Origin of the sequence: Brevibacterium sp. BDJS002, from assembly GCF_028201555.1 — a bacterium.
Lineage (GTDB): Bacteria > Actinomycetota > Actinomycetes > Actinomycetales > Brevibacteriaceae > Brevibacterium > Brevibacterium aurantiacum.
Window position 1 is genome coordinate 3,560,912 of record NZ_CP116392.1, and the last position, 230,686, is coordinate 3,791,597.

At 63.8% G+C, this 230,686-nt stretch carries 194 protein-coding genes, 4 tRNA genes, 1 pseudogene and 1 riboswitch (2 of these 200 cut by a window edge); of the genes and pseudogenes, 66 read left to right on the top strand and 133 right to left on the bottom strand.

The annotated features are described in order from the left end of the window. Positions 1-6, top strand: partial view of an NAD(P)/FAD-dependent oxidoreductase gene (locus tag PGC08_RS16555; protein WP_271708915.1) — the end only. Its footprint begins 969 nt before the window's first position; only the last 6 of its 975 coding nucleotides appear in the window; its start codon lies off the left edge, out of view; the stop codon is at positions 4-6. Positions 7-25: 19 nt separating this feature from the next. Here PGC08_RS16555 and PGC08_RS16560 read toward each other — a convergent pair whose 3' ends face one another. The 21 genes from PGC08_RS16560 to PGC08_RS16660 form a co-directional block, all read right to left on the bottom strand. Then, positions 26-421 carry a universal stress protein gene (locus PGC08_RS16560; protein WP_009883663.1) on the bottom strand — a complete coding sequence of 132 codons (396 nt, stop codon included), beginning with the start codon at positions 419-421 and terminating at the stop codon, positions 26-28. A 49-nt stretch (positions 422-470) separates the two neighbouring features. Continuing rightward, positions 471-1,901: an APC family permease gene (locus PGC08_RS16565; RefSeq protein ID WP_271708916.1), complete on the bottom strand. Its 1,431-nt coding sequence runs from the start codon at positions 1,899-1,901 to the stop codon at positions 471-473. 40 nt (positions 1,902-1,941) lie between these two features. Continuing rightward, on the bottom strand, positions 1,942-2,652 hold the full coding sequence (locus PGC08_RS16570; protein WP_271708917.1) for a type 1 glutamine amidotransferase: 711 nt from the start codon (positions 2,650-2,652) through the stop codon (positions 1,942-1,944). Continuing rightward, the gene (locus tag PGC08_RS16575) at positions 2,649-3,737 is read right to left on the bottom strand and encodes a dipeptidase (protein WP_271708918.1); all 1,089 of its coding nucleotides are present in this window, start codon (positions 3,735-3,737) and stop codon (positions 2,649-2,651) included. Before PGC08_RS16575 ends, PGC08_RS16570 begins: the two co-directional genes overlap by 4 nt. A 79-nt stretch (positions 3,738-3,816) precedes the next feature. After that, entirely contained in the window at positions 3,817-4,968 is a 1,152-nt protein-coding gene (locus tag PGC08_RS16580; protein WP_271708919.1) for a DUF819 family protein, read from the bottom strand. Positions 4,969-5,121: 153 nt separating this feature from the next. Next, on the bottom strand, positions 5,122-5,436 hold the full coding sequence (locus tag PGC08_RS16585; RefSeq protein WP_271708920.1) for a DUF3870 domain-containing protein: 315 nt from the start codon (positions 5,434-5,436) through the stop codon (positions 5,122-5,124). 81 nt (positions 5,437-5,517) lie between these two features. Next, entirely contained in the window at positions 5,518-6,336 is an 819-nt protein-coding gene (locus tag PGC08_RS16590) for a serine hydrolase (protein WP_271708921.1), read from the bottom strand. Between the two features lie 58 nt (positions 6,337-6,394). Next, positions 6,395-7,549: a S66 peptidase family protein gene (locus PGC08_RS16595; protein WP_271708922.1), complete on the bottom strand. Its 1,155-nt coding sequence runs from the start codon at positions 7,547-7,549 to the stop codon at positions 6,395-6,397. Further along, positions 7,542-9,197 carry an ATP-binding cassette domain-containing protein gene (locus PGC08_RS16600; RefSeq protein WP_271708923.1) on the bottom strand — a complete coding sequence of 552 codons (1,656 nt, stop codon included), beginning with the start codon at positions 9,195-9,197 and terminating at the stop codon, positions 7,542-7,544. The genes PGC08_RS16595 and PGC08_RS16600 overlap by 8 nt, the downstream gene beginning before the upstream one ends. After that, the gene (locus PGC08_RS16605; RefSeq protein WP_271708924.1) at positions 9,197-10,165 is read right to left on the bottom strand and encodes an ABC transporter permease; all 969 of its coding nucleotides are present in this window, start codon (positions 10,163-10,165) and stop codon (positions 9,197-9,199) included. Before PGC08_RS16605 ends, PGC08_RS16600 begins: the two co-directional genes overlap by 1 nt. Next, complete coding sequence (locus PGC08_RS16610; protein WP_271708925.1) at positions 10,165-11,244, bottom strand: ABC transporter permease; 1,080 nt, start codon at positions 11,242-11,244, stop codon at positions 10,165-10,167. The genes PGC08_RS16605 and PGC08_RS16610 overlap by 1 nt, the downstream gene beginning before the upstream one ends. Positions 11,245-11,402: 158 nt before the next feature. Continuing rightward, positions 11,403-13,229, bottom strand: coding sequence for an ABC transporter substrate-binding protein (locus PGC08_RS16615; protein ID WP_271708926.1), 1,827 nt, complete (start codon positions 13,227-13,229; stop codon positions 11,403-11,405). Between the two features lie 84 nt (positions 13,230-13,313). After that, positions 13,314-14,825, bottom strand: a complete 1,512-nt coding sequence (locus tag PGC08_RS16620; protein ID WP_271708927.1) for a diaminopimelate decarboxylase — start codon at positions 14,823-14,825, stop codon at positions 13,314-13,316. Between the two features lie 130 nt (positions 14,826-14,955). Next, a complete protein-coding gene (locus PGC08_RS16625; RefSeq protein WP_271708928.1) occupies positions 14,956-16,614 on the bottom strand; it encodes a PucR family transcriptional regulator in 1,659 nt (552 codons plus the stop codon). A gap of 69 nt (positions 16,615-16,683) precedes the next feature. Further along, positions 16,684-17,061, bottom strand: a complete 378-nt coding sequence (locus PGC08_RS16630; RefSeq protein WP_069600898.1) for a hypothetical protein — start codon at positions 17,059-17,061, stop codon at positions 16,684-16,686. Further along, positions 17,058-17,753 carry a response regulator gene (locus PGC08_RS16635; protein WP_125178388.1) on the bottom strand — a complete coding sequence of 232 codons (696 nt, stop codon included), beginning with the start codon at positions 17,751-17,753 and terminating at the stop codon, positions 17,058-17,060. Before PGC08_RS16635 ends, PGC08_RS16630 begins: the two co-directional genes overlap by 4 nt. Next, positions 17,750-19,051: a sensor histidine kinase gene (locus PGC08_RS16640; protein ID WP_133067153.1), complete on the bottom strand. Its 1,302-nt coding sequence runs from the start codon at positions 19,049-19,051 to the stop codon at positions 17,750-17,752. The genes PGC08_RS16635 and PGC08_RS16640 overlap by 4 nt, the downstream gene beginning before the upstream one ends. An 805-nt stretch (positions 19,052-19,856) precedes the next feature. Further along, positions 19,857-21,221 (bottom strand): 4-aminobutyrate--2-oxoglutarate transaminase, encoded by a 1,365-nt coding sequence (gabT, locus tag PGC08_RS16645; RefSeq protein WP_271708929.1) that lies wholly within the window; start codon positions 21,219-21,221, stop codon positions 19,857-19,859. Between the two features lie 208 nt (positions 21,222-21,429). After that, positions 21,430-22,632: a CAF17-like 4Fe-4S cluster assembly/insertion protein YgfZ gene (ygfZ, locus tag PGC08_RS16650; protein WP_009883681.1), complete on the bottom strand. Its 1,203-nt coding sequence runs from the start codon at positions 22,630-22,632 to the stop codon at positions 21,430-21,432. Position 22,633: 1 nt separating this feature from the next. After that, positions 22,634-23,233: an FABP family protein gene (locus PGC08_RS16655; protein ID WP_009883682.1), complete on the bottom strand. Its 600-nt coding sequence runs from the start codon at positions 23,231-23,233 to the stop codon at positions 22,634-22,636. 170 nt (positions 23,234-23,403) lie between these two features. Continuing rightward, positions 23,404-24,207 carry an ammonia permease gene (locus tag PGC08_RS16660; protein WP_240517952.1) on the bottom strand — a complete coding sequence of 268 codons (804 nt, stop codon included), beginning with the start codon at positions 24,205-24,207 and terminating at the stop codon, positions 23,404-23,406. Positions 24,208-24,510: 303 nt separating this feature from the next. Here PGC08_RS16660 and PGC08_RS16665 point away from each other — a divergent pair, with 303 nt between their 5' ends. The 9 genes from PGC08_RS16665 (at position 24,511) to pstB (ending at position 35,047) form a co-directional block, all read left to right on the top strand. Further along, positions 24,511-25,326, top strand: coding sequence for a class I SAM-dependent methyltransferase (locus PGC08_RS16665; protein WP_271708930.1), 816 nt, complete (start codon positions 24,511-24,513; stop codon positions 25,324-25,326). 139 nt (positions 25,327-25,465) lie between these two features. Beyond that, positions 25,466-26,461, top strand: coding sequence for a winged helix-turn-helix domain-containing protein (locus tag PGC08_RS16670; RefSeq protein ID WP_096161807.1), 996 nt, complete (start codon positions 25,466-25,468; stop codon positions 26,459-26,461). Further along, positions 26,458-27,426: a mycothiol synthase gene (gene mshD, locus PGC08_RS16675; RefSeq protein WP_096157577.1), complete on the top strand. Its 969-nt coding sequence runs from the start codon at positions 26,458-26,460 to the stop codon at positions 27,424-27,426. Before PGC08_RS16670 ends, mshD begins: the two co-directional genes overlap by 4 nt. A 4-nt stretch (positions 27,427-27,430) precedes the next feature. Continuing rightward, positions 27,431-29,575, top strand: a complete 2,145-nt coding sequence (locus PGC08_RS16680; protein ID WP_271708931.1) for an RNA degradosome polyphosphate kinase — start codon at positions 27,431-27,433, stop codon at positions 29,573-29,575. Beyond that, complete coding sequence (locus PGC08_RS16685; protein WP_009883689.1) at positions 29,572-30,546, top strand: NUDIX hydrolase; 975 nt, start codon at positions 29,572-29,574, stop codon at positions 30,544-30,546. The genes PGC08_RS16680 and PGC08_RS16685 overlap by 4 nt, the downstream gene beginning before the upstream one ends. Positions 30,547-30,823: 277 nt before the next feature. After that, the gene (pstS, locus tag PGC08_RS16690) at positions 30,824-31,927 is read left to right on the top strand and encodes a phosphate ABC transporter substrate-binding protein PstS (RefSeq protein ID WP_271708932.1); all 1,104 of its coding nucleotides are present in this window, start codon (positions 30,824-30,826) and stop codon (positions 31,925-31,927) included. Positions 31,928-32,163: 236 nt separating this feature from the next. Continuing rightward, the gene (gene pstC, locus PGC08_RS16695) at positions 32,164-33,054 is read left to right on the top strand and encodes a phosphate ABC transporter permease subunit PstC (protein WP_193078668.1); all 891 of its coding nucleotides are present in this window, start codon (positions 32,164-32,166) and stop codon (positions 33,052-33,054) included. 2 nt (positions 33,055-33,056) lie between these two features. Continuing rightward, complete coding sequence (pstA, locus tag PGC08_RS16700; RefSeq protein ID WP_271708933.1) at positions 33,057-34,196, top strand: phosphate ABC transporter permease PstA; 1,140 nt, start codon at positions 33,057-33,059, stop codon at positions 34,194-34,196. A 71-nt stretch (positions 34,197-34,267) separates the two neighbouring features. Further along, a complete protein-coding gene (pstB, locus tag PGC08_RS16705) occupies positions 34,268-35,047 on the top strand; it encodes a phosphate ABC transporter ATP-binding protein PstB (RefSeq protein ID WP_009883693.1) in 780 nt (259 codons plus the stop codon). A gap of 152 nt (positions 35,048-35,199) precedes the next feature. Here pstB and PGC08_RS16710 read toward each other — a convergent pair whose 3' ends face one another. Continuing rightward, a complete protein-coding gene (locus PGC08_RS16710; RefSeq protein ID WP_271708934.1) occupies positions 35,200-35,877 on the bottom strand; it encodes a winged helix-turn-helix transcriptional regulator in 678 nt (225 codons plus the stop codon). 101 nt (positions 35,878-35,978) lie between these two features. Between PGC08_RS16710 and PGC08_RS16715 the strand changes: the two genes are divergently transcribed. The 3 genes from PGC08_RS16715 (at position 35,979) to PGC08_RS16725 (ending at position 39,070) form a co-directional block, all read left to right on the top strand. Further along, positions 35,979-36,539 carry a dihydrofolate reductase family protein gene (locus PGC08_RS16715; RefSeq protein WP_271708935.1) on the top strand — a complete coding sequence of 187 codons (561 nt, stop codon included), beginning with the start codon at positions 35,979-35,981 and terminating at the stop codon, positions 36,537-36,539. A 194-nt stretch (positions 36,540-36,733) separates the two neighbouring features. After that, complete coding sequence (locus PGC08_RS16720; RefSeq protein ID WP_271708936.1) at positions 36,734-37,291, top strand: PadR family transcriptional regulator; 558 nt, start codon at positions 36,734-36,736, stop codon at positions 37,289-37,291. A 63-nt stretch (positions 37,292-37,354) separates the two neighbouring features. Then, positions 37,355-39,070: an ABC1 kinase family protein gene (locus tag PGC08_RS16725; RefSeq protein ID WP_271710081.1), complete on the top strand. Its 1,716-nt coding sequence runs from the start codon at positions 37,355-37,357 to the stop codon at positions 39,068-39,070. 59 nt (positions 39,071-39,129) lie between these two features. Here PGC08_RS16725 and PGC08_RS16730 read toward each other — a convergent pair whose 3' ends face one another. The 3 genes from PGC08_RS16730 to PGC08_RS16740 form a co-directional block, all read right to left on the bottom strand. Further along, complete coding sequence (locus tag PGC08_RS16730; RefSeq protein WP_271708937.1) at positions 39,130-40,164, bottom strand: hypothetical protein; 1,035 nt, start codon at positions 40,162-40,164, stop codon at positions 39,130-39,132. A 103-nt stretch (positions 40,165-40,267) separates the two neighbouring features. Then, complete coding sequence (locus PGC08_RS16735; protein ID WP_271708938.1) at positions 40,268-40,906, bottom strand: response regulator; 639 nt, start codon at positions 40,904-40,906, stop codon at positions 40,268-40,270. Further along, complete coding sequence (locus tag PGC08_RS16740; protein ID WP_271708939.1) at positions 40,903-42,258, bottom strand: sensor histidine kinase; 1,356 nt, start codon at positions 42,256-42,258, stop codon at positions 40,903-40,905. The genes PGC08_RS16735 and PGC08_RS16740 overlap by 4 nt, the downstream gene beginning before the upstream one ends. A 149-nt stretch (positions 42,259-42,407) precedes the next feature. Between PGC08_RS16740 and PGC08_RS16745 the strand changes: the two genes are divergently transcribed. Next, positions 42,408-42,869 (top strand): DUF4383 domain-containing protein, encoded by a 462-nt coding sequence (locus tag PGC08_RS16745; RefSeq protein ID WP_271708940.1) that lies wholly within the window; start codon positions 42,408-42,410, stop codon positions 42,867-42,869. 60 nt (positions 42,870-42,929) lie between these two features. On the opposite strand, the gene PGC08_RS16750 is transcribed toward PGC08_RS16745, so the two are convergent. From PGC08_RS16750 to PGC08_RS16760, 3 genes are all read right to left on the bottom strand, one after another. Next, complete coding sequence (locus PGC08_RS16750) at positions 42,930-43,940, bottom strand: inorganic phosphate transporter (RefSeq protein ID WP_271708941.1); 1,011 nt, start codon at positions 43,938-43,940, stop codon at positions 42,930-42,932. A gap of 3 nt (positions 43,941-43,943) precedes the next feature. Continuing rightward, positions 43,944-44,609: a DUF47 domain-containing protein gene (locus PGC08_RS16755; protein ID WP_226823654.1), complete on the bottom strand. Its 666-nt coding sequence runs from the start codon at positions 44,607-44,609 to the stop codon at positions 43,944-43,946. A 304-nt stretch (positions 44,610-44,913) separates the two neighbouring features. Then, the gene (locus PGC08_RS16760; RefSeq protein ID WP_069600912.1) at positions 44,914-45,501 is read right to left on the bottom strand and encodes a hypothetical protein; all 588 of its coding nucleotides are present in this window, start codon (positions 45,499-45,501) and stop codon (positions 44,914-44,916) included. Positions 45,502-45,669: 168 nt separating this feature from the next. Here PGC08_RS16760 and PGC08_RS16765 point away from each other — a divergent pair, with 168 nt between their 5' ends. Both PGC08_RS16765 and PGC08_RS16770 read left to right on the top strand, forming a co-directional pair. Continuing rightward, entirely contained in the window at positions 45,670-46,608 is a 939-nt protein-coding gene (locus PGC08_RS16765; RefSeq protein ID WP_271708942.1) for a hypothetical protein, read from the top strand. Between the two features lie 125 nt (positions 46,609-46,733). After that, positions 46,734-46,806, top strand: a tRNA-Lys gene (locus PGC08_RS16770). Positions 46,807-46,866: 60 nt separating this feature from the next. Here PGC08_RS16770 and PGC08_RS16775 read toward each other — a convergent pair. Next, positions 46,867-47,706 (bottom strand): helix-turn-helix transcriptional regulator, encoded by an 840-nt coding sequence (locus tag PGC08_RS16775; protein WP_271708943.1) that lies wholly within the window; start codon positions 47,704-47,706, stop codon positions 46,867-46,869. 101 nt (positions 47,707-47,807) lie between these two features. On the opposite strand from PGC08_RS16775, the gene PGC08_RS16780 reads away from it, so the two are divergent. Then, a complete protein-coding gene (locus PGC08_RS16780) occupies positions 47,808-48,809 on the top strand; it encodes an aldo/keto reductase (protein ID WP_271708944.1) in 1,002 nt (333 codons plus the stop codon). A 38-nt stretch (positions 48,810-48,847) separates the two neighbouring features. On the opposite strand, the gene PGC08_RS16785 is transcribed toward PGC08_RS16780, so the two are convergent. Further along, on the bottom strand, positions 48,848-49,099 hold the full coding sequence (locus tag PGC08_RS16785; protein ID WP_231443005.1) for a PspC domain-containing protein: 252 nt from the start codon (positions 49,097-49,099) through the stop codon (positions 48,848-48,850). Positions 49,100-49,557: 458 nt separating this feature from the next. Here PGC08_RS16785 and PGC08_RS16790 point away from each other — a divergent pair, with 458 nt between their 5' ends. Beyond that, the gene (locus PGC08_RS16790; RefSeq protein WP_271708945.1) at positions 49,558-50,856 is read left to right on the top strand and encodes a PH domain-containing protein; all 1,299 of its coding nucleotides are present in this window, start codon (positions 49,558-49,560) and stop codon (positions 50,854-50,856) included. 65 nt (positions 50,857-50,921) lie between these two features. Here the strand turns inward: PGC08_RS16790 and PGC08_RS16795 are convergent, their stop codons facing one another. The 9 genes from PGC08_RS16795 to PGC08_RS16835 form a co-directional block, all read right to left on the bottom strand. Then, positions 50,922-52,175 (bottom strand): FAD-dependent oxidoreductase, encoded by a 1,254-nt coding sequence (locus PGC08_RS16795; protein WP_271708946.1) that lies wholly within the window; start codon positions 52,173-52,175, stop codon positions 50,922-50,924. A gap of 89 nt (positions 52,176-52,264) precedes the next feature. Beyond that, the gene (locus tag PGC08_RS16800) at positions 52,265-52,930 is read right to left on the bottom strand and encodes a hypothetical protein (RefSeq protein ID WP_271708947.1); all 666 of its coding nucleotides are present in this window, start codon (positions 52,928-52,930) and stop codon (positions 52,265-52,267) included. A gap of 14 nt (positions 52,931-52,944) precedes the next feature. Beyond that, entirely contained in the window at positions 52,945-53,940 is a 996-nt protein-coding gene (locus tag PGC08_RS16805) for a hypothetical protein (RefSeq protein WP_271708948.1), read from the bottom strand. Between the two features lie 98 nt (positions 53,941-54,038). Then, the gene (locus PGC08_RS16810) at positions 54,039-55,058 is read right to left on the bottom strand and encodes an N-acetylglucosamine kinase (protein ID WP_271708949.1); all 1,020 of its coding nucleotides are present in this window, start codon (positions 55,056-55,058) and stop codon (positions 54,039-54,041) included. After that, positions 55,055-55,996, bottom strand: a complete 942-nt coding sequence (gene murQ, locus PGC08_RS16815) for an N-acetylmuramic acid 6-phosphate etherase (protein ID WP_096146307.1) — start codon at positions 55,994-55,996, stop codon at positions 55,055-55,057. Before murQ ends, PGC08_RS16810 begins: the two co-directional genes overlap by 4 nt. Further along, positions 55,996-57,501, bottom strand: a complete 1,506-nt coding sequence (locus PGC08_RS16820) for a sodium:solute symporter (protein ID WP_096159786.1) — start codon at positions 57,499-57,501, stop codon at positions 55,996-55,998. Before PGC08_RS16820 ends, murQ begins: the two co-directional genes overlap by 1 nt. 96 nt (positions 57,502-57,597) lie before the next feature. Next, positions 57,598-57,768 (bottom strand): hypothetical protein, encoded by a 171-nt coding sequence (locus tag PGC08_RS16825; protein ID WP_271708950.1) that lies wholly within the window; start codon positions 57,766-57,768, stop codon positions 57,598-57,600. Next, positions 57,747-58,541, bottom strand: a complete 795-nt coding sequence (locus PGC08_RS16830) for an anhydro-N-acetylmuramic acid kinase (protein WP_271708951.1) — start codon at positions 58,539-58,541, stop codon at positions 57,747-57,749. Before PGC08_RS16830 ends, PGC08_RS16825 begins: the two co-directional genes overlap by 22 nt. A gap of 262 nt (positions 58,542-58,803) precedes the next feature. Further along, positions 58,804-59,526, bottom strand: coding sequence for a GntR family transcriptional regulator (locus PGC08_RS16835; RefSeq protein WP_009882508.1), 723 nt, complete (start codon positions 59,524-59,526; stop codon positions 58,804-58,806). 184 nt (positions 59,527-59,710) lie between these two features. Here PGC08_RS16835 and mgrA point away from each other — a divergent pair, with 184 nt between their 5' ends. After that, entirely contained in the window at positions 59,711-60,718 is a 1,008-nt protein-coding gene (mgrA, locus tag PGC08_RS16840) for an L-glyceraldehyde 3-phosphate reductase (RefSeq protein ID WP_442868173.1), read from the top strand. A gap of 46 nt (positions 60,719-60,764) precedes the next feature. Here mgrA and PGC08_RS16845 read toward each other — a convergent pair whose 3' ends face one another. The 9 genes from PGC08_RS16845 to PGC08_RS16885 all read right to left on the bottom strand — a co-directional run bounded on the left by PGC08_RS16845 (position 60,765) and on the right by PGC08_RS16885 (position 71,483). Further along, positions 60,765-61,904: a phosphotransferase gene (locus PGC08_RS16845; RefSeq protein ID WP_271708953.1), complete on the bottom strand. Its 1,140-nt coding sequence runs from the start codon at positions 61,902-61,904 to the stop codon at positions 60,765-60,767. Beyond that, positions 61,901-63,163 (bottom strand): phosphotransferase, encoded by a 1,263-nt coding sequence (locus tag PGC08_RS16850; RefSeq protein ID WP_069600932.1) that lies wholly within the window; start codon positions 63,161-63,163, stop codon positions 61,901-61,903. The genes PGC08_RS16845 and PGC08_RS16850 overlap by 4 nt, the downstream gene beginning before the upstream one ends. Before the next feature lie 2 nt (positions 63,164-63,165). Further along, positions 63,166-65,052: an ABC transporter ATP-binding protein gene (locus PGC08_RS16855; RefSeq protein WP_096162036.1), complete on the bottom strand. Its 1,887-nt coding sequence runs from the start codon at positions 65,050-65,052 to the stop codon at positions 63,166-63,168. Next, complete coding sequence (locus PGC08_RS16860) at positions 65,049-66,224, bottom strand: glycosyltransferase family 4 protein (RefSeq protein WP_069600933.1); 1,176 nt, start codon at positions 66,222-66,224, stop codon at positions 65,049-65,051. Before PGC08_RS16860 ends, PGC08_RS16855 begins: the two co-directional genes overlap by 4 nt. Beyond that, complete coding sequence (locus PGC08_RS16865; RefSeq protein WP_096159793.1) at positions 66,221-67,594, bottom strand: glycosyltransferase; 1,374 nt, start codon at positions 67,592-67,594, stop codon at positions 66,221-66,223. Before PGC08_RS16865 ends, PGC08_RS16860 begins: the two co-directional genes overlap by 4 nt. Beyond that, entirely contained in the window at positions 67,584-68,810 is a 1,227-nt protein-coding gene (locus PGC08_RS16870) for a glycosyltransferase family protein (RefSeq protein WP_271708954.1), read from the bottom strand. Before PGC08_RS16870 ends, PGC08_RS16865 begins: the two co-directional genes overlap by 11 nt. An 85-nt stretch (positions 68,811-68,895) precedes the next feature. Beyond that, a complete protein-coding gene (locus tag PGC08_RS16875; RefSeq protein WP_009882516.1) occupies positions 68,896-69,555 on the bottom strand; it encodes a response regulator transcription factor in 660 nt (219 codons plus the stop codon). 19 nt (positions 69,556-69,574) lie between these two features. Further along, on the bottom strand, positions 69,575-71,095 hold the full coding sequence (locus tag PGC08_RS16880) for a sensor histidine kinase (RefSeq protein ID WP_271708955.1): 1,521 nt from the start codon (positions 71,093-71,095) through the stop codon (positions 69,575-69,577). Then, positions 71,010-71,483 (bottom strand): hypothetical protein, encoded by a 474-nt coding sequence (locus PGC08_RS16885; RefSeq protein ID WP_271708956.1) that lies wholly within the window; start codon positions 71,481-71,483, stop codon positions 71,010-71,012. Before PGC08_RS16885 ends, PGC08_RS16880 begins: the two co-directional genes overlap by 86 nt. A gap of 149 nt (positions 71,484-71,632) precedes the next feature. On the opposite strand from PGC08_RS16885, the gene PGC08_RS16890 reads away from it, so the two are divergent. Continuing rightward, positions 71,633-72,418, top strand: coding sequence for a DedA family protein (locus PGC08_RS16890; RefSeq protein WP_009882520.1), 786 nt, complete (start codon positions 71,633-71,635; stop codon positions 72,416-72,418). A 25-nt stretch (positions 72,419-72,443) separates the two neighbouring features. Here the strand turns inward: PGC08_RS16890 and PGC08_RS16895 are convergent, their stop codons facing one another. Genes PGC08_RS16895 through PGC08_RS16905 form a run of 3 tightly spaced genes read right to left on the bottom strand, consistent with a single transcriptional unit; the run spans position 72,444 to position 74,522 of the window. Next, positions 72,444-73,286, bottom strand: coding sequence for a shikimate dehydrogenase (locus PGC08_RS16895; RefSeq protein WP_009882521.1), 843 nt, complete (start codon positions 73,284-73,286; stop codon positions 72,444-72,446). A 46-nt stretch (positions 73,287-73,332) separates the two neighbouring features. Next, positions 73,333-73,770 (bottom strand): type II 3-dehydroquinate dehydratase, encoded by a 438-nt coding sequence (gene aroQ / locus PGC08_RS16900; RefSeq protein ID WP_096146300.1) that lies wholly within the window; start codon positions 73,768-73,770, stop codon positions 73,333-73,335. Between the two features lie 2 nt (positions 73,771-73,772). Continuing rightward, positions 73,773-74,522, bottom strand: a complete 750-nt coding sequence (locus tag PGC08_RS16905) for an IclR family transcriptional regulator (protein WP_009882523.1) — start codon at positions 74,520-74,522, stop codon at positions 73,773-73,775. 160 nt (positions 74,523-74,682) lie between these two features. Here PGC08_RS16905 and PGC08_RS16910 point away from each other — a divergent pair, with 160 nt between their 5' ends. The 3 genes from PGC08_RS16910 (at position 74,683) to PGC08_RS16920 (ending at position 78,370) form a co-directional block, all read left to right on the top strand. Next, a complete protein-coding gene (locus tag PGC08_RS16910; protein ID WP_271708957.1) occupies positions 74,683-76,005 on the top strand; it encodes an MFS transporter in 1,323 nt (440 codons plus the stop codon). A 54-nt stretch (positions 76,006-76,059) separates the two neighbouring features. Beyond that, positions 76,060-77,964: a bifunctional sugar phosphate isomerase/epimerase/4-hydroxyphenylpyruvate dioxygenase family protein gene (locus PGC08_RS16915; RefSeq protein WP_096157591.1), complete on the top strand. Its 1,905-nt coding sequence runs from the start codon at positions 76,060-76,062 to the stop codon at positions 77,962-77,964. A 91-nt stretch (positions 77,965-78,055) separates the two neighbouring features. Beyond that, positions 78,056-78,370 carry an XRE family transcriptional regulator gene (locus PGC08_RS16920; RefSeq protein ID WP_271708958.1) on the top strand — a complete coding sequence of 105 codons (315 nt, stop codon included), beginning with the start codon at positions 78,056-78,058 and terminating at the stop codon, positions 78,368-78,370. A 114-nt stretch (positions 78,371-78,484) separates the two neighbouring features. Here PGC08_RS16920 and gap read toward each other — a convergent pair whose 3' ends face one another. The 11 genes from gap to PGC08_RS16975 all read right to left on the bottom strand — a co-directional run bounded on the left by gap (position 78,485) and on the right by PGC08_RS16975 (position 91,917). Beyond that, entirely contained in the window at positions 78,485-79,480 is a 996-nt protein-coding gene (gene gap, locus PGC08_RS16925; protein ID WP_009882527.1) for a type I glyceraldehyde-3-phosphate dehydrogenase, read from the bottom strand. A gap of 252 nt (positions 79,481-79,732) precedes the next feature. Continuing rightward, positions 79,733-80,770, bottom strand: a complete 1,038-nt coding sequence (locus PGC08_RS16930; RefSeq protein WP_009882528.1) for a GlxA family transcriptional regulator — start codon at positions 80,768-80,770, stop codon at positions 79,733-79,735. A 36-nt stretch (positions 80,771-80,806) separates the two neighbouring features. Further along, positions 80,807-81,151, bottom strand: coding sequence for a carboxymuconolactone decarboxylase family protein (locus tag PGC08_RS16935; RefSeq protein ID WP_009882529.1), 345 nt, complete (start codon positions 81,149-81,151; stop codon positions 80,807-80,809). A 112-nt stretch (positions 81,152-81,263) separates the two neighbouring features. After that, complete coding sequence (locus tag PGC08_RS16940) at positions 81,264-83,264, bottom strand: serine hydrolase domain-containing protein (RefSeq protein ID WP_271708959.1); 2,001 nt, start codon at positions 83,262-83,264, stop codon at positions 81,264-81,266. 332 nt (positions 83,265-83,596) lie between these two features. Further along, positions 83,597-84,901, bottom strand: a complete 1,305-nt coding sequence (gene chrA, locus PGC08_RS16945) for a chromate efflux transporter (RefSeq protein ID WP_271708960.1) — start codon at positions 84,899-84,901, stop codon at positions 83,597-83,599. Between the two features lie 131 nt (positions 84,902-85,032). Beyond that, the gene (locus PGC08_RS16950) at positions 85,033-85,653 is read right to left on the bottom strand and encodes a response regulator (RefSeq protein ID WP_009882534.1); all 621 of its coding nucleotides are present in this window, start codon (positions 85,651-85,653) and stop codon (positions 85,033-85,035) included. Further along, on the bottom strand, positions 85,650-86,912 hold the full coding sequence (locus PGC08_RS16955; RefSeq protein WP_240519931.1) for a sensor histidine kinase: 1,263 nt from the start codon (positions 86,910-86,912) through the stop codon (positions 85,650-85,652). Before PGC08_RS16955 ends, PGC08_RS16950 begins: the two co-directional genes overlap by 4 nt. A gap of 173 nt (positions 86,913-87,085) precedes the next feature. Further along, entirely contained in the window at positions 87,086-89,500 is a 2,415-nt protein-coding gene (locus PGC08_RS16960) for an MMPL family transporter (protein WP_271708961.1), read from the bottom strand. A gap of 122 nt (positions 89,501-89,622) precedes the next feature. After that, positions 89,623-90,189 (bottom strand): isochorismatase family protein, encoded by a 567-nt coding sequence (locus tag PGC08_RS16965; protein ID WP_009882537.1) that lies wholly within the window; start codon positions 90,187-90,189, stop codon positions 89,623-89,625. Between the two features lie 30 nt (positions 90,190-90,219). Further along, complete coding sequence (locus PGC08_RS16970) at positions 90,220-90,708, bottom strand: DoxX family protein (RefSeq protein ID WP_096157598.1); 489 nt, start codon at positions 90,706-90,708, stop codon at positions 90,220-90,222. A gap of 54 nt (positions 90,709-90,762) precedes the next feature. Next, positions 90,763-91,917 (bottom strand): CPBP family intramembrane glutamic endopeptidase, encoded by a 1,155-nt coding sequence (locus PGC08_RS16975; protein ID WP_125178396.1) that lies wholly within the window; start codon positions 91,915-91,917, stop codon positions 90,763-90,765. 239 nt (positions 91,918-92,156) lie between these two features. On the opposite strand from PGC08_RS16975, the gene PGC08_RS16980 reads away from it, so the two are divergent. From PGC08_RS16980 to PGC08_RS16990, 3 genes are all read left to right on the top strand, one after another. Beyond that, positions 92,157-93,656, top strand: coding sequence for an APC family permease (locus PGC08_RS16980; protein WP_096162029.1), 1,500 nt, complete (start codon positions 92,157-92,159; stop codon positions 93,654-93,656). A gap of 115 nt (positions 93,657-93,771) precedes the next feature. Further along, on the top strand, positions 93,772-95,193 hold the full coding sequence (argG, locus tag PGC08_RS16985; RefSeq protein WP_069600939.1) for an argininosuccinate synthase: 1,422 nt from the start codon (positions 93,772-93,774) through the stop codon (positions 95,191-95,193). A gap of 118 nt (positions 95,194-95,311) precedes the next feature. Beyond that, on the top strand, positions 95,312-96,091 hold the full coding sequence (locus tag PGC08_RS16990) for a DNA alkylation repair protein (protein WP_009882543.1): 780 nt from the start codon (positions 95,312-95,314) through the stop codon (positions 96,089-96,091). On the opposite strand, the gene PGC08_RS16995 is transcribed toward PGC08_RS16990, so the two are convergent. The 3 genes from PGC08_RS16995 to PGC08_RS17005 all read right to left on the bottom strand — a co-directional run bounded on the left by PGC08_RS16995 (position 96,054) and on the right by PGC08_RS17005 (position 97,575). Continuing rightward, positions 96,054-96,857 carry an alpha/beta fold hydrolase gene (locus PGC08_RS16995; protein ID WP_096146291.1) on the bottom strand — a complete coding sequence of 268 codons (804 nt, stop codon included), beginning with the start codon at positions 96,855-96,857 and terminating at the stop codon, positions 96,054-96,056. The genes PGC08_RS16990 and PGC08_RS16995 overlap by 38 nt on opposite strands. A gap of 93 nt (positions 96,858-96,950) precedes the next feature. Further along, positions 96,951-97,023, bottom strand: a tRNA-Arg gene (locus PGC08_RS17000). Positions 97,024-97,188: 165 nt separating this feature from the next. After that, positions 97,189-97,575, bottom strand: a complete 387-nt coding sequence (locus PGC08_RS17005; protein WP_009882545.1) for a hypothetical protein — start codon at positions 97,573-97,575, stop codon at positions 97,189-97,191. A 355-nt stretch (positions 97,576-97,930) separates the two neighbouring features. Here PGC08_RS17005 and PGC08_RS17010 point away from each other — a divergent pair, with 355 nt between their 5' ends. Continuing rightward, positions 97,931-99,763, top strand: coding sequence for a phosphoenolpyruvate carboxykinase (GTP) (locus PGC08_RS17010; protein ID WP_009882546.1), 1,833 nt, complete (start codon positions 97,931-97,933; stop codon positions 99,761-99,763). 516 nt (positions 99,764-100,279) lie between these two features. Here the strand turns inward: PGC08_RS17010 and PGC08_RS17015 are convergent. From PGC08_RS17015 to PGC08_RS17025, 3 genes are all read right to left on the bottom strand, one after another. After that, entirely contained in the window at positions 100,280-100,513 is a 234-nt protein-coding gene (locus PGC08_RS17015) for a hypothetical protein (protein ID WP_009882547.1), read from the bottom strand. Beyond that, a complete protein-coding gene (locus PGC08_RS17020) occupies positions 100,510-101,883 on the bottom strand; it encodes an inorganic phosphate transporter (protein ID WP_271708962.1) in 1,374 nt (457 codons plus the stop codon). Before PGC08_RS17020 ends, PGC08_RS17015 begins: the two co-directional genes overlap by 4 nt. Positions 101,884-102,109: 226 nt before the next feature. Further along, the gene (locus tag PGC08_RS17025; protein WP_009882549.1) at positions 102,110-103,555 is read right to left on the bottom strand and encodes an aspartate aminotransferase family protein; all 1,446 of its coding nucleotides are present in this window, start codon (positions 103,553-103,555) and stop codon (positions 102,110-102,112) included. A gap of 185 nt (positions 103,556-103,740) precedes the next feature. On the opposite strand from PGC08_RS17025, the gene PGC08_RS17030 reads away from it, so the two are divergent. The 4 genes from PGC08_RS17030 to PGC08_RS17045 all read left to right on the top strand — a co-directional run bounded on the left by PGC08_RS17030 (position 103,741) and on the right by PGC08_RS17045 (position 108,069). Next, positions 103,741-105,354 (top strand): PucR family transcriptional regulator, encoded by a 1,614-nt coding sequence (locus PGC08_RS17030; protein WP_271708963.1) that lies wholly within the window; start codon positions 103,741-103,743, stop codon positions 105,352-105,354. Between the two features lie 303 nt (positions 105,355-105,657). Further along, positions 105,658-106,500, top strand: a complete 843-nt coding sequence (locus PGC08_RS17035; protein WP_096146287.1) for a substrate-binding periplasmic protein — start codon at positions 105,658-105,660, stop codon at positions 106,498-106,500. 31 nt (positions 106,501-106,531) lie between these two features. Continuing rightward, positions 106,532-107,269, top strand: a complete 738-nt coding sequence (locus PGC08_RS17040; RefSeq protein WP_009882554.1) for an amino acid ABC transporter permease — start codon at positions 106,532-106,534, stop codon at positions 107,267-107,269. Further along, entirely contained in the window at positions 107,266-108,069 is an 804-nt protein-coding gene (locus PGC08_RS17045) for an ATP-binding cassette domain-containing protein (protein ID WP_009882555.1), read from the top strand. The genes PGC08_RS17040 and PGC08_RS17045 overlap by 4 nt, the downstream gene beginning before the upstream one ends. Positions 108,070-108,120: 51 nt before the next feature. On the opposite strand, the gene PGC08_RS17050 is transcribed toward PGC08_RS17045, so the two are convergent. The 8 genes from PGC08_RS17050 to PGC08_RS17085 form a co-directional block, all read right to left on the bottom strand. Continuing rightward, positions 108,121-108,876, bottom strand: a complete 756-nt coding sequence (locus PGC08_RS17050; protein WP_009882556.1) for an SDR family NAD(P)-dependent oxidoreductase — start codon at positions 108,874-108,876, stop codon at positions 108,121-108,123. A 56-nt stretch (positions 108,877-108,932) separates the two neighbouring features. Beyond that, the gene (locus PGC08_RS17055; RefSeq protein ID WP_271708964.1) at positions 108,933-109,679 is read right to left on the bottom strand and encodes an SDR family NAD(P)-dependent oxidoreductase; all 747 of its coding nucleotides are present in this window, start codon (positions 109,677-109,679) and stop codon (positions 108,933-108,935) included. A gap of 4 nt (positions 109,680-109,683) precedes the next feature. Beyond that, positions 109,684-110,799: a proline racemase family protein gene (locus PGC08_RS17060; protein ID WP_069600945.1), complete on the bottom strand. Its 1,116-nt coding sequence runs from the start codon at positions 110,797-110,799 to the stop codon at positions 109,684-109,686. Between the two features lie 34 nt (positions 110,800-110,833). Next, entirely contained in the window at positions 110,834-111,733 is a 900-nt protein-coding gene (locus PGC08_RS17065; RefSeq protein ID WP_271708965.1) for a dihydrodipicolinate synthase family protein, read from the bottom strand. A gap of 57 nt (positions 111,734-111,790) precedes the next feature. Continuing rightward, on the bottom strand, positions 111,791-113,041 hold the full coding sequence (locus tag PGC08_RS17070; RefSeq protein WP_009882560.1) for an FAD-dependent oxidoreductase: 1,251 nt from the start codon (positions 113,039-113,041) through the stop codon (positions 111,791-111,793). 188 nt (positions 113,042-113,229) lie between these two features. Further along, positions 113,230-113,985 carry a GntR family transcriptional regulator gene (locus PGC08_RS17075; RefSeq protein ID WP_069600948.1) on the bottom strand — a complete coding sequence of 252 codons (756 nt, stop codon included), beginning with the start codon at positions 113,983-113,985 and terminating at the stop codon, positions 113,230-113,232. A 55-nt stretch (positions 113,986-114,040) separates the two neighbouring features. Continuing rightward, positions 114,041-114,634, bottom strand: coding sequence for a short chain dehydrogenase (locus PGC08_RS17080; RefSeq protein WP_009882562.1), 594 nt, complete (start codon positions 114,632-114,634; stop codon positions 114,041-114,043). 208 nt (positions 114,635-114,842) lie between these two features. Further along, positions 114,843-114,931 (bottom strand) — tRNA-Ser (locus PGC08_RS17085). A 726-nt stretch (positions 114,932-115,657) separates the two neighbouring features. Here PGC08_RS17085 and PGC08_RS17090 point away from each other — a divergent pair. Next, a complete protein-coding gene (locus tag PGC08_RS17090) occupies positions 115,658-117,538 on the top strand; it encodes an LCP family glycopolymer transferase (RefSeq protein ID WP_069600949.1) in 1,881 nt (626 codons plus the stop codon). Beyond that, the gene (locus tag PGC08_RS17095; protein WP_271708966.1) at positions 117,535-119,835 is read left to right on the top strand and encodes an FAD/NAD(P)-binding protein; all 2,301 of its coding nucleotides are present in this window, start codon (positions 117,535-117,537) and stop codon (positions 119,833-119,835) included. The genes PGC08_RS17090 and PGC08_RS17095 overlap by 4 nt, the downstream gene beginning before the upstream one ends. A 233-nt stretch (positions 119,836-120,068) precedes the next feature. Here the strand turns inward: PGC08_RS17095 and PGC08_RS17100 are convergent, their stop codons facing one another. Further along, complete coding sequence (locus tag PGC08_RS17100; RefSeq protein WP_096167803.1) at positions 120,069-122,477, bottom strand: YhgE/Pip domain-containing protein; 2,409 nt, start codon at positions 122,475-122,477, stop codon at positions 120,069-120,071. Continuing rightward, positions 122,474-125,335, bottom strand: a complete 2,862-nt coding sequence (locus tag PGC08_RS17105; RefSeq protein WP_009882567.1) for an MMPL family transporter — start codon at positions 125,333-125,335, stop codon at positions 122,474-122,476. The genes PGC08_RS17100 and PGC08_RS17105 overlap by 4 nt, the downstream gene beginning before the upstream one ends. 205 nt (positions 125,336-125,540) lie before the next feature. On the opposite strand from PGC08_RS17105, the gene PGC08_RS17110 reads away from it, so the two are divergent. Together PGC08_RS17110 and PGC08_RS17115 are read left to right on the top strand one after the other, a co-directional pair. Then, a complete protein-coding gene (locus PGC08_RS17110; protein ID WP_009882568.1) occupies positions 125,541-126,188 on the top strand; it encodes a TetR/AcrR family transcriptional regulator in 648 nt (215 codons plus the stop codon). 89 nt (positions 126,189-126,277) lie between these two features. Next, complete coding sequence (locus tag PGC08_RS17115) at positions 126,278-127,300, top strand: hypothetical protein (RefSeq protein ID WP_096146279.1); 1,023 nt, start codon at positions 126,278-126,280, stop codon at positions 127,298-127,300. Between the two features lie 37 nt (positions 127,301-127,337). Here PGC08_RS17115 and PGC08_RS17120 read toward each other — a convergent pair whose 3' ends face one another. Both PGC08_RS17120 and PGC08_RS17125 read right to left on the bottom strand, forming a co-directional pair. Further along, positions 127,338-128,492: a C45 family autoproteolytic acyltransferase/hydolase gene (locus PGC08_RS17120; RefSeq protein ID WP_271708967.1), complete on the bottom strand. Its 1,155-nt coding sequence runs from the start codon at positions 128,490-128,492 to the stop codon at positions 127,338-127,340. A 34-nt stretch (positions 128,493-128,526) separates the two neighbouring features. Next, positions 128,527-129,609, bottom strand: a complete 1,083-nt coding sequence (locus tag PGC08_RS17125; RefSeq protein ID WP_009882571.1) for an MBL fold metallo-hydrolase — start codon at positions 129,607-129,609, stop codon at positions 128,527-128,529. A 368-nt stretch (positions 129,610-129,977) separates the two neighbouring features. Here PGC08_RS17125 and PGC08_RS17130 point away from each other — a divergent pair, with 368 nt between their 5' ends. Further along, complete coding sequence (locus PGC08_RS17130; RefSeq protein WP_069600954.1) at positions 129,978-131,387, top strand: APC family permease; 1,410 nt, start codon at positions 129,978-129,980, stop codon at positions 131,385-131,387. Between the two features lie 66 nt (positions 131,388-131,453). Here the strand turns inward: PGC08_RS17130 and PGC08_RS17135 are convergent. Both PGC08_RS17135 and PGC08_RS17140 read right to left on the bottom strand, forming a co-directional pair. After that, positions 131,454-131,538: transfer RNA gene (locus PGC08_RS17135), tRNA-Ser, on the bottom strand. Positions 131,539-131,640: 102 nt separating this feature from the next. Beyond that, positions 131,641-133,959 carry a maltokinase N-terminal cap-like domain-containing protein gene (locus tag PGC08_RS17140; protein ID WP_271708968.1) on the bottom strand — a complete coding sequence of 773 codons (2,319 nt, stop codon included), beginning with the start codon at positions 133,957-133,959 and terminating at the stop codon, positions 131,641-131,643. Positions 133,960-134,173: 214 nt separating this feature from the next. Between PGC08_RS17140 and ilvA the strand changes: the two genes are divergently transcribed. From ilvA to PGC08_RS17165, 5 genes are all read left to right on the top strand, one after another. After that, positions 134,174-135,460: a threonine ammonia-lyase IlvA gene (ilvA, locus tag PGC08_RS17145; RefSeq protein WP_009882576.1), complete on the top strand. Its 1,287-nt coding sequence runs from the start codon at positions 134,174-134,176 to the stop codon at positions 135,458-135,460. 91 nt (positions 135,461-135,551) lie between these two features. Beyond that, positions 135,552-136,580 (top strand): NAD(P)H-quinone oxidoreductase, encoded by a 1,029-nt coding sequence (locus PGC08_RS17150; protein WP_096146276.1) that lies wholly within the window; start codon positions 135,552-135,554, stop codon positions 136,578-136,580. 61 nt (positions 136,581-136,641) lie between these two features. Continuing rightward, positions 136,642-137,166 (top strand): proteasome activator, encoded by a 525-nt coding sequence (locus tag PGC08_RS17155; RefSeq protein ID WP_096146275.1) that lies wholly within the window; start codon positions 136,642-136,644, stop codon positions 137,164-137,166. Then, positions 137,163-137,681: a hypothetical protein gene (locus PGC08_RS17160; protein ID WP_125188400.1), complete on the top strand. Its 519-nt coding sequence runs from the start codon at positions 137,163-137,165 to the stop codon at positions 137,679-137,681. Before PGC08_RS17155 ends, PGC08_RS17160 begins: the two co-directional genes overlap by 4 nt. Next, positions 137,678-138,514 carry an HAD family hydrolase gene (locus tag PGC08_RS17165; protein ID WP_241211301.1) on the top strand — a complete coding sequence of 279 codons (837 nt, stop codon included), beginning with the start codon at positions 137,678-137,680 and terminating at the stop codon, positions 138,512-138,514. The genes PGC08_RS17160 and PGC08_RS17165 overlap by 4 nt, the downstream gene beginning before the upstream one ends. A gap of 3 nt (positions 138,515-138,517) precedes the next feature. On the opposite strand, the gene PGC08_RS17170 is transcribed toward PGC08_RS17165, so the two are convergent. Both PGC08_RS17170 and serS read right to left on the bottom strand, forming a co-directional pair. After that, positions 138,518-139,366, bottom strand: coding sequence for an HAD family hydrolase (locus tag PGC08_RS17170; RefSeq protein ID WP_271708969.1), 849 nt, complete (start codon positions 139,364-139,366; stop codon positions 138,518-138,520). A 28-nt stretch (positions 139,367-139,394) separates the two neighbouring features. Next, positions 139,395-140,675, bottom strand: a complete 1,281-nt coding sequence (gene serS / locus PGC08_RS17175; protein ID WP_114319384.1) for a serine--tRNA ligase — start codon at positions 140,673-140,675, stop codon at positions 139,395-139,397. Between the two features lie 119 nt (positions 140,676-140,794). On the opposite strand from serS, the gene PGC08_RS17180 reads away from it, so the two are divergent. The 3 genes from PGC08_RS17180 (at position 140,795) to PGC08_RS17190 (ending at position 145,904) form a co-directional block, all read left to right on the top strand. Further along, on the top strand, positions 140,795-141,910 hold the full coding sequence (locus PGC08_RS17180) for a diacylglycerol/lipid kinase family protein (RefSeq protein ID WP_226824200.1): 1,116 nt from the start codon (positions 140,795-140,797) through the stop codon (positions 141,908-141,910). Between the two features lie 206 nt (positions 141,911-142,116). After that, entirely contained in the window at positions 142,117-144,300 is a 2,184-nt protein-coding gene (locus tag PGC08_RS17185; protein ID WP_271708970.1) for a hypothetical protein, read from the top strand. 242 nt (positions 144,301-144,542) lie between these two features. Next, on the top strand, positions 144,543-145,904 hold the full coding sequence (locus PGC08_RS17190) for a hypothetical protein (protein ID WP_271708971.1): 1,362 nt from the start codon (positions 144,543-144,545) through the stop codon (positions 145,902-145,904). A 149-nt stretch (positions 145,905-146,053) separates the two neighbouring features. Here the strand turns inward: PGC08_RS17190 and PGC08_RS17195 are convergent, their stop codons facing one another. From PGC08_RS17195 to dnaK, 6 genes are all read right to left on the bottom strand, one after another. Continuing rightward, positions 146,054-146,926, bottom strand: coding sequence for a DUF1206 domain-containing protein (locus PGC08_RS17195; protein ID WP_009882589.1), 873 nt, complete (start codon positions 146,924-146,926; stop codon positions 146,054-146,056). Between the two features lie 94 nt (positions 146,927-147,020). Next, positions 147,021-147,458 carry a heat shock protein transcriptional repressor HspR gene (locus tag PGC08_RS17200; protein WP_096159847.1) on the bottom strand — a complete coding sequence of 146 codons (438 nt, stop codon included), beginning with the start codon at positions 147,456-147,458 and terminating at the stop codon, positions 147,021-147,023. A gap of 14 nt (positions 147,459-147,472) precedes the next feature. Further along, positions 147,473-148,492, bottom strand: a complete 1,020-nt coding sequence (locus PGC08_RS17205) for a DnaJ C-terminal domain-containing protein (RefSeq protein WP_271708972.1) — start codon at positions 148,490-148,492, stop codon at positions 147,473-147,475. A 145-nt stretch (positions 148,493-148,637) separates the two neighbouring features. Then, on the bottom strand, positions 148,638-148,853 hold the full coding sequence (gene grpE / locus PGC08_RS17210) for a nucleotide exchange factor GrpE (protein WP_271708973.1): 216 nt from the start codon (positions 148,851-148,853) through the stop codon (positions 148,638-148,640). Further along, a complete protein-coding gene (locus PGC08_RS17215) occupies positions 148,850-149,356 on the bottom strand; it encodes a hypothetical protein (protein WP_271708974.1) in 507 nt (168 codons plus the stop codon). Before PGC08_RS17215 ends, grpE begins: the two co-directional genes overlap by 4 nt. Further along, positions 149,356-151,221 carry a molecular chaperone DnaK gene (gene dnaK, locus PGC08_RS17220; protein ID WP_271708975.1) on the bottom strand — a complete coding sequence of 622 codons (1,866 nt, stop codon included), beginning with the start codon at positions 151,219-151,221 and terminating at the stop codon, positions 149,356-149,358. The genes PGC08_RS17215 and dnaK overlap by 1 nt, the downstream gene beginning before the upstream one ends. Before the next feature lie 157 nt (positions 151,222-151,378). Between dnaK and PGC08_RS17225 the strand changes: the two genes are divergently transcribed. From PGC08_RS17225 to PGC08_RS17235, 3 genes are all read left to right on the top strand, one after another. Beyond that, complete coding sequence (locus PGC08_RS17225; RefSeq protein ID WP_271708976.1) at positions 151,379-153,076, top strand: MFS transporter; 1,698 nt, start codon at positions 151,379-151,381, stop codon at positions 153,074-153,076. Between the two features lie 174 nt (positions 153,077-153,250). Then, the gene (locus PGC08_RS17230) at positions 153,251-155,080 is read left to right on the top strand and encodes a hypothetical protein (protein WP_271708977.1); all 1,830 of its coding nucleotides are present in this window, start codon (positions 153,251-153,253) and stop codon (positions 155,078-155,080) included. A 77-nt stretch (positions 155,081-155,157) separates the two neighbouring features. After that, the gene (locus PGC08_RS17235) at positions 155,158-155,739 is read left to right on the top strand and encodes a hypothetical protein (RefSeq protein WP_271708978.1); all 582 of its coding nucleotides are present in this window, start codon (positions 155,158-155,160) and stop codon (positions 155,737-155,739) included. Between the two features lie 85 nt (positions 155,740-155,824). Here the strand turns inward: PGC08_RS17235 and PGC08_RS19595 are convergent. Next, positions 155,825-157,092 (bottom strand): annotated as a pseudogene (locus PGC08_RS19595) (alpha-hydroxy acid oxidase). A 62-nt stretch (positions 157,093-157,154) separates the two neighbouring features. Beyond that, entirely contained in the window at positions 157,155-158,846 is a 1,692-nt protein-coding gene (locus tag PGC08_RS17250; protein ID WP_271708980.1) for an L-lactate permease, read from the bottom strand. Positions 158,847-159,061: 215 nt separating this feature from the next. Between PGC08_RS17250 and PGC08_RS17255 the strand changes: the two genes are divergently transcribed. Further along, complete coding sequence (locus PGC08_RS17255; protein WP_271708981.1) at positions 159,062-159,868, top strand: FadR/GntR family transcriptional regulator; 807 nt, start codon at positions 159,062-159,064, stop codon at positions 159,866-159,868. Between the two features lie 36 nt (positions 159,869-159,904). On the opposite strand, the gene aztD is transcribed toward PGC08_RS17255, so the two are convergent. The 4 genes from aztD to aztB all read right to left on the bottom strand — a co-directional run bounded on the left by aztD (position 159,905) and on the right by aztB (position 164,254). Then, a complete protein-coding gene (gene aztD / locus PGC08_RS17260; RefSeq protein WP_271708982.1) occupies positions 159,905-161,155 on the bottom strand; it encodes a zinc metallochaperone AztD in 1,251 nt (416 codons plus the stop codon). Positions 161,156-161,237: 82 nt separating this feature from the next. Continuing rightward, positions 161,238-162,161: a zinc ABC transporter substrate-binding protein AztC gene (gene aztC / locus PGC08_RS17265; RefSeq protein ID WP_271708983.1), complete on the bottom strand. Its 924-nt coding sequence runs from the start codon at positions 162,159-162,161 to the stop codon at positions 161,238-161,240. Further along, a complete protein-coding gene (locus PGC08_RS17270; RefSeq protein ID WP_271708984.1) occupies positions 162,161-163,393 on the bottom strand; it encodes an outer membrane protein assembly factor BamB family protein in 1,233 nt (410 codons plus the stop codon). Before PGC08_RS17270 ends, aztC begins: the two co-directional genes overlap by 1 nt. Before the next feature lie 9 nt (positions 163,394-163,402). Beyond that, positions 163,403-164,254 carry a zinc ABC transporter permease AztB gene (aztB, locus tag PGC08_RS17275; RefSeq protein WP_235350525.1) on the bottom strand — a complete coding sequence of 284 codons (852 nt, stop codon included), beginning with the start codon at positions 164,252-164,254 and terminating at the stop codon, positions 163,403-163,405. A gap of 29 nt (positions 164,255-164,283) precedes the next feature. Between aztB and aztA the strand changes: the two genes are divergently transcribed. Next, positions 164,284-164,916, top strand: coding sequence for a zinc ABC transporter ATP-binding protein AztA (aztA, locus tag PGC08_RS17280; protein ID WP_127363332.1), 633 nt, complete (start codon positions 164,284-164,286; stop codon positions 164,914-164,916). A 47-nt stretch (positions 164,917-164,963) separates the two neighbouring features. On the opposite strand, the gene PGC08_RS17285 is transcribed toward aztA, so the two are convergent. Both PGC08_RS17285 and PGC08_RS17290 read right to left on the bottom strand, forming a co-directional pair. Beyond that, the gene (locus PGC08_RS17285; RefSeq protein ID WP_271708985.1) at positions 164,964-168,644 is read right to left on the bottom strand and encodes an efflux RND transporter permease subunit; all 3,681 of its coding nucleotides are present in this window, start codon (positions 168,642-168,644) and stop codon (positions 164,964-164,966) included. 313 nt (positions 168,645-168,957) lie between these two features. Next, a complete protein-coding gene (locus PGC08_RS17290) occupies positions 168,958-170,157 on the bottom strand; it encodes a CobW family GTP-binding protein (RefSeq protein WP_271708986.1) in 1,200 nt (399 codons plus the stop codon). Between the two features lie 88 nt (positions 170,158-170,245). Between PGC08_RS17290 and PGC08_RS17295 the strand changes: the two genes are divergently transcribed. Beyond that, entirely contained in the window at positions 170,246-170,704 is a 459-nt protein-coding gene (locus PGC08_RS17295) for a Fur family transcriptional regulator (RefSeq protein WP_009884302.1), read from the top strand. 13 nt (positions 170,705-170,717) lie between these two features. Here PGC08_RS17295 and PGC08_RS17300 read toward each other — a convergent pair whose 3' ends face one another. Continuing rightward, entirely contained in the window at positions 170,718-171,758 is a 1,041-nt protein-coding gene (locus PGC08_RS17300; protein WP_271708987.1) for a GTP-binding protein, read from the bottom strand. Positions 171,759-171,826: 68 nt separating this feature from the next. On the opposite strand from PGC08_RS17300, the gene ykgO reads away from it, so the two are divergent. Continuing rightward, entirely contained in the window at positions 171,827-171,949 is a 123-nt protein-coding gene (gene ykgO / locus PGC08_RS17305) for a type B 50S ribosomal protein L36 (protein WP_009884304.1), read from the top strand. On the opposite strand, the gene PGC08_RS17310 is transcribed toward ykgO, so the two are convergent. Then, positions 171,940-172,581 carry a molybdenum cofactor guanylyltransferase gene (locus tag PGC08_RS17310; RefSeq protein WP_101639225.1) on the bottom strand — a complete coding sequence of 214 codons (642 nt, stop codon included), beginning with the start codon at positions 172,579-172,581 and terminating at the stop codon, positions 171,940-171,942. The two genes, ykgO and PGC08_RS17310, sit on opposite strands and share 10 nt — an antisense overlap. Before the next feature lie 195 nt (positions 172,582-172,776). On the opposite strand from PGC08_RS17310, the gene PGC08_RS17315 reads away from it, so the two are divergent. Then, positions 172,777-174,501 (top strand): amidase, encoded by a 1,725-nt coding sequence (locus PGC08_RS17315; protein ID WP_271708988.1) that lies wholly within the window; start codon positions 172,777-172,779, stop codon positions 174,499-174,501. An 8-nt stretch (positions 174,502-174,509) separates the two neighbouring features. Here the strand turns inward: PGC08_RS17315 and PGC08_RS17320 are convergent, their stop codons facing one another. Both PGC08_RS17320 and PGC08_RS17325 read right to left on the bottom strand, forming a co-directional pair. Then, the gene (locus PGC08_RS17320) at positions 174,510-175,118 is read right to left on the bottom strand and encodes a TetR/AcrR family transcriptional regulator (protein WP_271708989.1); all 609 of its coding nucleotides are present in this window, start codon (positions 175,116-175,118) and stop codon (positions 174,510-174,512) included. A 2-nt stretch (positions 175,119-175,120) separates the two neighbouring features. Beyond that, positions 175,121-176,374 (bottom strand): glycosyltransferase, encoded by a 1,254-nt coding sequence (locus PGC08_RS17325; protein WP_271708990.1) that lies wholly within the window; start codon positions 176,372-176,374, stop codon positions 175,121-175,123. Between the two features lie 160 nt (positions 176,375-176,534). Between PGC08_RS17325 and PGC08_RS17330 the strand changes: the two genes are divergently transcribed. Beyond that, positions 176,535-177,308 (top strand): isocitrate lyase/PEP mutase family protein, encoded by a 774-nt coding sequence (locus tag PGC08_RS17330; protein ID WP_271708991.1) that lies wholly within the window; start codon positions 176,535-176,537, stop codon positions 177,306-177,308. Between the two features lie 74 nt (positions 177,309-177,382). After that, positions 177,383-178,144 (top strand): VOC family protein, encoded by a 762-nt coding sequence (locus PGC08_RS17335; RefSeq protein ID WP_271708992.1) that lies wholly within the window; start codon positions 177,383-177,385, stop codon positions 178,142-178,144. Positions 178,145-178,179: 35 nt separating this feature from the next. Here PGC08_RS17335 and PGC08_RS17340 read toward each other — a convergent pair whose 3' ends face one another. Both PGC08_RS17340 and PGC08_RS17345 read right to left on the bottom strand, forming a co-directional pair. Next, positions 178,180-180,303, bottom strand: a complete 2,124-nt coding sequence (locus PGC08_RS17340; RefSeq protein ID WP_271708993.1) for a RecQ family ATP-dependent DNA helicase — start codon at positions 180,301-180,303, stop codon at positions 178,180-178,182. Between the two features lie 82 nt (positions 180,304-180,385). Then, on the bottom strand, positions 180,386-180,865 hold the full coding sequence (locus PGC08_RS17345; RefSeq protein WP_125188436.1) for a hypothetical protein: 480 nt from the start codon (positions 180,863-180,865) through the stop codon (positions 180,386-180,388). A 160-nt stretch (positions 180,866-181,025) separates the two neighbouring features. Between PGC08_RS17345 and PGC08_RS17350 the strand changes: the two genes are divergently transcribed. Next, positions 181,026-181,616, top strand: a complete 591-nt coding sequence (locus tag PGC08_RS17350) for a TetR/AcrR family transcriptional regulator (protein WP_125188438.1) — start codon at positions 181,026-181,028, stop codon at positions 181,614-181,616. Positions 181,617-181,676: 60 nt separating this feature from the next. Here the strand turns inward: PGC08_RS17350 and PGC08_RS17355 are convergent, their stop codons facing one another. Then, complete coding sequence (locus PGC08_RS17355; RefSeq protein ID WP_240517959.1) at positions 181,677-182,627, bottom strand: ArgP/LysG family DNA-binding transcriptional regulator; 951 nt, start codon at positions 182,625-182,627, stop codon at positions 181,677-181,679. Positions 182,628-182,696: 69 nt separating this feature from the next. Between PGC08_RS17355 and PGC08_RS17360 the strand changes: the two genes are divergently transcribed. Next, the gene (locus tag PGC08_RS17360; protein WP_096159897.1) at positions 182,697-183,296 is read left to right on the top strand and encodes a LysE/ArgO family amino acid transporter; all 600 of its coding nucleotides are present in this window, start codon (positions 182,697-182,699) and stop codon (positions 183,294-183,296) included. A 3-nt stretch (positions 183,297-183,299) separates the two neighbouring features. Here the strand turns inward: PGC08_RS17360 and PGC08_RS17365 are convergent, their stop codons facing one another. Beyond that, the gene (locus tag PGC08_RS17365) at positions 183,300-184,229 is read right to left on the bottom strand and encodes an aminoglycoside phosphotransferase family protein (RefSeq protein WP_271708994.1); all 930 of its coding nucleotides are present in this window, start codon (positions 184,227-184,229) and stop codon (positions 183,300-183,302) included. A 236-nt stretch (positions 184,230-184,465) separates the two neighbouring features. Between PGC08_RS17365 and PGC08_RS17370 the strand changes: the two genes are divergently transcribed. Further along, the gene (locus PGC08_RS17370; RefSeq protein WP_271708995.1) at positions 184,466-185,125 is read left to right on the top strand and encodes an AAA family ATPase; all 660 of its coding nucleotides are present in this window, start codon (positions 184,466-184,468) and stop codon (positions 185,123-185,125) included. A 50-nt stretch (positions 185,126-185,175) separates the two neighbouring features. Here the strand turns inward: PGC08_RS17370 and PGC08_RS17375 are convergent, their stop codons facing one another. Together PGC08_RS17375 and PGC08_RS17380 are read right to left on the bottom strand one after the other, a co-directional pair. Then, entirely contained in the window at positions 185,176-187,353 is a 2,178-nt protein-coding gene (locus PGC08_RS17375) for a YhgE/Pip domain-containing protein (protein WP_271708996.1), read from the bottom strand. A gap of 56 nt (positions 187,354-187,409) precedes the next feature. After that, a complete protein-coding gene (locus tag PGC08_RS17380) occupies positions 187,410-188,252 on the bottom strand; it encodes an ATP-binding cassette domain-containing protein (protein WP_271708997.1) in 843 nt (280 codons plus the stop codon). Between the two features lie 235 nt (positions 188,253-188,487). Here PGC08_RS17380 and PGC08_RS17385 point away from each other — a divergent pair, with 235 nt between their 5' ends. Beyond that, on the top strand, positions 188,488-189,594 hold the full coding sequence (locus PGC08_RS17385) for a tellurite resistance/C4-dicarboxylate transporter family protein (protein ID WP_271708998.1): 1,107 nt from the start codon (positions 188,488-188,490) through the stop codon (positions 189,592-189,594). A gap of 336 nt (positions 189,595-189,930) precedes the next feature. Here the strand turns inward: PGC08_RS17385 and PGC08_RS17390 are convergent, their stop codons facing one another. The 3 genes from PGC08_RS17390 to PGC08_RS17400 form a co-directional block, all read right to left on the bottom strand. Next, positions 189,931-190,506, bottom strand: a complete 576-nt coding sequence (locus PGC08_RS17390; protein ID WP_226824330.1) for a DUF805 domain-containing protein — start codon at positions 190,504-190,506, stop codon at positions 189,931-189,933. 266 nt (positions 190,507-190,772) lie between these two features. After that, positions 190,773-192,077, bottom strand: a complete 1,305-nt coding sequence (locus PGC08_RS17395) for an MFS transporter (protein ID WP_271708999.1) — start codon at positions 192,075-192,077, stop codon at positions 190,773-190,775. Positions 192,078-192,178: 101 nt separating this feature from the next. After that, a complete protein-coding gene (locus tag PGC08_RS17400; RefSeq protein ID WP_271709000.1) occupies positions 192,179-192,655 on the bottom strand; it encodes a MarR family winged helix-turn-helix transcriptional regulator in 477 nt (158 codons plus the stop codon). Positions 192,656-192,821: 166 nt separating this feature from the next. Then, positions 192,822-192,950, top strand: a riboswitch (FMN riboswitch). Positions 192,951-193,064: 114 nt separating this feature from the next. Here PGC08_RS17400 and ribD point away from each other — a divergent pair. The 5 genes from ribD (at position 193,065) to PGC08_RS17425 (ending at position 198,255) form a co-directional block, all read left to right on the top strand. Further along, positions 193,065-194,144, top strand: coding sequence for a bifunctional diaminohydroxyphosphoribosylaminopyrimidine deaminase/5-amino-6-(5-phosphoribosylamino)uracil reductase RibD (gene ribD, locus PGC08_RS17405; protein ID WP_096157630.1), 1,080 nt, complete (start codon positions 193,065-193,067; stop codon positions 194,142-194,144). Between the two features lie 41 nt (positions 194,145-194,185). Further along, on the top strand, positions 194,186-194,926 hold the full coding sequence (locus PGC08_RS17410; protein WP_096157631.1) for a riboflavin synthase: 741 nt from the start codon (positions 194,186-194,188) through the stop codon (positions 194,924-194,926). Further along, positions 194,919-196,313 carry a 3,4-dihydroxy-2-butanone-4-phosphate synthase gene (ribB, locus tag PGC08_RS17415; protein ID WP_114384432.1) on the top strand — a complete coding sequence of 465 codons (1,395 nt, stop codon included), beginning with the start codon at positions 194,919-194,921 and terminating at the stop codon, positions 196,311-196,313. Before PGC08_RS17410 ends, ribB begins: the two co-directional genes overlap by 8 nt. A 75-nt stretch (positions 196,314-196,388) precedes the next feature. Continuing rightward, a complete protein-coding gene (ribH, locus tag PGC08_RS17420) occupies positions 196,389-196,859 on the top strand; it encodes a 6,7-dimethyl-8-ribityllumazine synthase (protein ID WP_009881739.1) in 471 nt (156 codons plus the stop codon). Between the two features lie 937 nt (positions 196,860-197,796). Next, positions 197,797-198,255, top strand: a complete 459-nt coding sequence (locus tag PGC08_RS17425; RefSeq protein WP_125188454.1) for an endonuclease domain-containing protein — start codon at positions 197,797-197,799, stop codon at positions 198,253-198,255. A 134-nt stretch (positions 198,256-198,389) separates the two neighbouring features. On the opposite strand, the gene poxB is transcribed toward PGC08_RS17425, so the two are convergent. From poxB to PGC08_RS17465, 8 genes are all read right to left on the bottom strand, one after another. Continuing rightward, a complete protein-coding gene (gene poxB / locus PGC08_RS17430) occupies positions 198,390-200,105 on the bottom strand; it encodes a ubiquinone-dependent pyruvate dehydrogenase (RefSeq protein ID WP_009881741.1) in 1,716 nt (571 codons plus the stop codon). A 193-nt stretch (positions 200,106-200,298) separates the two neighbouring features. Beyond that, positions 200,299-203,100 carry a DEAD/DEAH box helicase family protein gene (locus tag PGC08_RS17435; RefSeq protein ID WP_271709001.1) on the bottom strand — a complete coding sequence of 934 codons (2,802 nt, stop codon included), beginning with the start codon at positions 203,098-203,100 and terminating at the stop codon, positions 200,299-200,301. A gap of 57 nt (positions 203,101-203,157) precedes the next feature. Beyond that, positions 203,158-203,895 (bottom strand): class I SAM-dependent methyltransferase, encoded by a 738-nt coding sequence (locus PGC08_RS17440; protein ID WP_029416575.1) that lies wholly within the window; start codon positions 203,893-203,895, stop codon positions 203,158-203,160. Between the two features lie 184 nt (positions 203,896-204,079). Beyond that, positions 204,080-205,243, bottom strand: coding sequence for an MFS transporter (locus PGC08_RS17445; protein ID WP_271709002.1), 1,164 nt, complete (start codon positions 205,241-205,243; stop codon positions 204,080-204,082). After that, complete coding sequence (locus PGC08_RS17450) at positions 205,240-206,517, bottom strand: Wadjet anti-phage system protein JetD domain-containing protein (protein ID WP_271709003.1); 1,278 nt, start codon at positions 206,515-206,517, stop codon at positions 205,240-205,242. Before PGC08_RS17450 ends, PGC08_RS17445 begins: the two co-directional genes overlap by 4 nt. 15 nt (positions 206,518-206,532) lie before the next feature. Then, the gene (locus PGC08_RS17455) at positions 206,533-209,907 is read right to left on the bottom strand and encodes an ATP-binding protein (protein ID WP_271709004.1); all 3,375 of its coding nucleotides are present in this window, start codon (positions 209,905-209,907) and stop codon (positions 206,533-206,535) included. Continuing rightward, positions 209,904-210,620: a DUF4194 domain-containing protein gene (locus PGC08_RS17460; RefSeq protein WP_009881748.1), complete on the bottom strand. Its 717-nt coding sequence runs from the start codon at positions 210,618-210,620 to the stop codon at positions 209,904-209,906. Before PGC08_RS17460 ends, PGC08_RS17455 begins: the two co-directional genes overlap by 4 nt. Continuing rightward, positions 210,617-212,080, bottom strand: coding sequence for a DUF3375 domain-containing protein (locus PGC08_RS17465; RefSeq protein WP_069600998.1), 1,464 nt, complete (start codon positions 212,078-212,080; stop codon positions 210,617-210,619). Before PGC08_RS17465 ends, PGC08_RS17460 begins: the two co-directional genes overlap by 4 nt. Before the next feature lie 260 nt (positions 212,081-212,340). Here PGC08_RS17465 and PGC08_RS17470 point away from each other — a divergent pair, with 260 nt between their 5' ends. Continuing rightward, on the top strand, positions 212,341-213,372 hold the full coding sequence (locus tag PGC08_RS17470) for a phosphatase PAP2 family protein (RefSeq protein ID WP_271709005.1): 1,032 nt from the start codon (positions 212,341-212,343) through the stop codon (positions 213,370-213,372). A 39-nt stretch (positions 213,373-213,411) separates the two neighbouring features. Here PGC08_RS17470 and PGC08_RS17475 read toward each other — a convergent pair whose 3' ends face one another. After that, on the bottom strand, positions 213,412-213,825 hold the full coding sequence (locus PGC08_RS17475; protein ID WP_101556591.1) for an MmcQ/YjbR family DNA-binding protein: 414 nt from the start codon (positions 213,823-213,825) through the stop codon (positions 213,412-213,414). 82 nt (positions 213,826-213,907) lie between these two features. On the opposite strand from PGC08_RS17475, the gene PGC08_RS17480 reads away from it, so the two are divergent. Beyond that, on the top strand, positions 213,908-214,900 hold the full coding sequence (locus PGC08_RS17480) for an asparaginase (protein ID WP_069601001.1): 993 nt from the start codon (positions 213,908-213,910) through the stop codon (positions 214,898-214,900). Between the two features lie 451 nt (positions 214,901-215,351). Here the strand turns inward: PGC08_RS17480 and PGC08_RS17485 are convergent, their stop codons facing one another. Both PGC08_RS17485 and PGC08_RS17490 read right to left on the bottom strand, forming a co-directional pair. Further along, entirely contained in the window at positions 215,352-216,374 is a 1,023-nt protein-coding gene (locus tag PGC08_RS17485) for an NADP-dependent oxidoreductase (RefSeq protein WP_009881753.1), read from the bottom strand. 93 nt (positions 216,375-216,467) lie between these two features. Next, positions 216,468-217,376 carry a DUF402 domain-containing protein gene (locus tag PGC08_RS17490; protein ID WP_271709006.1) on the bottom strand — a complete coding sequence of 303 codons (909 nt, stop codon included), beginning with the start codon at positions 217,374-217,376 and terminating at the stop codon, positions 216,468-216,470. A 153-nt stretch (positions 217,377-217,529) separates the two neighbouring features. On the opposite strand from PGC08_RS17490, the gene PGC08_RS17495 reads away from it, so the two are divergent. Beyond that, complete coding sequence (locus PGC08_RS17495; RefSeq protein ID WP_271709007.1) at positions 217,530-218,477, top strand: amidohydrolase family protein; 948 nt, start codon at positions 217,530-217,532, stop codon at positions 218,475-218,477. A 61-nt stretch (positions 218,478-218,538) separates the two neighbouring features. Here the strand turns inward: PGC08_RS17495 and PGC08_RS17500 are convergent, their stop codons facing one another. The 11 genes from PGC08_RS17500 to PGC08_RS17550 all read right to left on the bottom strand — a co-directional run. Continuing rightward, a complete protein-coding gene (locus tag PGC08_RS17500) occupies positions 218,539-219,078 on the bottom strand; it encodes a YetF domain-containing protein (protein ID WP_009881756.1) in 540 nt (179 codons plus the stop codon). 42 nt (positions 219,079-219,120) lie between these two features. After that, positions 219,121-219,906 (bottom strand): SDR family oxidoreductase, encoded by a 786-nt coding sequence (locus tag PGC08_RS17505; protein WP_193086631.1) that lies wholly within the window; start codon positions 219,904-219,906, stop codon positions 219,121-219,123. 115 nt (positions 219,907-220,021) lie between these two features. Then, positions 220,022-221,005, bottom strand: a complete 984-nt coding sequence (locus tag PGC08_RS17510; RefSeq protein WP_271709008.1) for a hypothetical protein — start codon at positions 221,003-221,005, stop codon at positions 220,022-220,024. Between the two features lies 1 nt (position 221,006). Then, a complete protein-coding gene (locus PGC08_RS17515) occupies positions 221,007-221,651 on the bottom strand; it encodes a response regulator transcription factor (RefSeq protein WP_009881760.1) in 645 nt (214 codons plus the stop codon). Continuing rightward, entirely contained in the window at positions 221,639-223,600 is a 1,962-nt protein-coding gene (locus PGC08_RS17520; protein ID WP_271709009.1) for a sensor histidine kinase, read from the bottom strand. The genes PGC08_RS17515 and PGC08_RS17520 overlap by 13 nt, the downstream gene beginning before the upstream one ends. Positions 223,601-223,812: 212 nt before the next feature. Further along, entirely contained in the window at positions 223,813-225,090 is a 1,278-nt protein-coding gene (locus PGC08_RS17525; RefSeq protein WP_271709010.1) for a trans-sulfuration enzyme family protein, read from the bottom strand. A gap of 223 nt (positions 225,091-225,313) precedes the next feature. Then, positions 225,314-227,434: an FAD/NAD(P)-binding protein gene (locus PGC08_RS17530; RefSeq protein ID WP_271709011.1), complete on the bottom strand. Its 2,121-nt coding sequence runs from the start codon at positions 227,432-227,434 to the stop codon at positions 225,314-225,316. Beyond that, entirely contained in the window at positions 227,427-228,398 is a 972-nt protein-coding gene (locus tag PGC08_RS17535) for an LLM class flavin-dependent oxidoreductase (protein WP_009881764.1), read from the bottom strand. The genes PGC08_RS17530 and PGC08_RS17535 overlap by 8 nt, the downstream gene beginning before the upstream one ends. Beyond that, positions 228,395-229,000, bottom strand: a complete 606-nt coding sequence (ssuE, locus tag PGC08_RS17540) for an NADPH-dependent FMN reductase (RefSeq protein ID WP_271709012.1) — start codon at positions 228,998-229,000, stop codon at positions 228,395-228,397. Before ssuE ends, PGC08_RS17535 begins: the two co-directional genes overlap by 4 nt. A 1-nt stretch (position 229,001) precedes the next feature. Further along, positions 229,002-230,408 (bottom strand): NtaA/DmoA family FMN-dependent monooxygenase, encoded by a 1,407-nt coding sequence (locus tag PGC08_RS17545; protein WP_271709013.1) that lies wholly within the window; start codon positions 230,406-230,408, stop codon positions 229,002-229,004. Beyond that, positions 230,401-230,686 carry the final stretch of a dipeptide ABC transporter ATP-binding protein gene (locus tag PGC08_RS17550; protein WP_271709014.1) on the bottom strand. Its footprint extends 1,571 nt past the window's final position, so the window shows 286 of its 1,857 coding nt (coding positions 1,572-1,857); the start codon falls outside the window, past its right edge; its stop codon occupies positions 230,401-230,403. Before PGC08_RS17550 ends, PGC08_RS17545 begins: the two co-directional genes overlap by 8 nt.

Genomic DNA, 230,686 nt, shown 5'->3' on the forward strand with positions numbered 1-230,686 from the left:
TCATGAGACCACCATCATGACGCGTTCAGCGACTAGCCTTTACACAGAGGACGGGGCACACGGCTTCGAGGATGACTCGTTGGATCGTTGATCCCAGGAGGAATTTCCCAACTGGGGTCCGCTTTCTGGTCCCGAGCACGATCAGCTCAGCCCCCACCTCGGCGGCAGCATCGAGAATCTGTTCCGCGGGATCGTACTCACTGCCCCGCGTCAGCACTCGTCCCTGCACACCGGAGCGCGACAGATAGTCCTGGACCGACCTGATCTCACCCTCGCCGAGGCGGTAGGCATCGCTGCGATCTGATGATCGGGAAGCGTTGACGACGACCAGTTCCAGGCCGTCCTTCTTCGCCTCTGAGATCCCCTTGTCGAGTGCGGCATGGCCTGCTGGATTGTTGACGTATCCCACGATGATGGTCATTTTTCACCTTCACTTGTTGAGACTGACTGAATCTTGGAGCATCCCGCGATCATGTGAGCTCCTCGGGATTGCGGAACTTGGTGCTCGCACCCTTGACTGACCGGTTCCAGAACCAGGTGACCGCCCACAGGACGACGCCGATGCCGATCAGCGCCACCGCGATCTGGTACTGGATGAGGTCATCGAGTCGGGCCCACGGCCCGACGAGGAACAAGCAGGTGAAGACGCCCAGCCACGGCAGGAAGGTGGGGGCGCGGAAGTGCTTGTGCTCGACCGTCTTCTTGCGCAGCACGAGGACCGCGCAATTGACGACTGCGAAGACGGCCAGAAGCAGCAGCGACGTGGTTCCGCCCAGGGAGGCGATCACGGTCTCCGGCAGGAAGGTGGAGACGGCGATGATGAGAACGAAGGCGATGAGGGTGGTGAAGAGGATCGACACCCAGGGCGAGCGGCGCCCCTTGAGAACCTTGGCGAACACCGGTGGCAGCACGTTCTGCTTCGACATCCCGTACAGCAGGCGGCTGGCCATGAGCATGTTGATCAGTGCCGTGTTCGCGACCGCGAACATGGTCAGGAACGGGAAGATCTCGTCGATCGGCAGGCCCGGAGCACCGGCTTCGAAGACTTCGAGCAACGGCGTCTTGCTCTCCTTGAGCACACCGATAGGTACGGCGGCGACGGCCACGATCGACACCAGCACGTAGATGATGCCGGTGATCGTCAGACCACTGAGCATGATCTTCGGGAAGACCTGTGGGTCCTTGGTCTCCTCGACCATGTTCACAGAGTCTTCGAATCCGACCATCGAGAAGAACGCCAGCGAGGTGGCCGCGGTGACCGCCAGGAAGATGCTCTTGTCGTCGGCGGTCTCGAAGATCATCACCCGTGAGAAGTCGGCGCTGCCCGAACCGAGGGCGAAGAACCCGACGAGAATGACCAACAGCAGGCCGGTGAGCTCGATCGTGGTCAGGACCACGTTGAACCACACGCTCTCACTCACTCCGCGGAGGTTGATCGCCGCGACAAGCGCGAGGAACCCGACTGCGATCCACATCGTGGCCTTGACAGGGAGGTCCCAGCCGAAGCCGGCAGCCATGTTCTCCGCAAACACCGTCGACGCAGTTGACGCCGAGGTGATTCCGGAGCTGAGGACGGCGAAGGCGACGAGGAAGGTGACGAAGTGAACCCCGAATGCCTTGTGCGTGTAGAGCGCGGCACCAGCGGCGTGCGGGTACTTGGTGACGAGCTCCATGTAGGAGAATGCCGTGATCGCGGCGATGCTGAAGGCGAGGATGACCGGTACCCAGCCGGCGCCTCCCACCTGCCCGGCGACCTTGCCTGTCAGCGCGTAGACGCCGGTGCCCAGGATGTCTCCGACGATGAAGAGGAGCAGAAGTTTGGGCCCCATGACCCGTTTCAGGGTCTCCGGCTGCTGCTCTGCCCCCGGGCCTGTCTTGGTTGTGTTCTCGCTGTGACTCACGATGGTGCCTCCGTGTTCGCCCGCAATCGCCGCCTCGCGATCACGTGTCTCGGTTGCGGACCACGTCGAAGAATGCCGTCAGGAGCGCCTTCGCGTCCCGCTGACTGTCCTCGCTGCGTTCCTCTGCCTGTTCCAACAGGGTCTCCTTATTAAAACCCAATTCTTGCAGTTTTTGCGCGTCCCAGTTGCGAATGTTCTGTCCCGACGATTCCGGATGGAACTGTGTGCCCCACGCATTGCCGAACCGAAACGCCTGAAACCGGCAGGCGGTGCTGGTCGCCAACAGGGTTGCTTCCGGCGGCAGATCGACGATCCGGTCGACGTGGCTCTCAACGAAGGAAGCAGACCTCCCGATCGCGGAGAACACTGGGTCCTGGCTCGCTTCCTCGGTCATATCGATCCAGGTGTACCCCTTCTCGGGCGCGCCGGTCCGTGCCCGCACATCGCCGCCGATGACGTGTGCGATGAGCTGCCCGCCCAGGCAGATGCCGAACTGCGGCAGGTCCGTTTCCAACGCATGCCGTGACAGTCGCGCCTCGGCGTCCAGCCACGGCGCGCGATCGGTCTCATCGGGCATGTACCCACCGCCGAGCATGATGAGTCCGTCATAGTCACTCAGCGCGCTCGGCTCTGGAAGTCGGGACACCCCGCCAATGCGCAGGTCGAACTCGATGTTCTCGCTGATCATCCACTGCGTGAGCAGCCCGGGCTGGGATTCGATGTGATTGACGATGACGAGGAGACGAGTCATGCGCGCTCCCCCGCCGAGGTGGCCGAGCCGGCCGTACCCGCCGACTCTTCCGTACCCGCCGACGTGCCCAGGAACCGCACGTATGCCTCCTCATGTGCTTCCAGAACCCGCATCGCGTTGTCGAAGCCGAGCTTGCGCAGATCAGTCTCCGACCACCCGCGACCGGCCAGCTCCTCGAACAGCACTGGATACTGTCCCGCGTCGCCGAGGCCGGTCGGCAGCTCATCGACACCGCAGATGTCGCCGCCGAGGCCGATGTGGTCGATTCCGATCCGCTCACGTACGTAATCGCAGTGATCGGCGACATCGGCAACACTCACCTCGGGGGCGGTGCCGTGCTCTCCGGCGTCCACCCATTCGCGACGTGCGTTCGAGACGAAGGAGGGAACGAAAGTCATCATCGCCACTCCCCCGTTTCCGGGCACTCGGTCGAGGACGTCGTCGGGGATGTTGCGCGGATGCGGGTTGAGCCCGAAGGCGCAGGAGTGGCTGAAGATCACCGGGAGGGTTGAGATGTCCAGGGACTGGTGCATGACGCTGGGTGCGACGTGGGAGAGGTCGACGATCATGCCGATCCGGTTCATCTCCGCCACGACCTCGCGGCCGAATTCGCTGAGGCCCCCGTGCTGCGGTTCATCCGTCGCGGAGTCTGCCCAGGAGTGTGTCGTCGACCAGGTCAGGGTCATGTAGCGGGATCCGGCGCGCGCATAGGAGCGGAGCACGGCCAGTGATTCGTCGATCTGCTGGCCTCCTTCGACGCCCATGAGCGAGGCCACCTTTCCGGCGTCTCGGGCGGCGACCACCTCGGCGGCGGTGCGGGCGAACTGGAGCCGTTCGGGATAACTCGTGACGACGCGCTGCACGGCGTCGATCTGTTCCCAGGTGGCCTTGATCGCCTCGGCGCCGGTGATCGAGGAGTGGACGTAGACCGACCAGTACTGCGCGGCGACATGCCCGGCGCGCAGCTGATCCATCGTGGTGAAGGGCGAGACGCTCGGGTCGTTGAGACCCTCTGTGCTGTAGTCGCGTTCCTCCCGCAGGTACCAGGCGAGGTCGTTGTGTCCGTCGAAGACGTCGTATGTCATGAGTGTGCTCCTTCAGTTCGGATGATCGTCGGTGAGTTGGGTGGAAGCCTGTGTGGTCTCAGGATCGGAATCAGTTTCATCATCCGATGCCCGACATCAGCTGCGCCGACCACAGCCCGAGGAAGGTTCCGGAGAACGTTCCGATGAGTGCGAAGAGCACACCCACTGGCACCAGCTGACGGTTGAAGGCACCCGCGACCACCGGCGCCGAGGCGATTCCCCCGATGTTCGCGGTGCTGGCTACGGCGATGCTGAACAGTTCGGTCTTCGTCAGCTTCGCATAGACGAGCATGATGACGATGTGGACGAGGAGCACGATCACACCGGCGACCAGATAGATCGGGGCTTCGGCCAGCGAGGTGAAGTCGGATCCGGAGGCGATGATGCCGATGATGAGGTAGAGCATGATGGTCGCGAGCTGATTCGAACCCGCGGCCCGCCCCCACCGTGTCGACCCGATGACCAGGCCAAGGATGCTCACGATGAGGATCGTCCAGGCCGAGGCATTGATCACCGTACCCAATTCCGGCAGCATCTCGCCCGCTCTGGCGGCCAGGGCGGAGACGAGCAGGGCGAAGCCCAGCAGACCGATGATGGAGGACAGGGTCATCGGCTTCTCTTCTTCGTCGGTCACCCGATCGGCGAAGTCGAATTTCGAGGTGTCTGCCTTCGTCCATCTGTTGAACTTATCGGAGACTGCGACCGAAGAGAAGATGAGAAGCAGCCAGAAGGAGTAGAGGACGGTGTCGACGATGAGCACATAGCCGAAGATGTCCTCCGGGGCCTCCAGGATGTTCTGAACGGCGACCATATTCGCCGAACCGCCGGTCCATGACGCATTGAGCGCACCGAGTGCTTTCCATGATTCGGGGGCCAAAGCCGAATGCACGATCAGGTAGGCGACGACGAAGCCGACGATGATGCTCGCGGCCGTCACTACGAAGGTCAGCAGCAGTTTCGGTCCGAGCCGGATGATCTGGCGCACATCGCATTTGAACAGCAGGAGCAGGATCATCGCGGGCAGCAGCGCGTCCTGCAACCCGTCGCCGACGCTGTCGATCGCGTCGTGGTCGAACATGCCGACGGTGTTGAGCAGGGCCGCCACGATGTAGAGGAAGACGAACCCGGGGACATACTTGAATACTTTGAATTTCCCGCTGCGGTCGGCGACGATGAGAGCCGCCGAAATCGCCAGCAGCAGGCTGATGAATAGAAAACCGTCCGTGATCACAAACGACACTCCTTCAGGTGGATTGGACCGCGTCGCGCTGCCCTCGGTCATTTCCTCGAGGTGCAGGCGCAGTGCGCGGTGAAGCCATGTGCGGTTGTCGATTGGATCCGGTCCGGTGGGGACCCGGGCAATCTTGGTGGTCGAGGAGGCGTCTCAGCTAGAGGTTGGGAGCTCGTGGTACTTCTTCGCTGCGTTGTTCACCGCAACGATGAGCGCCTTCTGGGAGGACCCGTGGTATCTGGCTGTGATCGAATCCGTGAGTCGACCGGTGTCCCTGATGTCTGCGTCGATGAACAGGCCCCTGATGAACTTCCTTGTCAGGGCCAACGTCGCCGAGCAGTCGACATCGAGGACTCTATGTGTCTCCGCCTCGATCTCGAAGGCGATGTAGAACAATCCGTACTGTGCCATGATCGGGTTGTTCGACGGTGCTTTCGCTTCGCCGGTGAGGTAGATCGAGGAGGTCATAGGACATCAACGATACTCGAGGAACGGCGTGTGAGCGTGCGTATACTCGAGCCGATTGAATGCTGATCGATGTCCGGTTTCTCAGAGGAATCGGTGAATCGCCTCCCCCGCTTCGCGCATGATCGGCATGACGTCGACGACCCGGTCCGTGTCCTTCTCCCAGTTTGCGAATACAGCGTAGGCGACTCGCCTGGTCGGTGTCATTGCGATTCCAGCGTCGGCCCTGATGGTGCCGTTCGTGCCGGTCTTGTTCCAGACCCATACGTCGCGCTGATAGTTGTAGTGGGCCAGTGGGTCGAGGTCGAACGCCGAGGCGACCATCGAGGTGTCCGCGCCGGCTCCCAACCAGCGGCGGAAGATCTCATTCGTCGACTCGTCCCAGAACTCGTCTTTTGCGTGCCGGGCCATGAAGTCGCTGATCTCGGCCGCGGTGCCCGTCGACAGGGTGCGCGGCGCTTTGGCCGGTCGGGGCCAGCGGAGGAAGTCATGGAGGCCGGAGTTCCGGTAGCCGAGGTCCTCGACCTGGCGGGCGACGTTCTCCAGCCCGATGCGGCGGATGAGCACATTGGTCGCGAAGTTGTCGCTGAAGGCCCCGACGAGCACGGCCACGTCGTAGATGCTCAGATCGTCCTGCTCCATGAGGTACCAGATCCCGGATTCGTCGACCCGTTCCGAGGGCCGACGAGACAGACGCTCCTGCAGGTTGAGATTGCCGTTGACGTGCATCTGCAGGGCTGTGTGCAGGAGGAACACCTTGCCCATGCTGGCGGTGTCGAGTTCATCGTTCTCATGGTGGGCGAACACGCGTTCGCCGCTGTCCACGTCGAAGGCCAGGGCGCTGAAGCGCACTCCCGGCAGCCGGTCGAAGTCCACGTTGCCCATGTTCTCGTCCTCATTCATCTTCGAATTCCTCTCCTCCAGCGACATCTCCCAGCATCACAGTCCTCTCACCTCGCGTCTACCCACACGCGCGGTCCACCCACATGCGCGGTCTGCCCTGTGCCTGAGCCTCAAGAGTGACGGCGACACCCAGCGGCGTGCTCGGCGCATCCGGGTCATGACCGAAGCCCATCTCAGACACGATCGGAATGCCCAGATCGCCGAGGTAGTCCATGACCAGGGCCTCGACCTCGTCTATCTCGGCGCAGTCCTGCCATGAGCCCAGCACCACGGCGTCTGCCGAGTCGAACCAGCCGCCGCGAACAAGCTGTACGAGCAGGTTGTCGAGGCGGTAGAGCTCCTCGTCGACGTCTTCGAGCATGAGGATCGAGGGCCCGAGGCGTTCACGCAGCTCGCGCACCCCGGCCAGTTCCGGACTGCCCATCCCGGCCGCGACCAGACTGAGGTTTCCCCCGCCGAGGCGGCCCTTCGCCGTCCCCGGAACCAGAGTTCGCGCCCGGCTGAGCGGCCGAGACGCCGCTGGGTCAGCCGCTGGGGTGGTCGATTTGTGCTGATTCCCGACCTGATTGTCAGCAGAAATCGACCACTCTTCACCGGCAGCCCCGTTGTCGCCCGCGGGGAACCCGAGTTCGCGGCCGCCCCAGGGTTCGAACAGCCAGGTGGCCACCTCGGCGGGGACGACTGAGGAGTTCTTGAACGGATCGTTGCCGACCATCGGGCAGAACAGCGTCGCCACCTGCAGGTGGTGGTCCCAGGCCTGGTGCAGGGCGGTGATGTCCGAGGAGCCGGTGAGCAGCTTGGGTCGCCCGTCTCGGCGCAGGGCATGCCTGCGCATGAGGTCGAAGTCGATTCCGTCAAGCAGTCGCATCGCCCCGAACCCGCCCCGCAAGGCGATGACCGCGGCGGCATCCGGATCGCACCAGGCGTCGACGAGGTCGGCCCGGCGCTGCTCGTCGGTTCCTGCCAGGTACTTCACTCGGGGGTGGCGAGCGCGAACGTTGTCGCCGACAACCACGCGCAGCCCCCAGGATTCGAGCTGCCCGATCGCCCGCAGCAGGGATTCCTCATCTGTCGGGCCCGAGGGCGCGATGAGGCGAACGGTGTCGCCGGCCTGAAGCGGCGCGGTCTCAAGGTACGGGTTGGCGCCCGCGAGCGTGCTCTCAGCGCCCGAAGCGCCCGAGGCACCCGAAGGGTCTGTGGTGGGACTATTCATGTGTGACCAGACTCTGACTTCCCAATCGGGGAACTGCGGCGAGGAGTTCCTGCGTGTAGGCGTGCTGCGGGTTCGCCAGCACGGTGTCGACATCGCCGTACTCGACGATCTCACCCTTCTTCATCACGGCCACGGTATCGGCGATGTTCCACGCCAAACCGAGGTCGTGGGTGATGATGAGGGCACTCATACCCAGGTTCTTCTTCAGCGCCAGGAACAGGGACAGGATCTCTCCGCGCACGGAGGCATCGAGGGAGGCGACCGGCTCATCGGCGATGAGCACCTGTGGGTCCAAGGCGAGCGCTCCGGCGATGACGACCCTCTGTCGCTGTCCACCGGAGAGCTCCTGCGGGATCGACTCGAGGTAGTCGGCCGCTGGCGTCAGCTCGGCGGCTTCGAGCGCGCCGATGACCCGGTGGTATTCGCCGTCGGTGAGCTTCTGCACACGCAGTCCCTCGACGACGGCCTCGTAGACGCTGCGCTTCGGGTTGAGCGACCCCGAGGGATCCTGGAGGATCATCTGCACCTGCCGGCGGAAGGTGCGCAGGGCCTTCGCCTTCGTCGGCAGCGCCTTGCCTGCGAACTCCAGCCGCGATCCCGGATCCACTACCTGCAGACCGAGCAGCGACCTGGCCAGGGTCGTCTTCCCCGACCCGGACTGGCCGACGACGGCGAGGATCTCCGCCTTGTGCAGCGACAGGTCGACGTCGCGCACGGCTCGCTCCCTCCCCTGCCGGTTGTTGAAGGAGACGTTGAGGTTCTTGGCCTCGAGGACCACCTCATCGGTCATCGTGTACGGCTGGGCCCGGCGCACCTCGGCGGGCTTGAGGGTTCGCGGATTCATCCGCGACTCAGCGTCTCCGATCTGCGGGAACGCGCCGGCCAGCTGCTGCGTGTAGGCCTCGGCCGGGGCCAGACACACCTGGTCGCTGGGACCGTATTCGACGAGTTTGCCGTGGCGCATGATCGCGAGGTTCTCACACACCGCGGAGAGCACGGCGAGGTCGTGGCTGATCATGAGCAGCGAGATTCCGCGTTCGGCCACGAGCTTCGCCAGGCCCACGAGAATCTGCTTCTGCACGATGACGTCGAGGGCGGTGGTCGGTTCGTCGGCGATGATGATGTCGGGCTCGCAGGCCAGGGCCATGGCGATCATGATCCGCTGCTTCTGCCCGCCGGAGAGCTCGTGCGGATAGGCCACGGCCTTGCTCTTGTCGAGGTCGACCTCGTTGAGGAGTTCGAACATCCGGTCCCGCCGTTTGGACGGTGTCGTCCAGGTGCCCTTGTCATGATGTTCGAGCGCCTCGATGATCTGCCCGCCCACCTCGCGGACGGGGTTGAGCGAATGCAGGGCTCCTTGGAACACGATCGAGGCTTGGCCCCAGCGCACGGCGCGGATCTGGCCGAAGGTGAGGTCCTTGATGTCCTTCCCGCCCAGGAGGACCTGCCCGTCGATCTGCGCGGACTTGGGCAGCAGGCGCAGCGCCGACATGATCAGCGTGGACTTGCCAGACCCCGACTCCCCCGCAATGCCCAGGGTTGATCCTGTCGGCAGGTCAAGACTGATGTCGCTGACCGCGGTGACATCACCGCGAGCTGCGGAAGAACGGTAGGTGATTGTGACCTGCTTGAAGCTGAGATCGGTCATCAGCGGCTCCTCAGGGCTGGATTGATGATGGCTTCGAACGCGCGTCCGACCATCGTGAAGGCGATCACCACGAGCACGATCGCGATACCAGGGGCCAGGACGTACCACCAGTAGCCCGAGGTCGCGGCGGAGATGTCCATGGAGTTCTTCAGGATCGTGCCCCAAGATTCCTTGCTCGTATCTCCCAGGCCCAGGAAGGACAGGGTGGATTCGGCGATGATCGCGCTGCCGACCGTCAGCGTGGTGTTCGCCAGCACCAGCGGCATCACGGCAGGCAGCATGTGCTTAAACAGGATGTGGCTATGTCCGGCGCCGAGAATGCGCGCTCTTTCGATATAGAGCCGGGACTCCACACTCAAGGTCTGGGACCGCACGATGCGTGCCGTCGATGCCCAGGAGGTGATGCCGATGGCGATGACGATCGTGAACACTCCGCGCTCGAGGACCGAGGACAGGACGATCGCAAGCAGCAGGGACGGCAGGACGATGAAGAAGTCGATGATGCGCATGACGACGGCGCCGAAGAGGCCTGAGAAGTGTCCGCCGGCTAGGCCCATGATGGTGCCGATGACCATCGACATCACGGTCGCGGCGACGCCCACGAGGATGGACACGCGTGCTCCCCAGAGGATGCGGACCCAGAGTTCGCGGCCCAGGTCGTCGGTGCCCAAGGGGTGTTCCAGGCTCGGCGGGGCGTAGCGGGGCACGTCGAGCTGCTTCGTCACATCGAGCATGGAGACCGGTGCGATGAGGGGCGCGAAGATCGCGATGAGGATGAAGAAGAGCAACACGAAGGCGCCGATCATCGCGGGGATGTCGGCCCGGAACATGGCCCAGTTCTTCTTCGCGTTGTTGAGTCGGCGTTCGCGGACGAGTTTCGTCCCGTCCAGGACGGGAGACTGCCTCGCCGAGGTTGTGCTGGGGTTGGCGGCGCCACCTGAGGTTGTGGTGGGGTCGTTCGTACTCATCAGGCCCTCCTGACTCGTGGATCCAGGAAGCGGTACACGATGTCCGCTGCCAGGTTCATGACGATGATAATGCCTGAGAACACGACGAATGTGCCCTGCAGCAGCGGCAGGTCGGGTCCGCTGATCGCCTCGAACGTCAGCTTGCCCAGACCGGGCCAGGAGAACACGGCCTCGACGGTGACTGCTCCGGCGATGAGCCCGCCGATGTGCATGAAGACGACGGTGACCGTGGGCAGCAGTGCGTTGGGCACGGCGTGCTTCCTGCGCACTTCGTCCTCGGTCAGACCCTTGGCGCGTGCGGTCGTCAGGTAGTCCTCGCTCATCTCCTCTATGAGTGAGGCGCGCATGACCATGAGGTACTGCGCGTACACGACGGCCACCATGGTGATGACCGGCAGGATCAGGTGCTTGACAATATCGACCATCCCGGCGAATGACCAGGGGTCCAGTCCGGGCGTGATCATGCCTCCGGTGGGCAGCCACTGGAGAGTACCGCCGAAGATCATGAGCAGGATGAGGCCCAGCCAGAAGGTGGGTACCGACCAGAAGACCAGAGAGGTCGAGGACATGATCTTGTCGAAGACGGAGTTGCGACGCCAGCCGGAGAGCTGTCCGAGCCACAGCCCCAAGCCGATCGAGAGGATGGCCGCGGTGGCAGTGAGCAGGAGTGTGGGACCCAGGTACTCGACGATGAGTGAGGCCACGGGCTTGCGGTAGACGTAGCTTTCGCCGAAGTCGCCGGTGAAGATGCCGACCAGATAGTCCCAGAACTGGACGATCACGGGTTTGTCCAGACCGTACTGGCTGCGCAGCTCGGCGATCTGTGCCGGGCTCATGGGCCGTTCTTTGGCGATCTTGAGCACGGGGTCGCCGGGCAGCATGCGGAATGCGAAGAAGCCGAGGACGATGACGAGGATCATCGAAGTCAGGGCGCCGCCGAGTTTGCGCAGAAGGTAGCCCAGGAACGATCCGCCCTTGGGTGGTTCGTCCATGTCGCGGCTGGGACCGCCAGCGATGCCGGTGCCACCGGGGTCGGGACCGCCTTCCGGAGTCGGGAGGTCATGCGTCGGTGTTGTCACTGGGATACTCCTGGTCGTGCAGGGGAAGCGTGTGATGTCGGGACAGCCTCGGGCCAGTTGCGATGCGAAGCACCATCGTCGGTGAGCGTCGTGGTCACGACGCTCACGACGATGGACGTTGGTCCATGGTGCCCGGATCCATGGTCCTGGGGGTGGGACTATTCGCGATCGTCGGACTTCTTGCGACGGCTGAGGAGGAAGCCGCCTCCGCCGATGACCACGATGGCTGCGACGGCGATGCCGATCCAGCCGCCGGCACCCATGCCGCCGCCCTCGCCGGAAGCGTCTTCCGCGTTGGCGGGTTCGACCGAGGTGTAGCCCCAGTAGCCGACCTGGTTGGCGATGATGCCGCCTTCGGTGGGCTGCTTGGTGAAGCCGGTGAACCGGTCGGAGCGGAAGGCCTCGAGCTGGTTCGGGTACCACAGCGTGATCGACGGGGTGTCCTCGTAATGCTGCGCGAGCGCCTGGTGGACCAGATCGGCGCGCTTGCCCTCATCGAGTTCGACGTGCTGCTGCTGGTAGAGCTTGTCGAAGTCCTTGTTGCAGTACCCGTCCTGGCTGGTGCCGCCGTTGCCGTCGGCATCGGGACGCGAATCGCAGGTGTTGATGAACAGTTGGTAGTCGGGGTCCGGGCCGAGTGACCAACCCGAGAAGTACATGTCGTAGTCACCCTTGGTGGTGCGCTCGGACACTGTGTCGACGTCGCTGGCCTCGTTCTTGAGGCTGATGCCGATGTCCTTCATCCACGGTTTGAGGAACTTCGCCGTGTTCTGTTCGACCGTGGCATCGGCGTCGGTGAGGAAGCGCAGCTGAAGCTTCTCGCCGTCCTTTTCGCGGATACCGTCGGAGCCTTCCTTCCAGCCGGCGTCGTCGAGCAGCTTCTTGGCCTTGTCGACGTTGAAGCCGGTGATCGCCGGATCGTCCTTGGGAAGCGCCCACGTCTCGTACACGGCAGGCACGAAGCTCGTGGCCGGCTGCCCGTAGTCCTGCAGCACCTGGTCGCGCAGGGTGTCGATGTCGATGCCTGCACGGATGGCCTGCCGGACCTTCTTGTCCTTGAGCGCCTCGTTGCCGGTGCCGAATTCCTTGTTCTCGGCGTCGGCGAGTCCGGAGTTGATGGAGATTCCCTGGAACCTGCGGCCGTTGCCCTCATTGGTCTCAACGTTCTCAGCGTTTTCGATCGCCTTGAACTGTTCGGGTGTCAGGCCGGTGATGAAGTCGACCTCGCCGGAGCGGATCGCCTGGACCTGAGCGTCGGAGTTCGTGTAGTAGCGGTACTCGATCTTGTCGAGGTTGGGCTTGCCGCGCCAGAAGTTCGGGTTGGCCTTGAGTGTGACGGACTTGTTCGCCTCGTAGCTCTCTAGCTGGAACGGCCCCGAGCCGACAGTGTCCTCTTCGTTCTTGAACTCACCCGGTTTGTCGACCTTCGACCAGATGTGCTCCGGCACGACGGGGATCTCCTGGCCGGGATTGTTCGCCTGGGGCTCCTTGAGCGTGATGACCAACGTGGACTCATCGGGGGCTTCGACCTTGTCGAAGTTCTCCACGAGGGCGCCGTTGGCGACCGCCATCTCCTCCTTCTTCATGATCTGGTTGTATGTCCAGGCGACGTCTTCGGAGGTGAGCGGTTCGTCATCGGACCACTTCATGTCGGGCCGCATCTTGTACGTCCAGACCTTGCCCTCGGAATCGGTGTCCCATTCGGTGGCGAGACCTTCCGAGACCTGAGTGTCCTCGGCACTGTTGGCGACGAGGTTCTCATACATGTACTTGAACGTATTCGTCGGCATCAGATAGAACGAGGTGAACGGATTGAACGAGTCGATGAACCCGTCCGTGGCGATCCGCAGCACCTTTGAGTCATCTGCTTCTTCGGTCGCGGCCTGAACGGGAGCCGTGGCCATGGAGCCGACCAAGGCCAGTCCGGCCAGACCAGCAAGGCCTGTTACCAGCCGCCTGCGCAGCTTATGTGGAGCGAACATCATTGTCCTTTGTCTCGTTATGGAGATTCAGTTATCAGTCGTTGCAGGTGAGAGCCTGCTCACACTTCATCTTAAGTTCTCACGAACTCAATTCGGGGCAAGCGCGCCCTGTCGTTTCGCGCCATTCTCACCCGCTTTCGCCGGTCCGGTCCGCAGCGGTTGAATCCGAACTTCTCCCGCCTCGGCGAGGACCTCTGCGATGGTCTGTCCGCGCCGGATGAGCGAGAACTCAATCTCGCCCTCGCCGAGGTGGTCGTGGGCTTCGGTTTGATCGTGGACTTCCGCGTCCACCGAACCCGAGCTCACCCGGTACCCGAACACCGGCACCCGCGGGAGCAGGTTGTAGGAGAACGGGTTGGAGAAGTAGTAGGCACCGGTGTCGGGCACGGCCACGATGTCGCCGGCCTCGAGGCGTGGGAGCATGCGATCGCGGGCCAGCAGGTCACCGGCGAAGCAGGCGGGACCGGCGACGTCGGTGGGCACCTCCTCGGCGGATTTGGGAATGCCGTCGGGGTCGAAGGGGAGGATCCGCAGCGGCCAGTCGGTGGGGGCGTAGGCCGTGCGGGTGGCGACCTGGACGCCGGCGTGGGTCATGGCGATGCGGCGGTCACCGGTGGTCTTCGCGTATTCGACGTGGGTGAGGATGGTGCCGGCCTTGGCCAGCAGTGCGCGGCCAAATTCGGTGATGATGTCGAAGTCGAACAGGTCCGGGACCTGCTTCTCGAGCACGGCCCGGTATTCGGCGAAGGTCGGGGTGATGTCCTCCCCGGCGAAGTTCACTGGCAGTCCCCCGCCGATGTCGATGCGGGTGACCTGACGCGCGCTGCTGCGTCCGTCTGCCTGGGGTGATTCTGGATTCCACTGCGCGGCGCGCGCGTTGACGTCCTGCGCCAGTTCGACGACCGCTTGAACTCCCGCAGCGGCCTGGTCGAGGCTGATGCCCTGGGACCCCGAGTGGACGTGGATCTGGTTGAGCCAGGGCCGTGCCAGGTAGGCCTCGATGAGTGCTTCGCGAGTCCCGGGGTCGGCCAGTCCGATGCCGAACTTCGAGGTCTGGGTTGCGGTGGACAGCGCACCGATCGTGCCTGTCCCCGATTGCGGATTGATCCGAATCCCCACCCTCGCCGAGGTGGTTCTGCCCTCGAGGAGCGCATCGAGCCGCTCGAGTTCGGAGAAGTTGTCGATGTTCATCGACACCCCGAGGTCAACGGCGCGCTTGAGCTCGCTCAGGGTCTTCGCCGGGGAGTCGAAGACGATGTTCTCCGGCGCGAACCCGGCGGTCAGAGCCAGTTCGAGCTCGCCCGGGCTGGCTACCTCGCAGCCGGCACCCGCCTCGGCGTAATAGCGCAGCAGCGGCTGCAGTGGAACTGCTTTGCAGGCCACGGCGTGGAGGACGTCGTTGTCTCCGGCGAAAGCTGAGGTCAGGCGCTCATATGCGGTTTCGACCTGAGCGAGATCGATGAGGCCGATGACCGGGGTCTCGTCGTCAAGCCTCGGCGTCGGAGATTCGGTGCCGATCGGCTCCGTGCTGTTCGCTACTGCCTTGATCGCTCGATCCCGGCTGACCTGGACCGACGGTCCCGACTGGCTGCTGCGCATACTGTCCTTAGCTAGTGGTGTGGTGCCACTGTAGAACGCGGTCACCAGGACGAACGGACAATAATCTGCCAAACTTTGGCGTGCCTCCTTGTGAGAATCGCACAGCCGGCCGATGTAGGGCGTCAGCGGGTCAAAGCTGCTCACGATCGAAGACGAGCACTGCAAATTCCAGCCACAGGCGACCTGCGCGCTCTGCCGTCGACAGTCCCGTGATCTCTTCGATCCGGTTGAGACGGTGTCGCAGCGAGTTCGTGTGCACATGCAGACGGCGGGATGCCTCGGCGGAGTTGCCGACGGTGGCGAAGTACACCCGCAGGGTCTCAAGCAGCTGCCCCTGGTGCTTCGCATCATGATCGGCCAGCAATCGGGCAGGCTCGGTGATGCGAGGACCCACGGAGCGCAGAGCATCGGCGGCTTCGAGTCCGACGAGTTCGGCTGCGACGTCTTCGGCCGTCGCACCACGGACCAGGCCTTGGTCGGACCCGGACGCAGACGCCGCGGCGGAGGCCGGGGCGGACGCGGAGCCTTCCGAACTGGAAGCATCGCGTGTGGGCCTGCGAGTCAGCAGCGCATCGACGACGTACACCGCCTCGGTCCACGAACGGTGCACGTGGTCCAGGCGCTCAACTGCGGTGCCCACCCCGAAGTGCAGCGGCTCGGTCTGAGACAGGGACCGCTGCAGCGCCGAGACGACGTGGTCTCTGATGGCAGCGGCAGTGAGACTCTCACTCATGTGCACGAGCACGGCCAGATGGCTATCGGCCCCCACGTGGGCGAGCACGGCATCGGCGAAGGCGGCCCGCAGATGGAACCTCAGCACGGGCTCTCGGTCGGGGGCCACCTCGGCGAAGGCCAGGGTTGCGTAATGCCCGGAGAAGGGCAGCGCGAGCAAAGTTGCGGCCGGGCCCAGGTCCGGCGAGCCGCCGAGGATCGAGCCGAGAGCCTCGCGGCGGATGCGCTTCTCGAACGGGGAGCGGCGCAGGGTCCGCAGCATCACCGGGACCGCAGCTCGGGCGGCATCCCGGAGTACCTCGCGCAGGGACGCGGGATCCACCGCGTCGGGGTAGGCGGCCCAGATCGTGCCGAGCAGCTCACCCTCGCTGCGCAGGGCGATGACCGACCGGGCAGGAGTGGTCCCGGCAGCTGGTCGCTCGACCACGTCGGTCGAACGGCGCACCACGTCGAGGAACCCGGATTCCTCGAGTTCGGCGATGCGCCAGTCGGGGATTGCTCCGGAGAGGATGGTCTCGCGTCGAATGTCATCGATCTCATCGCCGAGGTTGGAGTGCGCCAGCACTCGCGAGGCCGGGTCCTCGATCGTGATCGACGCCCCCGTCATCTCCGCGATGACCGCGGCCAAAGCACTGAGATCATCGACATCTGGCCAGGCCAGGGCGCTCGAGGCACCCTCATTGAGCTGCCGCAGATGGACCAGCACCTCGGACCACGTCACACCCGTGGATCGTTCCAGCAGAATGGGCGGCGCTGACGTGTCTGCCCCCTCGCCGAGGTGAGCGTGCGTTCCCGGCGAAACGACGAGTGCCGCGGCACCCGAGTACCGCGCGCGAATCGTGTTGAGCCTGCCCGGACCGTCCACAGTTTCGGTGACGAGGACAACGGCCCCCGCGAGTCCAGCCGGAGAACCAAGAACACCGGCCGAGGCTCTGAGATCAAGGTCGAACTCGATGCGAGTGACTTCGACGTCGGTTTCGGTCTGGGTCAGGGGAAGCAGAAACCCCGCGGTCTCTCGCAACAGGCGGGAGACGCGCAGGGCATTCGTTTCACTCATATACCCACTGTAGTCAACGGCGCACCCACGCACCTCGTGACCCCGTCAACTACCGAACTTGTTTGTGCTTCAGACATTCCGCAATTGGACGGGGATCGAACGCCACCGCCAACCAGTCGATGGATCGTTCTCACCGTGCCTGCTCAGGTACGCTTCCACTTTCTGACGCGTCTCGTGACTTCCATACTGCACTTCGATGATCGCCCCGGAACACAGTTCCACAGCAACGGCATCTGAATCATCGAACGTTGGAAAGTCGGCAAGCGAGTCCTCGACGACTCCCCGCGCGGGCACTTCATCGCAGTCGACATGCGAATCTTGGTTGTCATAGAGGACGTCTTGTGCGAGGTCGGACCGGATGAAGAGGACAGCGACGAGAACCAACACTGAGCAACCGACGCCGACGGACATGAGAACCCACAGTGCCTTTCGAATGAACTCCGTCATTCCGGAACGTAGAACTTATGTTGGATGGCACGGATGACGAGCTGCGCCAGATTCTTCGCATCCAGCTTGATCCGCAGATTCCTGGCGTGGGACTTCACCGTATAGACGGTGACAACTTGTTGTTCGGCGATCTCCGAGTAGTCCATCCCCTCACAGATCTGACGCAGCAGGAGCTTCTCGCTCGGAGTCAGAGTCGGCACCGTGCTCGGACTGTCCGCGGAGATATCGCCGCTGATCATGATGTCCTCCGCCAAGGAACGCAGCAGGGCCGGAGACTCTCCAGCGACTGCCGCTCGCGCGACGCGAACGAGTTCGGCATCTGTGGCGGACTTGTTCACCGCCGCTATCGCTCCAGCCTCGAGAGCTCGTGTGATGCCCGGCCCGGGCGAAACAGTGGTCAGCACAACGATCGTCGCCTCCGGGTTGAGACACATGATCTTCCTGGCCGCATCCACTCCGCTCATACCCGGATGCATGTTGACATCCATGAGGACAAGATCCGGGCGATGACGATCGAACGCTTCGATTGCGTCCTCACCGGAGTGCTGAGGTTCTAGAACTGTGAACCCTCCGTCGTCGACAAGAGCTGCAGCCACGGCTCTCGTCGTCCACGAATCGTCGTCGACGATGAGCACGACTATGCGCTCGTCTGCTGGCGAGCTGTCGTTCTCTAACCCGACCGAGCCGCTCATACCCTCTCGCTCTTCGTCGCCGATTCGTCACGGTCGGCACTCGTTTCGAGAGGCGCTGCGGAGGGCTCCGCCGCGGTGAAATCGTCGCGGGCACAGACTGCGTCGACCTCGTCTCCGTCACCCGAGGCGTGAAACCTGAGTGGCTGAACGACTTCGACGACGACGCGCCCCTGGTGAGTCGATCCCGTGGTGCAAGACCCGCCCAAGGCCTGAGCGCGCCGACTGAGAGATCGAGGCGGACGCGTCAGCGAGGTCGCAGCCTCATTCTCCGTACGGAATCGCAGGACAGCCGAGTCGTGTTCGCCACGATCCACGTCCACGGTCAGACTCGATTCGGTTCCCGGCAGGGAGTGTCGGATGACGTTCGTCGCCAGCTCCCGCATAATTGCGGTGAAATGTGCGCCCAGCACCGGGGAGGCAAATCGGGGCAGGGTGCCGACATTGAGCGTCAACGACACACCGCCGGCGGCGCAGCCGTTCTCAATGGACGTGGCCAGTGCTTTCGCCTCGGCCTGCAGTCGAATCCTGATCTGTCGCTCGTCTCCGTCACTGAGTTGTGTGACGAGCTGACGCAGGCGCTTCGACGCCTCGGTGTTGACCAGGGCGAGCTCGGCGAGCTGACGGTTTGTGCCGAGATCCCGCGACCCCCTGGCCAATGCCTTGATGATTGCGCCCTCTGTTGCGAGTGAGTTCGAGATTGTGTCGTGCATATCGCTGGTGAAGCGTGCACGCAATGACTCCACCGCCTGCTGGTGTTCCACGGCGGCGCGCTCCCGGCGTTGGATCTCACGTTGGATCCTCAGTTCGACGAATCCGGCGGCCAGGCCGATCAGTGAGTACGTGAGCCACCCATATCCGAAGTCGATGAACCCCGCAATGCCGCCGTCGTAGGCCGCCAGCTCGGTGCACGTGATGAGATAGGCGACCAGTCCCACTGTGCCGACAGCAGAGCCGACCCAACGCCGGTGGCTGAGCAGTACAGCAATGGCGAAGATGAGCGCCTCGGGGAACATGTTCTCCAGGTCGGGATAGAGCACGACGAAGACGAGGCTCAGCCCTGTCGAGACGAACACCGTCGCCAAAGGGAAGAACGGGGAGAGAACGATGAGAGCATAGGCGCAGACGAGGAGGAGCATGTATCGAGGTTCATCGATCTCGAACGACCCCGGAATCAGCACAGTCAGCCCCATGATGAGGGCGAGAAGCCGCATAGGCAGATCCACGAAGCGCGGCCCACGGAATACGAGCCACAATCTGTTGGGCGTACTCATGGTGCCGTCGTCTGTCGCTGATGTCATGGAGCCTATTGTGCTATACCCTCGTTCCCGCCGAAGCAGGCGGATCTCATACTTACGTGCGATGCCTGTTCGCGACAAGCAGGCTAGCGTTGTAAAGGCACTCCCCACAGCAGCACGCCCCTCGTGAACAACCCGGACCGTCCCCCTTTGGAACCGGAGATATCACCTCGTCCCCTTGACCTGGTGATATCACCGATATCCGACAGTGTGCTGGCCCCTGCCGCCACTGCCCGAGTTGGTGCCAGCATGACAGTTCTGAGAGAGAAAATAGCTAGCTACGAGCCTAAATTCTGCCTTTCCAGACTGCTTCTCGCTATATAGAGGCACAGCTCGTTTATGCCGATAAGAAATACGCCGGACCCAAGCAGAACGGCGCCTGGGACATTCATTGCGGTGAAGAGGAGGACGATTCCAGCAATGAAGAGCGGGTAGCTCAACCCGGTGAGGAGAACGGAACGGCGGGCCTGCCCACGCATGTCACTCATCACCGACCTGGATTGTGTATTTGGTGTTTTTGTAGGTCACGACTCCGGTGACCAGTTGTTTCACGTGGACGATAGCTCCCTTGAACGAGATTCCGCTGTTGACGTTGTGGATGCACGTCTTTTTGCCAGGCTTCTTCTTCGTCGCACCTCCGCTGACTGACCCACTGCTGCCAACTTGGAGCGGTTGAGCACCACTCCCGTCCCACTCCACACCATGCTGACGGCGGCCCAGCTACCAAGTACAAGGTAGCTGGACCGCCGTCAGGTGGTTCTAGAGCGAGTTTGGGCGCTCTGGGTCAGATCGAGCCGGGGACTTCTGCTCAGCCGAGGATCTCGCCGAGGCCTGCTTCGATGATGTCGAATGCTTCATTGAGCAGTTCGTCTGAGATCGCCAGCGGCGGCAGGAAGCGCAGGATGTTGCCGAAGGTTCCCGTGGTGAGCACGAGGACGCCGTTGTTCGCACAGTAGTCGGCGATCTTCTTGACCAGGTCCGGGTTCGGATCGATCGAGTCGTGCTGGACGAACTCGGCGGCGATCATGGCACCGCGGCCACGGATGTCACCGACCTCTGGGTACGTGCTCTGGAGCTTGGTGAGACGTTCGGTGATGATCTCGCCGATGTGAGTGGCGTTCTCGACGAGTCCGTCGTTCTCATAGGAGGCGATGGCGCCCAGGGCAGCCGCACAGGCGACGGGGTTGCCGCCGTAGGTGCCGCCGAGGCGACCCGGTCCGACCGAGTCCATGATCTCCGCGCGACCGGTCACGGCCGAGAGCGGCAGACCGCCGGCGATGCCCTTCGCCGTCGTGATGAGGTCGGGGACGATGCCCTCCCATTCGGAGGCGAACATCTTGCCCGTGCGGGCGAAGCCGGCCTGAACCTCGTCAGCGACGAAGACGATGCCCTTCTCGCGGGCGTACTCGACCAGCGTCGGCAGGAAGCCTTCGGCCGGGACGATGAAGCCGCCCTCACCCTGGATGGGCTCGATGACGATCGCGGCGACGTATTCGGAGCCGATCTGCTTCTCGATCATGGTGATGACGCGCTTGGCCGCATCCTCGCCGCTGACCTTGGTGCCGGCCGCGTCGTTGTCGCGGAACGGGTAGGACATGGGGGCGCGGTAGACCTCACCGGCGAACGGACCGAAGCCGGCCTTGTAGGGAGCGGCCTTCGCGGTCATCGACATGGTCAGGTTGGTGCGACCGTGGTAGGCATGGTCGAACACGACGACCGCATCGCGACCGGTGTGGGCACGGGCGATCTTGACGGCGTTCTCGACAGCCTCGGCGCCGGAGTTGAGCAGGATCGAACGCTTCTCGTGATCGCCGGGTGTCAGGCGGTTGAGCGCCTCAGCGACCTCGACATAGCCCTCGTACGGGTTGACCATGAAGCAGGTGTGGGTGAACGCTTCGAGCTGTTCGGTAGCGCCCTTGACCACGCGGGGGTTCGAGTTTCCGGCGGTCGTCACGGCGATGCCTGCACCCAGGTCAATGATCTGGTTGCCGTCGACGTCCTTGAGGATTCCGCCGCCGGCGGCGACGATATAGGCGGGCAGGCTCGAGCCGACTCCCGGTGCTACTGCCGACTTGCGTCGTTCCTCGATCTCACGGGACTTCGGCCCGGGGATCTCGGTGACGATCTTACGTTCCTGCGGCAGAGCTTCGCCGCCAATTTCCAAAGCTGTCATAACGAGAAGATTAGAGCCTATCGACGGTTCTTGTCACTTACCGTCCGCAGGCTGGTCAGATCACGCGAAACTCGGAACCAGACGATGCGAATTCAGTTGCCGTCGGCGCAGCTGTCAGAGCATGCGAAACGTGCTCACAGAACGGTTCCAGACCGCTGAGCGAACCGAGGATGCAGTTTCTACCCGCGGTTTTCGTCGAGGTCGAAATTCAGCGGTTCTGATTCCGCATGTCGACGTCTCTGTTGCGGCTGGGCAGGTCGAGATCGTGTTCGCGCACGGGCGCGACGATCGTCTCCTGGGCCCCGACCACACGGGCCGCGTCCTCGCCGAGATCGAAGCTGAGCTGCGCTTCAGCGGAGAGATTGCGCTTGACCACGGCCAGGCCGATCGGACCCAGCTCCCAGTGCAGGGCGACCGACGACAGCTGCCCCACGGAACGCTCGGCTCCGCGGACCTCAGCGAGCACCTCGGCGCCGGCTTCGGGCTGGATGTGCCCGGATCCGTCGAGATGGACGAAGACGAGTCGACGAGGCGGCTGGCCCAGGTTGTGCACGCGCGCCACAGCCTCCTGGCCGCGGTAGCAGCCCTTGGCCAGGTGCACCGAGGTGCGCAGAAGGTCGAGTTCGCCGACGAGCGACTTGTGGTCGATTTCGTTCACACCGGGACGCCAGGCGGCGATCCGCAGGGCTTCCCAGGCGTCGAAGCCGGCCATCGTGAAGTCATTCGCCGAGGTGGCCCGCAGGTCAGCGCGGGCGATGATGCCGATGACGAACTGGGTCTCGAGTCCGGGGTGATCCTCCCCTGCCACCCCGAGGCCGAGATCAACCTGAGCGTACGAGGCCGAGCCGGTCCCGATGTGCGGCCAGGGGTCGGTCCACAGCTGGGTCACCGGCAGGCTGTCCGGCAGGGCGACGAGTGCGCCGATGCATTGGAACTCGTCGCTGACGTCCTCGATCGTCACCCGCATCATGAAGACCATCTTGCGCAGGAATTCGAGGGTGTCGTCGGTGCGCAGCTCGCTGATCGCCCACAGCGTTTCACCGTCGTCGACGAGCTTCAGCCAGCCTTCGATGCGGCCGTTCGGGTCCAAGACCAGAGTCTCTGTGGCCACGCCCGGGGCAAGGGTGTCGAGCTTCTGCGTGGTGATGGAGTTCAGCCAGGTGAGACGATCTGCTCCACTCAGACGCAGGATGCGCAGGTGGGCCAGATCGACGATCGCGCCCTTTTCGAGCAGTGCCCGCTGTTCACGCAGCGGTGAACCGTAGTGCAGGGGCGTGTGTGCCAGTTCGCCTTCGCCGAGGACCGCGGTGGAGCTCAGCGGGCGGCTCAGCGATGAGGGACGCGACTGCGCCGCCTGCGTCTCCGCAGCGTCGGCTTCGCCGTCATGTGCGTTCGAGTCGGGGTCGACCATCTCAGGCAATCTTCTTCAGTCGGGCCGAGGAGTGGGTGGCGAGCTCGTGGCCCAGTGCGGCCATGTCCCAGGCCCACATCAGTTCTCCGCCGACGAGGCCGTACATGCGGGTCGAGGCCGTGTACTCCTTCGCGGTCTTGGTCCGGGCGACGACATCGGTGCTGAGATCGATGCGCGGTCCCTTCACGTGACCTGCGTAGAGTTCCATCACTCCGTGGGGGTGGACGATCTCGGCTTCGATCTCGAATCCGTCGTCATTGGTGCGCAGGGTCTCCACGGCCGCAGCCGTGGTGAAGCTCGGGTCCTCGGTCGGAATGAGCATTCCCGGGCCCACGTCACCGGCATCGCGCGGACGCACGAGCTGCCAGATTCCTGTCTCCAGGGTCAGGGTCGACTCCAGTTCCCCGTCCTCACTCAGCAGCCACGCATGCGCGGTGTACTGCAGGAACGGTGTTCCGGGGTGGGCGGTGAATTCGACGCGCTGCCCGAACTGCTTCTCCGGGGTGTCTGCGTAGCCGACGACTCCGACGCCTTCCCACGAACCGATCAGCCAGGACAGGGGAACGAGCTCGGGATGTACCGAGGAATCAAGTTCGATCATTGAGTTCAGCGATTGTCTTTGAACAGCGCCGTGACGACCTTGACTCCGACGCCCAGGGCGCCGAGTGCGGCAATGCCGACGAGACTGGAGAAGACGATTTCGAGAGCGACGAGGTTATCCATGCTCCCAGTCTACATTTCCATTCCGTGGTGCGCGCACCCAGGCCGAGGTCAGAAGGCGATGCGCTCGAGGGAGTAGACGACGACACCGCCGAGTGCGATGGGAGTCGCGCCGAGCGCGAGCTGGACGGCGAAGCTGCGGGCCTTCTCCACGTTCTTCTTCAGCTCGAGGTTCTGGGACAGCTCAAGGCTCACGGCCTGATATTTGCTGTGGGCGATGAGTCCGAGCATGCGGTCGACTCCGGCGACCAGGAGACCCATGATGGCGCCGAGGATCAGCGAGACGGGCAGGCTGAGAGAGCTCTCGAAGATGAGGACCGAAAGGATTCCGGCGACCGCTGTCGACATCGCAATCGCCAGCGGTGAGGTGTAGATCGCGGGCCAGGGCAAGGCCGTCATGCAGCCTGCGACGATGAGCGAGACGAGGCCCACGACGATGGACTCTTTGTCTCCGGGAACGGTGATCGCGGCAACCCACGTACTCGCGGACAAGGCGATGACCACGCCAGCAACCTGCGCCGAGACGTTGGCCACGGCGTCCGAAGCACCCATCCCGCGAGTGAGATTCTGCACGAAGGTCCACAGCAGACCGAGACCCGCCAGGACCGGGAGCCAGTCCAGATAGGGTGCCGTGTCATCGCGGTACGCCGCGAGCAGTCCGGCCGCACCGAAGAGGAAGAGCATGATCGAGGTCGCGCGGGGCTGCGGTGAGTCCGTGAGCCGGGGCCAACCGTAGGCCACGCCGAAGACGATGAGTCCCGTGGCGAGCAGGAACAAGGTGTAGCCCCAGTACACGGAGGCACTGAGGGCCAGGGCCAGCACCAGGGCAACAGCTACTCGAATCCATCTGATCACAGGACTATCGTGCCTTACTCGGCCGCGAGGACGCGATTTGAGCCGGTATCGGCGATCCCCCGCCGATGCTCGGGTCGCCCGCGATCACCGACTTTCACGGCCAGCAAGCCGCCTTTTACAGACAACAGGCAGCCTTCCACAGGCATCAGACCTCCGCTCGCGGGCATCGGACATGAGTCACGTCCGAACCTGGTCACACCTTTGCGCACCAACCTACGCTGATGCGCACCAGTTCAAACGGATCGCATCAATTCATCCCGATCGGTCAGCACCCAGGCCCGGACAGGCCATACGGAGGACACCATGACAACGATGAAGCCGATTTCACCCAACGACCACTACTTCGACCACTACCTCTTCGACAACGGCTCGGACCTCGGAGCGCAGCAGCTCAATTCACTCTCCGCCCTCTTCGACGGGACCACCCGTTCGGTCCTGAGCACCCTGCCCCTCCCCGCATCACCGAACAGTCTGGAGATCGGGGCAGGAAACGGCTCGGTGGCCCGGATGATCGCCGAGCAGACCGGCGGGCAGGTGGTGGCGATCGACCTCGACACAACACACCTGCCACGAACGCCCGGAGTCGAACCGCACCGTCACGACATTCGCGAGGGAGTCCCCGCTGGCCCCTTCGACCTCATCCACGCACGGCTCGTCCTCACCCACCTGCCCGCGCGACGAGAGATATTCGCCCAGCTCATCGATGAGTTGGCCCCCGGAGGTTGGCTCGTTCTCGCAGATGTGGGCCTTGCCGACGAGCTGCTGGTGGCGCCGGAGGAATCCGATCATGATGTCTGGCGCAAGTACAACGATGCGGCGTACCGGCAGGTCGGTCCGGCCGCCGGACACGACTATCTGTGGGCCGAGCAGACCGAGGCAGCCATGTTCGGTGCCGGGCTCAGCGAGGTTTCCGCAGAGCACCTCGTCCCGCTTGCCCGCGGCGGCGGCCCTTGGGCCGTCTACCAATCCAATCTCAGCAAGCAGGCCGAGGCACCGCTCCTGGCCGCGGGGCTGAGCATGACGGATATGGACCGCTACCGCGCCATGCTCATAGACCCCGAGTTCCGTGCGCGTTTCTTCTCACTGACATACACAGCAGGACGCAAGCCGACCTCATAACCGGCCTCCCCTCCTTTCACCGGCGCCCCGGCAACCCCCTCCCCAGGCTTCGGGGAGGCACACCTTCGCACCCTCGGTATACTTTCCCCAGGCCGCATCTTCTGCGGTCGCACCGAGTCAGAGGAGGTGGGACGAGTACATGCGAATCCTGCACATCTGCCCCACCGCCCGGATCGAATCCCCACTGGCACCGGAATCCCTGCAGTACCTCGGCCATCAGATCGAACGCCTCGGCCTCGAGCAGCTGAACTCGGCGGCCTCCGATCTGAGCGCTGCCGACGTCATCGTCGCCGATGCCTGCCTTGATCTGTCCTTGGCCCCTGCCATCGCCGAGGCGGTGGCGCGGGCTCGCATCAGTGCTCCGATTCTCGTCGTGCTCAGTGAAGGCGGCCTGGCGACCGCCTCGGCGAAGTGGAATGTGTCCGATATCGTCCTCACCACCGCCGGCCCCGCCGAGGTGGAGGCCCGCCTGCGTCTGGCCCGTGACCACCACCTGTCGACGGCGTCATATGACACCCCCTCGCGAGGAGGCGGCGGCACGAGCACAGCCTCAGCGCCGTCCATGTCCGGAGGCTCACGTACCGAGAGCGCATACGGCAATGGGTCGTGGGGCAGCGAGAGTGACCCCATGATCGTCGTCAGCGGGGCCCTGCGTATCGACGAAACCGCATTCACCGCGCACCTCGGCAAACGCAGCCTCGATCTGACCTACCGCGAATTCGCCCTGCTGAAGTTCTTCGCCATGCATCCCGAGCGCGTCTTCACCCGTGATGAGATCCTGCTCGAAGTATGGGGAGACGACTACTACGGCGGCACCCGCACCGTCGATGTGCATGTCCGACGTGTGCGTGCGAAACTCGGCAAAGACTTTGAGAACGCCATCCACACCGTGCGCTACGTCGGCTACCGTTTCAGCCCCGACTCAGCAGCAGCCCGCGGGGACTCCGCGAACGTACACGATGACCCCGCGGCTGCCCACAACGGTGGAGCAGTCTCAAACACAGACGACAAGTCGGAACCCGACAAGGTGCCGGAAAATGACAAGATGTCGGCGCATGACAAGGTGTCGGCACCCGACGAAGAATCAGCACCTGAAGCACAGCCGGAGTCGAACGAGGAGGACGTGAAGGTATGAGAATCGAAGCCAGCGGAGCCGTGACCGGGACCCCGATCGCCACCCTCGCCGAGGCGGAAGTGGCCTTCCTCGACAGTGTGGCAGCAACCGATGGGTCCGCCGAGATCTCCGGTGGGCTCCTGGCCATCGCCACCGGCGAGGACGAATCGCATTCCGCGCAGACGGCATCGAGCGTGTGGCGGGTCTACGCCGACGACGCGGCAGGCTCGAGCACCGCCGACGAGACTCTCATCGGATACGGCATCCGCGCCCTGCAGGGCGATCGCCATGCGGCCGAATTCCTCATCGCTCCTGACCATCGCGGCCAGGGCCTCGGCGAGGAGCTGCTGTCGACGATCATGCAGGAGGAGCCTTCCTCCTGGTGCTGGTCACACGGTGACCACCCCGCAGCCCAGAGGCTCGCGGACAAGCACGGCCTCGGCCGCGACCGAGTGCTCTATCAGATGCGCACCGAATCCGGACTCAGCCTGGCAGACCTGCCGCAGACCTCGGCTCCTGAGGGCGTCACGATCCGGTCCTTTGCCCCTGGCGATGAGGAGGGCTGGCGGCGAGTCAACAATGCGGCATTCGACTGGCACCCTGAGCAGGGGTCGCAGACGGCAGAAGACTTCGCCGAGGTCATCGAAGCACCCGACTTCGAACCGGATTCGGTGATCCTCGCCACCCGAGATGATCAGGTCATCGGATTCCACCAGACCAAGCTCACGGACACCGACGATGAGGGCCGCCTCGGCGAGGTCTATGTTGTCGGGGTCGATCCGAGCATTCATGCCAAGGGCGTGGGCAAGGCGCTGACGATCGAGGGCATGCGGCGGATGGTGACAGCCGGAGCGACAGCGATCGAACTCTACGTCGAGTCCGACAATGCACCGGCGCTAGGCTTGTACGAGCGGCTGGGATTCCATGTCGCGGTGGCGCATGTGTCCTATGCGCCGGCTTCCTCGACCGAACGCAATCAGGAGTAGAGCGATGTACGACATCAGCGCAGTCGGAGCGGAACTGGGTCTGCCGGATCCGGAGGATCGATTCCTCGACCGAGAACTCAGCTGGTTGGCGTTCAACGAGCGTGTCCTCGACCTCGCCTCAGACCCTGACATGCCGCTACTGGAGAGGGTCCGCTTCCTCTCGATCTTCGCCACCAACCTCGACGAATTCTTCATGGTGCGCGTCGCCGGCCTCAAACGCCGCATCAACACCGGCCTGGCCGTGCCCAGCGTCACCGGGCGGATGCCGCTGCAGGTGATGCACGCGATCGGCGTCCGGGCCCACGAACTCATGACCCGCCATGCCGCCCTGCTCAAGGACGACATCGGGCCCCGCCTCGACGCGGAGTCGATCACGAAGGTCCAAGTGGACGAGCTGACCGAGGACGAACGTGCCCGGGTCGACGAATTCTTCGCCGGCCATGTCTTCCCGGTCCTCACCCCACTCGCTGTGGACCCGGCCCACCCGTTCCCCTACATCTCGGGACTCTCGCTCAACCTCGGCGTCCTCCTGCGCTACCCGGACTCCGGCAAGGAACTCTTCGCCCGGGTCAAGGTGCCCCCGCGCCTGCCCCGGTTCTTCAATGTCGCCACGGCCACGGACCGCCCCGTCGGCCGCGATGTCCCCGCCCGCTTCGTTGCGCTCGAGGACATCATCGCCGAACACCTCGACACTCTCTTCGAGGGGATGGAGATCATCCACCACTCGACCTTCCGCGTCACTCGCAATGAGGACGTCGAGGTCGAAGAGGACGATGCGGAGAACCTCCTCAAGGCTCTGGAGAAGGAGCTCCTGCGACGTCGCTTCGGCCCCGCCGTGAGGTTGGAGATCACGGAGAACATCCATCCTCGGGTCCGCGAGATGCTCAAGGACGAACTCGGCATCGACGAGAACGAGATCTACCAGCTGCCGACCCCGCTCGACCTCTCCGGCATGTCGGATATCGCCGATGTTCCCCGCGATGACCTGCACTTCCGCAAGATGGTCCCGCAGATGAACAAGGATCTGTCCCTGCGTGAATCCAGCGACCAGGTCGACGTCTTCGCAGCGGTGAGCAATCGCGACATCCTGCTCCACCATCCCTACGACTCGTTCTCCACGAGCGTGCAGGCGTTCCTCGAGCAGGCGGCTGCGGACAAGAACGTGCTCGCCATCAAGCAGACGCTCTACCGCACCTCGGGTGACTCCCCGATCATCGATGCCCTCGTCGACGCCGCACAGGCAGGCATCCAGGTCCTCGCGGTCGTGGAGATCAAGGCCCGCTTCGACGAGGAGGCCAACATCACGTGGGCGCGCAAGCTCGAACGCGCCGGTGTCCACGTCGTCTACGGAATCGTCGGGCTCAAGACCCACGCGAAGCTCTCCCTCGTCGTCCGCCAGGAGGCTGAGGGGCTGACCCGCTACTGCCACGTCGGCACCGGCAACTATCACCCGAAGACCGCTCGCGGATATGAGGACTTCGGGCTGCTGACCAAGGACAAGAGCGTCGCCGATGACCTGACGAAGCTGTTCAATCAGCTCTCGGGCTACGCGCCCCTGGCCGAGTATTCGCGTCTGCTCGTCGCACCCACCCGGGTCCGTTCGGGGCTGACCGAGCTCATCGACAAGGAGATCGCCATCGCCGAGGCGGGCGGTGAGGGCATGATCCGAATCAAGGTCAACTCCATCGTCGACGAAGCGATCATCGACGCTCTGTACAAGGCATCCCGCGCCGGAGTCCAGGTCGAGGTCTTCGTCCGCGGCATCTGCGCCCTGCGACCAGGCATCCCCGGCGTAAGTGAGAACATCACAGTACGGTCCGTGCTCGGCCGGTTCCTCGAGCATTCGCGAACCTTCGTCTTCGGCAACGGCGGTGACCCGCTCGTCTACATCGGATCAGCTGACATGATGCACCGCAACCTCGATCGTCGCGTCGAAACCCTCGTCGAGCTCGTCGCCCCGAACCACAAGGCCGAGATCATCGAACTCTTCGACCTCGCCTTCGCCGACACCACCTCGGCGTTCGTGCTCGCCGCTGACGGCAAGTGGACGCGCAGCACCCACGATGATGAGGGCAACCGGCTCACCGAGTACCAGACGGAGCTCATCCGCCGACATCGCAAGCGTCGACAGATCGGGGAAGAGGCTTGAGCGCGAAATCGGTCGGTTCCGCACAGGCCTCCTCGCGCGTCACCGCAGATATCCTCGCCGCCGGGGCCCTGTGCTGGCGCCAGGGCAGCGAGGGCATCGAGGTCGCCCTCATCCACCGCCCCCGCTACAACGACTGGTCCTGGCCCAAGGGCAAGGTGGAGTCGAGAGAGACCCTCCCTGAGACTGCCGTTCGTGAGGTCAAGGAGGAGACGGGGCTCGACATCACCCTCGGCATTCCTCTGCCCTCGGCCGAATACATGGTCGGTGGAAAGAACCTCAAGAAGGTCTTCTACTGGTCGGCACAGGTCAAGAGCGAGAACACCTTCGCGCCGATGAACAAAGCCGAGGTCGATGAGGTGAGATGGCTTCCCGTCGGCGAGGCCCGCACGAAGCTGACGTCCTACGCCGATCGCGACCAACTCGATGCCCTGGAGAAGTACGATGCGACCGACGCCCTTCGCGCCTGGCCGCTGATCCTCGTCCGGCACGGCAAGGCCTTTCCCCGCGCGAAGTGGCATGAGACGGAGCACGTGCGCCCGCTGCTGGCGCTGGGCACCCGCCAGGCCATGGCCCTGACCGGGCTGCTCTCGGCATGGGGCACGAAGAAACTGATCTCGAGTCCTTGGAAGCGGTGTGTGGCCACGCTGGCTCCCCTGTCTGCGGCGACAGGCAAGTCGATCAGGAAGGTCTCGTGCCTGAGCGAGAAGGCAAGTTCAGCGAACCCCGACAAGACCTCGCGGTACATCGAGAAGCTGCTGGAAAAAGGCAAGCCGGTCATCTACTGCACCCACCGGCCGGTCCTGCCGCTGATCCTCTCGGTCTATGCCAAGCACGCCCCGCAGCGCATCGCGGAGAAGCTGCCGAAGGAGGACCCCTACCTCAAACCCGGTGAGATCATCGTCGCGTATGTGCGTCCGGGGGCTGTGCCTCGCATCGTCGAGTTCGAACGGATCCGCCCGATCGACGCCTGATTCTGGGCGTGTTCGTCACTGGACTTCGCCCGTAATGACTGGTCACAACGCCACCTGGAATGCAGCACTTCGGCCCTCCGACTTGTCGTCCCGACAATGATCCTTTCATGAATTCACCGATGCCTGTGATGGAGCACTCACCCGGACTTGAAGCCTTCAGGATTCATTCATCTTCCATTCACTTTGCCACTCCCCGAGCTTTACACACGATCCTTAGCGTGTAACACGAAAGATCGAGCAATCTCGAACAGTGTTCTCATATTCGAAAGGCATCTTCGTGAAGCTGAAGCACCTGGCACCATCCGCTGCAATCCTCGCAGCCGGCGCACTCACCCTGTCGGCCTGCGGCGGAACCTCCGCCACCGGAGAGGAAGCAAGCAGCGGTGGCGACAGCGACCTGCAGGGCACCCTCACCGGCATCGGCGCTTCATCGCAGAAGGCTGCGATGGACGCATGGACCGCCGACTTCGCCTCGGAGAACTCCGGCGTGACCGTCAACTACTCCCCCGATGGCTCGGGTGCAGGCCGCGAGCAGTTCCTGGCTGGCAACGCTCAGTTCGCCGGCTCTGACGCTCACCTCGACGATGACGAAGTCGAGCAGGGCAAAGAAGCTTGCGGCGCCGATGGAGCCTACGAGTTCCCCGTCTACATCTCCCCGATCGCGGTGGCGTTCAACGTCGAGGGCGTCGACGAACTCAACCTCTCCCCTGCAACGATCGCCAAGATCTTCAAGGGCGAAATCAGCACGTGGAACGACGAGGCAATCAAGGCCGATAACCCGGATGCTGATCTGCCTGACACGAAGATCACCGCCGTGCACCGTTCCGATGACTCCGGCACCACGGAGAACTTCGCCGAGTACCTCAAGGCCACAGCCGAGAAGGACTGGGACGCTGAGGTCAGCGGAGACTTCCCGAAGGACTTCGGTGGCGAAGCTGCACAGGGCACCGATGGTGTCGTGCAGACCGTTTCCGACACCGATGGAGCCATCGGCTACGCCGACGCTTCCGCTGTCGGTTCACTGGGCAAGGCCAAGGTGAAGGTCGGCGAGGAATTCGTCGAGCTCTCCGCCGATGCCGCCTCGAAGGTCGTCGACGCTTCCGAGAAGGTCGAAGGCCGCAGCGAAGGCGACCTCGCCTTCGATCTGGCTCGCGACACCACCGAGTCGGGCGCCTACCCGATCGTCCTCGTGTCCTACCACGTCGTCTGCTCGTCCTACAAGGACCAGGAGACCGTGGACATGGTCAAGGCCTGGGAGAAGTTCGTCGTCTCCGAAGAAGGACAGAAGTCGGCAGCGGATTCCGCTGGCTCGGCTCCACTGTCTGACGACCTGCGTTCGCAGATCGAAACAGTCATCGATTCGATCAAGGTTGAAGGCTGAGACTTGGCCACTGACCTGCAGAATTGATCAGTCGAGAAGCGGCGCAGCGACCCTGCGCCGCTTCTCGGTGCCTAGGGATCCGTGAACCGGATCCACCACAAGTTTCATGAGGAGCACTTGTGCCGACCAGCACACAGACCACAGAGTCCGGCCCTGCCGGAACACCTGAACCGGGCTCACGCAATGAGTCCGGGGCGGGCCAGAAGCCCAAAGCCGTCGTACGTCCCGGAGACCGGATCTTCTCGGCCGCGACGCTCATCGCCGGCATCCTGATCCTGCTCATCCTGGCAGGAGTCGCCCTGTTCCTTCTGGCGCAGTCCAAGGACACCATCGAAGCCCAGATCACCGATCCGAGCTCGATCACCGGCGGCAAGGGATTCTTCTCCTACGTCTGGCCGCTTGTCATCGGCACGCTGATCTCCTCCGCCATCGCCCTGCTCGTGGCGACTCCGTTCGCGCTGGGCATCGCACTGTTCACCACGCACATGTCGCCTCGGAAGCTCGCCCCGGTCCTCGGCTACGTCATCGACCTGCTCGCCGCGATCCCCTCCGTCGTCTACGGTCTGTGGGGAATCGCCCTGGCCGGCAACCTCACCGCGTTCTACCTGTGGCTGTCGAAGTGGTTCGGCTGGATCCCGATCTTCGCCCCAGACGCGAACGGCGATGTGTCGAACACCGGGCGCACCCTGCTGACGGCCTCTCTCGTGCTCGCCATTATGATCCTGCCGATCATCACCTCACTGACCCGCGAAGTCTTCCTGCAGACTCCCCGCCTGCAGGAAGAAGCAGCTCTCGCTCTCGGCGCCACGCGCTGGGAGATGATCCGCATGTCGGTGCTGCCGTTCGGAAAGTCCGGCATCGCCTCGGCGACCATGCTCGGCCTCGGCCGCGCGCTCGGCGAAACCATGGCTGTGGCCATGATCCTCTCCCCTGGACTGCTCACCGCGTCCCTGGTGGTCAGCGGCAATCAGACCATCGCTTCTGAGATTGCTCAGAACTTCCCCGAAGCCGCCGGACTGCGACTGTCCGAACTGATCACAGTCGGCCTCGTCCTGTTCGTCATCACCCTGCTGGTGAACATGGGCGCACGTGCAATTGTTGCCAAGACCTCGGTGAAGGGCAGTTGAGAATGTTGACTACTACGAACAATTCGACGACTACGTCTCGTGCCCTCACCTCCAAGCAGCTGCCCAAGGCCACACCATGGGTGATTGCGGTTGCCTCGATCATCGTCGCGACCATCATCAGCTTCATCGCCTTCAGCGGCTTCAACATCCCTGTCGTCGCGGTCCTCGCCGGTCTCATCAACGTCGTGGCCGTCTTCGCGCTCTCCGGGGCCTACGAAGGCCGCCGCAAGGCCACCGACCGGGTGGCGACCACCGTCGTCACCTCTTCGTTCATCCTCGCCTGTGTTCCCCTCATCTCTCTGCTCTGGATGACCATCGCCAAGGGCGGAGCCGCGATCAGCGTCGACCTCCTCACCCGCACGATGCTCGGCATGAAGGGCGTCCTCGACCAGCAGTACGTCGCCGGCGAAGCAACAATCGCAGGCGGCTTCTACCACGCGATCGTCGGCACCGTCCTGATCACGGCCATGGCCTGTGTCATCTCAATCCCCATCGGCGTGCTGACCGCCATCTACCTCGTCGAATACTCCGGCAAGAACAAGCTGGGCAAGGCCATCACCTTCCTCGTCGACGTGATGACAGGCATCCCCTCGATCGTCGCCGGTCTCTTCGCCTTCGCTCTGTTCTCCACCATCGTGGGCTTCGTCATGCCGGATGCGGCAGGCATTGCGAAGACAGGCTTCACAGCCGCCGTAGCACTGTCTGTGCTCATGATTCCGATCGTCGTGCGCAACACAGAGGAGATCCTGCGCCTGGTCCCGATGGACCTGCGAGAGGCGTCTTACGCTCTGGGCGTGCCGAAGTGGAAGACGATCGTCAAGATCGTTCTGCCCACCTCGGTGTCGGGCATCCTCTCCGGCATCACTATCGCGATCGCCCGAGTCATCGGCGAAACCGCACCGATCATGGTCACCGCCGGATTCGCCAAGGCACTCAACTGGAACCTGTTCTCCGGCTGGATGTCGACGCTGCCCACCTACATCTACGACTCGCAGCTGCGCCCCGTCTCCCCCGGTGACGCGGCCCTAGCCAGCTCGGAGCGAGCCTGGGCAGCAGCCCTCGTCCTCGTCACCCTGGTCATGGTCCTCAACCTCCTCGCCCGCGTCATCGCTAGGGTGCTCGCCCCGAAGACCGGGCGCTGATGAAGCACTGAGCCCCCGAGCCACTGACGCACCACATACTTGTTACAGACATTCCACAGATAGGGAAACACATGTCCAAGCAGATCGACATCAAGGATCTCGACATCTTCTACGGCGACTTCCGCGCCGTCGATGGTGTGCAGATGCAGATCAAGCCCCGCTCGGTCACGGCCCTCATCGGCCCCTCGGGCTGCGGTAAGTCAACCGTGCTGCGCACACTCAACCGGATGCACGAAGTGATTCCGGGCGCCAGCGTCTCTGGCGAAGTGCTCATGGACGGCAACGACATCTACGGTGCCGGCGTCGACCCGGTCAATGTGCGTCGCGAAGTCGGCATGGTCTTCCAGCGCGCGAACCCGTTCCCCACGATGAGCATCAAAGAGAACGTGTTGGCCGGCGTGCGCCTCAACAGCAAACGCATGTCGAAGTCCGAGGCCGATGACCTCACCGAGCGTGCGCTGCGCGGCGCGAACCTCTGGAATGAGGTCAAGGACCGCCTCAACCTGCCCGGCTCCGGACTCTCCGGCGGTCAGCAGCAGCGTCTGTGCATCGCCCGCGCGATCGCCGTTGAGCCTGAGGTCCTGCTCATGGACGAACCGTGCTCCGCACTCGATCCGATCTCCACCCTGGCCATCGAGGACCTCATCAACGACCTCAAGGACCAGTACACGGTCGTCATCGTCACTCACAACATGCAGCAAGCGGCTCGCGTGTCCGACAAGACCGCGTTCTTCAACATCGCCGGAACCGGCAAGCCGGGCAAGCTCATCGAGTTCAACGAGACCTCGACGATCTTCTCCAACCCAGAGAAGGAAGAGACCGAGAACTACATCTCCGGCCGCTTCGGGTGATCTGAGGCGGTTGCCGGAGCGACTGCGGCGCATCTGCGCGGAAGTGTCGTGCAGCCGTGACTACGGCTCGCCGAGGTTGGCTGCAGTTCTCATCGAGAATTTCCAACGGGTGGTAACTTCGTCTCGATCCAAGCGCCTGGGTCGAGACGAAGTTACCACCCGTTGCCTGCATTCACGGACTGCAGTAACGGCAGATTGTGGGAGACCTCATCGAGGGGTGTGCTGAAGGCACGGGTGAACTCTTTCAGCAGCGTCGCCGGGCCTTTGGCTGTGACTGCTCCCGAAGAGATCGCGGCGTCGATGTCGCCATCTGCGAGCAACCTGCGCAGACTCGAACCTCCGAGACGCAGATCCGCGTCGGGAAAGGGCCCCGTTGCGACCGAGACCGCGGTGGCAGACACATCTGCGTGGGCGGTGGCCGGACCTGCAGTCACTTCGACGCTGAAGGCCTGGACCTTTTCGTCTGTGCGCGCAGTCAGCAGGGCGGCTGCGAGCGAATTGTCGGTCGGCACCTCATTCTCACGCGGGACGTCCATCTGGCGTGCGCCCCAACGGCCCAGACCGACCACAATGGGCTCAAGGCCCTGGCCGTATTCGCTGAGTCGGTAGACGACGTTCCGGCCGTCCAAGACCCTCTCGACGACTGACGCATCTTCGAAGTCGCGCAGTCTGTTGGTCAACAGGTTCGACGGAATACCGGGGATCCCCTGCCGGAGTTCATTGAAGCGCTTCGGGCCCACAAGCAGATCACGCAGGATCACCAGAGACCACCGCTCCCCCACAAGCTCTGCGGCTCGAGCCAGACCACAGTACTGTCCATATGACTTCATGGTTGACACCCTAGCAACAGAAGTTCATCATGAGAACTGCAGTTTATTTTTTAAAGTTCACTATCGCCTTGCCGCACAGATCGCTCAATGAGGAGAATCCCATGACCCGCAAACTCATCACCAGCCTCTTCCATTCGCTCGACGGCGTCGCCTCCGCCCCCAACCTGTTCCAGTTCGACTCATTCGATGATGACCTGGGTCAGTGGATGACCGGAGCCATCAACAGTGTCGACGACTGCGTTCTGGGCCGAACCTCCTACGAGGAGTGGGCAGGCTACTGGCCGAACATCACGTCGGGCGAAGACACCATATTCGCCGACTTCATCAACTCCACACCGAAGCATGTCGCCTCACGGAGCCTGTCTCCCGAAGATCTCACCTGGTCCAATTCGACGCTCATCAACGGAGATCTCATTGAGTACGTCAGGGCGTTGAAGGAAGGCCCTGGCGCAAACATCGCGGTGCAGGGCTCGCTGTCCGTTGTCAGTCAGCTCCTCGACGCAGAGCTCATCGACGAACTGACTCTGGCCATCCATCCCGTTGTCGCCGGCAGCGGCCGCACGATCTTCGACGGCAATGCACCCAAGCGCCTGTCTCTGACCGACGTGCAGAGAACCTCCAAGGGCAATCTGCTCGTCACCTACGCGCCGCGGCAGGCCTGACAGCGGCCGGGCCACGGCACGACTGGCAGCAGCCCGAACACCAGGTCCAGCGCCGGGCCAAATCTCGGCAGCGAGTCCCCCTGAACATGGCCTGGGAGTTGCCTCCTCAATCAACCGAATGACCTTCCCAGCAACACATCGCCGATATATCGTTATATATCGTCAGAGCGATACATTCAGACCTGGAGGTCATCATGAACGAGCCATTCAATCACGGAGGTTTCTCTCGCCGAGGCGGCGATTGGGGCGGTTCCAACATCTGGGAGGCGATGGAGCAGCTGCGCTCTTCCTTCAACCCCAAACAGCCTTTCCGCATGAACCGTGGAGACGTCCGCGCCGGGATCCTCACATTGCTGGCCGAGGCCCCGATGCACGGCTACCAGATCATCCAAGAGATCGAAGAACGCAGCGGCGGCAGTTGGAAGCCCAGCCCGGGGTCGGTCTACCCGACGCTGCAGCTGCTCACCGATGAGGGACTCATCAGCGCGGAGTCCTCCAGCGGGCGCAAGACCTATTCGCTCACCGAGGCCGGACGCGAACAGGTCGCTTCCGAACCGGAGTCCAATGCTCCGTGGGAATCGGCGAAGAAACCTGAAGCGCCCAGGGCTGCGAACCTGGCCAAGGCCGGCGTCGAGCTGGCTCAGGCAGCAGCTCAGGTCGGCCGGTCCGGCAGCAAGGAACAGGTCGCCGAGGCGGTCACCGCACTCGAGGAGACCAAGCGCAGGCTGTATTCGATCCTCGCCGAGGACTGAGCAGTGACGGAGAGGACCCTTCGGGCTCGTTACGGTCGGATCCTCCGCTTCGCCGCGGTACAAATGGTTATGGCGTGGTGGTTCGAAATGACCTTGCCGCGGATCGGCCTGGGCCGGTTCGCGGCACGTGGCCGGGTGGAGCGCTGGAGTTCCACAGCCAAGCGATTTCGTGCCCTGGCTGTGGAACTCGGCGGGCTGATGATCAAAGTCGGTCAGTTCCTCTCGTCGCGCATGGATGTGCTCCCACCCGAGATCACCAAAGAGCTGGAGGGCCTGCAGGATGAGGTCGCCCCGGTCCCCTTCGACCAGATCCGCACCCTCGCCGAGGCACAACTGGGGGTGGACCTCAACAACGCTTTCGTCTCCTTCGACCCACGCCCGCTGGCCGCGGCGTCCTTGGGGCAGGCGCATTCGGCGACACTGACTCCGGACAATGCCAAGGAACTCGGATTCGCCGAGGTGGTCGTCAAGGTCCAGCGTCCGGGCATCGCCGATGTCGTCGAGGTTGATCTGCGCGCCCTGCGCCGGATCGCTGGCTGGCTCTCCCGCGTCCGATTCATCTCTCGACGTGTCGATATGCCCGCATTGGTCGAAGAGTTCGCTCACGTCAGCCTCGAAGAGATCGACTACCTCCACGAAGCCGCGAATGCGGAGGCCTTCGCCATGGACGCGGCCGCCTCGGCGACCCGGTCGGCAGATACGTCAGATGCCGCTTCCCCGGCGGTCGAGCCGACCCGGGTACAGGCCCCGCGGATCGTCTGGGAACAGACCACGCCACAGGTCCTGACCATGGAGGACGTCACGGCAATCAAGGCCAACGACATCACCAGTCTGCGCCAAGCCGGCATCGACCCCCACGAGGTCGCTGCGGTCTTCGCGCACACGATGTTCGACCAGCTCTTCCGCACCGGCTTCTTCCACGCCGACCCCCATCCCGGCAATATCTTCGTGACGCCTGCTCCACCGGGGACACCCTCGGCGGGGGCAACCTCGGCGAGGGCGAACTGGCATCTGACCTTCATCGACTTCGGGATGATGGGGCACGTGTCCGAGAACCTGCGCGCGGGCCTGCGGGAGCTCATCATCGCCGTGGCGCTGCGAGATTCCCGCCGCCTCGTCGCCAGCGTCGAACTCATCGGGGTTCTGCTCGACGGCGCGGACACGGAGGAACTCGAGCGCTCCCTGACCGGACTCTTCGCGCGATTCGGAGGCATGGGGTTCGCGCACCTGCGCGACGTCGATGAGAAGGAGCTGCGGGCCTTCTCCACGGATTTCGAATCGGTGGTGCGCGATCTGCCCGTGCAGCTGCCGGAGAATCTCTTCCTCATCATCCGCTCGCTGTCCATGGTCTCGGGGCTGTGCAGTTCGCTCAATCCCTCGTTCAACATCTGGGAGGTCGTCGAACCCTATGCCAGCGAACTGATCGAGGAGGAGAAGGGCGGCGTCGCCGGCACAGCGGCCAAGGAGGCACTCAACTTCGTGCGCCTGACGCTGGGTCTGCCGGGACGACTCGACAGCCTGGTTCAGAGGATCGAGAACGGTGAACTCTCAGTGGCCACTCCCAAGTTGGACCGTAGGGTTGCCGGCCTCGAACTCCTCGCTCGCGGCGTGATCTCTGCCCTGCTGTTCAGCGGTTTCGTGATCGGCGGTGCGGTGCTGCTGCCGACGACGAGGCTGGGTGGTGTGCTGCTGCTCATCGCCTCGGCGCCGGCGCTCATCCACAGTCTGACCACCCTGCTGCGACACAGGAGGCGCGCACACCGACAGCGGAGTCGGTGAGCTCACTCACCAGACCCCGCTGAGGGTTCGGGTTGAAATTGTCGGGTTGAAATTGTCAGTCACGGCCGCAGAGCAGCGCGAGCACCAAGCCGACGAACACGGTAGGAGTAGGTGGCCCAGCCGAGCGCCAGCGCCCACAGCGGGAACAGGAGAGTCGGTCCGATCGTCACCCAGTTGCCATCCAAGCTGACGCCCTTGAGCAGAACCGAATGGATCAATCCCATACCTCCGGTGAACAACGCCAGGGTGACGATACTGGCAGGAATCGTTGCGAGGAGGAGGGGCACTCGTCTTCCTGCCAGCGGCCCGGTCCACCGCGGAAACCGCTCTCCCCATTTCTGCACCAGCCCCAAAGTCAGCAGCGCACCAACCAATCCGGCGATGGCCAGGGACAGACCTGAATGCCACATGCCGACCTGGAGACCTTCGTTATAGAACTCAGGACTGAGCCCGAATGGGATACCCATTGCCCACAGAATTCGAGTGGATGCATAGACGACCGGAACCGCGACTGCCACACCGACGGCGACCCTGGCACTGCCCCGGATGGGCTGCCGATTGTCAGGTTCAGCGCTTGCCCTTTTACGCCAATGGCGGCTCTCCAGCGATGCCCACGTTGCGACCCACAGTCCCGGGCCGAGCAGCATGAAGCCCTGCCAAAGCACGGGGACGGGAATCGGTGGGAATTGCAGGCTCAGCGTGTAGCCGAGGTAGGCCAACACCAAGGTGTCGGTGAAGACCACGGTGGTGACGAGGGCGAGGACCACGGCGAAGACTCCGACCGTCGCTACTGCCTTGGTGCGCAGCCGCGGCAGGGTCAAGAGGATCGATGCGAGGGTCAGACTCAGCAGTGCGCAGGACCCGACCAGTGCCGCTCCAGCCGGGATGGAGAGATAGTCGAGCAGAGAGTTGTATTCGCCCTGTTCCGCATGACCGAACGGAGAGAAGAGGAACCTGCTCCCCCACAGCACTGAGACGACCAGCATGGTCAGGGACCAGACCGCGCTCAGGCTGAGCATGATGGTTCCGAGATGGGGTGCCCTCGTCGATTGAGGTGGATTTTCTGACTGTGTACCGCTCTGTGTTCTCTTCATGCTTCAACACTCGCTCCGAGGTCGCCCCAACGGACTCCCCCGAACGGGTGAAGAGCGTCGTTCAGCGGGTGAAGAGCGTCGTCCGGCTGTCGAAGTCTGTCCCTCAGTAAGCGATGAATCCCGATTCGAAGGCTCTGATGACGGCCTGGGTCCGGTCCCGGGCACCGAGCTTTGCGAGCAGCGAACTGACATAGGTCTTGACCGTCTCACTCCCGATGAACAGCTCACCGGCGATCTCCACATTGCTCAGACCCCGTGCCATGAGTGAGAGCACCTCCTGCTCGCGGCTGCTCAGCTGGGCAGTACTGACCAGGTCTTCGCGCTGACCCGCCTGAGCCGCCATCTCACGCACCTTCTGCGGATACAGGAGCACCTCGCCTCCGGCGACAACTTGCACGGCTCGGATGAGTTCCTCCGGCTGTGCTCGCTTGAGCACGAAGCCGTCGGCACCGGCACGCAGCGCCTCGAAGACGTAGTCGTCGCTGTCGAAGGTCGTGAGGATGAGCACGCGAGGCGGATCCGATCGACTCACGAGCAGCCGAGTCGCTTCGAGTCCGTTCAGCCGCGGCATCCGCACATCCATGATGACGACATCGGGCTGAGTGCGTTGGACGAGGTCGATGGCGTCGGCACCATCGCCTGCCTCACCGACCACCTCGAGTCCAGGTGCGGAGTCAATGATCGCTGCCAGCCCGGCGCGCACCAACGGTTCGTCGTCGATGAGAACCACCCTGATGCTCATGTCTGTGTCTCCTCGTTCCCTGCTCGTACAGTCGTGCTGGGTGTCACCGTGCCGCCAGCCGTCGGCAGCACCGCTTCGATGGTCCACGTTCCACCATCAGAATTCCATCGAACTTCCCCTCCGAAGATTTCGACGCGTTCCCTGATGCCCCGCAGACCCCGGCCGGCGCCCACATTGTCGCCTGCACCTGCGCTAGTCCCCGAAATTGCGTCGCTCCCAGCACCATTCGCGCTCCCCACGCAAGCATTGCTCACCGCCATTGACACCGCCGTTGCTTCAACGGCGATCGACACCGAGACCCCCGGTCCCGAAGCATGCCGAAGCGAATTCGTCAGTGCCTCGCGCACAATTCGATGCAGTTCATGCGCGACATCAGGAGGCAGGGCGCCCACCTCGCCGCTGATCCTCAGCTGCGTCGGATGCCCCACCGATCTCGCCTCCTCGGCCAAGATCTCGAGGTCATCGATCGTTCGCCGAGGTGATTGTGCCGTCATGATTTCGGTGTCGGTGTCGCCGTCTGACTCCAGATCAGCCTCCGAACGCAGCAGAGCGAGGACATGGTCCAACTCAGCTACCGCCTCACGACCGGTGCGCGCGATTTCGTCAACCGCCGCCTCGGCGACGGTGGGATCCGAAGTCAGCGCACGTTTGGCCACTGCCGCCTGCATCGTCGTCACGGTCAGGGCATGGCCGATCGAGTCGTGCACCTCGCGGGCGAGCACAGTGCGGCGGAACCGACGCGCCCGGTCACGACCGGCGAGCTCGGCACGGTCGGCCGCTGACGGCCCCAGGAGAATCTGCGCATAGCTGGGCAGAAAGTACCCCTCCACGACGACGATGGCGATGCACATCAGGAGAATTCCCACAGCAAGGGCCTGGACCAGTCCGGCAGGCAGGACGGTCGCCGCAGTGTCCATCTGGGTGCCGATGAGACCGTTGGAGAGCTCCTGCGCCTGCCCGGGATCGGCGGCCAGAACAATGGCGGCGGGGACGAGGACGACGACGGTGAATAGGAGCAGGGCACCGGCGAAGGTGTGGCCGAAGTAGAACAGGGCTCCACGCAGTCGATCGGCGGTGCTCGGCCGCCTCGGTGGGGTGGGAATGCTCAGTTCGAGCAGCTGCTCGACAAGTGTGCGCTCGAGGGCGCGGATGACCGCGAGGAAGGCAGGGACGCACAGCAGCACGAACACGATGATTCCGACGGCGACGATGGCCAGTGCTTCCGACCGGTTCCCGAGCTGGTTCGAGGCGGTGACGGTCCAGATCACGACCGCCGCATAGGGCACGGCGATGACGCCGCCGATCAGCAGGATCAGCAGCCTGCGCCACAGCACTGCCACGCGAGCCCTCACCGTCACCAGACTACCGTCGTGCCGCGCGTTCGGCCCCGGACGCCAGGCTCTTTCGAAAGCAGCGGCAGAAAGGCTCCACCCGAACCCATCCATCCGGCCGTCGGCTCCGAATCAGCAGATGCAGAACGAAAGTCTTCGAAAGGATCGTCATGACAACTCATACAGTCTCATCATCAGCTCACACCACCCGCACAAGAATCCAACTCGTCTCTGGTCTCTTCGGAGCCGTATTCCTCTTGGTGGGCATCCTGGGCTTCGTCCCGGGTATCACCCAGGACCTGGACACGATCATGTTCGCCGGGCATCATTCACAAGCCGCACTGCTGGGGATCTTCCAGGTCTCGGTGCTGCACAACATCGTCCACCTGCTCTTCGGCATCGTCGGACTGCTCGGGCTCAGGTCACGCCGACTGGCCAAGACCTACCTCATCGTCGGAGGCATCGTCTACGCGGTGCTGTGGATCTACGGACTCGTCGTTCCGATGGAGTCGATGGGCAACTTCGTTCCGCTCAACACCGCCGACAACTGGCTGCACTTCGTCCTCGCCGTCGCCATGGTCACGACCGGGATCGTCTTCGGTCGGAAGGCCAACGCTGCGGCTCAGAAGTGACGCACGGTAGTGACGCAGGACAGTGAGGCGCATCCCGCGGCGCAGTAGTGACGACTCAGATCAGCCGACGAAGGCCCTGACTACCAGGCCGATGCAGATCGCCAATGCCGCTGCCGCGGGGATGGTCAGAATCCAGACCCCTGCGATGGGCAGGATGAAACGGGCGCGTGCGCGACCTTTTCGTCCAGCGTACTGAGTACCCAAGACCGCTGATCCGAGGATGAATGTCAGCGACACCGGCACTCGCATGATGAGCGCCGCGGTGTACATGAGCACCGTGGCGGTGCCGTCCGCTGCCACAGATTTCAGAGGATCGAGTCCGGCCATGCGCACCGACAGGGTGCGCACCACCCGCCATCCGCTCAATCCGGTGCCGATCGCCAACGCCCCGGCGATGATGAGACGCACCGGCCAGGAGATCTCGACCACGGAGAGTTCGGTGTACGGGTTGGCCTCGACCGCAAGGAGACCGACCATGACCAGGGCCGCGATCTTCTGTGCGTCCTGGATGCCGTGGACCAGCGACAACGAAGCAGTGAGGACCGAGTCGACCATGCGGGCACCGCGGAAGAGCGGCTTCGGCGGGGAGGCGGCGAAGGTCTTCGACAGCAGAGCCGTCAGGCCCCAGGAGAGCAGGAAGCCGAGGATCGGTGAGAGCACAAGCGGCAGGATCACCGAGTCGAGGGCTTCGGCGGAGTTGACCGAGAATCCCAGCACGATTCCGGCACCCAGGAGTCCGCCGATAAGACAGTGCGTGGACGACACCGGCAACGCGAGATAGTAGGTGAACAGACTCCATACCGTCGCTGCGACAAAGGCGATGATCAGGGACGTGAGGATGACTTCGGGGTCGCCGTCGAAGTGGACGATCTGGTTGGCCACGACGGAGGCGATTCCCTCGCCCAGCAGTGCCCCGATGAAGTTGAAGACCACGGCCAGACCGAGCGCCCACCGCGCATTGATGGACCGTCCGACGACAGCGTTTCCGATGGTCAGCGCTGCATCATGGAAACCGTTCGAACCGGCGAAGATCACCGCGGTCACGATGACTCCCGCCAAGAGCAGATCCACGGACTACGACTCCTTGATCGCTATGGCGGCGACGACCTTGCCCAGCTCGGTGAAGCCGTATGCGGCGCGGACGAAGGCCTGTCCCAGCTGGGAGACGGCGGCCATGTAGGTCAGGCCGCGCTTCGAGTTCGGAACGGCATCGGACATTCGCCACTGCAGGGCCTCCACCTGGTAGGTGAGGCGGTTGATGGAGTCGACGTAGTCCCACTGATCCAGCTTTCCCGGCAGTCGGGTGACCATGCGGGAGGTGTGGTCTGTCTGGTTGGACAGGACGGCCAGGGTTTCGAGGACGCCTGAGGGCAGTTGATCGAATGCTTCCGAGGCGAGGACGAAACCAGCACCGTGGAGGAGGTGGCAGATGTCGCGCATGTGATGACCGAGCAGGTAGAGGTCGTTGCGATCAAAGGGAGTGATGTAGTTCTCGCGCAGCGCACGAAGCACGGCTCCCATGTCCTCGTCGGCCTGATCGCCGATCTCGCGGAGACGGTCTGCGACCTGCCGGCGTTCGCTGACTTCGATGCCGGAGAGCTCGGCAAGCACCAGGTTGCATTGCCTCATCTGCCCGACCAGATCGGACAGCCGTTCGTAGAAGACAGTGTCCTGCGGTACTCGCTTGAGCCGCATGCGTTCCTCCTGCCCGGGGCCCGGTCGAGCCGGACGAATGTGCATGTTGCTTCAATTGTATGTGCCGGACGCTGAACCGAGAGCGCCTCTCGGCGGTAGGCCGCTCGAAGCGGCTGAATTTGGAGCCCGGGGCTTCAGATCCAGCGTCCGGTGGCCACTAGGGCCACCCACAACGATACTCGCTCACGCTCATGAGTCCACCGCCGAGGCGGGTGAACGAGAGTTGACAATCTCACAGTCGCACACCGGGCCAGGTCCCCACCTGAACGTTGCGTCCTTGTGAGCACAGAGGAAGAATCCACGAGTCGGTCGGGCAGTCAGGCAGGCATTCAGCCAGCCAGCGGGTCGATCAGTCCAGTCCGCCGTGGCGGTGGGAGATGGCGGCATCCTTGAGGTCCTTCGCGAACTGCCGCAGCCGCGTGGCCGCCTCGACGTCGTCGGTGCCTTCGGCGCACATGCCGACAAACGCGGCAGCCCGAAGGAGGGCGATGACGACATCCCCACGGAAAGCGCCGGCAAGGATCTCATCGATGGCACGGGCCACCTCGTCGGGACCTGCGGGCAGCTCCACCCCGGCGAGGATGTCGTCGAGGCCGAGCCCGTCGGTCACCCTGCGCTGCCCAGCTGAGAACATGTCGGCGAGCTCACGCGGAGCGGTGAGTATCCACTCCCGCAGCGCATACAGGCGCCAGAGCGCTCCCGGCGCGGAGACAGCGGGAGCCGCAGACCACATCTCGGCGATCACCTCGAGACCGATGTCGTCGGCCAACTCCACGAATCGCTTCGTCGCGGCCTCGTCGCGCTGTCCGCGCGAGTCTCCGAGGAGGAGCGCCGCGGTGGCATGAGAGGTCTCTGATCTGGTCACCGGGTCACTCGTGTCGCTGATGGAATCGAGATCGGCCAGAGGTATCGGGCGGTGGAAGCGTGGCTGTGTCATCGTCAGAGCAGTCTAGTCCCCCACTCTGACCGGTGCTCCATCCTGAGCCGGCTTTCGCCTCCCGGTCAGGTTTCATTCGTCACGTTCACAGTGGCCACTACTAAACTGGTGACAAATTCGTGCCTGCGACCCGCAGGTCACGAGTGCAGACAACGAGGAGGAACTCCCGTGGCAAAATCATCAGTGGCGAAGAAGGGCCTGGACAAGGCAGCGAAGTTCGCTGTCAACGAGGACGGGTCCCTCAATCCCCGTGCCCAGTCGATGCTGTCGAGGCTTCTGTCGGTCCAGCGCCCCGTGGCCCTCGCCTATGTGCGCAGCCTGCGTCGCCGGAATCCGGATGCGACTCCGGAAGAGCTCATCAAGATCATCCGTCGCCATTACCTCGCGCTGACCACCTCGGGCGGAGCAGCCGTCGGTGCCACCGCCGCCGTCCCAGGACTGGGTACGACCGCAGCCTTGGGCGTGGCTACAGCAGAGACTGCCGGCTTCCTCGAAGGGACCGCGCTGTTTGCTCAGGCGATCTCCGAGATCCACGGACTTCCGGTTCAGGACTCCAAACGCGCGAATGCACTGGTGCTGGGACTGATGCTCGGCAAGGACGGGAAGAATCTCGTCCAGAAGTTCAGCAAACAGTCCGGTGGCGCGGAGTCGATGTTCGGCAATTGGGGTTCGACTGTGACCAAACAGCTTCCTGCTCCGGTCGTCGACCTGCTGGTGCGCAAGCTGCGTAAGACCTTCATCCGCAAGTTCGCCGCACGTGCCGGTGGCTCGCTGGTCGGTCGCCTGCTGCCCTTCGGCATCGGTGCGATCATCGGCGGTGTGGTCAACGCTCAGATGGCCCGCAAGGTTGCCGATGAGTCGAACGAGGCCTTCGGTGCCGCACCCACGATCTTCCCGCTGGAGACCGATCCCGAGTACGTCGCACCGAAGAAGGATCGCAAGCTGCTGGCAGGGCTGAAGAACGTCGCTGCGCTGCGCGGCAAGATCAAGAAGGACAAGGCCATCGAGTCCGATGTCATCGACGAGGCCGCCGAGGAATATCCCACCGCACCGGACGCGCTCCCCCGCACCTACACCGGCGACGAGCACCCCGAACTCGGAAAATGACCAGCGGGTGAAGCCTGCTGGTCCCCGCCGGGAACCGGTTTGAGTATTCGGGCTCCTTACCTCTAATATTATTGAGTCTCCAACAACACCTTTGTGGCGTTTGTCCACGCGGTCTCGTTGGGGCGGGGCCTCTAGCTCAGTTGGTAGAGCAACGGACTTTTAATCCGTGGGTCGTGGGTTCGATCCCCACGGGGCCCACCCGAATGCAAGACCCCGTGATCCCTGTGAAGACAAGGGATCACGGGGTCTTTGCCTCTCTCAGTCAGATGAGATCTTCTGCGAACCGACGACGCCGAGCAGCTGCAGCTGTTCTGCCGCGTTGGTGCCCTCCATCGGGAAGAACACAAGCAGAGAGATGTCGTCGTCGGGCGTCAGCAGGACTTCGCATCGAAGCTCGAGCAATCCGACCTCCGGGTGGACGAAGACCTTGGTGTCCGAGTGGTGGACTGCCACATCGTGACGCTCCCAGAGCTCCTTGAACTCGTCGCTGACAGCAATGAGATCCTGGACGAATTTCCTCACATGGGCTTCGCCCGATCTGCGGGCGTAGGTGGCCCGCAGATCGCTGACGTGTGCGGCAGAGATGCGGTCCCAATGTTCCGGAGGCATCGCCCGACTGTCGGGGTCGGCGAACCACTCCCAGATGAGATTCCTGCCGCGTCCAGGCTCTCCTGCCAGGCCGTCGAGAAGTATGCGACCCAGAGAGTTCTCCCAGACGATTTCGCCGAGGTCGGTGACGATCACCGCGGGAAGATCCACGAGCCGGTTGGCAACAGCGATGAGACCGGGACGCACGTGACCGTCTGAGCTGCGCGGCGGCACCGGGTGGCCGGCGAGGTGCAGCATGTGGTCGCGCTGATCGCGGTCGCACTGCAGCGCACGAGCCACCGCCGAAACCACTCCGATCGACGGGGTCGATCCCCGCCCTTGTTCGAGGCGAGCGTAGTAGTCGACCGATACTCCAGCGAGCATGGCAACCTCTTCGCGCCGCAGTCCAGGAGTGCGGCGACGATGCGTGTGGCCGGTCCCCACATCTTCTGGCCGCAGCTGCTCCCGTCGACGGCGGATGAAGTCAGCGAACCCAGAACGATCAGTCATCTCCTGATTGTCCATCCGATCGGCCGATGTAACCAGGGACAGTCTGTCCCTGGATCGACAGGGCCTCGTGCCATCGACACCGTCCTGCCAGGCTCGAGGTCATGAGCACATACACAGAGAATCCAACCGTCAACACTCGCCGACTCGGAACGCAGGGACCTCGCGTCACATCTCCCGGACTGGGTGCCATGAGCATGTCCGGAGCCTATGGACCGACACGGTACGAGGAGAGCATCGCCGCCATCCACGCGTATGTGGATGGCGGAGGAACACTCATCGACACCGGAGACTTCTACGGTGCCGGTCACAATGAAATGCTCGTCGGTACCGCACTTCGTGAGCGCAGCCGTGAGGACGTCGTGATCTCACTGAAATTCGGCGCCGTCCTTGCCCCCGACGGTTCGTTCATCGGATTCGACACTCGACCGGACGCGATCCGAAACTCACTGGCCTATTCGCTGAAACGCCTGGGCACGGACCACGTCGACATCTACCGACCGGCCCGGCTCGATCCGAATGTACCCATCGAGGAGACCGTAGGTGCCATCAGTGAACTCGTCGATGCCGGATACGTCCGCCACATCGGGCTCAGCGAGGTCGGGTCTGAGACTATTCGTCGAGCGGCGGCGACAGCACCCATCAGCGACCTGCAGATCGAATACTCGCTGCTGAGCCGCGGCATCGAAGAGAATGGGATTCTGGCTGCATGCCGTGAACTCGGCATCGGAGTCACGGCATACGGAGCTTTGGCCAAGGGTCTGTTTGCAGGTTCCGTGGGAGGGTCTCGCGCAATGTTCCCGCGTTTCCAAGGGAACAACCTGGTCCACAATCAGCGGATCGTCTCAGCCCTCGCGGAACTCGCTGCAGCGCGGGACGTGACGCTTCCTCAGCTGGCGATCGCATGGGTGGCCGCTCAAGGTGAGGACATCGTGCCCGTCGTCGGGTCGAGAACCACTGATCAGGTGGCCGCCACCGTTTCCAGCAACGGCGTGCATCTGAACGCCGATGACCTGGCGGTCATCGACTCAACTCTGGCCGACAGCGAGATCCGGGGCGATCGCTATCCGCCCGAACAGATGATGCTCTTGGACAGCGAACGCTGAGGACACGGCCGGTCAGCCGCACAACGCCAAATGTTCACTTAGCGTTCAAGTCGGCCGCCGAAGGCCTGCTCAAGGGGGATGCTTCCGTCCTGCCAAGGGGTGAGCGCCCAGGCAACCACATATGCGCCGACGCCCAAGACTGGGAGCAGGAACGAGATGAGGATCAAAAGGCGCATCAGCCACACGTTCATTCCGGTGGATTCGGCAAGACCGCCTGCAATACCGCCGAGAACACGGTCGGGTCCGCGACGGAAACCAACTTTGCGAATGGAATCAAATAGTTTTCTCATGCCTTCAACAGTACGCAGAATCTGCTGTCGGCACAGGGGTGCTGACCGTTGGACTGGGATGAGGGAAACCAGAAGGACGCTCATCGGCGGCGCTGGCAGGGAAGGGCCACCTCGGCGACTATCGGCCTGCAATTCTCGCTATATGAGATCGCGATCACAGGTTTTGGGCGCGCCTACTCCGGGGCCACCGGCAAGGGCGGTTACGATTAACGGGTTGTGCAACCAATAGTCCGCATCTGCCATCTCAGCGACGCGGCATGGAGGAGTCCGTTGTGAAGTGGTTGAAAAAGGCCGTCCTCACGCTCGTCGTCATTTTTGTGGCGTTCTATCTGTTCAGTCGGCCAGAAGATTCGGCTGATGCAGTGCGGAACGCTTTCGAAGCAGTGGGCACCGGCGTCGGCTCATTGGTCACTTTCTTCACTTCCCTGTCCGCGTAGCCGCGCAGGAAGCAGCCTGACGTGTTCGGGGCACTGACCGACCCGAGAGTCGAAGATCATCTGATCGCTGAAGAGGGCGAGATCGTCGTCGACGAAGTTCGCCGCCATTTCCTTGCCTTCGTCTCACCCACACTCATCATTCTGCTGGGCCTGGCCGTCGCAGCACTGAGCTTCACAGTCCCGATCGACTTCGCTTCGATCCCGTTGGGAATCGGTGCCGCCATTGTGCTCTTCGGCGTCTACCGTGCACTGTTCGTGCACATGGACCGATTCGTCATCACGAACATGCGAGTGTTCCGCATCCACGGGATCTTCACTCAGCACAAGGCCACGATGCCGATGGCGCGTATCCTCGATATCTCGGTCCATAAGCCCCTGATGGGCCGGATCTTCAGATACGGTCACTTCGTCTTCGAATCTGCTGCACAGGACCAGGGCCTGCGCGACATCCGCTATGTCGGCCGGCCGGATGAACGAGACCTCACCATCCAAACGGTGATTCAGCGCTCCGGACTGCGCTCTGCCATCACATCACTCAATACCAGGGACGAAGACGAAGACGAGGAACTCCTTGATGGTGACGACCTCGTCACGGGCTCCTCGTCCGATATCGACGCCGACCTGGCTATCGATACCGAGGCCGACACGGACTTCGAATCCGAGGAGGAGCTCAGGGCCGAACACCAGCCACGCTTCAGCTCCGGCACGCAGACCGGTCAGTACCCGGCAGTGCGCACCGGAGTCGGCCCGAATGTGGACACCGAAGAGTGGAACACGATGGAGTTCAACACCGGCCACGGCTTCAGCAACTCCGAGGAGTTCAGGATCGGCAGCGCCTCACCGGCTTTGAACGATCCGGTCTCGATGGCCGCCAGCGCGTGGGAGATGCGGTGGCCCGAACGCGACCGGATGCAGACTGCCACCGAACTGATGCGAGCCTATCGCTTCCTCATCGACAGCCTCGATGAGAAGCTGCGCCCACTGGGGCTCACCTACGCACGCTATGAAGCACTGCTTCTCCTGTTCTTCGATCAGAGAGGCGCTCTCCCCCTCGTCGAACTCACCGACCAACTGCAGGTCGACACCAGCTCATCCTTCTCCACAGTGCGGTGGCTGGAGGACAACGATCTGCTCGAAAGGGCGCTGGAGCCCGGCGACGATGGGGAGGTCTTCGCTGAGATCACGCCCAAGGGTCGTGCACTGACCGACAGGGCCAGTCAGATCGTCGCCGATGCCCGATTCGGCTTGGACACGATGTCAGATGCCGAATGCCGTCAGCTCACAAACATGCTGGCCAGGCACCGTCGCATCCGGGGTTGAGGACGGACGCTCGGAGTGCCGCATCGGACGGTGCTCGCAATGCAATCGGCCAGCCGCAGCGAGTGTCAGACTGTCTCCGGTTGCCGACGGGCGAAGTCCGGAGCGTGCTCGGGAGTGATACCCATGCCGAGGATGCGCGCGGGAATCACGGTCAGTGCCGGGAACGTTGTCAGCAGCCAGAGGACCGGCACCGGGGGACGGATGACTCCGCCGTTGTGGACGACCGGCTCGATCATCCGATGGATGCCGCCCTGCAGCAGCTCGACCGCCTTCGTCGTCAGCAGTCGTCTGCGCTGCACACGCCTGAGCTCACTGGTGGGCACGCGTCCCGACCGCAGCGCCTCCGCCAAGAGGCGGGCGGTGGCCACACCGTCTTGAACGGCCAGGTTGACGCCGACTCCGCCCAACGGGCTCATCGCATGGGCCGCATCGCCGATGCACAGCAGTCCATCGATGAACCAGCGTCTGGCTTCGTTGCGCCTGACATCGAGGAGCTTCACATCCTCAAGCCGAAGCGTTGCGACATCGCCTGCCAGCACGGGGAAGGTCTCTGCGACCGCGCGGCGTAGAGACTCGATCCCCTGCTCACGGAAGCGAGCGTCCTCTCCCTTCGGGATGAGATGGGCCATCTGGACGTGGCCGTCGCGCGGAATCGCGACGAACACATTGCCGCCCTTGGCGCGAGGTGCAATGGATTCGGCCAGCTGTGCCCGGGTGTCGATTCGGAACCACCATACGTCGATCGTCGACCGCAGCTCCCGCATCGACAGCTGTGCCTCGCCCCGAGCCTTCGACCAGCGACCGTCAGCAGCGACGACGAGTGGCGCCCGCAGCTCGGTCTCACCGTCGGGAGTCTGTACATGAACGCCGACGACTCGGTCGTCGTCCCAGATCAGCGAGGTCATTTCGACACCCATGCGCAGATCGAACCCGGGTTCGTCCTCCCCTGCTTCGGCCAGCAGATTGAGGAAGTCCCACTGAGGTGCGATGGTCATGAACGGATGCGCAGTGTTGAGCCTGGACAGGTCGCCGAGGATGTAGTCCCGACCGTCGTCACCGGCGAGACTGATGTTGGTCACCTTACGGTGAGTGATGCGAGCGAATTCGTTGTAGAGTCCCAGCTCGTCCAGAAGCCGCAGGGTTGAGGGGTGGATGGTGTCGCCGCGGAAATCGCGGAAGAAGTCGGTGTGCTTCTCCAGCACCACAACCTTGACGCCACCGCGGGCCAGGAGCAGTCCGGCGACGATTCCGGCGGGCCCTCCTCCGGAGATGATGCAGTCGAAGTCGGCATCGAGTCGGTCGTGCGCAGCGTCTGTCATGACACGCTCCTCAGCATTGTGGTCCTCAGCATTGCGGGCACGGAATCGATGCTAGACCATGAGGAGACCGATTGACATGGGGCGGCGACTCACACCCTCCTGCGTCCCACCCCGGAGACCTTCTCAGTGACATCGAAGCGCTCACGGTAGCGACCGGTGAGCAGACGCCACTGCGAATGCAGCGCGGTCGAGGAGTTGAACACGAGCAGGGTCAGCGGGTACAGCACCCACTGCAGCCACATGGTCACCCGACGCATCTGTGGAACGTGGACTGGCCGGGGCGGCAGCAGCGAGTTGAAGACGATGACTGAGGCGATGAGACCGACCATGCCGATCTGCTGGACCAGGCCGACCGTCATCGGCATCCGCTCGATGAGGTCCGTGACCTCGCCTGTCTGCGTTGCCACAGCAAAGGGAATCCATCCGCCGACAGCGATGATCACAGAGATCGAGGCCAGGCTGACGTGACCTTCGATGAGTGAGAGGAAGCGGAGGAAACCGGGCCAGAAGGGTGTTCGAGCAGTCCCGGAGAAGACCCTCACTCCCACATAGGGCACATCGCTGGCACCGTATGACCAGCGGCTGAGCTGCTTGAACTGAGCCACCATCGTGTCCGTGAAACCACCGGCCAGGACAGCATCCTGATAGATCGGAACGTGGATGGGTACGACACGGTAGTCACCGTCGAAGTGGAACCAGCTCCTCCAGTACTGGTGACCGTCTTCGACGATCGTCCTCGTCGACCAGAACCCCATGTCGATCAGTGCGGTCAGGGGCTGAGAGTGGGAGGCGAAGTTGCGCAGCGAGAGGGGGCGGACCGTGGTCGTGAGATTCCAGAAGCAGTTCGCGCTCGCGACGACCCGAGACGGCGCGGGCGCTCCCAGATGTTCGTGAGGTAGAGGCTGATGGGTTGGAACGAAAGGTGGGCGCGATCGGGCGCCAGCACATACTCGTAGGCGACATAGTCGAAATACGCCTCGTGAGGCGTGTTGTCGCAGTCGAGGCTGGTCACGAGAACCGACTCGGGAAAGATCCCGTTCGCCTCCACCCATTGGGCCAGCCGCTGACCGGCGTAGGTGATGTTCGCGCCCTTTCCCGCAATCTCTCCCGGGATTCCGGCTGGATGCTCGACGAGGACGAAGGCCGCAAATCCGTCGCCGTACTCGGCCGCCAGGCGACGTGCCGTCTCAGCCATCTGTGGTCCGCCGCGTTCCTCATAGGCGAAGAAGACGACGATCTTCGACGGCGAGGTCGTGGTGTGCAGGAGGGAGCGGATTCCGTCGGCGACCACATCGTAGGGCTCGTTGTAGGCAGCGACGACGACGGCATGGAGCAGGGACGAGGGGCGCAGCACTGCACCGGGGCTCTCGCGCACTCGGGCAATCGTCGCGGCATGCTCCTTCGCCTGGAAACCGGACCAGGGATAGGGGCGAGCGGGCAGTCCGTCCAGCGCCCGTTCGACATCGAGCAGCCTGGCACCCCAGTCCACCCGGGAGCTGCGGCGATAGCGCACAAATCCTCGTGAGACGTCGACGGCTCCTCGCATCGCTCGAATCAGGGTGAGACCGACGACGATGAAGACGTAGATCGCCCCGGAAGTCGCGTCGATGAACGGCAGGACGAACACCAACCCGATGGCGGAGAAACTCACGATCGCCGGCAGTGCTTCGAAGCACCTGTATGCCCTCGTGCGCGGCCCCGTGGGAAGTTCGAGCTCATCGGCAGGACGTTGGACTGCGGAAGTCAGTTCACGAATCGTTCTCACACTGATGATCCTGTGTGAGGATCCTGACCGCTTGTTGGTCCGCAGATGCAGGCCAGGTGAATACTGGACATGCATTTGCCGTCGCCGGCGCGACTAACTCAGACCCACAGCACTCCCGGCTGCGGCCGCAATCGCCTCTGCCCCACCAGATTCGCCAAGGTCAGCGCCCCGCTGAGCGGATCGCCGGCGGGTTCGACAACGGCCGCCCCTGGCCTCAGGCGCAGAGCCTCAGCACGAAACGCCTCGACGAGAGACTCACCTGCCCGGCGCAGACCACCGCTGAGCGTGACTCGGGATGCGGCGTCGACTCCTTGGCCTCCGGCTGCGATCGCACTGCGCGCGGCCTCGCGTCCAGCCTCGGCCAACAGTGCGCTGGCCACGGGATCACCCGCACCGGCGCGGCCAGCCACGTCGACGGCGAACTCGGCGAGGAGTCCTGCTCGATCGCTGCGCGTGTAGAACTGTGCAGGCCACGTGCCCGGTTCGCCGAATCTCTGTCGTGCCGCCTCAAGCAGACCGGCGCCTCGATCATCGACTCCGTCGTGGCACTTCAGCGCTGCCTCGAGTGCCTGTCTGCCCACCCAGGCACCGCCCCCGCGGTCACCGAAGAGATGCCCCCAACCGTCGACTCTCCTCCACTTCGGCAACAGCATTCCCTGCGGGTCGGGCCCGGGATGGGCGATGGCGATTGCTCCCGTGCCCAGGACCGTCACCGCTCCCCCACAACCCGGTAGGGCGCCGAGGTGGGCCGTCAACGCATCGATCGCCACCGCCGCTTCTGCTTTCGCCTCCACCACCAGTGATCGCGCAAGCTCCCCGACGTCGGCGCTCAGTGAGGCGATGCCGGTGGCACCGATGCCGACTCCGCGGATCGACTCGACATGGTCCGGCCATGCTTCCTTGGCCGCGACGACGAGCCGCCGGATCTGCTGTGGGGCGTTGCTGCCCTCGGCTCCGATGGAGACCCCGGGGCCGGTAAGGACCCCCAGCGGCTCGGCCGCGACACCGTCGGCCGTGGCGCCGTCAGCAGTCGTGCTCGCAGCATTCGCGTCGAAGGGTGCGATCGCGACGCGACTGCCGGTGCCACCGATGTCGATGCCGAGGACGAAACCGCTCATGAGGTCTCGCGTCCCGATTCAGCAGACACTGCCGCAATCGCAGCCTTGACTGAGCCGTCGGAGTCCGCGAGATGCTTCGCCGCGGCCTGGGGCGTCACCGAGGTGAAGGAGACGACCAACGCCGTTTTGAGTTCGCCGTCGCAGTCCTCCAGCAGCTCACGGGCAGCAGCATCAGACAGGTCGGCTGCTTCGCAGAGGATCCGCACGGTCCGTTCCCGCAGTTTGTCATTCGTGGCGACCACGGAGACCATGAGGTTTCGCCAGGTGCGACCCAGCGCGATCATCAGCGCCGTCGAGAACCCATTGAGCGTCAGCTTCTGCGCCGTTCCGGCCTTGAGCCGGGTCGAACCCGTCACCACTTCGGGTCCGGTGTCGAGCAGAATATGGTCAGCAGCCGCCTCGGCGACGGGGGCAGCGGGGTTGTTCGAGATGAGCACGGTGTGCGCGCCCACCTCACCGGCGGCTTCCAATGCCCCGCGAACATAGGGTGTCGAACCGCTCGCGGCGATTCCGATCGCCACGTCGTCGGGACCGAGCTTTCCCGCAGCTCTGCGACCGTCGCCGGTGGAGTCCTCGGCGTTCTCCACCGCGTTGACCAGCGCCGCCTGGCCACCGGCGATGTGCCCGACCACGCGCCCAGGTTCGAGGTTGAATGTCGGCAGAAGTTCGCTGGCGTCGAGTACTCCCAACCGGCCCGAGGTGCCGGCACCGAAGTAGTGGACGGTACCGCCTCGGCGCATTCGCTCGGCCGCGATGTCGACGAGTTCTGCCAGCTGCGGCAGGGCCGCCCGCACCGCGGCCAGGACGGCGTGGTCCTCATCATTCATCACCTGCAGGACACCCAGGGTGTCGAGGTCGTCGAGTCCCGCGCTGCGGGGGTTGCGCTGTTCGGTCGGCGACAGCGGGCCCGGGGACGGTGGCTGCTGGGACTGGGTCATCAGCGGTTGCTGCCTTCCACCTCGGCGACGGTGCTGCGGGTCTGAGCCTTGGGGTGGCGCAGGGACAGGAGCCCGCCGATCACGACCATGACGATGACGCCGAGGAGCGGGTACCACTGCCAGGCGACCCACACCTCGCCGGTGATGTACTTCTCCATGACGAAGAAGAAGGCGTTGACCGCGACTGCCAGGGCGAAGGTGATGTTCGCGTCCACAGCGGTGGCGCGCTTGTTGACCATGCCGAACACGAACGCCCCGAGCAGCCCGCCGTAGGTGATGCCCGCGACGCCCAAGGCCAGGATGACGATGTTGCCCTCATCGGATTGGAAGACGGTGGCGGGGAGGATGAAGGCGATGCCCCAGCCGATCGTCGCCCAGCGCCCGACCTTGAAGCCCTCGGCGTCGGTCATCGGCGTCTTCTTCAACCGTGCATAGACGTCGTTGACCGTCGAGGAGGACAGTGCGGACAGAGACGAGGACAGGGTCGACATGGCCGCAGCGAGGATGCCGGCCAGCAGCAGACCCGAGACGCCGGGTGGCAGACCCTCGATGATGAAGAGCGGGAAGATCTCGTCGTCACGGCTCAGACCCAGATCGGCCGGCAGCGCGTGATCGTAGTAGGCCCACAGCGCCAGGCCGACCGCGAGGAAGATCGCGAACTGGACGAAGACGACGACGCCGGAGACGATGAGCGCCTTCTGCGCCTCGATCTTCGAGCGGCAGGACAGGAGACGCTGGACGATGAGCTGGTCGGAGCCGTGGGAGGCCATGGCGAAGACCGCGCCGCCGAGCAGCGAGGGGATGAACGAGTCGGGAGCCGAGATCGGATTGCCTTCGAAGATGAACATGTTCAGCTTGTCGGCCGACGCCGCCTCGCTCAACCAGCCACCGCCGAGGGCAGCGGTGATGACGATGATCGCCAGCAGACCGCCCACGACGTAGAGGCACATCTGAGCCACATCGACCCAGACCACGGCCTTGATGCCCCCGATGAAGGTGTAGGCGATCGTGACGAGTGAGAGGACGACGATGATGACGAAGTAGTTCGTGTGGATGCCCAGGCCGTCGAGGATGACTTTGACCGGGATGGCGGCGGCCAGCACGCGGATGCCGTCTGCCAGCAGGCGCGTGAACAGGAAGGTCACACCCGCGGTTGTCTGGGTCGAGGTGCCGAAGCGTTTGCCCAGGTAGGCGTACGCGGTGAGCATCTCACCGTCGTAGTAGCGCGGGAGCATGAAGAAGGCGACGACGACTCGGCCGAGGATGTAGCCCAGGCCCAGCTGCAGGTAGTTGATGTCGCCGAGGTAGCTCATGACCGGAATGCCGATCACGGTCAGGGCGCTGGTCTCCGTGGCGACCACGGACAGACACACCGCCCACCACGGGATGTTCCGACCACCCAGGAAGTAGCCTTGGAGGTCCTTCTGCTTTCCACTGAGCTTCAGGCCCAACCACGCCGTGGCGACGAGGTAGGCGATGATCACCAGAAGGTCGATGATCTGCATGGTGTTTCTCCTTCGTACAAGGGGTGTGCGTTTCTTCGCGAGGCCTGCATCGGTGCAGGGCCTCATCAGTTCAGTGGTCTCATCGGTCCGCCGGTCTCATCGGTCCAGGATTCTCAGGCGTGTGGGTCTGGCTTCCAGAGGCTCGGGCAGGTTCAGCGGGCCGCGTCCCGGACTCAGCCGTCCGGCGATGCTCGAATGCGCGGCACCGGTGAGGTTCGGCTCGGTGCCTGCGAGTCCGTTCCAGCTCAGCCATCCGAGCAGCGCCATAAGGAGGGCTTCTTTGGCACCTTCGGGCAGCCGAAGGCCTGATCCGTGCTGGTCAGGGTGATGCCGGGGCCGAGTTCCGAGGCCATTCGTCCCAGCAGCGTCGGGTTCCGGGTGCCCCCGCCGGAGGCGATGACCGTGGTGACGCCGTGTGCGTGGCAGGCATCGGCGACCGTGCGCGCGGTCAGCGCCGTGACCGTCGCGATGGCATCATGCTCGCCGAGGTGGGTCCTGGGTCCGAGGAATCCGTCGAGGTAGTCCGCGTGGAAGAGTTCCTTGCCGGTCGACTTCGGTGCCGGAAGTTGGTAATACGGGTCCGCCAGCAGCTCGGTAAGCAGCTCCTCATCGACCCGGCCCCGTGCGGCCAGCTCCCCATCACGGTCGAAGCCCGCCTCCCCCTTGGTGATCCTGCGCGCCAGGATGTCGATGAGGGCGTTGGCCGGACCGGTGTCGAAGGCCAGCGGATCGCGCTCGGGCGCGAGGACCGTGATGTTGGCGATGCCGCCGAGGTTGAGGACCGCAGTCGGAGCCTCGACGTCACCGACAAGAAGGCTGTCAAGGATTCCGACGAGAGGGGCGCCCTGCCCACCGGCGGCAACGTCGCGGGCACGGACGTCGGAGAGTACGGGAGCTCCGGTCGCCTCGGCGATCCATGCCGGTTGCCCGATCTGCAGTGTGGAGGTGACGGCGCCGTCGGTGATGTCGTGGCGCACGGTCTGCCCGTGGGAGACCACGAGCTCGGCCTCGACTCCGGTTTCGGTGCAGAGGTCGCGCACCGTCTGGGCGCAGAAGCGGCCCAAACGGCATCGACGCCAGAGACCAAGGACAGGGGGACGTCGGCAGGCTCGAGCAGACGCAGAATGTCGAGGCGCAGCTGCTGGTCGAATTCGACCTCTCGGCTGGCAATGATGCGGACACCAAGTTCGGAGAGACCAGCCGCCTGGCGGACACTCAGCTCGTCACCGTCATCGTGGATGAAATCAGCGAGGACGACGTCGAGGGCATCGGCGGACGTTCCTGTCATCAGGCCGGCGATGATCATGGGCGGCCTCCTCCGTGGGTGTCGGGCAGGGTGAGTTCGCTGCGGATCTTGTAGCGATCTCCGCGATAGACCGAGCGAACGAATTCGAAGGGCACGCCGTCGGCTCCTCGGGAGGTGCGTTCGAAGAGCAGTGCCGTTGACTGTTCGGGAACTCCGAGGATCTTCGCCTCGCCCGCGTCGAGGAGGGTCGGTTCGATCGTCTGCACACTGTGGTTGAGAGAGATGGAGAAGCGCGAGGCCAGCAGTTCGTAGAACGAACTGTTCTCCAGGTCCGCAGGCTTCAGACCGGGGACGAGGGCGGCGGGGATGTGCAGTTCCTCAAGTGCGAGTGGTTCGTCATCGGCCAGGCGCAGACGCAGAATTGCGATGACCTCGGCATCATCGTCGATGTGGAGCCTGCGCCCGATGTGGGCGCCGGCCTTGGTCACGTCGAAGGAGACCACGCGCGACCCCGGGCGCATACCGCGGGCGACCATGTCTTCTGTGAAGGAGCTCGCTGCCAGTGGCTGGTCGAGTTTCGGGCCGAGGGCGAAGACGCCTGCGCCATGGCGACGGCGGACGACGCCCTTGGAGACCAGTTCGTCGATGGCGCGGCGCAGGGTCATCCGCGAGATGCCCAGTGCTTCGGCGAGCTGGCGTTCGGGCGGGAACTGCTCGCCGGCGGCCATCGTCTCAAGGCGGTCGAGGAGCTGATCCCGAATCGAGTGGAATTTGGTCACGTGACTATTGAGGCATAGGACACACCTGGAAATCAAGACCACTGGTCTGACTTTCACGATTTGAGGACAGATGAGAGGGCATCAGCCGTGTCCGCGGGTACGACTAAGCTGAGGGTCAGCACTCGAGTCTTTTCCCGCCGCAGGAGGCACCGTGTATCAAGCAGCCGATGACCGCTACGAATCGATGAGCTATCGCCCGGTCGGTCGCTCCGGACTCGTCCTCCCCGCTCTGTCGTTGGGGCTGTGGCACAACTTCGGCGATGATGTTGCCTTCCAGAATCAGCGTGACATCGTGCGCCGGGCCTTCGACTTAGGCATCACCCACTTCGACCTCGCGAACAACTACGGTCCACCTCCCGGCTCGGCCGAGACCAACTTCGGGCGACTGCTGCGCGAAGATCTCCATCCCTACCGCGACGAGCTCATCATCTCGACCAAGGCCGGGTGGGCGATGCATCCCGGCCCTTACGGCGGACCGGGCGGCAGCCGCAAATACCTGTTGGCCAGTCTCGACGCCTCGCTGAAGCGGCTCGGCCTCGACTATGTCGACATCTTCTACTCTCACCGCCCCGATGCCTCGACTCCCCTCGAGGAGACCATCGGCGCCCTCGACACCGCGGTGCGTTCGGGCCGTGCCCTCTACGCCGGCATCTCCTCATATTCGGCCGCCGGCACAGCCCGCGCCTCGGCGCTGGCGAAGGAGCTGGGCACTCCGCTGCTCATCCACCAACCCTCGTATTCGATGTTCAACCGGTGGATCGAATCCGATGGCCTCCTCGATACGACCGATTCCGAGGGGCTGGGGGTCATCGCGTTCTCCCCACTCGCACAGGGTCTGCTCACCGACAAATACCTCGGCGGAGTTCCCGAAGAGTCACGGGCAGGAAAGTCCACTCCTTCGTTCAAGGATGGCTTCCTCTCCGAGGACAACCTCGAGCGCATTCGCGGGCTGAATGATCTCGCCGAAGCTCGCGGTCAGTCACTGGCACAGATGGCGCTGAGCTGGGCGCTGCGCGATGATCGTGTGTCCTCTCTTGTCATCGGTTCCAGCCGGGTCGCCCAGCTCGAACACAATGTCGCGGCGCTGAATTCGGAACCATTCAGCGCCGAGGAACTGGCCGCCATCGATACGTTCGCCGTCGATTCCGGCGTCGACATCTGGGGAGATGCCCGCCGCAGCACTCAGGAGTGAAACTCGACGAGAGCCGAGCACGGGGCGAGAAACGCCTGCAGTCGCGTCACTCGTGCGCGGCTTCGAGCATAACTCCGGTGTGTGGGCTCCAGCGCGGTCGGAACGCATAGACACAGGCGAGCCGCACGAGCGCTGAGCGCTCGTAGGTGCGGACCCGGGCTGGATCCAGTCCGCTCGCCGAGGTGATCCGAGAGATCTCCCCGATCACCACCTCGGCGTCGTCCTGGGTCCAGATCCCCTGGTGACTGCGCCACTGCGCGTGCGCGCGCAGGTTGCCCAGGTCGAGTTCGCGTTCGCCGAGGCAGGCCGTGTCGACGTCGAGCAGTCCGGGTCCGGCCACCGGATCCCACATGACCTGCTTGTCATGGAGGTCGCGGTGGATCGGACCCCAGTTCCGCTCCCCCGCCGAGGAATTGTTCCCGTCTGCCAAGGACGCGCCGTCGCTGAGGAGGTCGGCGCTGACCTGCGTGATCAGAGCATCAACCTCGGCGAGCTTCTCTCCGAGGTGGACGCGGGCACGATCGCGCCACTCGTTGAGCACCTGCACTTCCGAGCTCGCCGAATGGACCGGCATCGACGGCATCGCCGCAGCAATCGTGTTCGTCGCGGCACTCGTGTCCGCTCCAGCAGTCATGTCCGTCTCAGTGGTCGTGTCGGTCGTGGATGCGGCGAGCGCCCAAGCGTCGAGAGCTTCCGCCCAGGCACGCGACCAATCAGCACCCAAGCGCTGTGGATCATGGAGTTCGACGCCCGGCAGTGCACTGAGGACGACGGTCGAATCATCCGCGGTGAGCACGGTCGGCAATGCGAAGCCGTTCCGGAACGCTTCGGCCCGGTCCTGTCCGGCGACGATTCCATCCGCTTTGGACGAGCGCACGCATTTGGCGAAGCGTCCATCGGCCAGGCGGATCACGGCTCTCTTCCCCGGCCGATGCGAGACCACGCGGTTCCCAGCGGTGCCGAGCAGTCGCTCGAGTCCCGGCAGCTTCGAGTCTCTGCCTTCCTCGAGCATGTCCACTCGACCGTTGCTGAGGAACCCTGACCTGATCGCAGACCCGTGCTGAGCTTCGAGCGCGATCCGACCTCGGCTGGCGGGCCAGGCACGGCACACAGTCCACTTCTGGCCTTCGATCGTGACGAATTCGGGGATGTCAGACACCGTTTGTGCCGCAGGTCCTGGCGTCATTTCGACACCCGGCTCGCGTTCGCGGACAGAGCCTGCTGAGCTGCATTGATGGTCTGCATTGTGGCCTGCTGCCAATCCGGTCGGCATGTGCGCCACGGTTCGACGGCCGTGACGAGCATGGCCCAGGCGGCCCATGCCTCCACATCGACATCGACTCCGCCTGCTGCTCGGTAGCCGTCGAGGAACCCGGCCTCGAGTGACGTGCCTTCCTCGTCGGTGCGTCGCCGACAGGCGGCCACCCAGCGGCCGAGGTCCATCCCGACAGGGCCGACACCGGCCCGGTCGAGATCGATGATGCGGCATTCCGAATGACCGACAAGCACCTGGTCGGGGCTGAGGTCCCCATGAATCGCACGGGCGCCGCCATCGGCTGCAGCACCGGTGAGGGGTTCGTTCCCGATCCGCTGTCGAAGCTCCCGGACGATGTCCTGGACGGACCTGCCCACTTCGGGCAGCAGCTGCGCCAGCAGCGTCGCGGTTTCCTCGGCTTGATCAAACGGCGATGGAGAGGAACCGGAGACCACCTCGGCGGGGGTGTGGCGGTGAAGTTCTGCGATGATGACTCCCACTTCCTCGGCCACAGCGAGGTCGGGAGACGTCTCCAGGTCACCCGTCCCCCACCAGGGAGAGCCCACAGCCGTTCCTTTGCTGCCGATGGGTTCGACAGGGAGGGTCGGCAGACCCCAATCGGTCCACTGTTTGGCGGTCTCGACCAGGTGCTGCTGGGAGCGGGTGCCGATGCGAATGAACTCGGGAGCCCCCGCGTGCTCTGGCGAATGTTTGAGCAGAACTCTCCGTCCGGGGTTGTAGCCGATGACATCGATCTCACCGTTCAACCGCGCAATCGCGCGAGCAGTCTCCTTCCCCAGCTTCGAATCCGCCGCCACCGATCCACTCAGCAGCACACTGCCGGTGGCACCGGCGGATCGTGGTTCGCTGCATTCGTGCACAGTGATCGTCTCATCGTGCCGGGCAGCCCGCCTGCGAATATTGACGAGCTTGTCAGCGCTGGTCACAACCGCAGTCCACCCCCAGTCCTCAAGCCCGCCGAGGCGGCTCCCGGCTTCCCGCGACCAGGACACGATGGCATTGCGACCGGGTTTGACGCGGATGCGGTTGGGCACGACGGGAAAGCCTAAGCGCTGCGAGAGTGCCTCGGCTGATCTGAGCTCGGTCACGTACGGCAGGTTCGCGAACTCCGCCGTTGCCTCATCGAGTTCTGCCGTTGCCTCATCATCGATTCCATGAAGGTCCGTCATGGTCACGCCCTTACCTCCTGAGGAATATTTCCCATCTGGGAATCTTCGGCCTGTGTGCGCATCCACTCGGCGACGCGTGTGCCGGGATTGCCCGCCAGCTCGCTCGGCGATCCGTCTTCGACGATCTGTCCGTCTTCGAGCCACAGCACCCGGTCGAGGCCGCGGATCATGGCCAGATCGTGAGTGATGACGATGCTGGTGCGCCCTTCGGTCAGCATGGAGACCGAGTCTGTGACCTGTCCCCGGGTCGCCGGGTCGAGGCCCGAGGTCGCTTCGTCGAAGACGACGACGGGGGCGTCGCGCACCAATGCCCTGGCGATGGCCAGGCGCTGGCGCTGCCCACCGGAGAGGGTGTCGCCGCGGTTGCCCAACACGGTGTCGTAACCGTCGGGCAGTCCTTGGATGAAATCATCGGCTGAGGCGGCACGGGCCGCGGCCTCCACCTCGGCGTCGGTGGCATCCAAGCGACCGTAGCGGATGTTCTCCCGCACGGTCGCGGCGAACAGCACCGATTCCTGCAGAAGCACGGACATGCTCGACCGCAGGGAGGCTCTGGTGACGTTGTGGGTGTCGTAGCCGTCGATGAAGATCGATCCCGATTCCGGCTGCGAGAGCCTCAGCAGGTAGCTCATCAGTGTGGATTTCCCGGCCCCTGAGGCGCCGAGGATTCCGACCTTCTGACCCGCGGGAATGAGCAGATTGAGATCATCGAACAACGGGTTTCCATGACCATCGGTCGAGGTGATGCGGTCGAAGACGACATCACCGGCAACGGGTCCCATGGTGAGCGCACCGGGGGCGTCGGCAATCTCGATCGGTTCGTCGAGGAGGTCCGCGATCCGCTCCCCCGATGCGGTGGCGCGGGCGATCCGGCCGGTGTATTTGGCCATATCGCGCAGCGGCTTCATCGCGATCTTGAGGTACATGAGGAACAGCACCAGATCGCCCGGGGACATGGCCCCACGCAGCACCTGATAGCTGCCGAAGATGAGCACGAGAGCCTGGGAGATGCCGACGAGCACATCGGTCGAGCGCTCGAGGCCGGCGGCGAGGCGACGTGCCCGCACTCCCGCCTTGAGTGCGCGTTCGTTGCCGTTGGCGAATTCGCGTGCCACTGTGCCTTCGAGACCGTAGGCCTGGACGACGCGGATGGCGCCGAGGGCCTCAGCAGCGGAGCCGACGAGCCTGCCTTCGCCCTTACGGGTCGAACGCGAAGCCGTCGTGATCTTCGGGGTCGCGATCTTCGAGAGCACCCCGTAGATCGCGGCCGTGATGAGCACGATGGCGCTGAGGATCGGGTCGAGGATGACCATGACGACGAGGAGGACGGCCAGGGTGATGACGTTGCCCACCAGCGGAAGACCGGCCGTCACCGCCACTTCCTGGAGGCGTCCGATATCGCCGACGAGGCGCTGAGAGGTGTCTCCGATCGAGGCCCGCGAGTGGTACTTCAGCGACAGGGCCTGCACATGTTCGAAGACCCGTGAGCGCAGCTGGGTCGCAACCCGGGCGCCGACGAGTGCGAAGCAGATGGTCGAGGCATAGTTCGCCACGGCCCTGCCCGCCACGATGACCGCCAGACCGATCGCGGCGGCGGCCAGGGTCATCCCGACGTTGGATCCGACGCCGATGGTCGGCCCGATCTCTGCGCCCAGGGCAGAGGTCACCGCATCAATGGCGATCTTGAGCGGCCAGGGTTCGAGGATGCGGAAGATGACGTCGCAGAACAGTGCGGCCAGTCCGCCGAGGATGAGCCACTTGTGCTGGCCCAGGTGCGGGGTGAGGATTCGCAGGGTTCGCTTCAGTGCCCCGGGCGAGATCTTCGTCCGGGACTTCTTCGACTGCGAAGCCTGCTGCGACTTCTGCTCTGGTTGCGGGGTCTGACTCATACCGGCTCCATGACGAACGGTTCCAGGATCTCCTGGCACCGGCTGGTCCACGAATGATGGGCCAGGGCTTCGGATCGGGCGGCAGCACCCATACGATGACGCACTTCGGCGTCGTCGATGAGGTTCTGCAGGGCAGCACTCAGGGCACCGGTGTCATCGGCGGGCACCAGTGTCGCGGCATCTGTGCCTTCGAGAACTGCGGGAATCGATCCCACGGCTGAAGCGACGATGGGCAGCCCTGCGGCGAGGTACTCGTAGATCTTCAGCGGTGAGAAGTAGTTCTCCCCCGCCGGGTACGGGGCCACGGCGATATCGAAGGTGCGCAGGTGCGCCGGGATCTCTTCGGGGGCCAGCGCACCGTGGAAGGTCACGCGACCGCCGAGGCGACGGGCCTTCGCCTGCTGTTGCAGAGCCTCCGATTCCGGCCCATGCCCGAGGATGTCGAGATGGAAGTTTCCCTGCAGCCCCGCGCAGGCCTCGATCAGTCGATCAGTGCCGTGCCAGGGTTTGAGGGTTCCCACGAATCCGATCCGCACCGCACGGCTGCCTGATGCGTCCCGGGCGGTCGCGGTGGGGGTGATCCGGTCCGTGTTCACACCGTTGGGGACGACCGAGACATCGCTCAGACCCGGGTAGTCCCGGTTCACCCAGCCGGCGACCGCATCACTGACGCAGACGATCCGCTCGGCTCCGACGAAGCTGTGGGCCGTGGTCCGAGCCGCGTGCTCGTCGTGGACGAGCCCACGATGCTGCTTCTGCTCAGCGAGCAGCGGTGCGTTGACCTCAAGGACCAATGGCGCGCCGAGGCGGCTGCTGATTTCGGCTCCGGCCGTGGAGAACAGCGAATACCGTTCATAGACGAGGTCAAAGCCCTGGTCGGCTCCCGCATCCGGATCGGAAACGGTGTCGACGACCATATCGGCGAGCATGTCGGACAGGCGCATGAGGGCGATCTCGCGTTGGCTTCGGTCCAGTCCGCGTGGCACCTCGAGCCGGGTGATGTCGACGTCGGCGAGGTCGGCTGGGATGTCGTCATCGGTGCGGGTGCAGAAGATGCTGACCTCGTGGCCGAGGCTCCTGAAGGTGCGGACGACTTCCTGCACGTGGACGCTCGCGCCCTTGGTGCCGAAGACTCCGATGCCCGGGTCGAGCAGAATGTAGGCGATTCTCATGACACGTACTCCAGTTCGCGGTCAGCATTCGGTGCGGCTTGGTCGGTGTTCGACGCGGCCTGATCAGCGTTTGGTGCGGCGCGGCCGGCGTTCGGTAGGGCGCGGCCGGCCTGGTCGACCAGTCCGGACAGTTCGCGGGCCTGGGCCGCCGAGTCGTGCAGCCGGCACACCAGATCTCTCGCGGCGTCGGTGATCTCTCGCACGGAATCCGGGGCTTCTCGCAGACGGCGGACCACCTCGGCGATGGCGGTGGTGATCTGTTCGGGATCGCTCCCGTCGTCGACGAGCCAGCCGGTCTCACCATCGATGATGACCTCGGGCACCGCCGTGACATTGCCGGCCACACAGGGAATTCCAGTGGCCATGCCTTCGAGCAGCACGGTCGGCAGGCCATCGGCGTTGCCGTCGGTGCCGATGACGAAGGGGGCGACGAGGAGGTCGTGGCTGACGAAAATCTCGCGGACCTCGGACTGGGTCAGAGCACCGTGCATGTCGACGAGCTCGGTGAGATGCAGAGTGTCGATGAGCTCACGCAGCTCGTCCTCGAGCGGACCTGTGCCGACGAGGTCGAGGTGGCAGGGCAGGCCGCGATCGCGCAGCCGCGCAAGTGCAGTGAGCAGATGCCCGAAGCCCTTCTTCTCGACGAGGCGACCGACTGCCAGCAGCGAGGGAATCGCCTGCGCCGCGCCACTTGGCTGCTCGGCGATGGTGGGACGGTAGGGGAAACGCTCAAGTTCGAGACCGTTGCGCACGACGACGATCCGTTCGCTGAGTTCGGGTCCCAGGATGCGGTGCAGATAGCTGTGGTTGTAGTCGCTGATGGCGATGACGTGGTCGGCGCCTGCGACCTTCCGGCTCAGATCCTCGAGTTCGACGCTCTCATGGAAGATGTCCTTCGCATGTGTGGTGAACGAGTACGGAATAGCGGTCAGGGCTGAGGCGGCTCTGGCCACGGTCGTCGCCACCGAGGCGAAGTGGGCGTGGAGGTGGGTGACCTCGTGTTCGAGTGCCAAGCGGGCCACGGCCACTGCCTGGACGGCATCGTCGTGGCCGAGTTCGGCAAGGTCGCCGAGGTGGGCCTGCAGACCGGAGGCGATCTTCGGATCCTGCAGGCTGTCCTGCCAGGTCTGCCAGTAGCTACGGGCGCTCGAGGGCCGTTCGACGTGGATGACGGGCGCCTTGACCCTGGCCAGCTCCGGGTGGAAGCGGGTGTCGGTCGTGGGACGGAGGGAGAAGATGACGAGCTCTTCACCGGCGGCTTCCCTGGCGAGGATTTCGGAGACGATGAAGGTCTCAGAGAACCGGGGATACATCTTCAGCACGTAGGCCCGGCGGACGGAAGGCTTGGTGGGAGTGTGATCAGCCTGCATAGCGAATCTCCTTGATCGAAGTGATGCTGCCACGGCTTGCTGCAGCTGAGTCTGTGCCGATTGTCTCGGCGTCTGTGCCGATGAGTTCGGCTGCGAGATGTGCGATGGTCTGGAGCCCGGCGAGGTCGACATTCGAACGGTCGATCGAGTGGCCCACCCGATCTCCGAACCAGTCGTTGAGCGCGGCGACGCTCACCTCGGAGAAGGCGCAGGTGTCGACGGCTCCGACGGCAGCGAGCGCTTCTGCCCGCCGAGGCTGTTCCGCGCGATGGCTGTTGCGGGGGACGACGAGAGCTGGGGTCGCAGTCGCCATCACCTCGCTCAGAGTGTTGTAGCCGCCCATGCAGACAACGGCGCTGGCCGAGGCGATGAGGCCGGGAATGTCATCGCTGTGTCGAATGACCGTCGTCTCTTTCGCTGCGGTGCGTTTGAGTGCTTCGAAGTCTGCGAAGTCCATCTGCGGGCCGGTCACGACCACGTGGTTGTACCCTGCCGGTGGCTGTGAGCGCACGGCGATCGAGGCGAGTTCGGCGCCGTCGGAGCCGCCGCCCAGACAGGTGAGCACGAACCTTCCCGGCGTGGTTGTGGCCCGGTCATCGGGGCGTTCCATGGCCAGGTACCCGGTGCATTCGGCGATGCGGGCGAGTTCCGTCGGCACCTCGCCGGTCGTGCGAGGGTCGTAGACGTCAGGATCGCCGTAGATCCAGACCGCGTCGAAGGAGTCCGCAACAGCACCGGGGCCGCCCACGCGATTCCATTCCCGCTCGATCACCTTGGGTGAGTCGAGGACCTCGCGCAGGCCGAGGACCGTCCGGCATCCACGGGCACGAACGTGGCGAAGTGCTTCTCTGAGTTCGCCGTCGATGCCGAAGGGGTGCCGGTCAACGATGAAGAGCTCCGGGTCCTGCTGGTCGAGGATCGCCTTGATGGCGGCCTTCCGAAGCGAGCTGAGTCCCTCCATCGACGAGGCGAGCGCCCGCGGCTGGTATCCACCGGCTGCAGGAGTCACACCTGGAAGAATCACCCAGTCCCACCCTGCCGGCAGGTCGAAGCGGGTGGCTTCGGGATTGCCTGCGATCAGCAGTCCGCTCACTCGTCGACCGGTCAGTGCGGGAAGTGACTTGGCCATGGCGAAGGCCAGTGCACGGTTGCGGCGGATGTGCCCCAGGCCCAGCGAGTCGTGGGAGAACAGTGCGATTCTCAAAGTGGAATTCATAGTTCTCATCTTGTCGCGCGCAATTAAGGTGGAATTAAGATTCAGATGAGAAGACTCTTAGGGTCGAATTCGGTCGACATCGAACTCAGTCGACGCGGTAGCCGAATCCTCGCACCGTGGTGACGAAGTCGCTGCCGAGCTTCTTGCGCAGATACCCCACGTAGACATCGACGACGTTGGAGCCGGGATCGAAGTCGAATCCCCACACGTGGGACAGCAGCTGTTCTCGTGAGAGCACATTGCCGCGGTTCTGCAGCAGGATCTCTGCCAAGGACAGCTCCCGGGCGGAGAGGTCGATGATCTTGTCTGCCACCCAGACCTGGCGCTTGAGCAGGTCGATGCGCACGTCGCCGCGGACGAGTTCCGTCTGCGGTGCTTCGGTGGCGGTCTCTTTGAGCCGCAGTCTGATGCGGGCCAGCAGCTCGCCGAATCTGAACGGTTTGATCATGTAGTCCGCCGCACCGGACTCGAGCGCGAAGATCGTGTCATCGGCGTTGTCGCGTGCGGTGAGAACGAGGACCGGAAGATCGGGTCTGTCTTTGCGCAGCTGGCTGAGCACGCTGAATCCGTCGAGGCCCGGCAGGCCGATGTCGAGGACGAGCAGGTCGAAGTCTCCTGTCAGCGCCAGATCACGGCCGGTGATCCCATCGGCGGCGATCTCCGTGACGAAGCCTGCGGCTTTGAGCCCTTTGGCGATGAAGGCGGAGATCCGCGCCTCATCTTCGACAACGAGAATTCTGTTCACTGCGGTCCTTTCGGCAGGATCATTCGGAACTGGGCGCCCTGGAGACGTGGTCGAGGACTACGGTGCCTCCGTGCGCCTCGGCGATGGCCCTGATGATGGACAGTCCGAGTCCGAAGCCGTGTCCTTCTGTCGACCCTCGACTGAATCGTTCGAAGACGTCGGCAGCGATCTCATCCGGGACTCCGCTTCCTTCATCGCGGACCCAGATGTGGACGTTGTCATCGACTACGCGGGCGCCGAAGGTGATCGACTGGTCCTCCTCGGTGTGTTCGACGGCGTTTGAGGCCAACTGAAGCAGAGCCTGCGTCAGCCGCTGTCGATCACCGGTGAGGACGATTGCCGGTGGAGTCTCGATCCGCCAATCACGCTGCCCCAGCCCTTTGGCCTTGGCCAGGGACTCGTTGAGCAGGGACGGTACGTCGACCTGTTCCGGTCGGACGAAGTCGGGGCGCCGAGATCGCGCCAGAATCAGCAGCTCCTCGACGAGTCGGGCCATCCGATCGGTTTCGTCGAGCAGCATCGTCCGGGTCTCATCGACGTCATCGACGTCGCTGGAGTCCATGGTCTCAAGATGGCCGCTGAGGATGGTCAGGGGTGTGCGGAGCTCATGGCCGACGTCGTCGAGGAAGCGCCGCTGTGTTTCGAAGGAGGCTTCGAGGCGGTCGAGCATGTCGTTGAATGTGCGTCCGAGCTCGGCGATGTCGTCATGGCCTCGTGTGGTGATTCGGCTGCTGAGATCGCCGCCGGAGATCGACTGTGCGGTCTGTCGCAACTCGGTGACCGGGGCCAGAAGCTTCCTGGCCAGCACCAACGAGATTCCCGAGATGAGCAGTGCGGCGGCCAGTGCGACGATGATGTAGATCTGCATGACGTGTGTGAGATCGGTGTGGCTGGCGGTGACGTTGTGGACGACGACGAACGACCCCGGGCCGTTGGCAGTACCCGAGTTGGTTCCGCCAGCTGAGTCGCCAGCGGATGCATTCCCAGCGGGCGCGTTTCCACCGGGCCCGGAAGTGATCGGCAGTACGTAGCCCTCGTATTCATCGCCGTCGATCGTCAGTTTGATCTCCCCGCCGTCAGCGGACACTCCGGCCACGGCCTCCTCGAACTCCTGGGAACGATTCACCGCGGAGTTCGGGTCTCCTTGGTAGAGGACGCGACCATCGGTGAGGAAGGCGAAGAGGGTTTCGTCCTCGTCCGGCCGATTCTGGGCGAGGAACTGGGTGAGGATCTGATCGACGGAGGTGAAGCGCTCCCCTGTTTCGGGATCGACACCGTTCTGGGCGAAGGAGCGCATCTCTGCGATCTCCTGAGTCATGGAGGCAGAGTTCCGCCCCTCGACGTTGTTCGCTTCGACGGTATAGAGGACGAGTCCGACGACGGTGAGTGCGAGTACGGAGAGAATGGCGACCGCGATCGTCAGTCGGTTCTGAACGGTCATCCTGATGCGACGCTCAGTCGTCGTCATCATCGCCATCATCATCGTCGTCGCCGTCGTCGCCGTCGTCGCCGTCGTCGCCGTCGTCGTCGCCGTCATCATCGTCGTCGTCATCGCCGCCGGAGCCGCCGCCGTCGGAGTTGGCGGAGGCAGCGGGCACTTCGCGCGGCGGGTTGGGCACCGGCTCATAGGAATGTTCGAGTTCCTCGGGCCCGGACGAGTCGTCGGAAGAATTCGAGGACTGACTCGAGTCGGTGGGCTGATCGGCAGAGCCGTCTGCTGACTCGGTTGCGTCGGCCGATTCGGTCGCACCTGCGGATTCGGATCCATCGGCGCTCGCGGGCGCCGAGGTCTCTGGGGTGACTTCGACCGGGGTGAGATCTGGTGGCTCCGGCTGAGCAGAGGTCCTGACGATGATGACTGCAACCAAAGCGAGCACGACAACCAGACCAGCGATCACGCCGCCCAGAATCTTCGATCGTCCTTCCACGCTCTCAACACTGCCCAAGGCCGGAAGGTTTGTCGAGCGATCCGCGATGAGAGTCTTCTTAGACCAGGTCAACCGCGCACTGCCAGGGATCGTCGGAGTCCCTGTGATACCGTGAGCGCCGACCGCACAGCCCCAGGCAGGAGCCCCTGATGAGTGAGAACCGTCTGCCCGATGACGAGGCCCGGTTCGAGGAATCCGAAAGCAGTGACTCTCATCACGACGGCCCGACCGAGGCCCCCAAAGAGAGCACTGACTCCTCCGACGAGAGCCCCTGGGCCGCGATCAAACCGTGGAAGGGTAAGGCCGCGCGTCTGGACAAGGTGCTGCTCTTCCTCATCATCGGCGTCCCACTCGTCTACCTGGGACTCATGCCGCTGCGTCCTTGGATGCTGGTCAACGCCCCGGTCCTGCAGGAATTCATCAACGGCGCCAAGACCGCTGTCGTTGCCGCAGGTGCCTACGCCCGCGTCGGTGAGATTCCGCTGTGGCTCGTCATCGTTGCCGGATTCATCGGAATGGCGAAACTCGACTGGGCCTTCTGGTTGGCCGGCCGACGCTGGGGCGACGGAATTCTACGGCTCTTCGCCCAAAACGAGCGACAGATCAAACGCATCGAATCCCTCAAGCGGATCCCGAACTGGGCGCTCTTCCTCATGACCATCGTCTCGCGCTGCCCGGGAGTACCGGGAACTCTCGTCTACCTCGTCGCCGGCTGGACACGGATGCGGTTATCGCTGTTCCTCATCGCCGACCTCCTGGGCTGCCTGATCTTCACTCTCATCTGGACGACCTTGGGCTATCAGCTGGGCGAAGCCGCCGTCGATATCCTCAAGGTCGTCGACAAGTACGCGCTGTGGCTGACCTTGGCGATCATCGTCGGCATCTTCGTCATCACCTATATCCGGGAGTACCGGAAGCAGAAGAACGCTCAGTGAGCTCCCACTTCACACGTCGGTGAGCTCAGGCTCCGAAGGACAGGAAGGTCTCGCGCATTCGAGTCGGATCGGCCTTGCGTCCGCTGAAGAGCTCGAAGGCGTCGATTGCCTGATTGACGGCCATCCCTGAACCGTCGAGGGTCCGGCACCCTTTGGCCTTGGCCTCCCTGAGCAGCTGCGTTTCGAGTGGGAAGTACACGACGTCGGCGACCCAGGTCTGCGAATCCAGCAGGTCCGTGTCGAAGGGCGTCCCCGGAAAGGCCGCCATTCCGACCGGGGTGGCGTTGACGATTCCGTCCGCCGAGGTGATGGCCGGTTCCAGCTCCGACATCGAGATTGCGCGGACGTCGTCCCCGATCTCGGCGGCCAGGTCCTGTGCCCGCTCGGCGCTGATGTCGGCGATGACGAGGTCCTTGACACCCGACTCAGACAGGGCGAAGGCGACGGCACGGCCCGCTCCGCCGGCACCGATCTGCACCACGCGGTCCCGTGCCGCACCCTCGAGCCCGGCTTCGAAACCTCGCGCAAACCCGGTGACATCGGTGTTGTGACCCGTCGTGCGCCCGGCTTCGTCGATGACGACCGTGTTGACCGAGCCGATGCGGCGAGCGCCGGGGTCGACCTCGTCGAGTAGCTCGATGACCTGCTGCTTGAAGGGGTGGGTGATGTTGAGGCCGTCGAAGCCGAGGTGCACGGCCGATGTCAGCAGCTCAGCCAACGGCACAGAGGTCAGTCGCTCCTCGGCGATGTCGATCGTGCGGTAGATCGTGGTCAGATCGTGCGCGATGCCTTCGTTCTCGTGCATGCGCGGGGTGCGGGAGGCGGAAATGCCTTCGCCGATGAGCCCCAGGAGCAGTGACCGGGTCATAGTCTCACTTTCGTGTGGTGCGTGTTCACGTGGTGCGTGCGGTGTTTCAGGTGTCGAGCTTGTCGGCCAGGATCTCCATCGCGTGCACATACCCCTGGGCTCCGGCGCCGGCGATGACTGCAGCGGCTACGGGTGAGAGGTAGGAGTGGTGGCGGAACGATTCGCGGGCGTGCGGGTTGCTCAGGTGCACTTCGATGATCGGGTGATCGTAGGATTTGAGCGCATCGTGGAGAGCCAGCGACGTGTGCGTGTAGGCGCCGGCGTTGATGATGGCACCCACGGTGGTCTCTCGGGCTTCGTGCACGGCATCGATGAGGTCGCCCTCATGGTTGCTCTGGATGCAACGGACGCGCAGGCCCACCTCGGCGGCACTTGCGGTGCACATGTCCTCGATATCGGCCAGCGTGGTGTAACCGTAGATTTCGGGTTCGCGGACGCCGAGGAGGTTGAGGTTGGGTCCGTTGAGGACGATAACGGTCTGCATGGTCACCTGGGCAATCTGGCGGCGATCGCGGCCGCCGTCTCGGTCAGCTGGGGAACGAATTCGATGAGTTCGTCAAGGGTTCGGCGGAACACCGGTGCGGCCAATGCGAGGGCGGCCAGCAGCCGTCCGTCGAGGTCGAAGACGGGGACTGCCAGGGCGTTCATGCCGATGTCGTTTTCCTCGGACTGTCCCGCCCAGCCGGTGGTGCGGATCTGTTCGAGCTTGGTTCGCAGCTGTGCGGGATCGGTGATGGAGTTCGGGGTCCGCGGCTCCAATTCGAGCTTGCCGATCGTGTCATCGCTGTTCGGGTCGTGGGCGAGCAGCGCCTGCCCCAGCGCCGAAGTGTGCAGCGGAGAGTCGTCACCGGGATCCGTCGTGGTCCGAAACTGCGGACCGTCGACCGTGATCACCGTGAGCGCAGCATTGCCACGACGGACGGAAAGGATGCTTGACTCCCCCGTGGACGCCGTCAGCGCCTGGAGCAGGTCCTTGGAGGATCCGGCGAAACCACGACGATGAGCCACCTTCTGCCCGAGACGGAAGACTTCCAGCCCCAGGGTGTAGGCCTTGGTGGAGGGATCGTAGTCGGCGTATCCGGATTCGACGAGGCCGCCGAGCAGCCTATAGGCGGTGCTGAAGGGATGGCCGGTGAGCTCCGCGGCCCTGGCGGCACTGATGCCCTCCGCGTGATCGCCGAGGAGCTCGAGCATATCGAAGGCCTTGGTCACGGAGTTGGATCCCTTTGCCGGCATTCTTCGCCTCCTTGCTTCGACTGCTTGGTTCGACTGAGTGAACTGAACGTGGCTCGTTTACGTGAACTGAACGTTGACAGACTATGTCATCTCGATCACACTGTAAACCACACTGTAACAACGACTTCCATATTATGGCAATAGAGAGATGCGAGGAAGCATGATCAACGCGACCGAAGACGCTCGTCCCGCCAAGACCCCGTTCCGGGCGGCGCTGTCGAGCTGGACGGGTTCGGCTCTCGAGTACTACGACTTCGCGGTCTACGGAACCGCCGCGGCACTGGTGCTCAATTTCCTGTTCTTCCCGGACACAACCGCTCCGGGCATGGCCATCCTTCTGGCGATGGGCACAGTCGGCGTCGCATATGTGGTTCGTCCGCTGGGCGCGCTGATCATGGGACCCCTGGGCGATCGCTACGGACGGAAGTTCGTCCTCATGCTCACCCTGTTCCTCATGGGGTTCTCGACCTTCGTCGTCGGCTGCCTGCCCACCTTCGACCAGGTCGGATACCTCGCGCCGGCACTTCTGGTGCTGTGTCGCGTGATCCAGGGACTCTCCGCTGCCGGTGAACAGGCGAGCGCGATCAGCGTCTCCCTCGAACACTCCCAGGAGACTAAGCGCGCCTGGACGACGAGCTGGACGCTGCACGGCACGCAGTTCGGCACCCTCCTGGCCACCGCGGTCTTCATCCCCTTCACTGCATTCCTCCCAGAGGAGGCGCTATTCAGCTGGGGCTGGCGCGTACCCTTCTGGCTCTCGGCACTTGTGGTGCTCACCGCTTGGCTGATTCGCCGGGGCCTCGACGAGCCACCTGCGTTCAAGGAGGCCCGCAATCAGAATCCTCCGCTGCTGGCCGTCTTCCGCTGGCACAAGGCCGCAGTCCTACGTGTTGCCTCGTGCGCCATGGTCAACACCGTGAACATGGTCTTCACCGTCTGGTCGCTGTCGTTCGCCACCTCGATCGTCGGCCTCGAACGATCGACCATGCTGCTGGTGTCGGTCATCGCCAACGGCGTGGCTCTGTTCGCCATCCCTCTCGCCGCGATCCTCTCCGACCGCATCGGCCGCAAGCCCGTCTTCATCACCGGAGCCCTGGGTGCCGGACTGATGATGTTCCCCTACCTGGCAGCGGTCTCGAGCGGAAACTGGACCCTCATCTTCATCTGCGGTGCGATCATGTCCGGTTGCGCCTATTCGATGGCCAACTCGATCTGGCCCTCGTTCTACGCGGAGATGTTCCCCACCACGGTGCGCGTCACCGGGCTGGCCCTGGGCACGCAGATCGGCTTCGCCGTCTCCGGCGGACTCGCTCCGGTGCTGGCTTCGGCCGTTGCCGGTGCCTCGGGAGAGAATTGGATCTCGGTCGCCGTGTTCACCGCCGGTGTCTGTGTCTTCACGGCGCTAGCCGCCATGACGGCGAAGGAGACCAAGGCGCTCAGCCTCGAAGAGATCGACACAGTGCACGAGGCACGCTCACGCTGAGGAGCATGCCGGTGACGAAGAATTGCCCGTGACGAGAAGTAAGGAAGGACGTCCATGCGAACGTCGATAGCAACAGTGTGCCTGTCAGGAACCCTGGAGGAGAAGCTTCGGGCCGCAGCACGGGCCGGCTTCGACGGAGTCGAGATCTTCGAACAGGACCTCGTCGTCTCCCCCGACTCCCCTGAGGCCATCGCGAAGCTGGCTGGCGAGCTGGGCATCAGCCTCGATCTGTATCAGCCCTTCCGGGATCTCGAGGGCGTCGAGGAAGCACAGTTTCAGAAGAACCTGAAGCGTGCGGAGACGAAATTCCAGCTCATGGCTCGACTCGGGATCGACACCATTCTGCTGTGTTCGAACGTCGGGACAGCCACCATCTCCGATGACGGCGTGGTCGTCGAACAGCTGCGTCGCCTCGGCGATCTTGCTGACTCCTACGGGGTCAACGTCGCCTATGAGGCCCTGGCGTGGGGTCGGTTCGTCTCCGAATACGACCATGCCTGGGATCTGGTGAAGGCCGCCGACCACCCACGGATCGGCACCTGCCTCGACAGCTTCCACATCCTCTCGCGCAACACAGATCTGAGCCGCATCGCGGAGATCCCAGGCGAGAAGATCTTCTTCCTCCAGCTCGCCGATGCACCCGCACTGACCATGGATGTCCTCAGCTGGTCCCGCCACCACCGGGTCTTCCCCGGCGAGGGCGCCTGGGATCTCAGCGACTTCCTGACCAGGATCGCGGCCACGGGCTACGCCGGACCAGTGTCGCTTGAGGTCTTCAACGACTCGTTCCGCCAGGGCGACACCAACCGCACCGCCGTCGACGGCCTGCGCTCCCTGCGCTGGCTCGAGGCCAGCATCGCCGATACACCCGGGAAGGCGGCTGAGTCTCAGCAGTCTGCTGGATCTGCCGGCCCGGGATCGGCACTGGATCTGCAGCCCCTGCCAGAGGTGGAGGAGCCGCGGGGCATCAACTATGTCGAGCTGAGCACCGACGACCTCGGCACCCTGACTCGCCAGATGCACCAGCTCGGGTTCCAGTTCATCGGCTACCACCGCAGCAAACCCCACGTGCAGCTGTGGCTGCGGGGGCAGGCCCGGATCATCGTCAGCGAGGTGACCGAGGAAGCGGGCACCACCTCGGCGCCGGTGAACGGCACGTTCCTGCGCGGAATCGGATTCGAAGTCACCGACTCTCAGTCGGCCATGGACCGCGCCGCGCTCCTGCACGCTGAGGAAGTGCCGCGCGATCAGGCGCACGACGACGAGGTGCTGCGCGGAGTCTTCGCCCCCGACGGCTCCGAGGTCTTCTTCCACCAGTTCGACGCGGCGACGCCGGCGTGGATCAAGGAGTTCGGGCACGATCACGACGAACAGGTCTCCCACATCGACCATGTGAACCTGGCCCAGCCGTCGAACCACTACGACGAGGCTGTCCTGTTCTACACCTCGCTGCTGGCGCTTCACGCCCAGTCCTCACAGGACGTGCCGAGCCCATCAGGACTGGTCAGGTCGCAGGTCATGTCGAGCACCGACGGTTCGGTTCGGATGCCGCTCAACGTCTCACCGCAGCCGAATGCCGAAGCCGTCGCGGGTCGTGGAATCGGCTCGGTCGTCGAGGCCTACCCGGAGCACGTGGCCGTGGCCTGCGAGGACATCTTCCAGGCCGCCGCGACTGCGCTCTCCCGCGGACTCGACTTCCTCCCTGTGCCCCAGAACTACTATGAGGACCTCGACTCCCGGTTCGATCTCGACCTGGAATTCCTGCAGCGGCTGCAGGAGAACCACGTCCTCTACGATCGGGACGAACACGGTGAGTTCCTGCACTTCTACACGTCGACGATCGGTTCCGTGTTCTTCGAGATGATCGAACGCCGAGGTGACTACCTCGGATTCGGCGCTCCCGACGCTCCGGTCCGGTTGGCCGCACAGCATCGGAAGAACTCACAGCGGGGCGCATGACAGCGGTGACGATCAGCGCAGCCAACGTTGAAGTCAGTGCAGAAGAGGTGGAATCTGGCAGGTTCCGGAATCTTCTGGCAAGGTATTGCTCATGAGCAATGAACAGATCTTCGACGGGCCGTTGGCTCGTGCCGCCCGCGCCCTGGTTCGCGTGTCCGTGAAGGACGTTGCGTCCAAAGCTGATGTGAAGAAGTCCGAACTCAGAGACTTCGAAAAGGGACGCGATGACCTCACCGAACTCCAGGAGCACCGCATTCGCGAAGCCCTCGAAGAATTCGGAGCCAAGTTCGTCCACGATGAATCACAAAGCGGCTACGGCGTCCGCTTGAAGTTCAACCGCGCCAAGGTTCGCGCCATCGAACGCTGGGAAGACGAAGGCGGAACCGCCGCCGAAGACGACGTCTGAGACCACCCAAGCAGACGAGAAGCTGCCCCGACCGTGCGATGTGCGCGGTCGGGGCAGCTTCTCGTCTCACTGGACACTCAGCTGATGAGTCAGCCTGGAGAGTCGCTTGGAGGGTCAGCCTTCGGCGATGAGCTCCAGGTTGTCGACGACACGGTTGGAGAAGCCCCATTCGTTGTCGTACCAGGCGACGACCTTGACCATCTTGCCCTCGACGCGAGTCAGCGCGGAATCGAAGATCGAGGATGCGGCCTGGCCGACGATGTCGCTGGAAACAATAGGTTCGGTCTCGTACTCGAGGATGCCCTTGAGCTCTCCGTCGGCAGCCGTGCGGTAGGCCTCAAGCACCTCGTCGCGGGTGACCTCACGGGACACGATGGTGTTGATCTCGACGATGGAGCCGACCGGCACGGGCACGCGCAAGGCATCGCCGCTGAGCTTGCCGTCAAGCTGCGGAAGCACCAGGCCGATGGCCTTGGCGGCCCCTGTCGATGTCGGGATGATGTTCTCTGCTGCGGCTCGGGCACGACGGGGATCCTTGTGCGGTCCGTCCTGGACCATCTGGTCGCCGGTGTAGGCGTGGACCGTGGTCATGAAGCCCTGTTCGATGCCGGCCAGGTCGTCGAGGACCTTCGCCAGCGGAGCCAGAGCATTCGTGGTGCATGAGGCGTTGGAGATGATGGTGTGTTCGGGCTTGTAGGCCTCGGTGTTCACGCCATAGGCCAGCGTGACGTCTGCACCCTTCGAAGGGGCACTGACGAGGACCTTCTTCGCACCGGCAGTGATGTGAGCCTGTGCCTTCTCAGCCTTGGTGAAGCGGCCCGTGGATTCGAGGACCACGTCGACGTCCAATTCTTTCCAAGGGAGATTTTCCGGGTTCTTCTCGGCGAGGATTGCGATCGACTTTCCGTCGATGATGAGCTTGTCGTCGGCGACCTCGACAGGGAATCCGAAGCGACCGAGCGTAGTGTCGAACTTGAGCAGCCTCGCCAGGTCCTCGATGGGGCCGAGGTCATTGATGGCGACGACCTCCAAGTCACTGCCGCGTTCAAACAGCGCGCGCAGGGTGCTGCGTCCGATACGACCGAAACCGTTGATGGCGATGCGAGTCAATGTCACTCCTTGCGAGGGGTTCTCCTTGTGGGTACATCTCAATAGTCTCGCGTTCAGACGAACCGCAACAGTGGCCAGCGAGACATTCTACGCAAGGTTCTAGCCAGATGTATTGCCAGATGTCGCAAGTTTCTGGCCAACGGTTTCACAGTGTTTCTGCAACGCCTCCGCAAGGGTGAAAACGGGGTGAGGATTCGCGTGAAAGTGCGTGGTGAATCGCGGGTGAGAGTGCAGGTGGGAACGGGGAACTTCTCAGCCGGAGAACGTGTGCCGGTATTCGTTGGGAGACGTCGAGAGGATGCGCTGGAAGTGCATGCGCAGGTTCGCACCGGTACCGAGTCCTACCTGGTCAGCGATCTGCTCGATGCCGAGATCACTGTTCTCGAGGAGTTCCCTGGCCAGGTCGACGCGGGCCCGCAGCACCCACTGCATCGGGGTGTAGCCGGTGTCATCGACGAAGCGCCGTGAGAATGTACGCACGGAGACCCCTGCATTGGCCGCGAGATCTGTCAGCGTCAGTGATTCACCGAGGTGCTGCAGCGCCCATTCGCGGGTGTCCGCGAAGACCTCACCAAGAGGGTCCGGCACGCTGCGCGGCACATACTGGGCCTGGCCTGCACTGCGGTAGGCAGCTGCGACGAGCCTGCGTGCGACCTGGTTGGACAGGCCAACGCCATGGTCGCGGCGGATGAGGTGGAGACAGAGATCAATCGCCGAGGCTGCACCTGCCGAGGTCAGCAGCTCACCTTCATCGATGAACAGAACATTCTCGTCGACCTCGATCGAGGGATAGCGTCGGGCGAGTTCCTTCGCAGTCGACCAGTGGGTCGTGGCTCGTCTGCCGGCGAGCAGACCGGTGCGCGCGAGGACGAAGGTGCCCGTCGAGATCGCGGCGATTCGGGAGCCGCGTTCGAACGCCGATAGCAGAGCCCCGACGACGGCAGCCGATGGTTCGTCGTCGACGACCGAGGTGGCTCCGGGGATGATGATCGTCTCTGCCGACTCCAAGGCGTCCAGGCCGACATCGACGCTGTAGGAGAGTCCGTCGGCCCCGGTGATCACCCCGGCTGCGGCCCCGCAGACCTCGACCGAGTACGGCCAGGTTCCGCCCGGAAGGATGCCGCTCGGGTGGACCGAGTCGGTGGCGCTGACAGCATTGGAGCCGCGGCCGAAGACCTGGACTGGGACGCCGAGGTCGATGGCAGACACCCCGTCCAGAGCCAGCACGAGAATGCGGTGCGGCTGCGAACGGGGTGTTCTGCGCAGAGGTGTTCGGGAGTCATCAGTCATGATTGCTCTTCAGTCTAGGCAATCAGACCGCCCGGATCAGCTGTGGTCGTGGACTCCGGTGAGTTTGAAGCCGAGGCGTCCGTGGGCGAATGCTCCACCGGCCCGAATCGCCGAGGCGGTCCAGGCGGTCTCTGCCAGCTCGGTCTCCGAAGCGCCGGCTTTGACCGCGGCGTTCGAGTGCGCATCGATGCAGTAGGCGCACTGGGTCGTCAGTCCGACGGCATAGGCGATGAGTTCGCGGTACTTCAGCGGGATCTCGCGTCCGTCCTCGGCGAAGACTGCATTGTTGAAATCACCGAAGGCCTTGAGGATATCCGGAGTGGTCTCCTTGTAGGCCTTGTCGTACTTTCCGTCGCCCTCGCGATCGAAGAAATCAGTCATGGTGCGCTACCTCCTGGGATCGAAAACGTTCCAGATAGCCACGCTACCGCCGGTGGCAAGAGGGTGCGTCCGTTTCGTCACACAGCGACGGAATCCAGCACTGGAGCCTCAGTCAGATGATGCCGGGCTGAGCCACGTACGGCTGCGGAGCGATGCTGGGTGCAGCAGCGGCTGGCGCAGCGACGTTCGGAATGACCGAGCCTGCTGCGGCAGCGCTGGGAACTGCGACATTCGCAGCTGATGCGTTTGGAGCGGCTGAGGTTGGAGCGGCTGAGGTTGGTGCGGCGGCGTTTGGAGCGGCTGCGTTCGGAGCTGCAGCACCTGGCGCGGCAGCGCTAGGTGCGGAATCGTTCGGAGCGGCTGCGTTCGGTGCGGCGGCACCTGGTGCAGGAGTGCTCGCCGCCACTGCAGAAGTGTTCGGCACTGGTGCGGAGGGAGCGGCGGTGCCGACGTCGATCACGGGTTCGGCAGCGGACGCCACCGGCGACGTAGCGGCGGATTCGGACTTCGGGGGAACCGCCTCGGCGATGGCCTCGAACATGGCCAGGGTGCCGTGCTGGTGGGCCAGGCTCACCGGCTGGGGGTCGCTGGAGAGCTTGACGCCCACGGTCTGGGTGGCGCGGTCGATGTAGAGCATCTGGCCGTGGATGCCGATGCCGATGACCACGTCGCGGCTGGCCGAGGGCACCCAGAACTGGCTGCGGTACATGCCACCGGGGTAGGACTGACCGGACGGGGAATCGGCGAAGACCTGGGCGGAGTCGGCCGCTCCGGTGAAGATGTCGTCGATCCACTGGCCGGAGAGGACACGCACTCCCTCGGCGGTGGTGCCGCCGCGGGCGATCATCTCACCGAACCTGGTCAGGTCGCGCAGGGTGGTGCTGATGGCGCCGTCGGCGATGGAACCGCCCCACCGGTCATGGCAGACCTGGGCGGCGTGGGCTGCGCCGATCTTCGACCAGACGTATTCGCTGGCGATGACGGAGAAGGGCTGCCCGACGACGGCTTCGCAGATCCAGGCCAGGACGTCGGTCTCGCAGCTGCGGTAGACGTAGGCGCCGCCGTGCTCGCGTTCGCTGGTCAGGCCCTTGAGGAAGTCCTTGATTCCGTTCGCCGAGGTGGCTGTCCGCGGCGCGAAATCGACCGCTTCGAACAGGGCCCGGATCTCGGAGCCTTCCTTGAGGTATTCCTCGGAGAACTTGATGCCCGATCGCATGTCGAGGAGATCGCGGATGGTCGCTCCGGCATATCCGCTCTCGGCCAGTGCTGGTACGCGGGTGGTGACCAGGTCGTCTGGTGAGAGAAGGCCCGCGTCGGTGAGTGCGCCGATGACGGCGGAGACGATGGACTTGCTGATCGAGAACAGCATGTGCTGGCGGGCCGGCTTCATCGGCCAGGCGTATTCCTCTTCCAGCGCGATGCCGTCGCGGGAGACCATCCACGCATCGGTGAATGTGTTGGCCAGAACGTCACCGACGGTCGACCATTTCTCGTCGGCACCGGACCACTTCTCACGGTCGATGGGCAGGGGACGGAAGTCGTTCTCTTCGGTCACAAGCTCGCGGACCGGGCCGATCCCACGCGGGATGCCGCCGACGGGGAAGATCTCCTCCATCCGAGTCAGTGAGAACGCAAAGTACTCCGGCCACTTCCAGGAATCGAGGTCGATGCGTTCGAGGATCGCTTCGGACGGGTCGACGATGGCGTCTTCGCTCGCCGAGGTGAGGTCGCCGGCGCGCGGCAGTGGGGGCAGTCCTGCTATGTCCTGCGGTTCAGCTGTCGGGTCGACGGCGCTTGGCGGCTCGGTTGTTCCGCGTCCATTCTCGGCACCCGCTGGGCCAGCAGGAACGTCACCGGCCTCCGGTGGGAGCTGTGCAGGGTCGGCTGGTGGTTCGGTCGGATCCGCCTGGAGCTCAACCGCGGGAACGTGGTCGGCCGATCCGGCAGGAGGAACGGGTGCGGCAGGAGGTACGGGTGAGGCGGCGTTGTCGCCGGTCTGCTCTGTCTGCGCTGCCGCTGGCTTGATGCCCTTGGTGTTTCCCGAGAGGGCGCCGAAGCGACGTTTGCCTGGTTCGTCGGGGGAACCGGGCAGGGTCTTGTCCCCATCTGCCATAGTTCGCCTCCACCTGTCTCGACCGGCACGGACTGCCGATCTGCATGGATGAGCCTACCTGCAGGAGAAGAACCATCACAGTTGAGTTCGAGGTTCAGGCAACATTTCGAGCCACATCGCGGGGGACGACAGGCGTTCTACCAGGCACGTCACCCCAATCGGTTACTTATCAGTTATTCAACTTACAGTTCGGTGTTCTCGGCGCGTTCTGCGCTGATCGCACCCTAGTCGTACTCCCCACCTCGACACAACGCCGCCGTGTTGAGACTCCTGTGCACACGTAGGGGTGGCGGCGCTCCACCTGTGTCTCGGCACGTGGTCGCCGCGACCTGTCAGAGGAACGCAAAACCGATCAGGCCAGCGGCGATGACTGCGGCCCAGGCAGGCAGCTTCCATTTCACCTGGGCGATGAAGACGCCCACGGCGAGCGCCAAAGTGGCAGGTGAGGTGATGCCCTGGGTGAATACCGGATCGTAGAGGGCGGCAGCGAGGATGCCGACCACGGCGGCGTTGACTCCCAGCAGGGCCCGGCGCACGGCCTTCGCGCTGCGAAGTCGCTCCCAGAAGGGCAAGGCCGCGATGACGAGGAGGGCTGCAGGCAGAAAGATCGCCAGCAACGCGATGGCCGCACCGATCAATCCTGTCGGCCCCGTTGTTGTGGAGGCGCCGAGGAATGCGGCGAATGTGAATAGGGGTCCTGGGACTGCCTGTGCGGCGCCGTACCCGGCGAGGAAGGAATCGTGGCCCACAAGACCGGTCGCGACGGTCTCCGCTTCAAGCAGCGGAAGCACCACATGCCCTCCGCCGAAGACGAGCGCACCGGCTCGGTAGAACACATCGACCAGGCGCAGACTCGCATCACCGGTGAATGCGGTCAGGATCGGCAGTGCCACGAGCAGCACCACGAAGGTCGTCAGCGCAATGATGCCGACCTTTCGAGAGGTGCGCACCCCGAAGTCTGGTCGCGCACTGCCTCCATCGGACTGCTCATCCGCATCCGGGCCCTTCGACGCACCGCCTTGAGCGGCTTTGTCTCGTGCCGCTTCGTCTTGAGCGGCTTCTCGGCGCAGCCAGGCAAGTCCGACGACACCGCCGAGGACGATCGCCGCCACCTGGACGAGCGGGCTCGGGATGAGCAGGATGATGATCATCGCGGCCCCGGCGATGGTGGCACGTTTGGCGTCCGGCGTCAGGCTCTTCGCCATCCCGAGCACCGCCTGCGCGACCACGGCCACGGCGGCGGCCTTCAGTCCGGCCAGCCACCCCATGCCCGTATCCCCACCGAATGCTGCGACGCCGAGGGCGAAGGCGAAGGCGACGAGCACGATGGCCGAGGGCATGGTGAAGGCGAACCAGGCAGCCACCAGTCCGCCGAGGCCCGCCCGCTGCAGTCCGATCGCCATGCCCACCTGGCTGGAGGCAGGTCCGGGCAGGAACTGACACAGTGCCACCAGGTCCGCGTAGGCGCCGTCGGAGAGCCACTTACGACGGGCGACGAAGGTCTCACGAAAGAACCCGAGATGGGCGACCGGTCCACCGAACGAGGTCACACCGAGACGCAGGAACGCCCAGAACACTTCACCGATCGTGCCGGGATGCCTGCGCTCATTCCCCACGTCTGCCATCGCTTCGCCCATTCTCACTATTCTGGCCGGGCCGGCTCAGGCGAACCGTCATATCGGTCGAATACGTCGATGAACTTCAGGACAACTTTTCTGCCCTGTCCGCGCGGGTACGACGCCGGGCACGACACATTGACCTTTTACCGTTACACCAGTCCCTGGTCTTCAGCCACGCGGATTGCCCGTGACCGAGATTCGACGCCGAGCTTCGTGAACACATTGACCAGATGGCTCTTCACGGTCGCCTCGGTGACGAAGAGCTCCTGCGCGATCTGCGCATTTGAGGCACCGGTGGCCAGCAGCTTCACCACGTCGCGTTCGCGGCGAGTCAGCTTCGGGCCCGGGTTGCGCATCGCAGCGACGACCTTCGATGAGATCTCGGGAGGCAGGTAGGTCTCCCCGCGCGAAGCCTTCTCGATCGCAGTCGAGATGTCTTCAGGGTTGATGTCCTTGAGCAGGTATCCGGCCGCTCCGGCATTGAGAGCGGCGACGATCTCCGAGTCGTTGTCGAAGGTCGTGAGGATGAGGACCGCGGGTTTGCTCGGCCGCGCGTTCAGCCGCTTCGTCACCTCGATGCCGTCGATGCCCTCTCCCAGACGCAGATCGCAGAGCACCACATCGGGCGCGAGCTCATCGACCAGCTCCAGCGCCTCCTCACCGGTGCTGGCCTCCCCGATGACGGCGATGTGGTCAGGTGCGTCGATGACGGACCGCAGGCCGGCCCTCACCACGGGATGGTCATCGACGAGGATCACTCGAATCGTCATGCGCTGTCTCCTTGTGTGCGTTGTCCTTCGACGTCCCCACCTTCGCCGAGGTGGTTCTGTCGGGAAGTCAGGGTCGGGTTGTTGGGCAGCGTGGCTGAGATCGCGAAGCCCGAACCGGGCGTCGTCTCGATGACGAGTTCGCCTCCCAGTTCGCGCATTCGTGACCCGATGAAGTCGAGTCCGAACCCGGATTCCGATTCGCGCTTTCGCGCCTCGGGTTCGGACATGCCGACACCGTCGTCGACGATGTCCATGCGGATCGACCCGTCGAGATCCATCAGGCTGACCATGACTCGTGAGGCGTGGGAGTGCTGTCGGACGTTGGCGAGCGCGGACTGCGCGGTCCGCAGCAGCGCCACCTCCACCTCGGCAGGCAGAGAGGGCACGGTCTCATCGACTTCGACACGACCGCGGATGGAGGTGTCGTCCTCCAAGCGGGTGAGCAGACGCCGGATGGCGGCGGTCAGGGCACCGTCCTCGAGCTCGGCCGGGGCGAGGGCGGCGATGATGCGGCGGACGTCTCGCGAACTCTGCGCGGCGAGGTCTTCGACCTGGCGCAGGACCTGGGCAGCATGGGCATCACTGGTCCTGTCCACCTCGGCGTGGGCGATGAGACGGATTGAGGAGATCTCCTGAGCGATCGTGTCGTGGATGTCGCGGGAGACCCGAGTGCGTTCCTGGATCTCGCCGGCGTGACGCTGGGTCAGGGCCAGTTCGTCCTGGAGGTCGAGCAGGTTCTGGTGGGCCAGTTCCAAGGACTGCAGCAGCTCTTCGCGCCGGCGCCCCTCGCGCAGGAGTTCGATGTAGCCGCGGGAGAGTCCGAGCGCGAAGACCGCACCGATGAGTGATCCGATGATGCTGGCGGTGCCGACCGCACCGTAGTGGGCCAGGGGCGCCACGACCGTCGCGATGTAGGTCAGCGCGGTGAAGACGACTGCGATGCGCAGGGAGAACAGGTGACCGGCGAGCAGCCACAGGACGAAGGCGATCCAGATGAACTCGGCGGACACCAGCAGGGTGCACAGCCAGGCGACGGCCAGGACCAGCAGCCACCATTTGGCCAGGACGATGGCGCCGCTGCGGGCGGCTCTCACAGCCCCGAGCGCGTACCAGCCGAGGAAGACGATGCTCACGGCGAATGCGGCCAGGGGTGCGGCTCCGGCATCGATGGCGCGGATGCACGAGATCACGGTGAGAGCCAGGGCCATTGCGTGCTGGCCGATCTCCATCGTTCGCTCTGTCCACCCGCGTAATTCCACGGTCCCACCTTCCTGCAAGTCGTTCCTCGCGTTTGTCGTCATTCCTGCCAACTCAACCACATCTGCGGCACCCGCGTGCGCTTTTCGACGGAGCCGGGGCCTGGTCATCGAGATGTCTCGATGACCAGGCCCCGCTTGTGCCAACTGACTGCGTCAGCTTTCAGCAGCTCTGATCAGTGCCTACCGTGGCCCGCCGAGGTTGTGGCCTCGTCCCGGTCGGACTCGACCAGGAGGCGGGTTCCCTCTGTCGAAGCGCCGTCAGCCTGTGCCTCGTCGGTCTGCATGCTGCTGGCCTGCGAGGAGTGGGCGGAGTTTGCTGGCTGATCGTCCCGAATATCGGCGTCACCGGCCGCCGCGGCATCCGCGCGGGAGTACTTGTACTTCGAGTGCGTGATCGCCTTGTTGGGCCACCACATCTTGTTGCCGACCAGGCTGATGATGGCCGGGACGATGACCGTGCGCACGAGGATGGTGTCGACGAGGACGCCGACGCCGACGATGAGTCCCAGCTGCCCCAGGACCATCAGCGGCAGCATGCCCAGCGCCGCGAACACTCCGGCCAGAACGATGCCGGCACTGGTGATCACGCCGCCGGTGTGGCTGATGGCTTCGATCATTCCCTGGCGAGCACCGTGGACGACCGATTCCTTCTTCGCCCGGTGGGAGAGGAAGATCGAGTAGTCGATGCCCAGTGCCACGAGGAACAGGAACGCGAGGATCGGAACCTGAGCATCGAGGGCTGCCTGGCCGAACATCGCTCGGCTGAGGAAAGCGCCGAGGCCGATCGCCGCGGCCGAGGATGCCACGTTGACCACGAGCAGCGTTCCGGCCACAAGCGGTGCACGGAGGATGCCGAGCAGGATGATGAAGCTGATGGCCAGGATCATCGGTGCGATGGTCAGGAAGTCCTGAGCGTTGCCGTCGCGGGCATCGAGTTCGGTGGCCGCCGAGCCGCCGACCTGCGCATTCGCACCGTCGATCGCGTGGACGTCGGAGCGGATGTTCGTGATCAGGTCGAGGCCTGCGGGGCTGTCCGGTTCGTATTCGCCGGTGACCATGACCTTCGAGATCGAGGACCCCTCGGTCGTCGTCTCATCGATGACGTTGGCGCGCACGACCCCATCGATGTCGGCCACGGAGTCTGCAACCTGATCGGCATGGGATGAGTCGGCCACGATCCAGATCGGCTGCGATTCGCCGGGTGGGAAGTTCTCGGACAGGACGTCGAGACCCTGCGCCGATTCGGACTGCACGCGGAACTTCTCGGACTGGTCCAGTCCCACCGAGGTGCCGATGAGTCCCGTGGCCATGACACCGAGGATGACGATTCCGGCGCCGAGGTGGATGCCCGGCTTCTTGACCACGCGAGTCGCGATGGTCCTCCAGATTGAGGGCTTGGCCGCTGGCGTGGCTGCGGACGCTTCATCAGCAGCCGTCTCATCGGTGGCAGCCGTTTCATCGGTGGCTTCTTGGACCTTGGGGACGAAGGGCCAGAACACGCCCTTGCCGCAGATCGCGAGAACCGGTGGCAGTGCGAAGAGCACGGCGGCTGCGGCGATGAGGAGTCCGACCGCTGCGGCGATGCCCAGTCCGCGGGTTCCCGGGATGACGGCGAAGACGAGGCTGAGCAGGGACAGGACGACCGTCAGGTTCGAGGCGAGGATCGTCGAGGCGGTGTGGGTCCAGGCCGATCCCAGTGCCAGACGGTGGTCGGATTCGCGGCCCAGCTCCTCGCGGTAGCGGGAGATGAACAGGAGCGCGTAGTTGGCTCCGGCGCCGAAGACGAGGACGCTGATGATGCCCGTGTCGAACTGCAGGTCAAGTGCGTCACCGATGGCCCCGGTCACCGTGGAGGCGAGCCCGTCGGCGGTGCCGATGACGATCAGGGGCAGCAGCCACAGGATCGGCGAGCGGTAGGTGATGATGAGCAGCAGGGCGACGATGACGATGGTCACGATGAGGAGCGTGAAGTCCGCGCCGCCGAAGGCAGAGGCGATGTCGGCGCCGATCGCGGGTCCACCGGTGACCAGAAGGGACATTCCGGAATCCTCGAGCGCACCGGCCTGCGAATCATCGGCGATGAAGTCGCGGAGCCCGTCGACGGTCTCAGCGGTGTCGGAGTTGGTCAGTCCGACCTCGATGGGGACCATGAGCAGCGCGGCCTTGCCGTCCTCGCTCATGATCGGTCGGCTGGCCTGGGACGCATCGTCACCGGCCGCGGAGTCCGCTGCATCGGATGACTCGCCGTTCTGGCTCGAATCTCCGTTCTGGGTCGAGTCGATGTAGTCCCCGAGCGTGCCGCCGAGCTTGCCCAGTTCGGCCTGTTCGTCCGAGCTCAGTGTCGAACCGTCTTCGTGAGAGGCGACGACCATGACCGACTGCTTGTCGGCGTCCGGGAACTTCTGCAGGAGCTGGGCGGCCTGGGTGGATTCGGAGTCGGCCGGAGCTGATTCGTTGGCCCGGTCCTCGCCTGGTCCGGACAGGAGCCCGAAGAGGAGGGTGACGAGGATGACGATCCCGCCGAGGACGAACCACGAACCGCGCTTCGACACGAGTGTGTGCGCGCTTTTCGTCAGTGTTGTGTTCATGTCTCAAGCTCATCAATTTTCTGAGCTGGAAACATCGCCTAGGAGTTCAGACTAAATCTGCAACTTTCGATGGAGTAAACGCAGCAGACGCGGTTTCGTGCCGTGTGACCTGCACAGTTACGTCAGGCGATCGTGGCGCCCGCCGCATCCATCTCGGACAGGGCCACAGTGGATGAGTCCGGGCCGACGCCCGCGATGAGGTCCTGCAGAACGTGCACGGACCAACCGCCTTTGAGCGCGTCGAGGACCGTGGCGCGTACGCAATGATCGGTCGCGATTCCGACGACGTCCACCTCGGCGATGGTGAGCCTCGTCAGCAGATCGCCGAGGTGCTCCCCCGCTTCCGTCGTCCCCTGGAAGGCGGAGTAGTCAGGGGTGCCCTGGCCCTTGCGCACGTGGTCGGTGATGGCATCGACGGAGAGCAGCGGGTCATACGCTGCGCCCTCTGTGTCCGCGACGCAGTGGACTGGCCAGGTGTCGACGAAGTCGGGATCCTGGCTGAAGTGGCCGCCGTTGTCGCTGTCGGCATCGTGCCAGTCGCGAGAGGCGATGATCGCGTCGTATTCGTCAGCGTGGGTGTCGACGTAGCGCGTCACCTCTTCGGCAACACGGTCACCGCCGTTGACGCCGAGCGCCCCGCCCTCGGTGAAGTCGTTCTGGATGTCCACAATGAGAAGTGCCTTGCCCATACCTCGAGCATAGGCGCTTCTGCGCGAATATCAGCCCTGCTTCAGGGCTTTCTTCCGGGCCTGCTTCGCCGCTTTTGCTGCGGCCTTCTGTGCTGCCTTCGTGGCCGCCTGCTTGGTTGTCTGAGCGCCCGCGACGAGGAGGAGTCCGCCCAGCGCTGCGACGTTCTTCGAGAAGTGGGTCTTGTGTGCGGCGGCGTCGGCGCCGTCCATCTCCCAGAAGGAGTGACCAGCCAGCGTGGTCGGCACCAGGGAGCCGGCGAGCGCGAGCGCGGAGAGCCGTGGCTTGATACCCAGCGCCAGGGTGGTGCCGGCCAGGAGCTGGAGCCCACCGTTGGCGCGGACGAGGAGTTCATCGTCTTCGGGCAGAACCGGCACGTATTCGCGGATCGCATCGAGCGTCGGAGCGGCAGCAGCAACTCGCCCGCCGGGACTCGTCAGTGCCGAGTAGCCACCGGTGATGAAGATCGGTGCGGTGAGTACGCGTCCTGCCGTCTGCAGCAACGATGATCCGAATGCCATGGAATTCTCCTTGAGGTTGGGGGTTTTGAGCCTAACCGACTGCCACCGTCAGCCTCAAAGCACTTCGCCATGAGACGTCACGGTCACGTTGGCCTCTGCCGATCCGCTGGGAGCAGCGACGAGCCGTGGCCGTTTGAATCCCAGCTCGGGCTGCCGGCGGAACTGACCGGTAACGAGGAGGACGACGATGACGACCGCGGACACGATCCACCCGCTCACACCCAGGAAGGCCACCAGCGCCATGTCCGGCGCCTGCGCAGAACCATCGATGAAGAGTCCGAGCAGCATTCCAGCCGAACCGTTGAGTGCGGCATGCGCGGCGACGGCCGGCCAGACCGAGCCGGTGCGCAGTCGCAGCCAGCCGAAGAGGATTCCCACCATGACGCAGCCGCCGACCATGAACGCAAGCCCTGTGATGTCGGGGCGAGAGAAGTTGTACCCGAGCAGGATCAGCGGAGCGTGCCACAGCCCCCAGATCACGCCGACGATGAGCAGTGCCGGCCAGGTGCCCAGCGGCCGCAGGGTCGTCAGCAGCCAGCCCCGCCAGCCGACCTCCTCACCGAAGGCCACGGTGATATTGAGCAGCGAGCCCAACGCCATGATCGCCAGATAGCCGACCACGGCCACGAGAACCGGAATCTCCTCCAACCCGGGCAGCTGCGCCAACTGCGCCTTGAACCCGGAAAGCCCGAGCAGATCAACCTGCATCCACCCGAACGCGGCACCCAGCAGATAAGCCGTGGCCACCAGCACAAACACACCGAAGAAGGCGAGCGCCGTCATCCCGAGCACCCGACCGAAGGGACGCAGCGGCCAAATGCCCAGGTAGCGGACGATGCTGGACCGAGGCTCACCGCTGCGTCGGCGCTGGATGAGCATCGCCACGACCACCGCGATCAGCGGCGTGAACATCATGGCCATTCCCGAGACCTGCACCAGCATCAGATTGCCGATGCCCTCGCCGCTCAACCACAGCGGCAGGCACACGAGCCAGGCCAGGATCACCGCGACGGCGACGAAGACGGCGACCTCGAGCCACGGCACCTTCGCCGGCACGACCGCCAACGGTCGACCCTTGGCGTCCGTGCCCTCCCCCGCCGATTCCCCTACTGGTTCCCCTGCCGGCTCCCCCGCCGATTCTCCCGCCGAGGTGGCTGTGGGCTCCGTGCCCACGACGGCCTTGTCATTGCGATCCGTTCCCGTGCTCACGGCTCCTCCTCATATCCTGCTCCAGCTGCCCTGCCAGGCCTGCTCAACTCTTATGATCCAACCTACGTTGCCGCAGAACACCGCACCTCCACCACGCGGATGAAATCGGCCTCACCCGCACGGCCGAGCGGTCCTGGCCCTTCATTCCGCCCGCCAGCTGCAGACCCCCGACCTATCCACATTCTGAGATACGATGAAGCTCGTTGAACCACCGTCGATGCGTGCAAAGGTGCACTTCCATGAGCGAACCAACCCCGAAACCCCATCTCTCGGACGCAGATCATCTCTCCGTCCTCGGCTACAACGACTCCTTCGAGCGGTCGATGAGCCCGTGGGCGAACTTCGCCCTCGGTTTCACCTACCTCTCGCCGCTCGTCGGCGTCTACTCGCTCATGGCCGTCGCGCTCTCCACCGGCGGACCGCCGTCGATCTGGTGGATCGTCATCGTCGCCTGCGGTCAGATGCTCGTGGCCCTGGTCTTCGGCGAGGTCGTCTCCCAGTTCCCCATCGCCGGCGGAATCTACCCGTGGGCTCGCAGACTCTGGGGCAGGCGCTACGCCTGGATGGCAGCTTGGGTCTACATCTGCGCGCTCATCGTCACCATCACCTCGGTGTCGGAGTTCGGCTCCGGATTCGCCGCCAGCCTGCTCGGCTTCGAACTCAACCGCAACACCACGCTCGCCGTGAGCCTGGCGCTTCTGGTCCTGGCTCTGGCCATCAACTTCAGCGGCACCAAATGGCTGGCGCGCATCGCCCGGATCGGACTCTTCGCCGAGCTCATCGGCGTCATCGGCCTCGGACTCTTCCTCCTCATCTTTGAGCGCAAACACAGCTTCTCCGTCTTCTTCGACACCATGGGCACCGCCGGTGACGGCAGCTACGTCGGGACGTTCCTGGGCGCCGCGGTCGCCGGCCTATTCCTCTTCTACGGCTTCGAGGCCTGCGGCGACGTCGCCGAGGAAGTCTCCAATCCCGCTCGCGGCATCCCCAAGGCCATGCTCATGACGATCGTCGTCGGCGCGGTCTCGGCACTGTTCTCCTTCGGCGGATACGTCCTCGCGGCCCCGAACCTCGAGGAGATCGTCGCCGGCGAGGTTGCGGATCCGATTCCCTCGATCCTCGAGGGCAGCCTCGGCGCAGTCGGTGCGAAGATCTTCCTCCTCGTCGCGATCCTCGCGTTCATCTCCTGTGTCCTCAGCCTCCAGGCCGCAGCGTCGAGGCTGATCTTCAGCTTCGCCCGTGACGGCATGATGCCCGGCCACCGTTGGCTGTCCAAGGTCACCGAGGGCACAAAGGTTCCGCGCAACGCACTCATCGTCGCCTGCATCGCCCCGGCCCTCATCTGCGTGCTCATCTGGTTCAACGACGGGATCCTCGTCGCGGTCACCTCATTCGCGATCCTCGGCATCTATCTGGCCTTCCAGATGGTCGTTCTCGGCGCACTGCGCCAGCGAGTCAAGGGATGGAAGCCGGCTGGTCCATGGTCGCTGCGCGGGTGGGGCTTCCTCGTCAACGTCGCGGCGTTGGCCTACGGTCTCTTCGCCATGGTCCTGCTCTCACTGCCCGGCGACTCGGGTTCGTTCTTCACCGACTGGATCGTTCTCATCGGTCTGGTCGTGGTGTTGGCTGCTGGCTTCGCCTACCTCGTCATCGCTCGCCCCGATCGTCAGTCCAACGCGCCAGAAGGCGATGCGATCGCCGTCGCCGAGGCGATCCGTTCCCACCGCTCGAATCGCTGAGATCCAGCACGCCACCACCTCGGCGAGGGTCCAACCGTTCCGCTCATTCACATAAAAATACAGATCTATGCATAACAATTCGACATGGGTTGTTCTGGCCGCTAAGCTGGACGGCATGTCGAAAGTATTGTCTTCGCTCCCTGTCGGTGAGCACGTTGGAATCGCCTTCTCCGGCGGACTGGATACGTCCTGCGCGGTCGCATGGATGCGCCACAAGGGCGCCATCCCCTGCACCTACACGGCCGATATCGGTCAGTATGACGAGCCCGACCTTGAATCGGTGACCGAACGTGCCAAGGAGTACGGCGCGGAGATCGCCCGCTTCGTCGATGCCAAGCGTCTCCTCGTCGAGGAGGGCTTCGTCGCTCTGCAGTGCGGTGCCTTCAACGTCCGCTCCGGCGGCAAGACCTACTTCAACACGACCCCCCTGGGCCGTGCGGTCACCGGCACGATGCTCGTGCGCGCCATGAAGGAAGACGGCGTCGACATCTGGGGCGACGGCTCGACCTACAAGGGCAACGACATCGAGCGCTTCTACCGCTACGGCCTCATGGCCAACCCGAAGCTGCGCATCTACAAGCCCTGGCTCGACGCGGACTTCGTCGAGGAACTCGGCGGGCGCCAGGAGATGAGCGAATGGCTCGTCGAGCACGGCTACCCCTACCGCGACTCCGCCGATAAGGCGTACTCCACCGATGCCAACATCTGGGGTGCGACCCACGAGGCGAAGAGCCTTGAGTTCCTCGATAACGGACTCGACATCGTCAATCCGATCATGGGTGTCGCCGCCTGGCGCGATGACGTCGAGGTCGCCACCGAAGAGGTCACCGTCGGCTTCGAGGCCGGCCGTCCCGTGTCGATCAATGGTGAGAAGTTCGACGATCCCGTTGCCCTGGTCTTCAAGGCCAACGAGGTCGGTGGCCGGCACGGTCTCGGAGTCTCCGACCAGATCGAGAACCGCATCATCGAGGCCAAGTCGCGCGGCATCTACGAGGCTCCCGGCATGGCGCTGTTCCACATCACCTACGAGCGCCTGCTCAATGCCATCCACAACGAAGACACCATCGCCCTCTACCACGAAGAGGGTCGCCGTCTGGGTCGCCGCATGTACGAGGGACGCTGGTTGGACCCGCAGTCACTCATGCTGCGCGAATCGATGCAGCGCTGGGTCGCCTCGGCGATCACCGGTGAGGTCACCCTGCGCCTGCGCCGCGGTGACGACTACACGATCGTCAACACCCAGGGCCCCAACCTGTCCTACCACCCGGAGAAGCTGTCGATGGAGCGCGTGGGCGATGCCGCCTTCGGCCCCGAGGACCGGATCGGTCAGATGACCATGCGCAACCTCGACATCGCCGATTCGCGCGCCCGCCTCGAGCAGTACGCGGCCATGGGCATCGTCTCGGGCCCGACCTCGGAGCTCGTCGGCTCACTCGAAGCCGGTGGCGCCGAGGAGATCGCAAACTCGGGTGCCGATGTCGATGCAGCCAGTGACCTCGCAGGTCTCTCCGCAGCCTTCGACGCCGGCACGGACTGAGCAGGACCCACCTGACTGACTGAGCCATTCCAGGAGCCCACGCACACAGTGACATCGCTGTGTGCGTGGGTTTTTCTATGTGCTGCCCTTCTTCGTCGTGCGGTGAGATGATCGTGCCATGTCATCAGCTGCATCCACTGCGCATTCCCTCGCCGAGGTGATCGAGCGCGAACTGCGTGCTCGTGGCTCTTCCGTACGCGCCGCCAAAGACCAGGCCTACCTCAAGAGCGAGCTCGTCCACTACGGCGTCGGCGTGCCCGATACTCGGGCTGTGGTGCGCTCGGCTCTGCACACTGCGGAACTGGATCACGAAGTGCTCGTCGAACTTGCCGAGGCGCTGTGGAACCCGGCGCCCATCGGAATCGACGCTCCTGTCTTTGATCTCCGCAGCGCGGCCACGATGGTGATCACCCAAGCGCAGGACCACCTCGGCGCCGGTGACAGTGACTTCCTGGAACGACTGCTGCGACAGGCCCGTACCTGGGCCCTTGTCGATCCCCTCGCTGGGGATGTTGTCGGTCCTCTGGCCGAATACGATCTGGAATTCGATCCGGTGCTGGAACGCTGGTCTGGGGACGAAGATTTCTGGATCCGACGGTCTGCACTGCTGGCCCACCTCAAACCTCTGCAGGAGGGACGCGGAGACTTTGAGCGATTCACGCGATTTGCCGACGCCATGCTCGAGGAGAAAGAGTTCTTCATCCGCAAGGCCATCGGGTGGGTGCTGCGCGAAACGGCCCGCACACGTCCGGACATGGTCTTCGAGTGGATGTTGCCCCGCGCCCATCGCGCCTCGGGTGTGACGATGCGCGAAGTGGTCAAGCATCTGTCCCCTGAACAGCGAGATGCACTGCTTGCCGCTAAAGGGACTTCGCGAAGTCGAGCAGGATCTCGTTGAACGCTTCGGGCTGTTCGATGTTGGCCGCATGCCCGTCGTCAGGGATGATCACCGACGTACCGATCGGAGCAAGTCCTGCCGATGCGGCCGCGTGCGATGCTGGCCAGTGCTCGCTCTCGGCTCCGGCGACGAAGAGCACGGGTACATCCGTCCCTTCGATCACGGGGCGCCAATCGGCCTTGGCATGGTCATTCAGCAATGCGAGCTCTCCGCGGGTGAGTGTCCTGTCCACATCCTTCATCGCCTTGAGCAGACGCAGCAGGCGCCTGCCCCTCTTCCAGATGGGTGTGCCGTGTCCGGTGGGAGGGATCTCCTCGGCGAAGTAGGTATCGGCGTTGGATTCGTCGAAGCCGTAGTAGCCGTGAGGCCAGTCTGCAGTATTGAGCATCTTCGGCGTCTGGTCGACGATGGCGATTCCGGCAATGCGGTCGGCGCTGAATTGGGACAGGTAGGACCAGATGGTGTTGCCGCCCATGGACCCGCCCACGAGGAGAACATCGGTGAGGTCCAAGGCTTCCAGGACCTGTGCCATGTCTTGGCCGCGGCGTTCCATGGTCACTCCGGCATTGGGATGCTCGGCGCTTCCGTGGCCGCGCAGATCGACGCTGAACACCTGAAAGCCTGCCTGCGTCAGCGCTCCGACCTGGTAGCGCCAGCTGGTCGCCGGCGCCTTGAACCCGGCCAGCAGCACTACCGGGCGGCCGGAGGGGTCTCCGGCTTGGGTGTACTCGAGACGGACACCGTCATCGGCAGTGATTGCGGCCATGGGTCAATCCTAGCGCCGAGCTGGCTTCTCTGTGGGCAGGGATCGAAAAAGCCCCTCACCTTGCGTTTCCGCTGGTGAGGGGCTTTCTAACTGTGCGCCACGAGGGATTCGAACCCCCAACCTTCTGATCCGTAGTCAGATGCTCTATCCGTTGAGCTAGTGGCGCATGTCGCTCGGACTCACGCCCTGCAACTCGAACAACTATACACACCGAATTCACTCAAGCTCAAATTCGGGCCGAGTGCGCTTCGCCACATTTGCGACTTCGGTTGAGTGGAGCCGCGCCCGCCTCGATGGCAGTCGGCGGCCCCACTCGACAACAGCGCGCAGACTATCGCTGCGCGGACTCCGTCTGTGCCGAATTCTTCCACCGACGGGCGGCGATGAAGGACCGCACGCCCATGACGACGTAGATGATGAGCAGCACGAAGGTGATGATGCTGGTGATCACTGCGGCGGGCCGTTCAGCCTCACCGGCGATGAGTGCGCCGATCTGCATGACGTTCATCGCGGTGCCGAAGATACCCAAGATCGCAACGACAAGGGCGATATGGATTCCGAGCTTCTGCTTCTTCAGAGCAATGAGGCCGCAGATCAGAAGGACTGCACCCAGAATGGCTGGGATCAGCGCGGTCCAGCTGGCAAAGGCGGTGGCGACATAGGCAATGACACCGACGGCGATGAGGACGACGCCGAGTCCGATGGTGGTGCGGGGCATGATGCTCCTTAGGGGTTTCAAATGAAGTCGAAGGCGCCAATACTGCCGACGACTGCCCCTAATTCTACAAGAGGTAGAAGTTAAGTCCACCTCTCACGGGAGCCGAGAACCACCTCGGCGAGGGAGCGAGGACTGCGATTTTCACGCTGGAACAACTTCTGCAAGAAACGATCACCACTATGCAAATACACGTCACCTAAATGACTCATTTGCGTCTTTCGTGATGCCGTTGTGATCCAATGCACATCTTCGCGTGACTCAAAACCAGGATTTTCCGGGTCACCCGCGTCCTACGGTGGAGATGTACCAGCCGCCAGGCAGAACCCCGTAATCCCGATTGACCAGGAGACCACTCATGACTGTCCTCGACCATGACGTCGTCGCTGACCAGCTGAAGAACGCACCGACCGATAACGAGTCGGTGCTGTCGTTCGTCAGCCGGGTCGCCACCCTCACCACCCCCGATGACATCGTCTGGGTCGATGGTTCGGAAGAGCAGAAGGCCACTATCGCCGACCAGCTCGTCGAAGCCGGCACGATCGTTCGCCTGACCGGCACCAAGGACTCATTCTACGCGGCCTCCGACCCCGAGGACGTCGCCCGTGTGGAAGGCCGCACCTACATCTGCTCCGAAGAGGAGAAGGACGCCGGCGCGCTCAACAACTGGATGGCTCCAGCCGAGATGAAGAAGACCCTCGAGCCTCTCTTCACCGGTTCGATGCGCGGACGCACCATGTACGTCATCCCCTTCGTCATGGGACATGCTGAGGCAGACCAGCCCATGTTCGGCATCGAGGTCACCGACTCCCCCTACGTCGTGCTCTCCATGCTCGTCATGGCTCGCTCGGGCAAGAACGCCCTCGACGCGATCGTGGCCAACGGCGGCACCTTCGTCGAGTGCGTGCACTCCGTCGGCGCTCCGCTCGAGCCCGGTCAGGAAGATGTCGCCTGGCCCTGCAACTCCACCAAGTACATCACCCACTTCCCCGAAGACCGCTCCATCTGGTCATTCGGATCCGGCTACGGCGGCAACGCCCTGCTGGGCAAGAAGTGCTACGCGCTGCGCATCGCCTCGTCGATCGCCCGCGATGAGGGCTGGCTGGCCGAGCACATGCTCATCCTCAAGCTCACGAGCCCGGAGGGCGAGGTCAAGTACATCGCCGCCGCGTTCCCCTCGGCTTGTGGCAAGACCAACCTCGCCATGATCGAGCCCACCATTCCCGGCTGGAAGGCCGAGACCCTGGGCGACGACATCGCATGGATGCGCTTCGGCGACGACGGCCAGCTCTACGCCGTCAACCCCGAGTTCGGCCTCTTCGGCGTCGCACCGGGCACCGGCTACACCACCAATCCGACCGCGATGCGCGCCATCGAAGCCGGCGGCAACATCTTCACCAACGTCGCACTGACCGACGACGGCGACGTGTGGTGGGAAGGCAAGACCGACGAGAAGCCAGCGCACCTCACCGACTGGCGCGGCAACGACTGGACCCCGGACTCGGAGACTCCAGCCGCTCACCCGAACTCGCGTTTCTGCACCCCGATCGCCAACGTCCCGACCCTGGCTCCCGAGTGGACCAACCCGAACGGTGTGCCGATCTCGGCCATCCTCTTCGGCGGTCGCCGCAAGACCACAATGCCGCTGGTGACCGAGACCAAGAGCTGGAACCACGGTGTGTTCATGGGCTCGGTGCTCTCCTCGGAGACCACCGCAGCCGCCACCGGAGCCGTCGGCGTCGTTCGCCGCGACCCCATGGCCATGCGTCCGTTCATCGGCTACAACGTCGGTGACTACCTGCAGCACTGGCTCGACATCGGCAACACCGAGGGTGCCCAGCTGCCGAAGATCTTCTACGTCAACTGGTTCCGTCGCGATGACGACAACTCGTTCCTGTGGCCAGGATTCTCCGAGAACTCGCGCGTTCTCAAGTGGGTCTTCGAGCGTGTGACCGGCACCGCCGACGCAGCCGAATCCCCGCTGGGCCTGACCCCCGTTGAGGGCGGTCTGGACACCGAGGGCCTCGACTTCACCGACGAGCAGCTGCGCAAGGCTCTCGCGATCAAGCCCGAGGAGTGGGAGACCGAGCTCGGACTCATCGAAGAATGGTACGAGCAGCTCGGAGATTCGGTTCCTGCCGAACTCCGCGCCGAGGTCGACAACCTGCGTGACCGTCTGGGCCTCGCCTGAGTCACTGAGGCTCTGAGACTCTTCTGAACGACAGAGAATCCCCCAACCATCGCCGAGGTGGTTGGGGGATTTTCGTGTGCCGGGACGCGGGGTCCGTGTGGTTCAGTCCCTGAGGTGGGCAGTCAGCCGGAAACCGTTCGAAGTGGTGGGCAGAGGCCTGGACGAGGCTCCGGGCTGGTTGCCAATGCCAGAAATCTCATCACGTACCGGGAGCACTAATGCGCACCGCAGGAACTGTAGGACGAGAGGGTCCGGGGAGGACGTGCAGAACTAACGGTTGTGTAAGCGACGGACTGTAGTGGATGCGACGACCGGTGCTGCTTGCCGCTGGCAGCGAGGAAGTGAAGCAGTGACGGTCCGGGACGCGCTCGATTACGAGACGTGCAGTTAGAAGCTTTCGAGGGCTAGACGCCGTGGGGCGCCGGAGCGATAAGGCTCTGCATCAAGCGCCACGCGATCAGTCGCCGCTTGGAATCAGCCGCCGGGTCTTAGCCGCCGGGCCTGACGCCCCAGGCCCTACGCTCCGTGGAGGGCCGGGACGATGAGGTAGACGCCGACGAGCACGACGATGCTGCACACACCGAACACAGCCCAATAACCGACCCTGAGCAGGGGCTTACTCTGCCCCGCGGCGGCCAGGTCGACGTGCACGGCCCTCATTCGCACTGCGGTGGAGAAGAGCGTGATGACGACGATTGCCGACACCCAGGTCGCGACCGCAACGATGAGGAATGAGCTCCACTCGATCATTTCGTATCTCCCTTGTCCGCGCGGGCCCCGTCGACTTCGGTCTCCGCCGTATCGGAGGTGGAAGCAACCCCGGAGCCGGAAGCAGGTTCTGAATCCGTATCGACAGTGACGCCGGCATCGGACTTCGCGTCCGCCCTGCCTGAAATTCGCTGGTCGCGGGCATCGATGCGAGCGGCACGTTTCATAGCGGCGCGTTTGCGGTTGCGGTCCTTGCGCAGCTTGCGCTTACGACCGCGAATTCCCACAGCCTCGCCGACGGTGTCGAAGTTCGAGATCTCCGGATCGGCGACTTTGCGTGAGCTGAGGAAGATCCAGAGGACCGCAATGACGGCGACGATGGTGTCGAGGATGACTCCGATGGTGCCCAAGTGTGCGACACCGGCTGCGATAGCACCGACGATTCCTGCCGCCGGGATGGTCAGCAGCCAACCGGAGGCGATGCGTCCAGCGGTGGACCACTGAACGTCTGCGCCCTTGCGTCCCAGTCCCGAGCCGAGCACCGATCCCGAGGCGACCTGCGTCGTCGACAGGGCGAAGCCCAGGTGGGACGAGGCGAGGATGGCGGCTGCGGTCGAAGTCTCGGCGGCCAGACCCTGAGCGGGCTTGACGGTTGTGAGCTTCGTACCGAGGGTGTCGATGATTCGCCATCCGCCGACGTAGGTGCCCAAGGCGATCGCCAGCGCGCAGGCGGTGATGACCCAGATGTGCGGGCCGGTTCCGTGATCCTGCAGGTTCGCGGACACGAGCACGAGGGTGATGACGCCCATGGTCTTCTGAGCGTCATTGGTCCCGTGTGCCAGTGCCACGAGCGAGGAGCTGAAGATCTGACCGTATTTGAACGGCGCCCGGTGAGCGGTCTTGCCCTCGCCGTTGCGACGCGTGATGGAGTAGGCCAGTCGGGTGCACAGATAGGCACCCACGCCGGCGATGATCGGAGCCGCGAGTGCGGGCAGGACCACCTTGGACAAGAACACGCCGAAGTCCACGGAGTTGAGACCGGCGCCGACGATTGCGGCACCGATGAGTCCACCGAACAGTGCGTGCGAGGACGATGACGGCAGGCCGAAGCGCCAAGTCGCCATGTTCCAGATGATCGCACCGATGAGGCCGGCGAGGATGAAGTCCGGAGTGATCTGGACTCCCCCACCACCTTCTTTGATGATGCCCCCGGAGATGGTCTTGGCCACCTCGGTGGAGAGGAAGGCTCCGACAAGGTTGAGCAGCGCTGCCAGGGTGACCGCCGTCTTCGGCTTGATCGCTCCCGTGGCGATCGGTGTCGCCATGGCATTGGCTGTGTCGTGAAAGCCATTGGTGAAGTCAAAGAACAGTGCCAGTACGATGACCAGCACGACGACGAAGATGATTTCCACTAAGCGACCTTGAACGTAGACACAATTCGGACCGTGGATGATTTAGCTGGCGGGCAGCGACCTCAATCTGCGAAAAGTCTACCGCCTAATTCCCTGAGTCTTCACCCACTGTTCGACAGAACTCCACTCACGACACTCTGCGTTCATCTCTGAGCTGGCCGAACGTGCCCTCACCAGGTGCGGAATGTATTGCTGTTCACAGTCCACCCGGCGAGGGCCGAAAAGGTCAGTTGACGTATCCGTCGGCGATGCTCAGCGCCTGGTCGAGCACCTCGAGGCCGAAGCACACGTCGTCGTCGGGCGTGTTCAGCGGCGGTACGACGTGGATCCGGTTGAAGTTCGCGAACGGCAGCACCCCGCCTGACTTCATCGCAGCGATCACCCGGTTCATCTCCGGTGAGCTGCCGCCGTAGGCCGCCATCGGCTCACTGGTGGTTCGGTCCTTGACCAGTTCGACGGCCCAGAAGCATCCCATTCCGCGAATGTCGCCGATCGAGGGGTGGCGCTGCGCCATCTCGTGCAGTGCGGGTCCGATGATGTCGCGACCCAGGCGTTCGGCGTTGCCGATCATGCCTTCCTCGCGCATGGCGGTGATCGTCGCCACCGCGGCCGCGCAGGCCAGAGGATGGCCCGAGTAGGTAAGTCCGCCCGGGTAGACGCGGTCGCGGAAGGTCTCGAAGATGTCATCGGAGATCGCGACTCCGCCGAGGGGCACATAGCCCGAGTTCACGCCTTTGGCGAAGGTCAGCAGGTCCGGTGTCACTCCCCAATGGTCCACGGCGAACCAGGCTCCGGTCCGCCCGAAGCCGGCCATCACCTCGTCGGCGATGAAGACGATGCCGTGACGCGATGTCAGTTCCCGCACCCCTTCGAGGTACCCGGCCGGCGGCCCGTAGATTCCGGCCGTTCCGGGCACGGTCTCGAGGATGAGCGCGGCGATGTTGGACGGCCCTTCCAAGGTGATCATGTCCTCGAGGTGCTGCAGCGCCCGCTGCGTCTCCTCTGCCTCGGTCGTCGCCCCGAAGTAGGAGCGGTACTGGTAGGCGGGCATGAAGTGGACGATGCCTTCTGCCGAGTAGTCGTTGGCGAAGCGCCGCGGGTCACCGGTGACATTGACGGCCAGCTGAGTGCCTCCGTGATAGCTGCGGTAGGCGGAGAGCACCTTGGTCCGTCCGGTGTGCAGGCGCGCCATCCGGATTGCGTGCTCGTTGGCATCGGCACCACCGTTGGTGAAGAACACATGGTCGAGGTCGCCGGGGGTGACTTCGGTGATGAGCCGGGCGGCTTCGGACCGAGCATCGTTGACGTGCTGAGGCGCAATGGTGCACAGCTTCGCCGCCTGTTCCTGGATCGCGGCGACGACCTTCGGGTGTTGGTGCCCGATGTTCGTGTTCACCAGCTGCGAGGACATGTCGAGCAGCTTCCGCCCCTCCCCGTCCCAGACATAGGGCCCTTCGGCTGCCAGCACGGTCATCGGGGTGAACGGACCCTGCGCCTGCCAGGAATGGAAGACGTGTGCCCGGTCCAGATCATGAGCTTGCTGACCGGCACTCAGCTCTTCCGCGGTGAACGTTCGAGAGTCGTGGCTCTGGGTCTCAACAGGCTCCGTACCCGCATCGCTTGTGCCCACGACCTCGCGGTCGACGTCTTCGTTCGCGTTCATCACAGTCATGCTGTGCCGTCCTTTCGCAGTTCATCCCATATCGCCGAGGTGGGTCTGACCGTTGAGGTGACCCTGATCCTTCAATGGTGGGTCAGTCGAACCCGATTCACTATGGACACCCTGTCAACGTTTCCCTGGCTCGATTTACACTGTGTAAACACCATGATTTCGAGAACACACAGAGGAGTGACGTAATGGAGGCTTGGTCGCAGCCAGCACCGGATCTGACCTTCGCGAGCCTGCTCGACGTTGAGGAGATTCGCCTTGGCGAGCCCGAGCTCGTGTCCGGTGGCGACCAGGTGGGACGAGTCGTGAGATGGGTCCACATCGCCGATTCGGAGAATGTCGCCCAGTTCCTCGAGGGCGGCGAACTCGTCCTCAGCACGGGAATGTCCTACCGGTCCTCATTGGAGTCGACGGCAACCTTCTTCGATCAGCTCGAATCAGCCTCGGCCGCCGGCGCGGTCATCGAACTCATCCATGACGACGGCAGGCCCGATGAGGCCGCGATCGAGAACGTGCGAAGGGCAGCTCAGGGTCGAGAGCTTCCGATCGTGGTCCTGCGCCGCCGCATCAAATTCGTCCGCGTCACGGAGCTGGCTCACCAGGAGCTGCTCAAGCGGCAGCTCGCTCGCGTCGAACATGCGCGCACGGTCCACGAGGTGTTCACGCAGCTGAGCCTCGAGAGCGCTGGAACCCAGGACATCGTCAATCGAACTGCGGAGCTGCTGGGCACCCCTGTGCTGCTAGAAGATGTCGGGCATCGTGTGCTCGCCCAGGCCGGTGGCCCTGAACGTGAACGCGAACAGGGGCAGCGGTGGCTGCAGACCCCGGTGGGGCTGCGGGATCGCAGGTGGGGGCGTCTGCTGGCGCCCAGTCGCCTGAGGTCAGATGAGGAGGCTGCGCAGGTCATCGAGCGTGCTGCGCAGACTCTGACACTGGCACGAATGGCTGAGCGTGATGAACAGGACCTCCTCGTCCAGGCCCAGGGCGGGCTGGTGCGCGAGATCATCGAATCGACAGACCTCAACGAAAAGCAGGTCCGGGCCAGGGCAGCAGATCTAGGATTCGCTCCGCGAGGGCGCATGATTCCTCTGGTCGTGCGCATCGATCGGGGCCCGAGCACCGATCCGACGACCCTCCAGCTGCGCGAGCGGTCACTGCATCGTGATTTCGTGTCTGCCGCGAGCGCCCATCGCTGCTCGACGCTCTCGGCCGGACTCCAGTCGGGATCGTTCGGGGTTGTGCTGGCACTGCCTGCCGGTGTCGATGTCGATACGACCCTGCAGCGGCTCATCGCTGAGATTCCCGCTGACGGCACCACCGTCGGCGTCGGACGCATGAGCGAGTCGCTCATCGACTCCGCTGCCGGGCTCGAGTCCGCGACCCAGGTGGCCGAGATCGCCTCGACTCTCGAGCTGAGGGAACGCCAGTACTACCGCTTCTCCGACGTGAGGCTGCGTGGACTGCTCTCGTCTCTGCACGATGATCCGAGTGTTCGAGCCTTCGCAGAGGCAGAACTTGCTCCCTTGCTCGAAGCCCCCAGTGGGCGAGGGGATCGGCCTGGGAACCAGTCCGGAAGTCAGCCCGGAGGTCAGTCCGATGGCGAGGAGATGCTCGGTCTTCTCGAACAGTTCCTCGCACACGGCGGGAACAAGTCAGCACTGGCCCGCAGCGGCTTCCTGTCCCGGCCGGCGCTCTATGCGCGGTTGGACAGATTGCAGCGCAGGCTTGGCGTCTCGCTGGAGGACGCAGAATCGCGCACCGCGCTCCACGTCGCCATTCTGTGGCTGCGCACAAACCGGTAAGGCGCTGAGGCCAGCGAGTCCGCAAAACGTCTCACCGTGCCGACGCGGCACACTGAATCAGCCTGAAATTGTCTGACAACCCAAAACTTTGACTTTTGCGGATCACCGCACTCATCAGTGATTCGGTAACACTTGCGGGTCCAGTTTGCGCTCTACTCTCGATATTGCGCAGAAGTCGCTATATGGTCGATTGTATGACACACCGGCGGGAGGATTGTGTCTGTCCGTCATCCTGATGGGCCCCGCCATACCGTGCAGGGTCGACCCGGAGCAGGGTCGGCATTTTGACGAAGAGAGACAAAGATGTCCAAGACAAGTCAAATCATCATTGCAATCGTCGCCGTCATCGTACTCGCGCTGGCGGGCGGCTATTTCGGAGCTGGACTCCGGTCCGGAGGCAGTGCCGGGGGCACCGAGAACGGCGCATGGATCCAGAAGATCAAGGACCAAGGCGAGCTCCGAGTCGGAATCGCGTCGGCTCCCCCGATGACCGGAGAGCAGAAGGACGGGAAGATGGGCGGGCCGAATGTGCTGCCGCTGCAGAACCTCGCCGATGAGATGGGAGTGAAGTTCACTCCCGTCGCAGCGGAATGGTCAAAGATGGTCTCCGGCCTGCAGGCCGACAGGTTCGACGTCGGTGCCTACCTCGACGCCACCTCGGAGCGCTCCCTGGCCATTCAGTTCACCGACCCTGTCTACACCTATGAAGGTGTCTGGATCGTCAAGGCTGACTCCGGGCTGAAGTCCACCGAGGACATCCTCAAAAAGAAGAAGCCGGTCGCCGTGGCAACGGGCACCTCGTACGAACGACGGGTCGTCGACCTCGGCGTCGACATCGTCAACGCCGAGGCGATCCCGCAGTCGGTCACCGCGATGGAATCGGGCCGCGCCATCGCCGCGTTCGGCGATCTGCCGACTCTGGCTGACGCCGCGCAGAAGAACAAGTCACTGAAGATCGTGCGCCCCAAGCCCGTCATCTTCAAGAGCGACTCGAACTACGGAGTCAGCGCGGACATCGATCCTCGCTCCCTGCAGGTCATCAACATCGCAATCCAGAACGCGAAGAACGACGGATCCTTCGATGCCGCGCTGGAAAAGGCGGGAGTCGTGAGTGCCGACGACCTCGGCGATCTCGCAATGAAGTGATCGACCTCGCCCCCGGTAGAAGGGAATTCCCATGAATTACACGTTCGACTGGAGCGTGGTCTCGAACAACTTCCCACGGTTGCTCGAAGGCCTGCTCCTGACCGTGGAGATCGCGGTCATCGTCATCGTGCTCAGTATGATCATCGCCATCCCGCTGGCTCTGCTGCGCATGTCCAATATCGAGGTAGTGCGTTGGCTCGCCCAGCTCTACATCGAGATCTTCCGCTGCACGCCGCTGCTGGTGCAGCTGTTCTGGGTCTACTACGCATTGCCGACCCTGACAGGGATCACCATCCCCGGCACGATCTCGGCGATCATCGCGCTCACCCTCAACCTCACAGCCTTCATGGCAGAGGCCTACCGCAGCGGATTCCAATCGGTCCCACCCGAACAGGTGGAGGCCGGGAAGATGCTGCGGCTGACTCGGTTCCAGCAGATTCGCCACATCATCGTCCCGCAGGCGCTCAAACAGCAGCTGCCGGTGATCATGTCTCTGAATATCTCGATATTCAAAGACACCGCACTGGTCTCGACGATCGCTGTGGCAGACCTGATGTTCACCGCGAACAAGATCTCCACCGAGTCCTACCGGGCACTGGAGATCCTCACCGTCGCCGCGCTCATGTACTTCATCATCGCGTTCCCGGCCTCGCTCATCCTGAGCAAGATCGAGCGCAACCTCATGGCCACAGGCAATGTGAGAGGCACTCGCAAGAGGAGCTTGGCCGCACAGATGGCACCCGGAACGAAAGTCGAGGTCAAACCATGAGCGAGAACACGACTGCCCACACCGGGATGCACAGGGACATCACCGCAAAGTCCGGCGATGTGCTCGTCTCCTGCCGCGGACTGCAGAAGAGCTTCGGAGACCGTGAGGTCATGAAGAGCATCGACTTCGACATGCTGGCCGGTGACATCACCGTCATCATCGGCAGGTCGGGATCGGGCAAGTCCACGCTTCTGCGGGCCATCGCCGGACTCACCGACCCCGACGCCGGCACGATGACGTTCGACGGCGAGGTCGTATTCGAGGACGCCAAACGCACTCCGGCATGGAAGCAGGTCGACTCCCACGTCGGCATGATCTTCCAGAGCTACACCCTGTGGCCGCACATGGATGTGCTCAAGAACCTCACGTTGGCCCCGCGCAAACGGCTGGGCATGTCGGAGTCAGCAGCGCTGGAGCGAGCAGAGCAGGCCCTCGCCGAGGTGGGGATGTCCGACCACATCCACTCCCGCCCCAGCGAGCTCTCCGGTGGTGAACGGCAGCGAGTGGCGATCGCCCGTGCACTGATGATGCGCCCGAAGCTTCTGCTCTGCGACGAAATCACGAGTGCCCTCGATCCGCCGGTGGCGGCCGAGGTTCTCGACGTCCTGCGCAGGCTCAAAGAAGAGGAGGGCATCGCCGTTGCCCTGGTCACGCACGATATGGCGTTCGCTTCGAAGGCCGCTGACCGGGTCGTCTTCTTCCATCAGGGGGAGATCGCGGTGAATGCGACTCCAGACGACGCGTTCAACAAGACAGAGGACCCGGAGCTGAAGAAGTTCATCGACGCCGTGCGGTTCTGAAGCGCCGTTCGGTTCTGAAGCGGTGCTGCCTGCGTGCGCTGAGTTCGGACCTCAGCGCACGTAGTCGGCTCCGGTGATGTCGAGAGTCGCACCGGTCAGATGCCGGGACCGTCCGGAGACGAGGAATGCCACGAGTTCGGCGACGTCTTCTGGCGGGGTGACTTCACGCAGCGGCAATTCGGCGATCGCCTCGTCGTCGATCTCCCCGGCTGCAAGTCCGGTGTCCACCCATCCCGGAGCGATCGCATAGGCGAGGACACCGGCATGACCGAAGCTCCGGGCGATGCCCTTGGTCAGGCTCAGCAGTCCCCCTTTGGCAGCACCATAGGCGAGATGCTCTGCATCGTCACCGCGATGAGCCGAACGGCTCGTGACGTTGACGATCGCGCCACCGCCGAGGTTGGGGAAATCAAGGAGCGCGCACCTGCACAGGTCCGCCGCAGCGATGAGGTTGAGCTGCAGGTTCGCCTCCCACCCCTGTTCCCATTCGTCTGCGTCGGCGAGCGGTGAGGGGATCCAGGCGCCAGCATTGTTGACGAGGGTGTCAACGCCGCCGAGAGTCTCGCCCGCCGCGGCCCACAGACCATTGGCAGCCCCGGGGCGTGCCAGGTCAGCAAGGACTGGGTATGCCCGGTCACCGAGTTCGGCAGCGAGGTCACGGGCACCGGCTTCGTCGGAGTTGAAGTGGATCGCCACCGTCGCCCCGTCTCTGTGGACGGCTCTGGCAATTGCTGCCCCGATGCCCTTCGATCCTCCCGTGACGAGGACTCGCCTTCCTGCCAGTGGGCGAGCTGCTTCGACGCTCATGCTGTCCTCCTTTATCAGTGAGCCCGACGAATCACCGTCGCGCCCGATGTGGCCTATCAGCCGACCCGTTGGGCTCCGGTGATCTCGATCGCGGCGCCGGAGATGAACGATGCTCGATCGCTGAGCAGGAACGTCGTCAGCTCCGCAACGTCAGCGGGGCGTCCCAGCCGGCCCAAGGGGATGGACTCGGCGAGTTCCGCCTCGGCGATATTCGAAGTATCGAGCTTCTGCTGCAGCATCGGAGTGAGGATCTCACCAGGGCACACGGCGTTGACCCGCACCCCCTCGCCACCGTAGTCACGCGCCAGGCTCTGGCTGAACGAGACGACCGCGGCCTTGGAGCTGTTGTAGGCGATGTGCCCGCCCGCCGGGTGCAGACCCCATTGGGAGGCGACGTTGACGATGGAGCCGGCCTGCGCCGCGATCATCATCGGCAGGATCCCGCGACACAGACGCATGACGGCGTCGACGTTGACGAAGTAGCTCGCCGCCCAATCGTCCTCACCGATGTCGAGGAGGGAACCTCTGCGCATCACTCCGGCACAGTTGACCAGGCCGTCGATGGAGTCAAAGCGCTCCTGCACCCGGGTCACGAGGTCGGTGCAGCCGTCCGCAGTCGAGATATCGGCCGGATATGACGTGACCCGAGCTGCCACCTCGGCGGTCAGAGATGGATCGTGAGGCACCTCCACTCGATCCACGGCGATGACGATTCCGCCCAGTCGCGCGCAAGCTGCGGTGATCGCCGAGCCGATGCCACCGGCGGCCCCGGTGACGAGGATGGTGCGGCCGTCGAGATCCATGCTGTTATTCCTTTGCAGTCGAGCGGTCTGTGGCGGCGGTTTCGGCCGTCATTCGACCCATGCCCTGTCCCCAGATGTCGCCGACGGTGTAGCCGACGGGGAACGGGTCGTCACTTTCGAGAACGAGTTGGTGGAATCCGGTGATCCATCCGCGGCCCCTGATCGTCGGGATGATCCCGGGGAGGTCTCCGACGGTTGCTGTCTCCTTCACCTCGGCGGTGAAGGTGGTGCCCATCATCGACTCGTGGACGAACTTCTCCCCGATGGCCAGCTCTCCCCTGGCGAATTTCGCCGCCACGCGTGCGCTCGTCCCGGTTCCACACGGTGATCGGTCAAAGGTGCCCGACCAGGTGCTCGGGTCATCCAGGTCGACCTCGCCGTTGGGCAGGACGACTGCATTGCGGCCGTGCGTGCCCTCGCTGCGTGCCGGCCCGTGGATCATCGGCAGATCGATCGAGTCGATCTCGGGAATGAGCGGGTGGACGACGTCGAAGGCATCATCGGCGGCCTTCCTCATCGCTGCTGCGGCTCTGAGTATCTCCTTGGCGTTGGCTGGTTCGAGCTCGACGCCGAGGTGCTCGGCAGAGGTCTGGACGTAGAACTGTCCCCCGAAGACGACGTCAACGGGAATCGTGCCGTAGCCGGGGACGTCCAAGGGCAGGTCAAGGCCATGGACGAAGGACGGCACATTGTCGAAGGTGATCAGTGCGGCCCGACCATCTTCGACCTGTGCCCGCACCGTGACGACTCCGACTGCCGTGTCCACGCGCAGTGTGGTGACAGGTTCGCTGACGTCGATCGCGCCCGTTTCGATGAGTGCCGTGACTGCACAGATGAGATTCGAACCCGACATGGGTCGAAACCCACCCTGCTCCATGACGATCATGCCGAAGTCGCAGCTGGGATCTGCTGCGGGAACGATGAGCGGTGAGCAGAGCCCGGGATATCCGCGCGGCTCCTGGAGGATCAGGGTGCGCAGGTCGTCGAGGTGGTCCCGACAGTAGCGAAGACGTTCGACCATGGTCTCGCCCTTGACGCGCAGGCCAGAACCCATGAGGACCCGACCCGGCTCTCCCGCCGCGTGAACGTCCACTGTTTGGATGAGCTGCCTGTTGGTCATTGTGTCCCTCCCCTATTCAGACCGCGTTAGACGATCAGGCGACGGTGTCGAGGCCTGCTGCGGTGAGGAGACCTCGGAGCTCCTCACGATGCTCCGAGGCCAGCGGCAGAATCGGTCCACGTGCCGGTCCTGCCGGCAGCCCGACGAGCTCGACCCCGGTCTTCACCCCGCAGGCGTAGCTGTGGGATTCGAGGAAGACGCAGATCGGATGGATCTTCTTCCACAGGTCCCGCGCCCGGGGCATGTCGACGTCGACAGCCAGCGCAGAGTACAGATCGGTGCACAGGCGGGGAATGAAGCTGGCGGCTCCCCACACTCCGGCACCGGTTCCGAGTGCCAGTGCGGCGAAGGTCAACGTGTCGCAGCCGTTGATGGGCTGGATGTCGTCGGAGTGGTTCAGGTAGACCGAGGTGAACTTGGAGAAGTCGCCGCTGGTGTCCTTGAAGTTCGCGACTCTTCCTTCCCGACCAAGACGTCCGAACTCTTCGGCGCTGAGCTCAAGGCCTGTGGCATCCGGGATGTTGTAGAACATGATCGGGATGTCGACGACGTCCGAGATCGCCCGATAGTGCACGAGGATCTCTTCGAATGAAGGAGTGTCGTAGAAGGGAGGCACGATCATCAGAGCATCGGCTCCGGCTTCCTCGGCATCTCGGCTGAGCTCGATGGTCTCTGCTGTCGACAGTGCCCCCGTGCCGGCGACCACGGGCACGCGCCCGGCGGCGGCTTCGATGTACGCACGGTTGCAGGCCTTGCGCTCTGCGACCGTGAGAGCCGTGAACTCTCCGGTCGAGCCGCCCGGAACCAGACCGTGGACACCGTTGGAGATCATGTGCTCGACCTGAGCTGAGATACCGGCGATATCGATCTCGGCACCATCAGAGCTGAATGGGGTGATGCACGCGGCGTAGATGCCGGTGAAGGTGGTCGTCATGGTGGTGGCCTTTCAACTGGTGTTCGTCGTTCGGCGTCGAACGGCGGGGTGAGGCGATCAGAATCGCTGCGGCGATATCCGCGCGAGGAGATCGGTGCTGAGGCTGGAGGAGCGGTCGAGCATGATGTCGGTAAGCACTTTCGCCGAGGCTGGGGCCAGGGTCAGCCCCAACATCGAGTGCCCGGAATTGATGTAGGCGTTCTTCGCGGTTCCCAGACCGCCGATCACCGGAAGCCCATCCGGTGTCATCGGCCGTGAGCCCGCCCATGGGGCTCGCTCGCGGGTCGGGTTCTCGCCCCAGTCCCGGAATGACTGGCGGGCGGCTTGGCGAATGGCTTCGACGCGGATGTCGTTGACATCGTCATTGCGGCTGCCGAACTCCATCGTTCCCGCCAGACGCAGCATGCCGTTGAGCGGAGTGACTGCGACTCTCGTGTCTTCGAGAGTCAGGGAGGTTCTGAGCTCTATCGGCGCCGGAGAGTAGTCGATGCTGTACCCCTTGCCGGAGTAGATGGGCAGCCTGCCTCCGAGCTCAGACGCGAGTGCGCCGGTCGGGACACCCGCAGCCACGACGACGGCATCGGCTGCGATGACTTCCGCATCAGTGGTGACGACCGCAGTCACTGTGTCACCGGTGCGCACGAAGCTGCGCACACTGACTCCTTCGCACACCTTCACTCCGAGCTCGCTCAACTTCCCCAGCAGTCCGCGGGTCAGGGAGTCGGGCTCTATCTGGCGATCGGAGGGAAAGTAGATTCCATGGCGAATGCGGTCGCTCAGGGCCGGCTCTGCTGCCAGCAGGTCATCACCGTGAAGCTCTTCGCCGATATGTCCGGCCGAGGCGAAGGCTGGCAATGTCTGCCTGTGCTCGTCGAATCGAGCGGTGGTCTCAAAGGCGAGGAGAACTCCTCGAGCATGCATCTCGAAATCGATGCCCTGGCGCTGGTAGTCGTCGAAGAGCGCATTCGCGTCTTCTCCCAGCCGCAGGTGCACGTCGAGTCCGGCCTCGAAGTCCCGGGCATTGCAGTGCCGGGCCATGCGGAGCAGGAAGCTCAGATAGCCGGGGGCCACGGACGGTTTGATCGACAGGGGGCTGTCGGGTCTGAGCATCCATCTGATGCCTTGCAGCAAGACACCAGGCCCTGGCACCGGAGTGCTTTCCGCCAGCGCCACTTTTGCGGCATTGCCGTGGGATGCACCGGCGCCGCACTTTCCTGCTTCGAGGAGGGTGACCTCACAGCCGGCACTCGCCAATTCATAGGCGCTGGTCAGCCCGACCACTCCACCACCGACAACGACTACCTTCATGCAGGTCTCCCTCAGTGTCGACTGCGACCGCCGCTGGCCGCAGCCTCAGGCCGCAGGGATTGTATGACAATCCCCCTGAGGTTTACGCTACGCACTCGATCTGACCGCGTCAATGCTCTTCGGCACAGAGTTTCCTGACGGCCTCCACCACGGGTGGAGCGACTCCCCCGATCACGCCTCGGGACCGGTCATTCAGCCGAGCCGGGAGCCAGCAGTGCCAGCTCCTGCGCACTGTCCATGGTGTGTACGTCGAGAGCAGTGCGGATCTGCGCCGGATCGCCGGTGCGAATCGCGCGCATCAGTGCCGCATGGATGGCATGAGCCCGTGCGGGATTCGTCCGGGTGAACTGGTCATAGGCCAAGACGATGGTCATCTGGGCCTCCATCACCGGCCAGATGCGCATGAGCAGATAGTTGTCCGCCGCTTCCCAGATGCCCCGGTGGAATTCCACGTGCGCCTCGTGAAGAGCCAGCGGATCCGATCCCGCTGTCGCCTTCTCGAACTTCCGCCATGCCGCCTCCAGCACGGCCATGCGCTGCCCAGACTGGTCGGCGAGAATCTCGCTGATCGCCTCCGTGTCGAGGGCGACCCTGACTCGAGCGATCTCCAGAAGGGAATCGGCCTCAATATCGGCCACGCGAAGGCCCCGATAGGCCTCCTGAATGAGAAAGCCGTCCCTGGCCATCTGATTGAGCGCCTCGCGAGCGGTGGGGCGACTCACGTCGAGAGAAGAGGTGATTTCTGCTTCGATGATGCGTTGGCCCGGGCGGATCTCGCCGAGGATGATCCGCCTTTTGATTGCATCGACGACGCGCTGCCTGCGTTCCGTGTTGGACGCAGGAGTCCGTGCCGCGCTCGAGGAAGAGTCCAGCGGGGCCTGCGATGCCGACGTGCCTGCCGTTGGGCGTCCCACGGTATTCTTCGTTGATTTCGATGAGTCCACTCCGACGCCTCCTGATCGGTATCGATTGTTGAGTTCGGTCGAATCACGGACTGGGTCAGACAGATAGAACCCTGCCGGTGACGTTTCCTTCGACGGAGCGCACGAAGGCCGCAGCAACCTGTTCGTCAGTAACCGGGACCATTCCCGCGAATGCGTCGTGGAAGTGCGGGGAGTTCGCCAGCACATTGGGGCTGACCGCGTTGATCCGGATGCCGCGCGGAAGCTCAGGTGCTGCGGAGATGACGAACGATTCGACGGCGCCGTTGACCAATGCTGCCGCAGCGGCAGTCGGCACAGGCTCCCGGCTGAGCACACCGGTGGTGACAGTGATCGAACCACCGTCATTAAGGTAGTCGAGGCCCTGCGTGACGAATTCGACCTGCCCCAGGGCCTTTGATGTGAAGGCCTCCAGATAGTCTTCACGCGAAAGTTCGGTGACCGGCTTGAATGCCGCGGCACCGACCGCGACGACGATGGCATCGACTCGCCCGACGGCCTTGAGCAGCGCAGCGATCGATTCAGGGTCCGAGGTATCAACTCCGGGATCTGTCGACCGCGAGGCTGCGATGACCTGGTGCCCTCGGGTTTCCAGTTCGGCTCGAGCAACTCCTCCGACGTGCCCTGCTGCTCCGACCACCAAGATCTTCATGACACTGCCCTCTCGTAGACGCAAATGTCAGCCAACACAGGATTGACTGACAATCCTGAGCCTAAAGGATCGGGGCCGATCACACCAGAGTCTGGATGCCAGTGTGAGTGGGAGTCTGGCGTGAGCCTAGGCACGCGGCGGGAGCGAGCGCACGAAAAACCCCCGCCTGCCCAGTGTTCACCTGGTCAGACGGGGGTTTCGAACAACGCGGAGTCGGAGGGATTTGAACCCTCGGTCCCCAGTTCAAGGGACTTCACCTTAGCAGGGTGACGCTTTCGGCCGCTCAGCCACGACTCCAAATACTGACTCGATGCCACTCTGCGAAGAGAGCGTCGAATCTGCAGTTTGCACTACGGGGAACAGCCTATGCGAAACCAATGGCGAAGAGCAAAATGTGCGGGCAAAGAGTGGCCTTGATCATAATCATCTCAGGGGTGGATCGCCGAATAGAAGGGGATGGCGACCAGACTCCCATGCTCACGTACACGCGAATTCCAGCATTCATCAATGTACAAGCGTAAAATCGATCTGAAGTGCTCTGCGGTTTGCTCTCTGACGGGTTCGGGAACGATGCTACGGAGGTGCCCCCTGCGCTGACATCGTCCACGATGCGCGCCGATGGCCTGCATCGTGAGCAACGCATATAGCACGAGACGTAATTTATGAGGAGTTAAGAACTTGCCAGAGATTCCCCCTGACAAGCACGGGCCGAATGGGAACGACCCCAATTCACGCCCTGCTGGTCATCGGCTCCGCGCTTCTTCTCGTCCTCGATTCCGCGGTGATGCCACAGCCAGTGACGATGGATCCAATTCGCTCCGCCCGACATCGCAGCCACAGACGCCGTCACAGTCGCAGTCGCAGTCACGAGCTCAGTCACAGTCCGGCCGGAGGCCCGCACAGTCTCAGAACTCGTCCTCAGCACAGAAGTCCTCAGCACAGAACCAGTCGAACTCTCAGCAGAACCAGTCGAAGGCACCGACACCTCGCCCGGTAGCGCCACGGACCCGCCGCGAAGCACGGATGCTTCGCGCAGCAGGAGCCAGCGGCGCCTCAGCAGCAGGTGTGGCATCGGCCGCCCAAGCACACGATGACAAGGCCCGGGACCACAGCGCCTCCACAACGGAGCATTCCTCCGGCGCGCCAGCGACATTCGCTGCCGAGTCCAGCAGGCCCACCGGCGCACGGAACAACCGCCCCACCTCGGCGAGGGAATCAGCACATGATTTCGCCGACGAAGCGGAAGCACCTCAACGGCGCAGGGACCGCCGCGAGGCCGAGGCAGCGTCCGCGGACGAGGCTCCGCGCGCACGTCGCCACTCCTCACGAGTCGGGGAAGCCTTCCCCAGCCTTGTCGGCTGGACCTCGCTGAGCACGCTGCTCCCGGGCATCGGGCTGCTGCGCACACGTTTCCGTCCCCTGGGCTTCATCCTGCTCGGCGGATTCGTCCTCACCTTCCTCGTCGCTCTCGTCTACGTCCTCATCAAGGGACCGATCCGCGCGTTCGGCACCGTCGTCTCAAGTCCGACGATGTTGACCTTCCTCGCGATCGTCCTCGCCGTCATCGGCGTGATCTGGATCCTCGTGATCGTGATCTCCCACTTCGGGCTGCGCAAAGGGCACCGCTATACCTCGTGGCAGAACAAGTTGGCCGGCGTGCTCGTCGTCTCTCTGGCGCTCATCATCGGCATTCCCTTCGGCGTCGGCTCGGTCTATTCCCGGGTCCAGGGCGATACGGTCTCGAGCCTGTTCGGCGACAGCACAGGACATTCCAAGAGCGCCGAGGACCTCTGGGCCGACAAGCCCTACATCAACGTCTTCCTCATGGGCCGCGACAACGGCGATGACCGCGAGGGCACACGTCCCGACACCATGCTCGTCGCCTCCATCGACACGAAGACAGGCAACACCGCCCTGATCTCAGTGCCGCGTAACCTCGCGTTCCCGATCTTCCCCGAAGGCAGCGAACTGGAGAAGGCTTGGCCCGACGGCTTTCGGCCCACGGGCCAACCCTCGGTCGACCTCATCAACTCCGTCTGGCAGTGGGGCGAGGAGAACAAGGACAAGATCGGCGACACCCATGGCCTGGAGCCGGGTATGTTCACCACGATGCAGGCAGTCGAGGGTTCACTCGGCCTCAATCTCGATTACTGGGCTGCGGTCGACATGGCCGGGTTCGAAGACGTCGTCGACGCCATCGGCGGTGTGAAGATCGACGTCGAACGTCCCATCCCGATGGGCGGCGGCAAATCGATGTCTGGAGTCGCCAACGAGGTCTACGGCTGGGTCGACCCGGGCCCGCAGACACTCAAAGGCAAGGACGCACTCTGGTACGTCCGGTCGCGTGAAGGCAGCGACAACTACGACCGCATGTGCCGTCAGCAGCGCATGATCAAAACAACCCTCGACCAGATCGATCCGCGCGAACTCGCGACGGCGTATCCGAAGCTCGCGAACTCAGCGACTCAGAACATCGCCACCTCGATCCCGCAGAACGAGGTCCCGGCCTTCATCGAACTCGCTGTCGCCATGCAGAAGGGCGACGTGACAACGGTGCAGATCAACAACGACGTCACCCCGACCTACGACCCCGACTTCGACGTCCTCCACAAGTGGATCCTCGGCGAGGTCAAGGGCGCGTCCGATGGCGAAGAGACCGCGAAACCGACGAACAAGCCGACCACGGATGAGGAGAAGGACACCGCCGAGGAGGCACCTTCGGAGGAGTCTCCCTCGGAGGAGGCATCTGCCGAGGACCAGCCCGCCGAAGAAGAGGGCGGCGAGCCCACCGAGACCACGAAGCCCGGCGAGCCCAACGCCGAAGGCAAGTGCTACCCGAAGGGCTTCAAGCCCGGCGACGACTTCCCCGGCTATCCAGGCCCGGGAGCCGGAGATGAAGGGTGACGACTTCTTCACCATGGTCAGGAACCAGCAGCTCAGCTGAGACGAGCGCTTCGAGCGCCGAAAGCCTGGACTCGCAGGCCCACTCGGTCGCGATCATCGGCGCCGGACCGCGAGGACTCTCGGTCCTCGAGAGGCTCGTCGCCCTCGCCGCCGAACGGTTCTCGAGCGCCGACGGCGACGGTGCTGGTACTGGTGTGGGTGCTGACACCCCGCCCGCGATCGTCATTCACCTCATCGACCCCTACCCTCCGGGTGCGGGCATCGTCTGGCGCACGGATCAGCCCGAGACGCTGCTGATGAACACGACGATTGCCGAACAGACGATCTTCCCCGACTCCAGCTGCTCCTTCGTCTCCCCCGAAACTGCTGCGGACTCCGGCGCCGCGTCCGATCGCTTCGGCCCCGATATGGCGCAGTGGTATCGCGACATGGGTGGAACGGATCCCGTCGACGCGACGTTCCCCAGCCGGACTCTCTACGGCCGCTATCTACGTGATGCCTACGCTCGCATCCGCGACATGGCACCCGACTTCATCGAGATCGTCGAGCACCCCACGAAGGTCGAATCGGTCATCGATCTCCCGCCGGTCGAACCTTTCGGCCACACGTCCGCGGATCCCGAGACCGTGCCGCCGCAGCTGGTTCGCTGTGAGGATGGCACCGCCATCATCGCCTCCGCCGTCGTCCTCGCCGTCGGCCATATTCCCAGTGCGCAGACCGATGAGCGTGCCCGGCTCGCGGCCTTCGCGCAGCGCTCCGGCGGGCTCTACATCCCGCAGGGCCTGCCTGCCGAAGCTCCCGTCGCCGAGGTGGCCCCTGGCAACCGTGTCATCGTCCGTGGCATGGGCCTGAACTACTTCGATCTGCAGACCCTGTTCACGCACGAACGTGGCGGCCGATTCGACCCGGATCCCGACATCGCGGGCGAGCTCCGCTATGTGCGCAGCGGTGAGGAACCTCGTCTGCTGCTCGGCTCCCGTCGCGGCGTCCCCTACCGCAGCAAACCCATCTGCCAGGCCCACCCGCGCTCACCGTGGCCGCTGCGCTACTTCACGCGGGAGAACATCGCATTGCTGGCCGGTCTCGATGACCTCGACGGCGACCGCAAAGCCGGTGCGCGCTTCAACGACCAGCTGTGGCCGCTGATCCTCGCCGATCTCCGTCTCGCCTACTACAGCACCCTGTCCCGGATCCGTCCCGGAGCATTCGCCGGTGATCCCGGTCAGCTGCGTGAGGCCATCGCCGAGGCGGTGTCCCGACACCTGACCAGGCGCACCTGGCAGGAGACCCGCCCCGAGACGCGCGAGACCAGTGCTGGCAGCGGGGACTCCGCAGCCACGGGCGCGGCCGAGTCCCGAGAGCACGAAGGCGCCGAGGCTGCGCGGCAGGGTCGTGTCACCCGTGAGGCCTTCGCATGGTCGGAGATCGAGGAGAGCCTCGTCCCCGATCCGGCCCACCGCATGTCACTGCACGAGCTGCTCAATCCTCTCGAAGGTCGAGAGTTCGACAGTCGTGGCCCCCGGGAGACCAATTCTCTGCACGAGTGGATGCTCGACTTCCTCCGCAACGACCTTCATGATTCTCTGTCCGGGCCAGAGGGCAGCGCTGAGAAATCGCTGTTCACCGTGCTCTGGCAGTCTCGACTGCTGCTCAAAGAGCTCATCGTGGCCGGCCACATCGACCGAGTCAGCATCGACATGGAGATCTGCGGCTGGTTCGAAAGCTTCGTCTCCGGCATCTGCGACGGTCCTCCCCCGCAGCGCATCGCCGAGCTTCTCGCACTGGCCGAAGCCGGCCTCGTCGAGTTCATCGGCCCCGATATGCGCATCGAAGCGAGTCCCGAGGTCGCTGCACCTGCGGACGTGGGTGCAACACCTGCAAGCGGGTGGCCCGCGGCTCCAACCGGGGATCCTTTGCCGCAGATCTTCACCGTCACCTCGGCGCAGGTGGCAGGCGACATCACCGGCAGTGTGGTCATCGATGCGGCTTCACCGACGAACGCGGTGTCCAGGGCAGCCGATGTGCTGGTGCATGGGATGGTCGAACGCGGTCAGCTCACGCCTGCCCGCCTGACCTTGGATGATGGCCGCGAGAAGTTCCTCAACGGGCTCGCGCTCACCCCGCGGCCCTACCGCACGATCGACGTGGAGGGCGCTGTTCACCCCCGCCGTTTCGCGCTGTCCATTCAACTCTCCTCGGTCCAATGGGGGCTGGCGATCGCAGCGAACCCCAATACGAACGCCGCAACTCTCAACGACTCCCACGCCGCGGCAGCAGCGATCCTCGACCTCATCTGAAGGTGCAGCAGCGCGCGAGTTCCTGCTGGTGCTGCATCGAAGTTAAATAGCTCGCCTTTAAAGCAGAGCTATTCAACTTCGATGGAGCTGTTTCCCTGAACAGCCCCACGCAGGCGCCGCCCACGCGGGTCTCTCCCGCGCGGGACTCTCCCCCACGCGGCGGCGCCTACACGCAGGCGCCGCCCGCGCGGGACTCTCCCCACGCAGGCGGCACCCGCCAAGCGGGTCTCCCCTTAGGCGTCGGCCATTTCGAGGGCGGCTTCGGGCTTCGTGGTCCTGGCTCGCACGATCGCGAGGAGGGACATCACGACTCCGATGATCGCCCAGGCCAGCAGGCCGCCATAGGCAGCGGCCACGCCCGTGGTTCCGGCGGTGATCGCAGCGAAGCCGTTCATCGCCGGCGTCAGCGGCAGGATCGGGGCGAGGAAGTCGAAGAAGCCGGGCACCGCGCCGATCGTTCGGCCGGCTACAGCCAGGACCACGGCGATCACCGACAGGAACCTGCCCACGCCGCCGAACCACGCCACCAGTGCGAAGTTGAGCACCATGAACACCAGCGCGGAGACGAACGTCAACACCGCGATGTCGAAGCCTTGGACGGCGTCGATATCCAACACAGTCACCGCCAGGATCGACAGCACCAGGGCCTGCAGCAGTCCCACAATTACGCCAGGCACCAATCCGCGCAGCCAGACGGCCACCGAGGACTTCGTCGAGAGCAGAGTCGAGGCGGGGATCGGCTTGAGCACCGTGTAGGTGACGAGTCCGCCGACCCACAGGGCGAGCATGATGAGCAGCGCAAGAGTCGATCCCTGCAGCACATCGCCCGCGTCGGAGGAGTCCGGCGACTTGATGTTCTCCGAGGCGACTGTGGAGAGCTTGTCACGCTCCGGTGCCGAATAGGAGGGAACCTCGTCCGCGCCCTTCTTCACACCGTCGGCAAACTTGCCGACTCCTTGCGAATACTTGTCTGTGCCCTCGGACAGGGTGTCCAGTCCGGCCGCAAGGTCAGAGGTGCCGGTGGCAGCAGTGGAGACACCGGTCGTGTACTGGTCGAGTCCCGTGGAGAATTCGCCGAGTCCATCGGAGAGCTGTCCGGCACCGTCGTCGAGTTCGCTCGAACCATCGGCGACCTTGGCGATGCCGTCGCTGAGCTCCGGCATTCCGTCGGCAAGCTTCTGATTGCCTTCGGCGACACCGGAGGCACCATCGCGCAGGCCCTTCGAGGCCTCGAGCAGCTTCGGAGCATTCTTCGAGATGTCCTCCATGCCCTTGGTGAGTTCACCTAGGCCGTCTTCGAGTCCCTTGACGAACTTGCTCATGCCGTCGCTGAGTTCACCCGCACCGTCGGCGAGCTTGTCCGCTCCGCCGAGCAGCGACTCGCCGTCCTGCTTCTGCTCCAGACCGTCGACGGCGCTGTTCAGGCCACCCGAGGTGCCGTTGAGCAGCCCCTGAGCGTAGGCCTTCTCAATGCCGGCGCAGACCTCGTCCGGTGTGCCGGCAGGGCACATCTGAGCACGTGCCTGATCGGCCTCGTCCTGGGTCATCATGCCCGCCGACACCAGCGAATCGAGACCGGTCACGGTTCCGCTCTTGGCCAGCTGATCGGCCTGGTCGGCGCCTTCCTGGAGCCCGTCGCGGTACTGGCCGAGACCCGTTGACAGGCCTTCTGCACCCTCGGAGACTCCCTGGGCACCCTTGTCGAGGTCCTTGCCGCCCTTGAGGAGATCATCGAGACCGCCCTCGCCGGAGCCGGAGTCACCGGAACCGGCGAAGCCCTTGATGATCTGGTCGATGGACTTCGTGTACTCGTCGACTCCCCCGGAGAGCTCTCCGGCACCGTCAGCCAGCTTCTGCGTGCTGTCGGGCAGATCCGCCGTCGACTTCTTCATGTCCTGGAGACCGCCCGAAAGTTCAGAGGTGCCCTTCGACAGTTCACCAGCACCCTTGGACAGGTCTCCGGCGCCCTTGCTGAGTTCGGATCCAGAAGAGTCGAGCTTGTCCATACCGGCGGAGAGTTCACCGGCCCCGCTCGCGGATTTCTCCGTCCCCTTCGCCAGCTCTTCGCCACCCTCGTCGAGTTCACCGGCGGCGTCTCCGAGGTCCTTCATCTGATCACCCATGTCGTTGAAGCCGACATAGATGTTGTCGAGGTAGGTCTCGGTCATCTGCGTGTTGAAGGTTGTCCGTGCCACTCCGGCCACGGACTGCGCGATCTGGGTGTCGGCGGCCGGAGCGACTCCGGAGACGTCGACGTCGAGCTGCGTCTGAGTTGCCGACTTGGCATCGCTGACCGAGGTCACAGCCCGGGAGAAGCCCTCGGGGATCGTCAGAGTCGCTGCGTAGGTCCCATCGGACATGCCCTTCTCGGCATCGTCCTCATCGGTGATGACCCAATGGATGTTGTTGTCCTCTTCACCCACAAGCCCGCTGGTCAGCTGCCGGCCGATCGGCACGGTCTCACCATCCACCTCGGCGCCGTCGTCATTGTTGACGATCGCGGCCTCGATCGTATCGAGGCGATCGGTGCTGTTGTACGTGGCCAGAATGAATCCAGCGGCCACGATGATCGGGATGAGCACCAGACCGAAGAGGGACAGCCAGGTCACGGGCCGTTTCGAGTTCGCACGTTCGAGTCTCACGACTGCACGCCTTCCATTTCGCTGCGACCGGCCGCGTGAGCTTGCACGCCGCCGTTGTCATTGTCGGTTCCACGCTCAGCCTCCGGCTTGGCCTCATCGAGATCGAGGTGGAAGTAGTTCGTGTTCGGAGACAGGATCCCGGTGATGTCGCCGTCGGGCAGACCCAGCACGATTGCCGTGCCCTCGGCCTGCAGATCGAAGAGTAGATCGCGTACGTCCCGGCCGCTTTCTCCGGCCAGTGCACCTGCTTCGCTGATGATGAGCAGGTCCGGCGCCGAGGTGCGCAGCTGTGAGAGCTCGCGTGACCCTGGCATCGTCCCCGGCCCGTTCTTATCGAGGTCGAAGTACGGGACACGACGACGCACCCGTCCGGCATGTTCGGGCAGGACCATGTCTCCGATCTTCATCTCACCGGCGGTCAGTCCGACGCGACCGGAGAGAGCCAGCAGCAATGCCTTGCGTGCTTGGCCGCTGGCGACGAGGATCTGGCCCGGTGAGAGCGAGATGTCGACCTGGGCGAATCCGCGTCGACCCGAGCTGACGGCGATGCCGCGACCGTAGACCCGGTATTCGGAGTCCGGTTCCGGCCAATCTCGCAGAGCCACCTCGTGGGCCAGGCCCTCTCCTTCGACATCGAGGCGGGGCAGGATGCGGTCGAGCCACTTCGGCAGCCACCAGGCCTTGTCGCCGAGCATCTGCATGATTGCAGGCACCAAGGACATGCGCACCAGGAAGGCGTCGACGAAGATTCCCGAGGCCAGGGCAAGCGCGATGGACTTGATGATCGGCTCACCCGCGGGAACGAAGGCGGCGAAGACGGAGAACATGATGATCGCCGCGGCCGAGACCACTCGGGCCGACGAGGCGAAGCCGGCCTTGATCGCACCCCGGGCACTCGCACCGTGGACGTAGGCCTCGCGCATTCCGGAGACGAGGAACACCTCGTAGTCCATGGCCAACCCGAAGAGGATGCCCATGACGATGATCGGCAGGAAGCTGATCACCGGACCGGTCGAATCGATGCCCATCGCACCGGCGAAGAGTCCGTCGTGGAAGACGAGGACCACGGTGCCGAAGGAGGCGAAGACGGACAGGAGGAAACCGCCGGTGGCCTTGATCGGCACCCAGATCGAACGGAAGACCATCATGAGCAGGATGATCGAGAGGCCGACGACGAAGATGCCGAAGGGCACCAGCGCCTTGCCGAGCTGATCAGAGACATCGATCTGGATCGCCGTCGCACCGGTGACCGCGGTTTCGAAACCGTCCTCGTCCTCGATGTCGGCACTCAGATCACGGAGGCGGTCGACGGTGTCGAGAGTCGCCGGATCTTCGGAGCTCGTGGTCGGAATGATCTGGAACAGAGCTGTCGTCGCGTCCCGGTTCGGGGTGGCGAGGATGACCTGGTCGACGCCTTCGACGTCCTCGATCTCCTTCTCGATCTTCTCGACATCGCCGAGGGGGTCGTCGGAGGTCACGATCTCACTCGTCATGACCAGCGGTCCGTTGAAGCCGGGACCGAAGTGCTCGTCGATGAGGTCATAGCTCGTGCGGGCAGGCGTGCCCTCCTCCTGGCTGCCTGCAGTGGGCAGGGAGAGCTGGAGGTTGGAGGCGGGGATGGCGAACAATGCGAGTCCACCGACGATGATCACGACCGTCAGCAGCGGAATCTTCGTCACCACGTGCAGCCAACCGGCGAAGAACTTGTTCATGATCGTCTTCGGGTACGGTTCACCGGCCTCAGCCTCCGCCTCGGCGGCAATCTCAGACCGAGAGACGGAGTCGCCCGCCTTCTCCTGCGCGGTTGCGAACGCCCGACGGTAGCGCTTCGTCGGCTTGGGGGTGATCTTGTCCTTGACCAATCCCAGCAGCGCGGGAACCATCGTCAGGGAGATGAGCACGGCGACGACGACGGACCCGGAGGCGCCGATGCCCATGACGGTGAGGAACGGGATGCCGGCCAGGGACAGGCCGAGCAGCGCGATCATCACGGTCATGCCCGCGAAGACGACGGCCGATCCGGCGGTGGCGACGGCCCGTCCGGTGGCTTCGAGCGGGTCATGTCCCTCGGCCAGGAGTGCCCGGGCCCTGGAGACGATGAAGAGGGCATAGTCGATGCCGACCGCCAGGCCCAACATCAGCGCCAACATGATCGATGAAGAGTTGACTGCGCCGAAGGCCGTGGATCCCACGACCAGGAGAACGGAGATGCCGACGCCGATGAGTGCTGTGATCAGCGGCATGCCGGCAGCGCGGAAGGATCCGAGGGTGAGCAGCAGGACGATGAAGGCGATGACGACGCCGATGCCTTCGACCCAGGAGATCTCCACGCCGGTGATCTGGAAGAGCTGGCCTCCGCCTTCGACTTGGGAGCCCTCGGGCAGGGCGTCGCGGATCGGATCCAGTTCGTCGAGAAGCTGGTCGGGGGCCGCTTCGCCGACCTCCTGCTGGGTGCCGTCGTACTGGACGGAGATCATCGCAGCGGAGTCGTCCTCGCTGATCGCACCCTTGACCATCTTGTCGAACGGCGAGGTCACGGCGTCGACGTGAGGGAGGTCTTCGAGCCGATCGACTTCCTTCTCGATCTCATCCTTGTACGTGGAGTCATTGACCGAGTCGCCATCGGCGGCGACGACGATGACGGAGGCGCCCACACCTGAGGCTTCTGGGAAGGTCGTCTCCATCGAATCGAGTGCGACCTGAGCTTCGGACCCTGGGAGGGTGAAGTCGTTGTCGAAGTCCTTCGCGAAGGCCGCGACACCGGCGCCGACGAGCGCGAAGATCACAAACCACAGAGCGATGAATCGGATGGGAGCGCGGTAGGCACGACGACCCAGAGCGTACAGGAATGTTGACACGAAGACCTCGATACAAAAGTGTATTGGATACAGTATTGTATTGTTGTTGACTCAGTGCCCTCAGCGCAAATGCATCAGGAGTTTCGTGAAGATTCTCATCGGATGCCCAGGCCGACAGAGACCCGCACGGACCGACACAGCACAGCCTGTGCGACAGCACCACAGCCACACCAGCACCGCGACCACCCCGACGATGAAATGTTCGATGAATACAGACAATCTCAGCGCCCGCAGACGGCAGACCCGATCCACCTTGGTGGAGGCGGGCATGTCCGTCTTCGCCCACAAAGGCATCGATGGCGCCTCGATCGAGGAGATCTGCGAGGCCGCCGGGTTCACTCGCGGCGCGTTCTACTCGAACTTCTCCAGCCGCGACGATCTGGTTCTGGCCACGATCGAACAGCGCACCTCCCGCGACCTCGACATGCTCGACGCCGCCATCGAACGCTGGCGCGATCGCCTCAACTCCAGTCGACCCGAGAACATCGAAGGCTTCCTCACGGAGTTCATCGACGACACCTTCAGTCAGAAGAGGTCCACCGCCGCCGAGGTGATCGCTGAGCAGGAAATCCAGCTGTACTGTCTGCGCACACCTGAGCTCTACCCCAGGTACGCGGAACTGAGCTCGTTCCAGGTCCAGCGGATCCAATCGCTGATCGAGAACGCCATCGGCTTCGCGAAAGCCGCCTCGACAATTCCACTCAAGGACCTCATCGAGGCGCTCACCGCCATCCACACGCAGTCATCCCTGCGCGCGGCTGCGGGGAAGGATCTGCACGAGGTCGTCGAGATCGATTCCACGCAGATGGTGCGCATCCTCAACCGACTGCTCGACTTCTCGCAGAAGCCCTGAGCGTCCTGGCCTCCCGACAGCCCGGGCTCTCGGCCTACTGAACCTCTAGTCAGCCCCAGGACCGGCCGCTAGGCACTAAGGTGGTTGGCGTGAATGAACTACAGCGCGAATATTACGCCTTCATCAACAACATGGACGTCCGCCTCGGCGCGTTCGTCCTCGCCGACCTGCCCGAGACCTTCGACAAGGAAGACGGGGAGACGGTGAAGTTCCCCAAGGACTTCGGCCCCAAATCCCTGCCGATGCTCGAACTCTTCGTCCTCTCCCGCTTCCCCACTCCCGACGATGTGATCGACCCGGAGAACCGCCGATTCGTCGAAGGCCTCATCCGCTACCTCGGCGAGACCTATCTCCGTGCGATCGGCGGAGCCTGGGACCACGACGAAGAGACCGGAAACGGGATGCCGTTCATCCGTCCGGATACCGAGGAAGGGCCGCTGAAGGGTGAGCCCATCCCGATTCTGGCGATCATCCTCGCCGCGGTCGACGCCCGTACTGCCGAGGTCTTCACGGCAGTCCTGAGCAAGGCTCGCGAGAATCTCGGCGGTGACGGTGAGCCGAAGCGCAGCTGCACCGGTCTGGCGATGGGGATGCTCACGGCTGAGAACTCCAGCGAGGAAGAGGTCGAGTTCCTCACCCGCTTCATCGGCACCGTGGAACCGGGCATCGCCGCCTGGACCCAGGAACAGGCCGACCCGTCCTCGTGGGAGTTCGGGCGCGAGGCGCTGGTGCGCTTGGGCAAGCAGCTCAAGGCCCGCTACGACTCGCGTGACGAGATGATGACGGAAGAGGAGACCGAGTTCGTCGCCGGAGCGATGCGCTTCATCGGTGAGACGATTCGGCGCATCGGCTTCGGACAGTGGCGCTACGGTGCCGACCTCGAACCCGATGATCCCCGCAGCAGGCAGCCCTTTGTGCGTTTCCGCGTCGGCGACCAAAACCTCGACATGGTGCCCTGGCGCTTAGCCCAGACGGCGCTTGAGGATTCGAACTCGATCGCCTCGGGCCTCGACACCATCATCTCGATGCGCGAAGAGGAAGCCGCGAACGAAGCAGCCGCCGAGGGTGACGGCGCCAAGTCAGACGACGCTGAGCCAGACGGCACCAAGTAAGGCAGCGCCGAGACGGACAAGGCCTGAGGCTGACAGCTCAGAGCTGATAGCGACGGTTGCCCTGCATCCCGTCCGCCGGTGAACCCGGAGCCAGGTCTAACTGCTTGCGCTTCGGGTCGATCTGCACGGTGACCAGAGTCGCCGAGCGATCCCCATAGGCGGCACCTGGATCCGGAGTGCACGACACCGGCGCCTCGCCCGGACCGGTGGTCAGAAGGTCGGTGAGGTCGGCCGTCGACTCGGGGCCGCCGGATGTTCCCACTTGCTTGGCGTAGTCCTCGAGTCGCTGCTCGAGGTGAGCGTGACGGGCACGGGAGGTCGAGGTCGCATTGAGTTCGAGGCTGCCGGGGATGAGCTCGGGGTGCAGGAAGTGATTCGTGTGCAGCAGGAATCCCGCACCGGCTTCAGCACCCGGCTTCTCGCCCGGGATCGCGCTCGTGTCCCCGGCTCGACGCTCACGCTTCTCGGCGTTGGCGATCTCGACCTGGACCACCTCGTCGGCGGTGACCACCGTGATGATCGACGATGATGTGGTGGGAGCCGAGTGGATGATCTCGAGCGCCTCGTCAAGAGTCGTCGCCGTCGACAGAATCCGCTCGAGGATCATGTGGATGGGCACTCCCCCGGGACCGTCGCCCTCATGCTTGAGGATATTGAGCAGGACGCCGACGCCTGCCTCGTTGAGTCCGATCTTGCCCGGCATCCCGTATTCGGCGATGCCCACGTGGCGCAGCTGCCCGGGCACGGCACCCACATCGTTGATGTGCCACAGTGTCGAGAAGTCGGCGGCCCAATCCCAGTTCTGTGCGGCCAGCGAGCCTCCGGGGCGGGTGAAGCTCACGGTCGAGCACTCCGTCGCCGAGGCCGGCGCCAGAGTCATGATCTCTGTGCGGGCGATGACCTCCATGAGTTCCTCGACGGGGATCTCAGCACCCTGCGCCACGGCTGCCACCTCCTCGGCGGCCTCCGGGGACCAGGTTTGGAGACGCGCGAGACTCGACGCGGCCGCGGCACGGACATCATCCTCGGCGATGGACAGGAATTCGAAGTAGCGCCGGTAGCCGGCGATCGCGGACTCGATGCCCGTGCGCAGCTCACGCCCGCGCTGGGTGCCGCGCCGGAGGTGGTCGGAGGCTCGGACCATGAAGGTCTCGGGCCTGACCTCGGCTGCGGGAACGTATTCGGTGCTCATTGTCGATTCCTCTTCTCGCGCGGGCTCGTTCGTCTCACGACTGCGGGACGAGTGACCCCACTCCGACGTCGATGTCCAGGTAGTGCATGTGAGCGGCCGTTTCGGCCAGGGCGGCGAACAGGTTGAAGTTGTGCAGGGAGTCGAATCCGCGCGACCAGTGCAGGCCCTGGGCGATCGAGTAGACGCTGTGATCGTCGGTGGCGTCCATGCGTTCCGTGATCTCGTCCAGACGCTGCTGGTGATGCTCGACGAGTTCGCGTCGGCGATCGTGGAGACCCTGGAAGCGGAAGCCGTGTGCGGGCAGGACCGCCACCTCGGCGTCGAGCTTACCGATCTTGTCCAGGGAACCGAGATAGTCGCCGAGGCTGTGCGTGATCGCGCCGCTGTCGAGTCCGATGTTCGGGGTGATCGTCGGGAGCACATGGTCACCGGAGAACAGCAGCTGGTCCTCGTCGCGGACGAACACCGAATGCCCGTAGGTGTGGCCAGGGGTCCACAGCGCCCGCAGCGATCCGGACTCCAGCGGCAGTTCGGAGCCGTCCTCGAGGATGTTCACGGTGTCGGGCATATTGCTCATCAGCAGTGCGAAGTCATTCTTCGACCCGGCCTCGCCCTTGCCCTTCTTGCTGCCGACCTGGAGGCTTTCGACCTCGTCCCAGCGATCCTCGGGCACTCCGTAGGCGCGGGCGATGTTGATGCTCGGGTCGACTCCGGTGCCCAGGTCCACGCTCTTGGAGAAGAACTTCTTGATCGAGCGCAGGTCCTCGCCGTGCATGGCGACCCACATGTCGGGGTTCTTGTGCAGCAGTGCCGGAACCAGCCCGATGTGGTCGCGGTGGTAGTGGGTGATCGCGATCCCGTGGACGTTCGCGACAGTGAATCCCAGGGATCCCAGCGCCGAGGTGAGCGCCAGGTACTGGTCCTTGCCATCCCAACCGGGATCGATGAGGATCAGACCCGAACCGTCGGCGACGGCGTAGCAGTAGGTGTAGACGAGCGGGTTGTTCGGGATCGGGACGGGAATCGCCCAGACACCTTCGGCAACGTTCTCCACTTCGGGCAGGACTCTGTCCTTCCACGCCTTCGACTGTGCGGAGCTGAGTGATTCGATCGCCATTGTTCGACCTTGCCTTCTCTTCGTCGAGCATCATTGCCAATGCTGATCAACCTACTCTCTTTCCACAGTCACTGAAAAGTCGTTCGATAGGCGGGACAGGGAGGAGCGGTGGGGCAGCACCACCTCGGCGTCGGGATGGGCTTGAGGCCCTGTGTGAAGGGTCGCCCGGAAATCAGCAACCTGGGCTACTGGATTCGTTGCGAATGGCGCGATACAGGTGAAGTTATCGTTTCGTTTCGTGAGAATGATTGCGTTTTCGGTTGCACACGGGATAGCATCTATGGCGCAGATCACTTCCATTCCTGTGCTCACACGGGTCCGGATCCGATCGCTGCACCATCTAGCAAGACTCATTGTGGAGGATTGATATGGCCGCGTCAGGCTCACTGAAACGCAACCTCGGGCTGTGGTCCATCGTCGGGCTCGGCCTTGGATATATGACGCCGACGGTGGTCTTCGACACGTTCGGAATCGTGTCGGATGAAACCAACGGGGCGGTACCGTCGGCCTATCTCATCGCACTCATCGTCATGGTGTTCACTGCATTCAGCTACGGCAAGATGGTCAAGGTCTTCCCCACAGCGGGTTCGGCCTATACGTACACGCGAGAGACCATGAGTCCCGGCCTCGGCTTCCTGGTCGGCTGGACCTCACTCATGGACTACCTGCTGCTGCCGATGGTCAACTGCCTCATCGCTCGGCTGTATATGGAGTCCCTGGTCCCCGACGCTCCGCCGTGGGTGTGGGTGGTCCTCTACACCGTGATCATGACCGCCATTGTTGCTGTCTCCATGCGCGGAACAGCCAACCTCAACGGTGTTCTCCTGGTCTTCGCCGTCACAATGGTGACGCTCTTCTGCATTGTCGCCGTCGTCAACCTGACCAACGGCGATGGATCCGGAATCGTCTTCAGCGCCGAACCCTTCATGCACGAGGGCGTGCACATGTCCGCGCTGCTGACCGGCGCCACCGTCGTCTGCTTCTCCTTCATCGGCTTCGACGCCGTGACGATGTACACCAACGAAGCCAAGCATGTGAACCTCATGCCCAAGGCGATTCTGCTGACAGTCCTCGCAGGCGGCGCCATCTTCCTCGTCGCCAGCTACTTCGCCCAGCAGCTCTTCCCCGACAATTCGCAGTTCAATGTCGTCGACGATCCGCTGCCGGAGATCGGACTCCTCACCGGCGGCCCTGTCTTCATGGGCTTCTTCCTCGCCGCTGCCTTTGCTGCCACGGTCGCCTCTGGCCTGGCCTCCCATGCCTCGGTCTCCCGCATGCTGCTGGTGATGGGACGCAACGGGGTGCTCCCGCGCAAGGCCTTCGGCTACATCCACCCGAAGACGCACACCCCGATGTTCAACATCATCCTCGTCGGCGCGGTCTGCCTGCTGGCGATGTCGTTCAGCCTCGAGTTCATCTCCGCGCTGATCAACTTCGGGGCGCTTATCGCCTTCACCTTCGTCAACCTCACGGTCATCGCGCACTTCGCGTTCCGCACCAGGCAGGTCGTCGACGTCAAGTCAGCATTCAACTATGTGGTGCTGCCGGCCATCGGTGCGATTCTCACCGGCATTCTGTGGGTGAGCCTGCACGAGACCGCTCTCATCGGCGGAGTGGTGTGGCTGGCCATCGGCGTCATCTACCTGGCGGTGCTGACCCGCGGCTTCAAACGGACAGTCCGCAGCTTCGACGATCCTGAGGCCGATGCCGAGATGTCCGAGCCGGAGGCCAAACCAGAGGCCGAACCAGAGCCAGAGGCCAAACCAGAGTCTGTTTGAGGGTAGGGATGCGAAAAGCCCCCGCTCGCTATCGTTTTCACGATGCGAACGGGGGCCTTCACTTTGCGGAAGCGGTGGGATTCGAACCCACGGTACGTTGCCGCACAATGGTTTTCAAGACCATCTCCTTCGGCCGCTCGGACACGCTTCCAATGGTTCGCAATGAACCACGGCCTGCTCAGCGCGAGGCTGAGCCACAACAGTTTCTCATAAACCGATTGTCTTCTGCTAATCGATTCCCGCAGGACTGGAGTCAGTGCTTCCCAATGCTGGTGTCCTGATCAGAAACTTCGGTGGGCAACTGCTCAGAATCATCGGTCGCCGACTTGTCGGAACCTTCAGGCTGTGGCTTCTCGTGCTTTCCCTCCTGCACGATGTGACGACCTGTCGAATCCGAATCTTCCGCGGCGGCACCGCGGGCAGCGAAGGTCGCGGGCACGGGTGAGACGACGAATTCGTCTTCTTCGTCCTCGAACTCCTCTTCGGCCGAGTCAGCCAGTTCAGCGGGGCTCTGACGGCGAATCTTGCTCTGCCTGGAAGCACCGACCGACGGTGCTGCCGGCTCCTGCTCGATGGTAGGGCGCGACTGAGGCTCGGCGGGCTCTGCGTCGTCCGAGGTTTCCGGCTCTACCACGTTGTCCACCACCGAGGTGGTGTCGGCATCCGAGGTGGTGTCGGCGTCGGTCAGAGCGTCGTCGGCTTCGACCACTACAGCAGGCTTCTCTGCTTCCTTCTTGTCAGAATCCACAGCCTCAACCTCGGATGAAGAGTCGGAGTCGGGCTCAGCCGAATCATCGGCCTCAGCCGAGACGTCGGAAGCGACGTCGGCGGCAGCCGCAGGGGCCTGCGCAGGGACAGCTGGCGAAACAGGCTCGGATGGCGAATCAGCCTCGGCCGATTCGTTCACCTTGCCTGAAGCAGCTGCGGCGGTCGCGGGGACATTGGCCTCAGCCTCGGCGGGGGCATCACCGGAACGAGCCGGTTTGCCTTTGAGGACGAGACTTAGGGTCGACAGCGGAACCGAGAGCCAGTTGGGCCGGTTGCGCAGCTCGGTGACGACCTCCACAAGGAGCCTGTCGATGAGGGCCGCGCGCAGCACGGGATCGCCGAGGCCCAGGCTCTCGCCCCGGGCACGGGAGTATCCGCTCAGCAGCGAGTTCTGCACCTGCGATGCCCACAGGAACTCCGGAGAGTCGTAGATGGTCCGCAGCGCGGAGGCGTCATTGCCGAAGCCGTTGACGACGAGCCCGCCGTCTTCGGATTCGAGCTCGCCGGTCCGCTGCAGGCGAGCGAAACCAGCGGCATAGTCAATACTGCGCAGCAGGGCTACGAGGTCCAGTGCCACCGGCTTGGGATCCGAGTTCGTCGAGTCCGTGAACTTCACGACCGAATAGCCGTCGGTGCCGGAACTCACCACGTGATCGAGCGTCAGCTCACCGTGGATCTTCTGCAGCACACCGATCGTCTCGAGTGACTGCAGCTTCGCGCGGTGGGCACGCAGCTCGGGCACCAGAGAGTCCAGGGCCAGCGGGGCACGGCCCAACGCCCAGTCGATGCGTTCGATCCACTTCTTGGCCAGCTGCTTCGTCGGTTCTCCACGGCCTTCGACGATGCCGAATTCGGCAGCCATGTCCGAGTGGAGTTCGCCGATGCGGCGACCCATCTCCGCGGCCTGAGCGTTGTAGGCACCGATCGAACCGGAGTCAACGGCGCACACGATGTCGACAGCCTCGCGCCAAGCGGGTTCGGCGTCGACGTCGACATGGGACAGCAGCGCCATCGGAGCTTCCATCTCGGTGACTTCGAACATGTCGTACCACCGGCCCGAGCCCCAGCCGATGACCTCGGGAACGCTGCGGGAGCCAGCCTCGGTGAGCAGGACTGGAATCGTCAGCGATGACGGCATCCCGTTCTCCAGCACACGGAAGAAGCTGAGCTCCATCGGCTCGTACTCGTCGTGGATGATGACCGTTGACTTGGAGGCACCGGCGTCGGCGACCTCGATGGGTCGGATGTCGACGGGCAGCTCTTCACGGGTATCGGCGACCAGGGCAGCCTTCGATGGCTTCGGTGGAACCACCTCGGCGGGGGAACCGCTATGGGCAGTCGATGGCGACTGGGAGGGCAGGGTGTCCCGTGTCTCTGCCTTCTCCTGGCTGTGCCGCAGGGATTCGGTGCTCAGCTGGCCGCCGTCGAAGACCTTGCGCTTGGTGATCGCGTCGGCCATGAGGTTGACGAAGACGGGGTCTGCCGCGCCGTCGTAGACGTAGACGTGGCCCAGGGCCAGGTCGTCGATCTGACCGATCAGCGACTTGCGCAGGTGCATGTCTTCGACTCCGCGCAGTGAGAGCGGAATGTTGAGCCGGCGCAGGGTCGGTCCGTCACCGACAGAGATCACGGTCACGAGGCCGGCGAAACCGCCGAGCTCCTCGGCCTTGTATACGAAGGCGCGAGCCACCGACATCGGGGTTATATCGGGGTCGGTTCCGAAGTCTGCGGCGAGCTTGGGAAACCACGACTGCCGAGGTATCCAGCCGGCTAACAGTTGCTCCAGCTCACTGCTGATGGCCATGTCGCCTCCTTGAAGGAATTACGGGCATCTCCATCCAATCATGTTACGACCTTCGCGCTGTTCAGGGCGCACCAGAAATCATCAACTCAGCGCCACTTTCCTTCCCTTCAGCGCACCAGCAGTGCACTGTCCCCGTACCGGTCAGCGTCCTGCCAAGTGTCCTTATCTCGGAACGACTTGCACAAGCGCAAGACAGAAGGAGCACAATGGAGTCGTGTTGAAAACAGACGAATCACCCCAGCAGCAAACACTCGCGAACGAGGTCGAAGCGGCCGCGACGCGAATTGCCGACTCCGTGATTAAGTCTCCCCTGCAGATTTCGGAGCGGCTCTCCGCCGCCACCGGTTCCACCGTCTACCTCAAGCGCGAGGATCTGCAGATGGTGCGCTCCTACAAGATCCGGGGCGCCTTCAACTTCATGCTCCAGCTTGATGAGACCGAGCGCGCCCGCGGCGTCGTGTGCGCCTCGGCGGGCAACCACGCCCAGGGCTTCGCCCGCGCGTGCAAGGAACTGGGCATCCAGGGCACCATCTTCGTTCCCAAGACCACGCCGAGGCAGAAGATCGAACGCGTACGCCACTTCGGCGGCGACCGGGTGACCATCGAAATCTCCGGCTCCACCTATGACGATGCATCGGCACTGGCCCACCGGTACGCCGAACGCAATGACGCCCTCCTCGTCTCCGCCTTCGATGACTTGCGCACCATCGCCGGCCAGGGAACAGTGGCTGTGGAGATCGCCGACCAGCTCCAAGCCGCCCCCGATTACATCATCGTGCCCGTCGGCGGCGGCGGAGTGATCTCCGGCATCGCCGCCTACGCGGCCGAGCACCTTCCCGACACCACCGTCATCGGCGCCGAACCCGCAGGTGCTGCCTCGATGATCGCGGCCCTCAAGGCCGGACGACCGGTGACCCTGGAGAACATCGACCCCTTCGCCGACGGCACCGCGGTCAAACGCGCAGGCGCCCTGACCTACGACATCGTCTCCGAACTCAACGTCGATGTCCGCCCCGTGCCTGAGGGCTCCGTCGCCACGGAGATGCTCGACATGTACCAGGTCGACGGCATCATCGCCGAGCCTTCCGGTGCCATCGCCTCGGCGGCCATCGGGGCACCCGGGACTGCCAAGCCGATCACCATCGAACCGGGATCGACTGTCGTGTGTCTGGTCTCCGGCGGCAACAACGACATCTCCCGCTACCCCGAGATCCTCGAACGCTCACTTGTCCACGAGGGCCTCAAGCACTACTTCATCGTCGACTTCCCACAGGAGCCCGGCGCTCTGCGGCGCTTCCTCAACGAGATCCTCGGCCCCGAGGACGACATCGCGATGTTCGAGTACGTCAAACGCTCCGACCGCGAGACCGGCCCTGCTTTCGTCGGCATCGAACTCGGCAATGCCGAGGACCTGCCGAACCTACTCGAACGCATGGACGCCTCACAGATCGAGATCGAACGCGTGCACCAGAACTCGCCGATGTTCCGTCTCTTCGCCTGAGGCGCTTCGGCTAGGAGCCTCGAGACTCAGCGCTGTCTCGCGGCTCAAAGCGGCCCCGGCCGATCGTCGGGCAAACCACTAGAGTGGAATCATGCGAGCAATCACGATTTCTGAACCAGGCGGCCCCGACGTTCTCCAGATCACCGAGGAGCCGACGCCGGACATCGCAGCCGACGAAGTCCTCGTCACCGTCCACGCCGCCGGCGTCAACCGCGCCGATCTGCTGCAGCGTCAGGGATTCTACGATCCACCGGCCGGTGCCACTCTGATCCCGGGCCTCGAGGTCTCCGGAACGATCGCTGAGCTCGGTTCCGAGGTCACCGGTTGGAAGGTCGGCGACCGTGTCGCGGCACTGCTCTCCGGCGGAGGCTACGCCGAGTCGGTTCCCGTCCCCGCAGGTCAGCTCCTTCCCGTTCCGGACAGCCTCGACCTCACCGAGGCCGCAGGCCTGCCCGAGGTTCTGTCGACCGTGCATTCCAACATCGTCGGCAACGCGAACATCCAGGCCGGGGAATGGCTGCTCGTCCACGGCGGCGGATCGGGAATCGGCACGGCCGCGATCCAGATCGCCAAGCACCTCGGCGTGAAGATCGTCGTCACCGTCGGATCCGAGCGCAAAGCCGAATTCTGCCGCAACCTCGGTGCCGATGCCGTCATCAACTACCGCGAAGAGGACTTCGTCGAACGCGTCCACGAGATCTGCGTGCGCCCCGACGGCTCCACCGGCGCCGACGTCATCCTCGACATCATCGGTGCGAAGTACCTGAAGTCCAACGTCAAGGCCCTGGGCACCGACGGACGCCTCGTCATCATCGGCATGCAGGGCGGGGCGAAGGCCGAGCTGAGCATCGCCTCCCTCATGCAGCCGCGCAAATCGGTGGCGGGAACGACGCTGCGAGCACGTCCCAAGGAACAGAAGATCGAGATCGTCGCCGAGGTGGCCGCACAGTTGTGGCCGGCTGTGATCTCCGGTGACATCCGCCCGATCATCCATGAGACGATGCCGTTGTCTGAGGCTCGCAAGGCCCACACCGCGCTGGAAGAGGGCACGAGCATCGGGAAGGTGCTGCTCATCGCCGACGAGTCAGCACAGAACGCGAAGTCGGCACAGAGCGTCTGAGGTTCGTTGAGGCTGGGGCCCAGTTCGCCTGAGCCCCAGCGCAGGAAGAAGGTATCCGATCATGATCAGCAGTCCTGATCAGTCCGAGAGTGCATCCGAGCAGCAAGGCGACTCCGTGGCACAGTCTTCGTCCCAGGCCGATGTGTCCTCCCCTGCGAAGGTGATGCGGATCGGGACTATGGTCAAGCAGCTCCTCGAAGAGGTCCGCAGCACCGATCTGGATGAGAAGGGCCGCGAACGCCTGGCCAAGATCCACCGCCGGTCGATCGACGAACTCGAAGATGGACTCTCCAAGGACCTCATCGACGAACTCGAACGCCTCGACCTGCCCTTCGACACGAGTGACGGACCTCCGACGAACTCCGAACTGCGCATCGCTCAGGCCCAGCTCGTCGGCTGGCTGGAGGGACTCTTCCACGGCATCCAGACTGCGATCATGGCGCAGCAGGCGATGGCACAGCAGGGCATCGCGGGACACGGCCAGCTGCCACCGGGAATGGTCTCACCTGGCACTGCTCCCGGCGCAGCCGAGAACGATCAGAAGCGCGATGATTCCGATGATCCTCGCCCAGGCAACTACCTGTGAAGAACATCTTCTCCAGGCGGGACAAGTCGGCCGGCTTCTCATCGCGCAAGGGTCCTGACCAGCAGTTCGGCACCGGACTCTGGCGGCACAACCGCGACAGGTTCATCCGCGCCGTCGACCGCTACTACACCACCTCGGTGGCCATCCATAAACTGCCCAGCGACGGGCAGAGTGCCTCCGCCGACGTCAACACGGTCATCGATGGGACGCAGCGCCTCAACGATCTGGTGCCCGTCGTCGACGAGGTCACCGCGTTGCTGCACACCCACCATCCGGTCACCGGGCAGGTCGTTCCCGGCCACACCCGCAATGCTGTCGGTGACACCCCCGAGCTGCTGACCAAGGCCTCATCGAAGGTCGCCGAGGCGGTCCTGGCAGCCTCGATGGCCCGCACCGAGATCATCGCCGGCAGACCAATCGAACCGAGTGCCAAGGCGACCGAACGTTTCATCTCCGATGCCGCACAGCTGCTCGAACGTGCCCAGGCCGCCATCGACGAAGGCCACGAAGCATGACGAAGGCAACGATGACACCGCCGGAGGGCTTCGACGTGGGCCTCGTGGCCAGCGATATCGACGGCACGCTCCTGCTCGATTGGAAACCCATCTCCAACGCGACGATCGATGCGATCCATCGTTGCCAGGACATGGGCATCCCCTTCGTCCTCGTCACCGGCCGGCCGATCAGATGGCTGGAAGCGATCGCGGAACAGATCCCCGACCTCGGCCGCGTCATCTGCCTCAATGGGGCAGTTGTCTATGACATCGCCTCGGCGAGTGTGGTCTCGGCTCACACCATCGAGTTCACCGAGGTGGAGAAGATCATCGCCGCGATCACAGCCTCCCACCCGGAGGCGCACTTCGCGTTCGAAACACTGACCGGCGGCCTCGTCGACAAGAACTTCATCTCACGCAATCCGCGCCAGGCCCATGTCATGGAGGACCTGTCGGAGCTGGCCACACGGGACGTCGTGAAGATCCTCGTCAGCATCGGCTCCGACGATTCGCAAGCCCTCCACGATCTGCTCGACCCACTTGTCGCCGCCAACTGCCATGCCTCGTTCTCCGACCCGGTCAACGGACTCGTCGAACTCGCGCCGGCTGGGGTGACGAAGGCCAAGACGCTCGAAGAACTGTGCAAGCACCTCGGCGTGGCACGCGAGCAGGTGATGTCGTTCGGGGACATGCCCAACGACATCGAGATGCTGACCTGGGCCGGCCACGGTGTGGCCATGGGCAATGCACTGCAGTCGGTCAAGGACTGCGCGGCCACCGTCACCGACTCAGTCGATGAGGACGGCGTCGCCCGCTACCTGAACGCAGTGCTCGACGCCCGCACCTCGCGCTGAGCGTCAGCCGTGGGTGGCGCGGGAACCGGTCAGTGAGAGCACCTTGGCGTCGAGGTCGAAGTAGTCAACGAGGGCAACGGCCAGGCCGTCGTCGTCGACAGACTTCGTCACGACTGAGGCATGTTGCTTGAGCACGTCCTTCGACTGGCCCATGACGATCCCGTGGTGGACCCATTCGATCATTTCGATGTCATTGAGTCCGTCACCGGCGCCGATGGTCAGCTCATGGTCGATTCCAAGTTCAGATTCGACGAGTTCGAGGCCGCTGGCCTTCGAGACACCGTCGGGGGCGATGTCGAGCCAGTTGCTCCAGCCCACCGAATAGCTGACTTCGTGGAGTCCGAGACGGTCAACCGCCTCGGCGAACTCCTCCGCAGTGCCGTTCACCTCGCGCATCACGATGCGGGTGGCCCGCTTCTCCAGGAGCTGGTCGAAGTCGACGATGTCGAGCGTGTCCGATTCCGCGAGCTCACCCATGGGGAACGGTCCCGAGGCCCAACGGTGCAGGTCCGGGTCCTCGACGAGGAACAGTGCGCTGGGCAGTGCCTCGTGCATCTTCTCCAGTGCGTCCCTGGGATCGAAGGAGACCACGTGGTGCATCTCCCACCCCAGCGGAGAGGCCGGGTCGAGTTTGACGACGACGGAGCCGTTCGAGCAGACGACGAATCCTTCCTTGAGGCCGAGTGCGTGCACGACCTCAAGTGCTCCGGGCAGCGCCCGTCCGGTGGAGATGACGAGGTGGTGACCGTCGTCGGCAAGCTGGGTCAGCACCTGGCGGACGGGTTCGGACAGTGAGCCGTCGTAGTTGACGATGGTGCCGTCGATGTCGAGCGCGATGAGGTGTTCGGGCAATTTCTCTCCAAGCGTGAGGATCGTGGCTTCAGTAACGCGGGCCCTCTGGTCCCTGTGCGGTCATGCCGCCGAGGTAGGGGCGCAGTGCCGCGGGAACCGTGACCGAGCCGTCGGCCTGCTGGTGGTTTTCCAGGATCGGGACGAGCCAGCGGGTGTTGGCCATGGTTCCGTTGAGTGTGGCGACGGGGCGGGTGGCTCCGTCATAGCGTTCACGTACCTGCAGGCGGCGTGCCTGGAAGGTCGTGCAGTTCGAGGTCGAGGTCAGTTCCCTGTAGGTGCCCTGAGTCGGTACCCAGGCTTCGCAGTCGAACTTGCGTGCTGCGGAGTCGCCGAGGTCACCGGCTGCCGTGTCGATGACGCGGTAGGGCAGTTCGCACAGGCCCAGCATCTTCTCCTGCAGGGACAGCATGCGCTCGTGCTCGGCTTCGGCGTCTTCGACCTCGACGTAGGCGAACATCTCCACCTTCTGGAACTGGTGGACGCGGATGATTCCGCGGGTGTCCTTGCCGTAGGAACCGGCCTCGCGGCGGTAGCACGAGGAGATTCCGGCGTAGCGCAGCGGACCGTCGCTCAGATCGACGATCTCGTCCATGTGGAGTCCGGCCAACGGCACCTCGGAGGTGCCGACAAGGAACAGGTCATCGGCTTCGAGACGGTAGACCTCGTCGGCGTGCTCGCCGAGGAAGCCGGTGCCGCGCATGACCTCGGGCTTGACCAGAGTGGGCGTGATGGTCGGGATGAACCCTGCTTCTTCGGCCACATCGCGGGCCAGGTTGAGCAGTGCCATCTCCAGCTTGGCACCGAATCCGGTGAGGTAGTGGAAGCGCGAACCTGCGACCTTGGTGCCTCGGGCTGTGTCGATGGCTTTGAGCGTCTCACCGATCTCCAGGTGGTCGGCAGGCTCGAACCCGTCGGTGCTGAAGTCCCGGGGCTCGCCCACGGTCTTCAGTGTCACGAAGTTCTCCTCGCCGCCGGAGGGGATTCCCTCGACGATGAGGTTCGGGAGTTTGGCCGCGAGCTTGTCGAACGCGAAGCTGGCTTCCTCGGACTCGGCCTGCAGCGCCTTGACCTTAGCCGACTTCTCTTTGCCTGCGGCGATAAGAGCAGGCTTCTCGTCCTTGGGCGCCTTCGCGATCTGAGAGGAGAAAGACTTCTGATCTGCGCGTGCGTCCTCGAACGCGGTGATGGCAGAACGGCGTGCGGAATCCGCAGCCAGGACTTCGTCGACGAGGTCTACGGACGAGCCGCGGGCCTCCTGCGATGCCTTGAACAGGTCCGGGTTTTCTCTGAGGAGCGCTAGATCGATCACCCTCTCAGCTTAACGGCATGGGAGTCTTTTCGACATTCGGCGGGCTCGTGGGAGGGCCAGCGGCGCGCCAGAGCTGGGCGACCAGCTCGTACTCAAGTTGGGCGCTGTAAATTTGGAGCATGACCATTGCTTTGGACCCCATGATGACGTGGTTCGTCGTCGCCGGCGTCGTCGTTGTGCTGCTCGTCGCGTTCTTCATCGGCCATCGCCTCGGGACGCGTCGTGCTCTGAGTCGAGTTCGCCAGTATGCCCGAGGCGCTGACTCTGATGCGCCCGAGAGCGAGCTCTCTACCCGCTACCGGGCCGCTCTCGTCGTCAACCCGACAAAGGCCGATGTCAGCAGACTGTCATCGACCGCCGAGGCGATCTGCCGTTTCGAAGGTTGGAACCCACCGCTGGTCATCGAGACCACACCCGAGGATTCCGGTGAGGGAGCCGCTTCCCGCGCGCTCGACGAGGGGGTAGACGTCGTCATCGCAGCCGGCGGTGACGGTACGGTCCGCGCCGTCGCCTCGGCGCTGGCCGGGTCAGAGACACCGATGGGGATCGTTCCGCTGGGAACGGGGAATCTGCTGTCACGAAATCTCGACATCGTCCTCGACAAGACCGAGTGGGCGCTGCGCATCGCCCTGTGGGGCCGCAACCGGAAGATCGACGTCGGAACCGCGAAGACCGCCGAGGAGGGGGACACTCACGTGTTCACCGTGATGACGGGACTCGGGTTCGATGCGGCAGTCATGGCCGATACCAATTCCGACCTCAAGTCCCGCTTGGGCTGGTTGGCCTATGTCGAGGCCGGGTCTCGGAAGCTCGTCGGTCGCCCCAGCCATGTGAAGGTGACCTTCGACGACGACTATCGGGTCTCGGCACGCGTGCGTTCGGTTCTCGGCGGCAACTGCGGGAAGCTGCAGGGTGGCATTCAGCTGCTGCCACAGGCCGTCATCGATGACGGGATGCTCGACGTCCTCATCGTCAGCCCGAAGAACCTGGGCCAGTGGGTAGGAGTTCTTGCCTCCGTGCTGGGACGGAAGACATCCAAGGGCCTGCACACGGACATTCGCAAGTGCCAGAAGGTCGTCATCGAATCCGGTGAGGAACTCGACGTGCAGCTCGACGGGGATCCGATCGGCCAATCGGGGTATCTGGCAATGGAGGTCATGCCCGCGGCGCTGACCGTTCGTGTGCCGACGGTCGAGCAGCGCAAGCAGATCCGAGCCGAGGCCTGGCCAGTCTGAGGGCGGGCCCGGCTGGCCTGAGGGCGGGGCCCAGTGCCGGCACCGGTGGTTACCCAATAGTTACATCACGGGAGTGTTTCACTGCGCACTCTTTGTTCACCAAAGTGTTACTGCAAATACCACTGAACAAAACTTACGCAAATAGTTTAGAGAATCCTTCGAACCTAGTATGAGTTTCAGATGTGCACCCCCTCACACTCTCTAGATTGAAGGCACTGACAATGAAGAAGCTCATTCTCGCGCCGGCCGTGGCCCTCGCGTTCACAGGTCTGGTGGCCGCCCCAGTCGCCGCTGCCGAGACCCCCTCCACCCAGTCCGCCTCTGCCAAGGCCGAAGCCAAGGCCGAGCAGGATAAGAAGGACAAGGAAGCAGCCGAGAAGCTCGCCAAGGAACAGGCTGAGCAGAAGAAGGCAGCTGAGGAAAAGGCTGCTGCTGAGAAGGAAGCCAAAGAAAAGGCTGAGCAGGAGAAGAAAGACGCGGCCGAAAAGAAGGCCGCTGACAAGAAGGCCGCAGCCAAGAAAGCAGCTGATAAGAAGAAGGCTGACGACAAGGCAGACAAGAAGTCCGGCGATGATGCCACGGACGCGAAGAAGCCTGCGCCCAAGGATGACGAGCCGAAGAAGGACGACTCCGACGACAAAGACGATGCCGAGGAGATCAACGCTCAGCTGAAGGTCGCCGCCTCATCGATCTCAGCCGAGGACCTCGCAACCAAGGGCGTCAAGGTCACGGTCACCGGACTGGAGAAGGGCGACAAGCTCTCACCGTCGGGCCTGAGCGCACCGGCGACGACAGCATCCGGTTCGACCGCAACTCTCAACGTCAAGTACAACGGCGACGCCGAAGACCTCACCGAAGGCTCGAAGGCCCTCACCGTCAAGGTCCAGCGCGAAGGCGTCTCGGCCGAGAGCCTGCAGACTCAGGTTAAGGTCACTAAGGCCGACGTTGACCCCAAGGTCTCGCTCACTGTCGATCCCGAGGAGATCACCGCCGAGGATCTCGCGAACAAGGACAAGGGCGTCACCGTCACCGTCTCTGGCGTGAAAGAGGGCGACAAGATCAAAGACTCCCTGACCGGAGATACCGAAACCGCCGAAAAAGACGGCGACTACAAGCTACACCTTTACTACCAGGGTGCAGCTGAAGATCTCGCCGAGGGTAAGAAGTCGTTCACAGTCACCATCGATCGCGAAGGCGAAGATTCGGTCACCCTCGAAGGAGAGATCAACGTCGTCGACGAGGTCTCCGACGTTGACCCGAAGGTCTCGCTCTCAACCAATGAGATCTCGGTCGAGGACTTCAAGAAGGATGGACTCAAGTTCACCGGTGAGGGCTTCAGCCCCAACGGCACCGTCAGTGTCCAGGGCGAAGCCGTTTCGGCACAGAGTGCCGCACCACAGGCTGACAAGGCCACTGCCGACGAGGATGGCAATGTCAGCGGAGTTGTGACCGCGCCTGAATCGATCGAAGCTGGCAAGTACTCGCTCACCTTCATCGACGATGAGACCGGTAAAAAGAGCGCCCCGGTCGAAGTCACCGTCACCGAGGACGACGCCGTTGAGGCGATCGATGCATCGCTCAAGGTTGACCCCAAGGAGATCACCGCAGCGGATCTCGCCAACAAGGACAAGGGCGTCACCGTCACCGTCACCGGCGTGAAAAAGGGTGACAAGATCACCGACTCGCTGACCGGAGACACCGAGACAGCCGAGGCCGACGGCGACTACAAACTCCACCTCTACTACCAGGGCAACCCCGACAGCCTCGAAGAAGGCAAGGTTCCGTTCACGGTCACCATCGACCGCGAAGGCACCGAGTCGGAGACACTCAATGGCAACATCACCGTCGTCGCCGAAGACAAAGAAGACGGCGACGACGGCGACGGAGGAGATACCCCCGAAGCGCCAGCAGAAGCATCGTTCACGGTCTCGCCGAAGACGCTCGAAGCAGCGGACTTCGCCAACGACAAGAAGGGCGTCACCCTGGCCGTCGAGGACTGCGAACCCGGCGCGGATGTGCACTTCGAAGTCACCCCTAAGGGCATCCAGGTCACCGCGTACGAGAACACGGTCCAGGCCGACGACGAGGGCAAGGCTTCGGTCAATGTCTTCGGCACCTCTGACAACGTTTCAGCTTATGTCGGCGACTACACCGCCAGCGCAACCTGCGGCGATGACTCGATGAAGGAATCATTCACAGTCACCGCCGGCGCAGATGGCGGCGGAAGCGACGGCGGCGACAACGGCGGCAACGATGGCAGCCAGCTGCCACGCACCGGTGCAGACCTTGGTGGTCTTGCCTCGGGAGCGATGCTCCTCCTCGTCGGTGGAGCCGCAATCGCCATGACCGGTCGTCGCAAGAAGGTCGGACAGTCACCTACCGACTTCTGATGAACACTGCAGATGATCAACTCAAATAGGTGAGCATCTGAGCCTGCAACTGGGTGCGGCCCCGGCTTCGGTCGGGGCCGCACCCATGTCCAACACGCCCATTGCTCTAACTGGTCAACGACGCCTGTGACTGATCTGTACGACAACTGTGAACAAAACGACCACAACTATGCTCGTTGTAAATATTTCATTATTGTTACCTTCGTAGGACATCATCCTCAGCTGCTTAAACGAAGGACATCATGAAGAAGCTTGTACTCGCCCCCGCAGTGGCCCTGGCCATCACCGGCCTTGCCGCATCCCCAGTAATGGCTGCACCTGAGACCCCCGCTCAGACACAGCCCACATCACAGACTGGCGCACTCCAGAAGGCCAAAGTCTCTGGTGCAACTTCAGCGGACGCTCAGGCCGGAACCATCGGAGTCTCCGCCGACAGCGTCACCGTCGAAGAATTCGCCGAAAACGGCGTCGGAATCGCGGGCGAAGGACTGACCCCAGACACCGAGTACGCACTCGCTGTAACCCCTGCCGATGGACAGGCCGTCAACCCATATGAAACGACCGTCACCACTGACGCAAGTGGTGCGTTTGAGACGGCAGTCGAAGGCGTAGGAGAACCCAACCCCGCGTTCGTAGGCAGCTACACCGTGACTGTGACTAACCCAGAAGACGCCGAAGACTCAGCCACGACTACCTTCAAGGTCACCGGCGACGCCGAAGAGCCAGAAGCACCCGCAGTCGATCCGAAGGTCTCCCTCAACACCGAGAAGATCTCCGTCTCGGACTTCGAAAAAGACGGCCTCAAGCTCACCGGCGAGGGCTTCACCCCCGACAGCGCCGTGACCGTGATGGGCAACGCCACCCAGTCGCCCTTCTTCCAGGAAGAAGTCACTGCCGACGAAGACGGCAAGATCAGCACCACCGTCAAGGCACCCGAAGGCGGCCTCGAACCAGGCGACTACTCAGTCTCCGCAGTCGACACAGAGACCGAAGAGGTCTCGAACTACGCCCTCTTCACCCTCGCCGAAGACGAGACAGAAGAGCCCAAGCCCACCACTCCAGCGGCCGACGCCAAGCTGACCGTCTCGCCTGAGACCATCGACGCTGCCGACTTCGTCGTGGAGAACAAGGGTGTCACCCTGGCAGTCGAGAACTGCGAGCCAGGCTCGGACGTTCACTACCTCGTCACCCCCAAGGGCAACTCGAACGTCACCGCCTACGACAACACCGTCAAGGCCGATGACGAGGGCAATGCCTCCGTCAACGTCTACGGCACCTCTGCCAATGACCCATCGGCCTACCTCGGCGACTACGACGTCACCGTCACCTGTGGCGACGACGAGCTCACCGGAGCCTTCACCGTCAGCGATGACGCCAACGCCGGCGGCAGCGACGGAAACGAAGATGGCAATGAAGACGGCAACGCAGACGGCGGTAACGGCGGCGATGATGACGGCAACGGAAACGGTGGCGGCGACCTGCCTCGCACCGGTACCGAGCTGACCGGCCTCGTCGGCGGAGCTGCTCTCCTCCTCATTGGTGGAGCCGCAGTCACCATGACCATGCGTCGCAAGAAGGCCGTCGAGGATCCTTCAGCGATCTGATAAGTCGGCCGTCGCAGCGGCGATGACAATGTAAGAAGAGTGCGAGCCCGTGGAGGGTTCGCACTCTTCTTGCATTCACGTTCGGACATCCCTGTTGGGCGGCTATTTCCCGGCATAAGGAATTGTGCCGATGTGCCGTGCCCGAGGCATCAATCCATCCGGTCGTACCGAGCACGCAGACTGAGGAAGACTCCGTAGAGCACAAGACCAGCACCCACAGCGAGCATGAGCACAGTGCCGAACGGCTGGTCGCGCATCGCTTTGAGCGCTCCGTCAATTCCCGTGAACTCTTCGGGGTCACCGGTCATCGCCGAGACGACGACGAGCGCTCCGACTGCCAGCAGCGTCGCGCCTTTGCCCAAATATCCGATGATGCCAGTGGCAATCAGCAGCGTGCTCACCGGAGCCTTACGTGGCATCCGCAGCTCGTCCATCCATTTGAGGCGGATCCCGGCGATACAGAAACCGATGCCGATCATGACGATCACAACCCCGATCGCTGCGAGGATGTACAGGCCGCCCGGGGCCTTCGCCAGGGTCGTCGATGCCTGAGAGCTGGTCTTGCCTGAATCAGATCCGCCGCCGATGACGGACTGGGCGAACGTCAGGGCAACTGCGGCATAGGCAACAGCGGAACCGATCGTTTTGATGAATTCGACCCATCTGCGGCGTCCCTGCCGATGCTGAGGGGCATTCGTGCCGGCTCCGCGCAGAGAGGCGGAACCGAAGAAGGCGTTGAACACACACCAGAGGGCCATCAGCCCACAGCCGATCAGGCACAGGACGATGAGCACCATGCCGAACGGCTGTGCGGCCATCTGTTGGACCGCACCCGATTGATCCGCCTCGCCACCGCGACCGAGTCCAACGGCAACCGCGGTGGCTCCGAGGATGATGTGCACGATTCCATTCGCGACGAAACCAGCTCGCGCAACCCGTTCGAACCACTTGCTGTCCGCAGCTTCTTGGGCCGCGTCGTCGGCCGAGTCCGCGGCACTTTTGAGCTTGTCAGTTTCGTCCATGAACGACATTCTGGCACAGCACGGTCGGTGTAGTGACGAATGCCGGCGTCGACTACAAGAGGCTGCGCCGCGGGCAGCCTCCAATCTCAGTTGCTTACCGGCGTCTGAACCTGTTGTAGAGAACCATCGCACCCGGCTCGGGCCGACCCCGGGGCCGCCTGCCACGCGAGATCGAGACGACGTCACCAGCAGTGCCGGCAGCGAAGACACGAGCTTCGCGTTCCTTCGCTGACATCCGAGACCTGACTTCGGTCTCCAGCTCCTCGTTCCGGGACTTGAGCGCATCGACCTGGTTCTGCAGGTCGATGATCTTCTTGATACCCACGAGGTTCACGCCCTCGTCCTGGGAGAGTTGCTGGATCAGCCGAAGTTTGGCGATGTCTCGCCCCGAGTACCGTCGGCCTCTGCCGGCCGTGCGCTCGGGGGTGACGAGACCCAGACGGTCATACTGCCGCAGCGTCTGCGGGTGCATTCCTGCGAGGTCCGCCGCCACCGAAATGACGTATACCGCTGCACTGGTCGATATGTGCATCACGCTTCACCACCTCAACTGGCCTTGGCTTTGTCGAGCAGACCGTCGCGCGGGTCCTCGTTCTCGGTCGCCGAGCGGAACGACTCGACCGCTTCCTTGGCGTCCTTCGACAGGTTCTGCGGGACAACGATCTCCGCGGTCACCAGCAGGTCGCCGGTGCCCTTCTTCGATTTCACACCCTTGCCGCGCAGGCGCATGGTCCGACCCGATGGTGTGCCCGGAGCGATCTTCATCGTCACCGGCATACCGTCGAGCGTCGGCACCTTGACCTCAGCGCCCAGTGCGGCCTCGTCGAAGCTCACCGGCAGGTCCATCCGCAGGTTGTCGCCGTCACGGGTGAAGACGGGGTGCGGCTTGACCTTGATCGTCAGGATCACGTCACCGGCTTCACCGCCGTTGGGGCTGGTCTTGCCCTTGCCTGCCAGTCGGATCTTCTGCCCGTCTTTGACGCCGATCGGCGTGCGCACGGTCAGCGGCTTTCCGCCTGGCATGTTCAGCTTCACCGAGGCTCCGTTGATGGCCTCCGTGAATGACAGGGTGGTGCTGGACTTGATGTCCCCGCCCTTGACAGGTGGCGAATAGCCTCCGCCGAAGCCGCCACCGCCGTAGCCTCCTCCGCCGAAGCCGTTGAGAAGGTCGGCGAGGTCCGGGGGCACGTCTCCCCCGCCTCCGCCATAGGGCGAACGGGTCCGTGTCCGTCCGCCTCCGCCGAAGAGGTCGGAGAATACGTCGTCGAATCCGCCGCCGGAACCGCCTGCGGGTCCACCGGAACCGGTGAACCTGGCTCCGCCGCCCATGGCGCGGACCTGGTCATACTGGGCGCGGGATTCCTTGTCAGACAGCACCTGATGTGCCTGGCCGAGCTCCTTGAACTTGTCTTCAGCCTTGGAGTCACCTGGGTTGGCATCCGGGTGGTACTTGCGTGCCAGCTTGCGGTAGGCCTTTTTGATCTCTGCGTCGGAAGCATCTTTGGAGACGCCGAGGGTCTTGTAGAAGTCCTTTTCGAACCAATCATTCTGAGGACCGGTATTCACCTGGCACCTCCTTCCGTGTCTTCTTCATCAGTCTATTCAATTGTCTCCTCACAATCCGCAACCCCGGGATTGTCATCCCGGGTGATCCGGACCGCCGCCGAGGTGGTTCCACGGTGGTGGGACCACCTCGGCGAGGGTGTGGTTCTCAGTCTTCCGGCTGCTGCACGCCGACGCGTGCCGCACGGATGACGCGCTCACCCATGCGATAGCCCGGCTGCATGACCAGGAAGACGGTCGGAGTCTCGACGTCGTCCGATGGCTGCTGCATGAGTGCCTCGTGCAGTCGCGGATCGAACTCGTCGCCGACTTCACCGTACTGCTCGACGCCGACCTTGCTCAGCGAGTCGACCAGCTTCTTCACGTGGTCTCGAAAGGCCCCGTGACGTCGCCGTTCTCCTGCGCCAGGCGCACTTCGTCGAGTACCGGGATCAGGGCCTCGACGGCCTTGATCGTGCCACCGGTCGCAGCCCGCTCGCGTTCGCGATCGGCCCGCATCCGGTAGGCGGCGTACTCGGCGTTGATGCGCTTGAGGTCGGCCAGGTGCGCTGCGGCCTCAGTTCCCGGTGCGGGTTCGGCAGCCTCTTCGCCCTGAGCAGCCTCGGTGTCGTTCAACGTCGAAGCGTCGGCCGGGATGTCGACGCCGAGGTCACTGGCATCAGCCAGATCCTCGTCGGCGCCTTGGACGTCCTCGGCGCCTGCGGCACCGGTGGCGTCGTTCGCGACATCGGCCTCACCGGCCTCCGCCGAGGCCGACGGTGCGTCGGCCTCTGGGCGGAGTTCACCGGTGTCCGGATCAATCCGGCGCTTGTCGCTGAAGGTGAAGCCTGGCTCCTCGGACGACGGATCGTTGCCCTCGGAAGTCATTACTTCTTCTCCTCATCCTCTTCGTCGACAACCTCAGCGTCGACGACATCGTCGTCAGCGCTTGCATCTGCACCGGCTGCGGCCTCTTCACCAGCGGCGCCTTCGGCACCACCCTGCTGGCTGTAGATGGCTTCGCCGATCTTCTGCTGGTTCTCGACGAGCTTGTCGTATGCGGTCTTCACTGCATCGTCGTCTTCACCCTTGAGTGCTTCCTTGAGAGCCTCAACGTCCGAGTTGATCTCGGTCTTGACCTCTTCAGGCAGCTTGTCCTCGTTGTCGGTGACGAGCTTCTCGGTCTGGTAGGCGAGGTTCTCCGCATTGTTGCGAGTGTCAGCGGCCTCACGGCGCTTCTTGTCCTCGTCTGCGTGCTCTTCGGCTTCCTTGACCATGCGGTCGATGTCTTCCTTCGGCAGCGCGGAACCGCCGGTGATCGTCATCGACTGCTCGGTGCCGGTGCCCTTGTCGGTGGCCGACACGTGCACGATGCCGTTGGCGTCGATGTCGAAGGCGACCTCGATCTGCGGCACTCCGCGAGGAGCCGGAGCGATGCCGGTCAGCTCGAAGGTGCCCAGGTTCTTGTTGTCGCGAGTGAACTCACGCTCACCCTGGAAGACCTGGATCGACACGGAGGGCTGGTTGTCCTCAGCGGTGGTGAAGGTCTCCGAACGCTTGGTCGGGATCGGGGTGTTGCGCTCGATGAGCTTGGTCATCACGCCGCCCTTGGTCTCGAGTCCGAGCGAGAGCGGGGTGACGTCGATGAGCAGAACGTCCTTGCGCTCACCCACGAGGACACCGGCCTGCACGGCTGCGCCGATCGCGACGACCTCATCGGGGTTGACGCCCTTGTTGGGCTCCTTGCCTCCGGTGAGTTCGGTGACGACGGCGGAGACGCCGGGCATACGGGTCGAACCGCCGACGAGCACGACGTGGTCGATCTCGTTAACGGACACGCCTGCGTCCTTCATGACTGCGTGGAACGGAGCCTTGGTGCGCTCGAGGAGGTCCTTGGTCAGGTCCTCGAACTTCGCGCGGGTCAGGGTCTCATCCAGGTGGATGGGTCCGTTCTCGCTCATCGACAGGTACTGCAGCGAGATGTTGGTGCTGGTGGCCGAGGAGAGTTCCTTCTTGGCCTGCTCCGAAGCTTCTTTCAGACGCTGGATTGCGGTTGCGTCCTTGCTCAGGTCGACGCCGTAGCCGTTCTTGACCTCACCGACGAGCCAATCGACGATGCGCTGATCCCAGTCGTCGCCGCCGAGGCGGTTGTCGCCCGAGGTCGCACGGACCTGAATCGTGGAGAAGTCGTCTTCGTCCTTGCCGACTTCCAGCAGGGAGACGTCGAAGGTGCCGCCACCGAGGTCGAAGACGAGAATGGTCTCGTCTTCCTTGCCGCGCTCGAGGCCGTAGGCCAGAGCTGCAGCGGTGGGCTCGTTGATGATGCGCGAGACATTGAGTCCTGCGATCTCACCGGCATCCTTCGTGGCCTGACGCTCGGCGTCATTGAAGTATGCGGGGACGGTGATGACTGCGTCGGTGACGTCTTCCTGCAGGTATTCCTCAGCGTCGTGCTTGAGCTTCTGCAGGATGCGAGCCGAAACCTCAGGGGCCGACATCTTCTTGCCGCCGATCTCGGTGGACCAGTCGGTGCCCATGTGGCGTTTGACCGAGGCGACGGTGTTCTTGATGTTGGTGACGGCCTGGCGCTTGGCGATTTCGCCGACCAGGGAGTCGCCGTTCTTGTTGACAGCAACGACGGAGGGGGTCGTGCGACCGCCTTCCGCGTTTGCGATGACCTTAGGGTCACCGCCTTCGAGGACTGTGACGACGGAGTTCGTGGTTCCGAGGTCGATTCCAACTGCACGTGCCATAACGTTGTCTCCTTACATATCGTGAGTGATCTCGACTCGAATGTGTGCGATCGGGCGGATCCACCACCGGGCTTCCACAGCATTTCCTGCTGCGGGGACGAGCGGTGGACCCACTCGACCGCACACATTGAGCCAACTGCACTCAAGTATTATCTTCGTGATCCGAGCAGTCAAGCTCGGCATCATGAAAGTTGCGTACACTAGACTCAACTTTGCGGAGCGAGGGTTTATTCCGCGGGGGGAGAAAAAGTTTCTGGGACCGCTTGCAGGTTCCATCGATGATGGCATCGAGTCGACCGCGAGCATTCTTATCAGCGGCGACAAAGCACTGATTTCCTCACCCGATGGGCGATTCCGTTCGGAATCGCGAGGGTCCTTCCACGATAGGGTCATTGCTCAGGGTTTATGCGACGATCGGAAAGCAGCAAGGATCATCACGGAGAGGACACCGGTGGCAGACGGCGACTTCCTCCTTCGCCGCCCGTGGGTTCTCGTGGTCGTATTGACGTGTGTCGCGACGAGCACCGCGTTCATGCAGACCCTGGTCGTTCCGATCCAGAACCATCTTCCTGAGCTTCTCGATGCTCCGCGGAGTGCCACCGCGTGGGTACTGACCATTGCTCTGCTGGTCGCAGCCGTCACGACTCCGATCTCGGGGCGTCTGGGCGATATCCTCGGAATGCGCAGGGTCATGATTGCACTGCTTGCGATGATGACTCTTGGCTCCCTGATAGCTGCACTGTCAGGCGAACTGACCTGGCTGCTCGTCGGACGGGCACTCCAAGGCGTGAGCATGGGAGCCACAGCTGTCGGCATTTCGATGATGAGTCTGGTCGATAACCGCAAGATCCGCATCGCTGGCATCAGCATCATCAGCTCCAGCATGGGCTTCGGGGGCGCGATCGGTCTGCCACTCGCCGCGTGGATCGCTGAGAGCGGAGATTGGAAGCTTCTCTTCTGGGCGACGGCTGTCCTTGGAACCATCAATCTCATCGCTGTCCTCTTCGTTGTGCCCAGCACCGATCGCCTTCGGCAACGCTTCGACTGGCTTGGGGCGTTGATGCTCTCTGCCGGGTTGGGTGGGATTCTGGTGGCGGTTTCCCAAGGTCCGGTGTGGGGGTGGTCTTCGCTGGCGACGCTTGGACTCGGCGGAACGGGGATCGTTGTGCTCTTCGTCTGGGGCCTGCACGAGTTGCGCACCCGCGACCCGCTGATCGATCTGCGCATCATGTCGAAGTTCCCGCTGCTGATGGTCAGTCTGGGTTCAATCGCTCTCGGCTTCGCCTTCTTCGTCCAAGAGGTTTCGTTCCTGCAGATTCTCGAACTGCCGGTTCGCACCGAAGCAGGCTTGGGTCTGAGTATCCTGTGGGCGAGCATGGCCTTGGTGCCCTGCTCCTTGGCGATGATGGCCGTCGCGCCCCTCGCTGCAACCATGACCGATCGTTTCGGAGCTCGTGTGACTGCGGTTTTGGGTTCGGTGATCTCTATGGTCGGATACCTCATCTCCGTGGTCTGGCACGCCGAAGTTTGGCAGCTCATCATCGCCAGTGTGTTCGCCTTGGCAGGGGTGGCGATAGGGTATGCGGCCATTCCCACTCTGGTCATGGCCGAGGTGCCCTACTCGATGACTGGTTCCGCGATCGGTGTCAATGCTCTGATGCGCAGTGTGGGAACGAGCTCGGGTGCAACTGTGACGGGAATGGTGCTGGCGGTGCAGCTGGAGTCATCGGCCGGATTCGCGGCGCCGAGCCCTGGTGGGTTCGCTGTGAGCTTTTGGCTGGGCTTCGTCGCCGCGGCGCTGGCCGCTGTGTTGTTTTGGATCTCTGGTCGGCGACGGCCGGGAGTGCTGCTGTAATAGACGATGGTTTCCGTCTGAGCACAGCTGGGTATCGCTACAAGATAACGAGACATGACATGTCCAGCTCCCCGTCACCGGCAGGGATGCAGGAGACGCTGAAAGTAAGCGCAGTCGATGTGGGCAAGTACCGTCTCGGTCGCGCTCATTTCGTTGCGCGAGGACAATGGAGCCATGAGCAATCACCAGGTGGTCGAGGTTCGAGGCGCCCGCGTGCACAATCTGGCGAACATCGATGTCGACATTCCCTTGGGCAGACTCGTCGGCATCGCCGGCGTCTCCGGTTCGGGCAAGTCGTCCCTGGCCATGGGAGTCCTGTACGCGGAAGGCTCTCGGCGCTACATCGAAGCCCTGTCCACATACACTCGCCGCCGGATGAGCCAAGCACCGCGTGCCGACGTCGACCGGGTCAGTCACGTGCCTGCCGCACTGGCTCTGCGACAGCGTCCGGGGATCCCCGGCGTCAGGTCGACCTTCGGCACGTCCACTGAACTGCTCAACGTCGTCCGGCTCATGTTCTCGCGCCTGGCATCACATGTCTGCCCGAACGGCCACCGGCAGGAACCGACACTCAATGTTGCGGCAGAGGAGCCGTTCGCCTGCCCGTCCTGTGGAGCAGATGTCGAGGCTCCCGGAGCGGAGGAGCTGGCCTTCAATTCGGTCGGAGCCTGCCCATCATGTGACGGCACTGGCATCGTGCGCGAGGTCGACGATGCTTCTCTCATCCGCGATGAGGACATGAGCATCGACGATGGAACGGTGATTCCCTGGCAGATGTTCGGCTTCAACGTCCAACCGCAGATCGCCCGAGAATTCGGCGTCCGCACGGACATCCCTTGGAAGGAGTTGAGCGCCGAGGAGAAGACCATCGTCTTCGATGGCCCGGAAGAGAAGAAGCACATCGCCGTCACCTCGAAGAAGGGTCTGCACGAGCTCGACTTCACCTTCCGCAATGCGCGACTGACCGTGAGCGAGGAGCTCAAACGCGCCACGGATGAGAAACGACTGTCTCGGGTGAGCCGGTTCCTCACCGAACACACCTGCACCACGTGCCACGGCACCCGGCTCACGCCTGCAGCGCTGCTGCCGAAGATCGGCGATCTCAATCTCGCCGATGTCACCGCCATGACCCTGAGTGAACTCGCCGATTGGGCCGGCACTGTCGCCGACACCGTGCCGAAGACGATGCGTTCCATGTCCGAGGCACTGACCAGCACGCTCGGGCACATGTCGAAGCGACTGCTCGACCTCGGCCTGAGCTATCTGTCGCTCGATCGCGCCGGATCAACACTGTCCACCGGCGAGCGCCAACGCGTGCAGCTGGCTCGAGCTGTACGAAACGAGACCACCGGGGTCCTCTATGTCCTCGACGAGCCCTCGATCGGCCTCCATCCCTCGAACATCCGCGGGCTCCAAGGGGTCATCTCCGACCTGCTCGAAGAGGGCAACTCCGTTGTCATGGTCGACCACGACCCGCTCGTGCTGCGTGACTGTGATCATCTCATCGAGATCGGCCCCGGCTCCGGCAACGACGGCGGGACGGTCGTCGCCACCGGAACGGTAAGCAGCCTCGGCGACAATCCGAATTCTCTTATCGGTGGGTTCCTCACCGGAAGAGAAGAAAGCCTTGTCCGCACCTCTGCGGCACCGGATCAGGTCTTCGACAAGGGGACGATCAGGCTGCGCACCTCCCCCATCCACACCGTGCATGCGCTCGACGTCACGATCCCTCGGGGACGGATCACCGCTGTCACCGGAGTGTCCGGATCCGGGAAGAGCACGCTGGTTCTCGACAGCCTCATTCCCGCACTCCGCGCAACGGATCAAGCCCGTCCGCCCTCGCACGTCACCTCGATCGAGGGCGCCGGAATCGAGAAGGCCAGCGTCGTCGACGCCACCCCGATCGGGTCAATGTCCGCTCGACCGTCGCCACATACTCGGGCATCCTCGATGAGCTCCGGCGTGCCTACGCCAAACTCGACTCGTCGAGGGCCGCTGGTCTGAGCGCCCGGGACTTCTCCTACAACACAGGTTCTCTGCGGTGCCCACGCTGCGAGGGCACCGGTGAGATCACCCTCGACGTGCAGTTCCTCCCCGACGTCGACATCGCCTGCCCCGACTGCGAGTGCCGACGCTACGGTCCCGACGCCGAGGTTCATCGTCGTCCCGGTGCTGACGGTGAAATTGCGCTGCCCGAGCTGATGGCCATGACCGTCGCCGAGGCTGCCGAGCACGTTGCCGACCTGAGGAAGGTCACCACACGGCTGCAGGCACTGCAGGAGGTGGGGCTGGGATATCTCACCCTCGGCGAGGCGACTCCGGCCCTGTCCGGCGGTGAAGCGCAGCGTCTGCGTCTCGTCTCAGAACTCGATCGGACGCAGACTGGCACCCTGTTCGTCTTCGACGAGCCCACCATCGGGCTCCATCCTTTGGACGTACGAGTGCTCGTCGGCGTCCTGCAGCGACTCGTCGATCAGGGAGGCACCGTCGTCGTCATCGAACACGACCTCGATGTCATCGCCAACGCCGACTATGTCATCGACATGGGCCCAGGTGGCGGAGTGGACGGCGGTCGCATCGTGGTAGCCGGCACTCCGAACCAGGTTGCCGATGACAAGGACAGCGTCACGGGACGATATCTGGCGGAGGAAGCGTCCCTCTGAAACGCATGTGGCAGGTGAGCTGGCAGCAGTCTCCGAGGTGAAGACCGCTGCCGGCTCAGGAAGACCTCTGCCGCTCAGACAGCAGTCACACGGACTTCGTATCCGGGTCCGCACCGTCCATCTGACCATCCCGGCTGAACCTGCGCAGCTGGGTCACGTGGCCCGGGTTGAGCTCGGCGACGTTTGAGACTTGCAGCAGCTTCATCGTCCGCTCAACCTGCTCGCTGAGGATCGCGATCGTGCGATCGACGCCTTCCCTGCCACCGGCCATGAGCCCGTAGAGGTAGGCCCGGCCGATGAGTGTGAAGTCCGCACCCAGGGCCATGGCCGCGACGATGTCGGCACCATCGCGGATTCCCGTGTCGACGATGATCTCGAGGTCCTTGCCGACTTCCTTCACGACAGATGGCAACAGCTCGAAGGGAACCGGAGCGCGGTCGAGCTGTCGCCCGCCATGGTTTGAGAGCACAATGGCATCGACGCCGAGATCGGCGAGCTTCCTGGCATCGGCAACAGTCTGGACGCCCTTGATCGCCAGCTTGCCTGGCCACATCTTTCGGATCGTGGCCAAGTCGTCGAAGTCGATCGATGGGTCCATGGCCGAGTTGAGCAGCTCGCCGACCGTACCGCCGGTCTCGGACAGGGATGCGAACTGCAGCTTCTCCGTCGTCAGGAAGTCCCACCACCACCAGGGCCTGGGGATGGCGTTGAGAACTGTCTTGGGTGAGAGCTGCGGCGGGATGGAAAACCCGTTGCGACTGTCCCTGATCCGGGCGCCGCGATCGGAGTGTCCACGGTGAAGAAGAGCGTGTCATAGCCTGCCGCAGCCGCCCGCTCGACCAGACCGTAGGAGATCTCCCGCTGGCGCATAACGTAGAGCTGGAACCAGTTGCGCCCATTCGGGTTGACCTTCTTCACGTCCTCGATCGAGGTCGTGCCCAAGGTGGACAGGGTGAATGGAATGCCTGCCGCGCCGGCAGCGGAGGCTCCGGCGGTCTCGCCTTCGGTCTGCATCAGCCGGGTGAACCCCGTGGGCGCAATGCCGAAGGGCATCGCCGAGCTGCCGCCAAGGATCTGCGTCGTCGTATCGACCTGCGAGACATCGTTGAGGATGGAGGGGTGGAACTCGATGTCCTGGAAGGCCTGCACGGAGCGCTCCATCGAGATCTCCCCCTCCGCTGCGCCGTCTGTGTAGTCGAACGCGGCTGCGGGAGTGCGTCGCTTGGCTATCTGGCGCAGATCCTCGATCGTGAACGCCGATTCAAGACGGCGTTTCCGGGAGTCGAGCTCGAACTTCTTGAACTTCATCAGCTCGAAGATCTCGGACGGATTGGGCAATTGCCTCTTGACCATGGGTGGGGTCTCTTTCTCTTCAGTTCGTATTCTTCAGGGTTCAGTCTTCAGCTCGCTGGGCCTCACGCCCCGCCGGGAACCATCCAGGACAGGACGGTCGACTGCAGGCCAACCAGCAGGCACATGACGACGAGCATGCCCAGCGACCACCAGATGACGCGGCGGAAGATCGAGGCTTCCTGGCCGAGGAGTCCGACTGCTGTAGCTGCGATGGTGAGGTTCTGCGGGCTGATCATCTTGCCCACGACTCCACCGGAGCTGTTGGCTGCCACCAGCAGAACGGGATCGATTCCGGCCTTCGTCGCGGCAGTCTGCTGCAGCGTCGCGAAAAGTGCGTTGGCACTGGTGTCAGAACCGGTCACTGCTGTGCCGAGCCAGCCGAGGATTGGTGAGAGGAAGGCGAACAGCGCCCCGGTTCCAGCGATCCAGGTGCCGATTGTGATCGTCTGTCCTGACAGATTCATGACGTAGGCCAGTGCCAGGACAAGTCCGACGGTGAGAATGGAGAATCGCATTTTGGCGACATTGTCGACGAAGACCTGGACTGCGTCCTTGGCGGTCATCTTGTACACGATGGCGACGATTATGCCTGAGGCCAGCAGCATCGTGCCCGGTGATGACAACCATTGGAAGTTGTAGACCGTGCTCGTCGACAGCTCCCCTGCGGCGGTCATGATGTTCCCGTCCAGTCCCGGCCAAGGAATTTTGACATCGGTGCTGGCCAGCCACTTGTCGATGACTGGGATCAGCTTGGCACCGGAGAAGATGACGATGACGATGAGGTAGGGAAAGAGCGCCATGAACACGCGCTTACCGGTCAGAGGTGCCGCCTTCGTGTCCGCCGAGGTCGTTACGGCAGCGGCTGCTCCACCGGCATCAGGCGCGCTGGCCTTCTCCCGACTGCGTTCGTCGGCCATCTTATCCAGGGCGTCCTGGCCGCCGACGGGCTTCCAGAACTGGAGCATGATCACTGCAGCGGCAAGGCCCATGAGCGAGGCGATGATGTCGGTCATTTCGACCGAGAGATAGTTCGCGGAGACGAACTGTGCTGCTCCGAACACGATCCCGACGACCAGAGCAAGTGGCCACAGCTGACGCAGTCCTCGCTTGCCGTCAACGAGGAAGATGAGGAACAGCGGCACGACGGCAGCCAGCAATGGAGTCTGGTGACCGACCATGGCTCCGATCTCCTTGTAGTCGATCCCGGTGAGGTTGCCGGCGGTGATGATCGGGATGGCGATCGCACCGAAGGCGACCGGAGCGGTGTTGGCCACCAGCACGACGACTGCTGCACGCATGGCGGTGAAGCCGACTGCGATGAGCATGACACCGGTGATGGCAACCGGGGCACCGAATCCGGCCAGGGCTTCGAGCAGTCCGCCGAAGCAGAAGGCGACCAGGATCGCCTGCACGCGAGGATCATCGGAGATGACGTTGATGACCAACCTGAGATCTTCGAAGTGTCCCGACTTCACCGTCAGTTCGTAGAGCCAGATGGCGGTGATGACGATCCACATGATCGGAAACAGCCCGAAGGCGAATCCCTGGCTGGCTGAGAGGCCAGCCAGCCCGACCGGCATGCCGTAGACGAAGATGGCAACGATCAGGGCGACGATGACTGCCGCCAGGCCGGCCCAGTGGGCTTTCCATTTCAAGAACCCGAGGGTGACGAAGATGGTCAGCAGCGGCAGCAGCGCAACCAGCGATGACCACAGGAGGCTGTCTGCAAGTGGGGCGATTTCAGGAGTGTACATATTTTCTCCTGCACGGCCGGTGCTCGACTACAGCGTCTGCGTTTCGACGTTGAACGCGCCCGAACATGCATACTCGATGGGTTTCAGTATGTCCTTTGTGTGGTCAGACCACTAAAGTGAGTGTAGGACCGAATGTGATCCAGGTCAAGGTTCTGCCCTCGATGAGGCAGGGTCCCACTCATGGGATGATGGCGAGGTGCGAAAAGTGAGTACTCATGACCAGTGAATCAGTCAGCAAGGACGACGACACCGCCGCAGGTCACACCGTCAATGCGCCTCAGGGACCGAGCTGGAAGCCGGTTGCCCGATCGAGCACCCACGAGCTCGTCATCAATGCGATCGAGGAGCAGATCACCTCCGGGTCCCTCACCGTCGGCGATCCGCTCCCCTCGGAACGTGAGCTGGCCGCCAAACTTCAGGTCAGTCGCGCCGCGGTGCGTGAGGCGCTGCGCGTCATGGAGTCCCTCGGCGTCGTCGTGTCGAACGTCGGCTCCGGCAAGTCGGCCGGCACCTTCATCGCCTCCATGCCCAAGGAGGCCCTGACTCGGTTCCTGCGCCTGCATGTGGCCCTGGCGAACTTCAGCATCGAGGAGGCCATCGAAACGCGCATCCAACTCGAGCGCTCAAGCATCACCCTGGCGACCGGACGGGTCCACGACGACGCCTTGGCCGGCATGAATGCCTCACTGGCGATCATGGACACACCGGGCGTGAGCTTGGAGACCTTCAATGATGCCGATACCGCCTTCCATGTGGCCATCGCCCATGCCTCGGAGAATCAGCTGCTCTCAGATCTCACGGAGGCCATCCGCGGCTCTCTGCGTCGGCCGATCCTCGATGCCTTCCACGAGGTCGAGGATCCGCGCGCTCTGATGGCGCAGCTGCAGGAGGAACATCATGCGATCATGCAGGCGATCGTCGACCGCGACACCGATCACGCGGTGCAGCGGACCGAAGACCATATCCGATCAGCCACCGCCGCCCTGCCGCGCCTGACGCAGAGCCGGCAGGAGCGCGGATGAGCGCGGGGCCGGCAGGAGCGCGGATGGGCGCGGGCGTCAGCCGGTCACACCGGTGACTTCGTTGCTGGCGTGGGGCAGTTCGGCGCTCTTCTCAACTTCGCCGGTGGCCAGATCCACGATGTGAAGCTGACTCTTGTCAGGTTCGGAGACGTAGGCCTTCTCCCCCTGCACGAAGAGCGTCGGCCGGGGCTGCTGCCAGTCGACAGGTTCCTTCCATGCTTCGGTGACCGGGTGTGAGTCGGTGATCGTGCCGGACTCCGGGTCGATGACGTTGAGCTTGCCGTCGGTGCCGAGCACAAGTGCCTCACCCTCGGGTCCGCGGGCCAGGGAACGGAAGCTGTACGAGGAGTCGAGGTCGACGAGTTTCATCGTCCCGGTCTCCGTGTTCGTCAGGGTGACCTTCTCCGGACGTTCGAGTTCGGCATCCTCGTCGACCTTGTAGTCGCCGAGCACGACCGGCGAGTCATCAGATCCTGCCTGATTGCCGATCCGACCATAGCTGTCCGGGGAGTCGACCTTCGTGAACTTCCCGTCCTTGTAGTAGAGGATTCCATCCTCACAGCCGACGGCGATCGCCTCGTCCTGGGCAGCGGCCTCCCCGTGGACGCCCGGGCAGTCCTCATTGCGGGCGATCTCATTTCCTTCGGCATCAACGACCTTCGCCCCCGAGCGCTCCTCCTCGTTGCCGATGGTGTGCAGCACGTTGCCGTTCTCCAACTGCACCGCCACACCGTGGTGTGCCTCCTCTGCCTCTTTGACTTCGGGTTCGGGTGCGCCGTCATGGAAGGCGTCGGTATCGAAGATCTGCATACGCCCGTCGCCGTCGCCGAAGAGCACTGTCGAACCGCCGTGGCGCACGACGTGACCTGGGGTATCGGTTTCGTATACCCTGTCGGTCAGCTGCGGCGAGCCGGCAAAGCTGTGGGTATGGTCGCCGTGCTCTTCGGTCCAGACTCCAGCATCGAAGAGCTGGAATCCGTTCGCTACCGACACCATCCCATGACGTCCGTCGCCGACTGGATTCACTCGGTTGAAGCCCTCGAGCTTCGTGTCGTCGATGACCTCGAGGGTCCTCGCGTCCAGGGTGAGGATGCCGCCGTCATAGGTGGTGATCAGCCGTGGCTGCGTCTCCTCGACCTGTTCGGCGTCCGAGGGTTCCGCTGTGTCTGCCTGCTCGCCGCTGTCGGGGTCGGCCTCCGCGCCGGTGCCGCCGCATCCGCTCAGCAGGAGGGCGGTGACGGCCGCGCTCGCAGCCAGTGGGGCGATCAGGGTGTGTCGTGTTCTCATTCTTCTCTCTTCCCTATTTCCATGATGGCGTGTCTGTGATCTGTGGTGGTGCGAGGCTGTGTGCCTCGCGGAGAAGCGCTCGTCAGCGGGGCACGAGTCCGTCTGCGATGGCCTGCGCGTTGGTTCGCTGCATGTCGATGTAGGTTCCGGCCTCCCCGTCGGCTTCGGTCAGCGATTCCGAGAACAGCGCTGTCACTTCGACATCGAGGTCGACTTCATCAGACAGTGCCTCGGCGAGCTTCTGCGGCTGCGAGGAGTCCGCGAAGATCGTGGGCACGCCGGCATCCTCGACCGTGCGGGCAAGCTCTTCGAGATCGGCTGCCGAAGGTGAGGCCAGTGTGGTTCCGCTTGGCAGCACCGCCCCGATGACCTCGAAGTCGAAGCGCTTCGCGAAGTAGCCGAACACGTGATGGTTCGTCACGAGCTTCCGGTTCTCGGCAGGGATCGACTCGGCGATCTCTTCGATTTCGGCATCGAGGTCGTCAAGCTGCCCCCGATACGAGGTCACGGACGGTTCGATCGCCTCGGCGAGGTCATCACCGACCTCCTCCCCCAGCGCCGAGGTGATGACATCGACGGCGGCGACCATCCGCGCGGGATCGGTCCAGAAGTGCGGGTCGGGCGTCCCCGCACTGCCGCCCGAGGTGTACTCAAGGGGATCGATGTGCTCACCGACCTCAAGGACGCGCACCCCTTCGCTGCGCGCGTTGTCGAGATTCGCCGACAACCCCTCTTCAAGCCCCAGTCCGTTGCCGATGATGAGATCGGCATCCTCCATTGCTCCGGCTTCCTTCGCCGAGATGCCGAAGGAATGCGGATCGGAGTTCGGCTTCATCAGCACCGTGACCGCCGCGTGGTCTCCGACGAGGCTGTGCACGACATCGCCGAGGATGTTCGTCGTCACCACGATCGACGGCTCATCGTGTCCTTCCGCGCAGGCGGTCAGTGATCCGAGCGTGGCCAGCGTGAGCGCCACTGCTGCGAGGTGGTGCCGTCGTGTGCCCATCACCGCCCCGTCACCGCCAGGCTTGCGGGTGCCCCGCCGAGGTCGAAGCTGCGCGCCTCACGCAGGCCATCGGCCGGGTCGAGTTCGAGCACTGTTCCCGAGGCAGGGTCGCTGACATAGGTGCGTTCGCTGTCCACGGCCACCGAGGGTCCGGCTCCGTGGCCCTGACTCTTCGCGTCGAAGGGTGCGATGAGCTTCTTCCTCGTCAGCACCTTCCCGGTCTCCGGGTCCAGCGAATAGATGGTCCCGTCTTCGTCCAGAGCCACGACCGCGGAATCGTCGGGGGCGATGCCGGCGGAGACCACCTCGGCGTCGGTGTCGGCGAACGTCCACTCGTCCGTCGTCGCATCGAGGATCCCGATTCCACCATCATCGAAGGGGGTCGCGGCGAGGTCTCGTCCGACCTCCACGGACCACGTGCGCTCATCTGTGTCCTCGGGGTAGGGCAGCACCTCGGCGTCGAAGTCCTCGTCGACCCTGATCACGCCGTCGGCGCAGGCGAAGACCAGTCCGTCACGAGTGACGCCGGTGCCGTGGATCTCGTCGCATCTCGCATCGATCGGCGAGGCCTGGCCCTTGTCGTCGTAGACGGTGAGTTCGGAGGGCAGATCCTCGGCCTCGTCTCCTGGAAGTGTGGACACGAAGTGGTCTTCGAAGGGGATCGTCACTCCGTGGTGGGCGCCCGGTTTCACGGTGCCGAGCTGGTTGAGTTCGCTGTCGCCGAGTGCGCTCCGGTCATAGATCTTCGCTCGGCCCTCGCCGTCGAAGAAGAAGGCCACCTCTGTCGGCGTCGAGACGACGTGCGCGGGGTCTGCACCGTCGATCTCACCGATGGTCTTCGGCTCGGCCTTGTAGTAGTGCCTGTGGTCGCCGTGGTCGACCGTCCATGCCCCCGTGTCGACGGCTGTGACCGTTCCGGCTTCACCATCGCCGAGGTAGAGGTATCGGGAATCTGCTCCCGACAGGGTCGTCGCCGGTGAGCCTTCGACCGTCTCCACGACGTCCTCGGTGAGCAGGTCGACGACCGAGACTGCGCCGGTGTTCGCATCGCTGACGGCCAGGCGCAGCTGCGGCTCATCGGCCTCCTCCGCGCCTTCGACATATCCGTGGGGAGCCGTCGACTGGCTGGGACTTCCGGCCCCGTTGGCCGATTGCTGTCCCTGGCACCCGGTGAGGGCGAGCAGTGCGATCAGTGCCGCGCTCGGCGCGGCGAATCCTGTTGTTCTCGTCATGAGATCTTTCTATTGATAATGGTTCTCATTGTGTTGAGAATATCGTAGCGCACTTCTCACCCGCCTCGTCACGAGCACTGCGAAGAAGACGAGGACGGTGAGCAGCGCAATGGTCGCGCCGGCAGATGTCTGGGCATACCAGCTCACAAGCAGCCCCAAGAAGCACGCGCTCGCACCGATCACCGAGGCGGCCGCCATGATCACCCCGACGCGGTCGAACAGGAGGCAGGCTGTGGCCGGGGGTCCGATGAGGAGCCCGAAGACGAGGAGCGTGCCGACGACCTGGAACGATGCGACGACCGCCAGGGCCGTGAGCATGAGCATCGCAATATGGGTCCAGCCGGGCCGCAGGCCCAGAGTTGCCGCCTTGCGCTCGTCGAAGGCGAGCGCGAGGAACGGTCGGTGCAGGAGAGTGCAGGCCAGCACGCCTAGGCAGGCTGCGACGGCGAGGACGATCAGGTCGTGACCGCGGACACCGAGCACGTCACCGAACAGGAAGCCTGTGAGGTCGACGGCAAAGGATTGGGAATGGGACACGATGACCACGCCGACGGCCAGCATTCCGACGAAGAGCAGTCCGATGCCGACATCCTGGGACAGCTTCGATTCGCGAGACACCCAGGTGATCCCGGCCGCCATCACCAGGGCGCTGGCCGCTGCGCCGATCATGAGGTGACCACCGAGGAGCGCCGCGATTGCGACTCCCGGCAGCATCCCGTGCGACATCGCGTCCCCGAAGAAGGCCAGGCCGCGCAGGACGACCCAGGTGCCGATGCACCCGCACAGCACCGCGGCGAGCACACCGGCGATGAGGGCGCGGAGGACGAAGGACACCTCGAAGGGCGCGAATAGGAATTCCATTCGATGATGATAACCATTATTGTTATAGCGTGGACAATCCGATCACCCTCACCAACCTCAGCGCTCACTATGGTGCCCATCTCGCTCTCGACCAGATCACCCTGGCCGCGCCCCTGGGCCGAGTCACGGCACTCGTCGGCGCCAACGGCTCAGGCAAGTCAACGGTGCTCATGGCACTGGCAGGCCTGCTCAGACCGACACAGGGATCGATATCCGGCCTGCCGTCCACTGTGGCTTTCGTGCCACAGCGCAGTTCTGCTCCGGACCACCTTCCGATCACCGTCAGACAGGTCGTGGCCATGGGCAGATGGAGCGCACGGGGCCTCTTCGCCCGCCACAGCAGTGATGATCAGCGGATCGTCGACGACTGCCTCGCTCAGCTGCACATCGACGACCTCGCCTCGCGTCGCCTCGGGTCACTTTCCGGGGGTCAGCGCCAGCGTGCCCTGGTGGCGCAAGGTCTGGCACAACGCGCGGACCTGCTGCTCCTCGATGAACCTCTGGCCGGAATCGATGCCCGCGCGGCCGAGGACATCACCCTGGCCATCGACTCCGAGCGCAGCCGCGGCGCCACGATCGTCATGGCCACGCACGAGCGCACCCAGGCAGCTCGGGCCGACCACGTCGTCCATCTGCGCCAGGGTGCGCTCGCGTGTGGGTGAGCACTCACCAGAACTCTCGCGGCGGTGAACCGTCGCCGCACGGAACCTCACTCATCTACGGGACGGGCGGCCACCTCGGCGGTCTCTTCATCGATTCTGTGCTGATCGGCCTCATGCTTAGCCTCCGCCTTCGCCTCTTTGTGTTCCGCCCGGCGCTCCTTGCGCCGCTCGACAAGGAGGTAGAGGGCGGGCACGAGGATCAGGGTCAGCACGGTCGAGGAGGTGAGGCCGCCGATGACGACGATCGCCAAGGGCTGGGAGATGAAGACTCCCCCACCGGTGAGTCCCAGTGACATGGGCACGAGGGCGAAGACCGTGGCAGCGGCAGTCATCAGGATCGGGCGCAGACGCAGTCGGGTGCCGTGGATGATCGCGTCCCACAGCCCCATCCCGTGCTCGCGCAGCTTGTTGACGAGGTCGATGAGCACGATCGCGTTGGTCACCACGATGCCGATGAGCATGAGGAGGCCGATGAGCGAGGGGATGCCCAGCGGTGTGCCGGTCAGCAGCAACAGCAGCACGGCACCGGTAGCGGCGAAGGGAATCGACACGAGCAGGATGAGCGGCTGAACGAAGCTGCGGAAGGTCGCGATCATGACGAGGAAGACCAGCGCGATCGCCACGAGCATGGCCCATCCGAGCTGGGCGAAGGAGTCGGCCTGCTCCTGGCTCGCGCCTCCGACGTCGAAGCTCACGCCATCGGGCAGATCCATGCTCGAGGTCAGTTCCTGTGCCTTCGCGGAGACCGGGTTGAGCTGTCCTTCGGCAGGGGTGGCGAACACTGTGACCTGACGGTTGCCGTCCTCCCGGGTGACCGTGGCGGGGGTTTCGGTCTCGTCGACGCTGGCGATCTCATCGACCGTGATCGGGTCACCCTTGATGTCGGGGATCGCCGCCTGTTCGTCGGCGAGGTCCTGCTCCTCGGCCTGGCTCTCCTCCTGCTCGCGCTGACTGTCGACGAGGTCGTCGATCGCGTCGTTGGCCTCGTTCAGGCCCTTCTCTGCCTGCTCGACGCCTTCTTCCGCCTGTTCCACCTGGGCGGCGGCCATGTCGCCGGGGCTCGGAGCCGGCGGTGGATTCTGGGCATCGCGCAGAGCCTTCCGGGCTTCTTCGAGCTGATCGGCGGCGTTGTCGCGGGCCTCCCGGGCCGAGTCAAGCTGATCGGCTGATTCCTCTTCAGCCTTGGCCTTGGCTTCCTCGGCTCTGCGGTCGGTCTTCTCTTCGACTGCGTCGGTCGCGTCTTCCTGGGCGTTCTGCGTCTGCACCTCGGTGACCGGAAGCTCCAAAGCTCGGATCTCGTCTGGAGTCGCATCGGGGTGAGTCGGGGCGAGGAAGATGTCCCGCTCCTTGCCCTCCAGCGTCAGAGTTCCGGCCTCACTTCCGTGCAGGGCCGCCGCAATAGCCTGTCCCACCTCGGCCTGGCTGTAGCCGTAGTCCGCGGCCTTCTCCCGGTTCACATCGACGTGGATGATCGGCTGATCGGAGGCGAGGTCATTGCGGGCGTTCGTCACCCCTTCGGTCTCACTCATCTTCTTCGTCACGGAATCGGCGGCCTCGTTCAGCGCTGACAGATCAGAGCCGGAGAGCTTGATCTCCACGTCCTCGTTCGCACTGCCTGAGGCGTCTTGGAGATCGATCTCGCCGACGTCGTCGCCGAGTCCGTCGATCTGGTTCGACAGCCGGTTCGTTGCGACCTCCGCTTCGGAATCGTCCTTCAGGGTGATGTTGAAGGAGTTCTCCGAACCGGTCTCGGGTCCGTTGACGGTCGTTGAGTAGGTGTCGACGTCCGGGTCGGAGGCGAGGACGTCTTCGATCTTCTTCGCCGCCTCATCACTGGCCTCGAGCGAGGCTCCGGCTGGCAGAGTCTGCGCGATGTAGAGAGAGTTCTGCCCTGCGGACCCGAGGAGGTCGGTCTTGAGGAAGCTGGCCATCATCATCGTCACGGCGAAGATCGCCACGGAGATGACGATCGTGCGCCATGGGTGTCGAAGTGCGGCCAGGATAGCCGGCAGGCTTCGCTGCTGCAGACGGTCGACCCTGTCCGAAGCCTCACCGTCACCGGGCATCGGCGTCACCGGAGCATCGGCAGTCGCCGCCGGGAGCAGCGTCTTGCCCTTGGCGCCGCGTTTGGCATTCTTCCTGTCGATCTTCGACTGTCGTTTCTCAGCGCGCTTGATGCCCTTCTCCCGATGCTTCCGGGCCCACGCCTCATAGCTTGCGTCGGTGGCAGCCTGGCGCTTCGGCGACAGGGGCTTCGGGCTCTTCCGCAGGACCCAGTAGCTGAAGACCGGAACGATCGTCAGCGCGACAAGGAGCGAACCGAGCAGAGCCAGTGTCACGGTCACGGAGAAAGGACGGAACAGCTGTCCGGCGATGCCGTCGACGAAGGCGATGGGCAGGAACACTGCCACGGTGGTCAGGGTCGAGGCCGTGATGGCACCGGCCACCTGCTTGACCGAGGCGACGATGTCATCAATCGTCAGGTCGCTCGTACCCTGCCGTCTGCGGATGTTCTCGATGACGACGATGGAGTCATCGACGACACGGCCGACGGCGATGGTCAGGGCGCCCAGGGTCAAGATGTTCAAGGTGTATTCGCCGACCATGAGACCGATCATCGCGATCAGCAGCGACATCGGGATCGAGATCGCGGCGACCACGGTGGACCGGAAAGAGCCGAGGAAGGCCAGGATCACGAGGATCGCGAAGAACAGTCCCAGTCCACCTTCGACCGACAGGTCATGGATCGACTTCTCGATCTCGGGAGCCTGATCGAAGATCGTGGAGAAGGAAACGTCGTCGCCGAGTTCGGGCCCCATCCTCTCGAGGACCTCATTGACTCTGTGGGAGACCTCAACGACATTGTCGTCCTGGCCCTTAGTCACCGACACCGTCACGGCGTCCTTGCCATCGGCACGCGAGTACGAGGTCTTATCCACGGAATCGAGTTCGACATCAGCGACGTCGCCTAGCAGGACCGTACCGTCAGCAGTGCGCAGCGGGGTCTTCTCGATCTGGTCGACCGCGTCGAGTTCATCGCCGACCTCGACTGATAGGGACTTGTTCCCGTCTGCACTCTGCCCGGCGGGAACAACTGTCCCTGCCGCGGTGAGCTCATCGGGCACCGAGGTGGTGACGACGTTCTTATCGTTGACGTCGTCGGGACGGAAGCTGATGTTGACTCGCCGCTCGTTCTGCCCGGCCAGGTCGACGCTGGAGACGCCCGCGACGCTTTGGAGCTCGGGGACGAGTTCAGTCTCAACCAGATCGCCGAGCTTCTGCGAGTCCTCGCCCCCGGAGACGGCGAACATGACCACCGGGACGTCGTCGATCTGCTGGGACAGCACCTCCGCCTCGGCGCCGTCGGGAAGGTCTGCCTTCGCAGAGTCGACGGCCGAGCGCACAGAGTCCGTCATCTCCTCGGCATCCTTGCCGAAGGGCCAGGTGACGTTGGCCGACATCGACCCCGCCGAGGAGGTTGTGCTCACCGTCTCGAGGTCGCCGACCCCTTCGAGCGCGGTTTCGATCGGCTTGGTCACCGATTCCTCGACGACCTCGGGTGAGGCTCCCGGAACCGTGACCTGCACCGAGGTACCGGGCAGCTCGACCGAGGGCATCGTCTCCTGATTGAGCGAGGTGGTCGCAATGACGCCGAAAACGGCGATCACAAGGGTGAGCAGGCCGACGATGAGGCGGTTCTTCAGACTCATCCTGGTGATCAGGGACACGGGTTCCTCCGGGTTTTGGGCATGCGGGAGCTGCGGATGGGTGATCGGGTGATTTTGTGGAGCGGTGTCGGCGGGGATGGTCCGGGCGAGGGTGGAACGAGTTCAGTCTTTCAGGCCGGGCTGGTCGACGCGTCCCCCGAAAGTTGTCTTCTTCCTCCCCCAAAAGGCTGAGTGAGGCATGGGAGGTCGGTCATGATTCGATCATATGAGCGCAGCAGTCTGCAGGCGCGGGTGTTTTCCTCCGTCTTGGATTCCGGAAATACCACAATCGTGAGCGTGATGGGCTTCGGCGCAGATCGGCGCCTCACTGCGTTCAGCTGTGCAGGCGTACGTAGTGGCGGAGTCTCTCCACTCCGTTCGTGCCTCCGTCACTGTGCAACGCGGCCTTCAGCTGCGCCCTGACAGCTGCTTCGTCGAAGGACTCGCCGATGACGACCAGCGCGCTCTCCCAGCGCTCCTCCTGCGGTGCCGTCCTCGACTGCGGTACGGCTGTCGGCTGCGGCGCAACGGTCGGCTGCGGCGCAACGGTCGGCTGCGACGCGACTGTCGACACATAGACGTTCGGGCCTACCGCCTGGAGGCCGTAGCGCCGGCGTCCGGCCCTGTCGTCGACGAGAATCGAGCCCTTCACCCGGTAGACCCCGGCCGGCAGATCCTCAAGGAAGTCCAGCACGGCGCCGGCGTCGGCACACCCGCTGGCAGTGATCGTCACCGACTGTGCATGATGGTGGACGGGGACGCTCTCACCTTCGCCGTCGATGCCTTCCTGAGCGGCTTCGGCGTAGGCCTGTCGGATGAGTTCCCGGATCGGAAGTTCAGCTTGGATGGGTTCTGCGCTCTCATCCCCGGTTGAACTGTCACCCGACCGTGTTCCATCGCCGCCTCGTTCGGCCCCTGAGCCGGGGTCGAAGATCAGCGCCGGGTCGAGACGGCCGAAGCTGGTGCCGACGACGAGGAGTCGCGGATTGCGCTGATGGACCCGTTCCCGGATCGCAGCGACAGCCGTGTCCCGGTCCGCGACGGGGAGCTGATCGAGCTTGTTGACGAGCACCAGGGTCGTTGCCGCGTAGCGCATCGGCGGTGCGGTTTCGGTATCGACCGTGGCGGCATGCATGGTGGCGTCGACGACGTCGATGACCCCGCCGAGGTGGAAGCGGTGGTGGCCCATGCGGGTGACCATCCGTGCCAGTGTCAGCGGTTCGGCGAAACCGCTGGCTTCGACGATGATGGCGTCGAGACGCAGGCGCGGTTTCGCGAGTGCGGTGAGTGCGTCTTCGAGCGAAGTGTCATCATCAAGGCAGCAGATGCATCCGCCCGAGATGGAGAAGGGCTCATCGACCTGCCCGACGACGAGGCCCGCGTCGATGTTGAGGTCGCCGAAGTCATTGACGACGACGCCGATGCGTGCATCGGGATGGCGCAGCAGGTGATTGAGGAGACTTGTCTTTCCCGCCCCCAGGTAGCCGGTCAGGAGGATCACCGGGACGGCTCCTGCGGACTGCTTCCTGTTCACATCTCCTCCACATCTGCCATCGGGACGCTCGTCATCCGCTAATGGTAACGTTTTTCATTAATACCCGAACACATCAACGTATGCGCATATGCTCACAGAACCAATTGCGCTGCAGCGTCGGAGGCACAAGGACATGACGGCTGAAGAACCCAAGAAGACCCGCAGCACGGCCCAGAAGGCCGTGATCCGCTCCGCGCTCGAGAGCGAGAAGCGCTTCGTCTCCGCCCAACAGCTCCATCGGACGCTTGAGGATCAGGGCCACACAGTGGGGCTGGCCACCGTCTACCGACAGCTCAACGCCCTGAGCGAATCCGGGCACGCCGACTCCATCACCATTGCCGAGAAACAGCTGTTCCGCGCCTGCGCCCAGGACGAGCATCACCACCACCTGGTGTGCGAGAACTGCGGCAAGGCCGTTGAGGTGGAACCGCCCAGCGAGGACTGGATCACCACCACGGCTCACTCACATGGATTCGAAGTCACCCGACATGTGTTCGAGATCTTCGGACTCTGCGCTGAGTGTGCCGCATCTGCCCAGAGCAGATAGCGACCCCGTAGAATCACTTCGTCGCCGTGCTCCAGTCCGGGAATCGGTCTGGGAAGCCCGCCCAGACTATCGGCCCGGCCGCCAACTCCGCATCACTGAGGGCAGCATTGTCGAGGACCCGTCGCAGCAAGGGTTCATCGATCCCGATACCGACAAACGCCACGTCCTGACCAAATGCCAGGACCTCGCCATCGGCACCGAGCCTGCCATCGAGCTCCAGGGGTGAGAGCGTGAAGAACCCTCCCACCTGGTCCCATTGGCCGGTGATGTGCGGTCGGGTAGCCAAACGGGCGAAACCGGCCGAACGCAGAATCCGACCGCAATGCCCCTGGAAGAGGCACGAGGTCAGTGCCTGGTGAAGTCGTCCGGGATGGAACGGCCGCAGCTGCTCGTATCGGCACGCCACGACTCCGCGCGAATGGAACTTCGGCCTGAATTCTCCATTGAGGATCGAGACCCAGCCCGCATCCGGCACCCGCTTCGCAAATGGCCGCCGCCCCTCGCCATGGACGTGGTCGGAATCGGCAATGAGGCACTGGTCAGCACTCGGAGCCAGATGGCTGAGCAGCGCGGCAGCCTGCTCGAGTTCCGCGGACTCCAGCACCCCTGAATTGACGATCGCGATCGTTGAAGAGAACTCGATCTGACTCACGAGCAGCTCCGCCCTCGCAGCGAGGATACCGCCCTCGCCCTCGCCGCCCATGGCCGGTAAGCCGACATAGTCCGGGGACCCTATATCGACGAGCATGTGCCCGACATCGAGTACGCAGACAAGGTCGATGAGGCGCGTGTCCGCACCGGCTGCATTGAGTGATCCCACGATCTCCATCACTGGCGTCTCGAAGGGATACTCCAGCACGATGCCATGTACCTGAGATGCTCTGCGGAGGAGGTCGACCGTGCGGTCCACCACTTCGACACCCTCGGCGGTATGTTCCGCGGGAACGAGGACGAATCCGCGCACCGCAGCCAGACGCCTGGCGTAGCTGCGCCGCTCCTCCACGCACATGCCCGTCACGGCGATCACATCGACGTCGGCCTCAATCTTCGGCATTGGCTTCCTTCCCTCGAAGAACCTAGTATTAACGTTAATAATACTCGTTCTCAATAAGGAGTTCAGCAATGAAGGTCAGGAATTCTCTGCGTTCGCTTAAGAATCAGCCCGGGGCGCAGGTCGTTCGCAGGCGTGGCCGCGTCTTCGTCATCAACAAGAAGAACCCCCGCTTCAAGGCCCGTCAGGGCTGATCGGGTCGCACGCCCCCGTCGAACCGGGCGTGGATGCGCTCGAGATCGGCGGCCGTGTCGAAGTCGGCCACGACGCTCGGTTCCACGTCGACGAGGGTCGGTTCGAGGCCGGCGAAAAGGAGCCTCACCGCACCATCGACGGGGTCCGGGATGGATTCCACTCGCGCGAGCAGCAGGGCCGTGGGCCACGCGGCGCACAGGAACTGTGTCTTTCCGCGATCGTCCGTGCCCGTGGCCGGAAGCCCAGCCCGTCGGCAGGCAGCCATCAGCTCGCCGAGGTGGCCCGCCGTGATCAGCGGCATGTCCCCTGCCAGCACCAAGGTCACATCCGCGGACTCACCAGCGCCGGCTGCGCTCTCACTCGCCCGAACTGCGGAACACGCCGCTGCGATCCCGGCCAAGGGACCGGCGAAGACCGGTTCCTCACGAATCGCATGCACGGATTCCGTCTCCGCCTGTGACAGCCCGTCGGTCGGCCCGGCCACCCACACCTCGGCGAGGGGGTCGACGGTGCGAACGGTGCCCAGGATTCGAGAGATCACCGTGGTCCCACCCAGCTCCACCGCGGGTTTATGGACGCCGCCGAAGCGGTTCGAGCGGCCTCCGCTGAGAATGATCGCCCTGATCGACATGCCCCGATCCTACGCGCGAGGACAGCATGATCCAACGCGCTAAGACCTCAGCGGCAACGGGATTCGCACGACATTTCCCGTCCAGGTGAGCAATACTGTGAGACATCACCAGTTCATGGCGGGCTGCATCCAGCGGGGCATCGTCGACCCGGCGACGGCGCCCGTTCGCACCGGAATTGCACGGAGGAATCGAGAATGACGAAGTTCGATGTTGTCGAAGCATCCATCGCCTCACTGCGACAGGCACTCGAGGACGGAACCGCCACCTCGGTGGGGCTCGTCGAGTCCTACCAAGCTCGCATCGCCGCCTTCGACGGACCCGACACCGGCACGAAGTTGAACTCTGTGATCGTGGCCAATCCGGATGCCCTCGCCGAGGCGGCCGCCGCCGACGAACGACGTGCCCACGGCCAGACGCGAGGGCCCCTCGACGGGATCCCGTATACCGCGAAGGACAGCTACATGGTGACCGGGCTGAGCGTGGCCGCCGGTTCCCCCGCTTTCGCCGAACTCATCGCGCAAAAGGATGCCTTCACCGTCGAACGCCTCCGCGGCGCCGGTGCCATCTGCTTGGGGCTGACCAATATGCCCCCGATGGCCAACGGCGGCATGCAGCGTGGTCTCTACGGCCGGGCCGAAAGCCCCTATAGCGCGCAATGGCTGACCAGCGCCTTCGCCTCCGGCTCGTCGAACGGCTCCGGTACCGCGACTACCGCGAGCTTCGCCGCCTTCGGTCTCGGCGAGGAGACCTGGTCCTCGGGACGAGCCCCCGCCTCACACAACGCACTCATCGCCTACACCCCCTCCCGCGGAGTCATCTCCGTGCGCGGCAATTGGTCTCTGGTGCCCACCATGGACGTCGTCGTCCCCCACACTCGGTCGATGGCCGACCTGTGCGAGGTCCTCGACATCATCGTCGCCGACGACACCGAGACTCGTGGCGATTTCTGGCGAGTCCAACCCTGGGTCGAGATTCCCGCCGCTTCTGTCATTCGACCCGATTCCTATGCCGCGCTGCTTCCAGCCGATGCTGAAGCGGCTCGTTCGACTCTGGCCGGCAGACGCTTCGGCATCCCGAAGATGTACATCAATGCCGACCCCGAGGCCGGAACGAACCCCGATGGCGGCATCGGCGGGCCCACGGGACAGCGGGTCGAAACCCGGGCCTCCGTGATCGCCGCCTGGGAGGCTGCCCGCCGTGATCTTGAAGCCGCCGGTGCCGAGGTCGTCGAGACCGATTTCCCAGTCGTCAGCAACTACGAGGGCGATCGCCCCGGTGCTCCGACTATCAGGACGCGCGGCATCGTCAGCACCGACTACCTCGATCGGGAGATCAACGACCTCTCCGCGTGGGCCTGGGACGATTTCCTGGCCGCCAACGGTGATCCGCAGCTGTCCTCCCTCGCCGAGGTGGACGGGACGAGGATCTTCCCCCACCCGGATGGTGCCCTGCCGGATCGCTACACCGGATTCGACGATGACATCGCCGAATACCCGCAGCTGTCCAAGGATCGCCCCTACACCTCGGTGACGGAGATCCCCGATCTCGAAGACGGCATCCGAGGTCTCGAGGTGACTCGTCGGATCGACCTCGAAGAGTGGATGGACGCCAACGGCCTCGACGCGGTCGTCTACCCGGCGATGGCCGACGTGGGACCGGCCGATATGGATGTCGACGAGGCCTCAGCAGACCTCGGGTGGCGCAACGGCACCTGGGTCGCCAACGGCAACCTGGTGCCACGGCATCTGGGCATCCCCTCGGTGACGGTTCCCATGGGCACAATGGCCGACACCGGGATTCCCATCGGGTTGACGATCTCAGGCCGCGGCTGGGATGACTCGAAGCTCATCGAACTCGCTGCGGCGTTCGAAGCCACCGGTGATCGACGTGAAGAGCCGCCGCGGACGCCGAGGCTGTGAGTGAGAGCTCAGAGGTCCTCGGAGTCGAGAATCCCGGCCACTGCCGCAATGATCACCGCAGTCGCATAGTCTTCGTCCGCACCGTGGCCCGCCTCGCAGACCGGGCCTGACCGGCCAGCATCTTCGACGATGACGGCTGCCGACTCCTCGAGTCGTACCGCCGTTCGGGCATGTCCGGCGACGAGTTCGAGCAGCACCGCGATGGCGGAGTATTTCCGTCCTGCCGGGGCCGGATGTGAGGCCAGCAGACCGATGGCCTCGTCCATCACCTCGGCGATGCCGGGTCCCATCGTCTCCGGCAGCACCCCCGTCGACAGCCAGGGATGCGCGCGGTGGAGAGCGAATATTCCGGCGGCGAATGCGGACAGATCGGCCCGCCAGGAACCCATTGCCTCAGCTGCGGTCCGTTCAGCCAGCACCTCGTCGATCATGAGAGCGACGAGTCCGTTCCTGTCCTCGACGTGCCGATAGAGGGCAGCTGGCGCACTCCCGATCTCTGCAGCCAGAGCCCGCATCGTGACCTGCGGCAGGCTCGTCCGGTCGGCCAAGGCGATGGCCGCTCGTGCGATGCCCACCCGGTCCATGCGAGCGGGCCTGCCCACCTTCCCCTCAGTCACTGTCACCCTCCTGCCCTTGGTGTGGAAGGCTCGGCGATCCAGCCTCGCAGTGACAGGGTGCTCTCGCCCTGTTCGTGCTCGGATCGTTCCAGCGACTTCGCTATCGTGGTCGCGGCTCGGAGCATCTCTCCCGACCCGGTCACCGACTCCACGTTGGAGTGCAGTCCGCTGGGAGTCACTCTGCGATTGCTCAATGCCGGTGCTGCGACTCCGAGCCGTGCGGCGGTCCGCGCCCAGAAGAACTGATCCGTGTGCTGAGGGAATGGGACGCTCGGAATTCCGGCACGCAGGCAGGCCGCGGTGATTCCCGCACCGGCCTGGTGGATCGCGGTCGCAACCTGAGGCAGCAGCCAGGAGTGGGGCACCTGGCCCGCGGTGACAACCCTGCCGGGAGCCGCCTCGGCGAGAATGGGACCGGCCGCACCTTGGACGATGACACGATGGCGGGTCGAGGACACGAACTCGGACAGCGCATCCGCGGTTCGGCTGCCCTCTGGAATGCTGCCCATGGTCACGAGCACGGGCGGGGGCCCGCCGGCGAGAAAGTCTGCGAGTTCGGTCGGTGCGGTCCACTCTTCATCGTCGACCGGCCACCAGAAGCCGTCGAGGCTCATGTGCTGAGGCCAATCGCCCGGGCGCGGAAAGATGACGGGGCTGATGCCATGGTGGACGGGCACCGCGGCTCGTGCTCGTTCGTTCAGGGTTGTGGTGAACTTCTTCGCAGGCAAGCCCAGCTGTCCCCGGACCCATGCCACTGCAGGGACGTAGGGCGCGGGTACTCTCTGCACCACGCGTCCGATCGGACGGTTGAGAAGGGGTCCGAAGTCGATCGCCGAAGCGATCATCGGCGGATAGGCCCGACTCGGCCTCGAGGGCTGGAGCAGTGCTTCGGCCGATGGGATGCCGAGCGCTTCGGCGATGTCGTGGCCGTAGGGCGAAATGGGGTTGGTGAGCACTACGTCGACGGCGCCTGCGCGTACTGCCATGAGGGCGGCTTCAGCGTGGTCCATCATGTAGCCGCGCAGGTGATCGAGGTATCCCCGTACACCCGGGCCAGCGTCTCCATCCACGGACGGAGGAGGCGTGAGGGCGGCTGTGTATCGTGCTGCGGCGCACCCGGACCGCTCCACAGCCGCCGCATAGTCGTCATGGACGACCATGGTGACCCTGTGCCCGTCGGCAATGAGGTCCACGGCGATTCTGATCGCCGGTGAAACGTCGCCCCAGGAACCCGGGGCCAGAATGAGCACCTTCATGGCCCTCCTCAACCGGTCCGCGTGCCGGAGTCTTATTTTGTGTACATTGTTCACTAAATAATATCAGAGCCCCGATCACTGTGTAAACAAGTCTGAAACCTTCGGGTGAACTCGCCAGATTACTGGATCGTAGCCAGCAATCGGTGGAACAGTAATGGACATGACCGATTTCTCTGTTCTTGCCGAACGTGCGTCCGCTCTACTCGAAGCCCATCATCAGGATCGTCCGATCGTCCTGCCGACAGTGTGGGATGCCTGGTCAGCCCAGGCCATGGTCAATGCCGGATTCGAGGCGCTGAGCATCGGCTCCCATCCTCTCGCCGACTCCGTGGGCTCCGCGGACAGCGAGACCATGAGCCTCAGTCAGGCGCTGGCGGGGATCGCACGCGTGTGCGGCTCTGTGGATGTGCCGGTCAGCGCCGATCTGGAATCCGGCTACGACACTGCGGCGCCGGATCTCATCGCCGGGCTCCTCGAGGCCGGCGCTGTGGGCGTCAACATCGAGGACACCGTCCACAGCGAAGGACGACTGCGCAGCGCCGAGGAGCACGCCGAGTACATCGGCGACCTGCGTCGCGCCGCTGACGCGCAACGGGTGCACGTGGTCATCAATGCCCGCACCGATGTGTTCAAGAATCCCGATGTTTTCGAGGATCCCACCGCCGAGGCGATCCGACGCCTCAACCTGTGCGCCGAGGCCGGTGCGGATTCCGTCTATCCCGTCAGGCTGCCGAACACCGAGACTCTCAAAACCGTACTGTCGCAGGTGAGACTGCCGCTGAACGTCACCGCCCACCCGGTCAAGGGTGCCGTGCCAGACGAGCTCGACCTCTCTCAGCTGCAGGACCTCGGGGTGAAGCGTGTGACCTTCGGGCCTCTGCTGCAAGCCACGATGTATGACTACTTCGCCAAGTTCACCAGGAACTGGCACTGACGACAACCGCTGATTCCGCGGCCATCGACCACAGCCACTGAGCAGAACGCCAACCGCAATGATGAGGAGCCGCAATGCCTGAGAATATCCGTGAAGGACAGCCTGTCTGGATCGATTACACCTGCCATGACTTCGAGTCCACGACGAAGTTCTACTCCGAGATATTCGGGTGGAAGTTCGAGGATCAGGGACCTGATTTCGGCCACTACAACATGATCACAAAGGACGGAGCAGTTGTCGGCGGCGCTATGCGTGCCATGAACATGGACGGCACTCCGAACCCGATGATCCCGGCGATGTGGACGACCTACCTTCACACCGACGACATCGCGAACACCTATGCGGCAGCACTCGCCGCGGGTGCGGCCCCCATCGCCGAACCGATGTCCGTCGGACCGCTGGGACAGATGGCTGTCATCACCGATCCCACCGGTGCCGGTGTGGGCATGTGGCAGCCCGGCGAGTTCACCGGGTTCGACACCCCGCTCACTCCCGGGACTCCGGTGTGGTTCGAGCTCATGACGCGCAACTATCCCGTCGCGCAGGAGTTCTATCGCACCGTCTTCTCCTTCGATATCGTGGCGATGGAGGGGTTCCCGTATTCGACACATGGCGCCGATGAGAACGCTGTGGCCGGCATCTGCGACGCCAGCGAATGGACCCAGGTGTCCTTCTGGCGTGACTACATCAACGTCGAGGACACCGATGCCACCGCAACCAGGGTGGCCGAACTCGGCGGCAAGGTGCTCGCCGGTCCCGAAGATTCACCGTATGGCCGCATCGCCACCGTCACCGATCCGGAAGGGGCGACGTTCCAGCTCCAGCAGAATCCGTGAGTACTCACGCCTGAGGTCGATTCCGTCAGCGGGCGTCAGCCCCGCAGAGCGAGTGCGAACGGCAGTACCGCAGTTGCCCCCGCCTGCCTGAGCAGACGTGCCCCGATCGCCATCGTCCACCGTGAGACGACCTCGTCGTCGACGAGAAGCACCGCCTTTCCGGCCACTGCCTCCTCGACCTCGGGCGGGACGACGAACGCATCGTAGAGATCTTTCACCCGAAAGGCACTGTTGACCTCGGGGGTGCCGTGGTCATGAACCTGCAGCAGCTCTCCCCCGTCGATGAGTCGTCCGGCGGAGGCCAGATTCGCCGCCAAGGATCTCACTGTCGTGGGCCTGTGCGCGCTTGGCACCGAGACGACGACTTCAGGGCGGATCTCCCAGTCCCATTGGGCCAGGACCTCAAGGCACCATTTGCCGATCTGTGCGGGCACTTCGGCATCGGGAGCGTCCGGTGCGAGGAATGATCGCAAGGTCTGACCCTGCCCCAAGTCGCTGAGCCGTGCGATGGCTCGGCCCTCGGCCGCCAACTCTCCGGCGGGAATGCGGCCCTTGAGCGGGACTCCGATGTTGGCCATGCCGCTGGGCCAGGTGCTGCGCGGGTCGATGGGCAGGCCGACGCGATGCAGAGTTCCTGCCGTTGCCTGCCTGTTCTCGTCCGAGATCTCGGCCGACCACCACATTCCGGCGCAGTTGTCGCAGCGTCCGCAGGGTGTGGGGTCGGGGTCATCAAGTTGGCGAATGAGGAATTCCATTCGGCATTCGCCAGTGGACTCGTAGTCGAGCATCGCCTGCGCCTCAGCAGCGCGCACGGCCGCGACCTTCTCATATCGTTCCTGGTCGTAGGTCCAACCTCGGCCAGTCGAGATGTAACCGCCCTTGATCTTGGTCACGGCGTCTTCGACTTCGAGGGTCTTCAGCAGCAGCTGCAGGCGGGTGCGTTTGGTCCCGACCAGCGTCTCCAAGCGAGCCACGGACAGGGGGCCGTCCGCCTCGGCGAGGGACTGAAGCACGGCATTCGCGTCGGACTGATTGGGCATCGAGGCGGTGGCGAAGTAATTCCAGATCTCCTGGTCCTCAGCACCGGGCAGGAGCAGGACATCCGCGGAGTCCGTGGCACGACCGGCACGGCCAACCTGCTGGTAATAGGCGACGGCAGATGATGGCGCACCAACGTGGATGACGAAGCCGAGGTCCGGTTTGTCGAACCCCATTCCCAGCGCAGAGGTGGCCACGAGCGCCTTGATCCGGTTGTCTTTGAGCTGCTGCTCAAGCTCGGCCCGCTCCTCAGCATCGGTCCGGCCGGTGTAGGCACGGACCTCGTGACCCCGGTCGCGCAGAATTCTGGTGATGTCTTCGGCCGCGCTGACCGTGAGCGTGTAGATGATTCCCGAACCGGTGAAATCACCGAGGTGGGCACACAGCCATGCGATGCGTGCGCTCGCGTCGAGTCCGGGTTGGACCCCGAGCCGGAGGGAGTCACGGGCGAGCTCGCCGCGAACGACGGTGGTGTCGTGGCCGAGCTGTTCGGCGACATCGGTGACCACCCGGGAGTTGGCGGTGGCTGTTGTGGCGAGGACAGGGGTGTTGCCCGGCAGTTCGGCCAGGATGTGTCCGATCCGCCGGTAGTCGGGACGGAAATCATGGCCCCAGTCGGAGATGCAGTGCGCCTCGTCGACGACGATGAGGCCGAGGAAGGCCAGGAGCTGGGGCAGGACCTCGTCACGGAACTGCGGGTTGTTCAGCCGCTCGGGCGAGACGAGCAGAACGTCGAGGCTGCCGGCCCTGAGATCGTCGAGGACGGTGTCCCATTCGGTGACGTTGGAGGAGTTGAGGCTGGCTGCGCGCACCCCGGCGCGCTGCGCCGCGGCGATCTGGTCACGCATCAGCGCCAACAGCGGGGAGATGATGAGGCTGGGACCGGTGCCAGCTGCCCGAAGCATTCTGGTCGCCACGAAGTACACGGCCGACTTGCCCCACCCGGTCCGCTGGACCACGAGGACCCTCTTCTTCTCCACGACCAGATCGCGGATCGATTCGAGCTGGCCGTCCCGGAACTGGGCCTCGGGATTCGCAGTGAGTTCGGCCAGGATGCGCTGAGCCTGAACGGCGAATTCGTCGGCGTCGATGGTCGTTGCAGTCGGGGTGGATTCGGTCATGGGCACAGTCTAGATGTCGCCACTGACGCAGCCGCCCAGCCCCTGATCCATCACCTCAGCGCGAGCTCGCGCGACCGAGCTGTCAGCGCAGTGCGAGTTCGACGCCCAGGGTGGCGAGGACGCCGAAGAGCACACCCCACAGGATGATCGAGATGATCTGCCAGAATGCCACGGCGTTGCGATCGGCACCGAATCCGACCATCGCCATCGAAGTGATCTGAGACGGCAGCAGGGTCTGTCCCAGCAGAGAGACCCCGGGGACACCGAACTTGTCGAACATGCGTTTGAGCCTTTGGCGCTTCTGCGAGGGCTCTTCGCTCTTGTCTCTGTTCTTCCTCGCCTTATCGCGAATGGCTCCGGCGCCGTAGACGACGGCGAGCATCGACACCACGTTGCCGATGACGGCCATGAGAATCGCAACGACGGGGTGCAGACCGATCGCGACGCCGATGACGGCACCGAAGTAGGACTCGACGAACGGGATCGCTGAGACGAGGATGATGCCTGCCCACTGCAGCCAGTCGGGGATCGATCCGGCGAATTCCTGGATGCTTTCGATCATTCTGGGGCTCCATTTTCATTGGCTCGGAGTCTCTGTCGATGTGGCGCACGCGAGGGTCATGGTCAATCTCGACGCACGATCCCGTCCTTCTGGCACAGCGTGCTAGTACGTTGTACTATACAGAAAACAGCAATGATGCGCGAGGCCGAGAGGAGCACGAATGTCGCGACGCGATGACATCATCTCTGCGGCAATCCGTCTGGCTGAGCAGGCTCCGCCCGGACAGACCAACCTCAGTGTGCGGGCGGTCGCCAAAGAGGCTGGGATCGGCGCCTCGACGCTGCGTCACTACTTCCCCACCCAGGCCGACCTGCACGAGGCCATCGCTCGCGGCTCCATGCGAACCGCAGTCAAGGACTTCTCGATCTCCGAATCCGGCCTGGACCCGGTCGATCGCCTCTTCGAGTGCTGCGCGCAGTTCCTGCCCAGCCACGAGCACCGCGATATGCAGCTCGAGCTGTGGCTCACGATGCATATCAGCGCCCTCGGGCCCGAACGCCGGGCCGTGACCCGCAGGCTCCTCGAGTACGGCCACGACTTCACCTATGAGTGCCTGCATCGCTGGCTTGGGATCCTGGCCACGGAGGGGCATATCGACCCCGCCGAGGTGGCTTCCACCTCCGTTGCACTATTCACCATGCTCGACGGGCTGGCTCTGCACTCGATCGTGACTCCCGAGCGCGTCACCGTCGATGCCGCGCTCGATCAGCTCAGGTGGCTGATCGCGAGAGTACTCGAACCAAGCAGCTGAGCCGTCGATGATGCGACAGGCATGCGAACGAATGCCCTCGCTCTCTGACCGAACGCGGACTCACCTCATCTGGGCTGCGGCCTGATGGAGAGCCTCGGTGAGTCGACCGAGCTTCTCAGAAGCGAGATTCCAGTGATGCCAGTACAGGTCCACGTCGATGGTCGGATCCGCCGAGATCGGCACGAGGTCATCGCTGAGGTCTCCCAGCTGCAGGATGGGGATCAGCCCCCAGCCGACCCCGGCCTCGACCGCGACTGCGAATTCCGAGGAGCTGGGCACGACTGACATCGGAGGGATGCTGGTGATCCCCACCCTGCGTAGGAAGGCGAACTGCAGATCATCGTCCTTACCGAAATTCACCATCGGCAGGCACCCGAGGTCCACCTCGGCTTCGGTACCGGACCTGATCTCACCGGACCCGACCTGACCGCCGAGCCCACGGTGTCTGCTCAGGAGCCCCTTCGACGCGACGGCGACGTAGCGCATGGACCCGAGTCTCTGCACCTGAGTGCCGTAGCCGCCGGAGGCCGCAGAGGTGATGGTGCCGAGCACCTCCCCCGAAGTCAGCAGGGGCAGGGCAACGTTCTGGTCGGCAACCTCGATGCGAATGACGATATCGTCCCACTTCGCCACCTCGGCGAAGATCGGGCGGAACCAGGTCGCCAGCGAATCTGCGTTGACCCCGATCCGCAGAACCGTCGGGACCCTCCTGCGTCCGTGGGCCGAGGCGGAAGCGACCCCGTCCGGGGCCCCGACGTCGATGCCATGGAGACGATCCATGGTTTCGGACTCGAGGAGCTCGATCTCGCGCGCATATTTCAGGACCGCCTCCCCCGCCTCGGTGACGGTGATGGGGTTCGTGCGGCGAATGAGCACCTGACCGATGCGGGATTCGAGGGTGCGGATGCGCTGGCTCGTCGCCGATGGTGTGACACCCAGAACGAAGGCCCCGCCTTCCACCGTGCCTTCGTCGACGACGGCGGCCAGAGCTTTGACGTGATCGATGTTCATGAAGCAATTGTGCATCAGATGAAGATTCTGTTGTTTTTCTTATCAACGTGCGCGTCATAGTCTTTTCGGGTGCTCACTCATCTCATCAGCGGAACCCTCGCCGGTTGGTCGCTCATCATCGCAGTCGGACCGCAGAACGCCCTTGTCCTGCGGCAGGGTATTCGCCGTGAGCACCTCGGCGTGGTGCTCACGATCTGCATCCTCGCCGACGCCCTTCTCATCGGCGCGGGCACCGTCGGCATCGGAGCGATCGTGCTCCTGGCACCGTGGGCCTTGGAGATTCTGCGGTGGCTGGGTGTGGCCTATCTGCTCTGGTACGCGTGGGGCAGTCTGCGTTCGGCACGCGAGGCATCAGGGCTGACGGCGGATACGCATCAGCGCAGTCTGAAGTCCATCATCGCAACGACTCTGGCGCTGACCTTCCTCAATCCCGGGGTCTACCTCGACACCGTCGTCATGCTCGGCAACCTGGCGAATCAACAGGGGCCGGGAGGAGCATTGCCGTTCACGCTCGGGGCGATGTTCGGATCTCTCACGTGGTTCCTCGGCATCGGCTACGGTGCCCGCGGTCTTTCGCGCTACCTTGCCAGGCCGCGGGTGTGGCAGGTCCTCGACATCCTCATCGCGGTGGTGCTGGTGATCCTGGCGCTGCGGCTTGCGTTCGGGTAGGGGTCAGTTGCGGGGGCTGCCTATTGCGTCTCTGACATCCTCGCGTCTGAGCATCTGCGCACACCACAGGAAGTGGCCGTCTTGCCCATCTGTGGCGAAGCAGGAATTCGTGATCACCGCGTATGCTGCGCGATAAAGGCCATAGATGGTGGGATCATGGCCAAACCGAGCGCTGAAGGCTTTGCTCAGGACGTTCTCCGAGCGACGGGCGTTCGGACCGTACATGTCGAAGCTGCTTGCCGCGATCGCCGCGTCGAATCGTGGGTCGCCGACAGTGGTCAGGAACCCGAAATCCACCACTCCGGAGACTTCGCCTTCGTCGATCAGTACGTTGGCGGGGATGAGATCCCCGTGTATCAGACATTTCGATTCGAGGTCGGGGAGGTCTCGCAGTCCGCGCAGAAGCACAGCGACGATCTCGTCGATGTCGCCGATCTCCTGCCGCAGGAATCCCGGACCCTCTGCAAACCGTCGCTCAGCAAGATCTGCGAGTGAGGCTCCGAAGCTCCTCGTGTGGGAAAACGGCTGTTCAGTGGGGAGGATCGGGAGAGCGCTCAAATCACCGGTGCCCACTTGGGACAGTCCTGCCAACGCGTTGCCCATGAGACGGATCTCTTCATCGGTAACGACCGGTGCATTCGGCAGTGCGTCGATGCGCAGAGGGCGACCTGTGACCTTCTGCTCGATAGTGATTGTGAGACCATCCTCGCCGAGGATCTCAATCGTCCGAGAGCAGCGGAAGGGAATCGGCGACTGCTCCAATGCCGAACCGAAGCGCAGCAGCGGCTCGAGGTCTGCCGATCGGCGATCGTGCCAGACCTTTGCGACTTCGTCGGCAGACAGGTCGACGACCGTGCCGTCCATGCCCGAGCCGAGGATTTCGCCGGGCCTCCACCCGCGCGCACGCAACAGTGCGATTGCTCGCTCATCCATGTCCACCAGTCTATTGGCCGGCACCGGGAGCGATATTCGCTGCTGTCCGTCGATCCAGCAGATTGTCGCGATACTTCTGCTCGCAAGTCTCCGTGCCGTTGCCCAGAAGTGTCATGTCCATACCGTCGTCTACATTCGTACACATGGATTCCCGGGTAGATCTGCCGTTGCGGTCGGTGACCAAACATGCGCACTCTCCGCCAGAGCTCAGCCCATGGCTGCATGACCTTCCTGCTGTGCCTGACTTTCTGGACGGATTCGAGTTCGAGCGCACAACCGTCTTCGTCGGCGAGAACGGCTCGGGCAAGTCGACGCTCATCGAGGCATTGGCCACCTCCCTCGACCTTCCGCACGGAGGCGGCACGGGATGGGAGGTTCGAGACCATGCCGAGGAAATCCCGGAGTTGAGCGAACACGTGCAGATCGTCCGCGGTGCAGCTTCCAAACGGGGCGCATTCTTCCTCCGCGCCGAAACAATGCACGAGAACATGGCCTACCTGATGGAGATCGGCGCCGGCCGCGGCCACCACTACTCGCAACAGTCACACGGTGAGATGTTCATCGAGATGTTGACGGGGAAGTTCATGGACTTGGGGCTGTGGGTCCTCGACGAACCGGAAAGCGCCCTGTCCTTCACCGCCTCGCTCACCCTGCTGCAGCTCATCCGAGCGCGAGATCGCGTGGGGCTGCAGACCATTATGGCCACCCACTCCCCCGTCCTCGCCCGCGCAGAGGGCGCCAAACTCGTCGAGGTCGGGGAATGGGGGCTGCGCGAATCCACATGGGATCGGCTCGACATGGTCGACCATTGGAGGCGTTTCCTCCAGGAACCACAGCGATACCTGCGGTATTTCGATGACGATTGCCCCGTTCGCCGCCCCGGACAACGGGGATGACGGGACGACGGTGCGCGCCGACGCACCGCCGCCTCGGCGAGGATCAGGCCCTACAGCGAGAGGCTCGGATGCAGTTGGGTCAGCGTGACCGTGCGCTTCCGACCGCAGACGAGCATGGTTGCCACCAGACAGATCGCGGTCATCAGCAGCAGGACGACTGCTGCCTGAGCGGCGATGAACATGTCTCCGCCGGCGATCAGGGTCCGCAGGCCGTTGACCGCGTGGGTCATCGGCAGGAAGGGCGAGATGATCTGGAAGATGCCAGGCGCCGTCTGCACCGGATAGGTGCCTCCCGCCGAGGCGATCTGGACCATGAGCAGGACCAGGGCGACAAGCCTGCCGACACCTCCCAAGGCCGCGACGCAGAGTTGGTGGACCGCGTGGAAGCTGGCCGCCACGAGGATCGAGAACAATAGGGTCCACAACCAACTGCCGGCGGAGAAGTCGAGAGCAAAGGTGAGGACTCCGTAGAGCACCGCGACTTGGGCTACCCCGAACAGGAGGCCGGGCACGTAGCCGGCCCAGGCGATTCGGGAGGACTTCGCCGATGACATCAGTGCACGGTACGGGATCGCGTTGATGACCATGTAGGTGATCATGCCGCCGATCCACAGGGCGAGGGAGACGAAGAACGCGGCCAGGCCCTCGCCGTAGGCGTCCACGGAGTTGTCCTTGAGCTTCTGGGCATCGACGGGCACAGCGACGACGTCCGAGCGATTCTCGCGGTCGGACTTGTCATAGGTCGGGATCTGCTTGAGGCCATCGGCCAGCTTGTCGGCGAGCTCCCCGGAACCGTCGACGAGCTTCTTCGCACCCTTGTCGAGTTCATCTGAGCCGTCAGCCAGCTGTGAGGAGCCGTCCTTAAGGTCGGCAACGCCCGTCTTGGCCTTCTCGGTGCCGTCTTTGAGCTGTATGACGCCGTCATTGAGGTCGCCGGCACCCTTGGCCAAGTCGCCTGCACCGGCGTCGAGTTTGATGAGTCCGGAATGCAGGTCCTCGGCTCCGGTGGCCACCTTCTGCGCACCATCGTCGAGTTTGCCGATCTTCTTGTCGGCCTCCCTGATCTTGCCCATGACGTCGTCGACGGCGTTCTTGACCGGATCTTCGAGATCCTTAGCCTCATCTGCCGCCTTCGACGCTCGCCCGTGGGCCTTGTCCAGATCCCCGCCGAGATTGTCCATGTCATCGGCTAGTTTCGCCACATTCGGATCGTCGGGGTAGTCTTCGCGCAGCTGTGCGACCCGGTCATCCATGTCGCCGTTGACCGTGTTCCGCGCCGAGTCGAAGTCGTCCTCCGCCTGGTTCAGCTTGGGCCGCGTCCCGTCGACGAGGTCGTCGGCCTTGTCTTTGAGCTCCTCGGCCCTGTCCGTGGCCTCGTCAGCTGTATCGCGCAACTGGCCCGTTCCATCGGCGACCTGCCCGGCACCGTCGGCGACCTTCTTCGAACCGTTCTTCGCCTCGGTCGTGCTCTTGGCCAGCTTATCTGCGCCGGTCTTCAGATCGCCGCTGCCCTTTTTCAGCTCACCAGCCCCCTCATCGAGGTCACCGATGCCGGTCTGCAGCGTGCCGACTCCCTTGTCGAGGGTATGCGCACCGTCGGAGAGCTCGCCCGTTCCGTCGTGGAGATCGACGGCACCGTCGTTGAGCTGCCTCGCCCCGTCGACGGCCTTTTTCGTCGAGGAATGGATGTCGTTGAAGCCGAGGTAGACCTCGGAGACGTATTCGGCCGTGGTGGTCTCGTTCAACCCTGATTTGATCTCGTTGAGGATGGTTCCCGCCATCTGCCCCACGATGAAATTGTGCGCATCATCGGTGCGCAGATTCAGTCCTGCCTGCTCGGGATCGTCTCCGCCGGTCGATACTAGTCGCTCGGAGAAGTTCTTCGGGATCTCGAGGACAGCGAAGTACTTGCCTTCGGCGAGGCCGTCGTTGGCCTCCTCCAGGGATGTCTCCTGCCAGTCGAATCCACCTTCGCCCTTGGGGGTGATTTGGTCGACGAGCTCATCACCTGCCTGGAGCTTCTCGCCTTCGGAGCTGGGCTTCTCGGCCCCTTCGTCTGTGTTGACCACGGCTGCCTGAAGCTTGTCGAGGTTGTCGGTCGGTGCCCAGTTGGAGGCCAGGTAGAGTCCGCCGTAGATCGCGGGGATGACGGCAACGACGATGATCGCCAGTCGAGTGATCGTGTGCCGCTTGAAGCGAGAGAGTTCGAGCCAAGGCAGAGAGAACATCGCAGAAACACCTTATTGTCGGGTCTGATTCGGAAAAGCTGATGGAGGCAGGTACCTCAGTGACGGGGATGCCGCGTTAGGGAAAATTTGCCCACCGAGGTGGGTGAGACCTCCGTGGACAGTGCGTCGAGGACAAGGTCGACGTCGGAGGAATCTTCGCAGGAGGCGATGACCGTGAGCGGATGCTCTGGATCGCGTTTGCGTCGCAGCTCCTGGTAGATGAGGATTGCCGCCCATGCGCGGGCACGGTCTTCGCGCTCGCGCAGATAGTCGATGTTGTCGAGGACGACGACCGGGGCCTGGGCGAGGCTGGCAAAGCCGAGTTCGAGGAGGAACTTCTGCAGCTCGCTGAGTTCGGAGACGAAGGCCTTGCCCTCGTCATCGATGAGGAAGTCGGCGTCTTTGGCGTCAGATGCGGAGAAGTTCCCCTCGGGAAGTCGGTCGATCACCTCGGTGGCGGAAGTGAAGGTCTCGCGAATAACTTCGATGACCTCGCGCAGAGAGGACTTCGAGACCCAGGGTTTGTACCAGGGTTGAAGCATGATGAGTCGCTCGGCGAGGTGCTGGGCGAGAGTGAAGTCGTTCTCGAGGTCGGTGAGACCAGCGACGTGGCCGACGGACACCTGTTCACGCACGCGACGGGACTGTTTGCGAATGTCGAGTTCGCCCACGTGACCCTCGCCGGTGTCCACGCGCATGCGTCCGGCGATCGACAGGAGCAGGGATGTCTTGCCCGAGCCGGCAGGGCCCTGGATGATGGAGATTGCTCCGGGAGGTACTTCGAGGTCGATTCCGGAGAACACGCCTCCCTGCTTTCCCGACATTCCCCATTCGCGGAGGCTGATTTGGCTGACTGCCTGTTCCGTCTCGTCGACGAGCGCCTGTGAAGTGCTCTGCATTTCTACTGCTCCCAAGGTGTGCGACTATGTCGACCGTCTGTGCTGGCCGCTGACGCCAGAAACGCGGATCACTCGCGCTCCTCTGCCAAGCACATTACGCCACCTGGGGCCTGACAAAGCCGTTCCGTCTGACGCAGGTCAAGTTACTCACAAGTAACTATAGTGGTCGAAGCTGAATATTCTGCCCATCTTTCCTCGAATGTCTCCAATCCCACAAAAAGTCGATAATGGAGGGATGAGCAACGGACAGACGAGCCTGGCATACCTGCAGACGAAGTGGGGATTGAGCCCTGGCACGGTCTCTCCCGGATGCTTCGCCTCAGTCATGGCCACCGGAATCATGTCCGTCGGTGCGCATCTCAAGGGCCTAGCGGTCCTCTCGACCATCTTGTTCTGGCTGGCTGTGGTTCTCTACATCTTCTTCCTGACGCTCGTCATCTGGCGTGCCTGCTCGCACAGCGAGGAGCTGCGCACAGATCTGCACAACCCGTCGAAGGCATTCGGGTTCTTCACCTTCGTCGCAGCAACCAACGTCCTTGCGACCGCGCTGGAGGGGCAAGACCACTTTCGTTTCGCTCTGACGATCTTCAGCCTCGGCCTGATTGCTTGGCTGATCCTGGGCTATCTCATCCCCTTCTCCGCTGTGCTCGGGTCGTCGACTTCTCCAATACTCACGCAGGTCAATGGAACCTGGTTCGTCTGCGTGGTCGCGGCTCAGTCCGTTGCCGTCGCCGCGTCCGGGCTGATGGCGAATCTGCCGAATCAAGGTACCGCGTCTGGAGCCAGCTTCGGCTCCGTGCTCGCCGTCATCGCGGTGATCGCATGGAGCGTCGGCATCGGGCTCTATCTCGTCTGCGCCGTCTGCGTGGGAATGAGGGCACTGCTCCATCGCATCGGGCCAGAGGACCTCGACGCCCCGTACTGGGTGATGATGGGCGCTCTGGCCATCTCCGTGGTCGCTGGCTCGAAGATCCTCGAAGGCGGGACGTCTCCCATCTTCTCGGCAACGACCGTCATAGTCGCAGGCGCCTCGGCGATCCTGTGGGCCATCTCGACCTGGCTCATCCCTGCGCTTGTCATCGCCGGACTGTGGCGGCACTTCCGTCACCGCATTCCCTTGGGATACTCGGCCGGACTGTGGAGCATGGTCTTCCCACTGGGCATGTACTCCGTGGCGAGCACGAACGTGGGCAAAGTCGACGATGTGCCGATCATCTCCTGGATCGGCGCCCAGTGGTACTGGATTGCCTTGACCGTCTGGGCGATCGTCTTCGCCGCGATGGTGTGGTCATTTGTGAAGTCCATGAGCGCGAGGGGGTCTTCTGGCGTAGCGGCGAGGTGAGGGCGTTGCTACGAGGGCGGCGTCGCCGGGAGCAATACGCCCAGTCAGCTTCACGCCCTACATCTGCACCAGTAGGTTTTAGTAGCCCCAGGTCGCAAAGTGAAACTAGCTGTATGAGGTAGCGGGAACGGTGCGACTTAGCAGGCGAGGTGCGAAACGGCGCTGAGCGTATGAATTGGCGTGTACGAATCGGCGAAGCAACGCCTACGACGATGCTCAGGCTGTTCCCGCACAGCAAAAAGCTGCCGCATGCAGGGTATGCATGCGGCAGCTTCAGTTCGTTTGAGGCCCGGGCTCTGCGATCAGAGCCCCGCTCAGACGAGAACGTTCAGACGATCAGACGTCGAAGCGCTGGCCCTCAGGCTTGGAAGGCAGGAGCTCGAGGACGAACACGATGAGACCGCCGACTCCGGGAATGAAGCTGAGGAAGAAGAACGGTCCGGCGAAGTTCGCGTCGTGCAGGCGACGCCACGTGATCGCCAGGTTCGGGATGATCATGGCGAGAGCGATGAGACCGCCGATGACATAGCCGATTCCAGCGATGATCACGCCGGGACCCGACATAGCAGCCTGTGCAGCAGCCGGATCGTAGGGATCGACCATCGCCGCGGAACTAGCCGCCATGATTGCGCCGACAGTGATCAGAATCATTGGAATGAGCTGCACGAGGAAAGCGAACAGCGCCATCCACCAGAACTCGCTGCGCGATGCGCGGCCCGAGAAGTGGGTGTACTTCTTGAAGAAGCGCTTAACGGCCTGGCCGAACGACGCACCATAGAGAGGGAGGGACAGGTCTTCTGGGCTGGCAGCTCCGCGAGGCTGGCCGCCGAATCCACCAGCGCCTGGGCCCATTGCTCCTGGACCTGTGGCACCGGGGCCTGCGGGATATGCGTTGTTCGCGTCGTAGGACATGGTGACCTTCGTGGTAGGAAAAATATCGTCTCTGCACAGGAAGTGCGATATCAATTGTGCTACAGAGTGACCGGAATCCTCGCATTCGCGGTGTTCCAGATCTGGAACGTGAAATGAACAGTGTGTATCTATGGCCCATCGATACCGTTACGGCGATGCCATGACGCGACAGACGCCCGAGAGGATCAAGCCTCTCGGGCGCCATCAACGCTTCGCTTCAGACGAACGCTCGGAACAGGAGATCCCTCTCCCGCAACGCTCTCACCTCAGGCATCGCCTCCAGTGATGGCATAGGCCTCATCGACCGGAGCCTCCTCGATGCGACCATCGACGCGACGCAGTGCCTTCCAAGAGACGCTGAGGACCACGACAGCCAGCAGCACGGTAGCCGCACCGAAGAGGTACGGGGCCCCGACGCCAAGGACTTCGGAGACCGGTCCGGCCACCAGCGGAGCAACGGCGCCGCCGATGAAGCGCACACCCGAATAGGTTCCAGAAGCCACCGGTCGGGGCAGATCGCTGGCTTCCATCGCAGACTCGGTGAAGACCGTGTTGAGCACGCCGAGGACCAGTCCGGAGAGGATAACACAGATGATGATTCCGACGAAGGACTCAACGATGAACGACATGACCACGAGGATGGCTGCGAGCGCGATGAGAGTGGCGACGAGAGTGCGCCGGCGCCCGATCCGCTTAGTCAGGATCGGGGCGCCGAAGACCGAGGTGATCGCCACGCTGATGCCCCAGCCGAAGAAGACGAAGCCCAGGCCCATCGCACCGAAGTTCTCGATGCCCATCTTCGCGGCCGCTGCTTCGACCGGGAATGGGCTGTAGGCGAGGATGATGAAGAATCCGAAGTTGTAGAGCAGTGCGGAGATGCCCAGGGCGAGGATTCCGGGGTGAGCGAGAGCGCGGAAGGTGGCGCTGAGTTTGATGGGCTCGGGGTTGGTCTTCAGACCCGACTTTCCACCGGGGAGAAGAATGACGATCGAGATGAAGCCGATGGCCATGAGGACTGCAGTGCCGAAGAACGGTCCACGCCAGGAGATTCCGCCGAGCAGTCCGCCCAACAGCGGACCGGTGGCGATACCGACGCCGAGCGCGGCCTCATAGAGGATGATCGCCTTCTCAGCACCACCCGAAGCAGCACCGACGATCGTCGACAGCGCGGTGGAGATGAAGAGCGCATTACCCAGACCCCAACCCGCGCGGAAGCCGATGATCTGATCGACGGAACCGGAGAATCCTGCCAGTGCCGCGAATGCGACGATGAGGATGAGACCGATCAGCAGTGTCTTTTTCGCACCGATGCGCGAGGACAGGAAACTCGTGAAGAACATCATGGCGCCGGTGATGAAGAGATAGCTGGTGAACAGCAGCATCGACTGCGACGGTGAAGCGTTGAGGTCTTCGGAGATCGCGGGCAGAATCGGGTCAACCAGACCGATGCCCATAAACGCGATGACCGCGGCGAACGCGACTGCCCATACTGCTCGTGGTTGACGCAGAATAGATGCTTCCGCGCCCTCCTCGTCTTTCAACTGTGCTTCATTACCTGGTGACACGCTCATTGCTGTACCTGCGCACCCTTTCGTCGATATGTTGTGGTTCTCTGTCGTTGGTCCGATGTGATTCGTCGGCTCGATGTGATTGCCGCCGAGGTGGTTCGTCGTCAGCCGGTCCGTTCGTCGTCTGGCTGAACCTCGTCGGCATCCACCGGGTGCTGATCCTGCAAGTACTGCGAGACCAACCCCAGCGCCCGATGGACGCTGAGTCTGTCTTCGGGAGTCAGTGCCTCGAAGTAGGGCTCCATCCGCTCGGCCAGTATGTTGCGATTCTCGGCCAGCCTGGAGCGGCCGGCATCGGTCAACGAGAACTGCGATGCCCGTCGATCGCTCGCACTGGCCTCGCGCAGCACATATCCCGCCTCTTCCAAACGGGCCAGAATCTTCGTCGCAGCCGGCTGGGAGCACAGGTAACCCTGCGCGAAATGACCGACCCGCACGGGTTGGTACTGCTCGACCACTCCGAGGCCACGCAATGTGACCAGGTCACTTTCGTCACCGATCACTCGCCTCAGAGCCCTGGTCAGGCGGGAGGACACGACAACGAGGCCAGAGACGAGCTCCGCCGAATCAACATCATCCATAACTCCGGTATATACCTAAGTTATGTAATTTCGCAAAGGCTACATCCCACCTTCGGAGCTGGCGCTGTTCGGGAGAACGCCCCTGGCGGGACTACGGCAGGGCACCTGCGTTTCTCATGTGACGGACGTCATGGCCGCCTCGGCGAGGTGCGTGCTAATCTGTGGTCACATGTTCCGGGGACGGTGAAAATCCGTACCGGCGGTGATAGTCCGCGAGCCGGCTGCATTCGTGCAGATGGTTGACTTGGTGAAATTCCGAGACCGACAGTCAGAGTCTGGATGGGAGGAGCATGGCGACCGCGGTCGCTGTGAGTCGGTGCATCCCAATGCGCTGTCGCACACGTTCGCACGCTCTGATAGTTGCACCCGCAATATCCTCCCTCCCGGCATCGGCTCGGGAGGTTTTTTCATGCAGGCAGAGTTCACCGAACTCGAAACGACCGCAATGTCCGCGGCCCTGCAGGCTGCGCGAAACGGTCACCGGGGCGCGAACCCGCTGGTGGGAGCCGCGATCCTGACGAGGGACTCGCAGATCGTCGTCGGCCATCATGCCGGTGCCGGCAGCCCCCACGCAGAGGTGGACGCCATCACCACGGCCATCGACCTCGGCGTCGACCTCACCGCCTCCACCCTGTTCGTGACCCTGGAACCCTGCAACCACATCGGCCGGACCGGACCGTGCACGCAGGCGATCATCGATGCAGGTATCCCTGAGGTCGTCTTCGCTCTCTCCGATTCCAACGGCGTTGCCGCTGGCGGTGGAGCCACCCTCGCCGAGGCGGGGGTCCGGGTCCGCTCGGGCCTGGGCCATGACGAATCCTCGGCTCTCAACGCCAGGTGGCGTCGCGCCGTCGATGCCGAGCGTCCGTTCGTCACAGCGAAGATCGCACAGAGCCTCGACGGCATGGTCGCCGCGTCCGACGGGACCAGCCAATGGATCACCTCGGCGGCATCGCGAGTGCATTCACATAAGTACCGGTCCCGCGTCGACGGGATCCTCGTCGGCACCGGAACGGTCCTCGCCGATGACCCCCGACTCAATGCCAGAGGTCCGGGCGGTGATCCGCTGGAATCCCAGCCGGTGCCCATCGTCCTCGGGCTGACGTCCCTGCCTTCGGAGTCCTTCCTCGCACTCAATCCCGACACCGTTCACCTGCGTACACGCGACATCACTGCAGCACTGGGCGAACTGCATGCCCGCGGGATGCGCCACATCCTCGTCGAGGGTGGACCCAGCGTGCTCGGCGCCTTCTTCGCCGCCGGCGTCGTTGACGAGGTCTTCTGCTACCAAGCGCCACTGCTGGTGGGGGCGGGAACATCCAGCTTGTCGGGTCTGGGTACGTCGACCCTGAGCGAGGCAGTCGGCCTGGTTTCCGATGAGACTGCCGAACCTGCCATCACGCAACTTGGCGCCGACGTCCTGCTGCACTTCGTCACCGGCTCGGGCAGCGGTTCAAGCTCCGGCAACACCGACAACTACACCATCTGACTCATCTCCACCTGACCATCGACAATCCATTCGGAGGGCACATGTTCACCGGCATCATCGAGGAGCTCGGCACCGTCGAAGCCATCGACCACTTGGATGACTCTGCCGTCATCACCATCGACGCCAAGGGGCTCGTCGACGACCTCGGCCTCGGCGGCTCGCTGGCCGTCAACGGCGTATGCCTGACCTCGGTCAGGGACGAATCATCCTCGCCACAGGACAGTGGTGCGCCTGGCGAGTCGCCGGGTGCCTTCACCGCCGAGGTGCAAGGACCTTTCACCGCCGAGGTGATGGGCGAGACTCTGCGCTTGACCGGTCTCGGGGCTCTGCGCATCGGGGACCGGGTCAACCTGGAACGGTGCACCCCGGCTTCGGGGCGCTTCGATGGCCACGTGGTGCAGGGACATGTCGACGGGTGCGGTGAGCTGCTCAGCCGAGACGACTTCGCCGAGTGGTCAACCCTGCGCATCGGCATCCCGAACTCTCTGGCGCCCTACACCGCCACCAAGGGTTCCATCGCTCTCAACGGCGTCTCCCTGACGCTGACCGCTGTCTCCGAACCTTCCGAGGCCAGCGCCTGGGTCGAGGTCGGGCTCATCCCGGCCACACTGACCCACACCACGTTCGGCGACCTCTCCCCCGGCGATCCGGTCAACGTCGAGGTGGATGTGCTCGCGAAATACACCGCCCGCCTGCTTTCGTTCCGCACAGAGACCACCGCGGAAACGACCACAGTCTTCAACTCAACCGACAGCATCCGACGAGGAGCCGACCATGACTGAAACCACCCCGAGCGCTGCTCGACTCGATCCGATCAGCGAGGCAATCGCCGCTTTCGCCGCGGGCCAGCCCATCGTCGTCGTCGATGACGAGGACCGCGAGAACGAAGGCGACCTCATCATGGCTGCTGAATTCGCCGAGGCTGACACCATGGGCTTCTTCGTCCGCTACACCTCGGGCGTCATCTGTGCACCCATGGATGCTGAGCGTGCCGCCGCACTGGAACTTCCGCCCATGGTCGCTGCCAACGAAGATCCGAAGGGCACCGCCTACACGATCAGCTGCGACGCGGTCGGCGTGACCACCGGCATCAGTGCCGCCGAGCGTGCCCTGACCGGACGCCACCTCGCCGCAGCTGTCCCCGACCCGGCATCGATCACTCGACCCGGGCACGTCTTCCCGCTCATCGCCAAGTCCGGTGGAGTCCGCGAACGCCCCGGCCACACGGAAGCCGGAGTCGAGTTCGCTCGGCTGGCCGGTGCCACTCCCGTGGCCATGATCGGCGAGGTCGTCCATGACGACGGTTCGATGATGCGCTTCGACTCCCTCCGCGAGTTCGCCGACGCCCATCAGCTCGTCATGGTCTCGATCGAAGGACTCATCGACTACCTCAACGAGTCCGATCACGAAGACGCTGTGAATGCCGAACGGCCGGATGCCGGATCAGCGGGTCATAGCTCAACTCATGAGTCTGGCGCGAACCTGCGAGCGATCGAAGCCTCGGCGGAGGTGCCGCTGCCGACGAAGCACGGGAGCTTCAGCGCCCGCGCATTCACGATCGACGGGCACGACCACCTCGGCGTGTTCTCCGGGATCGATTCTGCCGCCGTTGCCCATGAACCGGCGGGTCAGGAGCCTTCACTGCACGGACCCGCTCCCCTGGTTCGGGTGCATTCGGAGTGCCTGACCGGGGACGTCTTCGGATCGCACCGCTGCGACTGCGGTGAGCAGCTGGATCTGGCGCTGCAGCAGATCTCCGACGAGGGTGGCGCCGTGATCTACATGACAGGCCACGAAGGCCGGGGCATCGGGCTGAGCAACAAGCTCCGCGCTTACGCCCTGCAGGATCGGGGGCTGGACACCGTTGATGCGAACCGTGAACTCGGCTTCCACGACGATGACCGTGACTACCGTGCCGCCGCGGAGATCCTGCGCTCGATCGGCCTGACTCACATCCGTCTGCTGACGAACAATCCGGACAAGACCCGGGCGCTCGAGTCGCTGGGGATCACGATCGAGGCCGTTGTTCCGCTGGAGATCCCAGCGCGACCGGAGAACTCGAACTACCTCAACACCAAACGTGAACGCATGCACCACACCCTGACCTTGCCTTCTGTGGTCGGCAGCGCCACTGCTTCGGCGACAATCGCCGAGAAGCACCACTGCTGAGCAGGCATTTCACTCACTCGCACTACTCACCACTGACTCTTCCGGCCATCACGGCCGCGACGAAAGGATCCACCCATGGCACATTCCGGAGCACCCGAGCTCACCGTCTCCGCGGCCGATACTCGAGTCGCCATCATCGCAGCATCCTGGCACACACAGATCATGGACGGCCTAGTCGACGGCGCACAGCGCGCGGCTTCTGAGGCCGGGGCCCAAGCCACCCTGGTGCGGGTCCCAGGAAGCTTCGAGCTGCCCATCGCCGCAGCCCGACTGGCTCCACACTTCGACGCGGTCGTCGCCCTCGGCGTCGTCATCCGCGGCGGCACCCCGCACTTCGACTATGTCTGCCAAGCCGCCACCGATGGGCTGAACCGCGTTGCCATCGACTCCCGCAAACCAGTCGGCTTCGGCGTGCTGACCTGCGACACCGAACAGCAGGGACTCGACCGTGCCGGACTCGAAGGCTCTCAAGAAGACAAGGGCCACGAGGCAATGACCGCGGCACTGGTCACTGCGCAAGCCCTGGCGGAGTACCCGATCGCGTGAAATGTGAAGCGGCCAGTCGCCGCGGCGAACGTGAGCGTGGCTAGTCAGACGGCAGTGGGCGCGACTGGGGCTTCCTACGCCAACGGTTGGTAAGTTCTTTGCGATCCCGAGCTCGGGATCGCAAAGAACTTACCAACCGTTTCAACAAGCGTCCACAAATATGTCGGGATTCCGGTTCGCTGGACCTGCGAAAGTCGACTCATGCGCTTTGCGATGTGGATGAGCCCGAGCTTTGGAGCATTTTGCGACCGAGAGATTCGTGCTGGGGCCGTAAGCAACAACTGCGATAACGGGAACACCGCTCAGGGTCAGCGGAAATCGCTGCTTGAGCCGAGTATGAATCAGTCCACAGCTGGACCTGACTTCGACGTAATTCCCCTGGGGATGCCGGGTCGTTATCCCCAACGCTCCTGAGCCACTTGGAAAGTGTGCCTCTGGCCGCCCGATACTGATCAGCATGTCGTATTGGCACTCGAAACCGATGACGTTCAGGCAGATGCCGACTCCATTCACCCGCGCCGATCTAGCCGCTCGGAAGATCACTTCGTATGCACTGCAGCATGATCCTCGGTATATCCAGCTCGTCCATGGTGTTTGGATCGACAGAACCGAGGACACCGTGGCTCCCACGCCGGTTTGGGCAGGAGTCAATTGGCAGAGAGTTGCGACGCAGCTACGAGGCTTTCGTCTGCGACGCCCCGACGTGGCCGGCACATTCTGGACTGCGGCTCGTCTCTATGGCTTGCCAGTGCCGAACCGAATCCGGGATCAGGATCTACACGTCGCCGGAGACACGGCCTGCACCCGAGTCAATATGCGACAAGTCATTCTTCATCGACATCGTCAGCTCAAGCAGATCGACTTCTTCGACCTGCAATTGGTCACGGTTCCGCACCTTCTCGTCGAACTCGGCTCTCACCTCAGTCTGCTCGAACTCGTGCAATTCGGCGATGCAGCGGTGTCGAAGCGATTCGGCGGCCCGAAGACCACTGTCGAATCGCTTCAAACCGAACTCGCCACTCGCCGCCAGGTCCGCAGCCGCCGAAGGATAGAGAAGGCGTTTTCGCTCGTCCGCCTGACCGTTGACTCTCCTCGTGAGACCTGGCTACGGCTGTGGCTCATCGACAACGGCTTTCCCGAACCTGTAGTTCACCCGCAGGTTCTCTGCCGGATAAAGAATGTGATCCTGCAACCCGATTTGGGATATCCAGAGTTCAAGCTGGCCATCGAGTATGAGGGAGACCATCATCGATCGTCAGCGGGGCAATTCAACACTGACATCGAACGGCAACAACTGTTGGAAGCCGAGGGGTGGACCGTCCTCCGAGTCACGAAGAAGACAGATATGGCGACCTTTGGGAAACTCCTCAACACCCACCTGAACAATCCTGCCTGAACCTGCAGCCGGGGGCAGATGAATAGGCAAACGGTTGGTAAGTTCTTCTCGATCCGGAGCTCCGGGTCGAGAAGAACTTACCAACCGTTGACGCGCACAGGCTTTAGCGGCAGGCCTCCAGCGGCCAGCGACCCTCAGAACAGCTGGCGGATGTTCGTTCGTGCCAAGTCGATGAGCTCGTCGCCCTTGCCAGAGAGCACCGTGCGGACGGCGTAGAGCGCGAAGCCCTTGGCCTGTTCGGCGGTGATCGTGGGAGGCATGGACAGTTCCTGCCGTTCGGTGACGACGTCGAGGACCGCCGCACCGTCGTAGGCAAGGAATTCCTTGACGACCTTCGGCAGGTCCTTCGACTTCTCGACGCGGAAGCCCTTGATCCCGACCGCCTCGGCGATGGTGGAGAAGTCGGGGTTCGACAGCTCCGTTCCGAAGGTGACGAAGCCGGCGGCCTTCATCTCCAACTCCACGAAGTTCAGCGAGGAGTTGTTGTAGACGACGGTCTTGACCGGCAGTTTGTTCTGCGTCAGGGTGATGAGCTCGCCCAACAGCATGGCAAGGCCACCGTCTCCGGCGAGCGCGATCGTCTGCCGGTCCGGATGGGAGGCCTGGACGCCGACGCTTTGGGACAGGGCGTTGGCCATGGAGCCGTGGCTGAAGGAACCGATGAGTCGGCGCTTGCCGTTCATCGTCAGGTACCTGGCAGCCCACACCACGGGTGAGCCGACGTCGGGGATGAACACGGCATCGTCGTCGGCCATCTCGTCGATGAGGCGAGTCAGGTACTGCGGGTGGATGGTCCGCTTCGACGGGGTTGCGAGTTCGTCGAGATCCTTGCGGGTCTTACCGTAATGCTTGGTCATCGACTTCAGGTGAGCGCTGCTGCGGCTCGGTTTGATCAGCGGCAGGAGCTCGCCGACGGTGTCAGCCACGGTGCCCACCAGACCGATGTCGACGCGGGTGCGCCGTCCGATCTGGGAGCCTCGCACGTCGGCTTGGATGACTGTCGCGTCGTCGGGGTAGAACTGCTGGTAGGGCAGGTCGGTGCCCAACATCAGCAGAGTGTCGCAGTCCTTAAGCGCATGGTAGCCCGAAGAGAAGCCGAGCAGACCGGTCATCCCCACGTCGTAGGGGTTGTCGTATTCGATGAACTCCTTGCCGCGCAGCGAATGCACGATCGGTGCCTGCAGCTTGGCGGCGATGGCGATGAGCTCATCGTGGGCGCCCTCGGTTCCGGCACCGGCGAGGATCGTGACCTTCTTGCTCTTGTTCAGTGCTTTCGCAGCCTCTTCAAGCTGGGATTCTGCGGGGATCACACGGGGCGCATAGGACCGGACCACCTCGGCGGCGGCAGAGATATCGGCGAGTCCGACGTCACCGGGGATGACGAGGACCGCGACACCGCGCTTCTCGATGGCCTCACGCATGGCGATGCGCAGCAGTCGCGGCATCTGCTCCGCGGTCGCCACGTGCTCGACGTAGACGCTGCATTCGCGGAACAGCTCGGTCGGGTGGGTCTCCTGGAAGTAGTTCGAGCCGATCTCATCGCTGGGGATGTGAGCGGCGATGGCGAGCACCGGCACACGAGAGCGCTGGGCGTCGTAGAGACCGTTGATGAGGTGGAGGTTTCCCGGCCCGCAGCTGCCTGCACACACGGCGAGTTCACCAGTCAGTGCGGCCTCACCGCTGGCGGCGAAGGATGCCGCCTCTTCGTGGCGGACGTGGACCCATTCGAGCTGCGGGTTGACGCGCAGCGCATCGGTGAAGCCGTTGAGCGAATCTCCGGGGATCCCGTAGACCCGCTTGACTCCGCTGGCCACGAGCGTATCGACAATGTTTCCGGCGACGGTGGGCATAGGATTCCTTCCGTTGGAACACGTGGAGCTCTCACAGCTCCGGGGTGGACCTCCGTCAGCATCCCAGTCAGAGTGCCGACACAGGCTGGTACCGCGGTTTCAGTCTATCCCCGAGGTCAGCGGTCTGCGGGTGTGAAGTCAGAGACAGGTCAGACGGAGCAGGTGCCAATGCCTGAAGCTCACGGTCTGAGGCTCAGCGCCAGGACGTCCGCAGCACTGACGCCAGCTGCATCGGATTCGTTCCGCGGTATGCGGTGAGGACCCCAGCACCCTCCGGGTTCCTCGTGTAGATCGCTTCGCCGCCGCCGATCCACCGATCCCACGCTTGCGAATACGCCAGCGCCGATTCTCTTCTCGTGCCGAGAGCCGAGGGCACCGCGTGCCAGACCGGGTCACTTTGCTGAGCATTCGACCACCCGAGCTGCAGACGCTCCCACAGTCCGCGCGCTCCCGTCGATGTCTGTGGCAGGGACCAACGAGAAACCAGATACCTTGGGTCGGCGATCGGAGACACCGCCTCGTCGAGGGCGAGCGCGAAGACCTCCGCGGACCGGGCATCCGCATCGAGATGGCACCGCAGGTCCCCGCGCGCGTCAACGCTAATCCGCACAGACTCCGATCCGACCTTGCTCATCCCCACGTTGTGCAGAGCATCGGCGATGGCACCGGCGAGTTGGCCCACCGTCGGCGGCTTCGCATAGAGGTCAGTTCGTCGTTGCCCTGCCACGGACAGCGCCACCGGCAGGCTCACCCAAAGTCCAAGGCCGATCACCGCGAGCACCACACCTCCGCTGCCGCCGAGCGCCACACCCAGCAGCAGGAGAACCAGCCCAAGCCCTATCCAGGGCACGACGGTGGCAGTCCTGATCCCGAACGGCAGGATGTGCCCCGGATCCCCGCCGAGGTGGCGCGGAGCAACGCTGACCTCGTCGTTGCGAATAGGGTCGGCTGAGGTGGGGCCCGACCGTTCCGGGCTTTGATGGTCTGTGCGCTGAAGGATTCGCACCGAGCGCAGTGCCTCGTCTCGATAGTCGCTGCCGACCTGCCATCGCCCGGCGATTTCCCGGCGGTCTTGGGATCGGGCGATCATCCGCGCATTGATCTCGTCGGATAATTCGGTTGCAGGCGGCTCGTAGGGCGAGAAGGCGGAATCGATATGGGCCACGCCGTCGACGACCTCGCCCTCGGAGTCTGTACCGAAGAAGCCGTCGTGTTTGCGCACCAGACGCCCCCAGTCCTGGTCCCCGCGTGGATGATCGGGGCTGACGCAGACGACCGTCCAGTTGAGCGCGACCTTGTGTGCCTGATCTGGGTCTCGCCGCAGTGCGCGGCCGCGGGTCTGCGTCACCGCGGTCGGCGTGGTCGCGGTGCTCAGATCGATCAAGCCGGTGATGGCCGGTGCGTCCCATCCTTCGCCGAGGAGGGCGCGAGTGCCGATGAGCACCTGTGACTGGCCCGTGGTGAAGAAGTCTGTCACATAGGGAACCCACGTTCGGCTGTTCCACGGGCCTTCGAGTCGGCTGATTCCCGCTGCCGGTTCGCTCACACGCAGGCGGGAGGCCAGGGATTCGTCGGATTCGGCGATGCGTGCACGCAGCTCACTGAGTACCTCCGGTGCTCCGGCTACGGTCTTGCCGGAGACGAGCAGTGGTCGGAGACCTGTGGTGCGGGCATCGGAGACGAGTGTTTCGAGAACGAGCAGTGCCGAACCGGAGCGTTCGCTGATCACGCCGCTGACGTCGGCGGACAGTGTCGATGTCAGCGATTCAAAGTCGCAGAGGACCAGCATGCGCATGCGTTCTTGGAGGTTGGCCGCCTCGGTGCAGATGATCTCGGTCGTTGCCTGTGGCTTCGCTGCCGAGTAGGCGATGACGCGGTCGACGGGTGAGCGTCCTGCCCGTATGCCGTTCCGGGTCCAGCGGTACCCGATTGCGGGCAGGGCACGACGGATCGCCTCGGCGAGTTCGATGTCTTTGGGGTCGTCGGAGGCCATCAGGTGGTGGCGCATCCAATCGTCGATGAGCAGTGCCCAGTCAGCGGCATCGGGGTTGCGGCGGTGCTGTTCGGCGGGGCTGGCGCCCGGAGGCAGGCGGAGCAGCTGTGCATGGTGAAGCCGCAGCGCAGCCGAGCACAGTTCCGGTTTCGAGCGGCTCATGGCCGCCCAGCTGACAGTCTGCTCTCGGGTGCCCAGGAACCGTCTGTCAACCCATTCGAGGAACGGCACAGTGCCCTGGGTGGGGTCGAGGATGTCGGTGATGAGTTCGGTGAAGCGCACAGCCTGCCCCGACAGCCAGCTGTTCTCCTCGTTCGTCGGGGTCGTCACCCAGACGAGGTCCGCGAACGGTGCGAGGTCGCCTTCGCGTACGACTGCGGGGATCGACGCGGAGTATCGGATGTCGGAGAACAGTCCGGACACCAGCTCTGCCTGTGCTGTTGTCATCGTGCCCGGTGGTGTCGCCGTGAGCCCGAGCACCCAGACGCCGGGCAGCAGGTCGAGAAGTTCGGTCAGCAGGCTGCCCCACACGTCGAGCAGGTGATGGCATTCGTCGAGGATGAGCAGCAGAGGGCCTGCCTCGCCGAGGCGGTCGACGAGTTCGCGACCGCCCGGAGCGAGTTCGTTGAGGAGGCTGTTCGTGGTGTCACGGTCTTCGTCGAAGACGGCCAGTGATTGGTACGTCAGGGCGGTGAACCTGATGGTGAGTTTCCGGTCGAGTCCGGCGGCGTCGGAGCTGTGGCTGTTCCAGGCGTTCGCCCACTGAGTCTGGATCGCAGTGTTGGGGCCGAAGGCTACGACCCTAGCGACGTGCCCGTCGTCGAGAAGGTTCTTCGCGTGTTCGATGCCGACTCGAGTCTTCCCAGCGCCTGGCGGCAGCACGATCCATGACCGGCGAGCATCTTCGGCGACCGAGTCGGCGAGAGCATCGAGAGCTTCGCGCTGGTGCCGACGCAGAGGGGGCTGGCTGTTTCGCGGTTGACGCTCCCCGGAGATCGACATGTTCATCAGTCTAAAACGAGCCAGTGATCAACTGGGCGGAATGCAGCTCAGTTCAGTTCAAGCGGAAGCCACGAACAGCCAACCTCGCCCTGGAGCATAGGGGAGGTCACGCACTTCGACGTCGGCAAACCCGGTTTGCAATAGCGTGCGCTGCAACGCGTCTTTAGTTCTGAATCGCAGAGTCGATGTGGAATTGATTCGCTCGCCATCGCTGCGGAAGATCGTCGGTGAGTCAAAGGTGACGTACTCATCATCGACTTTGGTGACCTGCTCCCAGGTTTCGACAGGCCCCTCGCCGTCGACGTCAACAACTCGCCAGGTCAATTCTTTGTCCCAGCGTTTCCAGGCACGATCGGAAGGTCGCCTGGTCTCGAAAACCAGGTGTCCTCCTGGACGAAGGCAAGTGCGAATTGCTCGAAGTGTGGCAAGCCAGTCCTCGTCTTCGAGAAATACCTGTGCAACATTCGCTGTCATTGTTGCTAAGTCGAAGTTTCTATGCCGAGTTGGGTCATCAGCGATGTCAGGAGCCTCGGCCACGACGAACTCAGCCAAGTCGGAATCTACCTTTGACAGAGCGACGTCAATAGATGCGGCAGCGGGATCGATACCCAGGACGGAAATTCCAAGATCGACAAGACGGGAGATCAAGGTCCCGGTCCCGCAGCCAACGTCAAGAACGACTCTGGCTCCGAATCCTCTGACTACGTCGACATATGTGTCGAGGTCACCTCGATCCGGGTCAAGCGGATCATAGACTCGAGCAAGCCGCGGATCTGAGAACAATGCATCAGGCACGCAAACAGATTAGCGGCTGGCCGCACTTAAAGGAATCAACCGACCATAGAAGCAACGCATCGTAGGCGAAAATGTGACAACCTATTTGTCACATCAGTGGAACGTGTAAAGAAATCGCCGAATTCTTTACACGTTTCTTTACGTACTCATGTCCGAGTCGCCGGCTCTTACACCTTGGTCCGAATCATGTTTTGGCTGACAGCACCGCCGCCCCAGTCAGCAACGCGGCCATGACGATCGCCATCATCGGATAACCGCCGACGACTCCGGCTAGCGCCGGTCCCGCCACCGGTGCCAGCGCAGTGCCGGCGGTGATGGGAGCGACGAAGACGCCGTTGATTGCCCCGAAGTTTGCGGTCCCCCACCGATCGGCCACGGCAGTCGCCTGCAGCAGCGTGATGCAGCCACGGACACCACCGGCGATCATCGCAATGCCGATGAGCAGCCAGACGGGTCCGGGCACGAAGGCGAGCAGCCACAGTCCGATCGCTCCGGCGCCGAGCAGCAGCACGGTTCGCGCCCGTGAGCTCGTGCGCCTCTGAAACGTCGGGTAGAAGAATCGTCCGGCTACCTGCCCGAAGCCGACGAGTCCCAGGGCGATCGCGGCGAGCGAGTATCCGGCTCCACGCTCGATGATGAGTGGGATGATGTTGATCGTGACTGCGAAGAGAGTGAAGGTCGCCAGCGCGACGGCGATCTGGAGGATGACGAACTTCGGGGACCGCGTTATGCTGCGGAGCTGCGCGCGTGATGGCACCGTCGAATTCTGCGACATCTCATCGGTCCAGCCACGGTTGTGGAAGAACCAGTGCATCGGCAGAGCCGTCACGGCCAGGATGCCGGCAAGGATGACATACGTCGGTCGCCAACCCCAGGCGTCGATGAGCCAGGCGATGATCGGGGCGAACACCGTTGAGGCGAGACCGCCGACGAGAGTGATCGTTGTCAGCGGCTTGGTTCGCTCGGCCCCGTACCAGCGGGTGACGACAGCAAAGGCCGGCGGATAGAGGGTGGCGGCCTGGGCAAATCCTGCCAACACCCACGCTGCGAAGAAGACGACGAGGTTCGGTGCCACCGCCACGAGCAGCAGCGCCACAATGCCGATGAGGGTGCCTATGCTCATGAGCGTCCTGGGCCCGTGGGCGTCGAGCAACTTACCGACGCGGACGCCGGCGAGCGCGGAGACGATGAGCCCGACGGTCAGTGCCGCGGTCACAGTGGTGTGGCTCCACCCCATGTCGGCCGCGATCGGAGTCACCGCCACCGGAAGGGAGTAGTAGAGCAGACCCCAGCTGCACAGCTCAGCGATGCACAGTGCGGCCAGACCTCCGCGTGGCCGGTCGGTCACCCCTGTTCCCCTGTCATCGGTGCAGACTCCCCCGCCGAGGTGGCTTTCGCTGTCAGTGCGGCGAGCGCGGTGGCCCACGGAATGCGTTCCTGTTCGAGTCGCACATCGCCCTCGGCGCGCAGTCGGGCGAGTGCCCGCGATTCGGTCCCAGTCAGTTCCGGGAACACTCCTGTGTGGGGTTTCGGCTCCTGCACCCACAGGTCTCTGTGGTCGATGAGGGTGGCTTCGTCCATGAGCGTCGAGTCCACGTGCGGCAGGTGCTTGCGCAGCCGCGAGAGAATTGCGAAGCCGTGCGAGTCGAGGTCACCCCAGTAGATGACTCGCGCCCTGTGCGTCCGGGCCAGGCGGGCAACATTGTCCACCGCGTAACCCGAGCCGTGGACAGCCACAGCATCGTCCCAATCGGGCATCGCGAGCACAGATTCGAGATTCTCGAACACGAATACGAGCCGTGGCGCAATTGCCAGCTGGCTCAGTTGGGTCACTGGCGCGGTAATGTCGCTCAGCCCCGACGGTATGAGTTCCGGGTCGAGGATGCGCATCCGAATCCGGGGTTCGGCATCAAGGACGTCGACGGCTTCGGATCGCCCAGTTGCCTCCAGCAATGCTGTGACCAGGGACCTGTGTGTCTCAAACCATTTCGAGTCGACCCCGCGGATAGGCACCTGGCGTGGCCGCAGGGTCCCCACGGGGTGATCGCGCAGCCATTCGACGACGTCGAGCAGAGTGGTGAACTCGGCCGGGCCCAACCCGAGGATCCGTTTCGCGTGTGCTTTGATCGCCGAGGCGAGAGGATCCACGCTCGCCGCGACATACTCGACATTCGCCGAGGTGGCCGGGCGCTTATCGCAGAACCGTGATCTGATCGTCGCGGTCCGGTCCCGCAGCCGACGCCACTGTCGTGCCTCCTCACCGCCGACGAAGTTCGCCACAGTCTCCGGAGTTCCAAGCCGCAATCGCAGCGGGACCTGTTGCCGACCGACCCGTGCCCAGGAGCGTTCGGTCCAGTCGATGACCGGATTGTCGGAGATTTTCGGCATCGCGGTGTCGGTATCCGGAGCGAGAGCAGAAGCGGGAGCAGGAGCGGCAATCGTCCGCCAGCTAGCGGCCCATTCCATCGCTGCTCGCTGATCGTCGAGCACTTGCTTCTCCGTCGGCGGGTGCAGGGCGATCTCGAGGACCACAGGGCCGGGCTGGGTGGCCCAGGTCGACATCGACTTGTTCAGGCGGGTACGGGCCTTCGCCCGCGCCTCGGCGACGGTGAGCATCGTCATCGACGCCTCCCCGGATCAGCTCTCATCAGCGCTCTCCTCGGCCCAGACGATGGTCGAGGCCAGGGTCTTCTGGCGGCTCGGGTTCTCGATCGAGGTCGCCGCACCGACATAGGGTTCGATGGTCTGCAGCAGCTTCTGTGGGGTGGCCAGGACCATGTGGAATCCGAACTCGATGAAGATGTTGAGTGCCATGCGCGTGTACCTGGTGTCGGCCTTGTCGAAGGCCTCATCGAGGATGATCGTGCCGTACTTCGAGATCGCCTCGTCGGGATCAGCCAGCTGGTAGCGCAGTGCCGCTGCGAGGCAGAAGATCACGAGCTTCTGCTGCTGACCACCGGACATCGCCGCACCCGAATCGTAGGTGGCATGGGCGCGACCGTGGTCGTCGATCTCCTCGGCCAAGAAGGACACGTGCAGACGCGTGTCGAGGCACTGGTTCTTCCACACCTTGTCGACGTGCTCGCTTGAGGCGAACCGGCGCATCACCTCGGCGAGAGTGTCGTACTTATCCTCCGCGGTCTCCATGTCCTCATCGCCCCAGGTGCCGCCGGCGACCTTGCGGAGGTCGGAGATGAAGGCGTTGACGGTCTGGCTGCGACGGGTCTTGACTTTCAGCCGCAGGTAGCGACCCTCGTCGAACTGGGAGCGCAGGAGGGAGGAGTTGATCGGTGCGACCCGGTCCTCGATCTCACGTGGGGCGGCGTGGATCTCGTTGAGGAGTTCGCCGATGAGGTCGCGGGAACGCTGTCGCAGCAGGTCCCGGAATCTGTTCTCATGATCGGGCAGACCGTGGGCCAGGATTTCGTCGAGCATCGCCAGGTAGTCGTGTCGATCGGCGACATCGGCGGTGAGGTCCGAGGCGACCGAGGACCACGCGGCCTTGAATTCAGCTGCCAGTCTGGTCACGGCCTGACCGGCCTCGCTCGCCATGGCCTGTGCCTTGTCCTTCTCCGACTGCAGAGCCTGGGAGACCTGCTGACCGATCTCGGGCAGAGCTTCGCGTTTGATGCTTCGCTGGATACGTGTGAACCGGGCCTCGAGCTGTTCGGCGATCGTCGGATCCACTTCGGGGATGCGTCCGGCATTGACGTCGTCCTCGAGTCGGCTGAGGCCGGCCCGCAGACCGGTGATCTCTTCGTTCGCTCGGCGCAGGGCGTAGTCGCTGTCGCGGGTCGCAGTCTCGGCAGTCTCCTTCGCCGCGCGGGCTTCGCGTTCGGCGCCGATCGCCTGCTGCAGGTCGCCGTCTGCGTCCTCGAGTTCGCGCAGCGCCTTCTCCAGGGCCGCGATCGTCTCCTTGGCTCCGGCCAGGTCCACATCGCGCCAGGACTGTTCACGGATTCCGGCGAGGATGCCCTTCCGGCGGTGGGCCTGTGCGGTCTCTGCATTTGCGGCGTCGACGATGGCCTGAGCCTCGGCCAGTTCCGCTTGGGCTTCTTTCAGTGCGGCGATGAGAGCTTCGAGTTTGCTCTCCCGGTCACCGAGCACCCACTGGCTGCGATCGTCGATGCGACGCCGGTCATCCTTCTCATAGCGTGTCCGGGAAGTCTTGATCTGTCCCTTGATGGTGACGGCCCGAGGATGGTCATCGAGCTCGTCTGGGCTGTCGACGCAGGCGAAGTCGTAGCGTTCGGACAGGGTGGAATGCACCCAGTCCCCGAATCCGGTTTCGGCCACAGTGACCTTGTTGACCAGGGACTTCGCACTGTTGACGGGTCTGGGCTTGGGGGCTTGGGCGGGGATCTCTTCGAAGACGAGTCGTCCCTTGATCCGGTGGGAGTCGACCCAAGACCGGACCGCACCGAGGTTCTCGCTGCGCACGAGGACCGTGAGAGCCAACGGGCGCAGCACGCGTTCGATCGCCCCGGTCCAGGCTGCGTGGTCGGGGTCGACTTCGATGAGTTCGGCGGCGAAGGGCAGCGCCTTCTCACTCAGTCCGGTTCCTTCGGCCAGTTCCTGTCGGATTTGGAGCAGGTTGCCCGGCACTGTCGAGCCGGAACGACGCAGGGAGTCGATCTCGGCTTCCAATTCCCTGACTCGTGCTCGGGCCTTCGAGAAGCGGTCGTGGTCGGCATGGCTGGGGCCCGCGGCGTTAGTCTCATCATCGAGGGCGGCGGCGATCTGGGCCTGGAGTTCGGCGAATTCCGCCGCCGAGGTGGGCACCTGATCGATGTCTGCCCGCTTCAGCTGTCGCTCAAGACTGGCCCAACGGTCGGCAATGGCCCGGCGTTCGGTCTCGGCCGTGTCGATGCGCTGCTGCAGGTGCTCGGCCTCCGAACCGCCGAGGTCAAGGGTGGCTCGGCGGGCGAGGTCGTATTCGTCGACGGCAGCGTCGTAGTCCTTCTTGGCCCGGTCGGCGGCGACCTCGATTTCGACGAGTTCCCGCCGCTGGGCTGAGAGGTCTGAGCGCATGAGGTCGAGTTCGCGCCGCTTCTGGAACGGCAGCAGGGCATCGTTGAGGGCGATCGACTTCGCCGCTGACTCATGGGCGGAGTCGTAACGGTTCGAGGCCTCGCGCAGCTGCAGGAGGTGGTCGCGTTGGCGGCGGAGTTCGACGACGTGGTCGTGGGCGTCTTTGAGGTCCCCGAACTGGTTGACCGCGGTCTCTGCCAGGTCGAAGGTGACCGGGGGTTCGAGCATGTGGTCGCGGAAGAGGCGGTCGAGACTGTCGAGGCTCTTGGCCGATTGGGTCTTGTGCAGCAGCTGCAGCGCCGATTCGCTGGCCATGCCGAAGACCTTGCGCATCCGGGCGTAGAACCTGGCGTGGGACCCGTTCGAGGTGATGAGGGCTTCGGGATGCTCGGTCTTGAGCTTCCTCGTCTCAAGGCCGGTGCGGGCGTACTGCTGCAGGTCGGCGAGGTCGAGGCCGGCCCGTTCGAGGATGCAGACGTCGGACAGGTCGGTCATCTTCGTGCCCGAGCCCTTGATGAAGAAGAGCCTGGCCAGAGACAGCGGACGGTCGGTGCCATTGTCATAGCGGAGGATAATGCCGCTCCACGTGGCGCGTGGCCGCAGGTACTTGCTGACGACACGGTCCTCATCGGAGTCCGCGGTGCGGGTCCACGCGCCGCGGACATAGCTGACGAGACTGCGCTGATCGACCCGGCTGCCCGCAGTCTGGGCCGCGACGTTGAAGCGCAGCCACTTGTCGGGGGTGAGTACGGCGGCGATGCCGTCGAGCAGCGAGGACTTGCCTGAGCCTGAGGGCCCGGTGATGAGGTGGCCCTTGTGGGAGACGGGGATGCGGTGGATGTCAGCGTCGAAGGTGCCCCAGTTCGCGATCTGGATCTCCGACAGCCGCCACTGGCTGCCGACATCGGGACGGTCGGCTCCACGGGCACGGGCCTGGTCCGCGATGAGTGCGGCATCGAGTGGGAAGAGGGCCTCGGTCATGCTTCGTCCTCCTCGGTGTCGTCGGAATCGCGATCGTCGGTGTCGTCGGTGTCATCGGAACTGAGTCCCGCCTCGGCGATGGAGCCCTTGGCCTCTCCAGAAGCGATGCGCTCGTAGACGTCGATGAGCTCGTGCACCTGGTCCTCGTCGATGAGGAACTTCACCATCGGTGAGATTTCGAAACGCTCCTCACCTGCCTTGTGGAGGACGCGCAGGCGGTTGCTCATGCGACTCCATGCACCGTTGAGATTGCGCTGGAACGTCGATTCGTCGCCTGTGCGATAGATCGCGAGGCGTTCGTAGACCTCCTCGCGATCGACGATCACGCGCTGCTCGCCGGGGGCGGCCAGCAGGAGCTGCCGTAGGACGAGAAGCATGGCGGTATCGAGGAAGGTCAGCCGTTCGCTGCGCACAGCCGCGGGCACATCGATCTCCTCGGTGACGACCTTGCGAGTGAAGGCGAATTCGTCGATCTTGTCGATGACGAGATCCAAGAACAGGTCGTGCAGCCGTGAGCGCACAATGGACTCGTCGGCGACCAGCGCCGACCACAGCTGCGGGCTCTGTGCGCCGGAGACATAGGGACCCTTGAGCAGTTCGAGCAGAACCCGGCGAGTGCGCTCACCCAAGGTCCCGGTGTCCTGGAACCACAGCCCACTCGAGTTGTGCGCGGACTCCTCGGCCTCGGTAGGTGTGTCTGCGGAATCGTTCATAGTGTGATGCCTTCGGTGAAGTAATGGCGGCGGATCGTGGCGCTGCGTCGAATCCCGTCGACCCCGGCCCATTCGAGTCGATCCCGGGCTTCGGAATCGACATGTCCGTAGGTGCTGGCCAGGGACAAGAGACCGACGACGCTCGCCAGGCCCTGTGAGGCTGGGAACTGGTCGAGCACCTCGGCGACGGAGATCTGCTGGGCTCCGTGGATGGCCTGATTGACGTTGTCGGAGAGTTCGGAGAAGTCGATCTCCGATTCCCGGGCGACGGCGATGAGTTCGGCGAAGTCGACCTCGGTCTCGGTCGCCTCGCCCAGTTCGGCACCGGCATCGAATTCGGTGGGATCGTGGAGGACGACCTCACCGACGCTGCCCAATGCCACGCTTGAGAGCTCGAGATCCACGCCTAGGTTGTCGTAGGGTCTGCGCACCTGTGAGACCGGGGCCGCCGCGGCCAGGGCATCCTGGATCAGGGTGCGCATGACGCGGTCGCGTTGGAATTCGTGGGAGTGGACGTAGCGGCGCAGACCGCGGGCGAACTCGGACAGGATGTCGGAGACTTCGCGCGAGCCGTCCTTCATCTGCCGCATCAGAGTGCGAAGTGACCGGCGGGTCTCGGCTGTCAGCGTGGCCGAGAAGTCACGATCGAGGATCGCTGCGATGTCCTCGTCGAAGGCCGAGGCCTGTTCGGGATCGCGGACGAGTTGGGAGAAGGCGGAGAACGTTCTGCCCTCGTCGGAGGATTCGATGAGGTCGACGCCGCGGAAGACCTCGTTCAGTACCTGGGACTGGGAGTCCTCGGCGGCAAGGATCGAGATCCGCAGTTCCTGGTTGAGTTCTTCGAAGCGGGCCCGAACGCGAGCGAAGTCGGCGGGCAGGCCCTGCGCCTGTTGGAGGATGTCGCTGACTCGCTCATTCGCCCGGCGCCGGTCGAGGACGATCGAGCGTGGGTCACCGCGGCGAACGCGGGCGATCTCAGCATCGATGCGGTCGCGTTCGGCTCGTAGGGATTCCAGTCGGCGGGAGCTGTCCGGGTCGGTGTCGATGGCCAGCTGCCGCACCGATTGGGCGAGGCTGACCAGCCGTGATTCGGTCGCGGTCTGCGGCGGGGTGCGCAGCTGTTCGAGCATGCGGATGGCGTCGAATCCCGCCGCGGAGAGTTCGTAGGTCTCGCCCCTCGCCGAGGTGGCCGGGCGGCGCACGAGGATCTCCGCCCGGCGCCAATCGTCACAGTAGGCCTTCGCTGTCCGCGTGGACAGATCGAAGTGGTCGCGCAGCTCCTCGAGATCGGAGTCGATGGACTCGTGCAGGTCTTCGGTGGAGATTCGGGTGCCGGGCTTACCCAGGTGTGTTCCCAGCGTCGCCGCCATGACCGGGAGATGGTCTGCCCGCAGCATGCGCAGAGTGGCATTCGTATCGAGCAGTCGCCGGTAGGCGAGTGCGGAGCTGAGGGCGGACATGTCCCCTATTGTCTGCGCCGGTGGGGTCCGTTGCCAATTTCAGGTGCACGGGCCAGCTCGCATGCCTCTCGCACGGCGCACGGCTCATATTCGGGCAGCGCACAGGTCGCTTTCGGGCGGCTTGCAGACAGTCGATAATTGGCCCGATATTCATGTTTTGTTCAGCTCGTGACACTCGCCACTGGATTCGCCATTCCGATATCAAATCGTTATATCGTGTGCCGATGACTCGGATACGACGATGGCCCTACACCTTTGCCATGCTGCTCTCCATAGCTGTCGCATTGGTCGCCCTTGCTTCTTCGATCTATCTCGGGCGGCCACTCAGGGACCCGGACGGCTTCCTCGGACCCGCCTATATCCGGATGCCGCTGCTGGCTCTGGTGTTCTTCGGCGTTGGTATCGTCGTGGACGCCGTGCGAACGAGCGGCTGGAAGCATCTGTCCAACGGGATGCGCGAAGTCGTGAGAAACGAATGGAGCCTCCGTCGGATCCTGTGCATCACCGCTGGCATGATGAGTTTCTACATCTGCTATCTCAGCTACAGAAACCTCAAGAGTGACCTTCCGACCTACCGCGAAGGAGTCCTCTACGATCACGAGCTTTCGCATACCGATCTGTGGTTCAGCGGGGGAATCAACCCCGCTGTGTTCCTGCACGATCTCTTCGGCACCGGGTTCATGGCAGAAGTGCTCTCCGTCGTCTATCTCGCCTATCTTCCGCTCATCCCCATCAGCCTCGGCGCTGTGCTCATTCTCAGTCGCAACCTCGCGATCGGCGCCTGGTATGCCACGACGCTGTGTCTCAATTGGGTGCTGGGCACGGTCAGCTACTACATCCTGCCCGCTCTTGGGCCTGCATTTGCCCGACCCGAGCTCTACCGCGGCTTGGCCGACACCGGGGTCACCGAGCTGCAGCAGTCACTCATCGAAACTCGGCTCGACGTCCTTGTCGACCCGGTCGGCAGCGGGCAGATCCAGGGTGTGGCCGCGTTCGCCTCTCTGCACGTCTCCGTGACGTTCGCAGCGGCCCTATTCATGATGCGAACCAAGCAGAAGCCGCTGTGGCAGACAGTGACGTGGATATTCTTCGGCGCCACAGTGATCGCCACGCTCTACTTCGGCTGGCACTACATCCTCGATGACATCGCCGGCATGGTCATCGGCTGGGCTTCCGTCACTCTCGGTGCCTGGGTCACCGGCAACCGACGGAAACGAGCTCAGCAGAGCAAAGAGGCCGATGCCATTGCCGCCGAGCAGCGCGCGGAACCAGCACTCGTCGAAGCTTCCTAACGGGTGGAGCGTCTCCTGAGGGATGGAGCGTCTACCGACTCATGTCTCGTCCCTTCCGCCGAAGGTCTTCGGGTCGACGGGTCGGTCCTTCTTCGGCAGCTTCGCGACGACGAGACAGTAGGACTCAAGGACGAGATCATGCAGAAGGTCGGGATCAAGGATGTTCCCGGATCCGTCTTCGGCCGAGCCGGCTCCGGCCACAGTGATCCAGTGCTTCTTGCTCATGTGATATCCGGGAGTGATCTCCTCATAGGCATCACAGAGCACCTCTCCGTGCAGCGGATCGATCTTGAGATTCATGCTCGGCACACCCCGCAGATCGAAGGCCATCAGGAACATCCTCCCGCGCACCTTGTACACGGTGTATTCGGGTCCGAAGGGATGCTCGATCTCCACAGACGGGTACTGGATCGCCTGGTCATGAGCGAGCGTGAGCACGGTGTCGGGATCCATGTTTGGAGACTAGCAAAGAGCCATGACACAGAACGTCGGCATCAGGGGCTGAGCACCGAAACTGCCCGATAGACTCGTGCCCATGTCAGAGAACGCTCCTCATCTCCTCGTCGCTGCCCTCGGCGGCACCATCGCCTCGACCTCGAACCAATCCGGAGGTGTCGCCCCGGCCCTGAGCGGAGCGGAGATCGCCGCGGCCGCCGGCCTCGACCAGATCTGGCCGGACCTGCAGGCCGACTTCACACAGGTGTCGCAGGTCTCGAGCGCCAATGTCACCCTCGACATGCTCTTCGACGTCCGCGAACTCGCGCGCACCACCGAGGCCGACGGCATCGTTCTCACGCAGGGTACCGACACTCTCGAGGAGAGCGCCTTCGCCCTCTGGCTGCTCAATGACTCGGCCACTCACATCGCGGCCACCGGGGCCATGCGCAATCCGACACTGCCCGGCGCCGACGGCCCTGCGAACGTGCGCGCCGCCGCTCTGACCGCGCTTTCCTCTCTGAGCAGTGAACTGCCCTCAACCCTGGTCTTCAACGACGAGATCCATGATCCGCGTTTCGTCCGCAAGTCCCACGTGACCTCGACTGCGGCGTTTTCCTCCGGCCCAGTCCTCGGCGCGATCGGGTGGATCAGCGAAGACACCGTTCGCCTCCCCCACAGGCCGACGGCTGAGGACGCGTCCCCATTCGCGGGCCTTTCCCGCCCGGAGACGCTTGCGAAGGTCGCCCTCGCCGAGGTGGGGATGGGCGAACCCGAAGAGACACTGACCCAGCTCATCGAGTCCGGTTTCGCCGGTGCCGTCATCTCCGGGGTCGGCGGCGGCCACGTCCCCGAGCATCTGCTGCCAGCGGTGGCCCGCCTCGGCGAGGCGATGCCCATCGTCCTGGCATCGCGGCCGGGCTCGGGTGCGAGCCTGAGGAACACCTACGGCTATCCGGGCGGTGAGATCGGGCTGCTCGAGTCCGGACTCATCCCGGCCGGGATCCTCGACGCCCGCAAGGCCCGCATCGTCCTGACCTTGGCTCTGAGCCTGGGACTCGACCCCGCCGAGGTGTTCGCGGCATTCGCGTGAGCGTGGGAGTCAGCCAGGAGCTCCTCCTCCGGCATTGATTCGACAGCACGACGCCTGAACATCCCTTTGTCACTCGCCGAGTACGGTTGGCCCACCCCGGAGTAGTCGATCAACCGTCCACCCGAATCCGTGGCCGAGGCCCATGCCCGCACCATCGATGCCGCCGAGGCGTTGGCCGGGGTAACGGCCGACACGGTCCACGTCGTCGGAGGCGATTCGCAGAACGCACTGCTGTGTGCCGGTTGACGGCGGCCCGAATTGGCCGCACAGTCATGTCCGGTTGAGCCAACGGCGACATTCGGGCGTGAAAGATGGCCTGAAACTGAAACAGTCGGTAAGTCCTAGTCGAAAATAATACGAAATTCGACCAGGACTTACCGACTGTTCGTGAGATCTGCGGCGTCAGCGACGCTACAGCGCCGCTGGGAGGCTGCGACGCAGGGAGCTTACCTCAGCTCTCGGCGCCGACTGCCACGACCATCTTGCCGAAGTTGCGGCCTGCGAGCAGGTCGTTGAAGTACTCGGGTGTCTTGTCCAGGCCCGGGCGAATGTCCTCGCGGTAGCGGACCTTTCCTTCCTTGACCCAGCCGCTCATGTCGGACAGGAAGTTCTCGTGGTGCTTCTCGACGAACTCATTCTGGATGAAGCCGCGGACGTTGAGTGACCTCGTGAGGATGTTGCCCATGAGCGCACCCGAACGGTCGGGGCCCTCGGGCAGCTCGGTCAGGTTGTAGTTGGCGACGAGACCGCAGACGGGCACGCGAGCGTAGGTGTTCAGACGTGGCAGCACGGCCTTGAACACGTCTCCGCCGACGTTCTCGAAGTAGACGTCGATGCCCTGCGGCACTGATTCTTTGAGTTCGTTCTTGAGGTTGCCGGTCCGGTGGTCGAGCGCGACGTCGAAGCCGAGCTCGTTCAGGTGGGCGACCTTCTCGGGTCCACCGGCGATGCCGACAGCCTTCGCGCCCTTGATCTTCGCGATCTGACCGACGACGGAGCCGACGGGGCCAGTGGCGGCAGCAACGGCCACGGTCTCGCCTTCCTGTGGGCGCCCGATCTCCAGGAGTCCTGAGTATGCGGTGAAGCCCGGCATGCCCAGCACGCCGAGAGCGGTGCTGACCGGGGCGACTTCGGGATCGAGACGGCGCAGGTGTGCGGCCTTCTCGATGGAGTACTCCTGCCAGCCGCCGTAGCCGAGGACGGTGTCGCCGGTGGAGAAGTCGGACGAGTTCGACTCGACGACCTCGGAGACCGTGGCACCGACCATGACGTCGCCGACCTCGACCGGCTTCGCATAGGATTTCGCATCTGACATCCGACCGCGCATGTAGGGATCGAGTGAGAGATACAGAGTGCGGAGCAGAACCTCACCGTCCTGCGGCGAACCCAGGTCGACCTCGTCGAGGAGGTAGTTCTCCGCCTTCGGCTCTCCGACTGGACGAGAATTCAGGCGAATCCTGTGGTTTGTCGTCATCGAGATGCTTCCTTTCATCGACGCCGCGCGCTGTCTGCGCACGGTCGCGGCATGTCTGTGGGGCTGAATCGTTGGCGGCCGAAGCGGCAGAGCCTAGATCCAGTCCTTGTTGTAGCAACCACTTCGGATCCGCTGATGTTCCTGATTCTGCGAAGATTTCGAGACTGCTGATTCTGCCGCCAGTTCTCGCGCCTTTTTCTCCCACTTCGGGTCAAATGCCCAGGTGAACTCGCCGAGGTGGTCGAGCAGTTCCGATCCATTGCGTCGAATGATGTTCGACCATTCACGTGGCCAGGCTCCGTAGTTCGCCGCGGCGGCGAGTTCGTCTACGTCCTTGAACACCGCCCCGCTCGAGTCGAGAATCGCACGCCCCGATGTCGTGTTCCCGGATCGCGTGTGCCCGGACTTCGTGTGCAGGGGCATGCTGTCGACGGGGAATGTGATGTCGAGGATGTGATCACTCGTATACAGGGTGTCGTCCGTGCGGCGATGGGTGGTTTCGAGGTTGACGTACCAGTCCGCGCGGATCGCACCAGAGCCGCCGACAGCATCGTCTCCGGCAGCAGAGCCGCCGACAGCATCGTCTCCGGCAGCAGTCCCTGCACCCCCGGGTTTGAGCAGCACCCACACGGAGAACGGGACTCGCGGCGGGACGATCTTGAGCACCCCGAGCCCACGCCAGCTGCCGGGCGCCTTGATCCGTCGGGGCGCCTCGGCGGACGGGCGGAAACGTTCCTTGAGCGGAACATCGTGGGGATTGGAATCCTCCCACCCGACGATTCTCGTATCGACCGTTTCGGTGCCTCCTGCCATCCACAGCACTGCACCGGTGGGACCGTCCTCGATGACGTGCATCGGCCGACGCACCTCGGCGTGGTCACGGTCGAAGTCGAAGCGTCGAAACGACCAGGTCACGGTGTCGCCGGGCATCCAGAAGGGCCCCTGACCCACGTGTCGTGTGCCGGGTGGGACGTCGATCTCGTACGGATCGGTGAACTCCATACGGGCAGTCTAAGTACATGTCATGAGTGAGGGCTGGACGTACACGAGTCCGCTTCGCAGGCACCGATACTGCCAAGCCGCTGCCCGCCGTTTCGGCCCGCTCAGCGTCCACCGTTTCGGCCCGCTCAGCGTCCACCGCCTAAGGTGGTGGGCATGGACGACTTCACACTCCCCAATCGCAAGGACGCGACTCATCACAGCAAGGCGACCGCGGCGGAACCTCCACGCACCGATGCCGACGTCCCGGCCTACCTCGAGGCGCTGGGCATCCCGGGCCTCGCCGATATCCACATCCACTTCCTGCCGCAGAACGTCCTCGACAAAGTATGGGCCTACTTCGACGCCGCCGAAGCCAGCTATGGCTATCCGTGGCCGATCCACTACCGCTATGACACCGAAACCCGCCTGAACATCGTCCGTGACCTGGGCGTCCGTGCCATCCCGGCACTGACCTACCCGCACAAACCCGGCATGGCCGCCTGGCTCAACGAGTGGAACCGCGAGTTCGCCGCCGCCCATGACGATGTCATCCACTGCGCGACTCTCTACGCCGAACCGGAGTCCGCCGACTATGTCCCCGAGGCTCTGGCAGCAGGTGCCCGACTGTTCAAGGTCCATATCCAGGTGGGTGGCTTCTCCCCCGATGACCGGGTGCTCGATCGGGCGTGGGCGGCACTCGCCGAGGCGCAGGTGCCCATCGTCATCCACGCCGGCTCCGAACCGCTGCCGGGTGCCCACACCGGCCCACAGGCCGTGGCGAATGTGCTCGAACGCTACCCGTCCCTGAAGTTCGTCATCGCCCACATGGGCATGCCCGAATACGATGCCTTCGCCAGCCTCGCCGAGGATTACAGCGGAGTCCACCTGGACACGACGATGTACATGTCAGGATTCTTCTCCTCCCCCGCCGAGGTGGACCCGGCTTACCGTGAACGCTTGGCCGGTCTGCAGGACAAGATCATCCTCGGCTCGGACTTCCCGAACATTCCCTACCCCTATGCGGATCAGATCTCGGGGCTGGCCGGACTCGACCTCGGCGACGAATGGATGCGCTCGGTGCTGTGGCGCAACGGTGCCCGGATCCTCGGGCTCGATGCCTGAGCGCGTCCTTAGAATCGATGGCTGAGCGGCAGAGATCTCAGTCTCCGTGTGGCGGCGGGGCTCAGCTCTCGCGGGGGATTCTCTCCGCACCGATGACGCCGCGCAGCAGGTCTTCATCGATCGGGGCGCCGCGCCTGGTCACACTGATCTGACCTGTGGGCTCGAGGATCACGCAGGCCACCTCGGCGCGCTGTCTGATGCCTGCCATGCGCAGCTTCGAATACACTTCGGCGGGGTCGACATGGGCTCTGGCGAGGTTGTCGATCAGCAGCTGACTGCCGGCCATGAGGACGATCGCGGGGCTGTTGACGATGCCTGCGATGCGGTGGAAGCGCCGGGCCTTTCCGGTGAGAGCCTGGAGGATCAGCAGGGTGGCCAAGGCCAGGAGACCGGCGATGAGAGTCGGAGTGTCACCAAGGATCGAACGACCGATGATCGCCCCCAAGGCGATGATGGCGGCAAGGTCGAAACTCGAGAGGCTCGCGAGGGTCCGTTGGCCGAATACGCGGACGAGAATAATGATGCCGAGGTAGAAGGCAATGCAGGATACGACGATCCTCACCGCATCGATGCCGTCGAGTCCGAATTCCAGCCAGTCCATGTATTTCCTCCCGACTGGATACTACAACGTCATGCCTGCACCTCAGCGGGAACGGATCCATTCAGCGACGGTGACGGCGGAGAGCCTCGGCGAATCGGGGATGAGGCCATTTCCGGACATCGGTCCTGGGATCGGAACGGAGACGATCTTCGGGATACCCCTCGCACGGGATCCGCCACTCGGACCTGCTCCGACGCTCACGGCCGAGTCTGCGTCGGCCGCCGCGATCCTGCCGGCGATCGTCGGAAAGTCGCTGACCTCGGGGCCAGCGACCTCGATGGTTCCGCGTTCTCCTGCATCGATGGCCTCGGCCATCATTCGAGCGGACTCGTCGGCGGCCAGGGCCTGCACTCTCATCTTCGGCACGAATGCCACCGGACCCGCGGTGAACGTCATTGTGTCAACAAGTTCGAACCACTGGGCTGATCGGAACATCAGGAGCTGGTCGGCGGGGATCAGCCTGCGGTAGACCCGTTCCTGCAGTTCTTTGGCCTGGTAGTAGCCGAGCAGCTTGGACGCCGCGACCTCAGGCTTGAAGGCGATGGACAGACACACCATCGCTGCTCCCGGATTCTCTGCCGCGGCCAGGGCGATCGACCGGGAGCTGCGGGAGAAGAAGTCGAGTGCCTTGTGGCGGTTGTTCGTCATGAGATTGACGCAGTCGACGAGGACATCGCTGCCTTCGGCCGCCTCGGTGACTCCTTCTCCGGCATAGGTGTCGACCCCGATTCCGCGGTGGGCCGCGATCACCGAGTGCTCACGTTCACGCAGGTGTGCCACGAGTCTGCGGCCGAATGTGCCGGTGGCTCCATAGACGGTGATCTGCATGTCTCATCCCCTGGATTCGGTGGATCGGCGACTGTCGAGTCACAGGGTCAGCGGAACGCTGACCGAATGGCGGTGCCCGCCGGCGGTTGCGCCGACGGGCACCGTATGGACCAGTCTAGTTCTGCTCGATGGTGATCGTACCCATGTCGGTGCTCGCCGAGACGGGGATGATCGTTTTGCCCTCGGCATCCTTCGAGGACCGTGCAGCGTCGTACTTTTTGACGTCCTTGGCCAGATCCACGCTCCCCTCATTCGAGTTCGCGTTGATGCGGTAGAACAGATCCTTGGCGTCAGCGGCACTGCCATCGTCATCCTTGGAAGCGGCGGCCTCGGCGGCCATCCTCTCCTGGGCCAGGTCCAAGCGCGGCAGGCGGATGTCGATCGTGCCTTCGTCGGCCTTGGCAACGATGCCGGACATCGGCACCATGTCGTTGGTGAAATCGAGATCGATCGTTCCCGTCGAGGTCACGGCGTCGACGTGATCGCGAACGTTGAGATTGGAACCGTTGAGTGTGCCCACACCGGTCTTGGATTCGATGGTGTCGAAGGTCCCGCTCAGGTCAGTCATTCCGTAGTCGGTCGATGTCTGCAGACGCTCGGCCGAGCCGCTGACATCGACTGCGCCGCCGTCTGTCTTCGCGACGATCTCCTGGTAGTCACCCACGACTTCGATGGCACCGTAGCCGCCGTTGAAGTCGAGTTTCATCTCCTTCGAGATCTTCGCAGGAAGGGTGACTTCGATCTGGGCGTTCTCAAGGTTTCGCTGATCGTCTACGGACACCGTCGACGAGTCCTCGGCCTCTCTCACCTGCAGCGTCGGTGCTTCGTCGCGGGGCCCGGTAGCGGTGAGCCGGACGGTCGGTTCATCGGTCTCGGTGGTCTTGACGGTCACTGATGCGGTGGTGTCGAGGAGGAACTTCAGATCCGTGACCGAGGTCGACAGCGGCTTCGTGACATCGAGCTTCGCGTAGTTCAGACGAGAGGCTCCGTGCGCGACGCTGAAGGCGATCGGGACGAGGAGGACGACGAGCGCGGCGATCGTGATGATCACTCGCATGCTCGCGCGGGTGGATTCGCTGACGTGGACTGTGGCAGGCATTCTATGCTCCGAGGAATGTGAGGACGGCGAGGATGCGTCGGTTGTCAGAGGTGTCGGCGGTGAGGCCGAACTTGGTGAAGACCGAACTGATGTGCTTCTCAACTGCTCCCGCGCTGAGGTAGAGGGTGCGGGCGATCGCGGCGTTGGATTTGCCTTCGGCCATGAGCTGGAGGACTTCGAGTTCGCGCGGGCTCAGCGTGGACAGCCCATCCTTCTTGCGTGTGCGCACGAGGATCTGCGAGACGACTTCGGGGTCTAAGACAGTGCCGCCGGAGGCGACCTCGTCGACGGCTGCGAGGAAGTCCTCGACATCGGCGACTCGGTCTTTGAGCAGGTATCCGAAGCCACCGGTGTTCTCAGCGATGAGTTCGGATGCGTACTGCTCCTCCACGTACTGGCTGAACACGAGCACCTTGACGTCGGGGTTCTGCTTGCGGATGAGGACTGCGGCGCGGATGCCCTCGTCGGTGAACGTCGGCGGCATGCGCACGTCGATGATGGCGAGGTCCGGCGGCGTGTTGTGGACTGTGGCGAGGAGCTCGTTGGCATCGGGGACGGCGGCGATCACTTCATGCCCGGCATCAACCAGAAGCCTCTCGAGTCCGGCTCGCAAGATGGCAGAGTCTTCGGCAATTACGATGCGCATGGCACCTCCACAACGACAGTAGTTGGCCCACCTGCAGGGCTGGTCAGGTTCAGTGTCCCACGAGCGGCTTCGACGCGATCGACCAAACCGGCGATCCCGGTGTGACGGCCCGAACGGTCGATGCGCGCTCCGCCCTGACCGTTGTCGGTGACGACGATCTGGACTCCCGCCTCGATGGGGGCGATGAAGACCCGAGCATGTGTCGCACCCGAGTGCTTGGCGAGGTTCGTCAGGCACTCTGCGACGACGAAGTAGGCCACGGCTTCGGCCTCACGATCGATGCGCCCGGCGAGTCGAACGTCGACCTCGACGGGAATCGTCGAGCGTCCGGCCAATGCGGAGACGGCCGCGTCGAGGCCGCGGTCTGTGAGCACAGCAGGGTGGATTCCACGTGCCAGTTGGCGGAGTTCGTTGACGATGCCCTTCGCCTCGGCGTGGGCTTCGGAGACGAGCTCTTTGGCGCGCTCTGGATCTTTGTCGATCTTCGACTTCGCCATGCCCAGCGTCATGCTCAGGGCGACGAGTCGTGGCTGGGCTCCGTCGTGGAGGTCGCGTTCGATGCGCAGTCGCTCCGCACCCGCAGCTTCGATCCCGGCCATGCGGGCCCGGTCGAGATCGGTGACCTCGGCCTGCAGGGCAGCGGTGCGTGCCGGTGGCAGGAGGCTGCGGTCGAGTGCCCTGTCGAGGTACGGGGCGAACCACAGGATCGCCAGTGAGCTGGCGAGGACGATGAGAGAGCCGATGGCGATGCCGGTGCGCCCCAGCCCACCGGTGGTTCCACGGAAGAAGAAGTCGGTGATGCCCTCAGGATTGATGGCGCTGAAGATGCCGATGATTGCACCGCAGATGCCGGCGATGGTGCCGCCGACGATGATCGCGCCGAGCAGCATCTTCACGTAGTGGTGGGCAGTCGAGCGCCAGAAGGATCCCGACTTCACGTGCAGCCATCGATTGTGGAAGAAGCGGCCGAAGGCAGATTCTCGGGTGCTGCGTTCGACCTTCGGGACCGGGATCCGGTCGCCATAGATCAGTTCGGCCCGGTAACGTTCGAACACGTTCGCGCCCTGTTGGACGACGACCCAGGCGACGAGTGCGAGCACACCGAGGCCGAGTGCGAAGATTCCGCCGAAGCCGGTGAACAGCAGGCCAAGCGGGATCCAGGCCCAGACCACAGCCATCACGGCGGAGAGCACGAGGTTCGCGACGCCGACGATCCCGACTCGCTTCTGCGGCCATTCGATCGGACCGTCGGCGGGAATCTCGGTGCCTTCCTCACGCGTCAGCGGCATCGCCCCCGTCGCAGGTGCGTACGTGACGTTCTCCGACTTCGGCTTCTTCCGCCGAGGTGGCTGCATCGGCTGCATCGGCATCTGGCCGTTGGGAGCGGGCACGGGCGCAGGGAGCTGATTGGGGTGTTGGCCCTGCTGTGGGCTTTGCTGCTGGGCGGAGTAGGTGCGCGGCTGGTAGCCGGGCTGCTGGAGAGCGCCCTGCTGCTGGAGAGTGCCAGGTCCAGAGGAGTGGGTGTGCTGGTGCGGGTACGCCTGAGTGGGGTGCTGTGAGGGTGTTTGCTGCGAGAACCCCTGCGGGAAGTTCGCATTCATTACGCGGGTCTGGGGATAGGCCTGCGTGTACTGCTGAGCGGCACCGCGGCTGAAGGGAACCTCCAACTCCATCGGAGCCGTCCGAAACTGTCCGGCCTCCGTCGCCAACGGCGTGCCTGCGGACTCGTCGGCTGCGCCGTTGCCCGAAGGCTCGGAGCCGTCTGCGGAATCGTCTGCCTCGGGGATCTTTGCAGCCGCGGGAGTCTCTGCGGTTGGGGGCGCGTTGACTATCGCCTCGGCGCCGATTGGCCTGTCCGATTCTGGTGCTTCTTCTGGTGTCTGGGACTCCAGGGAATCGGCGCTCTGCGGCTCCGATTCGCGTGGGTTCGTGGGGGTGTTCTCACTCATAGCAATAACGCTACGGGAGTCGACAAGCTGCCAACAGCACGTTGACCACCTACCCCGCGTCGGGTTTTCCCCACGCCCCGTGACCACGCACACACGCGCCACGCACCGCCACCTGCGATTTGCACCGTCCCACCACGCACCGCCAGCGGTGAATCCCACCCACAGCTCCACGCACCACCGCTGGCACTGCGCGTGGCACTGCGAGTATCAATTCATACCGTTGCTACAGGGTGTTGAAGAGTTGACGGTGAGGGGTCCGCAATTGGAACCTCCGCACCCAGTGCCTCCGCGTCGGAGCTCACGCCGTCCGGAGTCTGCGCCGCCGCGGCGAGCGCCGATTCGAGGTCGGCGAGGATGTCGGCGATGTCTTCGATGCCCAGGGACAGGCGGATGAATGTCGGCGAGACGCTGAGTTCGCAGTCTGCGACGGCCAGGTGGGTCATGGTCGCAGGATGGTCAATCAGTGACTCAACACCACCGAGCGATTCGGCCAGGGTGATGAGCTTCGTGCTCTTCACCAGCGACAGAGCTCTTGCCTCGGTGTCGGTGCGGAATGAGACCACTCCCCCGAAGCCGCTCATCTGCTTCTTCGCGACCTCATGACCTGGATGAGATGACAGCCCGGGGTAGTACACCTCGTCGATCTCGGGGCGGCTCTCCAACCATTCGGCCACGGCCTGCGCGTTCTCGCAGTGCTTGGCCATACGCACCGGCAGCGTCTTGATGCCGCGGCGGGTCAGCCACGCGTCGAATGGTGCAATACCCAACCCGACGGATGTGAGGTAGGACTCGAGACGTTCGACAACCTCGGCGGCACGGGGACAGGTCGAACCGTCACCGGCGAGAACGGCACCGCCGATGACATCGGAGTGGCCGTTGATGAACTTCGTCGTCGAGTGGATGACGACATCGGCGCCGAGCTCGATGGGGCGCTGCAGAATCGGGGTGGCGAAGGTGGAGTCGACGGCCAGGATGGCGTTTGCGGCGTGGGCGAGCTTGGCAGTCTCGGCGATGTCGACGATGTCGAGCCCGGGATTGCTCGGAGTCTCGACCCACACGATCGCGGTCTTGGCCGAGATCGCGGCCGCCAGCGCCTCGGTGTCGGTGAGATCGACGGTGCGGATGCTGATGCCCCAGCGCTCGTATTCATTCTTCAGCAGCCGGTACGTGCCGCCGTAGATGTCGCGCGGGATGATGATCTCATCGCCGGGACCCAGCAGTGCCGAGAAGACCGCGACCTCGGCGGAAGTCCCCGAGTTCACCGCCGCTGCGAAGGAGGCGTTCTCCAGTTCGCACAGCACGTCTTCGAGGTCGCTGCGGTTCGGGGTGCCGGTGCGCGCGTAGTCGAAGCCGGCGCGGGTCTGGCCCGGGGTGTCCATCATGAAGGTCGAGGTCTGGAAGATAGGGGCAACAACCGAACCGGTATGCGATTCGGGGTTGGCCCCCGAATGCACAGAGCGGGTCGAGATTCCGTTCTGGGTGATACTCATGGCGGGACCTTCCTTCACTGATGGCACTTCGACTTCGCTGCCGAAGTTCCACCAGTCTCAACTGCTCGTGGGCTCGTTGTCTTCGAGCATGACCTGAGATGTCACCGACCGTCATGTTCGGGTCTTTCGGTGTCACTTTTCGTCATGCGGGGCCAGAGAGCTTGTCACGCAGGGCGAGTGGGCGTTGCTCTTTCTCCTCATCCGGGACAGCACCCGGGTGCGGTCACCCGGCCAGCAGCGACCTCTCCGAGCACTCGGCCTCGGCCCTGACCTCGGCCCCGAATCCGACCTCGCTGCCCGGCAACGATTCGAGGATCGCCGAGGCGATTCTTTCGTTGTCCTTGAACACCGGAGCATCCGTGCGGGGGCGGCTGAATCCTTCCGCGGTCGATCCCGACACGGCTGGCCCCAACAGGAACAGATCCGGCTGCGAGCGCCCGGCCTTGTCGAGGGCATGGCTGTGGGAATCGGTGCGCAGCTTGGCGTATTCGGCTGCCTCCCCAGCTCCAGGTTCGAGTAGGATCGCACCGCGCTCGCCAAGGGACTCCAAGGCAGGATCGACTGCGCGGGCGGCGCTCTGCTTGGCCAGTCGCGCTTCGACGAAATAGGTGAACGTCGTGGCGTCCGGGTGCGCACTCGAGGTCGCACGGAACCCTGCCTCGCTCGCCTCCACTCTCAGTCCCGGCCCGAGGAATCTGATCAGGCCGGTTTCGTGCAATGCGATGATCTGCCGAATCCGCAGCGGAGGTGGACCGCTGCCGATGAAGGAGAACAGTGAGTGGAAGCTGCCCTCCACATAACATGCCCGATCCTTCGCACTGACTCGCTCGGCCCGCACGAGCAGTCGAATGGCGACGTATGACTTCACCAGAGCCTCGAAGACCGCGAGATCCGCGGAATGGTGGAGATCGGCACTGCGCGCCAGGTGCGCTTCGATGTGTTTAAGGACCTCCGCCTCTCCCTCGCCGAGGCTGTCCGAGGTGGCGTCGTCGAGTGGCCTGTCGATCGCGTCGAGGTCGAAGTGGTCGGCAGGATCATCAAGCACCGATGCCGCCGATGCGGTGATGCTCACCCGCCCTCTCCTGAGCAGGTCGTCACCCGAGGCGGCGTCAGGCTGCGCGGCAGTGGCAAGGTCCGTGTTCGCGGCAGCGTCAAGGACCTGCTGTGCCACATCATCGATCTCGCCAAGCAGCGCACCATCAGAGATGCCGCGCTTCCACAGGACGTGTTCGTAGTGGGCATAGGTGAGCTCGAGTTCGGCCAGTGGGCCGATGACGGTTCGGAAGTCGATCGTCCCACCGGATGGAGGCCCGTTGGTCCGAGCCCCAACTCCCGCAGCTTCGTCGGCTGCAGCTTCGTCGGCTGCATCGCCGTCGGCGGTCAGCGCCTGCTCGAGACGATCAGTATTGAGGTAGCGCAGCTCGACTACGGGCGCACCCGGGATGTCGGCTCGGCTGTAACCGAGTTTCGGGCTGTAGGACACACCTCGAGACGACCCCACCCACAGCACGGGTTCATTGCCCGACGACAGGTAACGCAGCCGTCCGCCGCATTCGATGAACTCTCCGCCGCGGCCGAGGGTGACCATCACCATGAGGTCGATGAAGGCCAGCCCGAACCCGCGCGCCAGCACATCGGCCCCCGCCGGGATGCCGCCGAAGTCGATGTCTGCGGTGTACCCGGGTCGCTGATAGTAGAGACCCTTGCCGCTCGTGCCCGTCCCCTCGGTCACTCGTTCGAACTCGAGATCGGCATCGACTGGCGACATATCGAGATGCCCCTGGGCCGAGACCACGGTGTCCGTCAGGATCGAGACCCCTTCGGACGTGACGACCCGAAACCCTGTGCCTCGAAGCCGCGAGCTCTCAGGTAGGCGATCGACCACCTCGGCGCGGGCGCGGTGGATGTGGACCGTGGCCGCGAGGCTCTCCATCGCGACGCCGAAGGCCCACTCGAGATAGTGACCCTGGATGCGGCGCGAGGCGAAAGACTGCGAATCGAGGCTGTCCGCCTCGTCACCCAACCCAGCTGCCACGAGGCACTCCCGGCCCTGGTCATGAATCCATTCGTGCAGGCTCGGGCCAGCGACCGGAGTGCGTTCGAGGGTGCAGCTCGAGTCGGGGAAGATCGTGATGTCCTCGGTGCGCGAGTTCATCCACAGGTGGGGCGACTGGGCGGTCCTCCAGATCCTTCCGGCACCGGGCGGATAGGGGTCGATGAGGTGGATGGTCCGCCCGGCGCCAGCGTCCGAGGTGGCCGCGAGCGCCAGGAGAATCCCTGTGGTCTTCGGTCCGGCACCGATGAACACGAGGTCCGCGCGCAGATCGGGTGGGAGTTCACGCATGGGTGTAGAGGCTGTGAGCCGCGGGCAGTCCCAACCTAGTGCGCAGATCGGCGCCGGAGGCCGTCGGCGCACGCAGACCAGCGGCAGTGAGGGCCGGAACGATCTCACTGACCAAGCGGATGCTGAACTCGAGCTGTTCCTCCCGCGGTGCCGAGAACACGATTCCTGATGCCCCACGGGACTGAAGCTCAAGGGCGAAATCGGTCGTCCGTGCCACCTCCACGGGGGACGTGGGCGCGACGAGATGAGCGAGAATCGGGGTCTTTGGACCGACGAGTTCCTTCAGCTCTTCCAGGCTCGGACCTGCACCGGTGAATTCCGCGGCGATAGCGGCGTCACCAGCATCGACGTCGGCGAGGACGATGTCGGCGGACTTCACGGCCGCCGCATTGTCGGCATCCGCCCTCACCACGATAGGCGGGTGCCCCTGCGGCGGTCGTGGAGTGATCGAGGGGCCGAGCACGGAGTAGTCCGCGCCAGCCGAGTCGCTCAACTGAGCGTCGACGATGTGGAGCCGATCCCTGTCGATGTAACGGTTCGTGCTCTGGTCGCGGATGATCGCATCGTCATCCCACGAGTCCCACAGGCGGCGGACGAGGTCGATGATCTGGGCTGCTTCCGCCCAGGCGGGCGCGGAGTCTGCCGCCGGGCGTCGGCCGAACAGTGCGGCATCGGCGTCGCCGGTGGAGATTCCGATGGAGAGTCCGGATCGGCTTCGGGCCGTGTAGTCCAGAGTCGCCGAGGCGGTCGCCACGTGGAAGGGTTCCGTGTGGGTGACTCTGACCTCGGGAATCAGTCCGAGTTCGGAGGTGATGGGGCCGAGCCAGGAGGCGAATTCGAGGGCGTCGATCCCGTCGAAGGCATCCGGGACGAGTGCAAAGTCGACATGCCCGTCGACGGTCTTCGCCGCCGCCAACCCGGTGCGGGGATCGGCCGTGATCGTGGTGCCGATGATGAAGCTCATGAGGCGCTCCTCTCGATTGAAGTGAACTCGGGTTCGAACTCGGTCGTCGCATGCGAGCAGGCTCGTTCCTTGGCCTTGAGCTCCGAGTCGAACTGGTCGATGGCGTCGACGATGTCGCGTTCGACGGATTCGTCAATGGCCGCCGGAGTCGACTCGGTGGCGGGAAGGATGTGCTTGGAGAGGACGAAGCGTCCGCGGCCGATGGAGCTGGCACCCAAGGTCGCGACCAGTGGTTTGAGGCTGAAGTCCAGCGCCAGAACGTGCGCCGGTGAACCGCCGGTGAGGATCGGGAGCACTGGCTTGCCCTGGAAGCCGTCCATCGGCAGCAGGTCGATGAAGACCTTGAGCAGCCCGGCGTAGCTGGCCTTGTACACGGGTGAGCCGATGACCACGGCGTCGGAGGATTCGATCGCGGCCCGCGCCGAGGCGATGAGATCGTCGGCAGCATCGGCCCTCAGCAGCGCCTCGGCGGGAAGATGACGCAGCTTGATGAACTCGGTGCTGTGGCCGTACTGGCGCAGGCGGCGGGCGATGAACTCGAGAAGTGCCTCTGTCTTCGAGTTCTCGGTGGGGCTGGACGATATGAGGATGACACGGGACATTTCAGCTCACCTCTCTGTATGCGGGGCTGGTGTCGGACGAGTTCGCATTCGGGGTGGCACGCGCTCGGGCACGATTACTCGTCCATTCGCCGGCTGGTCTGGCCGGCGGCAAGCCGAGGTTCTCGCGCAGGTTCTGGCCGGGGTACTCGGTGCGGTAGACCCCGAGCTCCTGAAGTTCGGGAACGACCTTGGCCACGACCTCGTCGAGCCCACCTGGAGTCAGGTGCGGGACGAGGATGTAGCCGTCGGCGGACCTGGTCTGGACTGCCTCGGAGAGATCCCGGGCGACCTGTCTGGGAGTGCCGACGAAGGAATGTCGGGTCGAGACCTTGATGACGAGCTCGCGGGCGGTGAGGTTCTCGGCCTCTGCCAGCGCCCTCCATTCCGCGATCGTGGCTTCGGTGTCCTTGATGTGCTTGACACGTCCCTTGGAGATGGACTCACCGGCAGGCGGCACGTCGGGCAAGGGGCCGTCCGGGTCGAATGCGGAGAGGTCTCGGTCCCAGACGCGCTCGAGGAAGGCGATCGCTCCCGCCTCGCTGACCTGCTGTGATGCGACTTCCCTTGAGCGTTCGGCCGCTTCTTCCTGTGTGTCGCCGAGGATGACGGAGATGCCGGGGAAGATCTTGAGGTCGTCCTCTCCTCTGCCGTAGTCAGCCAGTCGAGTCTTCACATCTGCGTAGAACTTCCGTCCCGATTCCGGATCGGAGTGGCGGGTGAAGATGACATCGGCGGAACCGGCGGCGAAGTCGCGTCCGGAGTCGGAGTCCCCCGCCTGGAGGATGACCGGATGGCCACTGGGCGGCGAGGGCAGGGAGAAGCGGCCCGAGATGTCGAAGAAGTCGCTGATATGGGAGAAATCGTCCCCGGGCGTCCCGGCGGCGTGGCCCGGTCCTCGCCCGGCGGCGTCCCAGAGTTCGCGGGCGACGTCGATGAAGTCTTCGGCGCGTAGGTAGCGGTCGGCGTAGTCGAGGTATCCGCCGCGGCGGAAGTTGGCTCCAGTGAAGGCGTTCGAAGTCGTCACCACGTTCCAGGCCGCACGACCGGAGGACAGCACATCGATCGAGGCGAGCTTCCGGGCGATGTCGAAGGGCTCGTTGAACGTCGAGCTCAGAGTCCCGGCCAGGCCGATGTGGTTCGTCACGGCCGCGAGTGCCGAGAGTACGGCGGTCGTGTTGGGTCGCCCGACGACGTCGAGGTCGAAGATCTGCCCTTGGTGTTCGCGCAGTCGCAGACCCTCAGCGAGGAAGAAGAAGTCGAAGAGCCCGGCCTCGGCAGTCCGGGCCAGGTGGGCGAAGGAGTCGAATTCGATGTGACTGCCCGAGGCAGGGTCGGACCACACTGTGGTGTTGTTGACCCCCGGGAAGTGGGCGGCCAGATGTACTTGGCGCAATGGCTGTTCAGGCATGGTCTACTCCAATCGAGGTGGCGAGACGTATGGCGGGACGTGTGGCAGGGCGTGTGACGGCTGTCGAGTCGAAGCGGGGAACCGCGTCGAGCAGTGTCCGGGTGTAGGGGTGAGCGCTCTCGCGCAGAACCATGGCGGTGTCGCCCGATTCGACGACGAGGCCGTCCTTCATCACGAGCACCTGATCTGCAATCTGCTCGATGACGGCCAGGTCGTGGGAGATGAAGAGGTAGGCGAGGCCGAGCCGTTGCTGCAGGTCTACGAGCAGCCGCAGGATC

Excerpts from the sequence above, each read along its gene's own strand:
- PGC08_RS17390 (WP_226824330.1), bottom strand. The coding sequence starts at position 190,506 with ATGTCCTACGACGCGAACAACGCATATCCCGCAGGCCCCGGTGCCACA.
- PGC08_RS16935 (WP_009882529.1), bottom strand. The coding sequence starts at position 81,151 with ATGACTGATTTCTTCGATCGCGAGGGCGACGGAAAGTACGACAAGGCC.
- mgrA (WP_442868173.1), top strand. The coding sequence starts at position 59,711 with ATGAGCTATCGCCCGGTCGGTCGCTCCGGACTCGTCCTCCCCGCTCTG.
- PGC08_RS16865 (WP_096159793.1), bottom strand. The coding sequence starts at position 67,594 with ATGCAGGCTGATCACACTCCCACCAAGCCTTCCGTCCGCCGGGCCTAC.
- PGC08_RS16585 (WP_271708920.1), bottom strand. The coding sequence starts at position 5,436 with ATGACCTCCTCGATCTACCTCACCGGCGAAGCGAAAGCACCGTCGAAC.
- PGC08_RS16810 (WP_271708949.1), bottom strand. The coding sequence starts at position 55,058 with ATGAGCGGTTTCGTCCTCGGCATCGACATCGGTGGCACCGGCAGTCGC.
- PGC08_RS17010 (WP_009882546.1), top strand. The coding sequence starts at position 97,931 with ATGACTGTCCTCGACCATGACGTCGTCGCTGACCAGCTGAAGAACGCA.
- PGC08_RS16800 (WP_271708947.1), bottom strand. The coding sequence starts at position 52,930 with ATGGGGTTCTGGTCGACGAGGACGATCGTCGAAGACGGTCACCAGTAC.
- PGC08_RS17380 (WP_271708997.1), bottom strand. The coding sequence starts at position 188,252 with ATGCAGAGCACTTCACAGGCGCTCGTCGACGAGACGGAACAGGCAGTC.
- aztD (WP_271708982.1), bottom strand. The coding sequence starts at position 161,155 with ATGAGAACACGACACACCCTGATCGCCCCACTGGCTGCGAGCGCGGCC.
- PGC08_RS17125 (WP_009882571.1), bottom strand. The coding sequence starts at position 129,609 with ATGGCGATCGAATCACTCAGCTCCGCACAGTCGAAGGCGTGGAAGGAC.
- PGC08_RS17450 (WP_271709003.1), bottom strand. The coding sequence starts at position 206,517 with ATGACGATGCTCACCGTCGCCGAGGCGCGGGCGAAGGCCCGTACCCGC.
- PGC08_RS16950 (WP_009882534.1), bottom strand. The coding sequence starts at position 85,653 with ATGACGATTCGAGTGATCCTCGTCGATGACCATCCCGTGGTGAGGGCC.
- PGC08_RS16620 (WP_271708927.1), bottom strand. The coding sequence starts at position 14,825 with ATGCGCAGCAGCCAGTCGGGACCGTCGGTCCAGGTCAGCCGGGATCGA.
- PGC08_RS16855 (WP_096162036.1), bottom strand. The coding sequence starts at position 65,052 with ATGAGTCAGACCCCGCAACCAGAGCAGAAGTCGCAGCAGGCTTCGCAG.
- PGC08_RS17395 (WP_271708999.1), bottom strand. The coding sequence starts at position 192,077 with ATGAGCGTGTCACCAGGTAATGAAGCACAGTTGAAAGACGAGGAGGGC.
- PGC08_RS17190 (WP_271708971.1), top strand. The coding sequence starts at position 144,543 with ATGAAGAAGCTTGTACTCGCCCCCGCAGTGGCCCTGGCCATCACCGGC.
- PGC08_RS17250 (WP_271708980.1), bottom strand. The coding sequence starts at position 158,846 with ATGTACACTCCTGAAATCGCCCCACTTGCAGACAGCCTCCTGTGGTCA.
- PGC08_RS17435 (WP_271709001.1), bottom strand. The coding sequence starts at position 203,100 with ATGTCGATCTCCGGGGAGCGTCAACCGCGAAACAGCCAGCCCCCTCTG.
- PGC08_RS16795 (WP_271708946.1), bottom strand. The coding sequence starts at position 52,175 with ATGACAGACGCTGCGCACGACCGACTCGATGCCGACTTCGACTGCATC.
- PGC08_RS17505 (WP_193086631.1), bottom strand. The coding sequence starts at position 219,906 with ATGCAGATCACCGTCTATGGAGCCACCGGCACATTCGGCCGCAGACTC.
- PGC08_RS17130 (WP_069600954.1), top strand. The coding sequence starts at position 129,978 with ATGGCCGCGTCAGGCTCACTGAAACGCAACCTCGGGCTGTGGTCCATC.
- chrA (WP_271708960.1), bottom strand. The coding sequence starts at position 84,901 with ATGGGCGAAGCGATGGCAGACGTGGGGAATGAGCGCAGGCATCCCGGC.
- PGC08_RS17045 (WP_009882555.1), top strand. The coding sequence starts at position 107,266 with ATGAGCGAGAACACGACTGCCCACACCGGGATGCACAGGGACATCACC.
- gabT (WP_271708929.1), bottom strand. The coding sequence starts at position 21,221 with ATGACAGCTTTGGAAATTGGCGGCGAAGCTCTGCCGCAGGAACGTAAG.
- PGC08_RS16600 (WP_271708923.1), bottom strand. The coding sequence starts at position 9,197 with ATGACCGATCTCAGCTTCAAGCAGGTCACAATCACCTACCGTTCTTCC.
- aztB (WP_235350525.1), bottom strand. The coding sequence starts at position 164,254 with ATGGAATTCCTATTCGCGCCCTTCGAGGTGTCCTTCGTCCTCCGCGCC.
- PGC08_RS17480 (WP_069601001.1), top strand. The coding sequence starts at position 213,908 with ATGTCAGAGAACGCTCCTCATCTCCTCGTCGCTGCCCTCGGCGGCACC.
- ykgO (WP_009884304.1), top strand. The coding sequence starts at position 171,827 with ATGAAGGTCAGGAATTCTCTGCGTTCGCTTAAGAATCAGCCCGGGGCG.
- PGC08_RS17295 (WP_009884302.1), top strand. The coding sequence starts at position 170,246 with ATGCTCACAGAACCAATTGCGCTGCAGCGTCGGAGGCACAAGGACATG.
- PGC08_RS16615 (WP_271708926.1), bottom strand. The coding sequence starts at position 13,229 with ATGATGTTCGCTCCACATAAGCTGCGCAGGCGGCTGGTAACAGGCCTT.
- PGC08_RS16760 (WP_069600912.1), bottom strand. The coding sequence starts at position 45,501 with ATGACACAGCCACGCTTCCACCGCCCGATACCTCTGGCCGATCTCGAT.
- PGC08_RS17230 (WP_271708977.1), top strand. The coding sequence starts at position 153,251 with ATGAGCAATCACCAGGTGGTCGAGGTTCGAGGCGCCCGCGTGCACAAT.
- PGC08_RS17310 (WP_101639225.1), bottom strand. The coding sequence starts at position 172,581 with ATGTCGATCAGGGCGATCATTCTCAGCGGAGGCCGCTCGAACCGCTTC.
- PGC08_RS17510 (WP_271709008.1), bottom strand. The coding sequence starts at position 221,005 with ATGCCTGCCACAGTCCACGTCAGCGAATCCACCCGCGCGAGCATGCGA.
- PGC08_RS16995 (WP_096146291.1), bottom strand. The coding sequence starts at position 96,857 with ATGGCCGCAATCACTGCCGATGACGGTGTCCGTCTCGAGTACACCCAA.
- dnaK (WP_271708975.1), bottom strand. The coding sequence starts at position 151,221 with ATGGCACGTGCAGTTGGAATCGACCTCGGAACCACGAACTCCGTCGTC.
- PGC08_RS16715 (WP_271708935.1), top strand. The coding sequence starts at position 35,979 with ATGACCCGCAAACTCATCACCAGCCTCTTCCATTCGCTCGACGGCGTC.
- PGC08_RS17030 (WP_271708963.1), top strand. The coding sequence starts at position 103,741 with ATGGAGGCTTGGTCGCAGCCAGCACCGGATCTGACCTTCGCGAGCCTG.
- PGC08_RS17215 (WP_271708974.1), bottom strand. The coding sequence starts at position 149,356 with ATGACTTCCGAGGGCAACGATCCGTCGTCCGAGGAGCCAGGCTTCACC.
- PGC08_RS16940 (WP_271708959.1), bottom strand. The coding sequence starts at position 83,264 with ATGGCAGATGGGGACAAGACCCTGCCCGGTTCCCCCGACGAACCAGGC.
- PGC08_RS17355 (WP_240517959.1), bottom strand. The coding sequence starts at position 182,627 with ATGAACATCGATCACGTCAAAGCTCTGGCCGCCGTCGTCGACGAAGGC.
- PGC08_RS17350 (WP_125188438.1), top strand. The coding sequence starts at position 181,026 with ATGTCGCGACGCGATGACATCATCTCTGCGGCAATCCGTCTGGCTGAG.
- PGC08_RS16970 (WP_096157598.1), bottom strand. The coding sequence starts at position 90,708 with ATGGCATTCGGATCATCGTTGCTGCAGACGGCAGGACGCGTACTCACC.
- PGC08_RS16785 (WP_231443005.1), bottom strand. The coding sequence starts at position 49,099 with ATGAGAAAACTATTTGATTCCATTCGCAAAGTTGGTTTCCGTCGCGGA.
- PGC08_RS17520 (WP_271709009.1), bottom strand. The coding sequence starts at position 223,600 with ATGAGTGAGAACACCCCCACGAACCCACGCGAATCGGAGCCGCAGAGC.
- aroQ (WP_096146300.1), bottom strand. The coding sequence starts at position 73,770 with ATGCAGACCGTTATCGTCCTCAACGGACCCAACCTCAACCTCCTCGGC.
- PGC08_RS17180 (WP_226824200.1), top strand. The coding sequence starts at position 140,795 with ATGACCATTGCTTTGGACCCCATGATGACGTGGTTCGTCGTCGCCGGC.
- PGC08_RS17150 (WP_096146276.1), top strand. The coding sequence starts at position 135,552 with ATGCGAGCAATCACGATTTCTGAACCAGGCGGCCCCGACGTTCTCCAG.
- PGC08_RS17500 (WP_009881756.1), bottom strand. The coding sequence starts at position 219,078 with ATGGACTGGCTGGAATTCGGACTCGACGGCATCGATGCGGTGAGGATC.
- PGC08_RS16960 (WP_271708961.1), bottom strand. The coding sequence starts at position 89,500 with ATGAACACAACACTGACGAAAAGCGCGCACACACTCGTGTCGAAGCGC.
- PGC08_RS17400 (WP_271709000.1), bottom strand. The coding sequence starts at position 192,655 with ATGGATGATGTTGATTCGGCGGAGCTCGTCTCTGGCCTCGTTGTCGTG.
- PGC08_RS16965 (WP_009882537.1), bottom strand. The coding sequence starts at position 90,189 with ATGGGCAAGGCACTTCTCATTGTGGACATCCAGAACGACTTCACCGAG.
- PGC08_RS17200 (WP_096159847.1), bottom strand. The coding sequence starts at position 147,458 with ATGCACATATCGACCAGTGCAGCGGTATACGTCATTTCGGTGGCGGCG.
- PGC08_RS16595 (WP_271708922.1), bottom strand. The coding sequence starts at position 7,549 with ATGAATAGTCCCACCACAGACCCTTCGGGTGCCTCGGGCGCTTCGGGC.
- PGC08_RS16850 (WP_069600932.1), bottom strand. The coding sequence starts at position 63,163 with ATGACGGACCTTCATGGAATCGATGATGAGGCAACGGCAGAACTCGAT.
- PGC08_RS16710 (WP_271708934.1), bottom strand. The coding sequence starts at position 35,877 with ATGAAGTCATATGGACAGTACTGTGGTCTGGCTCGAGCCGCAGAGCTT.
- PGC08_RS17515 (WP_009881760.1), bottom strand. The coding sequence starts at position 221,651 with ATGCGCATCGTAATTGCCGAAGACTCTGCCATCTTGCGAGCCGGACTC.
- PGC08_RS16780 (WP_271708944.1), top strand. The coding sequence starts at position 47,808 with ATGAGCACATACACAGAGAATCCAACCGTCAACACTCGCCGACTCGGA.
- PGC08_RS16655 (WP_009883682.1), bottom strand. The coding sequence starts at position 23,233 with ATGATCGAACTTGATTCCTCGGTACATCCCGAGCTCGTTCCCCTGTCC.
- PGC08_RS17060 (WP_069600945.1), bottom strand. The coding sequence starts at position 110,799 with ATGACCAACAGGCAGCTCATCCAAACAGTGGACGTTCACGCGGCGGGA.
- PGC08_RS17080 (WP_009882562.1), bottom strand. The coding sequence starts at position 114,634 with ATGAAGATCTTGGTGGTCGGAGCAGCAGGGCACGTCGGAGGAGTTGCT.
- PGC08_RS17375 (WP_271708996.1), bottom strand. The coding sequence starts at position 187,353 with ATGTTCTCTCTGCCTTGGCTCGAACTCTCTCGCTTCAAGCGGCACACG.
- PGC08_RS17165 (WP_241211301.1), top strand. The coding sequence starts at position 137,678 with ATGACGAAGGCAACGATGACACCGCCGGAGGGCTTCGACGTGGGCCTC.
- PGC08_RS16605 (WP_271708924.1), bottom strand. The coding sequence starts at position 10,165 with ATGAGTACGAACGACCCCACCACAACCTCAGGTGGCGCCGCCAACCCC.
- PGC08_RS17025 (WP_009882549.1), bottom strand. The coding sequence starts at position 103,555 with ATGACTGTGATGAACGCGAACGAAGACGTCGACCGCGAGGTCGTGGGC.
- murQ (WP_096146307.1), bottom strand. The coding sequence starts at position 55,996 with ATGACCCAGTCCCAGCAGCCACCGTCCCCGGGCCCGCTGTCGCCGACC.
- PGC08_RS17090 (WP_069600949.1), top strand. The coding sequence starts at position 115,658 with ATGCTTCGCGCAGCAGGAGCCAGCGGCGCCTCAGCAGCAGGTGTGGCA.
- PGC08_RS17530 (WP_271709011.1), bottom strand. The coding sequence starts at position 227,434 with ATGCGTGAACTCCCACCCGATCTGCGCGCGGACCTCGTGTTCATCGGT.
- PGC08_RS16670 (WP_096161807.1), top strand. The coding sequence starts at position 25,466 with ATGCGAATCCTGCACATCTGCCCCACCGCCCGGATCGAATCCCCACTG.
- ribB (WP_114384432.1), top strand. The coding sequence starts at position 194,919 with ATGACTGAAACCACCCCGAGCGCTGCTCGACTCGATCCGATCAGCGAG.
- PGC08_RS16930 (WP_009882528.1), bottom strand. The coding sequence starts at position 80,770 with ATGACTGATGACTCCCGAACACCTCTGCGCAGAACACCCCGTTCGCAG.
- PGC08_RS16910 (WP_271708957.1), top strand. The coding sequence starts at position 74,683 with ATGATCAACGCGACCGAAGACGCTCGTCCCGCCAAGACCCCGTTCCGG.
- pstA (WP_271708933.1), top strand. The coding sequence starts at position 33,057 with ATGTTGACTACTACGAACAATTCGACGACTACGTCTCGTGCCCTCACC.
- PGC08_RS17365 (WP_271708994.1), bottom strand. The coding sequence starts at position 184,229 with ATGGATGAGCGAGCAATCGCACTGTTGCGTGCGCGCGGGTGGAGGCCC.
- PGC08_RS16640 (WP_133067153.1), bottom strand. The coding sequence starts at position 19,051 with ATGACATCAGCGACAGACGACGGCACCATGAGTACGCCCAACAGATTG.
- PGC08_RS17330 (WP_271708991.1), top strand. The coding sequence starts at position 176,535 with ATGACCGATTTCTCTGTTCTTGCCGAACGTGCGTCCGCTCTACTCGAA.
- PGC08_RS17340 (WP_271708993.1), bottom strand. The coding sequence starts at position 180,303 with ATGACCGAATCCACCCCGACTGCAACGACCATCGACGCCGACGAATTC.
- PGC08_RS17460 (WP_009881748.1), bottom strand. The coding sequence starts at position 210,620 with ATGAACGATTCCGCAGACACACCTACCGAGGCCGAGGAGTCCGCGCAC.
- PGC08_RS16730 (WP_271708937.1), bottom strand. The coding sequence starts at position 40,164 with ATGAAGAGAACACAGAGCGGTACACAGTCAGAAAATCCACCTCAATCG.
- ygfZ (WP_009883681.1), bottom strand. The coding sequence starts at position 22,632 with ATGGTCGACCCCGACTCGAACGCACATGACGGCGAAGCCGACGCTGCG.
- PGC08_RS16990 (WP_009882543.1), top strand. The coding sequence starts at position 95,312 with ATGTCATCAGCTGCATCCACTGCGCATTCCCTCGCCGAGGTGATCGAG.
- PGC08_RS16775 (WP_271708943.1), bottom strand. The coding sequence starts at position 47,706 with ATGACTGATCGTTCTGGGTTCGCTGACTTCATCCGCCGTCGACGGGAG.
- aztC (WP_271708983.1), bottom strand. The coding sequence starts at position 162,161 with ATGGGCACACGACGGCACCACCTCGCAGCAGTGGCGCTCACGCTGGCC.
- ssuE (WP_271709012.1), bottom strand. The coding sequence starts at position 229,000 with ATGTCCCGTGTCATCCTCATATCGTCCAGCCCCACCGAGAACTCGAAG.
- PGC08_RS17490 (WP_271709006.1), bottom strand. The coding sequence starts at position 217,376 with ATGGAGTTCACCGATCCGTACGAGATCGACGTCCCACCCGGCACACGA.
- PGC08_RS16735 (WP_271708938.1), bottom strand. The coding sequence starts at position 40,906 with ATGAGCATCAGGGTGGTTCTCATCGACGACGAACCGTTGGTGCGCGCC.
- PGC08_RS16915 (WP_096157591.1), top strand. The coding sequence starts at position 76,060 with ATGCGAACGTCGATAGCAACAGTGTGCCTGTCAGGAACCCTGGAGGAG.
- PGC08_RS17195 (WP_009882589.1), bottom strand. The coding sequence starts at position 146,926 with ATGGACGAAACTGACAAGCTCAAAAGTGCCGCGGACTCGGCCGACGAC.
- PGC08_RS16980 (WP_096162029.1), top strand. The coding sequence starts at position 92,157 with ATGAGCGAACCAACCCCGAAACCCCATCTCTCGGACGCAGATCATCTC.
- pstB (WP_009883693.1), top strand. The coding sequence starts at position 34,268 with ATGTCCAAGCAGATCGACATCAAGGATCTCGACATCTTCTACGGCGAC.
- PGC08_RS16575 (WP_271708918.1), bottom strand. The coding sequence starts at position 3,737 with ATGACATACGACGTCTTCGACGGACACAACGACCTCGCCTGGTACCTG.
- mshD (WP_096157577.1), top strand. The coding sequence starts at position 26,458 with ATGAGAATCGAAGCCAGCGGAGCCGTGACCGGGACCCCGATCGCCACC.
- PGC08_RS16745 (WP_271708940.1), top strand. The coding sequence starts at position 42,408 with ATGACAACTCATACAGTCTCATCATCAGCTCACACCACCCGCACAAGA.
- PGC08_RS17410 (WP_096157631.1), top strand. The coding sequence starts at position 194,186 with ATGTTCACCGGCATCATCGAGGAGCTCGGCACCGTCGAAGCCATCGAC.
- PGC08_RS16680 (WP_271708931.1), top strand. The coding sequence starts at position 27,431 with ATGTACGACATCAGCGCAGTCGGAGCGGAACTGGGTCTGCCGGATCCG.
- PGC08_RS17065 (WP_271708965.1), bottom strand. The coding sequence starts at position 111,733 with ATGACGACCACCTTCACCGGCATCTACGCCGCGTGCATCACCCCATTC.
- PGC08_RS17325 (WP_271708990.1), bottom strand. The coding sequence starts at position 176,374 with ATGAAGGTGCTCATTCTGGCCCCGGGTTCCTGGGGCGACGTTTCACCG.
- PGC08_RS17385 (WP_271708998.1), top strand. The coding sequence starts at position 188,488 with ATGAGCAACGGACAGACGAGCCTGGCATACCTGCAGACGAAGTGGGGA.
- PGC08_RS17040 (WP_009882554.1), top strand. The coding sequence starts at position 106,532 with ATGAATTACACGTTCGACTGGAGCGTGGTCTCGAACAACTTCCCACGG.
- PGC08_RS17535 (WP_009881764.1), bottom strand. The coding sequence starts at position 228,398 with ATGAGCTTCATCATCGGCACCACGATCACGGCCGATCCCCGCACCGGG.
- PGC08_RS16560 (WP_009883663.1), bottom strand. The coding sequence starts at position 421 with ATGACCATCATCGTGGGATACGTCAACAATCCAGCAGGCCATGCCGCA.
- PGC08_RS17525 (WP_271709010.1), bottom strand. The coding sequence starts at position 225,090 with ATGAGTATCACCCAGAACGGAATCTCGACCCGCTCTGTGCATTCGGGG.
- PGC08_RS16755 (WP_226823654.1), bottom strand. The coding sequence starts at position 44,609 with ATGCACATTCGTCCGGCTCGACCGGGCCCCGGGCAGGAGGAACGCATG.
- PGC08_RS16630 (WP_069600898.1), bottom strand. The coding sequence starts at position 17,061 with ATGACGGAGTTCATTCGAAAGGCACTGTGGGTTCTCATGTCCGTCGGC.
- PGC08_RS16720 (WP_271708936.1), top strand. The coding sequence starts at position 36,734 with ATGAACGAGCCATTCAATCACGGAGGTTTCTCTCGCCGAGGCGGCGAT.
- PGC08_RS17015 (WP_009882547.1), bottom strand. The coding sequence starts at position 100,513 with ATGATCGAGTGGAGCTCATTCCTCATCGTTGCGGTCGCGACCTGGGTG.
- PGC08_RS17270 (WP_271708984.1), bottom strand. The coding sequence starts at position 163,393 with ATGACGAGAACAACAGGATTCGCCGCGCCGAGCGCGGCACTGATCGCA.
- PGC08_RS17070 (WP_009882560.1), bottom strand. The coding sequence starts at position 113,041 with ATGAAGGTAGTCGTTGTCGGTGGTGGAGTGGTCGGGCTGACCAGCGCC.
- PGC08_RS16880 (WP_271708955.1), bottom strand. The coding sequence starts at position 71,095 with ATGATGACGGCGACGACGACGGCGACGACGGCGACGACGGCGACGACG.
- PGC08_RS17465 (WP_069600998.1), bottom strand. The coding sequence starts at position 212,080 with ATGTCCGCCCTCAGCTCCGCACTCGCCTACCGGCGACTGCTCGATACG.
- PGC08_RS17345 (WP_125188436.1), bottom strand. The coding sequence starts at position 180,865 with ATGATCGAAAGCATCCAGGAATTCGCCGGATCGATCCCCGACTGGCTG.
- PGC08_RS16895 (WP_009882521.1), bottom strand. The coding sequence starts at position 73,286 with ATGACCCGGTCACTGCTCCTGGGGCTCATCGGCGAAGGCATTTCCGCC.
- PGC08_RS17155 (WP_096146275.1), top strand. The coding sequence starts at position 136,642 with ATGATCAGCAGTCCTGATCAGTCCGAGAGTGCATCCGAGCAGCAAGGC.
- poxB (WP_009881741.1), bottom strand. The coding sequence starts at position 200,105 with ATGCCCACCGTCGCCGGAAACATTGTCGATACGCTCGTGGCCAGCGGA.
- PGC08_RS16890 (WP_009882520.1), top strand. The coding sequence starts at position 71,633 with ATGAGTGAGAACCGTCTGCCCGATGACGAGGCCCGGTTCGAGGAATCC.
- PGC08_RS17055 (WP_271708964.1), bottom strand. The coding sequence starts at position 109,679 with ATGGATCTCGACGGCCGCACCATCCTCGTCACCGGGGCCGCCGGTGGC.
- PGC08_RS17005 (WP_009882545.1), bottom strand. The coding sequence starts at position 97,575 with ATGCCCCGCACCACCATCGGACTCGGCGTCGTCCTCATCGCCGTCGGT.
- PGC08_RS17035 (WP_096146287.1), top strand. The coding sequence starts at position 105,658 with ATGTCCAAGACAAGTCAAATCATCATTGCAATCGTCGCCGTCATCGTA.
- PGC08_RS16825 (WP_271708950.1), bottom strand. The coding sequence starts at position 57,768 with ATGGCGCTGCTCGGATGGCTGAGCTGGAACGGACTCGCAGGCACCGAG.
- PGC08_RS17110 (WP_009882568.1), top strand. The coding sequence starts at position 125,541 with ATGAATACAGACAATCTCAGCGCCCGCAGACGGCAGACCCGATCCACC.
- PGC08_RS17315 (WP_271708988.1), top strand. The coding sequence starts at position 172,777 with ATGACGAAGTTCGATGTTGTCGAAGCATCCATCGCCTCACTGCGACAG.
- PGC08_RS17495 (WP_271709007.1), top strand. The coding sequence starts at position 217,530 with ATGGACGACTTCACACTCCCCAATCGCAAGGACGCGACTCATCACAGC.
- PGC08_RS17545 (WP_271709013.1), bottom strand. The coding sequence starts at position 230,408 with ATGCCTGAACAGCCATTGCGCCAAGTACATCTGGCCGCCCACTTCCCG.
- PGC08_RS16590 (WP_271708921.1), bottom strand. The coding sequence starts at position 6,336 with ATGAATGAGGACGAGAACATGGGCAACGTGGACTTCGACCGGCTGCCG.
- PGC08_RS17050 (WP_009882556.1), bottom strand. The coding sequence starts at position 108,876 with ATGAGCGTCGAAGCAGCTCGCCCACTGGCAGGAAGGCGAGTCCTCGTC.
- PGC08_RS16820 (WP_096159786.1), bottom strand. The coding sequence starts at position 57,501 with ATGCAGATCATCGACCTTCTGGTGATCATCGCCTACCTCGTCGCCACG.
- ribD (WP_096157630.1), top strand. The coding sequence starts at position 193,065 with ATGCAGGCAGAGTTCACCGAACTCGAAACGACCGCAATGTCCGCGGCC.
- PGC08_RS16635 (WP_125178388.1), bottom strand. The coding sequence starts at position 17,753 with ATGAGCGGCTCGGTCGGGTTAGAGAACGACAGCTCGCCAGCAGACGAG.
- PGC08_RS16625 (WP_271708928.1), bottom strand. The coding sequence starts at position 16,614 with ATGAGTGAAACGAATGCCCTGCGCGTCTCCCGCCTGTTGCGAGAGACC.
- PGC08_RS17485 (WP_009881753.1), bottom strand. The coding sequence starts at position 216,374 with ATGACGACAAACCACAGGATTCGCCTGAATTCTCGTCCAGTCGGAGAG.
- PGC08_RS16570 (WP_271708917.1), bottom strand. The coding sequence starts at position 2,652 with ATGACTCGTCTCCTCGTCATCGTCAATCACATCGAATCCCAGCCCGGG.
- PGC08_RS16860 (WP_069600933.1), bottom strand. The coding sequence starts at position 66,224 with ATGAGAATCGCCTACATTCTGCTCGACCCGGGCATCGGAGTCTTCGGC.
- PGC08_RS17455 (WP_271709004.1), bottom strand. The coding sequence starts at position 209,907 with ATGACCGAGGCCCTCTTCCCACTCGATGCCGCACTCATCGCGGACCAG.
- PGC08_RS17470 (WP_271709005.1), top strand. The coding sequence starts at position 212,341 with ATGCTGCTCTCCATAGCTGTCGCATTGGTCGCCCTTGCTTCTTCGATC.
- PGC08_RS17120 (WP_271708967.1), bottom strand. The coding sequence starts at position 128,492 with ATGAGCACCGAATACGTTCCCGCAGCCGAGGTCAGGCCCGAGACCTTC.
- PGC08_RS17335 (WP_271708992.1), top strand. The coding sequence starts at position 177,383 with ATGCCTGAGAATATCCGTGAAGGACAGCCTGTCTGGATCGATTACACC.
- PGC08_RS16870 (WP_271708954.1), bottom strand. The coding sequence starts at position 68,810 with ATGAATTCCACTTTGAGAATCGCACTGTTCTCCCACGACTCGCTGGGC.
- PGC08_RS17300 (WP_271708987.1), bottom strand. The coding sequence starts at position 171,758 with ATGCCGAAGATTGAGGCCGACGTCGATGTGATCGCCGTGACGGGCATG.
- PGC08_RS16920 (WP_271708958.1), top strand. The coding sequence starts at position 78,056 with ATGAGCAATGAACAGATCTTCGACGGGCCGTTGGCTCGTGCCGCCCGC.
- PGC08_RS17475 (WP_101556591.1), bottom strand. The coding sequence starts at position 213,825 with ATGGATCCCGACACCGTGCTCACGCTCGCTCATGACCAGGCGATCCAG.
- PGC08_RS17255 (WP_271708981.1), top strand. The coding sequence starts at position 159,062 with ATGACCAGTGAATCAGTCAGCAAGGACGACGACACCGCCGCAGGTCAC.
- PGC08_RS16725 (WP_271710081.1), top strand. The coding sequence starts at position 37,355 with ATGGTTATGGCGTGGTGGTTCGAAATGACCTTGCCGCGGATCGGCCTG.
- argG (WP_069600939.1), top strand. The coding sequence starts at position 93,772 with ATGTCGAAAGTATTGTCTTCGCTCCCTGTCGGTGAGCACGTTGGAATC.
- PGC08_RS16845 (WP_271708953.1), bottom strand. The coding sequence starts at position 61,904 with ATGACGCCAGGACCTGCGGCACAAACGGTGTCTGACATCCCCGAATTC.
- PGC08_RS16905 (WP_009882523.1), bottom strand. The coding sequence starts at position 74,522 with ATGCCGGCAAAGGGATCCAACTCCGTGACCAAGGCCTTCGATATGCTC.
- PGC08_RS17140 (WP_271708968.1), bottom strand. The coding sequence starts at position 133,959 with ATGGCCATCAGCAGTGAGCTGGAGCAACTGTTAGCCGGCTGGATACCT.
- ribH (WP_009881739.1), top strand. The coding sequence starts at position 196,389 with ATGGCACATTCCGGAGCACCCGAGCTCACCGTCTCCGCGGCCGATACT.
- PGC08_RS16665 (WP_271708930.1), top strand. The coding sequence starts at position 24,511 with ATGACAACGATGAAGCCGATTTCACCCAACGACCACTACTTCGACCAC.